The organism is Salinimicrobium sp. TH3 (assembly GCF_026676115.1).
Taxonomy (GTDB): Bacteria; Bacteroidota; Bacteroidia; order Flavobacteriales; family Flavobacteriaceae; genus Salinimicrobium.
Genome location: NZ_JAPONB010000003.1, coordinates 230,686 through 396,810, shown reverse-complemented (window position 1 = coordinate 396,810; position 166,125 = coordinate 230,686). Strand labels below are relative to the sequence as shown.

Annotated in this window: 134 protein-coding genes and 2 tRNA genes (1 of these 136 only partly in view); 35 read left to right on the top strand and 101 right to left on the bottom strand. The window is 38.8% G+C overall.

The features are described from left to right. Positions 1–164: 164 nt before the first annotated feature. Both OU683_RS07485 and OU683_RS07480 read right to left on the bottom strand, forming a co-directional pair. Positions 165–239: transfer RNA gene (locus OU683_RS07485), tRNA-Pro, on the bottom strand. 116 nt (positions 240–355) lie between these two features. Then, positions 356–440: transfer RNA gene (locus tag OU683_RS07480), tRNA-Ser, on the bottom strand. Between the two features lie 291 nt (positions 441–731). On the opposite strand from OU683_RS07480, the gene OU683_RS07475 reads away from it, so the two are divergent. Continuing rightward, the gene (locus tag OU683_RS07475) at positions 732–2,378 is read left to right on the top strand and encodes an ABC1 kinase family protein (RefSeq protein ID WP_268136817.1); all 1,647 of its coding nucleotides are present in this window, start codon (positions 732–734) and stop codon (positions 2,376–2,378) included. A 116-nt stretch (positions 2,379–2,494) separates the two neighbouring features. Here OU683_RS07475 and OU683_RS07470 read toward each other — a convergent pair whose 3' ends face one another. Beyond that, on the bottom strand, positions 2,495–3,901 hold the full coding sequence (locus OU683_RS07470) for a capsule assembly Wzi family protein (RefSeq protein WP_268136815.1): 1,407 nt from the start codon (positions 3,899–3,901) through the stop codon (positions 2,495–2,497). Between the two features lie 33 nt (positions 3,902–3,934). On the opposite strand from OU683_RS07470, the gene OU683_RS07465 reads away from it, so the two are divergent. Next, positions 3,935–4,681, top strand: coding sequence for a tyrosine-protein phosphatase (locus OU683_RS07465; RefSeq protein ID WP_268136813.1), 747 nt, complete (start codon positions 3,935–3,937; stop codon positions 4,679–4,681). Here OU683_RS07465 and OU683_RS07460 read toward each other — a convergent pair. From OU683_RS07460 to OU683_RS07435, 6 genes are read right to left on the bottom strand one after another with little or no spacing between them, the layout of a single operon-like run. Further along, the gene (locus tag OU683_RS07460; RefSeq protein WP_268136811.1) at positions 4,678–7,068 is read right to left on the bottom strand and encodes a GumC family protein; all 2,391 of its coding nucleotides are present in this window, start codon (positions 7,066–7,068) and stop codon (positions 4,678–4,680) included. The genes OU683_RS07465 and OU683_RS07460 overlap by 4 nt on opposite strands. Then, the gene (locus tag OU683_RS07455) at positions 7,068–7,847 is read right to left on the bottom strand and encodes a polysaccharide biosynthesis/export family protein (RefSeq protein WP_268136809.1); all 780 of its coding nucleotides are present in this window, start codon (positions 7,845–7,847) and stop codon (positions 7,068–7,070) included. Before OU683_RS07455 ends, OU683_RS07460 begins: the two co-directional genes overlap by 1 nt. Continuing rightward, positions 7,847–9,832, bottom strand: a complete 1,986-nt coding sequence (locus tag OU683_RS07450; protein ID WP_268136807.1) for a polysaccharide biosynthesis protein — start codon at positions 9,830–9,832, stop codon at positions 7,847–7,849. The genes OU683_RS07455 and OU683_RS07450 overlap by 1 nt, the downstream gene beginning before the upstream one ends. Before the next feature lie 27 nt (positions 9,833–9,859). Further along, positions 9,860–10,990, bottom strand: coding sequence for a DegT/DnrJ/EryC1/StrS family aminotransferase (locus tag OU683_RS07445; protein WP_268136805.1), 1,131 nt, complete (start codon positions 10,988–10,990; stop codon positions 9,860–9,862). Beyond that, entirely contained in the window at positions 10,983–11,594 is a 612-nt protein-coding gene (locus OU683_RS07440) for an acetyltransferase (RefSeq protein WP_268136803.1), read from the bottom strand. The genes OU683_RS07445 and OU683_RS07440 overlap by 8 nt, the downstream gene beginning before the upstream one ends. Position 11,595: 1 nt before the next feature. Then, a complete protein-coding gene (locus OU683_RS07435; protein ID WP_268136801.1) occupies positions 11,596–12,201 on the bottom strand; it encodes a sugar transferase in 606 nt (201 codons plus the stop codon). Positions 12,202–12,510: 309 nt separating this feature from the next. Between OU683_RS07435 and OU683_RS07430 the strand changes: the two genes are divergently transcribed. Together OU683_RS07430 and OU683_RS07425 are read left to right on the top strand one after the other, a co-directional pair. After that, complete coding sequence (locus OU683_RS07430) at positions 12,511–13,176, top strand: acetyltransferase (protein WP_268136799.1); 666 nt, start codon at positions 12,511–12,513, stop codon at positions 13,174–13,176. Between the two features lie 50 nt (positions 13,177–13,226). Continuing rightward, positions 13,227–14,186 (top strand): glycosyltransferase, encoded by a 960-nt coding sequence (locus tag OU683_RS07425; protein WP_268136797.1) that lies wholly within the window; start codon positions 13,227–13,229, stop codon positions 14,184–14,186. Here the strand turns inward: OU683_RS07425 and OU683_RS07420 are convergent. The 11 genes from OU683_RS07420 to OU683_RS07370 all read right to left on the bottom strand — a co-directional run bounded on the left by OU683_RS07420 (position 14,176) and on the right by OU683_RS07370 (position 27,048). Further along, the gene (locus tag OU683_RS07420; RefSeq protein ID WP_268136795.1) at positions 14,176–15,318 is read right to left on the bottom strand and encodes a glycosyltransferase; all 1,143 of its coding nucleotides are present in this window, start codon (positions 15,316–15,318) and stop codon (positions 14,176–14,178) included. The two genes, OU683_RS07425 and OU683_RS07420, sit on opposite strands and share 11 nt — an antisense overlap. Before the next feature lie 190 nt (positions 15,319–15,508). After that, the gene (gene asnB, locus OU683_RS07415; RefSeq protein ID WP_268136793.1) at positions 15,509–17,413 is read right to left on the bottom strand and encodes an asparagine synthase (glutamine-hydrolyzing); all 1,905 of its coding nucleotides are present in this window, start codon (positions 17,411–17,413) and stop codon (positions 15,509–15,511) included. A gap of 18 nt (positions 17,414–17,431) precedes the next feature. Further along, entirely contained in the window at positions 17,432–18,586 is a 1,155-nt protein-coding gene (locus OU683_RS07410; protein WP_268136791.1) for a glycosyltransferase family 4 protein, read from the bottom strand. A gap of 38 nt (positions 18,587–18,624) precedes the next feature. After that, the gene (locus tag OU683_RS07405; protein ID WP_268136789.1) at positions 18,625–19,539 is read right to left on the bottom strand and encodes a GNAT family N-acetyltransferase; all 915 of its coding nucleotides are present in this window, start codon (positions 19,537–19,539) and stop codon (positions 18,625–18,627) included. A 3-nt stretch (positions 19,540–19,542) separates the two neighbouring features. Then, on the bottom strand, positions 19,543–20,469 hold the full coding sequence (locus tag OU683_RS07400) for a DUF2334 domain-containing protein (protein WP_268136787.1): 927 nt from the start codon (positions 20,467–20,469) through the stop codon (positions 19,543–19,545). 195 nt (positions 20,470–20,664) lie between these two features. Further along, positions 20,665–21,609, bottom strand: a complete 945-nt coding sequence (locus OU683_RS07395; RefSeq protein ID WP_268136785.1) for a GNAT family N-acetyltransferase — start codon at positions 21,607–21,609, stop codon at positions 20,665–20,667. 66 nt (positions 21,610–21,675) lie between these two features. Beyond that, entirely contained in the window at positions 21,676–22,635 is a 960-nt protein-coding gene (locus tag OU683_RS07390; RefSeq protein WP_268136783.1) for a polysaccharide deacetylase family protein, read from the bottom strand. A 23-nt stretch (positions 22,636–22,658) separates the two neighbouring features. Further along, positions 22,659–23,483: a glycosyltransferase family 2 protein gene (locus OU683_RS07385; protein WP_268136781.1), complete on the bottom strand. Its 825-nt coding sequence runs from the start codon at positions 23,481–23,483 to the stop codon at positions 22,659–22,661. Positions 23,484–23,533: 50 nt separating this feature from the next. Then, complete coding sequence (locus tag OU683_RS07380; RefSeq protein ID WP_268136779.1) at positions 23,534–24,745, bottom strand: hypothetical protein; 1,212 nt, start codon at positions 24,743–24,745, stop codon at positions 23,534–23,536. A gap of 82 nt (positions 24,746–24,827) precedes the next feature. Beyond that, positions 24,828–25,946, bottom strand: a complete 1,119-nt coding sequence (locus tag OU683_RS07375; protein ID WP_268136777.1) for a glycosyltransferase — start codon at positions 25,944–25,946, stop codon at positions 24,828–24,830. 34 nt (positions 25,947–25,980) lie between these two features. After that, complete coding sequence (locus tag OU683_RS07370; RefSeq protein WP_268136823.1) at positions 25,981–27,048, bottom strand: glycosyltransferase; 1,068 nt, start codon at positions 27,046–27,048, stop codon at positions 25,981–25,983. A 451-nt stretch (positions 27,049–27,499) separates the two neighbouring features. Here OU683_RS07370 and OU683_RS07365 point away from each other — a divergent pair, with 451 nt between their 5' ends. After that, a complete protein-coding gene (locus OU683_RS07365) occupies positions 27,500–27,931 on the top strand; it encodes an acyltransferase (protein WP_268136775.1) in 432 nt (143 codons plus the stop codon). Positions 27,932–27,938: 7 nt separating this feature from the next. Here OU683_RS07365 and OU683_RS07360 read toward each other — a convergent pair whose 3' ends face one another. From OU683_RS07360 to OU683_RS07240, 25 genes are all read right to left on the bottom strand, one after another. Next, positions 27,939–28,850, bottom strand: a complete 912-nt coding sequence (locus OU683_RS07360; RefSeq protein WP_268136773.1) for a GNAT family N-acetyltransferase — start codon at positions 28,848–28,850, stop codon at positions 27,939–27,941. A 13-nt stretch (positions 28,851–28,863) separates the two neighbouring features. After that, a complete protein-coding gene (locus OU683_RS07355; protein WP_268136771.1) occupies positions 28,864–29,745 on the bottom strand; it encodes a GNAT family N-acetyltransferase in 882 nt (293 codons plus the stop codon). A gap of 92 nt (positions 29,746–29,837) precedes the next feature. Continuing rightward, positions 29,838–30,629 carry a polysaccharide deacetylase family protein gene (locus tag OU683_RS07350; protein ID WP_268136769.1) on the bottom strand — a complete coding sequence of 264 codons (792 nt, stop codon included), beginning with the start codon at positions 30,627–30,629 and terminating at the stop codon, positions 29,838–29,840. A gap of 74 nt (positions 30,630–30,703) precedes the next feature. Then, positions 30,704–31,873: a glycosyltransferase gene (locus OU683_RS07345; RefSeq protein ID WP_268136767.1), complete on the bottom strand. Its 1,170-nt coding sequence runs from the start codon at positions 31,871–31,873 to the stop codon at positions 30,704–30,706. Between the two features lie 80 nt (positions 31,874–31,953). Continuing rightward, positions 31,954–32,997 carry a pseudaminic acid synthase gene (gene pseI / locus OU683_RS07340; RefSeq protein ID WP_268136765.1) on the bottom strand — a complete coding sequence of 348 codons (1,044 nt, stop codon included), beginning with the start codon at positions 32,995–32,997 and terminating at the stop codon, positions 31,954–31,956. Positions 32,998–33,079: 82 nt separating this feature from the next. Further along, on the bottom strand, positions 33,080–33,793 hold the full coding sequence (locus OU683_RS07335) for a PIG-L deacetylase family protein (protein ID WP_268136763.1): 714 nt from the start codon (positions 33,791–33,793) through the stop codon (positions 33,080–33,082). Then, a complete protein-coding gene (locus tag OU683_RS07330; RefSeq protein WP_268136761.1) occupies positions 33,771–34,451 on the bottom strand; it encodes a formyl transferase in 681 nt (226 codons plus the stop codon). The genes OU683_RS07335 and OU683_RS07330 overlap by 23 nt, the downstream gene beginning before the upstream one ends. Then, complete coding sequence (locus OU683_RS07325; RefSeq protein WP_268136759.1) at positions 34,452–34,901, bottom strand: GNAT family N-acetyltransferase; 450 nt, start codon at positions 34,899–34,901, stop codon at positions 34,452–34,454. A 19-nt stretch (positions 34,902–34,920) separates the two neighbouring features. Further along, positions 34,921–35,322 carry a MaoC family dehydratase gene (locus OU683_RS07320; protein WP_268136757.1) on the bottom strand — a complete coding sequence of 134 codons (402 nt, stop codon included), beginning with the start codon at positions 35,320–35,322 and terminating at the stop codon, positions 34,921–34,923. Positions 35,323–35,358: 36 nt separating this feature from the next. Next, complete coding sequence (gene pseH / locus OU683_RS07315; protein ID WP_268136755.1) at positions 35,359–35,907, bottom strand: UDP-4-amino-4,6-dideoxy-N-acetyl-beta-L-altrosamine N-acetyltransferase; 549 nt, start codon at positions 35,905–35,907, stop codon at positions 35,359–35,361. Continuing rightward, positions 35,900–36,904, bottom strand: coding sequence for a UDP-2,4-diacetamido-2,4,6-trideoxy-beta-L-altropyranose hydrolase (gene pseG, locus OU683_RS07310; RefSeq protein ID WP_268136753.1), 1,005 nt, complete (start codon positions 36,902–36,904; stop codon positions 35,900–35,902). The genes pseH and pseG overlap by 8 nt, the downstream gene beginning before the upstream one ends. A gap of 41 nt (positions 36,905–36,945) precedes the next feature. Beyond that, the gene (gene pseF, locus OU683_RS07305) at positions 36,946–37,641 is read right to left on the bottom strand and encodes a pseudaminic acid cytidylyltransferase (RefSeq protein ID WP_268136751.1); all 696 of its coding nucleotides are present in this window, start codon (positions 37,639–37,641) and stop codon (positions 36,946–36,948) included. Then, on the bottom strand, positions 37,631–38,821 hold the full coding sequence (gene pseC / locus OU683_RS07300; RefSeq protein ID WP_268136749.1) for a UDP-4-amino-4,6-dideoxy-N-acetyl-beta-L-altrosamine transaminase: 1,191 nt from the start codon (positions 38,819–38,821) through the stop codon (positions 37,631–37,633). The genes pseF and pseC overlap by 11 nt, the downstream gene beginning before the upstream one ends. A gap of 3 nt (positions 38,822–38,824) precedes the next feature. After that, positions 38,825–39,844, bottom strand: a complete 1,020-nt coding sequence (pseB, locus tag OU683_RS07295) for a UDP-N-acetylglucosamine 4,6-dehydratase (inverting) (protein ID WP_268136747.1) — start codon at positions 39,842–39,844, stop codon at positions 38,825–38,827. After that, positions 39,831–41,228: a capsular polysaccharide export protein, LipB/KpsS family gene (locus OU683_RS07290; protein WP_268136745.1), complete on the bottom strand. Its 1,398-nt coding sequence runs from the start codon at positions 41,226–41,228 to the stop codon at positions 39,831–39,833. The genes pseB and OU683_RS07290 overlap by 14 nt, the downstream gene beginning before the upstream one ends. Before the next feature lie 32 nt (positions 41,229–41,260). Next, the gene (locus OU683_RS07285) at positions 41,261–42,142 is read right to left on the bottom strand and encodes a polysaccharide pyruvyl transferase family protein (RefSeq protein ID WP_268136743.1); all 882 of its coding nucleotides are present in this window, start codon (positions 42,140–42,142) and stop codon (positions 41,261–41,263) included. Positions 42,143–42,214: 72 nt separating this feature from the next. Next, the gene (locus OU683_RS07280) at positions 42,215–44,005 is read right to left on the bottom strand and encodes an ABC transporter ATP-binding protein (RefSeq protein WP_268136741.1); all 1,791 of its coding nucleotides are present in this window, start codon (positions 44,003–44,005) and stop codon (positions 42,215–42,217) included. A 233-nt stretch (positions 44,006–44,238) separates the two neighbouring features. Further along, positions 44,239–45,273 (bottom strand): NAD-dependent epimerase, encoded by a 1,035-nt coding sequence (locus OU683_RS07275; protein ID WP_268136739.1) that lies wholly within the window; start codon positions 45,271–45,273, stop codon positions 44,239–44,241. Between the two features lie 698 nt (positions 45,274–45,971). Next, positions 45,972–46,778 carry a sulfotransferase family protein gene (locus OU683_RS07270; protein ID WP_268136737.1) on the bottom strand — a complete coding sequence of 269 codons (807 nt, stop codon included), beginning with the start codon at positions 46,776–46,778 and terminating at the stop codon, positions 45,972–45,974. Between the two features lie 407 nt (positions 46,779–47,185). Further along, entirely contained in the window at positions 47,186–48,442 is a 1,257-nt protein-coding gene (locus tag OU683_RS07265) for a sulfate adenylyltransferase subunit 1 (RefSeq protein WP_268136735.1), read from the bottom strand. Between the two features lie 84 nt (positions 48,443–48,526). Beyond that, positions 48,527–49,432, bottom strand: coding sequence for a sulfate adenylyltransferase subunit CysD (gene cysD / locus OU683_RS07260; RefSeq protein ID WP_268136733.1), 906 nt, complete (start codon positions 49,430–49,432; stop codon positions 48,527–48,529). Continuing rightward, positions 49,425–50,024: an adenylyl-sulfate kinase gene (gene cysC, locus OU683_RS07255; RefSeq protein WP_268136731.1), complete on the bottom strand. Its 600-nt coding sequence runs from the start codon at positions 50,022–50,024 to the stop codon at positions 49,425–49,427. Before cysC (OU683_RS07255) ends, cysD (OU683_RS07260) begins: the two co-directional genes overlap by 8 nt. Before the next feature lie 83 nt (positions 50,025–50,107). After that, positions 50,108–50,602: a DUF2061 domain-containing protein gene (locus OU683_RS07250; protein WP_268136729.1), complete on the bottom strand. Its 495-nt coding sequence runs from the start codon at positions 50,600–50,602 to the stop codon at positions 50,108–50,110. Continuing rightward, entirely contained in the window at positions 50,592–51,395 is an 804-nt protein-coding gene (cysQ, locus tag OU683_RS07245) for a 3'(2'),5'-bisphosphate nucleotidase CysQ (protein ID WP_268136727.1), read from the bottom strand. Before cysQ (OU683_RS07245) ends, OU683_RS07250 begins: the two co-directional genes overlap by 11 nt. 332 nt (positions 51,396–51,727) lie before the next feature. After that, positions 51,728–52,726 carry a hypothetical protein gene (locus tag OU683_RS07240; protein ID WP_268136725.1) on the bottom strand — a complete coding sequence of 333 codons (999 nt, stop codon included), beginning with the start codon at positions 52,724–52,726 and terminating at the stop codon, positions 51,728–51,730. Positions 52,727–53,018: 292 nt separating this feature from the next. On the opposite strand from OU683_RS07240, the gene OU683_RS07235 reads away from it, so the two are divergent. The 3 genes from OU683_RS07235 to OU683_RS07225 all read left to right on the top strand — a co-directional run bounded on the left by OU683_RS07235 (position 53,019) and on the right by OU683_RS07225 (position 55,106). Further along, positions 53,019–53,183, top strand: coding sequence for a hypothetical protein (locus OU683_RS07235; protein ID WP_268136723.1), 165 nt, complete (start codon positions 53,019–53,021; stop codon positions 53,181–53,183). Between the two features lie 325 nt (positions 53,184–53,508). After that, positions 53,509–54,216 (top strand): glycosyltransferase family 2 protein, encoded by a 708-nt coding sequence (locus tag OU683_RS07230; protein ID WP_268136721.1) that lies wholly within the window; start codon positions 53,509–53,511, stop codon positions 54,214–54,216. Further along, positions 54,213–55,106 (top strand): NAD-dependent epimerase/dehydratase family protein, encoded by an 894-nt coding sequence (locus OU683_RS07225; RefSeq protein ID WP_268136719.1) that lies wholly within the window; start codon positions 54,213–54,215, stop codon positions 55,104–55,106. Before OU683_RS07230 ends, OU683_RS07225 begins: the two co-directional genes overlap by 4 nt. A gap of 21 nt (positions 55,107–55,127) precedes the next feature. Here the strand turns inward: OU683_RS07225 and OU683_RS07220 are convergent, their stop codons facing one another. From OU683_RS07220 to OU683_RS07165, 12 genes are all read right to left on the bottom strand, one after another. Beyond that, positions 55,128–56,207, bottom strand: a complete 1,080-nt coding sequence (locus tag OU683_RS07220; RefSeq protein WP_268136717.1) for a DegT/DnrJ/EryC1/StrS family aminotransferase — start codon at positions 56,205–56,207, stop codon at positions 55,128–55,130. Next, a complete protein-coding gene (locus OU683_RS07215) occupies positions 56,204–57,640 on the bottom strand; it encodes a lipopolysaccharide biosynthesis protein (protein ID WP_268136715.1) in 1,437 nt (478 codons plus the stop codon). Before OU683_RS07215 ends, OU683_RS07220 begins: the two co-directional genes overlap by 4 nt. An 83-nt stretch (positions 57,641–57,723) precedes the next feature. Further along, on the bottom strand, positions 57,724–58,980 hold the full coding sequence (locus OU683_RS07210; protein WP_268136713.1) for a sulfate adenylyltransferase subunit 1: 1,257 nt from the start codon (positions 58,978–58,980) through the stop codon (positions 57,724–57,726). Between the two features lie 2 nt (positions 58,981–58,982). Further along, positions 58,983–59,888, bottom strand: a complete 906-nt coding sequence (gene cysD, locus OU683_RS07205) for a sulfate adenylyltransferase subunit CysD (protein WP_268136711.1) — start codon at positions 59,886–59,888, stop codon at positions 58,983–58,985. Next, positions 59,885–60,478, bottom strand: coding sequence for an adenylyl-sulfate kinase (cysC, locus tag OU683_RS07200; protein WP_268136709.1), 594 nt, complete (start codon positions 60,476–60,478; stop codon positions 59,885–59,887). The genes cysD (OU683_RS07205) and cysC (OU683_RS07200) overlap by 4 nt, the downstream gene beginning before the upstream one ends. A gap of 301 nt (positions 60,479–60,779) precedes the next feature. Then, complete coding sequence (locus OU683_RS07195; RefSeq protein WP_268136707.1) at positions 60,780–61,229, bottom strand: DUF2061 domain-containing protein; 450 nt, start codon at positions 61,227–61,229, stop codon at positions 60,780–60,782. After that, positions 61,219–62,022 carry a 3'(2'),5'-bisphosphate nucleotidase CysQ gene (gene cysQ, locus OU683_RS07190; RefSeq protein WP_268136705.1) on the bottom strand — a complete coding sequence of 268 codons (804 nt, stop codon included), beginning with the start codon at positions 62,020–62,022 and terminating at the stop codon, positions 61,219–61,221. The genes OU683_RS07195 and cysQ (OU683_RS07190) overlap by 11 nt, the downstream gene beginning before the upstream one ends. Before the next feature lie 121 nt (positions 62,023–62,143). After that, positions 62,144–63,538, bottom strand: coding sequence for a nucleotide sugar dehydrogenase (locus OU683_RS07185; protein ID WP_268136703.1), 1,395 nt, complete (start codon positions 63,536–63,538; stop codon positions 62,144–62,146). Between the two features lie 67 nt (positions 63,539–63,605). Beyond that, positions 63,606–63,875: a four helix bundle protein gene (locus OU683_RS07180; protein ID WP_268136701.1), complete on the bottom strand. Its 270-nt coding sequence runs from the start codon at positions 63,873–63,875 to the stop codon at positions 63,606–63,608. Between the two features lie 276 nt (positions 63,876–64,151). Then, a complete protein-coding gene (locus tag OU683_RS07175; RefSeq protein WP_268136699.1) occupies positions 64,152–65,432 on the bottom strand; it encodes a nucleotide sugar dehydrogenase in 1,281 nt (426 codons plus the stop codon). 8 nt (positions 65,433–65,440) lie between these two features. Beyond that, complete coding sequence (locus OU683_RS07170) at positions 65,441–66,436, bottom strand: SDR family oxidoreductase (RefSeq protein WP_268136697.1); 996 nt, start codon at positions 66,434–66,436, stop codon at positions 65,441–65,443. Positions 66,437–66,501: 65 nt separating this feature from the next. Beyond that, positions 66,502–67,536 (bottom strand): LacI family DNA-binding transcriptional regulator, encoded by a 1,035-nt coding sequence (locus tag OU683_RS07165; protein ID WP_268136695.1) that lies wholly within the window; start codon positions 67,534–67,536, stop codon positions 66,502–66,504. Between the two features lie 113 nt (positions 67,537–67,649). Between OU683_RS07165 and OU683_RS07160 the strand changes: the two genes are divergently transcribed. From OU683_RS07160 to OU683_RS07145, 4 genes are all read left to right on the top strand, one after another. Beyond that, on the top strand, positions 67,650–67,793 hold the full coding sequence (locus OU683_RS07160; RefSeq protein ID WP_268136693.1) for a hypothetical protein: 144 nt from the start codon (positions 67,650–67,652) through the stop codon (positions 67,791–67,793). 87 nt (positions 67,794–67,880) lie between these two features. Further along, positions 67,881–68,204 (top strand): phosphoribosylpyrophosphate synthetase, encoded by a 324-nt coding sequence (locus OU683_RS07155; RefSeq protein ID WP_228913061.1) that lies wholly within the window; start codon positions 67,881–67,883, stop codon positions 68,202–68,204. A gap of 65 nt (positions 68,205–68,269) precedes the next feature. Further along, positions 68,270–68,761: a Dps family protein gene (locus OU683_RS07150; RefSeq protein ID WP_228913062.1), complete on the top strand. Its 492-nt coding sequence runs from the start codon at positions 68,270–68,272 to the stop codon at positions 68,759–68,761. Between the two features lie 5 nt (positions 68,762–68,766). After that, entirely contained in the window at positions 68,767–69,663 is an 897-nt protein-coding gene (locus OU683_RS07145; protein ID WP_268136691.1) for a mechanosensitive ion channel family protein, read from the top strand. A 250-nt stretch (positions 69,664–69,913) separates the two neighbouring features. Here the strand turns inward: OU683_RS07145 and OU683_RS07140 are convergent, their stop codons facing one another. Next, positions 69,914–73,636: a metallophosphoesterase gene (locus OU683_RS07140; protein WP_268136689.1), complete on the bottom strand. Its 3,723-nt coding sequence runs from the start codon at positions 73,634–73,636 to the stop codon at positions 69,914–69,916. A gap of 55 nt (positions 73,637–73,691) precedes the next feature. Here OU683_RS07140 and OU683_RS07135 point away from each other — a divergent pair, with 55 nt between their 5' ends. Beyond that, positions 73,692–74,882 (top strand): Pycsar system effector family protein, encoded by a 1,191-nt coding sequence (locus OU683_RS07135; protein WP_268136687.1) that lies wholly within the window; start codon positions 73,692–73,694, stop codon positions 74,880–74,882. Here the strand turns inward: OU683_RS07135 and OU683_RS07130 are convergent. Next, positions 74,802–77,249 (bottom strand): GAF domain-containing protein, encoded by a 2,448-nt coding sequence (locus tag OU683_RS07130; protein ID WP_268136685.1) that lies wholly within the window; start codon positions 77,247–77,249, stop codon positions 74,802–74,804. The two genes, OU683_RS07135 and OU683_RS07130, sit on opposite strands and share 81 nt — an antisense overlap. Before the next feature lie 122 nt (positions 77,250–77,371). Between OU683_RS07130 and OU683_RS07125 the strand changes: the two genes are divergently transcribed. After that, positions 77,372–78,493, top strand: coding sequence for a TlpA disulfide reductase family protein (locus OU683_RS07125; RefSeq protein ID WP_268136683.1), 1,122 nt, complete (start codon positions 77,372–77,374; stop codon positions 78,491–78,493). A 78-nt stretch (positions 78,494–78,571) separates the two neighbouring features. Here OU683_RS07125 and OU683_RS07120 read toward each other — a convergent pair whose 3' ends face one another. Both OU683_RS07120 and OU683_RS07115 read right to left on the bottom strand, forming a co-directional pair. After that, the gene (locus OU683_RS07120; RefSeq protein ID WP_268136681.1) at positions 78,572–79,252 is read right to left on the bottom strand and encodes an SIMPL domain-containing protein; all 681 of its coding nucleotides are present in this window, start codon (positions 79,250–79,252) and stop codon (positions 78,572–78,574) included. Positions 79,253–79,298: 46 nt separating this feature from the next. Continuing rightward, entirely contained in the window at positions 79,299–79,949 is a 651-nt protein-coding gene (locus tag OU683_RS07115) for a rhomboid family intramembrane serine protease (RefSeq protein ID WP_268136679.1), read from the bottom strand. 54 nt (positions 79,950–80,003) lie between these two features. Between OU683_RS07115 and OU683_RS07110 the strand changes: the two genes are divergently transcribed. Beyond that, positions 80,004–80,912: a lysophospholipid acyltransferase family protein gene (locus OU683_RS07110; RefSeq protein WP_268136678.1), complete on the top strand. Its 909-nt coding sequence runs from the start codon at positions 80,004–80,006 to the stop codon at positions 80,910–80,912. Here OU683_RS07110 and glmM read toward each other — a convergent pair. Next, positions 80,902–82,290, bottom strand: coding sequence for a phosphoglucosamine mutase (gene glmM / locus OU683_RS07105; RefSeq protein WP_268136676.1), 1,389 nt, complete (start codon positions 82,288–82,290; stop codon positions 80,902–80,904). The two genes, OU683_RS07110 and glmM, sit on opposite strands and share 11 nt — an antisense overlap. 158 nt (positions 82,291–82,448) lie before the next feature. Between glmM and OU683_RS07100 the strand changes: the two genes are divergently transcribed. Continuing rightward, positions 82,449–83,033: an acyl carrier protein phosphodiesterase gene (locus OU683_RS07100; protein ID WP_268136674.1), complete on the top strand. Its 585-nt coding sequence runs from the start codon at positions 82,449–82,451 to the stop codon at positions 83,031–83,033. A 287-nt stretch (positions 83,034–83,320) separates the two neighbouring features. Here OU683_RS07100 and OU683_RS07095 read toward each other — a convergent pair whose 3' ends face one another. The 6 genes from OU683_RS07095 to OU683_RS07070 all read right to left on the bottom strand — a co-directional run bounded on the left by OU683_RS07095 (position 83,321) and on the right by OU683_RS07070 (position 93,447). Further along, the gene (locus OU683_RS07095; protein WP_268136672.1) at positions 83,321–85,138 is read right to left on the bottom strand and encodes a hypothetical protein; all 1,818 of its coding nucleotides are present in this window, start codon (positions 85,136–85,138) and stop codon (positions 83,321–83,323) included. Positions 85,139–85,663: 525 nt separating this feature from the next. After that, a complete protein-coding gene (locus OU683_RS07090) occupies positions 85,664–86,713 on the bottom strand; it encodes a M12 family metallopeptidase (protein ID WP_268136670.1) in 1,050 nt (349 codons plus the stop codon). A 982-nt stretch (positions 86,714–87,695) separates the two neighbouring features. Then, a complete protein-coding gene (locus OU683_RS07085; protein ID WP_268136668.1) occupies positions 87,696–89,018 on the bottom strand; it encodes a hypothetical protein in 1,323 nt (440 codons plus the stop codon). A gap of 171 nt (positions 89,019–89,189) precedes the next feature. Next, complete coding sequence (locus OU683_RS07080; RefSeq protein WP_268136666.1) at positions 89,190–90,509, bottom strand: hypothetical protein; 1,320 nt, start codon at positions 90,507–90,509, stop codon at positions 89,190–89,192. A 94-nt stretch (positions 90,510–90,603) separates the two neighbouring features. Continuing rightward, the gene (locus tag OU683_RS07075; protein WP_268136664.1) at positions 90,604–92,277 is read right to left on the bottom strand and encodes a hypothetical protein; all 1,674 of its coding nucleotides are present in this window, start codon (positions 92,275–92,277) and stop codon (positions 90,604–90,606) included. A gap of 171 nt (positions 92,278–92,448) precedes the next feature. Next, positions 92,449–93,447, bottom strand: a complete 999-nt coding sequence (locus tag OU683_RS07070; RefSeq protein ID WP_268136663.1) for a response regulator transcription factor — start codon at positions 93,445–93,447, stop codon at positions 92,449–92,451. 329 nt (positions 93,448–93,776) lie between these two features. Here OU683_RS07070 and uvrA point away from each other — a divergent pair, with 329 nt between their 5' ends. From uvrA to OU683_RS07050, 4 genes are all read left to right on the top strand, one after another. Then, positions 93,777–96,608, top strand: coding sequence for an excinuclease ABC subunit UvrA (gene uvrA / locus OU683_RS07065; RefSeq protein ID WP_268136661.1), 2,832 nt, complete (start codon positions 93,777–93,779; stop codon positions 96,606–96,608). Between the two features lie 18 nt (positions 96,609–96,626). Next, positions 96,627–97,316: an LOG family protein gene (locus OU683_RS07060; RefSeq protein WP_228913080.1), complete on the top strand. Its 690-nt coding sequence runs from the start codon at positions 96,627–96,629 to the stop codon at positions 97,314–97,316. A 206-nt stretch (positions 97,317–97,522) separates the two neighbouring features. Beyond that, a complete protein-coding gene (locus tag OU683_RS07055; RefSeq protein WP_268136658.1) occupies positions 97,523–100,333 on the top strand; it encodes a gluzincin family metallopeptidase in 2,811 nt (936 codons plus the stop codon). Positions 100,334–100,495: 162 nt separating this feature from the next. After that, a complete protein-coding gene (locus tag OU683_RS07050) occupies positions 100,496–102,910 on the top strand; it encodes an alpha-ketoacid dehydrogenase subunit alpha/beta (protein WP_268136656.1) in 2,415 nt (804 codons plus the stop codon). Positions 102,911–102,966: 56 nt separating this feature from the next. Here the strand turns inward: OU683_RS07050 and OU683_RS07045 are convergent, their stop codons facing one another. The 4 genes from OU683_RS07045 to OU683_RS07030 form a co-directional block, all read right to left on the bottom strand. Continuing rightward, positions 102,967–103,512 carry a hypothetical protein gene (locus OU683_RS07045; protein WP_268136654.1) on the bottom strand — a complete coding sequence of 182 codons (546 nt, stop codon included), beginning with the start codon at positions 103,510–103,512 and terminating at the stop codon, positions 102,967–102,969. 166 nt (positions 103,513–103,678) lie between these two features. Further along, positions 103,679–105,193 carry a PH domain-containing protein gene (locus tag OU683_RS07040; RefSeq protein WP_268136652.1) on the bottom strand — a complete coding sequence of 505 codons (1,515 nt, stop codon included), beginning with the start codon at positions 105,191–105,193 and terminating at the stop codon, positions 103,679–103,681. After that, the gene (locus OU683_RS07035; protein WP_268136650.1) at positions 105,186–105,719 is read right to left on the bottom strand and encodes a PH domain-containing protein; all 534 of its coding nucleotides are present in this window, start codon (positions 105,717–105,719) and stop codon (positions 105,186–105,188) included. The genes OU683_RS07040 and OU683_RS07035 overlap by 8 nt, the downstream gene beginning before the upstream one ends. After that, complete coding sequence (locus tag OU683_RS07030; protein WP_268136648.1) at positions 105,707–106,546, bottom strand: 1,4-dihydroxy-2-naphthoyl-CoA synthase; 840 nt, start codon at positions 106,544–106,546, stop codon at positions 105,707–105,709. Before OU683_RS07030 ends, OU683_RS07035 begins: the two co-directional genes overlap by 13 nt. A gap of 152 nt (positions 106,547–106,698) precedes the next feature. On the opposite strand from OU683_RS07030, the gene OU683_RS07025 reads away from it, so the two are divergent. Beyond that, entirely contained in the window at positions 106,699–107,181 is a 483-nt protein-coding gene (locus OU683_RS07025; protein ID WP_268136646.1) for a hypothetical protein, read from the top strand. Here OU683_RS07025 and OU683_RS07020 read toward each other — a convergent pair. The 4 genes from OU683_RS07020 to OU683_RS07005 are packed head-to-tail and all read right to left on the bottom strand — an operon-like array spanning position 107,169 to position 111,412. Further along, entirely contained in the window at positions 107,169–107,999 is an 831-nt protein-coding gene (locus OU683_RS07020; RefSeq protein WP_268136644.1) for a CvfB family protein, read from the bottom strand. The genes OU683_RS07025 and OU683_RS07020 overlap by 13 nt on opposite strands. Before the next feature lie 36 nt (positions 108,000–108,035). Continuing rightward, complete coding sequence (menD, locus tag OU683_RS07015; RefSeq protein ID WP_268136642.1) at positions 108,036–109,766, bottom strand: 2-succinyl-5-enolpyruvyl-6-hydroxy-3-cyclohexene-1-carboxylic-acid synthase; 1,731 nt, start codon at positions 109,764–109,766, stop codon at positions 108,036–108,038. A gap of 55 nt (positions 109,767–109,821) precedes the next feature. Beyond that, positions 109,822–110,991, bottom strand: a complete 1,170-nt coding sequence (locus OU683_RS07010; protein WP_268136640.1) for a chorismate-binding protein — start codon at positions 110,989–110,991, stop codon at positions 109,822–109,824. Beyond that, on the bottom strand, positions 110,984–111,412 hold the full coding sequence (locus tag OU683_RS07005) for a PaaI family thioesterase (RefSeq protein WP_268136638.1): 429 nt from the start codon (positions 111,410–111,412) through the stop codon (positions 110,984–110,986). Before OU683_RS07005 ends, OU683_RS07010 begins: the two co-directional genes overlap by 8 nt. Positions 111,413–111,459: 47 nt before the next feature. Between OU683_RS07005 and OU683_RS07000 the strand changes: the two genes are divergently transcribed. Next, a complete protein-coding gene (locus OU683_RS07000) occupies positions 111,460–112,098 on the top strand; it encodes an alpha/beta hydrolase (RefSeq protein WP_268136636.1) in 639 nt (212 codons plus the stop codon). A gap of 645 nt (positions 112,099–112,743) precedes the next feature. Here OU683_RS07000 and dnaK read toward each other — a convergent pair. Next, positions 112,744–114,684, bottom strand: coding sequence for a molecular chaperone DnaK (gene dnaK, locus OU683_RS06995; protein ID WP_268136634.1), 1,941 nt, complete (start codon positions 114,682–114,684; stop codon positions 112,744–112,746). Between the two features lie 195 nt (positions 114,685–114,879). Between dnaK and OU683_RS06990 the strand changes: the two genes are divergently transcribed. Then, entirely contained in the window at positions 114,880–116,304 is a 1,425-nt protein-coding gene (locus OU683_RS06990) for an L-serine ammonia-lyase (RefSeq protein ID WP_268136632.1), read from the top strand. A 659-nt stretch (positions 116,305–116,963) separates the two neighbouring features. Next, entirely contained in the window at positions 116,964–117,968 is a 1,005-nt protein-coding gene (locus OU683_RS06985) for an alcohol dehydrogenase (RefSeq protein ID WP_268136630.1), read from the top strand. A 314-nt stretch (positions 117,969–118,282) separates the two neighbouring features. On the opposite strand, the gene OU683_RS06980 is transcribed toward OU683_RS06985, so the two are convergent. Then, the gene (locus tag OU683_RS06980) at positions 118,283–118,759 is read right to left on the bottom strand and encodes a nuclear transport factor 2 family protein (RefSeq protein WP_268136628.1); all 477 of its coding nucleotides are present in this window, start codon (positions 118,757–118,759) and stop codon (positions 118,283–118,285) included. A 53-nt stretch (positions 118,760–118,812) separates the two neighbouring features. On the opposite strand from OU683_RS06980, the gene panB reads away from it, so the two are divergent. The 5 genes from panB to OU683_RS06955 all read left to right on the top strand — a co-directional run bounded on the left by panB (position 118,813) and on the right by OU683_RS06955 (position 123,597). Then, positions 118,813–119,631 carry a 3-methyl-2-oxobutanoate hydroxymethyltransferase gene (panB, locus tag OU683_RS06975; protein WP_268136626.1) on the top strand — a complete coding sequence of 273 codons (819 nt, stop codon included), beginning with the start codon at positions 118,813–118,815 and terminating at the stop codon, positions 119,629–119,631. A gap of 30 nt (positions 119,632–119,661) precedes the next feature. Continuing rightward, complete coding sequence (locus OU683_RS06970) at positions 119,662–120,084, top strand: hypothetical protein (protein WP_268136624.1); 423 nt, start codon at positions 119,662–119,664, stop codon at positions 120,082–120,084. A 601-nt stretch (positions 120,085–120,685) separates the two neighbouring features. After that, positions 120,686–121,384 carry an RluA family pseudouridine synthase gene (locus tag OU683_RS06965; RefSeq protein ID WP_268136622.1) on the top strand — a complete coding sequence of 233 codons (699 nt, stop codon included), beginning with the start codon at positions 120,686–120,688 and terminating at the stop codon, positions 121,382–121,384. Positions 121,385–121,418: 34 nt separating this feature from the next. Beyond that, a complete protein-coding gene (locus OU683_RS06960) occupies positions 121,419–122,144 on the top strand; it encodes an energy transducer TonB (protein WP_268136620.1) in 726 nt (241 codons plus the stop codon). 49 nt (positions 122,145–122,193) lie between these two features. Further along, a complete protein-coding gene (locus OU683_RS06955) occupies positions 122,194–123,597 on the top strand; it encodes an aldehyde dehydrogenase (protein WP_268136618.1) in 1,404 nt (467 codons plus the stop codon). A 39-nt stretch (positions 123,598–123,636) separates the two neighbouring features. Here OU683_RS06955 and OU683_RS06950 read toward each other — a convergent pair whose 3' ends face one another. The 17 genes from OU683_RS06950 to OU683_RS06870 form a co-directional block, all read right to left on the bottom strand. Then, complete coding sequence (locus tag OU683_RS06950; protein ID WP_268136616.1) at positions 123,637–125,160, bottom strand: bifunctional GNAT family N-acetyltransferase/carbon-nitrogen hydrolase family protein; 1,524 nt, start codon at positions 125,158–125,160, stop codon at positions 123,637–123,639. Between the two features lie 275 nt (positions 125,161–125,435). After that, positions 125,436–126,293, bottom strand: coding sequence for a 5-oxoprolinase subunit C family protein (locus OU683_RS06945; protein ID WP_268136614.1), 858 nt, complete (start codon positions 126,291–126,293; stop codon positions 125,436–125,438). Beyond that, a complete protein-coding gene (gene pxpB / locus OU683_RS06940; protein ID WP_268136612.1) occupies positions 126,286–127,014 on the bottom strand; it encodes a 5-oxoprolinase subunit PxpB in 729 nt (242 codons plus the stop codon). The genes OU683_RS06945 and pxpB overlap by 8 nt, the downstream gene beginning before the upstream one ends. Continuing rightward, a complete protein-coding gene (gene pxpA, locus OU683_RS06935) occupies positions 127,014–127,751 on the bottom strand; it encodes a 5-oxoprolinase subunit PxpA (protein WP_268136611.1) in 738 nt (245 codons plus the stop codon). The genes pxpB and pxpA overlap by 1 nt, the downstream gene beginning before the upstream one ends. Further along, a complete protein-coding gene (locus tag OU683_RS06930) occupies positions 127,748–128,977 on the bottom strand; it encodes an Nramp family divalent metal transporter (protein WP_268136609.1) in 1,230 nt (409 codons plus the stop codon). Before OU683_RS06930 ends, pxpA begins: the two co-directional genes overlap by 4 nt. Next, complete coding sequence (locus tag OU683_RS06925; protein WP_268136607.1) at positions 128,974–130,131, bottom strand: DUF2891 domain-containing protein; 1,158 nt, start codon at positions 130,129–130,131, stop codon at positions 128,974–128,976. The genes OU683_RS06930 and OU683_RS06925 overlap by 4 nt, the downstream gene beginning before the upstream one ends. Before the next feature lie 8 nt (positions 130,132–130,139). Continuing rightward, a complete protein-coding gene (locus tag OU683_RS06920) occupies positions 130,140–131,678 on the bottom strand; it encodes a YifB family Mg chelatase-like AAA ATPase (RefSeq protein WP_268136605.1) in 1,539 nt (512 codons plus the stop codon). A gap of 183 nt (positions 131,679–131,861) precedes the next feature. Beyond that, the gene (locus OU683_RS06915; protein WP_268136603.1) at positions 131,862–132,719 is read right to left on the bottom strand and encodes a BadF/BadG/BcrA/BcrD ATPase family protein; all 858 of its coding nucleotides are present in this window, start codon (positions 132,717–132,719) and stop codon (positions 131,862–131,864) included. 49 nt (positions 132,720–132,768) lie between these two features. Beyond that, entirely contained in the window at positions 132,769–133,770 is a 1,002-nt protein-coding gene (gap, locus tag OU683_RS06910) for a type I glyceraldehyde-3-phosphate dehydrogenase (protein ID WP_268136601.1), read from the bottom strand. Between the two features lie 22 nt (positions 133,771–133,792). Next, positions 133,793–134,779 carry a 6-phosphofructokinase gene (pfkA, locus tag OU683_RS06905; protein WP_268136599.1) on the bottom strand — a complete coding sequence of 329 codons (987 nt, stop codon included), beginning with the start codon at positions 134,777–134,779 and terminating at the stop codon, positions 133,793–133,795. A gap of 124 nt (positions 134,780–134,903) precedes the next feature. Then, entirely contained in the window at positions 134,904–136,340 is a 1,437-nt protein-coding gene (locus OU683_RS06900) for an alpha-amylase family glycosyl hydrolase (RefSeq protein WP_268136597.1), read from the bottom strand. 11 nt (positions 136,341–136,351) lie between these two features. Continuing rightward, positions 136,352–138,757 carry a glycoside hydrolase family 31 protein gene (locus OU683_RS06895; protein ID WP_268136595.1) on the bottom strand — a complete coding sequence of 802 codons (2,406 nt, stop codon included), beginning with the start codon at positions 138,755–138,757 and terminating at the stop codon, positions 136,352–136,354. Between the two features lie 5 nt (positions 138,758–138,762). Beyond that, positions 138,763–140,604, bottom strand: coding sequence for a glycoside hydrolase family 13 protein (locus OU683_RS06890; protein ID WP_268136593.1), 1,842 nt, complete (start codon positions 140,602–140,604; stop codon positions 138,763–138,765). Positions 140,605–140,614: 10 nt separating this feature from the next. Beyond that, a complete protein-coding gene (locus OU683_RS06885; protein ID WP_268136591.1) occupies positions 140,615–142,921 on the bottom strand; it encodes a glycoside hydrolase family 65 protein in 2,307 nt (768 codons plus the stop codon). 4 nt (positions 142,922–142,925) lie between these two features. Beyond that, positions 142,926–143,585: a beta-phosphoglucomutase gene (gene pgmB, locus OU683_RS06880; protein WP_268136589.1), complete on the bottom strand. Its 660-nt coding sequence runs from the start codon at positions 143,583–143,585 to the stop codon at positions 142,926–142,928. Beyond that, positions 143,578–145,092: an MFS transporter gene (locus OU683_RS06875; protein WP_268136587.1), complete on the bottom strand. Its 1,515-nt coding sequence runs from the start codon at positions 145,090–145,092 to the stop codon at positions 143,578–143,580. The genes pgmB and OU683_RS06875 overlap by 8 nt, the downstream gene beginning before the upstream one ends. Before the next feature lie 106 nt (positions 145,093–145,198). After that, positions 145,199–146,236, bottom strand: coding sequence for a LacI family DNA-binding transcriptional regulator (locus OU683_RS06870; protein ID WP_268136585.1), 1,038 nt, complete (start codon positions 146,234–146,236; stop codon positions 145,199–145,201). A gap of 215 nt (positions 146,237–146,451) precedes the next feature. Between OU683_RS06870 and OU683_RS06865 the strand changes: the two genes are divergently transcribed. The 4 genes from OU683_RS06865 to OU683_RS06850 all read left to right on the top strand — a co-directional run bounded on the left by OU683_RS06865 (position 146,452) and on the right by OU683_RS06850 (position 153,679). After that, positions 146,452–149,376, top strand: coding sequence for a SusC/RagA family TonB-linked outer membrane protein (locus OU683_RS06865; protein ID WP_268136583.1), 2,925 nt, complete (start codon positions 146,452–146,454; stop codon positions 149,374–149,376). 19 nt (positions 149,377–149,395) lie between these two features. Next, positions 149,396–150,988, top strand: a complete 1,593-nt coding sequence (locus tag OU683_RS06860; protein ID WP_268136581.1) for a RagB/SusD family nutrient uptake outer membrane protein — start codon at positions 149,396–149,398, stop codon at positions 150,986–150,988. Between the two features lie 21 nt (positions 150,989–151,009). Further along, positions 151,010–152,170: a SusE domain-containing protein gene (locus OU683_RS06855; RefSeq protein WP_268136579.1), complete on the top strand. Its 1,161-nt coding sequence runs from the start codon at positions 151,010–151,012 to the stop codon at positions 152,168–152,170. A 66-nt stretch (positions 152,171–152,236) separates the two neighbouring features. Further along, positions 152,237–153,679, top strand: a complete 1,443-nt coding sequence (locus tag OU683_RS06850; protein WP_268136577.1) for an alpha-amylase — start codon at positions 152,237–152,239, stop codon at positions 153,677–153,679. 229 nt (positions 153,680–153,908) lie between these two features. On the opposite strand, the gene OU683_RS06845 is transcribed toward OU683_RS06850, so the two are convergent. Continuing rightward, positions 153,909–156,509, bottom strand: coding sequence for a glycoside hydrolase 5 family protein (locus OU683_RS06845; protein WP_268136575.1), 2,601 nt, complete (start codon positions 156,507–156,509; stop codon positions 153,909–153,911). Positions 156,510–156,885: 376 nt separating this feature from the next. Further along, positions 156,886–157,611, bottom strand: a complete 726-nt coding sequence (locus tag OU683_RS06840; protein ID WP_268136573.1) for an NUDIX hydrolase — start codon at positions 157,609–157,611, stop codon at positions 156,886–156,888. A gap of 101 nt (positions 157,612–157,712) precedes the next feature. On the opposite strand from OU683_RS06840, the gene galK reads away from it, so the two are divergent. Both galK and OU683_RS06830 read left to right on the top strand, forming a co-directional pair. After that, entirely contained in the window at positions 157,713–158,873 is a 1,161-nt protein-coding gene (galK, locus tag OU683_RS06835; RefSeq protein ID WP_268136571.1) for a galactokinase, read from the top strand. Between the two features lie 4 nt (positions 158,874–158,877). Continuing rightward, on the top strand, positions 158,878–159,918 hold the full coding sequence (locus OU683_RS06830) for a UDP-glucose--hexose-1-phosphate uridylyltransferase (protein ID WP_268136569.1): 1,041 nt from the start codon (positions 158,878–158,880) through the stop codon (positions 159,916–159,918). Between the two features lie 168 nt (positions 159,919–160,086). Here the strand turns inward: OU683_RS06830 and OU683_RS06825 are convergent, their stop codons facing one another. The 4 genes from OU683_RS06825 to OU683_RS06810 form a co-directional block, all read right to left on the bottom strand. Beyond that, the gene (locus tag OU683_RS06825; RefSeq protein ID WP_268136567.1) at positions 160,087–161,763 is read right to left on the bottom strand and encodes a sodium/sugar symporter; all 1,677 of its coding nucleotides are present in this window, start codon (positions 161,761–161,763) and stop codon (positions 160,087–160,089) included. A 126-nt stretch (positions 161,764–161,889) separates the two neighbouring features. Next, the gene (locus OU683_RS06820; RefSeq protein ID WP_268136565.1) at positions 161,890–162,870 is read right to left on the bottom strand and encodes an aldose epimerase family protein; all 981 of its coding nucleotides are present in this window, start codon (positions 162,868–162,870) and stop codon (positions 161,890–161,892) included. After that, complete coding sequence (locus OU683_RS06815) at positions 162,867–164,699, bottom strand: DUF885 domain-containing protein (protein WP_268136563.1); 1,833 nt, start codon at positions 164,697–164,699, stop codon at positions 162,867–162,869. Before OU683_RS06815 ends, OU683_RS06820 begins: the two co-directional genes overlap by 4 nt. A gap of 117 nt (positions 164,700–164,816) precedes the next feature. Further along, positions 164,817–166,125: the 3' portion of a CocE/NonD family hydrolase gene (locus OU683_RS06810; RefSeq protein WP_268136561.1), read on the bottom strand. Its footprint extends 560 nt past the window's final position; only the last 1,309 of its 1,869 coding nucleotides appear in the window; the start codon falls outside the window, past its right edge — the gene reads right to left on this strand; its stop codon occupies positions 164,817–164,819.

The following is a 166,125-nucleotide window of genomic DNA, read 5'->3' as shown; positions in this document are numbered from 1 at the left end:
AAAACAGAGTTCTTCTTGTATCGGCTTGAGAAATTATTTGCTTAAAAACTCAAAAACCCAGAAATTGTTCTTGATCCCTTTTTTGTTGGTCCTTTGGCTTGTGAGCAAGCTCACGCCTCAGTCCAACAAAAAAGCCCTGCACTTTCGTGCAAGGCTTTTTTTTGTCGGGGTGGCAGGATTCGAACCTGCGGCCTCCTGCTCCCAAAGCAGGCGCGATAACCGGGCTACGCTACACCCCGAGTAAGAGCTTCGCTCTTAATTCAAAGTTTAAGGTTTAAAGTTCCATATTGTCTTAACTTCAAGATTCGTTTTACTAGAACCTTGAACTTGAAACCAAAAACCTTGAACTATTCAGCGGAGAGTGTGAGATTCGAACTCACGCGACAATTGCTCGTCGACAGTTTAGCAAACTGCTCCATTAACCACTCTGGCAACTCTCCTTTTAATAATGAACTTGCAAATATTTTGCGGTTGCAAATGTATGTGTTCAGATACATTTCTGCAAACCTTTTTATGCTTTTTTACTCCACAAAAATGAGTATTCTTTTAAATGATTTTCATTCAGACCGTTGTAAATTAATAAAAGTTCCATAATTCTGCTGTGAATTCGAAAAACGATAGATTATACTACGCTTTTACTTCAGTTAAAAAAGTTTTAAACCGTCTTCAAGTGGTATTTAATATCCTATTTTTAACATTAACTTCATCTATATATAAACATATAAATCTTTATGTCTATTCTCCCCAATAATCTTGAGCGTTACCAGAAATTTTTGAGTTTCATGTTGAAGTACTGGAACAGTGATCTTTTAAATGAAACTGCATCCAACGCAATGGAGGAAGAAACGGCCAGAAAGTTTGATGATTTTGAGCAATCTCCAAAAGAACTTGTAGAGGATCTAAAGCAAATGGGGCCCACTTATGTCAAATTAGGCCAGTTGCTTTCTACCCGTCCCGATCTCTTACCCGATCGATATCTCGAAGCCCTGGCAACGCTTCAGGATGACAATCCCACCATTCCCTACGAGGAAGTTCAGGAAATTGTGGAAAATGAATTAGGCACAAAAATTTCTAAGGCTTTTAATTGTTTTGAGGAAGAACCTATAGCCAGTGCTTCTATAGGTCAGGTACATCTTGCAGAATTGAGGTCGGGCAAAACAGTTGCTGTGAAAGTCCAGAGACCGGGAATCAGGAAAAAATTCATGGAAGACCTTGATACCCTGGAAAAAATGGCAGCCCTGGCTGTAAAACATACAGATGTTGGTAAAAAATACGGGTTTAGTGATGTCCTGGGGGAGTTAAGACGTATTATGCTTCATGAACTGGACTATCTTAGGGAAGCAAACAATTTGGTCACCTTAGGTATTAATCTTAAAGAATATCGCAGGCTCATTGTGCCACAGCCTATTCCCGACTACACCACCTCTAAGGTATTAACAATGGAGTATGTAAAAGGGAAAAAAATCACAAGTATTTCTCCCCTCAAAAAGACCGAAAACGATTATACAGCCCTTGTAGATGAATTTATCGAGGCTTACCTAAAGCAAATCGTTTCTGACGGATTTGTACATGCCGATCCACATCCCGGGAATATACATCTTTTAGAGAATGAAAAGATCGCTCTTATGGATCTTGGAATGGTAGCCCAGTTCTCCAAAAAGATGAAGGACTACCTGCTAAGGCTGCTTTTAGGTTTAAGTAAGAATGATGGAGAAGAGATCGCAACCATTCTTCTAAGCATGAGCGAAATCACTGAACATGCTTCGGAAAAAGAATTCAGGAGACAAATTAGCATCATGGTACAGGAAAGTAGCCACAGTACCGCACAGGATATGCAAACAGGAAGATTGCTTATTCAAATGAACCGGAGTGCCGCCAGGAATGGTATTCTTCTTCCCGTGGAAGTAAATATTCTGGGAAAGATCTTATTAAACATGGATCAAATAATAGCCTTTTTGGCACCTGAATACGACCTTAGAGATGCGGTAAGAAGGTACATGAATAAATTACTTCAGGATCAGATGATTAATGAATTGAAACCCGAAGATATCTTTTCAGTATTTCTGGATTCCAAGAAGCTGGCTGAAAATCTGCCTGACCGGCTGGATAAGATCACAGAAAACCTGGCCAGGAATGAATTCCGTTTTAAAATAGACGCTATTGATGAAAAAAGATTTACCGATGGTTTTCAAAAAGTTGCCAATAGAATAACTCTGGGACTTATTATCGCGGCCATGATCATCGGAGCAGCGATGCTGATGAGTGTCCCCTCCCCTTTCATGATTTTTGGTTACCCGGGGCTTGCAATTCTGTTTTTTATGTTAGCCGCTGTTGCCGGAATATATTTAAGTTATACGATACTTTTTAAAGACGAGTAGATTAGGGTGACAGTGCGCAGCTGTTAGAAGATAGTAAAAGGTTAGAAGAACAATTTTAGAAGTAAGAAAAGCGGAATTTTAATTGAGGGACTACTTACAATATCAATAACCTGTCTTTAATAAATCATTTTTTCAACTCTTAATCCAAATCCGACATTTGAGGATTTTTCAGAATGAAGATCTGCTCCAACCTGGAGATTAACATTTACAAATTCCTGCCAGATATTTACATCAAGGTATGTAGAAATAATTCTTTCTATAGGCCTGGAAGAACCTGATTTAGCACCGTAATTCCCCCTATAGCTCGCTAAAAACTTGTAAGGATACCTGTAAAAAGCATTTCCACTAATTCCAATGTGATGTGCGACAATATTATTATGTGCTACTTTGAACCTTTCATCATCAAGCATTATAAAAGGTAGCCCAATGATTCGTTGTTCATAAGTCCATCCGGACTGATATAGATGATTGTTAAAATAGTTATCCTTTCCATCTGTTGTCGGATAGGTTTTGCTCTGGTGTCGGGTGAAATAATACTCATACATTAAAGCCTGCACCCATTTTTCCGAGTCTTGATCTTCAACATAGACACCATAGCGGCCATCCGGAGTATTCCGTAGCTTTATTCCAGAGAAATCTTCAAAAATAGTATTATAAACAAGAGAGATGTCATACCGCGAAATACTGGTATTTAATTGTACTTCATAGCCTCCGAGATGATTTCCAAGGCCATTGATTTCGTTTTCACCTATAAGTCCATCACCATCAATTATGCTTCCTCCCGTAATCACCTTTAAATAGTCTTCAAAACCGGAAGGAAGCTCTCCATATTCAGGGGATTTTCCTCCCCATTGAACATAATGATGAACTCCTCCAATTATTTCAATATTATTTATTTTATTGAAAACCAGATGAAAACTCTTATGATGAATTCTAATTTTTTGAATATACCTTTCAGTCTCATCTGAAAAAAATTCTTCCCATGATGCTTTAAACCCAATCCCTGTATCCCAAAACATGAGGGGGCGCTTCATTTTTAGGCTGATACCGGGAATTGGTCTCGAATTGAGGGACCATAGTATACTTTCATTAGTTGCACTAAGGCCATTAAAAACCTCATCCTTTTGTTTTCTTCCAGCATAAGTCTCAAGCCAGCTATTTTCGTAGCTCACGAAGTATTCATCTAATTGCACTTTATTCAAATAACCATCGTGGTAAAGTACACCAAGTCCTCCCTTTAAAATACTTCCATTTCTAAATTCGTAGGCACCACGTCCATTCACCCAGGAACTTATATTTGTCTTTTCATCAATTCTTCCTCTCTGATTGGAGTGCATCCAAAACGGACTCTCTGCTTCGGTATATACCATCCCTTGAGCCGCAGCTGACAGAGAATAATCAATTTCCTGCGATTGAACGGCAGAAATGCTTAATAACAATAGGAAGGGGAGCTTCTTGATAACTTTAATATTTTGTATGGTAAAAATAGTATTCTTCCAGTAAAGCTCAATAAACTCTAACATAAAAACAGTAATTTTATTTTTTAATATAGAAGTATGTTTAGTTTCTTTCAGAAGAAGTATTATTTCCAAGATTATCTTGAAGATTTCATTGATATTCACAATCATATCTTGCCGGGAATAGATGATGGTGCATCCACAGTGGAAGATTCATTAAAGTTAATTCAGCACTATAAAGAGATAGGGATAGCACAATTTATCACAACGCCACATGTGATGAATGATTACTATCCAAATACGCCACAAACAATAAATGCAGCCCTTGAGAACCTTAAAGAGGAACTGGTGAAAGCAGGTCAAGGGAACATAAAAATAAAGGCTGCAGCAGAATATATGATGGATCAGGCTTTCATGGAGCTGATAGGAAAAGAGCGTCTGCTTACATTAAAAGATAATTTAGTGTTGGTAGAAATGTCTTACTTCCAGGCCCCTATAAATCTTCATGAAATTCTTTTCCAACTTCAAACTCAACAGTACAAGCCCGTATTAGCTCATCCTGAACGCTACGCCTTTTTTCATTCAAAATCTTTAAATAATTATACAGATCTTAAAAACAGAGGCTGCTTATTTCAGCTTAATGCATTAAGCCTTGTGGGTCACTACGGGAAAAATATGAAGGATATAGCCTTTCGCCTACTAAAAGAAGGCATGATCGATTTCCTGGGAACAGACACTCATCAACTGCGACATCTTGAGAAGTTGTCCACTGTTCAATTATCTAAAAAACAACTGGAACTTGTGCTTCCTGTGATCAACAGAACAAAAGATACTTTTAAATATTAATTCCTGTTAAAAGGTTTTTTAATAAAATTAAAGAAACCTTTTTTGTCCTCATCGGCCGCATATCCGTAACCGTAACCATAGGAGTAGCCGTATTTCGCGCCATAAGAGAATTTAGAATAATCCACATCATTTAAAACTATTGCCACTCCATTAAGTTTCCCCTGTTGTTTAAGATCCTTGGGGAATTCCAGAAGCTTTTTCTCGGTATAACCTGCCCTTACAACATAAATAGTCGTATCGGCTAATGGACTAATCAAGAGTGTATCAGTAACGATCATAGTTGGTGCAGTATCAACAATTATGAAATCATAATTCGCTTTCTGGCTCGTAATAAATGTCTCCATCCTGTCGTTCATCAGGAGTTCAGCGGGATTTGGTGGTATGGACCCGGAAAACACTACATCTACAGGAATATTATCTTGATTCACAGATTTTATAATATCCTCTGCTCTAATTTCGCGGTCATAAAGAAAATCAGAAAGTCCTTTAGTCTCCAAAGTTCCTTCTACAAATTTGTGAAGTCGAGGATTTCTTACATCACCCCCAATAAGCAATATCTTTTTTCCCGTACTGGCAAGAGTACGTGCCAGGTTAAAGGAAACAAAAGTTTTGCCTTCTCCTTTAATAGTAGAGGTTACAAAAATAACTTCAGCCTTTTCCTTATTTCTGGACTGTACAAGATAAGCGAGATTGGTTCGTAATATTCTAAAGGATTCAGCTAAAGAAGAGCGGTCGTTCAATTTTATCACTTCAAAATCTTCCTTTCCTATCTTGGGTATCTCCCCAAGGAAAGGAATATTTTTAATAAGTGGCTGTAAATCTCCTTTATGATGGACTTTGGTGTCAAGAAAATTAATACCAAAGATTACCAGTAAAGGAATTAGAAATCCGACTACTCCACCTCCCGTAAGAATCAGCCATGGTTTCGGATCTATGGGTTCATCAAGGGTGAAAGCGGGATCAATAACTTTTGCCACCGGCGAAGTTGCAGCAAATGAAATTGCCGATTCTTCCCTTCTTTGGAGTAAAAACAAATAAAGTTCCTCTTTTATTTGTTGTTGACGTTCAATACTTCGTATCCCTTTTTCGAGTCCGGGAAAGGTGCTAAATTGTCCCTCGGCCTTTTCCTCCAATTGATTTAACTCCCTAAGCCTAATATTAATTGAACTTTCTGTTTGTTCGATATTGCTAAGCAAATTTTTTCTTAAAGAACTTAATTGTTGATCTATTGTTTCAACTACTGGATTCTTTTCTGTCCCGCTTTGAAGATAAGCCTGTCGTTGCTGAACCAATTGGTTGTAACTTCCAATGGAACCTCCAAGACCTCCTCCTTCAATTCCCACTCCTTCTGGTAATAATTGGTAAGGATCGGCAGAGGAAAGAGTTTGTTTCACTCCCTCCAAAATCATTAATTGTGTTTCCAGTTCAAATATTCCCTGCTCTGCCGTTGTGGCACGAGACATATATTGACTGGCAGTACTTCCGACATCCATCAGGCGATTTTCTCGTTTGAAGTCAGCTATTCCCCCCTCTACGGAATCTAATTCCTCAGTGATCAACTGCAGGCGATTCTGAATAAATTCCGTTGTACTTTCAGCTACCTGTCGCTTGTCAGCCACTCCATCAGCATTAAAATGAATCATTAAAGTATTAAGAAAATCCTGTGATTTTTCAGGTACTTCTCCAACAATAGACAATGATAAAATATCTTTAGCCCTTCCTTCAGGAGCGACCGTCATTTTTTCAATGTACCTTCTTGCAACCTCATCAATTGGCCAAATTTTCACATTAACCGGAACTGAATTTTTTATTTCTTTTCTAGAAGAAATTATAAATTCCAAGCCGCCATAATTAATTACTTGTCCGAATTTATAATTTTCTGAAAATTCCTTCTCTTCCTGAACCAGCAGAAAGCTCTCGTTAGATTGAGGAACAACAGTGAAATTAAGAGTTGATCGATGTACAAGTTCCTGAAGCGATAAAAAATCAATATTTATGGGGGAATTTTCATAAGCTTCAACTGTAATAACCTTTCCCTCCAGAAAATATGCTATATTTAAATTAAGTTGGTCAATAACCCCCTCCACCAGTCTCTTTGACTGTAGAGTGACAATTTGATTCTCAAGAGAATTTTCTCCAAACGCCAGTATCGATGCGCCTCCCGAAGGCATAGCTCCCACAACACTGTTTTCGTCATCGCCTAACATCATCATCGACGCCTCAGTTGCATATTCAGGAATGGTATATCGGTTATATAAGTAAGCAACAAATAGTCCTAATGCACATCCAAAGACCAGCCATTTCCAATGAGCTAAGTATTTATAAATTTCTGCTTTAAGATCAAAATGAGATTCTTCCTTTTCAGAAAACTCCTGTAACTCTTCCATTAAATATTATTAAATAAATAAAACAAAGTAAAACCTGTTGTTATTATAGAAACAATCCCCTGCCAACTAGTAATAAACCCGGCAGACTTAACTCTTCTATAGGTGGGTTCAACATAAACGATGTCATTCTGCTTTAGATAGTAAAATTGATCTTTGAAAACTTCAGCACTAGTGAGATCGACTCGCCCCTGAATAATTTTCCCATCCTGCATTCTTACAATCAAAACATTTTCTCTTTTGCCGTCATAAGAAACATCCCCAGCCAAAGCAATTGCCTGTATGATGGATAATCTTTCATCGGGCACTTCGATTACTGAACTACCTATTTCCCCTATAACTGTAACTTTGAAATTCAAAATCCTTACACGAACAACAGCATCGCGAACATATTCTTTAAGTCGGGCAGTGAGAAATTCTTCCAGTTCCTCCCTTGTCTTACCCTCAACAGGTACTTCCCCTAGAACCGGAAAATTTATATTGCCATCAACATCCACCAAATATCCCTGCATCTGAGAGTTTTGTCCTCCCCCTCCCTGACGTGATGAGGAAGTCATAATAAAGGGTTGAACAATTTCTTCATTTAAAGAAGAAACATCGATTTGGAGGACATCATTCACTTCAATTTCCGCCTGAAAATTTTCGGGAGCATTATAATTTTGTAAATCTTCTATTCCCTGGAAATAAACGATCTCATCTTTTGTAGCGCAAGATGATAAGAACAAAACTACAAATACAAATCCAAGGAACCGATTAGGATATTCAAATTTTAAATTTATCATTAAATAATTTTCTTTTCTGGGTTAGAAATGGAACTGAGATTGTCTAATTTTTCAAATGTGGAGTTTTTACTTTTAAACTCAGGAACCAACATTTTCAAATTACCCACGACTTTGTGACTTTTTAATTTACTTGCAGAATTTATAATCTTCTCTATTGAAAAATTTATTTCTTCATAATTTCCCGGAGTATCTACTGCAATCATTATTTTTTTGTGATGAGTAGGAAGCGTTTTACTTTTATCACTCAGCAACTCTTCATAAAGTTTTTCTCCCGGTCTTAAACCTGTTATTTTTATGCCGATCTGTTTGTTCGGTATAAATCCGGCTAACTTTATCATCTTAATAGCAAGGTCCATGATTTTAACAGGTTCGCCCATGTCAAAAATAAAGATTTCACCACCTTTCCCCATTGCACCGGCTTCTAAAACCAATTGACAGGCTTCGGGAATGGTCATAAAGTATCTAATTATATCCGGATGTGTTATAGTAACCGGGCCTCCTTTTTCAATTTGTTTCCGGAATAAAGGTACAACCGAACCATTGGAACCAAGAACATTTCCGAAGCGGGTTGTGATGAATTTGGTCTTTCCGGACTCAATTCCTCCGGCCGAATGATATAAGGATTGGACATACATTTCTGCTGCCCTTTTTGAAGCTCCCATTACATTAGTAGGATTTACTGCTTTATCGGTAGAAATCATTACAAAATGTCCCACCATATATTCAACAGCAAGGTCTGCAAGGTTTTTTGTTCCCAAAATATTAACAAAAACAGCTTCATGAGGATTTGATTCCATTAAAGGTACATGCTTATAGGCTGCAGCATGATAGATCACGTCAACTGTCCTTTTTTGAAATAACAATTCAAGGCGTTTTCTATTCCCAACGTCACAGATAACACAATTAAAATTAAGATCAGGAAATTTTGCCTGAACCTCCAATTGCAAGTTGTGCATGGGGGTCTCTGCCTGATCAAGAATGATAAGTAGTTTAGGTTTATATTCCGCCACCTGCCTTACAATTTCACTCCCAATAGAACCTGCACCTCCGGTTACCAGAATTGTTTTCCCTGTTAACTGTTGCCTTTTGTTTTCCTTATTCAGAAGAATAGGTTCCCGATCTAAAAGGTCCTCGATCTGCAGTGATTTAACCTTATTGGAAACAGATTTTTCATCTTCATAATTAGAGACTATAGGAGCATTAAAGACTTTTATATCATTTTCAAGGCACTCCTCAACCAGGGAAAATTTTTCTTCAGCTGTCAGTGTATTTTCAGAAAGTATTAAAGCTGAAGCCCCTAAGGCTTTGGCTTCTGCACTAACCTTAAGTCCATTATATATAACAGGTTTTCCCAGAATACGGATATTTCTACGGGTGTTGTCATTAGTAATAAATCCACGGATGTCAAATCGTTTAGGATGTTCTATTTCTAATGCGCCTGCAATTGAAATTGCATTCTCATCAGCCCCAAAAACAACCGCCTTTTCAAGGTTCTGATTCTTTTGTGTAGCCTTAAAATATTCATAAAGTTGCTTTACCGATAACCTAAAAAGGAAGAGCAACGAAAACGACACAAGGAAATAAAAAATTAAACCCGCTACTAAATAAATCTTTTCTCCAATTAAAAAATAGGTAAGATAATTTACCAAGATAAGTGTAACGAAAGTACTGAAGCATGCCAGCATAATTCTAAGCGCGTCCACATACGAAGAATGTCTTATTAATCCGGAGTAGGTTCTAAACACAAAAAAGAAAAAAATGTTTACCCCTACTATAAGAAACATTCTTTCATAAACAGAAAGAAATTCATAGAAATTGGATGTAAGATCTCTTAAAGCGACACCGGTGAGTAGATCGGCCACAACAATTATAGAAATATCAATGCCGAGAATGGCCCATCTCGGGAGGTACTTTATATTTCTAATATCCAGCCGACTTTCACTAGATAATATTTGTCTAAGGGCGTAATTTAACTTCCTACCCATATATTATTATTTGGAAAACTTTTATAACTAAAGAAAATTATTTATCGCTGCATTTATCCGGTTTCTCTCATTTTCTCCAAGATTTGAACCTGAAGGGAGACATAAGCCGTTTTTAAAAGCTGCTGCCGCCACTCCATTTCCATAAAAGGAAGCATCTTTAAAAACCGGCTGTAAGTGCATTGGCTTCCATAGAGGTCTGCTCTCAATGTTTTCTTGCTCCAGGTATAACCGAAGCGCCTCTGTATTAAAAGCCCCTCCTTCTTCTGCTATAATAACTGTGAGCCAGTGGTTACAAAAGTAAGTATTTTCAGGTTCACTCAATACTTTAACTTCTTTAACTGCACTAAACAGTCTCTTATAAAACTCATTCATCTCCCTTCGTTTATCAACATGTGCATCCAAAATCTCCATTTGCCCCCTACCAATACCTGCAGCTATGTTGCTCAGTCTATAATTGTAACCAATTTCACTGTGTTGGTAATGTGGCGCTTCATCCCGCGCCTGGGTTGCAAGAAATACAATTTTTTCTTTTAACTCTTGCGTGCGGGTGATTAAAGCCCCTCCTCCAGATGTAGTGATAATTTTATTTCCATTAAAGGAAAGAATGGAGAACTCTCCAAAAGTTCCACATTTTTGTCCTTTATAAGAACTACCTAAAGCTTCAGCACTGTCCTCAATAATAGGAATTTCATACCGGGCAGCCACCTCATGGACTTCATCAATCTTGTATGGCATTCCGTATAAATGTACGCCAATTATTGCTTTAGGTTTTCTTCCTTTTTTTATCCGGTCTTTAATGGCTTCTTCAAGGAAGACAGGAGAAATATTAAGAGTATCCTCTTCACTATCTACAAACACAGGTCTTGCACCTAAATAAACAATTGGATTAGCGGAAGCCGCAAAGGTAAGGCTTTGACAAAGGACTTCATCTCCCCTTTCCACACCTACCAACTTCAAAGCGAGATGAAGGGCTGCCGTTCCAGAACTTAAGGCGGCAACGTGAATATCACTCTGTAAATACTTTTTAATATCCTCCTCAAATCCATTCACATTGGGACCCAAAGGAGCAATCCAATTCTGCTGGAAGGCTTCATGAATATAAGTTAACTCATTTCCTCCCATGTGAGGAGAAGACAACCATATTTTATCTTTATTCATTTGTTGTATTTGCTATTTTAATGATCTTTCCAGGATTACCTACAACAGTAGCGAAATCCGGAACATCCTCAATTATTACTGCACCGGCACCTATAGTACACCACTTGCCAATCTCTTTACCGGGAATCACCACCGCACCAACACCTATGTGAGAACCCTCCCCTATTTTCACCCCTCCAGCTAAAACAGCACCCGGAGAAATATGTACGAAATTTTCAATCACACAGTCATGCTCGACGACGCTCCCGGTGTTAATTATACAGTGGGTACCGATTATTGTATCTGCATTTACGGCAGCATTGGCCATAATTACGGTCCCTTCACCCAATTCTACAGTGCCATCTACAACTGCATTTGAGTGGCTAATTCCCTTATGGAAGGGTCCTGGAAAACGTTTTACAATTTTTTTCCTCGTCCTATTATTCCCAATAGCCACAATAGTTTTGCGCCTTAATATTTCCGGAGTATATTTATGTACAACAGGATAATCATAAATTCCAGTAATAACTGGATTATCATCTAAAATTTGATGGATTTGCTCCATCCGGGAATGGACAATACCTATTATAACTTTACCATGACCACTGGCACCGTATATATTCATATTAATTATTTCCTTTAAAAGGCTCTGCAGTTGACATGTGCGCAGAATTAACTCCTTCAGATTTTAAAACCTTTAACATAGTCCACCACAATATTTTAATATCCATCCACATGGAAACATTATCCACATACCATACGTCATATTCAAATTTCTTTTGCCAGCTAATAGAATTCCTTCCCTTTACAGCAGCCAATCCAGTAATTCCCGGACGAACTTTGTGACGTTGCATTTCGAAATTACTAAAATGATCTAAGTATTCAGGTAATAAGGGTCTTGGCCCTATTAGGCTCATATCTCCCTTTATTACATTAATTAACTGAGGAATTTCATCCAGAGATGTTTTTCTCACAATTCTACCAATAAAAGTTAATCTATCAGAATCTGGCAATAAATTTCCCTCATCATCTCTGGCATCACTCATTGTTTTAAATTTGATTATTTTAAACAAACGAGCATTCTTCCCAGGTCTAATTTGCATAAAAAAAGGGTTTCCCCCGTTATAAATAGCCAGAAGAATTGTTATTAAAATAAAAATGGGCAATAAAAAAATAAACCCGAAGAAGGACAATAAAAAGTCTATTAAATGTTTAAAAAAAATCCTGTACACGCACTCTATTTTTCGCTACAAAACTAATAGATTTGGCAGGAAACACCTATGTAAAGTTTTGTTAAAGGATTTTTGGTAATAATCCAGAAATCTAAATTAGCTAAAAATAATAATCGATTATAAAACTATTCTTAATGGAATTTTAAAATTCTAATATTTTTGAAACCTTCTTGAAAGTTATTTCCCCAAAAAGATATTAAGAGTTAAATGAAGAGTACGATAATAATTAAAATAGAATCTAGAACTGAGATATAACCGAGCGCAAAATTGAACAAGCCATAATCAAAGAATTTGAAGAAAAATAGTAAAATGAAAAAGAAGCTGATAATTTACGGATTGGGTAAATTTGCCGAATACATTGCTTACGTTTTTAACCAGGATAGTCCTTACGATGTTGTGGCTTATTGTGTAGAAGGATCTTATTTAAAGGTAAAAAAGGAAATATCTTCGGATTTGCCGCTCATAAATTTTGATGATATTGAGAGTAAGTTTTCACCAGAGGAATATGAGCTGTTTATAACAGTTGGCAATGACATAGTACGCGAGCGAATATTTTTAGCGGCCAAAAGTAAAGGATATAAATTAGCCAGCTATGTTTCCTCTTTTGCCAGCTATATGGAAAATTTAAAATATGGGGAAAATGTTTTTATTGGAGGGGGATCAGGAATACAACCTTTTGTAGAAATTGAAGATAACTGTATTTTAATTGGAGTTAGAATTGGACATCATACTAAAGTTTGTAAAAATTCACTATTGAGTCATCCAGTAATTGGATCTAATGTTGTGATCGGACAAAATTCCTTTTTAGGGATTAATTGCTCCATAAAACCTGATGTGAAAATTGGAAAGAGGAATGTTATAGGAATGGGAGCAGTTATTACTAAGGATACAGGTGACGGTGAAGTATATAGCCCTTCTCCTACTAAAAAGAGAACTATTACCTATGACAAAATGAACAACAAACATCTTCAATAAATGATCTATGCTTTTCTCCTTTATAAGGAATTATGTCCAACTTATTATTTATGACTTTTAAAGAATTCAAATCAAAATTCGAATTTAGCCCCGTAAAAGAATTTTCTCATCAAGTAAAGGAAAATCCCTTGGTTTCAGTATGTGTTCAAGCATATAATCATGAAAAATTTATTTCCCAGTGTCTGAAAAGTATTCTGTCTCAGAAAACGGATTTTCCTTTTGAAATTTTACTTTCAGAAGATGAATCCAGTGATGACACACGGGCAATATGTATTGACTTTGCGCTAAAATATCCTTATAAAATAAGATTATTCCTTCATTCCAGATCTAATAATATTAGAGTTTCGGATGTACCAACGGGGAATTTCCCCATTTTAAATAATTTTTTCCATGCAAATGGAAAATATGTTGCTATTTGTGAAGGAGATGATTTTTGGGGGGATCCCTATAAACTTCAAAAGCAATTCAGTTTTATGGAGCAGAACCTTTCTTATTCAATTTGTTACCACAACTACAAAATCCTAAACGCAAATGGACAGATTATAAGCTTCTCACCCAAAGCGTGTCCCATAAAAAGGGATTTGAAAGCTGATGAATTGATCTTTTCTTTTGTACATCCAGCCCCTCTAACAATTTTCTTTAGAAATATTTTAAATAAGGACCTTCCTCAAGAAATTGCAAATGTTATTGCTATGGACGTTTTTCTCTGCTCCTTGCTTGGGGAAAAGGGGCCTGGAAAATTTTTACAAGAAATTCAGCCTGCTTATTATAGAACCCATGAAGAAGGGATGTGGAGTAATATGGCCCTGGAACCTAAATTATATGCGAAAATTAATACTTACCAACAATTAACATATTACTATTCGAAACAAGGTAAAAGGGATATAGTATCCATCTTTCAAAAAAAAATTAATAAGATTAAGAGATATTTGGTTTTTTTAAATCTTACTCAATTAAATTTTAGGAAAACCCTTCTGTTAATTAAAAATTGGAAGAAACTTACTTCTTAAATTTACTCTTAATCTGAGTGTAAAAAATTTCATATTCCTTACTTATGCATTCAATTCTAAAATTTTCCTGAGCGTATTCAAATGCTTTTTTTACTCGTGGTTCCCAATTTTCAATATATAGAGCTTCTTCCATCTTTTCACTTAACTGGTTTATGTTTCCCGGCTGAAAAAAGAGGGCACCATCTGCAGGTAAGCACTCTTTATTTTCCATAATATCCGAAACTATTGAAGGTGTATTATAAATAGTGGCTTCTATAAGAGCTCCGGGAAGCCCTTCGAAATAACTTGGAAAAACAAAAAAGTCTACCATTGAAAAAAGCTCAGGAACCTCTTCTGTATATCCAATTAGATATACATCTTCTTCCAGTTTCATTTCCTTAATAGTCTGACTTAACTCTTCTCTAAGGGGACCGTCACCAGCCACAACAAGTATATTTCCCGACTTGCGCTGATTCAACATATGAAAAGCCTTAAGTAAATCCAATTGACCTTTGCCTTTTGCCAATCTTCCCACATTCAGAAAGATCTTTTTATTTTCATTTTTTATTTCATTTAGAAATGGATAAATGTATTTGTTCGAATTTTTACTTCCTTCAAAACTTCTTCCCCTGTAAATGACATGAACTTTATCCTCCGGTATTCCCAAAGCTTTAATATTAGATATCTTTATTGTTTTAGAATTACATATGAAATAATCAACCCTTCCAGCGGTGGCCCTGTCAATTTGTTGAATGGAGAAGAGTTTTATACGAGCAAGAAAAGACAATTGGGAGTAACGCAATTTACCATAAGAATTACTTACAAAGCTTCCCACCAAAATGACATTAGGAAATTTTTTTTTCATTAATCGCCCTACTATTTCGGCCCTGAATAAAGTAGAATGTAAAATCTCTGGATTCTCTTTTATCAATATTTGAGAAAGTAGCTCAACAGCTTTTTTAAACCCATATAGGTGATCTAGATTCAGAGAATAAACCTTTATTCCTTTTTCTTCCAGAGTGGCTTTAAGTTTTTCACCCTTATAAATATGAACAAAAACGGGAGTTACAGTGGTCATATTCAAAGCAATATGCACCAAACTTTTTTCTGCTCCATAACCTTCCAAAGAATCAATTAAATATAATACCTTCATTAAAAAAGGTTTATTAAGACAGTGGAGGAATTAACACGATTCCAAAATTTAACCATAAGAAAATTTTCTTATTCTAATTACTTTACCTTTAACCTAAGGTTCTAAAAATATTGATTATTCACAAGAAACAGCAATTATACTTCAATTAATTGTAGAATCAGACTCAGGTAGCATGTCAATAAAATCTAAATTAATGATTGCTTGAATAAATTTGTTTATACCACTTCTGAAAACAGAAAAAGGTCCAGACTCTAAAAGTATTATCAATCTTTCCTGATAGATGATTATTTACCAAGCTATTAACTTCCTTTATATTAAAAATCCCCTGAATTTCAAGAAAATTATTATCTGCATAAGAGATTAAATCTTCTTTTAAAAATCCCCTAAGCCAGTCCCCTACCGGAACGCCAAACCCCTTCTTTGATTTCTCCAGAAAGCCTTCGGGAAAATACTTTTTAAAAGCCTCTTTTAAAAGATATTTTTTGTTCCAGCCTTTCATTAAATAATCCTCGGGTAACTTTGATGTAAAATTCCACAGCTCCTTATTCAGAAAAGGAGAACGACTTTCCAAAGAAGTCAGCATACTTGTCCTGTCGACTTTTACAAGCATATCCCCTTCCAGACTAACCAGTTGGTCTATCTTTCTAAAATCCTGCAAGGTCTTGTTTGAGTCGCCTATTTTTTCTTTATAATAATTGAGGGCTGTAGAATCATGAAATTCTTTCTGTAAAATACTTTTCAATTCTTCCTGCGGGAAACCCAGCGACATTATATTATAATAAAAATCCCCTTCATAATTAACTGCTTTAAGCAAACGTTTAGCCTTAAACCTGTACCCCCTGTTGTCATCTTTGGTAGTAAGAAAAGGAGCGGTTGTTTTCTGAACCGCCCTGTGAATAGGTTTAGGCACAAAAGAGGTATATTTACTGTTGAGCTTTCCTATGTAATATTTATTATATCCACCAAAAACTTCGTCTCCCCCGTCCCCTGTAAGAGCCACTTTTACCTGCTGCCTTGTTTTATGCGCCACCAGGTAAGTAGGTAAAGAAGAAGAATCCGCAAATGGTTCATCAAAATTGAGGAGGATATTTTCCACACTGTCCTTCATATCTCCTTCGGACACTATGAACTCGTGGTGGTTGCTGCCAATAAGATTAGCGACTGTCCTGGATTTATCGCTTTCATCAAAAGATTTTTTCTCAAAACCTATCGAAAAAGTATCAATTTTAGCTGAAGTCTGTTGAGCGAGACAAAGGGAAACTACGGAAGAGTCTACCCCGCCGGAAAGAAAAGTACCTATAGGCACATCGGAAACCGATCTGCTTTTTACGCTATCCTGTACCAGATCATGAGCTTTTGATTTAGCTTCCTTAAAACTAATATCAGAAAAGTCACTTTCGTCCAATTGTTGTTCAATTTCATGGATCGAAATTTTAGACTTCTTGCAATCATATTCCAGGTAGTGGTTTGCTTCCAGTTTAAAAATATTATCATAAATGGTATATGGAGCAGGAATATAAGTAAACTGAAAATAAAGATTTATTCCCTTATTGGAGATTGCAGGTTTCCTTAACTTATTTATAATTATAGATTTGAGCTCAGAGGCCCAGTAAAAAGTTTTTTCATCCTGTGTGTAGTACAAAGGCTTTTCCCCAAAATAATCCCGGGCAATAAAAACTTTATCTAAATCTTTATCATAGATACTGAATGCAAACATGCCATCCAGCATAGCAAAAGAACGGGTGCCATATTTTTCATACAGTCTTAGAATTACTTCTGTATCTGAAGTAGTATTAAACTCAAATCCTTGTTTTTGTAACTCTTGTTTTAAAAAAAGGTAATTATATATTTCTCCGTTAAAGACCAGTGCGACTTTTTTATCATCAGAAAGCATAGGCTGTTTTCCTGTGCTAAGATCAATAATAGAAAGCCGGCGCATAGCCATTCCCAAAGAGTAAATATCATTGTCCTGAACAAAAAATCCATCCTGGTCGGGTCCCCGATGGATGATCTCCCGATTCATTAGCGTCAGCTTTTCTGATATAGCTGAAGCCTTCTCAATTTCAGTTGAGATCAACCCGTTTATTCCACACATATAATTTTATCGTTTTTGTTACAATTGAGCTTCAAGACGTTTATATTCAGCTAAAAGAGCCTTCCATACTTCCCGACGTTCAAAATTTTCTTTAATCAATTTTCTGGATTTGGCTCCTGTGGATTTTCTAAACTCTTCATCAACGATCATCTTTTTCATAGCGTCATAAAGAGCTTTGGTGTTCTTTACAGGAATTATAGTGCCGTTCACTCCTTCTTTGATTATTTCATTACAGCCATTGATGTCAGTTACAATTGATGTCAATCCCATGGCACCTGCCTGCATCACCACATTTGGAAAGCCTTCCCGGTAACTGGGAAATGTAAGTACATCTGCAATAGAAAAGAAAGGTCTTACATCGCTTTGATATCCCACCTCTTTTATTTTAGAATGTATGCTCATCTTTTCTATAATTTCGGGTTTTAAAGGATCCAGTTCAGCTTCAAAAGGTCCCACCAATAAAAGGGAAGTTTCAGGAAATTCTTTATTTACCTTATCAAAAGCTTCTACCAGTTCATTAATCCCTTTATCCCTCACCAGCCTTCCCACGAAGATAAAGACAAGATCATTTTCCGGAATACCAACAGATTTTCTGATTTTCAAATTTTCTTCATTAGGGAAGAGTGAAGGATCGAAGTATCCGGTGTCAATCCCATTAGAGCTTCCTTTACCGATTACCTTCAATTTATCTTTGGAAGCAAACTTTTTGTCTTTTAAGTACTTGTAAATCTGAACAGAATTGGGGTAAACATGAGTAGCACTGGCAAAGGTTACCTTTTCAACATATTCAAGCATCTTCTTTTTCAGCCCTTGGGCTTCCAGTAAAGGAAGACCTGCAACTGTATGTAACCTTAGAGGAACCCCAGCCATTTTTGCCGCTATCATTCCCGCCACACCAGCTTTGGGCGTGTGTGTATGAACTATAAGTGGCTTTTCCTTTTTTAAGAAACGGTACAAATACCAAAGAGAACCCAAATCTTTTATTGGTGTGATCTCCCTGGTCATTGCCACCGGATAGGTGCGAACCCCTATTTCTCTACCGAGTTCATTTAATTTATTTTTCTCTGAAGAAACGGCAATCACCTCATATTCCCTTTGCATAAAATTTAGCTGCCCCTCCAGCAATTTTTCAAGAGATAAAGGAACAGTGGTAATTCTAATAAGTTTTTTCATTTTTCAATCTCAGGATCTAAAATTAGCAGGGAATAAGCTTACATCTTATCTGCCATATTTATATTTAGAGTATTAAAAAGACTATCATCCATAACCTCTCCATTTGAAGAACTCAGTATAGTAAAATATCCAGGAGAAATAATAAAATTAAGTTCCCGGCCTACCTGATGGAATTCTTCTCTGGTTGTAAAGAAAAAGGCTTTTAGGGATCTGTTCTCCAGGCACCAATTAGTTACAGTTTTAATGTTTTTTCTCAATGATTCTTTATTTGAATAGGTTAACAAAAGAACCTTTACTTCGTTCACTCCATTTTCAAGAATTGCAAAATCTTCATCAAGTTGTAAGATCGTTGTCTCTTTTATCCTCTCCAGGTACTGCCCTACAAATTCTTCAAAGGTATAGCTAAAGTTCATAAAATCAGATTGTCGTTTCTGCATGATTTCATAAATATGCCTGTAGGTGTCTTTTCCACTGCTTCTGAGCTTCGCCTGAGAAAGACCTTTATCTTTAAACACCACTTCGGGCGAAAATAGGTGGAAGCTTGGAAACATGTAGGATCCTTCAGTTTCGAGCCGACGCGAACTGGGATTTGTCTCTGTAACAAAAGCTGTGAGAAAAGGTACATCTTTGTTATGGCATAAGTCTTTTGAACAGTGTATCATTTTGGTGAAACAACCTTTTTTACGGGCGGCCGGCAAGGTCCAGGAACCGGTCATGATGCCAATTTCAACAGATACTCCTTTCCCTTCCAATTTTCGGTAAGAAACTCCCGAGCCGGCAATTACCCCGTCTTCATCATTCCTTATTAAAAGTATGTCAGCAGAATGCTCCCCCACTTTCCTCTCAAACACCCAATCATATTCACGATCTCCGCCCCAGCCGTTAAAACATTCATTTAAATTTTTAATATATTCTGAACGATAATTTTCGGGATTGATTACAAATTTTTCCATACCTCAATTGTTATTTTTTATGTGCTCTGAAATTTCACCCATGGAAGTCCACCACAGGTCATCTCCATATTCCTGCTCAAGATTGGTTAGAAGAACATCAAGGTAATTCATATATAATTCATCCACTCCATCAATAGCTGTGTAACCAAAAATATATTTCACTATATGTGCCTTAATAGAAAGAAGACCCTCATTAGTAATAATTTCTTTAGCACGTTCCATCGTGGAATTGGCCTGAAAATTTGTGGGGAAATGAATTATTTTTTTATTCTTCAGTATAGAAGGATAAATAAGCGGTTCCCCTTTTATTCCACTCATGTTAGTTTTGGCATCCTTAGAAATAGCTGTAAAAATATCCCTTGCAGAGGCGACAAAATCGAAGTCATGTTTTGACAGCTGGTCGAGTAAAGCCCCCGGTGCATTCCAGCCTGGAGGACAAATTCCTTTAACGTATTCTATTCCTGCACTTTGAAATACGCGCAGCATTTCGTCCAGAATTACCTTAAATTCTTCTTCGCTTTGATCCTGGAATTCAACAGGGATTTTTAATCCTCTATGAACATGATAAAGACCATGATATGCAATTTCAGCTCTTTCCATCTCATTCAGGAATTGCACAAATTCAGGATGATTTTCCAGATTCATAGTTCCTTTTTTCCAGCGCCTAGCCAGATAAAATTTTTCACGCAGCCCGGGTATGGATGCCAGAACTTTTCGTGTGGGAACCGGCGATATCTCTCTCCAGTCGGCTGTTGTAAAAAGAGTAACCTTTAATTTAGGATGCCGGTCAAGCAACCATTTAACCAATCCTAGGGCTCCCTTTTCCAGGTCTCCTCCGGCCTCGTAAAAATCAGTACTTTTTGCGGGATGGATATCATCTATTGTAAAACAAATAGCTGCTTTCTTTCCTGGAGGTTTCCAGTTTAACATAGATTATTTTTATGATTGGAAAATTAAGATTTTCTTTTGTGTCAGCCCTCTCACGAATTATAAAAATCTATTAATATTTTAGATAGACTGTGCCTATGAATAAAAAAATGTGCTATTGTATCCCAATATTCCCTTGATCAAAAAAATGCTCAATCTAAGAGACAGAAGCAGGAAAGACCGAGATGTAGAAATAATCTAAAATAGCTCCAGGTCTCCAAGGCTATAGGTCCAGTTTTCTGTTGTAAAACAAGCCTCTCTTTCAATTTCCGTCAAGTTTAAGTTACGTACTGTAGCTAATGGCCCAAATTTACCTTTTATTGATGGAATTAATTCCTTTTTCAAAAGTGGGGAGAATGAAATTACCTGAGCCCCAAACTTCATACTCCATTTCCGTATTATTTTATCTGCTTCCTTTTCTCCTGACTTATTTTGAAAAATACACTCAACTATTCGTAGCTCTTTAATTTTTTTTCTTTTTTTAATATAACCAGCTAAATAGAAATTTGAAGTGACCAAGACTTCATATGCCTGCAGAGGATTTTCTTCATATCTCCACTTCAAATATTTTGCGGATTTTTTAGTATGTAGTTTTTCTTTCTCTAAACCTAAGTTCCAACCGGTACATAAGTCTTCTAATCTTTTAAAAGAGGTTTGATAAATTATCTCATATTCTGGAATACTATTTCTGAATTTCCAAAAAGACAAAATTGCCGGACTAAGCCCTACCTTCAACTTTCCTGAAATCTCCCACCCCATCTTCAAGTAACCGGGTCTGCTTTTCTCATTTGGGGTATTGAAGATAAAATCTGCTCCTTCTGTCTGGGCTACATCGACAGCTTTAAGTGTTAATTTTTTAAAAATTCCTTTTCCCTGATGTTTCGGGTGAGTCGCAGTATCTACAGCCCTTAGGCAGAAATATTCCTTTCCATTCCTATGCCATTTCCATCTCATCAAAGCCCTTACTCCTACAATGTTCTTGTCTTCAATAGCAATTAGAACAATGGATTGTCCAAAAGGATTATTTCGGTGTTTATAATTCCAGATCTCTTCAGACAAAGGCAATTCTGTCTCTCCCAAACTTGCTTTCAAAACCTGGACAATTTCCGGCACATCTGCGGCTACTGCTTCTCTAATAATCATTGGTCAATATTGGTTTAAGGTGTCCATAGTCCTTTGGACTATTCAAATTTTCTCCATGGCAGAGATTTACCTGAGTAGATCCCCCAACTCTGCCATGTTTTTAGACTGAAAATTATACGTGGTTCGCAACCGTGAAAAATGATCCAAAATGATTCTCAGATCATTCATGTTTTTTTCCGGTTGATCTCCAAAATTATGGGGATGCCACCAAAGATGATAAACTTCATTATTTTTGGCTGCCTGCTCCATTTCAAATAATATTCTATTAATTTTAAGTTTTCTCAGGATTTTACTTCCTTCCGCAGGACGAAGGAACCTGCTGGCTTTTTGTTCTAGAGATTGATTCCTGTTTCCATCTATAGTGTCCGCGCGATAGGATTTTTTTCCAAGATTCATATAAGCATCCCCTGTCCTTCCCAGTTTATTCAGAACCGAATTTGAAGCAGCATCCTTCCAGTACCAGGAATCTGGATTTGTCCTTACATTCTTAATACCGTGCTTGTTACATATCTCAAGATATTCTGGTGCGAATTGATTTCTCGGAAAAACAAGAGATTTTAATTCCACATCAATTTTGGCGGCCACAGCTACAGCTTTTTCTATATCCTTATCGAAACTTTTAGCAGTTTGACCTTCTTCCAGGCAGTAATAGTGGGAATAGGTATGACTAGCTAATTCCTGTCCCTTTGAATGTGCAATCTGCTTAATAAGATTTGGAGCAAAACAGAATTCCTCTGTTGAACTTGATTTTATTGACTTGGCATAATCGTATGCAGATAATTCCTGCTTCTTATAGTTTGGAAGTACTTCGGGCAGGTTTTCTTCCCATTCCTCCCAGTCTTTATTAAAAAGCATCCCAACCGTAGCCCATGTTGCGTGAACTTTACTCGCCTGAAATTCATAAAGGATTTGGGGAATAATATCTCTGGTTTGGCGAAAATACTCCTTTTTAGATTTATAATCTACTACATCAAAGACGCCCCATAGTAGTTCAAAGTCCAAGGATATGATGAATTTGCCCTGCATATCTTATTAACTCGTGAAATTTCCTAATTAATTATTTTTAATCTTTTACCTGTACCCGGTTCTATTCTCTTTCCCAGTTTCCTACTTACACCATGATAGGTACCAAGAATAAAAAACTTTAACTTTTTTAATTTATCATCATCTTTAAAAAGAATAGCTCCTAATAAGTAAAACCAGCTCCTCAACATTTTTTTATATCTTCGAATTGTTGGTTCCTTCTCATAAAGGCGCATATACAGCATATTACGGACCTCATAATAATATTTCCATGGTTTCCGATGATTGGTGGTCCGTGCAGTGAAATGCACCCCTTTAGCTGAAGGTATCCATTCTGAAGAAAAATTAAATTTGTGCATTCTGGTCTGCAAATATTCTGAATCTTCAGCCCAAAAGAAAAGCTCTCTTTTGGGATATCCAACTTTTTTAACCACGTGCAAGGGAACAAGTACACCCCACCACCCAGGTTTTAATCGAGTGGCCAAATTCTTTTCCCTCACATATGGATACACTACTTTTTCATTATGAGTATTATCCAGTAATATTTGAAGGCAAGATGGAAAAGGAAAGAAATCGTCATCCATTAACCAGACATAATCCACGTCTGTATTTTCTGCAAAGTATTTGATGCCCTCATAAAATCCCCCTGCCGGCCCGGAGTTATCATTTAAAAGCAACTTTGTTACATCATTCAAGTCCGCCAAAAAATTCTTAGTTCCATCATCGGAGTTATTGTCTACAACAAGAATTTCTGCAGGCTTATAAGTCTGCGCCAAAACCTTACATAGGGTAACTTTTAAAAGACTTAATCTATTATGGGTTAAAATAACAACTCCTACCTTACCTTTCATTTTACTTCTAAATTAAAAATTTCAGCTTGATTTCTAGCACCAGAATAAGACTAATTGCCGACCAGATTTTGAATCCGCCTTTTCTCATTTAAAGCCCGAAGCTTTCTAATTTTCATAACTTTTAAGTACTTCTTTTCAGCCAAATAGTAATAGATCACAAAAAACAGAAAGTACATTACCATAGATTTTTGTCTCATAATTATTCCAAGATTGGACATTATAAAAGTCATTGCAAAAGATGTTGTGAAAAAAATGACAAAGCTCATTTTCACAAGGGCTGGAGATTTTCTGATAAACTTCACAAAGTCCTTTTTAATGATTTTTAGGAACAACAACAGATAAACTAGATTTTCAAAAGAGACAATTAGACCTAGAATGTTTGGGGCATCAATAAATAGAGGCCTGAACCAAAAAGTAAAAAGCTTTACGGGTAATGGGTACGAGGATAAATCAACTCCTGAACCCGCTTTCTGAAGATCTTCCGCCCTGTCCTCTGAAAAGGATCCAAAATCTTCTATTAAATTCTCTGAACTCTGCAATCCAACCACAGCGAGGATTTGATCCTGTGCAATTACCAAACCTCCAATTAATCCTATAAATACGGCAAGTTTCTGCCATAGTGGTATGGATTGTTTTCCGCTCATGTATCCCACAACTGCCCCCACTGCAACAAACAGAAAGACATGAGGTCTTATATAGTAAATTATTATTGCCCCAAGAACTAATAATAAAAGTCGAGAACCTGGTCTAGCTATTGCATATGTGAACATCATTAGCCCCAGAAATATCGCGGAACCCTTACCTAAGGATGCTGTCCAAAAATGCATGTTTGGTAAAAACAGAATTAAGGTAAGCAGATCAACAGATCTAAAAACCTTCACTTTGATAGGAATTTTTTCCCGGAAGAAAAGGTAAGCATACATGAATCCAAGGAATCCAAACCAAGCAAATACCAACATAAGCATGTTGTAATTAAAACCTACAAATGCAAATGGGTATGCAAGAAATTCAATAAAATTCGTATCCGTCCCAAACAATTCTAACCATGTACCGGGGTGTTCATTAACATGCCGAAAATATCCTGCGGAATCTGAAGGATTGTTATTCGCATACCACAAATAAACTCCGTAAAATAACAAATGGTAAAGATAAAGAAGGTTCATCTTCTTTTTATTAAAGAAGCTATGCTTCTTTTGGTAAACACCGAAGATCGCCTGATTTAAGACATAAAATAATATTATTAAAAATAATACTCCAAACATGTTTTGGTTTGTAAAGGTCCTATTATTTCTTTTTATACAATCCTGGAATGTGATCTAATTTGAGGAAATAAAGATTCTAATCTCAAAACTGGTGTATTAATTTTGGATAAATCTCTTCCAATTCCAATACCATGTTTTGAAGACTAAACTTTTTTTCAACGCGTATCCGGGAAGATCTTTTAAACTCTTCCATTCTTGAATTGTTGATCAACAGATCCTGAACATTAACTACCAAACCCTTCCAATCACCAGTGGCACTTAAAAGTCCGTCTTTCCCTTCACGTACAACTTCGACCACGCCACCTGCTTTAGTCGATACTACGGCACATTCACAACTCATAGCTTCTAAAAGTGCAATAGGTAAGCCTTCAAAAGCAGAACTCATCATGAAAATGTCCATAGCAGAGAAATAAGGAAGTGTCTCTACCTGCAGACCGGGAAGTTTTACCTTTCCCTCTAATTTAAATTCCCTGATCAATTGTCTAATTTCTTCTTCTTTAGGTCCTGCACCAACCAATAAACCATACACTTCTGGGTAATTCTCACTTATCTCCCTAAAGGCCTTTAACCAAACCGGAATTGCTTTTTGTTCTCTAAAAACTGCTACATTTCCCACTACAACCGCATCCAAAGGGATTCCATATTTCTTCCTGATTTCATTGCCTTTTATGTCATTCTTTTTAAATTTCTGGGTATTGACTCCATTTAAAAGAGTTTTTACCGAAATGTGCGGCTTAATATTACGTTGAATTGATTGAGAAACATCATTTGAAACTCCCAAAGCTAGAGTTTGGTAATTATAGGTATGTTTATTTAATGTCCTCGTTAGGAAATGGTATTTTTCCTGTATATTATGTTCGGTATAAACTAAAGGCAGTTTGGTCCTCTTGTGCACCAATCTGGCTAAGAATCCTGACCACGGAAGATGCGCATGAATAATATCAATATCATTTTCTTTGCAGAATTTGGTTACCTCTGAAGCACGCTGAAGCAGCTTTAAATTATTTTTAGCGGAAAAACAGGTAATATTTCCCCCTGCGTCTGCTATAGGTTTGACCATTTGATCTTTCCAGGGTAGAAAATAAATATAGAAGAATTCAAACCTGTTTTGATCATGCAGTTTAAGTGTTTCTGGAAGAAGCATCTCTGCCCCTCCTCTTCCTAATGATTTAATTAAATGGAGGACTTTGACTTTTTTCATTATTTTTTAACAACACACGAATTGCAAAATTAGTCTATTCTTCACCCTCAACAAGCTTTCGATAAGAATTAACGAATTTTAACGCAATGTTTTTATTTATAAATTTTTTCCGCACCATTTCATTCGCCTTAGCAAGGCGAATAGGATCAGAGCTGGCGAGGAGCTCCCCTACCGTCTTAGCAAAAGCTTCCTCATTATCTTTTTCAATAAGATAACCTGTTTCTGGGTTAACTATTTCTGAAATTCCACCTACGTTATACGCGACAACAGGTGTCCTACAAAACATAGCTTCCAAAAGCACTCCGGGCAGCCCTTCTATGATACTGGGCAATACCAAAACATTTCCAGCATTAATGTAAGAGAGAGGGTTATTAACAAAACCATGAAAAGACACCCTAGTTACCAACCTCATTTTTTTTACCTCTAATTCAATTTCTTTTTTTAAGGGCCCATCGCCAACAAGATGTAGGTGAACCTGATCATCCATATCCAGTACCAGTTTTAAAATACGTAAGAGCCCTTTATGATTTTTCTCAAAACTAAAGCCTCCTACATGAACAATATGATTTACTGAAGCAGGATTTAATTTCACAGGAGGGATCTCCTTTTTTTCCTCCAGGCCAACAGGGAGTACTTCAGTTTTACCTTTCAAGAAAGAAAACTGACGTAATAAATCCTGTTCTGAAGCTTTTGAAACTGAAGCCACCCAGCCTATATGCCGATATAAAAAACTGTTATAATGTTTTTGGAAATTTGAATTTAAATAACGTCCGACTTCACTGGCATTCCTAAATAATATTGGAGTTTTCCATCTAAAAAAAAGCTTTGAAAAAACAGCATATTTTAAGGTATCTCCCGCGTTAGCCTGGACTATATCAGGCTTAAAAGACCTAATTATCCCTGCCAATCTTTTCCATGCTTTAACATCAAAAAATCTGGTACCCGGGGATGCATTTAAATTATGAATTTCCCCTTTATAAGGCAAGGAAGCTTCACCACTGAATAATGCGACTATTTCGACCTGGTGACCCAGGGCAACTAAATGACCCGACAGTTGGCAAGCAAAAGTTTCTGCTCCCCGATTTTGAGGCTTATGGATCAATTGTAAGATTTTCAATCTATTTGGACTTAATTATAAAAAGCAAAAGTACAACCTTTTAAAAACCTAATTACTGCGACACTTTTTAATTTGTATTCATAATGAAGGAAATTCTAACACATAAGAGTTTTTTTTAGTAAATAATCAGTATCAAACTTAAATTACTCTTAAGAATTTAGGTTAAACATCTTAAAAAAAAATTCTAGTAATGTTTTTCATATTTTTGTCTGCTTATTCTAAGAAACCATAGGGATGTTATTGTTGCCTCCCAGTTCTTTAATCAAATATTATGCTCAAAAAAATCGGCAAAGCTTTTTATGAAAAAGTGCGAATCATTACTTTCTTTTATCTTTTTAAAATTTCTAAAAACTGGGTAATTCTGAATAGAATAAGTCCCAGAATACGACCCGAAATCTGGAAAAAAACTGGTTGTACTGTCGGTAAAAATGTTTCAATGGGCTATGATATTTACTATGATGTCCATAATGCCTCCTTAATAACAATTGAGGATGATGTCTGGGTTGCCAGTCGCAGCCTAATCCTTTGCCATAAAAGAGATCTAAAATCTTACTATAAGAACACAAGGTATAACGATCTTGGATACACAAAGGCACCTGTCATTTTAAAAAAAGGTTGTGTTATAGGAATGGGCAGCATAATTATGCCTGGCGTAACTGTAGGAGAAGGTGCCATTGTAGGTGCTGGTTCATTAGTAGTAAAAGATGTGCCCGCGTGGACTATAGTTACAGGTAATCCTGCCAAAGTAGTCAAAGAGATCCAGGAAAAAGTTTCTCAGAATCAAAAATCGTCGCATGTCATAAACTTTCCCCGTCAGGAGAAGATTGAAGATGCACAGGTCTTGTCACAAACTTCAAATTTCATTTAGTCAAAAACTAAAATTTAGCTTCTAAATCAGCCAAAGAAAAACTGATTTGCTCATTATATTTTAAATCACAATTTTTGAGTACAATAACAGGTCTATCTTTTTTAATAGTAGCTAAGAAATTTACTTGCTCAAAAGAGTGGCTATTATAGTAATAAACAAAAGGCCTCTTTGTTTTAATTCCTATAGTGTTTAACATGCTTATATTTAGGAACGTTGCTCCTATAATTTCATAGATTATCGTAAACCACTTTCTCTTGCCGAAAACTACATAGGTGTCTTCTTTTTCAAAAAACACTATTTGGTATCCTTCAGAATCCTGATATCTCCATTTGTAAAAATCGGAAGTTCTACAGGTGGTTACTGAATCATTACTAAACTCTGCAGACTCTTTTAAAACAAGATCATCTATTTTTATTATAACCCCGGGCGATATTTTTCTGAAGGGATTGAGTAGGCCCACCTTAAAGGAATCTACGTCAAGAATCTTTTCCCATCCCATCTTTAAATAGCCGGGAAGACTATTTTTATTAGGAGTGTTAAAAACAATATCATATTTTTTCCGGCAATTATGAAGTCCTTGCAGGGTTAATTTTTTAAAGAGGCCCTTTCCGCGATATTCCAAATCGGTCACAGTATCTACAGGTCTAATAGCTCTTATTATTTCTTTATTTTGAGGAAACCTGAATTCCCAAAACATGAACATTCTGACTCCTATAATCTTTTTTCCATCTAAAGCCAATAACCCGTAGGATCTTCCAAAAGGATTTTGTAGATGCTTCCAATTAAACAGATCGGCCGAATAATCAGATCTTAAATTGGTTTGAATTAATCCAATAACATCATCCAAATCCTGTTCATAATTTATTTCCCGAAATTCTATCTTGTCTATCTTTTTTCTTTTAATTATTACCTGATCCATATATTGAATGTAACTAAATTATTCCTGCCAGGTCCCCTAAAGAAAATCTGGTATGTCTCGACAACGGGCAATTTTCTCCTCTAAACAAAACAGTAGGCTTATATCTCTTAACAGATCCAATAAATTTAATTTTCTTCCAGTGCTCACTATCTAAAAAGAAAATCAAAAAAATTTTCAATCTTTTCGCTAAAGAATTTATCATTTTTGAAAAATATATGGGATCTCCAAAAATTTCCTCTACTACAAGTACCTTGAAGCCTTTTAATCGAATAGTTTTAAAAATAATTATTAAAGATTTTTCTTCATTAAAAGAAGCTACCTGATAGTCGCTCAGGGAATAACGCCAAGAAAAAAAAGAATCTGAAAAATTAGTTGTAAATCCTGAATTACTTTTGTGATTCTTATATCTTATTTCATTTAATGGAATAAAACTTAACTTTAGGCTCCGGGACATAAAATTGGCAATACCAATTTTGCAGTACCCGATATCATCCAATGCCTGCCAACCCATCTTCAAATTTCCGGGGATACTACTTTTATTAGGAGTATTGAAAATACACCGGTAATTTTTTCCGATAGATTCAAGAAATTTTGAATTCAGAGAGTTAAAAATCCCCCTTTTTCTAAATTTATGGTCTACTGCAGTATCGACCATTCTCAGGCTCTTTAAAATTTCTTCATTTTCTAAATTTAAAAATTCCCACTTCATAGCCATTCTTACCCCTATAACCTTTTCTTCATTTAAAGCCACTAATCCATAAGAAGGGCCGAAAGGATTGTCTAGATGTTTTCTCTTAAAGAAGCGGATTGTATAGTTGGAAGCTAAATTGTTCCGGATTAGATTTACTATCTGATCCAGATCCTGATTGTAATTAATTTCCCTGATTTCTATCATCTTACAAATATTTTCATCCAAAGCCTCTTCACCGGAATAACAGTTAATTTCTAGTTTTTTAATTAATCAAACACAGATAACAAAAACTACTGTTAAAACTGTTTTTTTACTTTTAAAATTAAAGGATGTAAACCAGAAACTTTTGTTTTAAACTCAGTCAGGGGAGTATCTGAATCTACAGCTATGCGAGAAATTCTAAAGGGGTTTATCTTTTTCTCATTAACTTTATGATCAAATAAAAATGCCATTTCAATACCTTTTTCCTGGAGCAAAGCTTCTGTATATTCACTCAAATTGCCATTAGGATAAGCAAATACTCTGTAGTCACCTACATCATTTTTTTCGAAAAAATTTTTCGCCTGTTCCAGTTCATTTATCAGATCCTTTTTTTCAAGTTTATCAAACATAGGATGAGTATGAGAATGGTTTCCAATGAACACTCTGTCTTTTTCCAGTTCTTTTACTTCATCAATTGTTAACTGCTGTTGGGAAGTGGCAGGATATTTTTCCAGAAGTTGTATCCTGTCTTTATTTGATAATGCTTTACTTTCATTTATAAGTTTTAAAATATCTTTTTCCGACAGTCCTTTCTTTTTTTCATTTTTTCTGATCGTGTTCCACCAAAAATCCTTGCTTGAGTTTATAAGATCTGTAATGATGAAAAGACATGCACCTATTTTATACTTCTTTAAAACTGGAAATCCCTTTTTAAATACTGTGATATCCCCGTCATCCAAGGTTATTAACAAAGGATGTACAGGTAACTTTTTGTTGTAGAACAAATGATCTTTTAAGGTTGAAATGTCAATAATATTATATTGAGATTTCAACCAAATTATTTGAGTTTCAAAATTAGCTTCATCCACAATATCATGATATGCCAATACCCTAAGCCGATTTTTAAAGAGGCTATTAAAAATTGGGTGAAATAATTTTAAGGTGTTATAGACCAAGTTTCTCATTTACTACTTCCTCTATTGATTACCTCCTCGTACAACTCCTCATATTTCTGAGCAATAGTTTGAATTTGAAACTTTGCCTGCGCCAGCTTTCTCGCATTTTCGCCATAGTGCCTCAAGCTTGAAAAGTTTCCTAAAGCATAAACAATTTTATTTGACAATTCCCCTACCTCGCCTTTCTGAAAAATTAAAGCACTACTTTCATCAACACATTCCAGATTTTCGCCAATATTAGAGGCTATTATTAGTTTTTGAGCCATCATTGCCTCTATTAAAGCACCGGGCAGCCCTTCTGCATAGGAAGGATAAACAAAAACTCTGGATAATTCGAGAAGTTCAGCGACATCTAATCTTCGACCTAAAAGTTTTACATGATTAGCAATGTTCAAAGCCTTCGCTCTATTTTCTAAAATCTTGTGGTATTCCCCGTGACCAGCAATAAGTAAAATAGCATCCGGATATTTTTCCAAAACCGCCGGCAATGCATTAATTATATCCAGCTGCGCTTTTCTCTCGATCAACCTGCTAACATTTAGAAGAATGTTATCAGTTTTGAGACCAAGAGAAGCTTTCTTACTGTTTTTTTGTTCTTCATCAATAAATCCCTCGTACTTTGAAAGATCCCTTCCTCTGTAAATCACTTCTATTTTTGACTCCGGTACGCCTAAAGCTCCACCTTCCGCCTTTTTTATTGTTTCAGAATTAGAAATATAAAAATCAACCTTTCTTGCCGATTGCTTATCCATTTGATAAGCCAGCCAAAGTTTAGCTTTATTAATAAGATTTTGATTTTGATATCTTTGAGGCGTATAGGTATTATTTACAAAACTACCCATTAAAGGTATTTCCGGAAATTTTTTCTTCATTCGCCTTGCAATTATATCCGACTTGAATAAAGTAGAATGAATTAAAGATGGTTTTTCCTCTTTATAAATAGTAGTAAGCGCCTGAGTCGCTTCCTTAAAACCATACTTTTTATTAATATTCAGCGAATATACTTTTATGCCTGATTTTTCTAAATCATTCTTTAGCATGTCTCCCTTGTATACGTGAACAAAAATAGGAATGTACTCCTCAAAATTCCTGGCAATTTCTACCAAACTTCTTTCCGCACCGGAACCTTGCAAGGTGTCAATTATGAAAAGTACTTTTTTAAGTTTATTGCTCATTCTTTAATAGATTCTGAAAGATATATAAAGTTAATGATTGAAATGTTGGCATTATTAGAAGTTGAATTTTAATAGAATCTTTACTCTTCTAAATCTTCAAATGAAAGTCGGGTTCCTTTTATTAGGCTGCTTCGAACCTTTTTCCCTAGAACGACAGAATAATGCTTAGGATGCATACCAAAACCTGGCCTTATCGATCTTACATTTTCTTCTGAAATCAACTCTCCTTTATTAATATCTTTAACCACATAAAGTGAACGTGAAAAATCTCTTCCTTTTCTTTGTTTTTCAGTAAGTGAATAATCTACTATTCCAATTGCTTTTTCTGCCTCCCGAACAGCATTTACCATAGAAGTAAATTCTTTTTCGTCCATGGAAAAGGAAGCATCAGGTCCTCCAATTTCTTTATTCAAAATAAAATGTTTTTCTATAATTTTTGCTCCAAAGCAGGTTGCGACTACCGGAACCGTGTTTCCCATTGTATGATCTGAAAGGCCGGATATCACATTAAATCTTTCTGCCAGATCCTTCACCATTACCATATTTGCTTCATCAATAGGTGCCGGGTAGGAAGATGTACATTTTAACAGCGCCACATTATTATTCCCCATCCTGTGACAGGCGTTTAATGCCAGTTCTATATCTTCTCTTTTTGCAATACCTGTGGAGATAATAACCGGTTTGCCCTTAGAAGCTACCAGTTCTATGAGAGGTATGTCGGTAATTTCGAAAGAAGCAATCTTATATGCAGGAGCATTTAAACTTTCAAGAAGATCTACGGCCGTTGCATCGAAAGGAGATGAGAAACAAATCAATCCTTCTTCTTCTGCCGTTTTAAACAGCTGTTCGTGCCATTCCCATGGTGTATAAGCTTCTTTGTATAGATCGTGAAGATATTGACCATCCCATATTGTCCCCTGACTCAACATAAAATCTGGTTTTTTCACATCGAGGGTCATGGTGTCTGGAGTGTAGGTTTGGATTTTAACGGCATCTGCTCCCGTTCTTTTTGCTGCTTTAATTGTTTCCAAAGCTACTTCTAAACTACCATTATGATTTGCAGATAGTTCCGCTATAATAAAAACAGGATTATTCTTTCCAATTTCTACATTATTAATTTTCATATATCTCATTTTTTTCTTCACCTAAGTAACCATAACTAACATAGTTGTAAGATAGGTGAAAATTAAATTCAAAAAGATTAGGTCATTCTACTACCCTAACTATCGAGAATGCTTCCGCAAAGCTTTTTCCTACTACCACCCCCCACCTCTGTGCCTGAATCCTTAAAGCTTCAGGTGATCTAGGATGCGGATAGGCTCTTTTCTCAAATTCGTAACTTTCCATTCCTTTTATTTTCGCATTTACTGCCTCTTCAGATACTTCAAAAAATAAATTGGGGATAAATTGCTTTGCATGATCTGATGGTGCTATCCACTCCGTGCCGGATGGAGTTTCAAAGGAAATTATAATTTTTACTTTTTCTTCCTCCAGAGGTCGACATGCCGTAATAACAGCCTCAAAAGTCCGTTGATGATCAATGTTCACATCACCCCGATGATGAGTAAATATTACTTCAGGATGAAACTGCTGCTTTTCCTTTTCAACAGTTTTAATTATATCCAGCAAAGCAACCGTATCAAATCGATTATCTGGAAAATCATAGACCCCAACCGAATCATATCCTATTGCTTTACGGGCACTTTCTATATTCATTCTGTGAATTTTTAACTCATTTTGCCATTTTTCAGGATCGCGTTTTTCAGATCGGGATGTAATACCCTCCCCCAAAATAACGGCTCTTATTACACAGGAATATTCATGGATCAGCTTATGCATGGTAGCACCCAACCCCAGTAATTCATCATCGGGATGGGCTACGACAACTAAAATTCTTTTATTTCTTAATGATTCTAACATCTGCTATTATTTCTTTTTCAGATTTTAATGAAGCTCTTGTAAATTCGAAACGGAAATTACTGGTTTCAATGAAAGCTGGGGGATAACCTTCACAGTCCAGCATTCTTATATAATCAAATATTTTATTAGCTTCTTCTAAATTGGATATATTCCCTTGTTCCGGTTTTCGACGCTTAAATTCAACTACTTCTCCCTCTTGTGATATAGGTTTTAAATCCTTTTCAACGATTTCAAAAATCATTTCTTCAACAACATTGGAACTTCTAATAAAAATTTCCTGAGCTGTACCCAGTAATTGTAAATCTTCTTTTAAGTATACCGGACCGGTATCTAATCCCTTCTCCACTCTTATAGCCGAAATCTTTGTTTTTGTATGTCCACTGGCAATTAAGTTTTGAAGAGGACTTCCTCCACGTCCGAATGGCAAATCTGTCATATGAAAAACAATGCATTCAAAATTGGAAAAAATTCTGGGCGGAATAATATGTGACCAATGTGGTATAAAGACTTTTTCCGGTTGTAATTTCGCTAATTCTTCAAAAGAAAACTCTGCCTTTTTATCTATAAGTATCCAATCTACTTCTTTAAATTTCTTTTGAAGGGAAGAATGGAGACTTTTATGCCATGATTTTTCGGATAGAACAACAAATTTTCTCATCTATTTATGTAAATACTCAACAATTCCTTTTTCACTTCTTGTTTTTACAAATCCCAGTTTCTGAAAAACTATATGAGAAGCCAAATTTTCCTTTTTCACCAGAGCTTTTACCGGACCGGAAATGGTACTTCTACTGAGTCCGATTATTTTTTTTCCTAGACCCAATCCTCTAAATTTTTGTTCAATAAAAAAATCGATATACCAAAAGCCTTGCTCTTTCCTGTCATATCTTACCTGACCGATAGGGAGGTTTTTATTTTCTAAAATATAAATCTTGGAATAAGGACTACTATTTTTTTCTCTAAACCAGACTTGATGTTTTTTCCACTCAATCCTTTGAGGATCTATTGCATTTTTTCTGACATCTGAACTATTAGCCCACTTAAACAACAAGAAACTATCCTCCTCGACAACACCCCGTAATTTAAGTTCCAATTCAGCTTTTTTCATCAGATTTTCAAATTATAGCTTATGTATCTAAAAACAAAATTACTGAAGTACCGTCCACAACAACTTCTCCTTCATCATTTTCCACCCAGGATTTCAACGTCACTACAGGTTTATCCTTTCTTACATTAACTACCTCAACCCAAGCTGTAAGTTTTTGATCTAAAAAAACCGGTTTTTTAAAAAAAGTTTCTTGGCTTAAATAAATTGTCCCGGGTCCCGGAAGTTGAGATCCTAAAATTCCTCCAATTAAGGAAACCACCATAGGCCCCTGTACTATTCTGCGTCCAAAACGACTTTTTTTAGCATACTCCTCGTCGAAGTGAATTGGGTTCTGATCTCCAGAAAGGACGGAAAAATCTTTTACATCTTGCTCTGAAAATTCTTTGGTTAAGGAAGCTTTATCACCAATTTTTAAATCCATACCTGTATTTTTAATAGTTAAACTTCTTCTTCATGATTAAGAAAACCTATAAACTTTTTTATAAAGATCATCTTTAATAACCTTCCATTCGCTCTTTAAAAGTCCGATGCTCACCACATCCATAAAGGATCCATTTTTATTAACATGTTGCCTTAAATATCCTTCCTGCTTAAAGCCAAACTTCTCGTGCATCTTTATTACCTTTTCATTAAAGGAAAGAACTTCTCCACACAATTTATTTAGTTTTAATTCTTCAAAAACATATTCTAGTACTTTATATTCCACTTTTGCACCAATTCCTTTGCCTCGTATAGAAGTATCTCCAAGATAAAATCCCCAAAAACATTTACTATGTTTAAAATCGATATGGACCAAGTATACCAGCCCTAACTTTTTTTTCTGAAATTCAATAACCCAGTATCTACTGTTTTCTTCAAGACTAATTTTATCAAACCATTTTTTTTGTTGAACCGCCGATATTTCATTATCAGTATACATGTACTGACCCACTTCAGGAGAATTTCTCCACTGTCTGATCATTTCCAAATCGGCTTCTTTGACTTCTGTAAAGTTTATTTCATCCATGTATAAGCTGTTTAAAGTTCGTAAGGTGATTCGATGATGACTCTGCAATCTCCTTGCGTAAAGGAATCTCACCTATTATTTCTTTCTGGTTTAATATACTGGTAATAATAACCCTTAATTTATCAGGGTAAAACTCTAAAGCGTTGAAAGACGGCACCAATTCTCTTTCTTTAAAATAGTTAAAGAATTTCTTCTGATTTTCGGCATAATAACATATTATGGGGAATGAACCGGCTGCTATCACTTCATATAAAATACCACTAGAAGGTATTATGGATATATCTGCACTTCTTATTTCTGAAAGCATGCTTTCTTCATTTAAGGAAGACAAGACTCTTATTCTTGACTCGCCATGTGCGATGGCATCAATAGATTCTTTATGAGGATATGCTGCCCCCAATATTACCGTAACTTCCTTAATTTCCTTAATATTCTTCACGACTGTCAAAACTGATGCTGTTAAGTTTTGAAAATCAGATCCTCCAAAACAAATCATGACCTTATTAACTTCCAAAAAATCCTTTTTTAATTTGGCAGCTTCCAAGAAACAAGGTCGCAATAGTGCGTATTCGGGACCTAAAGCAAACTTGGTATATTTTTGAGCTTGATAATTCTCTGGAGAAATTCCAGGAGAATGGTTGATTACAAGATCTGCGAAGAATTCTTTGTCATGTATGTCATCAATACAAACAAGTTTACTTCCTTTCTTCTTTATTTCTTTTTGATATTCAGAGTCCAAACCATAATGATCTAAAAGTACAATTTCGTCTCCAGAAAGAAGCTTAAAAAAGTCTTCTTCAGAAGAAATAATTTTTAATTGGAAATTGTTTTTATTTAGTTCAGCTATTAAGCTATCAGGAATTTCTTTTGAAATAAAAGTTATGAGAAAAGCTTCTTGCAGCATATGAGCAAGAGCTATACATCTTACTAAGTGTCCTAAACCGATCTCTGGGCTTCCATCTGCTCTTATATAAACTTTTCTTCTAATGTCCGCCATTGTCGCTTTTATAAAATTACAAAGTCCTTCTTAAGGAATATTTATTTCTCAAAAGACATCTTAAATTTCACTTCTGCCAAGTCCCAATCTATTGGATTATCTATGTCTTGGGTCTCCATTTCGGTTATTATTATGCTACCGGTATTATCTGATAATATAGTTCCACTTTCCAAAAGACTCCTGGTTCTGACAAAATAAAACTGCCCTGCATCATGATATGCTTTTTCAAGATCCTGAGACCGGGATTCTTCAAATTCCGGGAAAAAGAACTGCAGTTTTTCTTGCTGTATTTTCAATGCCCTTTGGATAGGATAACCAAAGGGAACTACAGGAAATACAGCATTAAGATTTTCTGCCAATAATTTTTCATGTGCGTCTATTAGTTTGACCTCAGTAACAAAAGGAGCTGTAGGATAGATGCAGCACACATTTTCAAACTTTTCCCCCAAGGCTCGGTATTCCCTAAGAACTTCCAAAAGAACGTCTGCCGTGGTTGCAAAGTCATCAGCATTTTCACTACTTCTCAAAAATGGCACCACTGCTCCATGTTTCCGTGCTATTTCAGCGATCTCTGTGTCATCTGTAGAAACCATCACCTCTTTAAAAAGATTAGTTTTTAACGCGGCTTCTATGGAATATGCTATAATGGGTTTTCCCATAAAGCTCTTAATGTTCTTCCTAGGAATACGCTTACTTCCACCACGTGCCGGTATGATACAGAGATTTTTACTCACCATAAAAAGATTTTACTTTTGAAATAATAAATTCCTGCTCTTCTGTCGTGAGTGTTGGGAACATTGGCAGACTAATGCAGTGCCTGTAATAATTCTCAGCCTTTGGAAAATTTCCTTCTTTCCATCCAAAACTTCTATAATAAGGCATAAGATGGCAGGGGATGTAATGAACCTGCGCAAAAATTTTGTTTTCTCTTAAATAATTATAAAGTCCCAGCCGGTTTTCAACTTCAATAATATATAGATGGTAAGCGTGGCCTTCAACTACCCCCGACTGCCCTTTTATAAATTTTCCATTCTGAAATTCGTTAAAATATTTTTGAGCAATTTCTCTTCTTCGAATTAGTCCTTTATCAGCTCTTTTTAGCTGACTGCTTCCCAAAGCCGCCTGAAAATCTGTTATTCTATAGTTGTAACCCAAATCCTGCATTTCCATATACCAGCCCGGATAATTATCCTCTCCACCAGCAAACTCTATGGAATTCTCATATAAATCATCATTCTTGACAATCCCGTGGGTACGAAGTTGAAGTAGTTTATTATACAAGACTTCATCATTAGTAGTTATCATTCCTCCTTCTCCACTGGCTATATGCTTGACAGGATGGAAAGAAAATATCGCTAAATCGGCAAACTTTCCGTTACCGCAGAGTTGTTTTTCATTTTGAGAGTCAGTAAAAAATCCACCCGGAGCGTGACAAGCATCTTCTATAATCCAAAGCTCATATTCTTTTGCTAATTCTTTATATTCCTCCAAATTAATTGCACGTCCTGCAAAATCTACCGGAATAATTCCGGAGTAAGTTCCTTTGGGAGCTTCAGAAAGTAATTTTCTAACTGAATTGATATCCAAAAGATATGTCTCCGGATCAATATCAGCAAAAACCACTTCTCCTCCACAATATCTTACGCAGTTTGCCGAGGCAGCAAAAGTTATTGGAGTTGTAATGACCTTATCCCCTTCTTTCACTCCTAAAGCAAGAGCACAAAGATGGAGAGCTGCAGTACCATTTGCTACAGCCACTGCATATTTACTGCCGGTGTACTCAGCAAAAGCTTCTTCAAACTCCTCAATCCTAGGACCTTGAGTTAAATAATCAGATTTAAGAGTTTCAATGACAACCTGAATATCTTCCTCAGTAATATGCTGCCTTCCGTAGGGAATAGGTTTATTTTTCATCATTATTTATTGTTGAGCCACTTCAAAAGTTTCATCTATATGTTCTTTGATTAAAGAACGTAAAGAATCTACAGTTTCCCATTCTGCGTTCTCTTCAGAATTATATCTGAAACCCTGGGGAACCTTTTTAGCATTAAATTTTTCTTTAAACTCTTCCAGATTCCATCGCGGGTTTGATGGTAAAATAGTATAGTATTTTCCAAGATCGTAGGTGTAAAAAGAATCAGAAGGAGTGATCATTTCTTCATGAAGCTTTTCGCCAGGTCTAATCCCTACAATTTTCTTTTCACAATCCGGACCAATAGCTTCCGCAACATCCATAATCTTATATGAAGGGATTTTTGGAACAAAAAGTTCACCTCCCCATGCATTTTCTAAAGCATGCATAACCATATCCACACCTCCTTGTAAGGAAATATTAAACCTTGTCATTTCAGGATCTGTAATTGGCAAAACCCCCTCTTCCCTTTTGTCCATAAAGAAAGGAATCACAGATCCATTTGATCCCATAACGTTTCCATATCGCACCACTGAAAATTTAATGGGATTCCAACCCTTAATATTGTTAGCTGCTATAAAGAGTTTATCGGATGTAAGCTTTGTAGCCCCATATAAATTGATAGGAGCACAGGCTTTATCTGTCGAAAGGGCAACTACACGTTCCACTCCGGTTTCCAGACAGGCATGAACAACATTTTGTGCTCCCCCTACATTAGTTTTAATACATTCATCGGGGTTATATTCTGCTAAATGCACATGTTTCATTGCAGCAGCATGTATTACATAATCTACATCCTTAAAGGCGCGAACCAGACGCTCTTTATCTCTCACATCTCCAATAAAGAAACGAATTTGAGGGTATTGGTCCGAAGGAAATTCCTGGGCCATTTGAAACTGCTTTTGCTCATCCCTGGAAAATATTATAAGCTTCTTGATATTTGGATACTTCTTTAAAATATGATTTGTAAGGGCTTTTCCCAATGATCCGGTTCCGCCTGTAATTAATAAACTCTTATTCTGTAACATTATTTTCAAATTTAGATCGTATAATTTTTTCTAGACTATTGGCAACAATAACATCGTTTTCGTCGACGTCATATTCCTTATAATAGGTAGGATAGACTTCATTCAACGTATACCCTGGTGCTAATTTGGCAGTAAGATCATTAAATGATAATTGAAGCTCAGAAAAATTGACTGGTTTAGAGCTTATTTCTTCTAAATCTAGATCAGGAGAGAAGGTGTAAACGCCAGACAGCGTTTTATACCATGCCCGTCCAAAAATGACGACAGATTTTCCACCTGTAATAGCCTCCCAACCAACGGTTCCAGTTATGGTTGCACAAACTTTAGAATTCTTAATTAAGTCATAGGTATTGTATGAAGGGGAAACAAATTCAAGATTAGGAATTCTTTCTAACCTTCTAAAAAATTCAGGATTTCTCATAAAATAAGTCTGCTTAGGATTTTCCTTTACATAGATCTTCCAATTTTCGGGTAAAATAGAGGACAAATGTTCCAAAGCTAAAGCCTGATCCGAATACTTACCTCCAAGGGAAGAGGTCGTTTTTTCTGGTTGTAGGTGTAATGCAAAATAAACAAAGGGAACATTTAAATTAAGTTCAGCTGCGAGTTTCTTTCTGTTTTTTTCATATTGCTTTCGTAGCTTATAACGGTAATAAGCCTGACTCCTGTAATTTGATTTAAGTAAATCCTTTGTCAATTGATATTCGGGAACATATTTAGTCAACTCATTATGTAATGAAGCTGGACCTTTAATATTAGACAATTTAAAGCCATCTCTACGATTCACCTTCATATAAGGCAAATCCTTCTCAAATTTATTTTCAATAACTATTGGAGGATAGGGGCCAAAAAGCCTTTTAGTAGTACTAAAGGTTCCAAAATCCTCAAATTCCCAATAGTGGAAAAATCTGTTAGGAAAAGTTGTTTGTTCTAAATATAAAGTCTTTATACCCATTTCTTTTGCCAGTAAATGAGGAATGTAATCATAGCCGGCATGAGGGGAATTGTTTTGGACGAGCAAATCGATATTATTTTCAGTGAATAAACCATAATAGTAATTTATCATTAAGTTGAAGTGATCGAGATACTGATGGTAGTTAAGTTCATTGTAGTTAACCGAATTATGCAGGTTAACCCTCGAATACATGTCTATAAACTTAGGTAGATGATCATACACCCTATCATAAATATCTACCGGCACAAATTTATATTCACCATTCAAGCCTTTAGAGCCAAGATTTACAAACTTTTTCTTGCTGGCAGTAACCGTCTTCTGGACCACAGCATTCTCAATTATTCCTTTTTCTTTAAAATCTTTTATAAGATAATTTTCCCATTGATCGTGAGGTGTATTAAGGATATACAAATTAAGGGGCTTATTCATGGAGTCTATAGTTACAATGAAATTTTAATCATTTACTTATACTTGTTTTTCACAAAAGCAAGTCGTTCCAAAAGCTGATCTACTTTTGAATTAAAAATCAATTCCTTACTTAGCTGAGGTGGTGTTTCTTTAGCCTTTTTGAGACCCTTAATTGCCTTGGCTTTGAGGCCCAGGCTCTCATAACCTGCACGTGCGGTTCCTGCCAAATCGTATAGTGGTTCAGGCAAATTTACGGGACTCCTTCTCTTTAAAAAACCTTTTACGGTCTCAGGGGAATATAATGCCGCTAAGGAAATTGGATCATATTTCATATCTAAAGATGAAGTCCAGTCCTGCCATTTAAAATCATTAATAGAAGAATAAGATTTAACAGGTATCCACGGTACTCTCAGTGTGTCGGCTACTATTGCATAATGCATGGCTTCAGCTACGACGAATTTAGATTTTAAAATTTCCTGTATTACAAACTCAGGCTCCGAGGTAGGGCTAACATAATGGATACCTGCTTCCTTACAGAGTTCATCCCAGGGGTATCTATTTTCACTATCCCAGTGAGGCATAAAAGAAAAGTCATATTCCTTTTCGACTTTCCCATATTGAAACTCTCTAAGAAGTAATGCTCCGTCTGCTATTCCAAGCTGTTTATCAATATTTAAAGCCTTTGCAGATAAAGGTCCTCTTACACAAATGACGTCATAGGAAGAGTCAAGTTGAGGCAGCTTTCCATAAGCAAAACCACTGCTAAAGATGATTTTTTTATTAGCTTTTTTTACCATAGGAAGCCCAATAATTGATCCTATTCCAAAAAAATCGTGTTCAGGATCATCATCAAAAAAATCAGGTAAAAGCCTCTTAAATATTTTAGGGTTTAAAGCATCTCCAAAATTTGGTTTCCTGTAGTATTGTAATCTCACTTTATATTTTTTAATTATTATAAAAGGTTTTCTTCATCATATCCATTCGCTCTTTTAATAGTCCAGTAAGAATCAAATTTCCTGCAACTCCACCAGCTTCTGAAAATACTTAGATTCTTCAACCAAATTCGAAAAACTTCCAATGTTACTTATCTTGCCATTCTTCATTACCACTATTCTATCAGCATTTTTAATCGTGGAAATTCTGTGAGCAACAATTAACATAGTATAATCCCCTTTAAGCTGATCTATATTGTGCTGGATCGCTTTTTCTGTTTCAGAATCCAAAGCAGATGTCGCTTCGTCCAAAATAAGGATCTCCACCTGCTTGAATAATTCCCTGGCTATAGAAATCCTTTGTCTTTGCCCCCCACTTAAGTTAATACCATTGTTTCCCAGAACCGCATCTTCCTTTTCCGGAAGCTCCTTTATGTAATCTACTATTGCTGCCTGCTTAACTGCCTTCCAGAATTTCTCCTCATTTTCTTTAGTTCTTTCACTCCAAAAGGTGACATTATTATATAGGGTATCATTGAAAATTACAGGGTCCTGAGTAATATAACCTATTCTCTTCTGCAGGTCACTCTTATCTATATCTTCAATATTATTTCCATTGATTAAGTAAGATCCCTTGTCTACAGGCAAAAGACCACAAACTATATTTACAATGGTAGTTTTCCCGCTACCACTTTCTCCCACAAAAGCTACGGTTTCATTTTTAGCAATAGTTAACGATATTTTCTTTAAAACAGGTGTTTCATCATAATAGAATGAAATATCATGTAATTCTAGTTTTTCGATTTCATCTTTCAGCTCACCCGCTCCACTGGGCTCTTTGTTTCCCGCAAGTTCCTTTCCAAAAGAAACCATATTTTCCAAAGAGCCCGAAACAGCAAGAAATTTATTCCAATTTGTCTGCATCTGCATTAAGTATGTCAAAGCTCGGTAGAAGAACAATAAACTCATCAAAATAGGTCCAAGCTCAGAACCTAAGACACTAGTTTGTATAAAAATCACACAAACAACAACAAGAATTAAAATAGGTTCTCTGCCAGCATACAACAATGATTCTAACCTGCCTATTTTCGTGTTGGTTTCCTGAATTCTATCTATAGATTTGTTTAATTTGTCCCCATATCTTTCTAGCGATCCTGTTGCTTTCAAATATTTATAATTAGCTACATTTTGGATTATCAAACTCTGAAAAATATTATTTTCACCGGTCAGGGTTCGCGAAAAGCCACGAGTATTTCTATATAAATGTTTATATAAAAAATTTGTAAGAATCCCTCCTATTGTAACGAGCACTGCAAATTCAGGATCAATGCTAAAAGCAAAAGCCATATACACCACCACAAGCACAAAGGCTTCTATGGTTTTAAAATATGTTTGGAAAGAAGCCGCGACACGATCTACTTCTCCAGTTAACGTATTCTGAATACGACCGACATCTGAGGTTACAAAATATTTATAGGCTAACTTGCTCAGTCTCCTGACGTTGGTAGTCCTTAATCTTTTCACAAATCCTTCCCGCACAGAAACCCTATAGATTCCGGCTAAATACTGAGTTAAGGCCTTTCCAAAAAAGAAAATAACCATGAACAACAACACGGAACCTAGATTAAGAGGAAGTCCCAAATCTGTAATAAATTCCACAATGAAAGCCATTTTACCCAGCTTTTCAGGATCAATTTCAGAAGAATCACTAACTAATTGTAGTAAAGGCAGAAACATGGTAAGTCCTAATCCATCCAGAACCCCTACTAAAATATTTAAAGCAAATATGACAAATACTTTGTACCCTAAATAAGAGTAAAAAAAAGAAAAACTCTCAAAGTACTTTTTGATAAAATTTTTAATCAATAGTTTATTTTTTAAACCGGCTATTAAGTCAAATTTTAAGCTGCAATATTTTCAAGGAATGTTCCTGAAGTCCTCACTTGAATATACTTAATGCAACAGATTACCTAGTTTAACCGTTGAAGGATTGTCTTGCTCGATTAAAATAGCTAGCAAAGATAATACTTAAAAAAAGAGAGCATGCTTTTGGTTTCTTAAACAATTGCAAAAATTACCAACTAAGGCTCTCTGTCCAATCAATTATAATAATTTTTAAACCAGTCTATGAAATTTTTCACTCCTGTCGAAACCGGGGTATTGGGATTATAATTAAAATCTTCCTTTAAGGATTCAACGTCAGCCCAGGTTCTCCTTACATCTCCCGGTTGCATAGGATACATTTGTTTTTCAGCCTTCACCCCTATTTGCTTCTCTATTTCGTTTATAAATTCCATAAGCTTTACCGGTTTGCTATTTCCAATGTTGTACAGAGAGTACAAAGGTGCAGGAACTTCCTTTTCAGGTTCTACAATTTTTACAATCCCTTCAACGATATCATCAATGTATGTAAAGTCCCGCTCAAGGTTTCCATTATTGAAGACTTTAATAGGCTTATTGTTTATAATTGCGTCGGTGAACAAGAACATTGCCATGTCTGGCCTTCCCCAGGGACCATAAACCGTAAAAAATCGTAAACCTGTGGTTTTAAACTTAAAAAGATGACTGTAGGTATGAGCCATTAACTCATTACTTTTCTTGGTAGCCGCATAGAGACTTATAGGATGATCTACGTTATCTTCAACTGAAAATGGCACCTTTTCATTTTGTCCATATACACTCGAACTACTGGCATATATTAAATGTTCAACTTTATAGTTTCTACAACATTCTAAAAGATTTAAAAACCCGACCACGTTACTGTCAACGTAAGCTTCAGGATTTTCTAAACTGTACCTCACTCCTGCCTGTGCAGCAAGGTTGCAAACCTGCTCAAAATTGTTCTCAGCAAATATCTTGGGAAGTTGTTCGCGGTCTTCAAGATTTACTCTAATGAATGTAAAACGGAACTGATGCTCACTTTGAACCTTTTCATTAAAATTTTCTGCAGCTTTTCTATCGATTCCCAGCTCCTTGAGACGATCATACTTTAGATCAATATCATAGTAATCGTTGATGTTATCAATACCAACAATTTCATAGTCCAAATCCAGTAATTTCCTTACTAGATGAAAGCCTATGAAGCCGGCAGCCCCTGTAACTAAAATTTTTCTCTGGTCTGATTTTTCCGGCATTTCTAAATTTTAATTTTCAAATATAAGATAATGCCTCCAATACAAGCCGCAAACAACCTTAAAGAACTGTGAAAAATGATAGTTTAATTACTTTTTTCTGGAATCAGCAGACTATAATCTCATGTCATTTGAAGAGGAAATAGAATCAAATCACCGCTGTTCTTTAAAAGCGAGATCTTTTTTTTCATTTATACAGCAAAAATTCCAGAAAAGTTTTGTGAATTTCCCTTGGGCACTTTGTCCGAAAAGAAAATGAAAATTTTATAAAATAAGGAAAGCTTTTTTAAAATAGCCGTAAAATGAAATAATTAAGTTAAAATTTCAACAATGTCATTGACAACTGATATTACTGTGTAACAGCTACGATAATCTGTGTAGATCAGTATATGGGAGAAAAATATATGGAGAAATGTCTAAAGCTGAGCCTGGATTGTACTGATTTAGTAATTGCCTGTGCTAATTTGCTAGCTAGCCAGCTGACTTCTGCGCGAATTACAAGTACAAATAAAATTTATGCAGATTTCCTGCCTTTTTCAGATCTTTGCCTCTATAGAATTCTGTAAGTGTTCTTAGTTGGGTTTACCTTTCATCTAAAATCTTCAGCTGATCCAGTTCTATAATTACTTTTTATATTGCCGAAAAAAAAGTGGGTGGTGGAAATGCGGCGTACCAGCAAGCATCGCCAAGAGCACGTCAGATCAGTACCTATAGGTAACGCCCACGAGCTCGTTCAGACGCTCGTTGTGTGGCGCGAAGAACGCCTCCATCTCGTCTCGCAATCCCGGATCAATCTTTGTTTTTTTCGGGGTGGTGGTGAGGCGCAGAGCACTAGAACGTATCACCTGAGCCACACGCCCATGCGCCCCAGTTACTACGAAGGGGTAATTTATCCAGGGGTAGCGCGGATACTTCGTAGCCTTCCGTGCGTGGACCTCGTCCCGCAGCGAATCCCGCGGAGGCACACCTAGGAAATCGAACAACCCGTTCATGGTAGCAAGCGGATTGCTGATCATGTTCTCGAACGTGAGGAAGTACATCTGCTCGACCGGCCATAAGGCGAGGTACCTCTCCACTTGGTCCGCATAGACGCTGCGTTGGATACAGTGTCGCTTATGGTAGAAGCACTGTTCAAAGCTCATGTACTCCCCTCCACTCCATACCATTTGCCAGTAATGCGAATGTGCCCGTGCGATAGGCTCACGCAGGATCCAAACAAGCTTCACATCAGGATCATAGGCGTAGATGCGGTCAGGAGCTCTGTCATCCCAGGAGTAGGTCGGCGATTTCTCACCCACAGCCGTATAGGCAGCAGCCTCCGAAAATTGTGCGCGGTACCAATCCGACCCTCTACTATACCGACCGTCATCACTGAAGAAGTGCAAGTCATTAGGGTGCATGTAGATTTCTGGATGCATCCCGAGGTAACCCTGGAGCGTCGTCGTTCCAGCCTTGGTAGCACCTACCACTAGAAAGTCAGGTCTCATATCCATTCCGATTTTTGTCATTTTAACGGGTTCGAATATAAGGCCAAAGGAAACTAAAGAACAAATTTTTTCTTAGTTTTGAAAGAAATTAAAAGAGCAGATTTTTTTCAGAAGCGCACGGGCGGAGACTGGCTGGGTAAAGATTTTCAGAAAGGTCTTGAAAAAGAATGATCTTCTTTTACCATTCTTCAAATTTTGATACCTTTTCGTAATAGCGGTATAGACCTTTACAAGATGATAAGAAATCATCTTAAGTGGAAAATAAACTCCTTCACTATTCCCGTAGACCTGAGAACTTAATAGGAACGTTCACCAGTGCAAATTGCGGCAGTATTCAGTAAAATTTAAAGATCAAACATTATCATCAACTTAGACTTCCCGAATTTTCTATAAAGGGAACTCCTGCCTGACCAGCTAAGCATTTAATGTCACACTACCATTCCCGCTGCAACGGTTTCATTGGTACTTTCATCGATTAAAATAATACTACCCGTATTACGGTTGTCCCTATAAGAATCCAACATTAAGCTTCGGGTAGTGCGAATTTTCACTCTGGCAATATCGTTCATGGCAAGACCCTTATCTTCACTATCTCTTTCAAAGGTGTTGATATCCATCTTATATACCACCTCCTTGATCATGGCCCGTTCCTCGTTCGATGTATGCATAACCGTGTACTTTGCACGAGGTTTCATAGCACCATTGTTTAACCAGCATAGCATTACATCAAACTCCTGCTCCTGCTCTGGTTGGTTATTTTTTTTCACAATCATATCTCCCCTGCTTACATCAATATCATCCTCAAGAGTTATTGCAACAGACATTGGGGCGTAAGCTTCTTCAACTTCCTGCTCCCCGACATTTATCGATCTTATCTTAGAAGTAAATCCAGATGGCAATACAGCTACTTCATCACCTTTACGGTAAATGCCACTGGCGATTCTTCCAGCACAACCTCTGTAATCACGGAAATCCTCACTCTGAGGCCGCAATACGGTTTGCACCGGAAAACGCGCATCGATCTTATTAATATCACTGCTAATATGAAGGTTCTCCAATGTACTTAAAAGAGTTCCGTTCTGATACCATTCCATATGCTCTGAACGATTCACTACATTATCACCTTTCAAGGCACTAATAGGAATAAACCTCACATCTTTCATCAACAGCTTGGAAGAGAACTCTTCAAACTGACCAATTATATTATTATAAACTTCTTCAGAGAAATCTACCAGATCCATTTTGTTAACACACACGATCAGGTGGGGAATATTGAGTAAAGAAGCAATAAACGAATGCCGTTTTGTTTGCTCAATTACCCCATGGCGTGCATCGATAAGGATCACTGCTGCATTGGCCGTAGAAGCTCCGGTAACCATATTTCGGGTATATTGGATATGTCCCGGGGTATCTGCAATAATGAATTTGCGTTTAAGAGTGGTGAAATATCGGTAAGCGACATCGATAGTGATTCCCTGTTCCCTCTCATCCTTTAGACCATCAGTAAAGAGAGCTAAATCCACCCCATCATGTCCTTTTTTTGCACTGGTGGCACTTACCGACTCCAGCTGATCCTCAAAGATGGATTTGGAATCGTATAAGAGGCGACCGATTAATGTACTTTTACCGTCATCTACACTTCCGGCAGTTGTAAATCGTAGTAACTGGTTGTTATTTATTTCCATAATAAAATTGGGTTCTTTGAATCATATTTTGAGTTCTTTAGTATCTCAATCCAGCCCCTGAAATAAATTCAGAATGACGAGTACCTAGAAATAACCTTGCTTTTTTCTATCTTCCATAGCAGTCTCACTACGTTTGTCATCTGAACGATCACCCCTTTCGGTTTTGCGCATAGCAGAAACCTCCTGGACAATCTTTTCCAGCGTGTCGGCATCAGATTCAATTCCGCCGGTAATGGTAATATCGCCTAAAGTTCTGAAACGAATATTTTTCTTCTCTATTTTCTCTCCTTCTTCCAGTCTTAAATATTCTGAAACGGGGATCCAGGAATTGCTTCTGAATACCACTTCCCTTTCATGAGCGAAGTACAAAGACGGAATTTTAATGTTTTCTCTTTTAATGTAATTCCAGACGTCCATTTCTGTCCAGTTGCTAATTGGGAAAGCCCTGAAATGCTCCCCTTCGAAATGCTTTCCATTCAGGAGATTCCACAACTCAGGACGTTGGTTCTTAGGATCCCACTGACCGAAATCATCCCTATGGGAAAAAAATCTTTCCTTGGCACGGGCTTTCTCTTCATCCCTTCTGCCTCCCCCGATCGCACAATCTATTTTATTTTCTTCAATAGCGTCCAACAGGGTGGTAATTTGTAAAGCATTCCGCGTAGCATTCTTACCTTTCTCCTCTGCTACCCGGCCCTTATTAATAGATTCCTGCACCGAACCTACGATCAACTTCACCTCTAATTCTTCTATAAGGTCGTCCCTGAATTTAATTGTTTCCGGGAAATTATGACCTTTGTCCACGTGCATGAGTGCAAAAGGAATTTTGGACGGAAAAAATGCCTTTTTAGCTAAATGGGTAACGAGAATCGAATCCTTACCCCCGGAAAAAAGGATGACGGGATTTTCAAATTGAGCCCATACTTCCCGAAGGATAAAAATGGCTTCAGATTCCAACTCGTCCAGGTAATTCAAATAATATTTACTCATTGTATTTCAATTTTTCCTTTAAAACCTTAATTATCCTCTCTACTGACTCCTCCACGGTTTCCTCCTCTGTTCTTATTTCAATGGCCGGATAATCGGGAGCTTCATATGGAGAACTGATGCCAGTAAAATTCTTAATTTCCCCGACTCTCGCTTTCTTATAAAGCCCCTTAATATCTCTTTCTTCACAGACTTCTATAGGTGTGTTTACAAAGATCTCTATGAAATTATCCTGCCCAATTACCTTTTTAGCCTCTTCGCGGTCCTCTTTTAATGGAGAAATAAAAGCGGTAATAGTAACCATCCCCGCATTCATGAAAAGTTTAGCTACTTCAGCTATTCTCCTGTTATTTTCCCTCCGGTCCTCAAGGGAGAAGGTTAAGGCTTTATTAAGGCCACTCCGAATATTGTCCCCATCAAGGGAATACGTCCTGATCCCGTTCGTGAATAGTTCTTTCTCTAATAGATTGGCAACAGTAGATTTCCCGGATCCGGATAGACCTGTGAACCAGATCACGAAGGAATTATGATCATTCTGCCTATTACGTTCTTCCCGGGAAATATGGTAATTGTGTTTTGTTATATTGGCGGACATGAGATTTGTTATCGAGTATTTTAGGAATGACTTTCAGGATTAACTATCGTTTTTTATTGTATATTTAACTCCCTGCTATTTATTTATCTTTTTTGATCATTTTCTACCAGTAATTCTTCCTCATCTTCTACAATCTTTTTATCGATATTTTCTTTCCTTCTTCGGTTTGGTAAGCCAAAATCAATCTTATACCACGTTCTTTCATGAAGGTAATAAAGGATCATTTTAGTTACCACCTCTGCAAAACCAATTTGTAAGCCGGTAACCGGATCCCCCGTAATGATCCAGGCCAATAGAATGGTATCGAGTGTTCCTACAGCTCTCCAGGATATTGTTTTTGCAAGATGTCTTTTCTTACTGTCATCTCCATTCTTTTTTACCCCCAGTATAACCTTGAACCAAACTCTTTCATGAAGATAGTAAAGGGCCATTTTAGTAATGACCTCTGCAAAACCAATCTTAAGACCTGTAAAGGGACTGCCTGAAATAAACCAGGAGAGAAGGATGGTATCAATAGTTCCTACTATTCTCCAGGTTACAGCTTTGGCAATATGTCTTTTATGGGAACTATCCTTCATAGGAAACAAAAAAATGGCCGTTCAAAAGGTTTTCCCTGTTATATGTCATTGGCCTACCGGTCTCCCGGGAAATACAATTTAAACCTACTGCCTCACAAATTGCCTGTCCCGCAACGGTATCCCATTCCATGGTAGGTGCGAACCTGGGGTAAATATGGGCTTCTCCCTCGGCTACCAAACAAAATTTTAATGAGCTTCCTTTTGAGACTACTTCGATCTCCTTTCCGTATTTCCTTTTTAATTCCTCAATGTATTGCAGAGTATCGTCATTCATGTGAGATCTGCTACCCACTATTCTTATGCTATTTTCATGACCGGAAGGCGAAATTTCTTCAGCTTTATCCAAAATGTTTTCGATCCTAACATCATTTGGGGCAAGGGATACCTTAAAAGCTCTATCTTCGGAAACATTAGCAAAATATAAACTGTTAAGAGCAGGTGCGAAGATCACTCCCAATTGTGGCTTTCCACCGGAAACAAGGGCAATGTTTACTGTAAACTCCCCATTTCTTTTGATGAATTCTTTAGTCCCATCCAGTGGGTCTACGATCCAACACTCTTGCCATTGTTTTCTAATACTATAGTCTATTTGCTTATTCTCCTCACTTATGAGGGGAATATTGGTGGGAAGCAGAAATTTATTAATAACTTCATTTGCTTTTTTATCCGCAAGAGTCAGAGGGGAATTATCTTCTTTGGTCTGCACATCGAAATTCTTACTTTCGTAGATTTCCATAATCACTTTTCCCGCTGCAACCGCTGCTTCAATTGCAATCTTTAAATTTTTATTCAAACTTGTCCAATAATTATGAGTCAGCTAATATACTCAGCTAATATTGAATAGCATGAAAAAATGATCTTAAAGAACTGTGAGGAAATTTAAATCTTAGCGGAAGAGAGCATAATAAAATATCCTTAAATTGATTTTAACTATTCCTTCAGAACCTAAAAAAACAACTCCAATCTATAATTTTTAGTAATTATAAAATTGTTATTTCGATAAACCGATTTATTTAAAAAATAGTTTTTCTGCAAATGGAATTTTTTGCTACACAACAATTGAGGAATAAATCGATTTGTAAGTGACGTGCATGATTAGAGTAAATGATAGGAATGCTTTTAGATTTAATCATTATCACAGCTTTTTACTTTTAGCAGATATGTCAGCGCTCCTCTCCCCGATTTTGTGAAGCCCCTACTAAGCAATTCCTTTTTAAGAATATTTTCAGATGTTTCTGTGGATTCCGGATAAGAAGTTACTAAGAATATAGCGACTTTTGCTTTATCTGAAATTTCATCTTTAATAATTGGATAAAAAATCAAGTCATCTACCGGTTGATTGAAGGCTTTGATATCCAAAGAGGAATCAGGATACAAATAATGGAAAATATGACTTTTGTTTCCATAGAAATACACCTGAACATCTTGCTCTTGTAACTCGGTAACCTGTTGATCAATTGTTTTAAGAAATTTATATCTTTCCTCACTCGTTTGGATAGGGTACAGGACCTCGAAATCGAGTGTTTTCTTAAGCGTTGTGATTTCTCCATCTTCATAAGTTCTAAAGAATTTTCCAAAAAATGCAAAGGGAATCAAAACGACTATTATTGAAATCCAGAAATTTTTTGCTTTTAACTTTACATTGCTTAGAACAAAAGGAAAAAGAAGAAATAAAAAGGAAGCTTTTAAAAAACCTAAATTAGATCCGGCAGGATTAATAAAAAGAAAGGCTACAAAAACGAATAAAATAATGTACTCCATCTTTTTGGTTTTTCCAGAGGTAGTAAAGAAGTGAAGGACGGCAACAGAAAAGGCCAAAGCAGCTAAAAACAATGGATAAGAGTACCCAGCAAACAAAAAAACAGGAACAAAAAATAAATAAATTGCAATGTTTATCCTGAAAGCAGAATCATTACTATAAAGTTTCGACACCTTAGCGTACAGGAAGAAATTGGCTACTATGAATGAAGAAAAAATGAGTATTTTAAAACCGTCTCTAATATATCGATATATCAATAATTTTAGATCATGGGAAACAGACCCCAGTGAAGCCTGAACAAAAGCTTGCCATTCCTGGTAATAGAGGTAATAGATGACAAAAACATTGAGTAAAGAAAACAGCAAGACCAACAGCGATTTTTTTATTGCTCCTGTAGTAATTTTGCCTGTTTCCCTTTTTTGTTGGTAAAGTATAACGGACAGTATAATAGGTAGCACAACGAGATTGGGTAATCTAATAAGAATAGAAATTGAACACAGGATTGCCAGGATTATAAGTAAGCTCGTTTTTAGACTTTTTAAGTATAAGATGGTAACCGAAAATATTATTGAGTTAATAAGAACGCTCAGGGTATCATAACCTAAAACATTGGCGTTTAAAGGAGCTATTAAAAAAAGAATGCAACCCAGGTAAAACATGATCTTAGTTCTTGAAACCGCAGTTCTTACAATTAGAAAAGGAAGCAAAGCAGAGAAAAAGAAAAGAAAAGCATTTATAAATCGAAGTGTTATTAACTCCGGGCCAGAGATATTAATTAAACCTTTTATTATTAAAGAGCTCAGTAGTATGGGAAACAGGTGAATATCATGAGGTGGATTTAGGGCCTGGTTTAAATGATAAAATGTATCGGTAAAATCCATCCCGAAAAAAATCCCAGAGAAAAAGGAAACAACAGAAATTATAAAGAATACAATAGCATAAAAAGTTCGAGAAAAAACATTTTTTAATTTAAATAGATTAGAGGTGTTCAAATTCTTTAAATTGAAAATTGAAAATAAAGTGCTGGTCCCTGATTTTCTATGGATTGGAATGAAATCCTGACAAATATAAATATTATTCCGGCGTATCCTGCTAAAGGATAGATGCTCGTCTACAAATATATGTTGTGGCTTTACTTATAATATAAATGAAAGTTTCTCCTGAATTATCCATTATTATTTTGTGTTATCGATCTGGGGAAAATATTATTCCATTTGCAGAAAAGATCCATGAACTGACCCGATCTCTAACTGATAGTTACGAAATAATCCTGGTTGGGAATTACATTGAAAATTCAAATGATCACACAGAAGCTATTGTTAGAGAAATAGCAGCTAAAGAAGATAATTTCGTAGCTGTATGCAAACCTAAAAAAGGAATGATGGGCTGGGACATGAAAGAAGGTTTAAAGACAGCCAAAGGTGACTATCTTTGTGTGATAGATGGGGACAGCCAATTTCCTATTGAAAATATTGAAAAATGTTTTAATCTAATAAAATCGTCATCCTTTGGCCTTGTCAAAACTTTCAGAACGACAAGAGGAGATGGAATATACCGGAAAATTTTGTCGGCTACATACAACTGGATTTTTTCCATTCTTTTTCCTAAAGTAAAATCTAAGGATATAAACTCCAAGCCCAAGATCATGACTCGTGAAGTTTATGAAAAAATGAGATTAGATTCGGATGACTGGTTTATTGATGCCGAAATAATGCTGAATGTTGAAAGATTAAATGTGGAATTTTATGAATTTCCAACTCATTTTAGGGAATTAAAAGACCGTTCTTCTTTTGTAAAATTTTCTGCCATTTTTGAATTCCTTAAAAATCTTATTTTATTTAAAATAAGAAGATGAAAAAGAGAATTTTTATAACCGGAATTTCTTCAAAAATCATTCTCGCTCTCATAGAGTTAATTGACTTGGAAGAGCATGAGATTTTTGGCCTTACCAGAAATCCGGAGAATCTTAACTTACATCCAGAAATCAACCTGATAAAGGGGGATATAACTGATTATGAAAGGATAGAAAATCTTATTAAAGAGTGTGATCTTATTATTCATGCCGCTGCAGTTACTCATTCATTTGATAAAGAGAAATATTTCAATGTTAATCTACACGCCACAAAGAAATTAGTCGACCTCGCCAGTACACTGGATATCGGGAAATTCGTCTTTATTAGTTCTAATACGGCCAGTGAAAAAAGCGGAGCATATGGTTTGACCAAATTTTTGGCAGAGAACTATATTGCAGATAATTTGAAGAACTGGTTAATTTTAAGACCTTCTGAAATTTATGGTGGCGACAGTAAGGAGGGTATTGAGAAATTTGTTTCCGAAATAACTTACAAATCTATTATCTTATACCCTACAGGAGTTCCTTCAAAGTTTTATCCTATTCATTTTGAAGATGTTGCTGAAATAATTTACAATTTGGTTTTTGAAGAAAGGATAACAAACGAAAAAATCACTATCTGTGGTCCCACAGGATATTCCTTTTCGGACGTAATTAGCTTAACCAAAAATGTAAATAAGAGAAATACCATCACAATTCCTGTTTTAAAATCATGGATGTTCCTCATACAAGGTATAACTGAAAAACTACCATTTTTCGTAGGAGTTATTCCAGACCAAATTTCCCGTCTCTACGGTCCAAAGAATCTTGGATCTACAAAATTTCGTTTAGGACAAAAGAGTTTTGAAGATTATTTAACAGAAAGGCTTTTTCGAGATATAAAAATCCAATAGATCTTATACTTCTATTTTAAATCAAGTCTTCAACGTCAGATTGATCAAATCTGAGATTTTCCTGACTTCTTCTAAATCCAGACTTTCAAAAAGAGGTAGGCATAGAATTCTTCGCGAAATACTATGTGAAATTTCCATAGCTGGTGATTTCACATAATTAAGGCTCTCCAGAGAAGGATAAAAATATCGTCGTGGAAAAACCTCTTCTGCATTTAGTTTAGTCTTGACCCGGAGCAAATCTTCTTCCGTATCAAAGATTACCGGGTAGTAACTATAGTTCCATTCTGTAGCTTCTCGGATTTGTAGATCCCTCAAGTGATCAAATAAAAGGTATTCTTTATATGCTGTAACTAACTTCTTTCGTTTTTCAATTAACTGGTCGAGGTAAGGCAAAATAGATAAACCCATGGCTGCCTGGAGTTCACTCATTTTAGCATTAATTCCCAAACCAACAAAATCTTCTTCACCACTATGGCCAAAATTATGACTATAAAACATTTTTAATCCCAACGAAAAATCTTTGCAAAACATAGCTCCTCCTTCTCCAGAATGGAAAATCTTTGTAGCATGAAAACTGCAAGTGCTTATATCTCCATAATTAAAGATTGATTGTCCATTGTAGTTGACTCCAAATGAATGAGCAGCATCATAAATAACCTTAAGATTGTGTTTTGCAGCTATTTTCTCAATCTCTAAAACATTACAAGGATTGCCGTAGACATGGGTGGCAAGAATTGCCGTTGTTTTATTTGTAATAGCTGCTTCTATTTTAGTTTCATCAATAGTTAAATATTCAGGATGAATATCTACAAACACAGGCGTACAATTCTCCCAAACTATTGCAGCCGTAGTTGCCACGTAGCTAAACGGAGTGGTAATTACTTCTCCATTCCGCGCCAACAATTTTAAGGCTATTTGGATCGGCAAAGTACCATTAGCCGTGGCAATAACACCCCAAATACCAAGCTTGGTCTTTATTTGATCTTCTAATTTATTGACGAGATCACCTCTGTTGGTGATCCAATTCTTCTCCCATATTACTTTAATGATTTTCTGGTATTCCTCTATTGGAGGTAAAAAGGTTTTTGTAACTGGAATCATCTTTTTTGATATAGATTAATAAGTTCAAAAATGCTTTCAAACTTTAATATAAGAGAAAGTCCTATATAAAGAAATGCCCCTGTTAAGCCACCGATTAAAATTCTGGAGATATCCGCAGTATCAATTAAAAAAAACCTATCGATTGTCCAGATTGAACCACCTGTAATAATAGATAAAAGAAGAATGGGAAAAATATCTTTGATCTGTTGTAAAGCCGGATAATTTATAAATCTTCCCGAATAGTGAGAATTTATAAAGTATGCTGCAAGAGAAACAATTACCTGTCCATAAAGAAGTGCCATTACCCCAAACTGAAGAGCAATGACTATAGCTAATATTATCAGGGTTTTCTTTATTATCTCAAGTTTGAGGAACAAATCACTTCTACCTTTGACCTTGAGAATATTTAAATTGTAAGCATGTAAAGGATACAAAATACCTGTAGCACACAAAATTTGAAAGTAAGGAACAGCAGGCAACCATTTTTCAGTGAATAGGAATCTAAAGGTAGGTTCTGCAAGTACTGCCAAGAATACAAGAACTGGGGCAATGACGAAAAGTACCATTTTCATCAATCTTTTATATATGTTTTTTAAACGTACATCATCATCCTGAATCGTAGCAAATAATGGATAAGTCACTTTGTTCAAGGCAGTTGAAATATTCGTTACCGGCAATTGTTTCATTGTCTCGGCCCTGGTATAGAAACCAACCTGTGAAGGGGAAAAGAACTTTCCTATGACTATTAAAAACAAGTTATTGAAGATTTTATCTATTATGCCTGAAAGAGTCAGTTTATAACCGAAATTAAAATGATCTTTAAATTTGGAGAAATTGAAAACTAAAGCTGGTGACCATTGGGAATACACCCACAGTTGAAAAGTACTCGCCGCTATTGTAATAATACTGCTCCAAACTAAGCTCCAAACGCCATAACCGTTATAAGCCATATAAACTCCTGTAACTCCTCCCACAATTGAAGCAGGAATTGCGATTATTGTCTGCGTACGAAAATCCATTGATCTTGTCAACCGGGCCAATTGAACCGCACCAAAGGCAGAAATCACAAAAGTCAAACAATACAATCTTAATATGTTGATTAAGATTTCCTGATCGTAAAATTTAGCAATTAGAGGAGCTGAAAAATATATTATTACATATAAAATTAAGCTCATTATTAGATTAAAATAAAACACTGTAGAGTAATCTTCCTGATCAAGATCTTTACTTCTAATGAGAGATTGGGTCAATCCTGAATTTAGAAGGGTATTACCAATTGCAATGAAAATAGCTACCATTCCTATCAAACCGAATTCGGCTGGTAAAAGAATCCTGGCCAAAATTAAGGAGACAATAAAACTTACTGCCTGGTTTCCAAATTGTTGAGCAAATGTCCACAGGAAACCAGTTGTAGCTACTTTTTTTAATGACATTGATAATATATCATAGCATCATGAATTTTTAATTAGTACCACCTCAAAAGTACACAAACGAGCCTTATAAGTTGTGAATCAAATTAAACCATCATTCCCGCAGCCACTGTCTCATTTGTATTTTCGTCCACTAATATGATACTTCCTGTGTTTCTATTGTCCCTGTAAGAGTCAAGCATTAATGGCTTGGTGCATCTCAGTTTGACCCGTGCGATATCATTCATGTTTAGAGACTTATCCTGCTCAATTCTCTCGTAGGTATTAATATCAACTTTATAGATAACTTCCTTGATCATTATACGCTGCTCATTAGAAGTATGCATAACTGTATATTTGGCTCTTGGCTTTGCCGAATCATCATTTAGCCAACACAACATTACATCAAATTCCTGTACAGGTTCGGGTTGATTATTCAATTTAACGATCATATCTCCCCGCCCCACATCAATATCATCCTCCAGGGTCATCGCTATAGACATTGGAGCATAAGCTTCTTCCAGTTCTGTTTCTCCTGAATTCATCGAAAATATACGCGAAGTAAAACCGGAAGGAAGTACAGCCACTTCATCTCCTAATCTATAAATTCCGCTGGCTACTCTCCCTGCGTACCCTCTATAATCCCGATGTTCTTCACTTTGAGGTCTCAGAACAGTCTGGACTGGGAATCGAGCGTCAATTTTATTAATATCGCTGCTAATGTGCAGGGTTTCCAAGATATTCAGTAAAGTTCCTCCCTGGTACCAATCCATCTTCTCTGATCGGTTCACCACGTTATCTCCATCCAAAGCGCTTATTGGAATAAATCGCACATCCTTCATAAGCAGTTTCGAAGAAAATTCTTCAAATTGCCCAATGATCTCATTGAACCTTTGTTCAGAATATTCGACAAGATCCATCTTATTTATGCACACAATGAGATGGGGAATATTTAATAAAGACGCAATAAAGGAATGTCTCTTCGTCTGCTCAATCACACCATGGCGGGCATCAATTAAAATTACTGCAGCATTTGCTGTAGAGGCCCCTGTAACCATGTTCCTTGTATATTGAATATGCCCCGGAGTATCTGCAATAATAAACTTCCTTTTTGGAGTAGTAAAATATCTATATGCTACATCTATAGTTATTCCCTGCTCTCTTTCATCCCTTAGTCCATCGGTAAATAGCGCCAGATCCACACCCTTATGACCTTTTTTTGCACTGGTGGCACTTACAGACTCCAGTTGGTCTTCAAAAATAGATTTGGAATCATATAAAAGCCGGCCTATGAGGGTGGATTTACCGTCGTCGACAGACCCGGCGGTAGTGAATCGTAGTAGTTGGTTGTTATTGATCTCCATTTTTAAAAATATCCTTGTTTTTTTCTATCCTCCATCGCCGTCTCACTTCTTTTATCATCACTACGATCTCCTCTTTCAGTCTTTCGCATCGCGGCAACTTCCTCCACTATTTTTTCTAAACTATCGGCTTCCGACTCAATTCCCCCTGTAATAGTAATGTCTCCTAAAGTCCTAAAACGAATCTTTTTGTTATGGATCTCCTCCCCTTCTTCAAGTTTAAGAAATTCAGAAACAGGAATCCACGAATTACTCCTCCAAACTACCTCCCTTTTATGGGCAACATACAATGATGGAATATCAATATTTTCTCTTTTAATATAATTCCAAACATCCATTTCTGTCCAGTTGCTAATAGGAAAAGCCCTGAAATGCTCCCCTTCAAAATGTTTACCATTTAAAAGATTCCATAGTTCAGGACGCTGATTTTTAGGATCCCATTCCCCAAAGTCATTCCTGTGAGAAAAGAATCTTTCCTTTGCACGCGCTTTTTCTTCATCCCTTCTACCTCCGCCAATAGCGCAATCTATTTTATGTTCTTCGATGGTATCCAGTAGGGTGGTAATCTGCAATGCATTTCTGGTGGCGTTTTTCCCTCTTTCTTCAGCCACCCTTCCGTCATTAATAGATTGCTGAACAGATCCAACTATTAATTTCACTCCTAATTTATTAACAAGATCATCCCGGAACTGAAGGGTTTCCGGAAAGTTGTGGCCTGTATCCACATGCAATAATGCAAAAGGGATTTTTGCTGGATAAAATGCCTTTTTAGCCAGGTGAGTAACCAGGATAGAATCTTTTCCTCCCGAAAACAGGATGACCGGATTCTCGAATTGAGCCCATACCTCCCGAAGGATAAAAATAGCCTCAGATTCCAACTCATCCAGGTAATTCAAAAAATATTTACTCATTTTACTTTCATTTTTTGTTGTAAGAAGCTGAAAAGTCTTGCTACTGCATCTTCGACAGATTCTTCTTCGGTCTTTATTTCAAAATCCGGCCTCACGGGAGCTTCATAAGGCGCACTGATGCCGGTAAAATTCTCAATTTTCCCTGCCCTTGCTTTTTTATAGAAACCTTTAACGTCTCTTTCCTCACAAACCTCCAGAGGGGTGTTTATGAAAACTTCAATAAAATTTTCTCTTCCAATTATCTTTTTTGCCTGATCCCTATCTTCTTTTAAAGGAGAGATGAAAGCAGTTATCGCAATCATGCCGGCATCCATGAAAAGTTTTGCTACTTCGGATATTCTTCTATTGTTTTCCCATCGATCCTCACGGGTAAAACTGAGTCCTTTGCTCAAACCACTCCGAATATTATCTCCATCCAAAGCGTAGACTTTTATACCCTCTTCAAAAAGGCGTTTTTCAAGCTTGTTTGCGATGGTTGATTTTCCTGAACCTGAAAGTCCAGTAAACCAAATGACAAAAGAATTGTGGTTATTCTGTATGTTGCGGTCCTCCCGGTTTATATGATAATCATGCTTTACAATGTTGGTCATAGGTTAAGAAATATATTCTGTTTTCGTTAATTCGGGATTTGTTTATTGGGGATTCAAGAATTGTTAATTCATTAGTTCCTCAGATTAAGACTCTTCGTTCTCGTTTTCCACTCTCGCTTTCTATTGTTATTTTTTAAACGATGAGATTTGACTACGTCGAAGCTGCGCTTTCTCGTCGCCTCCTTCTTTTTCTCAAAAGAAAAGGCTCTGTCGAAATGACAACTGCTCCCCCCTGTTTTCAATACTGATACTGATCACGGATCACCGACTTCTGATCATTTTTCTCCTCGTACCCAAGTCTCTAAGTCTCTCCATCTCCAAGTCTTTTGGTTCTCCTAGCCGGAAGGCCATAGTCGATTTTGTACCACGTTCTTTCATGTAAATAATACAGGAGCATTTTGGTTACTACTTCTGCTAACCCGATCTTAAGTCCGGTAACGGGGCTCCCGGTGATGATCCAGGCGAGAAGCATAGTGTCCATAGTTCCAACTATTCTCCAGGAAACGGTTTTGGCAATATGTCGTGTTCTACTATTCCATTTTCCCGAAGAAGTTCTGAATTCCCCATGAAACCAAACTCTTTCGTGTAAATAATATAAAACCATCTTGGTGATTACCTCTGCAAATCCTATTTTCAACCCTGTCGACGGGTTTCCTGAAATAAGCCATGCTAATAAAATAGTGTCAAGAGTTCCTACTATTCTCCAGGTAATAGTTTTCGCAATGTGTCGCTTATAGGTTTTATCCTTCATAAGAAACTAAAAAATTATCGTTTCTTAAATTTTCCCTATTATAAGAAATAGTTTTACCCGAGTCAGTGAACTTGCAGGAATAACCTACCGCTTCACAAATAGCCTGCCCGGCTGCTGTATCCCACTCCATAGTAGGTCCAAATCGGGGGTAAAGATGGGCTTCACCTTCCGCCAGCAGACAAAACTTCAGAGAACTTCCTTTTGAAACTACCTGAACTTCTTTTTTGGTGCTCTTAAGATCATCTATGAACTTTTTTGTTTCATCATTCATATGGGAACGACTACCCACAACTTTAGTATAGTTGGATGTAACTTCTGGCCAAATTTCATTAGAAAACTTTAAAATTACTTTGTTAGGGTCGACTACATCATCAGGAACAGTAAATTTAAAAGCTTTTTCTTCTGAAACTATTGCGAAATACAGAGTTTTAAGAGCGGGAGCGTAAATTACTCCCAATTGAGGACGCCCTTCAGAAACCAGAGCAATATTAACTGTAAACTCCCCATTTTTCTTAATAAATTCTTTGGTCCCATCGAGAGGATCTACGATCCAACATTCCTTCCACTGCTTTCTTTCATCATAGGATACCTCTTCGTTCTCTTCACTAATAATAGGTATTCCAAGTAGCTTCAAATGAGAATTGATAACTTCATTAGCTCTTTTATCAGCTATAGTCAAAGGTGATTTATCTAATTTCACTTCCACCTGAAAGTCCTCTTCATTATAAACCTTCATGATCTCTGTGCCGGCAGCTAGAGAGGCTTTAATCGCGATTTTTAGATATTCATTCATTGGGCACCAAATATACCGAAAGTTAGAAAAAGAGAATAGGTTAAAGCAAAAAAGATGTTCCTGTCTTTTTTTGCTTTAACCTATAACAGTTATAATAAATCTCTAACCGTATAATCAATATTTAATTACCTATTGCATAAAATTCGAAGCCAATTTTCTTCTTAGCTTTGGGCTCCAACAGCCTTCTACCATCAAATAGAAAAGCGGGTTTTAGCATTTGGTCATAGATTTTCTGCCAATCCAGCTCTTTAAATTCATCCCATTCGGTTAACAAGGCAACAGCATGGGCCTCTTCACAAGCTTCAATAGAATCGTTCACTACAGTTACAGCCTGTCGGTTAGCATCACCACTTCTGCTTCCTAAATAATCAAGGTCGGAATAAATTTGCTCCTCGGTTACTTTGGGGTCATAAACTACAATTTCTGCCTGTTCGTTTAATAGATAATCTGCTACATATATAGCTGCCGATTCCCTGGTGTCATTGGTATCTTTCTTAAATGCCCAACCTAAAATAGCTATCTTTTTACCTGCCACAGTATTGTACATGGTCTGGACCATGTTTGCCGCGAACCGCCTTTTTTGATGGTCATTCATAATGATCACCTGCTCCCAGTAATCTGCTACCTCCTGAAGATTAAAGCTACGGGCGATATAGACCAGGTTTAAAATATCTTTTTGGAAGCAGGAGCCTCCAAAACCAACTGAAGATTGCAAGAATTTAGGTCCAATCCTGGAATCTTTTCCCACAGCACGGGCTACTTCATCAACATCGGCCCCGGTTACTTCACAAAGTTGTGACATTGCATTAATACTGGAAACCCTCTGAGCCAAAAAAGCATTTGCCGTAAGTTTTGATAATTCAGAAGACCAAACATTGGTAGTAAGAATATTTTCCTTTGGGATCCATGAAGCATATATATCCACTAAAGCATTTACAGCTTCCCTTCCTTTTTCAGTTTCTATATCCCCTCCAATTAAAACTCTGTCTGGGTTTAAAAGATCCTGAACAGCAGTTCCTTCTGCAAGGAATTCGGGGTTGGAAAGAATCTGGTATTTCACTCCATTTCCTGTATTATCGAGAATATTTTTTAAAGCTGCTGCAGTCCTCACCGGCAATGTTGACTTTTCAATCACGATCTTATCATTTTTGGCGACTCTCGCTATTTGCCTGGCACACAGCTCAATATACTTAAGATCGGCCGCCATTCCTTTTCCAATCCCGTAGGTTTTAGTTGGAGTGTTAACTGAAATAAAGATCATATCCGCCTCATCAATGGCCTTATCTACGTCTGTTGAAAAGAAAAGATTTCGTCCCCTGGCCTCCTTAACAATGGCAGAAAGACCGGGCTCATATATTGGAATCTTCTCAACATCGGGATCATTCCACTGCTTGATTCTTTTTTCATTTATATCAACAACCGTAATATTAATATTGGGACATTTTTGTGCTATAACTGCCATGGTAGGTCCGCCTACGTATCCTGCACCAATACAGCAGATGTTCTTTATTTTCATTTTTTTGTAAGTTAATTGGTGAAATGGTTAATTAGTTAATTGGATTTTTCACAATTAAATTTTGGGTTTAACCATTGCTTTCATTCTGTTTTCTCAAGTATTTAATATAACCATTCAACAACCTTATACAGGAGTCAGTAGTAGTACTTATTTCATTCAAAACATCATTATTGATATAATTCCAGGAATTAGCTTCAATAGCATGATCCAGTACTTCCGCGACTGAACCTCGTGCATTCAGCAGATATTTTATATAATCCTTAAAGTGATATCTTCCCCATCCCTCTGCAATATTTGCAGTTGCTGAGCGGGAGGCTCTTAATAATTGGGACCGCAAATCAATTTTTCAGAATCCGGCAAAGCTATAATAACTTTTTCCTTTATTAAAAGTTTAAGCTCAAAACACTTTTTCCAGCACTCCAATTTCTCGAAATTGTCAGCCATTGGTTTGATTAATCGGTTTTTTGGTTAATTGGTCAATTTGAATATATTATTTAGACTTTTTATACTTTTAAAAATTTATAAACATAATCCTTAGTAAAGAAGGATCCCATCCTTACAATTCATCAATCCCTAATTAACTAATCCCTAATCACCAATAACCAATAACCAATTACAGTTTTTTATCACACCTATCCCCCAGCACTCCTTTCACATCATATATAACAGTTTGCCCATTCTTGAACTTATCAAGATCAAGATCTAAAAACTCCTTATGAGCAACGGTTAAAACTACTGCTTCAAATTTTCCTTGCGGAAGATCTTTTGTGGTAGTAAGGCCATATTCATGACGTACTTCATCAGGATCGGCTAATGGATCATATATAGTAACATTAGTGCCATATTCCTTCAGGTTCTTAATAACGTCAACCACCTTGGTGTTTCTAACGTCGGGGCAGTTTTCCTTAAAAGTAATACCCAGAACGAGGATATTCGATCCCTTTACTTTTTGGTCATTCTTTAGCATCAGTTTCACAACCTCAGAGGCCACATAACTTCCCATGGAATCATTCATTCGACGTCCAGCCAAAATAATTTCAGGATGATATCCAATTTCCTGAGCTTTTTGAGCGAGATAATAAGGATCGACCCCTATACAATGTCCTCCTACCAGTCCGGGCCTAAAAGGAAGAAAATTCCACTTGGTTCCCGCTGCCTCTAATACATCCTGAGTGTCGATATCCATCATATTAAAGATCTTTGCCAGCTCATTGACAAAGGCGATATTTATATCACGTTGGGAATTCTCTATTACTTTAGCGGCCTCTGCGACTTTAATTGTAGGTGCCAGGTGAGTTCCCGCGGTAATAACCGAAGCGTAAAGATCGTTTACTTTTTTCCCAACTTCAGGAGTTGACCCTGCAGTAACTTTCAGAATTTTTTCTACAGTGTGTTCTTTATCCCCGGGATTGATTCGCTCAGGAGAATAACCTACAAAGAAGTCTTCATTAAATTTCAACCCACTCGTTTTCTCTAAAACAGGAACACATTCATCTTCTGTAGCTCCCGGGAAAACAGTGGATTCATAAATCACAATATCTCCTTTCTTAAGAACTTTCCCTACCGACTCACTACTTTTATAAAGTGGAGTGAGATCCGGGCGGTTGTTTTTATCGACCGGCGTAGGTACAGTAATCACATAATAGTTGCAGTCATTTATATCCTGAAGCTCGGCTGTACAATACAAGCCGTATTCGTTAGAAGGAGATTCTATGAGCACCTGCTGCAGTTTGTCATTTTCAACCTCAAGAGTAGTATCTATACCTTTCTTAAGCTCTTCTACTCTCTTCTTGTTGATATCAAATCCTATTACAGGAAATTTTGTTGCAAACAATCTTGCTAATGGCAGGCCAACATATCCGAGTCCAACAACTGCTATTTTTTTATTCTCCATTGTGTTTGTTATAAATTTTCCCAGTACCAATTAACAGCCTCTTTAAGACCATCTTCAATTTTATACTGAGGGTCATAACCCATTAAGTTTTTTGCTTTTTCTACAGAAGCCAAAGAGTGCGGAATATCTCCTGCCCGATTGGGTCCATGCTTTACTTCCACATTTGCTATTTCAGGATCGTATTCAGAAAGATATTTTTTCAATAGCTGAGTAAGCTCCTGTAAATTTGTTCTATCCCCTACTGCTGTATTATAAACCTGATTTAAGGCGTGTTTATTATCTGTAGTCAAAGCAAGCAGGTTCATTTGGATCACGTTGTCAATGTAAGTGAAATCTCTTGAATAAGTACCGTCTCCATTAATTACCGGACTCTCATGCTTCATGAACTGAATAACGAATTTTGGAATAACAGCAGCATAAGCCCCATGCGGATCCTGCTTTCTACCAAAAACATTAAAATACCGCAGACCTATAGTGTCCAGTCCATAGGTAGAATGAAAAATATCTGCATACAATTCATTTACATACTTGGTGATAGCATACGGTGATAAAGGTTTGCCAATCTTGTCTTCGACTTTAGGCAAGGCTTCAGAATCTCCATAAGTAGAGGAACTTGCAGCATAAACAAACCTTTTCACCCCTTCATCCTTTGCGGCAACCAGCATATTTACAAATCCGGAAACATTGACATTATTGCTGGTGATAGGATCATTTATGGAGCGGGGTACTGAACCCAGCGCAGCCTCATGTAGCACATAATCTACTCCTGAGACTGCTTTATTGCAGTCTTCAATATTTCTAATATCACCTTCAATTAAAGTGAAATTCTCATGATCAATAATTGCAGAAAGATTTTCTTTTTTTCCTGTCGCGAAATTATCAAGGCAAACTACTTCAGCATTAAGATTCAGAAGAGTCTCACAAAGATTGGATCCAATAAATCCGGCACCGCCGGTTACTAATACTTTTGAAGAACTAAGCAATTCAAATTGTTTGCTGTTCATTTAATATAATTTGGGTTGATTATTTAATTTGGCGTCAAAGGTAAAATTTTGAAGAATGGTTTTTATTAATTTCCTCTTAAAGAAGCTTCATTTTCCGGAAACTGAGTAGATTCATAGTGCACTACTTCTGTATCGATTAAAATTCTTTCCTTAGGACCCGTTGTTTTTCTATTGATCCTGCCAATAAGAACCTCCATCGCCTTCGCTCCGATCTTATCGGGAGACTGATCAACAAAACTAACGGACGGAGTTAGATATTTAGCTAATCCTCCACGAATAAATCCAATGATCTTAAGATCTTCGGGAATTCTTAACCCATTTTCATATGCGAGCCTGTAGGTAAGCATTGTACTGTCAAAATCACTGCACAAGACAGCTTCCACCTTATCCTCCAATAACATAATTAAGATCTTTTCCTTAAGACTTTCCATTTTGGCAGAATTAGCGATAAAGAAAGTATGGTCTTCCCCCAAAGCATTCCGGTAACCCTCAATTCGTGCCTTACCCACTCCCATATGGTGAATGGAAGTAGCCAAACCGATCTTTTTCACCCCTTTACTTTGAAGATCCCGGGTTGCATCGTAAAAGATCTTTCTGTCATCAATTCCTACTTTATCCACCGGCATATCAAAATCAATACGATCATAAAGCACTACCGGGATATCATATTGAATAATATTCATAATATGATCAAATTCTTTCTTTCTCTGGGTTTCTTCAGCAATTGCAATAAGAACTCCATCCACAAAGCCTGCAGTAAGCATTTCGGCTATTTGTTTTTCTCGTTCATGGGATTCATTGGAGATATAGGTTATAACCTGTAAACCTTCACGTTGTGCACTGGCCTCCATCCCTGAAAGGACTTTCGCAAAAAATGAATTGGCAATATTAGGTATAATAACTCCTATAGTTCCACTTTTACTGCTTTTCAAATTAACAGCAGTAGGATTAGGCCGGTACTTGTGCAGAGCTGCCAGCTCTTTTACCCTTTCAATTGTTTTAGGACTAATTTCGGGGCTATCGTTTAAGGCCTTTGAAACTGTAGAAACAGATACATTCAGCAATTTAGCCAGTTCCTTAAGGGTAATTCTGGTTTTCATTTTTGAAAAGAATATAGGGATTAATCACAAATGTAATAAAGCCGCGTTAATTGAGGTATTTTTAGCCTCAAACTTCCGCTAAAATTTATATTTTAATCTAAAATGAGTTAGAAATGAAATTTTTCAACAGCTACTGGTTTTACATAATTGCTGCCCTTATTACCATCTTTGGCCTCCTTACGGGGTGGTACTTTTTCTTCCTTTTAGTCCTGCCTTTGGGCTTTTTTAATTTTGGCAAAAAAGACAACGAGAAATAGCTGCGTTAAATAATTACTAAACCAGCCCTTCCATTTGCAAAGATGAAACCTTGAACGTAATTTAATCCTGAACCAAAAAAGGTAATAATGAAACAAAAAGGAACTCTGTCTCAAACCCTGAATATGTTGCGGACTGAAGAAGGATACGAAGAAGATTTTAACCTTCTTGATGAGAAAATAAAATCCAGTGAAGAAAGGGAGAAATTTTTCAACCAAAAATTTGTGGTGGATGAAGTGTATAGATTCGAAGGGGCTTCTAATCCGGGAGATGAAGCTACTATTTATGCAATTACCACATCCTCGGGAAGAAAAGGTGTTCTCGTAGATGGCTTTAACTACACTTCAGGTCAAATTTCAGAAGAACTATTGAAAAAACTGGATCTTAAGAGCAACCGCCCTACTTCAGAATAAACTTGGATTTACCTTATACTTATTGTATATTTGAATACTAATCACAAAAACCATAAATAAAAACTATGAGCTATTTAGGTCTAGACGCTAAAAAGACGTCAAATACAGTTCAGGAACTTAATGTTCTGTTAGCCGATTATCATTTATATTACCAAAAACTCCGTAATTATCACTGGAACGTCATAGGGAAAAATTTCTTTGATCTTCATGAAAAATTCGAAGAGCTTTATGATGATGCCAAAATTAAGGTCGATGAAATCGCTGAGCGTATACTTACGCTAAGATATCAACCTACCAGCAATTTAAGTGAATACCTGGAAAAATCTAACCTGAAAGAATCAAAATCTGATCTCTCTGACTCTCAAATGATCAAAAATCTTTTGGATGATCATGGGACTCTTCTAAAGCAAATGCGTAAAGTTGTGGAAGTGGCCGATAAAGGAGGAGATGAAGGTACGATTGATCTCATTGGAGCTTATATTAGAGAATTGGAAAAAACCAGCTGGATGTTGGATGCCTGGAAAATGAAAACTTCCGAACAACATAAGCCGGTATAGAATAAATGGCGAAAAAATTTGATATTCAGGATTCCGTTGAAGGAATCTGGGAGAAATTAGGCGAATGGCTGGATTCAATAATCCTGGGTTTGCCTAATTTCATTTTAGCTGTTTTAGTATTTATCATTTTTGTCTTTGCAGCAAAGTACCTTGGAAAATTGCTGGACAGGCTCCTGCGGTTCAAGGTAAGGCAGGCTTCAATTCGCGAAATAACCATCAAGATCATGAAGGTGGTGGTTATTGCAATTGGATTTTTTGTTGCACTGGGGCTGTTAAATTTGAATACAATCCTTACTTCTGTTCTGGCAGGTGCCGGGGTGGTAGGTTTGGCCGTAGGTCTTGCTCTGCAGGGAACCTTAAACAATACCTTTTCGGGAATTCTCTTAAGTTTTCTTCCTGAACTTCAAATTGGAGACTGGATTGAGAATAACGGATACGCCGGAAGAGTTGTGGAAATAAACCTTAGGAGCATTGTGATAAGGGAGGCAGATAATAATTATGTAGTTATTCCTAACTCACAGGTTATCGATGCCCCTTTTAAAAACTTTTCCCGCACTTCAAGATCCCGTATAATGGTGAATTGCGGTGTGGCTTACAATTCCGATCTTGAGCTCGTAAAAACTATAACTATTAATACACTTTCTGAACTTTACCCTCAAAAAAAGGGCGAGGAAGTAGAATTTATGTACAATGAATTTGGCGACAGTTCGATTAATTTTGTTGTAAGATTCTGGAGCAATGTCACTTCTAACAGAGATATACTTTTGGCCAGAAGCGCCGCTATTATCGCTATTAAGAAAGTGTATGATCAACACGACATCAATATCCCATTCCCAATAAGAACTTTGGAATTCAACAACAGGTTAAACATTCAAAAACCTTCTTCTGAAGGAGAATCTTAGCCCCAAATTCCAAAAAAAAGCAAAAGCGGATTATTATAGTCCGCTTTTGCTTTTTTAAATGGCTTTAAAAATTCCGAAAGAACAGTTGCTTTATATTATTTTAAACTAAAATTTCTAACATCCTTTGAAAACAAAAAATTAGAAGCTTTAGGTTTCAAAAAGGGTAAATGGAGGATGAATTTAATATTCTATATCCACCGCATAAAGAATTTAATGTCATCCTTTTATTCTCCCGGTGGAATCAATTAATCTAGAAATTCATACCCACGCTAAAACTGAAACGTAGTTTTTCACCTCCCGAAAATAAATTGACTTTAGCAGAAAGAGCATCTGCTCCGGTTATCCAAAATCCGCCGCCATAGCTGTCATGCCAAAGATCACTATTCTCTCCGTCCAACCAAACCCGGCCTAGATCATATCCGGCAAATACCCCTATTTGAAGAGGGATAAATGAAGTTTTAAACTCGTCAAAGCTATATCTTAGATCATTTCCCCAAACAAAAGCGCTTTCTCCAGTAAACCGTTCTTCTCTAAATCCTCTTAAACTCTCAGCCCCACCTATAGTAGCGGCCTGGTAGAATTCAAAATCATCACCAAAAAGAACTTCTGCATTTACGCGAGTATTTATAACCCACTTATTATTTTGACTTATGGCTTTATAAAACCCAAGGTATGGTGTTATAAAAGCGTAAATATTCTCTGTCTCTCCGGTATTCATTTTTCCACCACCAATGAATTCGAATTTCATTCCATTTGAAGGATTAAGCACATCATCGTAACTTTCATAGCGAAAAACACCTTCAATACCTGCAAAATATTGCCGTTCAAAAAAATTGGTGTCCTTCATATATTCCGAAGAGAGAAAACGATCCACTGTCTCTTCTATTTGCACACCTTCAAAGGTTGCTGCTAATTTATAATAACGTCCAAAGGGTGAGTCCTTTATCACTCCCGCTTCTCCACCAATTCTACTAATACGTACCCGATTGTAGTCCTTTCCTAGTTCTTCTTCAAAGTTTTCAGTTTCATTTCCCATCCCGAAGAAATTACGGGTATAACTGGGATTCGTAAAATGTGCTCCCACAAGAAAATTGTAGTTTCCAAAAACATTGGCAAATTCCCCCTGGTAACGCATATCAAAACTTTGAGTGGCAAAATAATAGCCCGCTTTAAATCTATGTTGGGCTGTAAATGGATTTCTACGGAAACCATACTTCGTAAAGGAGGTGCTTAAGCCAACCTGAAATCCATCATCGGGATTATATCCAACTACCGGAAGTATGGCACTTGTAGAAAATATTTTCCGATCCTTATCAAAGACATTTACCTCATAATTATCTGTAAAAGTAATATCTGCGCCATTGTTGATCTCCACAGTGTTAGGCAAAGATTCGTAATCATAAACCTTTACGTTTTTGCCATTTTTGATCCTGTAAATATCATTATTTTGTCCTCCAATAATCCTCACAAGAATTGAAGAGGAAGCTTCTCCATAGACCTCGAAAATATCGTCATCATCAAGACCATAGATCCACAATTCTTCGGTCACTTGAGAATCATATACCCTGTTGCTCACAACATCTGCCTTCTCTCCATCCTTAATCCTATAAATAGATACGCGGGTTTTTCCTTCCGGAAGGCGTTCAATCTCAATATGATCATCTTTATCTGTAGCAGAAATGATGGCAAACTCAGCAAAATAATTGTAGTATCTACTGGTTATGTCCACCAAATTGTCCCTTCTGGCTTTAAGATTTTTAATAATTCGTTGTGTGGATTCTCCCCGGGTTTCCTTCGGAAGCTTTTCAAAAGCTTCTTCAATCACTTCATCTGTCACGTGCTCCTGAAGAAACTCAGCCTGCCTTAGCCATTCGTCTTTACTGGAATTTTGAATTAAGCTTCTATCCAGCCCAACAGCGGCCGAGTTAAACCACTCAATGTCAGCAATGTTTTCATCATAAACAGCAAATTGATTGGCAAATCCCGTTAATCCCCTTAAGGTGTTTAAAAAGGCCCCATCAAAATTAGAAAAGACCTGGTCCCTGTCTCTAGGTATAGGCTTAAAAAGGTGATCTCCTTCCTCATTTTCAATTTCAGCCCATCTCCATTGATCTTCATGCCGATCCCAATCGCCCACAAGCATATCAAATATTCTTGCTCTTATATAGGCAGATTCGTCAAGACTGTATTTCTCATCCTTCCGAAGACGTTCAAAAACTCCAGCCGTGCTTTCAATATCATGATTTGGGCTGCCAAAAGATTCATAACCTGTCCAGGCTCCTTCGGGTCGTTCAACGATCATATATAATTCATCCCCATACTCACTGTTGAAATCTCCAAGAGCATTTTGTTTGGGAACATAATACAACTGTGGATTGGTATGGTTAATTCCCGCTGCCTGCGATAATGTAGGTATTGCCAGGAACGCATAAGGATGCGCAGAGGTGTAAAAATCTTTTATTACATCCTCGGCAAGGGTATTTTCAAATTTAGTCTCTACAGGAGTATCTTTATAGGCAACCGTTTGGAGGAATTGCACAGCACTTTTTTCAAGCGCCCGCATATTGTAATCTCTTCCCTGCTTATCCTTTAATCTTAGAGACCGTGTTTGGTGACCCCCACCTGCTCTTTCTACAGTAAGTCCCCCGTATAAGGTATCCAGTACAGCAACGGGAACCTCCACTCCGGTCCCGTACAAATCCCTGTACCTGTCTCCCCAAATACTTTCATAGGCCTTCGATACATTAGTATCCCGGGGTTCATAAACTGACTCCACGACACTGCGGGGAAAAGAAGTAGGCAAGGTGTCAATATTAAAGGGTTCCGGTGCTGCGATAACTTCCTTTTGATATAAAAGTTTAGGCTGTTTATCTGCGCTCCCATAGAAACTAATCCAGGAGGAACCGTCTTCAAATATATCCAGGGTAGCGAATCCCTGGCCTGAATAAGCAAACAATCCATCGTTCCCTAATCCCACATAAGATGCCTTGGAAGCCGATCCTGACACTACTTGTTTTATTTTGTCGTGTTCAATATACTGTATAGAATGATCGTGCCCCGAAACAAAAACTACATTCCCCCACCGGGAAGCAATAGTTTCAATTCGTTTTCTCATTCCTTTATATCTTTCATTTTGGAGGTCTGTACTGGTGACTCCTCCTGTAGTTCTTATAAAATTTGCCAGAGTTCCGAGTATGGGTAATGGAAGCTTACGTTGGGTAGGAAAAAGGTGATCTGTTAAACTGAAGTTTCCTCCATGCAGCCCGTTAGTATACAAGGGATGATGAATAACAAATACCACTGTTTTTGTCTGATTCTTCTTTAATTCGCTATCTATTTCCTGAAAAAAAGCTTCCCGGGTTTTAATTTCGGCACAGTCATCATTAATTTTTGGATGCTCATCCCAATCCTCAAGGAACCATTGCGAATCTGCAACAACAACCTGAATATTTTCGCTTACTTCAAAAGAAGCTAATCCGCAGCCCGGTTCAGGATAAAAAACATCCTCTCTGTTAAGTTTTTCTCGTAAGTAGTCTGCCTGTCTTTTAAGACCGGTCAATCCCTGATTATACCAATCATGGTTTCCCGGCACAAAAAAGAGGTTGCCATCATAATTTTCCACGGCATCTATTTGAGCATCCAGGCGGTACTCCATAAGTTCCCTGTCTGGGTGATCTTTTGAAACAAGCCCCGCCGGGTATACATTATCACCAATAAAAATTGTGTAATTTCCAACCTGCTTAACCGAGTCAATGTAGGTTTTAAATGCCAATAAAGCTTCTGAAGAACCTCCGGGGGGGGAATAACCTCCGTCTCCCAAAAGATAAAAAGATTTCTCAACTACTTTATCCTCAGGATATCCAAAATCTTCTGAAGGTTCATCCTTTGCGTAATAAAGCTGATTTAAATGTGGAGAACAGGCGGTAACAGCAATAAATAATACCAGTGTTAGAAATTTGTTATTTTTTCTCATACAAAACTATTGGGGGGATTTTTTTGTAATTTGGTGCAAATCTAACCACAACTGAATGACAACTCTTACCGATAAAGCTGAAATTTTTGTACAGGATCTATTCAGAAAAAAATTACCCAATACATTCATTTATCACAATTTTAAGCACACTCAGAGGGTCGTTAAAAGTACTAAAGAATTAATCGAAAAATCTGAAATTCATGTTAAACACGAGGAGCCGCTACTGCTGGCCGCCTGGTTACATGACACAGGGTATATCGAAGAATATGCAGGTCACGAAGAAAAAAGTGCCGAAATAGCCAGGGAGTGGCTGGAAAAGCAAAATGCCGATAAGGCCCTTATTGAAGATGTTACCAGGATAATAATGGCTTCCAGAATGCAGGCGGAGCCAAAAGAACTTGATGAGAAAATCATCAAAGATGCTGACACGTCTCACCTCGCAAAAGATTACTTTGAAGAAACAAGCGAATTTCTTCGGCAGGAGTTAAAACTTCAGAAGATCAAAAATTATTCACACCAGGAATGGATTGAAAAAAATATAGAACTATTTACCGAGCGGCATCAATTCTACACGCAGTACGCGAGGGAGAACTGGAAGGAACAAAAAGATGAAAATCTATACAACTTACTCAATAAAGAAAGAAAAGCAAATAAGAAGTTAGCTAAAGAAGAAGCAAAAGCCCGTCTTAAAGTTAAATATAAAGATAAGAGCCCAGACCGAGGGATACAGACCCTGTTTAGAGTCACTATGCGTAATCATCTTAAATTAAGTGACATTGCAGATGCCAAAGCCAACATTCTCCTATCGGTTAATGCCATCATCATTTCCCTGGCCATCGCTAATTTCATTCCCGATCTCACTTCTCCTGCCAACTCAAGTACGGTTATGATGCTCCCGATTTTTATCTTAATGATCTTTAGCGTCGCCTCAATAATAGGAGCAATAATGTCCACCCGTCCAAATGTAACTTCGGGAGAATTTACCCGGGAGCAAATTAAAAACGGAGATGTTAATGTACTGTTTTTTGGAAATTTTCATCGTATGCCTTACGAACAGTTTGAGTGGGCCATGCACGAAATACTTGAAAACCAAACCGACGTGTATGAATCTCTTATGAAGGACCTTTACATGCTGGGAGTGGTACTAAACCGAAAGTATTATCTTTTAAGGATTACCTATACTATCTTTATGGTAGGAATCATTCTCTCGGTTCTCAGTTTTATTGCCGCTTATTACCTGGCCTAACACCTTTTCCAGGTCTTCATAAGTGAAGACCTGCTCTTCTTGTTGTTCATTTTTTAGGTGGTATAACACTTCCACTCTTATGGCTTTTAGTCCAATAACTCCCTGGACATCTTCAAGCTCTAATTTTTCTACCTTATCTCCTAAATACTGTTTGGACTGCAAATATTTGATATAGCGCAAATACTCCCTTTCATCTTTCCTGTTAGAATATACAATGGCAATTTTCCCTTTTTGAGTTACCCTTTCTTCAGTTCCCTTTACATGTGCCTTGTCAATTCTTTTCTTGATGATCTCATACCTTGCATTGTAGGTTCCATCTACATCGAATTGTTTTTCATCCATCCTATATCGAATAGAAAGTGTTGTATTATACACAAGGATCAGGGAAGCAGCTTCCAGTTTCAAAGGCATGTTTTCCTGTATTTGATAGAAGCGGTTTTCCATTTCGCACATGGTGCTCAATTGCCACAAACGCAGGTTGTATAAATAAACCTCGTCAAAAGGTTTGGCTTTTTTATTTGTAAGCGAGGTCCCTATATAAATGTTATGCTCAACCCCATCGGTCTTATATCTTTCAAAATAATGAGGGTATATCTCCTGGGCATCAATTTGTCTGCGGTCAATGTATCGGGCCATTGTACGATTGATTTGCTGTACAGCTTCATCATAATTTTTTCGGTGATTGTAAATTATTCCTGTTTCAGAATTCACGTTTTTTCGGTAACCGCTCACCTTTTCCTCTAAGACAGGTGTTTGTTTTTCAATATGTGCCATAACAGGATCTATCTCCCGTTGGAGCAAATTGAAAACTTTTTGTTCACTTGAGGTGCTCAAACTGTTGGCGAGATCATCCTGAAATTCTTTAATACGAAATTTCACCTGCTCATAAATATCCAGTTTTTCGATTTCTTCAGCCTGGCACACAATGTTTGTAATTAGTTCCAGTTGATCAAGCAGATCTTTTTGAATAGCTTCATTACGCGCTTCCGAAGAAGCTACAATATCAATCTCTCCATACAAAGGATAAACATCTTCGAAAGTAATATCCTTAAATGAGGCAAGTCCATCTTCATCAAGATCTCTAATGAATTTTCTTGCCTCCTTTTCAAAAATCCATAAAACACTGGGATGAATAGAAGTACATTCACTTTGTATTACAGCCTTAACACGATTTTCAAACTCTGCTTTACTGCGTTCTACAGCCGTAACTATATAAGGTAAGATATCTTCTAGTTTTGTGGCATTTATGCTGTTGAGCACATTTTTTTCAAAAGAGACCAACTCAAGCATTCCAAGCAAAATACCATTTTTAGCAATAGGAGCCAGAATGGCACTTTTCACACCAGCATCAACAAGGGATTTTGCTAAAAGATTTTCTGAAGATTTTGTGGAAAATTTTGTGACGTTAGGAATGCTAAAGTAATTGTGTTCCTTTACAAGTTTTTGATAAGCTTCCTCCTCGAGAGCCTCCCTACAGTCTACCGTTTTCTTCTCCCGAAGCAAGAAACTTGGTGAACGATTTCCCATCATTCTCTCAAAAGTCGATTCCTGTTCATTATACATGGTAAATCCCACCCTAAGATTTGGAATCTTATATATGGATTTAAAAATCTCCTCAAACTTCTCCATCTCTTCATTTCCTGAAGTATTTCTTTGCAACAAAGTTGTTTTTAGATCGGAGATCGCATCATCAACAGTCACATCTGTAAGAGTAATTATGGTGAAACCCTTAAAGATCCAGCTTTTGGGTGGAAATTTTTGTTTCCAAAATTCCACATTCTCAATATTTTGGATCAATTCATCAACATCTTCTTTCGTTATTTCACAAGCATTTTTGCCAGGTTCCAGCTCCATAAATTGGGAATCAAGTTCAATTCTATAGTGCCTTAAAATGCCATTTTCATCGGGTATATCATAATATAACGGTCTTGAAAAATCCATATCATAACCATAATACTTATTGAGGATTAGAATACAGGCATAGATATAATCAAGGTCTTTACTAAGATCTCTCATATTTAAGTTGAAATCTTTTCCCGCACCAGCAAGTATTTCTCTAAACTTAAGAGTAGAATTAAAAATGACATTGTGAAAAGGAACAGAAATCGCTTTGATTTGGGTACCCGACAGAATTTCAGGAAAAAGATCTTTCATGAGGATCCTAATTGGATCTTTTAGTTTATTAAGATCTTCGGAATTTTCAATTCCATCCTCTAAAACAGGAAAACCAGAAATATAATCGAGTATCTTTCCCAGGTAATCTTTGGATATCATGCTTGATTCATTCTCCAGTTGCTTTCGATACTGTTCAATGATCTTGTGAAAACTGATCTTTATTTCGAGGGGAAATTCCTTTTGATTCTTCATATGTTAAAATTACAGGATTTTGGACCCGCTGCCCCAGGGCTCGTTCATATTAACATTAATTTATCTATTCCGACATTCTCTCTCCACTAACTTCCTTATTTTTGTGCAAAATGTAACAAATTATGCGTAAAATTTTATTAGTTGGACTTGTTGTCCTCCTTGCTGCTTGTGAAAGTGAAAATGAGGGCTACCATTTAAGCGGAACAGTACAAAATGCTCCCGACGGGCAAAAGATTATTGTTTCAGAATTAAATGACAGTAATACCCAGGTTGTGCATCTGGATACAATAGAAGTTCAGGATGGCAAATTCGAATTAGATCTTCCCGAAATGGAAAAGCCTACGATTAGCTTCCTAACCATTGAAGGAACCCGTGGAAACGTGGTCTACATTGCTGATAATACACCTATAGAATTTAAAGTGTATCCTGACAGTATTTATTCTTCAGAAGTTTCTGGAGGAGAAGATAATGAAGTACTAACCGCCTACCTAAAAAATGTGAGAGAGGTAAGCAGGAAAATGGGAGATAATAGAACTGCCCTTAGAGATGCAATGATGAACAGGGATTCTGTTACCTTGCAAAATTTACAGACTTTTCAGCAACAGTTATTTGAGGAAGATAAACAGGCGAAAGTTGAATTGATCGAATCAAATCCTAATTCTATTGTTTCTGTAATGATCCTGCAGGATATGCTGAATACTTCGGCCTTCTCTTCTTCAGAATTGATGGGGTTTTATAATCAATTAAGTCCCGAAGTTAAAGAGGTTCCTTTGGCAAAGACAGTAAAAACACGCCTCGATAAAATGAGTAAAACCGCTGTGGGCAGCAAAGCTCCTGGTTTTAGTGCTCCTACCCCACAGGGAGATGAGCTTGCTTTAAGCGATGCTCTTGGAAAGGTAACCCTTGTGGATTTCTGGGCTTCCTGGTGTAAACCCTGTCGTGTAGAGAATCCAAATATTGTGGAAGTATATAAGAAATATCACGATCAAGGCTTCAATATCATCCAGGTTTCCCTGGACCGTCCAGGGCAAAAAGAAAAATGGATCCAGGCTATTGAAGATGATAATCTTGGAGAATGGAACCATGTCTCCAATCTTATGTTCTGGCAGGATCCTGTAGCAGTGGAATACGGAATTCGCGCTATCCCTGCAGCCTTCCTTTTAGATGAAAATGGAAAGATCATTGCAAAAGATCTTAGAGGAAAAGCCCTGGGAGAAAAAGTTGGAGAGGTTTTAAATAACTAGTTTTTCTGAAGCTAAAATTCAATTAAAACTGAAAAGGGTGCCACAAGGGCACCCTTTTTTTTAATTTTATATAATATTTTAATTTTCATTAAGCAGAAATTCTACATTGACCTTTACGGTAATTTCCATTTCTCCCGGGGCGATACTTTGCTGCTCTGCACTATCAGCTTTCATTTCCATCACCCTGTAAACAGGCTGATAATTATTTGTTTGCACCTCCGAAATATGGATTGCCTTGCCCGCACTTTGCCCTAAGGCAGTTGCATATTCTTCTGCCTTCATTTTTGCATTTAAAACTGCGTTTTTTCGAGCTTCAGACTGAAGATCATCTTTCCTAGAGGTCCGGAATTCGATACCGTCAATCCTGTTCAATCCTGAATCAAGTAAACCAGACATGATCTTTTCATAATCCTTTAGATTCAACAGTTCAATAGAAATCGCCTGATTGGCAGAATACATGGTATCCTGGGTATTATAATTAACTTCTTTATTGAGCCTTATATATTCGGTTTGAATGTTTTTTGAGGCCACTCCCTGGGATTCTAAAAATTTAATGACCTGATCTACCACGTTATCATTTTTCCGCTTAACCTCTGCAGCTGTTTTTCCAGTGTGTTCAATTCTCGAATTGATAAGAACTTTGTCGGGAACTATGTTTACAGTTCCGGTTCCAAGTACAGAAATTGAAGGAATAGATTTTTCTTGTGCAAAGCCAAATGAGTATCCTAAAATGGCAATTAAGAGAAGATATTTTTTCATAATTATTGAATTAATTAATAATGAATTTTCAATTTCAGTGCCAATGTCAGATTTTTCCGGTTTTTTGTAGGAAAAAAAGTAAAACAATGGGAATTGCAAGTAAGATAACCATCAATAAGCTCGTTGCAAACAACTGCGGCACAAGAATCAAAGTGAGAATATAACCACCTACAGCACCACCAAAATGGGCATCGTGTCCAATATTTCCTATCCTGTTTTTCATTCCGTAGATGGAATATAGCATATAGCCAATCCCAAAAACATATCCCGGAATAGGAATGGGGATAAAAAACATGTACAGGCTCATTTCCGGATACAGCAAAATACCAGCATAAATAATTCCCGAGACGGCGCCGCTGGCTCCTACAGCATTATATTGTAATTCATCTTTATGAAAATAATAGGAAAGTAAATTACCAATAAGCAAACTGGCAAAATAGATTAGCAAAAAACTAATACTGCCAAGGGAAGCAATTACTATATCGGCAAAAAAGAACAAGGTGAGCATGTTCAGAAATAGGTGCGCAGTATCTACATGTAAAAATCCTGAAGTGAGGATTCTTATCTTCTCACCCCTTTTTACTGCTGCAGAGTTGAATTTGTATTTTTCGAAAAACGAATGATCTTTAAAACCCTTAAACGAAAAAATAACATTGGCTGCTATGACTAGAATGGTAACCAGGTCGAAATCTCCCATTAATGCTAAAATTTAGTGCCAAATATACCATATATTTGCCTAAATGACTTTTTCATGCAGCGTTTAGTTTTCTGGCTGGTTTACCCATTTTTGTGGCTTATTTCCATTCTTCCCTTCAGGCTCTTCTACCTCTTTTCGGATCTTGTCTTTCTAGTCGTATTTTACCTGGTTGGATATAGAAGGAAAACAGTATTTGAAAACCTGCAACTCGCATTTCCCCAAAAGTCTGGCACTGAACTTAAGAAGATTAGGAAAGACTTTTACCGGCATATGGTGGATATGTTCCTGGAAATGATAAAGAGTCTCTCTATTTCCAATGAAGAGCTAAAAAAACGATTCAAATTCACCAACATTGAAGAAATTCAAAAGATTAGAAACATGAATAAAAGTATCCTTCTTGCTTGCGGACACTACGCAAGCTATGAATGGATGAATGCCCTGCAGCTTTACGGGCTGGACTATAAAGGTTTTGGGGTTTATAAAAAGGTGAAAAATCGCTATTTTGACCAGCTTGCGAAAGATATAAGAGGTCGCTATGATGGGGTTCTTATTTCCACAACCCGGGCCACGAAGGTAATTACTGAAAATGAAAGAAAGGGAATTCGCGGAGTATACGCAATGATCGCAGATCAATCCCCAAAAATCTCCCGTGCTAAAGCATGGACAAATTTTATGGGAGTTAATGTACCGGTTTTTTTGGGATTGGAACATCTATCCCGTTCCCAAGACATGGTAGTAGTTTATCTACATGTCCAAAAAATTAAAAGAGGCTATTACGAAGCCTCTTTTAAAACCATTTCTTACGAACCTGCAAAAGAACCGCAGTTTTTCATTACCCGCAATTATTTTGACAAACTAGAAGAACAAATCAAACAGGAGCCCCGCTACTACTTGTGGACTCACAAGAGATGGAAACATAGAAATGCTTCAATGTCGCGGGATGCTGTGATCATTAAAGATTAGCAATCTCCTTTATTTCACCAATCATCTTTTGAGCTACTTCATCTGCCCTCTCCTGGCTATTTGCCTCGGTATATATTCTTATGATGGGTTCGGTATTAGATTTTCTAAGATGTACCCAATGTTCCGGAAAATCTATTTTCACGCCATCTACTGTACTCACCTGTTCCCCTGAATATTTCTGTTCCACCTGCTGTAAAATTTTATCTACATCAAGCTGCGGGGTAAGTTCTATTTTATTCTTGCTCATAAAATATGAAGGATAAGTTTTTCGCAGTTCAGATACCTTCATCTTCTTTTCTGCCAAAAAGGTCAAAAACAGAGCTACTCCTACGAGGCTGTCCCGACCATAGTGAAGCTCTGGGTAGATGATCCCTCCATTCCCTTCACCCCCAATGATGGCATCGTTCTTCTTCATTAACTCCACAACATTTACCTCACCTACAGCACTGGCTTCATAACTTCCTCCATGTTTTAATGCTATATCTCTAAGAGCACGTGAAGAAGAAAGATTACTAACTGTATTACCGGGGGTTTTACTTAAAACGTAATCTGCGCAAGCCACCAAAGTATATTCTTCCCCAAACATTTCCCCTTCTTCAGTTATAAAGGCAAGCCTGTCAACATCTGGATCTACTACAACTCCAAGATCGGCCTGTTGCTTTTTTACAACATTACATATGTCAGAAAGATGCTCTTTTAAAGGTTCGGGATTGTGAGGGAATTCCCCGGTTGGTTCACAATAAAGTTCAATCACCTTCACTCCCAGTCTCTTTAATAACTTCGGAATAGCGATTCCACCTGTAGAATTAACACCATCTACTGCAACTGTAAATCCTGCTTCAGCAATTTTTTTAGCATCAACCAACGGAAGCATGACCACTTCTTCAATATGAGTATCAATATAATGGTCCACTAGCTTAATTTTTCCGAGGTCATCCACTTCTGCGAAAGAAAAATCGGCATTTTCTGCTATTCCAAGAATTTCAGCTCCTTCATCTCCACTTAAAAACTCTCCTTTTTGATTGAGCAGCTTTAAAGCATTCCATTGCTTAGGATTGTGACTTGCAGTAAGAATAATTCCCCCATCTGCTTTTTCCATTGGAACTGCAACCTCAACGGTAGGCGTTGTCGAAAGGTCAAGATCAATAACATCAATCCCAAGGCCTGTAAGCGTATTCATTACCAGTTGTTGGATCATGTGTCCCGAAATCCTTGCATCCCGTCCTACTACTACCGTTGTTTTTTTCCCTTGGCGGCTGTTTTTAAGCCAGCTTCCATAAGCCGCAGCAAACTTTACTGCATCGATGGGTGTGAGATTTTCTGAAGGTTTTCCTCCAATGGTTCCGCGAATTCCGGAAATAGATTTAATAAGAGTCATAGACTTATTTTAAAGGTTTGTCAAAAATGCCATTTTTTAAACTTTTTTCTGCGGAAGAATTTCAGCAAAAAAATAAGGCAGCACAAAGATACAGTCCTTCTGAAGCCGTCACAAACCTTAACAAAAATTAAACAGAGAGATTAATTACCTTAGCCTGAATGAATTTTTTAGCTCATATATATCTCTCCGGAAACAATGATGATGTAATTCTGGGGAATTTTATCGCGGATTCCATAAAAGGAAAAAAGTACCTCGCCTATCCTCCTGAAGTTCAAAAAGGCATTCTCCTGCACCGGGCTATCGACTCATACACCGATTCTCATCCTCTGGTAAAGAAAAGTTCTGCAAAATTACATAAAAACTACAGTCACTATAGTGGCGTAATTGTAGATATTTATTACGACCACTTTCTTGCTTCGCGCTGGCAGGATTACTCCGAAATTCCGCTGGAAAATTTTGTGGCTACTTTTTATAAATTACTAAAAAGGAAATTTGATCTTTTACCTGCTCCTATCCAAAGATTCCTTCCCTACATGATTTCTGAAAACTGGTTATTGAGCTATGCAAGTATTGAAGGGATTGCGAGGATCTTATATCAAATGAACATCCGGACGAAAAATATTGTTCAAATGGACCGTGCAGTCAATGATCTAAAAGAGCATTACGATGACTTCTATAATGAGTTCCAGGAATTTTTCCCTCAATTGCAGGAGTATTCTCAAAAAAAAATTTCTTCCCTGTAGATTTTCAAAAATGACATTTATATTGGTGAGTTAGTTTTTATATTCAAATCACCGGTGAACTTTAATTTCAACCAGAATAGTTTACAGGAAAAAGGCTTTAATCTTACCGAGATAAAATAATGTGTAGAAATGCCTCATTTTGTGGAAAAAGATGTGGAAAATATACCCAATATTAAAATGGAAACAACTAATTACCAAAAGATTAGAAAGCCATAAATTAACATCCTGCAAATTAGAAATTAGAAAACCCGGCTAAAGGCCGGGTTTTTTTAAAATATGTTATGGATCTAATATCCCGAGGAAGATTTTGAATTAAGGTCCTTTCTTCCATCATTAAGAATCTTTTTAGAGACCCCGGTCGGACTCGCCATTCCTCCAAGTGGGGTAACATCTATTTTTGCTACTCCTGCCAATACCTGCGTATTGGATGAATCATAGAATAAAGCAAAATCGTTAGGACCCGGTTCAATAACCGAAGCACAACCAATTAATACACTTCCAACCCCCTCCATAATAGGATGGGAACGGTTAGATGATTCAGGAAGTTCCACGGCGCCGCAATCTACAGCTCCACCTGTATTGTGTAGAACAGCTCCCATGTTTAGGAGAAATTGGTTTTGTACTGTAATATAAGAATAGTAACCATCCCACTCACCAACGAAAACAATCCTACCTCCCTCAGCAGCAAAGGATTTAAGAGTGTTAATTTCTTCAATTGTATAGTCAACAGTTGGCATAACAAGAAATATAATTTTTACATCATTGGGGATAGAGGTGATGGAGCCTGCAGTAGAATAGATATCTGTGATCGAAAAACCTTCGTTCTGGATCGTATTTCTCATGGTGTTCCAATTGCCTTCAACACATTCGCCATTTCCATTTTCGGTAGCACATTCTGCACCCCGACCAAAATCCATGATTACTACATTGCCATCATTCCTTGATCCCTCTGTAGTATAAGTCACGAGGTTTTGAACCAGTCTCACATTGTCTGCATCTGTCATATAGTTATTTTTGAAAAGATTAATATCGTTAAAAACCACTATATCTCTACCAGGTACCTGTATATCCTCGCAACCTCGATCGTTTACCTGAACACCAGGAGGAGTTCCAGGACATTCGTCTACATCATTGGGCACCTCATCATTATCACAATCTGCATCAGGATCATTAGGATCACATTCTGTAGTGTCACCACACTCAAATCGTATATGATGGTAAGCTGGTACTTGTGTTTCCTGTGCATCTATACTGGCCTGAGTAATTTCAAAGTCGTAAATATCTCCTTCATCTGCAGTGTAGTCTAGATCATCGTGATTTAACACAGTTACTCTGGCGTAGTAGGTTTCATCACCAAGATCTGGCAATGCAAAACATAAAACAGATGCTGAAGGCCATTCTCCTGCCATTGTAATCATATTTGTATCATTAGAAATATCAACTTCATCTGTCATAGCGGCATCAGTGTATACGTCAATATTGAAATACGCTGGATAATCACGACCTGTTTCATCGTCACAATAGTTAACAAAGACACAATAGCTGTTTTCAACTTCTATAACGTCAAAATCAAAGAAAGGATAACCATAAGCAGTTTCTTCTCTGGCTATGTAGCATAGAACATCTACATCAATATAAGGTTTTGTGCCCGCTACCAGTTCAATAGTCAAAGGAAGAGCATCATCTACCTCAGAAGCAAAAGATCCTCCCTCACGTGGAGCCACCCAAAGCACCTGATCGCTTGCATCATAAACTGCAAAATGTTGTAAATAATAGGTTCCTGCAGGAGCGGCTAGGTCTTCGGAATAAACTGTTTCCCAGGATCCATTGTTGTTAACAAGATCTACCTGAATAAGATCATAATCGTCCATTCCAGCATCTTCTTCGGTAGACCATCCTAACATTACATAAGCAGGTACTGCCTCCGCATCGCATTCATAAACTGCCTGTTTATTTTGTTGATTAAAGGAGTTTAACAGTGCGCCAAAAGTAATTTGGACAGTTTCGGGGTCATTAGAAATCACTCCTGTTTCCTCTTTACTACACGAGGTAAAAATCAATGCAAACATGGCCAGCCAGGCAATGGAAGTTTTTAAATTTTTCATAATTTAATGGTTTTGGTTAATAAATACATGTTTCTGGTTTTCATAGAAGGGTAACTGACGAAGCATGGCATCATGCACATTTTTCGTCTGAAAAAGAATAATTTTGATTTAACTCTATAGGATACTAGACAATCCATAACCATAGTATGGAATAAATCAACATTTAATTCTTTGCCGGGGGGAGTAACAAGCGAGTAGTAGTTACAAAATATTTGTTGCAACTAACAAAGTAAATATATATGAAATTGACAGTCAACACAATAAGGGAATTCCCTACTTATCGAAAAGTACAGCTGAAAATTAATTTAGAATAACCTCCGCTCTTTTCAATTTCAAAAAAGTCTTTGAGTAAAGTAGAAAATTTCCACAACCGCACCCTCAAAAATGTAGAATTAATTCACACTAATTACTAAAATGAAACCTTCTAAAGAGGAAAAAACGAGCAGAAAATTAATGATATAGATAACCAGATACAAAAAAACCCGGCTAATTAGCCGGGTTTTTTTTTGTATCTAAATGTTTTCTCTATTTGTAATACCAAATTCCGTTTCTAAGCTCAACTGCTCTCATACCATACGGCCCAAGATAATACCATCCATTGTAAAACCTTAGCACTGTTAATCCTTCAATAGTATAGTACTCTCCATTCACATAGGTTTCAGGGGTCGTCGTTGTTTCCCCACCCTGGTAAGGATACATATTATTGATCCCTGTTTTGTCTCCAGTTGATAACCTGGATCTTTGAACAGAATAAGTACCCCCATTTTTTGTAGTAATAGTAGGCTTACCGTTATTTGAGAAAGAATAGGCTCCATACATCATGATGGACCCAAAGTCAAGTGTACTGGTAAACTCGTCTCCATCCATACCTTGTGCAGAATAAGTGTGAAAGTTGAATTCTCTTCCACTCTGAATGTTATCGTAGTGAATAGTAATGTAGTTATCTCTATCCACACGACTTTGTTCATGCCAAAGACCAACAGCATGGCCTATTTCATGAATGGTATTTCCTGTAGAACAAGAGGACGATAAGGTAATATTCTGCCTTCCCCCTACTCTGCCTACATATGAAGAACAACCTGAACCGGTTACAAAATAGATGTAGCTGGATTGAGAGGTTCTTTCAACAAATTTTAGGTTGGTATTTGCCTCCCAGTGGTCAATAGCCTCATAGACTCTCGATTTATTATCAAGTCCACTCTCAATAGAATAATAGACGGTATTGTCAGGCCATCTTCCTGATGTTCTTCCAACGCTCTTATTACCAGATGGCACTTCATCTTTCTCGTAGACCATTTTTACTTCTTCCTGGGTAACCATGTCAGGAGAGAGTATGATATCTCCCTGATAAACATAATTTCCGTTAAATTCTTCAACAGGTATTTTGTGTCCAGCGTAATACACTTCTGTTACCGGACCTGGCTCTGGACTGGCAACTTCTACCATTTCCTCACTAGAGGTTTCAATGGAAGAATCGGTTCCATTCAGCTCATCCAGGTCGTTCGGATTATCCTTTGCACAGGATGCAAATAAAGCAATTGCAGGAAGTATATAAGCGAATTTTAATTTTTTCATAAGTAGGTTTTCTGTTTTGTGTAACAATTGAACTTTGGGAATTCTAGTGTTACTCATTTTTTTTAGTGTTTTGATAGCGTAAGGTTTTAGTTAAATACAATGTTTTTAAAAACAAAATAAAATCTTAATATCATATGATGCTTTTACACCTTGTAATAACTATGCCAAAAAAAGGTTAAATAGTAATTTAACTATTTAAGGAAATTCGAAATAAGAGCGTAGAGATTTTTTTTATTGTTTTTTCAAATTGTTTAGCGTTAATATTTGTTTTAAAACTTGAGAACCTGATCAGATCTTACATGGGTAAAAATAAAAATTTTAATTCTTTTAAGATATGTTTAATAAACTTTAACACTCTGAATTTTAATTATATAGGAAATTTCCTACGAAAGAAGTATGGTTGGAAATTATTGGTCTTAAAGCCTTAACAATAAAAATTAAAAAACTATAGTCATTAGTAGAGCCAACTATTTTAAATTAATGGCTTATTGCGCCAGCAATATTAAGTTTCGACGTAATGAAAATTGAATCTAAGGTTCATATGATACCCGAAAAAGTTCATTTTATTTTGTGCAAGAGTAAAGAACCATGATTGTAATTATTGTATTTGCTATTTGTGGTAAATGGTAAATACTGACATTCTTCAAAGGAAAAAAAGTTGAATTTACCGGGCCCCTTTTCCCTGGAAATGAATTTTTAAGAGATACTTTCTTCCTAAACCACTCTTATTTAGCACTGTAATTATAAATAAGACAATAATTATTCTGTACACTAACAAATAATATAAATTTATAAAGCTGTCCTTTTATACTGCAATTCGAACAATACCATTTTTTCTCCCCGGCCTTAGTAAGTTTTTCTAATACATTTTTCAAATTCTAAAGTATTTGTTAAAGAAGCACGCTTCGGAGTATTTGTCTTCCAGGAATAAAAAAAGGGCAACTTTCAAGTTGCCCTTTCCCTGTTTTTTTATAGAATAAATCTACAGATCGTAACAGTTAATCGTTTCTACTTTTATAAAAAACGGATATGAATAATTGAAGCCATCAAAAGTCATGGAAATTTCGCCATAGTCATTCACAACGTTTGCACACTGAGTTTCCCAACAGGTCGTATTGATTGCGCCTCCTGAATTTGGCCTTACCTCTACTGCGTAAGCCGATATTCTATCGCTATCTCCATAAGGAGTATCTAAAATCAGCCTAATCTCGTCAGTATTGATCAAAGATGCATCTACAGCACCTAACTCAACTTCATCTGTTCCTATTAAAGCTAAAAGATCGATATCTGTCGCGCTATCAATTCTTACCCAACCTTCTTCAGAATCTTCAAGGTAAGTAAACTTACAATTTTCACTTAAAGGATTTTCTAGATTAAGTTCGCATCTCACATTTGTATCACAAATATCACCTGGACCTCCTCCACAATTGATTCTAATATGGTTATAGGCAGGGATAAATAGCTCCTGACCATCAATATCGGCTTGAGTAAATGTGAACTGATGAACGTCTGAAGGATCAGCAGTATAGTCAAGGTCAGGATGGTTGAGTACAGTTACTCTGGCATAGTAAGTATCGTCACCTAAATCTGGCAGTGCAATGCAAAGTACAGAAGCTGCCGGCCAACCTGTGGTTGCTTGAGTAATAGTGTTTGTATTATTGGATAACACTACAGGTGTACCATCATACTCATCTGACCAAACTTCAACCTGAAAGTATGCCGGATATTCACGCCCGGTACCATCATCACAGTAATTAACGAATATACAGTAGCTGTTTTCCACTTCAATAACATCAAAGTCAAAGAAAGGATATCCATAAGCTGCTTCTTCCCTGGCATAATAACATAAAACATCAACATTAATGTACGGCTTGGTTCCGGCCACAAGATCAACTCTAAGTGGAAGTGCATCGTCTACTTCTGTTTCAAAGGCTCCTCCTTCGCGTGGAGCTACCCATAGCACCTGGTCGCTTGCATCATATACTGCAAAATGCAGCAGATAATAAGTACCGGCAGGAAGGGCCAGATCTTCAGAATAAGTAGTCTCCCATGATCCGTTGTTATTGACAAGGTCTACCTTATAAAGGTCATAAGAACCCATTGGAGCATTCATGTTAGTAGATCCACCCAGCATAACATAAGCTGGTTCTACACCATCTCTACATTCAGCATCTGCCTGTTTATTCTGTTCATTAAACGAATTAAGCAAAGCTCCAAATGTTACTTGTACTGTTTCAGAATCATCAGTATTAACTTTTGTTTCTTCTGTACTACAAGAAGTAAATATCAATGTAAGAGCAAACATTGAAAATATTAAGTATCTAATCTTTTTCATAATAGATTGTTTTAAAAATAAGTTAGTTGATAAGAATTTGGCTTAAAAAATAGCATTTCAACTACACGTTGATATTGAAAGCCGTCTACTAACGCAAACGGCTTTCATAATTCTAAACTGTTTAATAAGAACTTTTAAATATTAGTCCAAATCATTAAAACAGATGTTTGCATCAAACTCTACAGCCACGGGGAAGTTAATTCCATCAACAACCACATTCTCATCGACCATATAAGTCACAAGGAAATCGTTCTCATCTATATTCTGAACACAGATATCTGTATTAACAAAATCGGGTAAAGAGATTTCAACATCAGTCGCAGTCCAACCTTCATAGAGATCAATAGAAGCATCCATGCTATAAGCTCCGGCAGCCTCAAGATCAAAGGTTATTACTCCTACTTCTTCACCATTATACATTAGTGGATAGAATGGATCAGTATTAACTGGGAAACCTTCAATACTAACGGTTTCAGCAAAGGATAAAGTCACACATCCATCTACTGGTGCAGGGATGCATCCTGTTGGAGGAGGAGTATCTCCATCACAACCAATTCTGAAATGTTGGTAAGCTGGAGTTCCAGCTTCAATATCATCCAGATCAGCCTGAGAAATTCTGAATTCATGAACATCTCCAGCTTCAGGAGTATATGCCTGTCCATCATCTAAAACGGTTACTCTTGCATAAAGATCTTCTCCTACAATTTCAGGTAAAGCAACACAAAGTACTGAAGCAGCTGGCCAGTCGCCGGTCATATCAACTTCATTCATTCCAGTAGTTATAAGATCAGAACCTCCAAATCCATCAGACCAGATATCAAGTCTAAAATGAGCTGGATACTCTCTTCCTGTAGCACCTTCACCAACAAGGTCACAGTAATTAACGAATACACAATAGCTATTTTCAACTTCTATAACATCAAAATCAAAGAAAGGATAACCATAGGCTACTTCTTCTCTGGCAAAATAACATAGGACATCAACATCAATATAAGGTTTTGTTCCAGCTGCCAATTCTATTGTCAAAGGAAGAGGATCATCTACCTCAGCGGCAAAAGCCCCTCCTTCACGTGGAGCTACCCAAAGAACAGCATCACTTGCGTCATAGACTGCAAAATGTTGTAGATAATAAGTGCCTGCGGGAACGGCTAAATCTTCAGAATAAACTGTTTCCCAGGATCCATTGTTGTTGACAAGATCAACCTGAATAAGATCATAATCGTCCATTCCAGCATCTTCTTCTGTAGACCATCCTAACATAACATATGCAGGTACCGCCTCTGAATCACATTCGTAACTTGCCTGTTTGTTTTGTTGATTAAAAGAGTTTAACAGTGCACCAAAAGTTAATTGTACTGTTTCAGGATCATCAGAGATTACTCCAGCTTCCTCTTTACTACACGAGGTAAAGATCATCGCAAAAACTGCCAACCAGGCAATTGAAAATTTAAATTTTTTCATAATAAATTGAATTTTAATTAATAATTAGAATGGTTAATAAATACTTGATTATTTTTTTATTACCGCCCCGGTAAATCACCGGGGCGGTTTTTTATTAGTCATCATTTCGAGAATCACATACCTTAGCATGAACTATTACAGAGTAAGGTAGAGTACCATCGACATTTTCCATGGTGTAGCTTAATCCACCGTCGCCTAAGTCAAAAGATCCAGGTGAGCGCTTTTCTGGCCAGGCCCCATCATCATTGAACCAAAAGTGAGTTTCTTCTACTGTCACGTAATCGTAAGGTTCAATTGTGATTTCAATGTCATCTCCAATTACTTCAATTCTCACATCTCCAGCTCTCCAGCCTTTGGTGATATCATTTTGAGCAGCACCTGCGTAGAATGGTATTACCCAAACACCGGCATCTACTAGATATTCTGGATCTACATCTACACCTTCACCGTCAACTAAAAGACCCCAGCCCCAGTTATTTCCTGGATAATCAAGAGTGTTTAGCATTACATCACCAAACATATATGCTGTATCACAGTCATTACCAGGAATTAGAGGGCAATCCACATTTTCTTCACTTGCCACATCGGGGCATAGGTCACATGCATCTCCAAAGGCATCACCATCTCTGTTTGCCTGGTCTGGATTATATACATCTGGGCAATTGTCGGTATCGTCTGGAATACAATCACCATCAGGATCTGTAGCAGGGTCTATACCTGGACATGGATCATCAGGACAGGTATTAGTATCATCACATGTTACTCTACAATCTTGATTAGTATCTCCTACTGGGTAATTTGGTGGACAATCAGCTACAGGCTCACAATTATACCTAATGTGGGTATAAGCTGGAGTCATTCCTTCCTGAGCGTCAATGTCAGCCTGAGTTATAGGGAATTGGATGATATAATCTTCTTCTGGATCCAATTCGTAAGCTCCCTCATAATCAAGTAGAGTTACTCTTACGTAATAGGTGTCATCTCCAAGATCTGGGAATGGTAAACATAGAACAGATGCTGCAGGCCAGTCACCCGAAGTATCTACAGTATTCATGTAAGTAGTAAAGACAACTTCATCACTACCTCCATAAGCATCTCTCCAAACTTCTACCTGGAAATGAGCAGGATAGTCACGACCAGTTTCATCCCAGCAATAATTCACGAATATACAGTAGCTGTTTTCAACTTCTATAACATCAAAATCAAAGAAAGGATAACCATAAGCTTCTTCACTTCTGGGAATAAAGCACAATACATCTACAGAAATGTAAGGCTTAGTTCCGGCTGCAAGTGAAATAAGCTGTGGCAAAGGATTATCTACATATTCCTCGAATGCTCCTCCCACTCTGGGCGCAACCCACAGAACCTGATTATCTTCTGAATAAACTATAAAATGCTGAAGGTGATAATCACCGGCAGGTAAAGCTAATAGATCAGAATATTCGGTTTCCCAATTCCCTCCATTATTTTTAAGATCTACCTGGATTAAATCGTCACCATCACCTGGATCTCCATCGTCTATATAATCTACGCTGTCAGGATCATCTCCTTCTGTAATTCCTACCAGCACATAACCGGGCGTTCCTTCAATACATGCTCCTGGTTCTGCCTGTTTATTTTGATTATTAAAATCGTTCAGGAGGGAACCAAAAGTTATTTCTATCCTTTCCTGATCTCCTGGAACAGGATCAGACTCTTCTTTACTACACGAAGTAAAGATTAATGCCAGCACAGCCAGCCATGCCATTGATAATTTAATGTGTTTCATAATTAAAAGGTTTTTGATTAATGAAAATTAGAATGGTTAATAAATATAGTCTCAAGTATGAACTTGCTTAATTATAAAGGGGGGAGTAACGGGGGGGGAGTGTTAACAGAATTCCTGTTAAATGTAGGATTTATCTGAACCTAAAGCAATGGGGGAAAACCCTACTTTTATTTAAATTTCTATCATTTTATGGTTAAGAGCATAAATTATACTTTCTAATATAGTACCTGAATGTGTGCGGCGTATTATGTTGGCCCGGTGTTTCTCAATCGTCTTTGCAGAAATGCACAAAGCCTCAGAAATTTCTTTGGTTTTATAACCTTTACATAGTAAAGCAATAATTTCCTTTTCCCTCTTTGTAAAATACTGCTCTTCCTGATTACAGTAGGTGGAAAAATACTTTTCTGTCTCGGGAGAATTAGACCCTACTTCTTCTTTAAGAGGAAAATCATTCCCGGTGAAATTGATCATCATGATCATTTGTCCACAAAGATTTTTATCAAGTTTTGAAAAAGTTATTTTAGCTTCCCTTATTTTTTCATTCATAATAAGAGAAGTTTTAGTTGTAGCTTTCATGTGTTTGCCCCTATGAAATTTTCTGAGGGTCTCTTTAACCTTACTCTTATTTCTTTCAACCACCAGATCTGTAAGGTTAATTTCTTGTTTCCCGGTAATAAAAAAATCCTTTCTAAAGGTATCATTCATGGCCACGACTTTTTCATCCTGTAAGAGTATTACCGGATATTCCAGCAGGTTAAAAAGTCCCATAAAAGAATCTTTCCAGTAATTTGTAAGGCAACCCCTTATTTTAACTGCTTCTTCTATCTCTTTTACAATAGAACGATAACAACCTTTGTCATAGATAATTTCATCCACCGTATCTTTAAAATTTTGATCTAGAAATCTCTTATTTTCCTGGTCACCTAAAAGAAAAAGAAAACTCTTATTAAGAAAATGTGATGATTTAAAATTGCTGAGGTTTTTAAGACTTTCAAGCCCCAGAGAAGAATAATCTACCAGGATAATATCGGGAAGCATATTAAGAGCTATAGAATAGCCGGCATGAATACTATTAACTTGAGAAGTACTAAAGGAGCAGTTGACTTCTTTTTCAAGATTATCGGCTAGATCTCCATTTTTGGTAATTAGTAATAGTAATTTATTTCCCATATTGTCATCCCCCCTACTTTTGACAGTATTTTTAGTTTATTTAAAGCAAATAATGTTTTACATTTTCACTAGTAAAGATATGGAAGCTACTTCAAAATAAATCCTAAAACTGCGTAGTAATAATCTGACTTATAGTAAGTTAAAACCATATAATTCTTACATTTATGGCTATCATTAACATGAATTTCTACTTTTAAAAGCTAATTTTAAGAAATAATTAATCGGAAAAAATTTATGTTTTACAGATGTTGTGGGAAAGATTATCCTGATTCTATCTTCTTTCCTAATAACTGCAGTTTCAGTACCTTTGCACCTTGCAAAAAAATTTCATGGGAGTAACAGAAGAATTTATTGATATACTCGGTGCCCGGGTACATAATTTAAAAAATATTGATGTAAAGATCCCAAGGGAGAAACTGGTAGTAATCACCGGTTTGTCAGGTTCAGGTAAATCTTCCCTTGCTTTTGATACCATTTATGCAGAAGGACAACGCAGGTATATTGAAACTTTTTCTGCCTATGCCCGCCAGTTTCTTGGAGGACTCGAAAGACCCGATGTGGATAAAATCGACGGTCTTTCTCCTGTTATCGCTATTGAACAAAAGACTACCAGCAAAAGCCCCAGAAGTACTGTAGGAACAATTACCGAGATATATGATTTCCTACGGCTGCTTTTTGCAAGGGCCAGTGATGCTTACAGCTATAACACCGGTGAAAAGATGGTGAGTTATAATGATGAGCAAATACAGGATTTGATCTTCAGAAATTTTGGAGAGAAAAGGATAAACGTTCTTGCTCCAATTATAAGGTCCCGAAAAGGGCATTACAGAGAACTTTTTGAGCAAATTGCGAAGCAGGGGTTTGTTAAAGTGAGGGTCGATGGGGAAATTCGGGATATTGTAAAAGGAATGAAGCTTGATCGCTACAAGATCCACGATATTGAAATTGTTGTTGATCGAATAAAAGTTACTTCTAATGAAGACTCTGGAAAACGTCTCTCCGAAAGCATAAAAACAGCCATGTATCACGGGGACAATGTTCTTATGGTGATGGAACAGGATAGTGGTGAGATCAAATACTTCAGCCGGAATCTTATGTGTCCTTCTTCGGGTATTTCCTACCCAAACCCCGAACCCAATAATTTTTCATTTAACTCTCCAAAAGGAGCCTGTCCTGTTTGTAACGGGATTGGTACCCTTCACAAGGTCAATGAAAAGAAGTTAATTCCAGATCCCTCAAAAAGTATAAAAAATGGGGCTCTTGCCCCTCATGGTCCACAAAAAAAGAATTGGATCTTTAATCAGCTGCAGTTGATTGCCGATCGCTATGACTTCAGTCTTTCAGATCCTGTAGAGAAAATTCCTAAAGAAGCCCTGAATATGATTCTGTTTGGCGGTAAGGAAAAGTTTACTAAAGATTCAAAATCTCTTGGGATAACCAGAGAATTTAAAATTGATTTTGAAGGGGTCGCTACTTTTATTGAGGAGACCTATGAAAAGAATGAATCTACATCCCTGCGCCGTTGGGCAAAGGAATATATGGATAAGATTAAGTGCCCCGAATGTGAGGGCACACGCCTGCGAAAGGAGTCTCTTTACTTTAAAGTGAATGGAAAGAACATTGCAGAACTCGCACAAAAAGACATTGTAGATCTTGCTGACTGGTTTAAAAATCTGGAAAAAGAACTTTCAGAAAAACAACAGAAGATCGCCTCCGAAGTTATTAAGGAAATAAGTACCCGTTTGCAATTCCTGGTCGACGTAGGTTTAAATTACCTTTCTCTAAACCGTGGTTCCAAAACCCTTTCTGGAGGAGAAGCGCAAAGAATTAGATTAGCAACGCAAATTGGTTCCCAGTTGGTGGGGGTTCTTTATATTCTGGATGAACCCAGTATAGGGCTGCATCAGCGGGATAACGAAAAATTAATAAATTCTCTCGTGTCTTTAAGAGATCTCGGTAATTCGGTAATTGTGGTAGAGCATGATAAAGACATGATTGAGAGAGCCGATCATGTGATCGATATTGGTCCAGAAGCGGGAAGACATGGTGGTGAGATTATTAGCCAGGGTACACCACAGGAAATTAAGAAGCACAATACAATTACTGCTAATTATCTCAACGGGAGCATGAAAATTGAAGTTCCGGAAAAGAGACGAAAAGGCAACGGTAAAAAGATTGATCTTACAGGCGCAACGGGAAATAATCTTCAAAATGTTTCTGTAAGTTTTCCTTTAGGGAAAATGATCGCTGTAACAGGGGTATCCGGAAGCGGGAAATCAACCTTGATCAATGAGACCCTTTACCCTATCATGAACGCCCATTATTTTAATGGAGTAAAAAAACCCAAGCCTTATAAAAGCATTAAAGGGCTTGAACATATTGATAAGGTAATAGACATTAATCAAACTCCCATTGGTCGCACCCCTCGCTCTAATCCTGCGACCTATACAGGAGTTTTTTCTGAAGTCAGGAATCTTTTTGCAAAAACTCCCGAAGCTATGATTCGTGGGTATAAACCAGGCCGTTTTAGTTTTAATGTCAAAGGTGGGAGGTGCGAAACATGTAAAGGTGGTGGATTACGTGTTATTGAAATGAATTTCCTGCCCGATGTTTATGTCGAATGTGAAACCTGCCAGGGTAAAAGATTTAATCGTGAGACCCTGGAAATAAGGTATAAGGGCAAGTCTATATCAGACGTTCTCGAAATGACAATCAATGAATCTGTGATCTTCTTTGAGAACATCCCAAAGATCTTTAGAAAATTAAAGACTATCCAGGACGTCGGACTGGGATATATCACTTTGGGACAACAAAGCACTACCCTCTCCGGCGGGGAAGCCCAGCGAATTAAACTTGCCACAGAACTTTCAAAAAGGGATACGGGAAACACATTTTATATTCTGGATGAACCCACAACAGGTCTCCATTTTGAAGATATAAGGGTTTTGATGGAAGTTTTAAACAGGCTTGCGGATAAAGGAAATACTGTCCTTATTATTGAACACAACCTAGACGTAATTAAAATGGCTGACTATATCATTGATATTGGATATGAAGGAGGAAAAAAAGGAGGAAAAGTAGTGGCAAAAGGAACTCCCGAAGAAGTTGCAAAAGACAAGAAAAGCTACACCGCAAGTTTTCTTCAAAAAGAGTTAAATTAGCCGCAATTTGAAAATTTTATGAGAACAGAAACAAGAAATAAAAGCTGGAATGAAATTAAAACAAATGACTCCTGGGCGATCTTCAAGATCATGGGGGAATTTGTTAATGGATATGAAAAATTAAGCCAGATAGGCCCTTGTGTATCTATTTTTGGATCTGCCCGCACCAAACCCGATCACAAATTCTATAAATTGACCGAAGAGGTCGCAAAAAAGATCGTGGAGCACGGTTATGGAATAATTACAGGAGGTGGTCCGGGAGTAATGGAAGCAGGAAACAAAGGTGCTCATCTTGCCGGTGGAACCTCTGTAGGGCTTAATATCCACCTTCCGTTTGAACAACACGACAATCCTTATATAGATAATGACAAAAATATCAATTTCGACTACTTCTTTGTAAGAAAGGTGATGTTCGTAAAGTACTCTCAGGGCTTTGTAGTCATGCCGGGTGGATTTGGTACTCTGGATGAATTATTTGAGGCCATTACCCTTATCCAAACAAATAAGATTGATAAATTCCCAATAATCCTTGTAGGAAGGGATTTTTGGGGTGGTTTGATTGATTGGGTGCGAAGCACTTTACTTGATAATTTTCAAAATATTAGCAGTGGGGATATTGATATCATCCAGGTAGTTGACTCTGCCGATGAGGTTATTGAAATTCTGGACCAGTTCTATGACGAGTATAATCTTAGCCCTAATTTCTAAAATTCCCTTCGGAAAAATTCTTTCTAAAATCGGCCTTTTTGACAAGGTCGATTTTTTTGATTTAGGTGTTCCGCTCTCTTGGTCACTATGCTAATATTTTTTTAAACTTAAGAATTATTCGTTTAAGATGTTCCATATTGTGCTTTGAAATAATATCTTGCATCACATTATCGTTTTAGTCTGAACTCCTATCTCCATTAGAAAATTTGAACACAAAACTCATTGTTTTTTCTCTGTTTGCCTTCCTCACATTACCTCTTTTTGGGCAACATAATGTTTTTATTAAAGCAGAGCTCAACGATACTATAAAATCTCTGTACATCAAACAAAAACTGGAGTACAGGAATACGAGTAGCGACACCTTAAGGGAGATCTACCTTAGCGACTGGATGAATGCTTTTTCAGATACCCGAACGCCACTTGCCCGTAGGTTTTTTGAAGATTATGATCGTGATTTCCATTTCGCCCGGGAATATAAAAGGGGAGGAACTACCATAAATACAATTATGGGAGACTCCTTAAACCTCCTCAAATGGGAGCGTCCAATAGGCCACCCCGATCTGATCAAAATTATTCCCGAACAACCTATAGCTCCGCGGGAAAAATATACTATTAATTTAAATTACAGTATAAAAATCCCCAGCGATGAATTCACCCGTTATGGTTACCAAAACAAGGGGAACTACCAGTTGAGATATTGGTTCATTGCTCCCGGAGTATATAATGATGGCTGGCAGGTCTACAGCCATAAGAACATGAATGATCTCTTTCTTCCTAAACTGGATCTGGATATAGCATTAACAATCCCTTCCAATCTTTCAGCAATATCTGCTTTAAAGATGAAAGGGATAGAGACCAAAGGAGACCAAAAAACAGTTTTCTTGACTGGGGAAGAAAGATTTGACACAGAATTGCACCTTACCACAGAGGCTATTTTTGATGATATTCAAGTGGATGGTCTTCAGGTACTAACGAATATTAGCGATAGCGGAGTAAACCTTGGAATGAAAGCTTTCTTCGTCAACCGAATTGTAAATTTCCTTCAGAATAATTTAGGCCAATATCCTCATCCCGTTATACTGGCAACCCAACAGGATTACTCTTCAAACCCTGTATTCGGGCTTAATCAATTGCCAAAATTTTTGAGACCCTTCCCAGATGGTTTTGGTTATGAATTAAAACAACTTAAAAACATCACAGAAAATTATCTGGAAAATTCCCTCATGTTAAATCCGCGCGAAGAAAAATGGATCTTTGATGGAATCCATATCTATATGATGATGGAGTATATTGATGAATTCTATCCAGATTTGAAATTGATGGGAAGTTTGAGTGATGTTTTTGGCATTCGCTGGTTTCATGCTTCCACTCTGGAGTTTAATGACCAGTACCCTTTAATGTATTTGTTCATTGCTCGTAAACATTTGGATCAACCTTTAAACTCTCCTCAGGACTCCCTAATAAAGTTTAATAAAAATTTAGCCAATCCCTTTAAGGCAGGTGTGGGATTCAAATATCTTGATCAATACCTGGAAGATAATACTATTTCCTATTCCATTAAAGAATTTTTTGAACGTTACAAATTGGAACCAGTCGAAGCCGAAGATTTTCGCAGTATTCTTACCTCTAATGCCGGGAAAGATGTGAGTTGGTTTTTTAATGATTATGTTTCGACCAGAGATAAAATCGATTTTAAAATTCGTAGCCTTTCAAGAGAAGGGGATTCCCTTCGTATCACACTTAGAAACAAAACCGGAACGACTGCTCCTATTCAGGTTTACGGCCTTAATGATGATGAAATCGTTTATAAAACCTGGGTTGAACATTCTCCCGGCGTACGTACTGTATACATTCCTGCCACTCGTGTAGAACAGGTAGCCGTTAATCATGAAGGAATTGTTCCCGAAATTAACAGGAGAAATAATTACAGAACTGTAGGGGGGATCATGAACCGGCCGCTGCAGTTTCGCCTATTTAAAGATTTTGAAGATCCTCGTTATCAACAGGTATTCTTCATGCCCGAATTCCAGTATAACCTTTATGACGGCCTGGCGTTGGGCCTTAAGTTATATAACAAAACCGTCCTCGATCGAAATTTTGAATATAACCTGTCTCCTTTTTATGCATCAAAAAGTAAAACGATTGTTGGGAGCGCCGGGATGTCACATCAAATTTTCTTTGATGAAGACTTATATCTTATAAAATACGGTATAGGAGGAAGTAGGTTTTCTTTTGGTTATGACCTCATGTACCAACGTCTTACCCCCTACCTTTCATTATATTTTAGGGATTCCTATTTGAGGCAAAGTCCCAAAGAAAGAATAATGGTGCGTAACGTTAATGTTTACAGGGACGAAAATGAACTGACAAATATTGAGGTGCCAGATTACAGTGTATTCAATATAAATTACCTGTACAGCAACCCTGGTTTGGTCACCCACTTTTCGGGATCTGTCGACTTCCAGGTAGCTCAGCAGTTCAGCAAATCTTCTTTGACCCTGGAATACAGAAAGCTGCTAAAAAGTGACCGGCAAATTAGCCTTAGGTTCTTTGGAGGAGCATTCCTTTACAATGACATGCCTAACAGTGATTATTTCAGTTTTGCACTCGATCGTCCCACAGATTACCTTTTTGACTACAATTACTACGGAAGGAGTGAAACTTCCGGGTTATTCAGCCAGCAAATTATTATGGCAGAAGGTGGTTTTAAATCTATGCTTGAGCCAAAATTTGCCAATCAATGGATCACCACCGTAAATGGAAATATCACCCTTTGGAAATGGATCTATGCCTATAGCGATGTGGGGCTTATCAAGAATAAGAACCAGTACGCCAAACTGCTTTACGATTCCGGTATAAGACTGAGTCTGGTTCAGAATTATTTTGAGATCTTCCTGCCGGTCCACTCCAGTGAAGGATGGGAGTTTGCAGAAGACAACTATGATCAAAAGATAAGGTTTATTGCTACGTTGGATATTCAGACCCTGTCAGGATTGTTTACCCGCAGCTGGTTCTAAAAAATTCTGGTTTAATTAAAGATTATCCCCTGCTTCTCTTTTTATTAAAAGAATCTCAATAATAACATCTTTTCATTATTAAAAAATAAATAATCACGCACATCGTTGAATTGTAAATAATCATTGTTTTCTGTACATTTGTGCTAATTATAAAAACGTGTTATGCAGAGTGAAACATCCTCAAAAAGTGAGATTTCTTTTGAAGATTTTAAGGCGCAGGTATTAAGTGATTACAAACTGGCGGTAACCAGCCGGGAATGTAGTCTCTTGGGAAGGCGGGAGGTACTTACCGGCAAAGCCAAGTTTGGAATTTTTGGTGATGGCAAGGAAGTGCCGCAATTGGCATGGGCAAAAGTTTTTGAAAATGGAGATTTCCGTTCAGGCTATTATAGGGATCAAACATTTATGATGGCAATTGGCGCTCTTAATATCCAGCAGTTTTTTGCCGGCTTATACGCCACTACAGATATTGACCAGGAACCCAGTTCGGCCGGAAGACAGATGGGAGGGCATTTCGCCACCCACAGTTTAAAAGATGATGGGACCTGGAAAAACCTTACCGAACAAAAAAATTCCAGTGCAGATATTTCTCCTACTGCAGGACAAATGCCTAGATTACTGGGGCTTGCACAAGCATCTAAGATCTACCGGAATGTGGAAGGCATAGATTCAGAAAATTTTTCTAAAAATGGAAATGAAATAGCCTGGGGAACTATTGGTAATGCCAGTACCAGTGAAGGATTGTTTTGGGAAACAATTAATGCTGCCGGAGTACTTCAGGTTCCAATGGTAATGAATGTATGGGATGATGAATATGGGATTTCTGTACATGCAAGACACCAAACTACAAAACAGAATATTTCCGAAGTATTAAAAGGTTTTCAGCGGGATAAAGGAGAAAATAATGGCTATGAAATTTTTGTAGTCAACGGTTGGGATTATCCTGCTCTTATAGACACTTATGAGAAGGCGAATAAAATCGCCCGTGAAGAGCATATTCCTGTTTTGATCCACGTCCAGCAACTTACCCAGCCGCAAGGGCACTCCACATCGGGTTCTCATGAGCGGTATAAAAGTGAAGAAAGACTGCAATGGGAACGGGAACACGACTGTAACAAAAAGATGCGGGAGTGGATGATAGAAACCAATATAGCTACAGATGAGGAGCTTCAGAATATTGAAAAAGATATTAAGAAGCAGGTAAGGGATGGTAAAAAAGCAGCCTGGGAAGCTCATACAGCTCCTGTCAAGAATAAGTTGAAGGATGTTATACCTGTACTTCAAAGAGTTGCTGAGAGCAGCCAGAACAAAAATTTTATTCTTCAGTTAAAAAATGAACTTCAAGGGAACAAGGAACCTCTAAAAAGAGATATTCTTGTTGCAAGTCGAAAAGCACTTAGATTTTTAAGAGGGGAAGAATCTCCGGCAAGACAGGAGTTACTGAACTTTATTGAAAAATATACTGAAGAGGTGCGGCCACAATACAGCAGTCACCTTTACAGTTCTTCAGAGTTTAATGCTCTTAACATCGAAGCAATTGCTCCTTCTTATGACGAAAATGCTGAAGAAGTAGACGGAAGGCTTATTTTGAGAGATAACTTTGATAAGATCTTTGGAAAATATCCTGAAACTCTCATTTTTGGAGAGGATACAGGAGAAATTGGAGATGTCAATCAGGGCCTTGAAGGCCTTCAGGAAAAATACGGGGAATTGCGAATTGCCGATACAGGAATTCGTGAAGCAACTATCCTGGGACAGGGAATTGGAATGGCAATGAGAGGTCTGCGCCCAATCGCCGAAATTCAATATCTGGACTATCTTCTTTATGCCTTGCAGATCATGAGTGATGACCTGGCTACTCTTCAATACAGAACAAGAGGAAAGCAAAAAGCACCGCTCATTATAAGAACACGTGGTCATCGCCTGGAAGGAATCTGGCACAGTGGCTCCCCCATGGGTGGTATCCTTCATTTAATTCGTGGAATACACGTCCTGGTCCCAAGAAACATGACCAAAGCGGCAGGTTTCTACAATACATTGCTGGAAAGTGATGAACCTGCTCTCATTGTAGAATCTCTAAATGGATATCGTCTAAAAGAGAAAATGCCAAATAATCTTGGAGAATTTAAAACTCCACTTGGTGTAGTGGAAACTATGAATGAAGGTGATGATATTACTTTAGTTTCCTATGGATCTACCTTGCGACTCGTTGAACAAGCTGCACGTGAACTTCAGGAAGTTGGGATAAGCGCCGAAGTTATTGATGTGCAGTCTTTGCTCCCTTTTGATCTTAATAAGGATATTGTAAAAAGCGTAGAGAAAACTAGCCGACTTCTCGTCATAGACGAGGATGTTCCGGGAGGCGCTTCGGCTTATATTATACAAAAGATAATGGAAGAACAGGACGCCTGGAAATATCTCGACAGTAAACCTCAAACTCTTACTGCAAAAGATCACAGACCTGCCTACGGGACAGATGGAGATTATTTCTCCAAACCTTCTGTAGAAGATATTTTTGAGAAAGTGTATGGCATTATGCACGAGTCCAATCCTGCGCAATTTCCCCAATTGAAATAAAGCAATATTATTACATTCTAAAGGCCACCTCTTTAAATCAAGACGTGGCCTTTTTTTTATTTCCAGGTAAATTTTGAAATTCTTATCCCTACGTAACAATCATCATTGCAACCATAGGGACTAAATCCACAAAGTATCATCACTCCGGTTTCATTTGTTTCAAAATAGACCTCATTTGTGTCTGGATCCACAGTCAAATATTGAGAAATACAGGTTTTATAAAGATCATCCATTGAAAGAGGTGGTGCACCGGCAGTATGGCTTCCAATTTCTTTACGGGAAGTTTCTTCATATGTATCAGTAATAGTTTTAATTCCGTTTTCATCGGAAATAATAAAGGCCTCGTAATACCTGCCAATTACTTTACCCTTTTCCACGATAATGGTTGTCTCACTTCCCACTCCCGTCCACGATTCCTCTAAAAAAGTGTACTCGTAGGAATTACCGTTCTTCTTCTTTAAATCATCCCAGGCGGCTTTGCTCTCCCTGAAATTATAGCCGTTTTCCCCTTCTTTAAAGATATTTTCCCTTACAGAATCCAGGCTGCAGGAACTAATAAACAGCAAAAAAGGCAGAAAGAATAAGGTGTAGATCTTCTCCATAAGTTTTAGATTTATACTTAAATTTAAACAATCTTCAGAAAAGAATTACAGGATTAACTAATTTAATTTCAGGTACTTACAAACTTGCAATTATATTTCATAATAACTAAAACAGGAATAAAATTGGAAGATTAATTGAAGAATTCAGAACAAAATTCACAAATAATTACATCCAGTGCTTTTCCGTACTTTCAATTTTGTAAAGCAGGTAGTTATTTAATGCCTCAATTTTGTCCTTCTTTACCATTGGAAACTGAATATCCCCTCCGGCCGAATGAAAAGTTAGATAGACAAGTCCCCTTCTTTTGTACCAAACTGGTTGAGATACAGAAATTGCCTGTAATCTGAATATTTCCAGATATTGCTCCTTCTTCATCCAAACACCCGAATACCTAATTAAAAACTCTTCAGAAACGCCCAGTTTAAGGTTTCGATAATAGAGAAAATTATAAAAAACCAATAAAAGTAAGTAAGCAGCAGAAATTAATAGGAACCAATAAACAGTCACCATTTCTACGTAATAAAGAAGAAATCCACCTACTATGATTAATGGAAATAATCCCCGCGAGATTTTCTTTAAAAGCAAATATTTACTCGGAAGAACAGTAAACTCTTCCTGGATCCTGTTTTTGTAAAAATATTCCTTAACCTGGGAGACTACTTCGGGTGGTAAGCCTACAATTTTAATCTGGTTCTTCTCAAGATCATTTTCGCTACTGGCTAAAGAAATTTTTACCTGGTAAAGCCGCATTGCCTTTTGAATAGGGTTGGTCAAGACTTGCAAAAGCTGAATTCGGCTTGCACGTAGATTTACTTTGGTGTTATTTCTAAGGCCCATTTCCACCTGTAATGTATCCCTGAATTTTTGCAGGTGGAGCCCAAAATATTTGATAACCGTCTCTCCTACTGTAAATAACATCCCAACGACCAACAGGAAAATAATTAGCATGAATTTCCCCTGCGCCCAATAAATTTGTGGCTCCTGAAGTTGAGCAGACAATTCATCATTGAACATAAATTGCTCCCGCAGGGTAAAATAAAATGCTATAATTATGCCTACTCCCCGTAAATAGTTAGAAGTAAGACCAAGCTTAATAAGCGTTAATAAGCTTACTTCATGTTCCCACTCAGGTAGCACTTTAGAAGTAGAAGTCTTTTCCTCACCCATTTCCGGGGTCAAATCTTCTTCCTGTACTGCTGCCCTCTCTTCTTCAGCATGAGCCATGAGCAGGTCTGCCAATGCATTGGCTCTTTCTTCTGAAAGTGCTTTGATTTCAACCTCCTTATCCTGACTGCCCGCTGTCTCCACTACCACACTGTAAACACCAATAACGCGCTGCAGAATATTTCTGCGGAAATTCACCTGTTGTATCTTCTGAAACGGAATATTAATAACATCGGTCGAAAAAACCCCTTTTTGAAGCACAAATTCTTCATTCTTTTCATCGATATGGAACTTGAAATTCAGAAAATATTTGATACTATATCCTAAACTGAGTATTAGCACTAAAATAAGTCCTGCTCCTGCAAGTAACATAGTACGCTGGTCCACTTCCTTAAACGCAAAATAGAAAACTACGACCCACAGGTTACGTGCGATGTGGTAAAGAGACGTCGCAAAGATGAGCACAAGCCCTACAATCGATTGCCGTTGTGGCTCAGTAAAATTATAATTAGGCATGATGGTATATTCGTCCAGAAATTTCCTCTTTTACAGAAATTGCAGTTTGAGGTTTAATTCCCGGAACACTTACATCACTTCCCGAACCTCCGGCAGTGAAAACCTTTACCGTAGAAATCTTCAGCATTTTATCCAGAAAAGAACGCTCTACAGAAACGTGCTGAATTCTGTTGAAAGGCACAACCGTAGTTCGTTCGAAAAGAAATCCGCGTTTAAAAATAATATCCTGTTCCCGTAAGGCGTAACCACTTTTTTTCACATACATAAGGTTATTAAAAACTGTCCATCCAAAAATGAGTAAAATGAACACTCCTGCCCAAATGATATAATTGTGGAATTCTGGGGAAGAAAATTTATATGCTACAATTAATCCCACGGCAAAAATCAGGAAGGAAATTGTAGTTCCTATCTGTAGTTTCACCAGGTATTTTTTCGAAATGGGATGCAGCTCGACTTCTTCATACCTGGGAAGCGCCGCTACATCTACTTCAAAATTTGAAAATTGTGGGGTGCTTATGGGATCCATTTCTTTTCAAAATTAGGTTTCCTTTTCTCTAGAAAAGCATTGCGACCTTCTTTGGCCTCATCGGTCATATATGCCAGTCTTGTTGCTTCTCCCGCAAAAACCTGCTGGCCCACCATACCGTCATCGGTAAGATTCATGGCAAATTTCAACATTTTTATAGAGGTTGGTGATTTTGCCAGGATCTCCTGCGCCCATTCATAGGCAGTGTCTTCCAATTCATCATGAGGAATTACCGCGTTGACCATTCCCATTTCATAAGCTTCCTGGGCCGAATAATTTCTGCCCAAAAAGAAAATTTCGCGGGCTTTTTTCTGTCCTACCATTTTTGCCAGGTAAGCAGATCCATATCCACCATCAAAACTTGTGACATCGGCATCAGTCTGTTTAAAGATTGCATGCTCCTTACTCGCAAGAGTAAGATCGCAGACTACATGAAGGCTATGGCCTCCACCTACTGCCCAACCCGGAACCACTGCAATAACAGCCTTAGGCATAAATCTTATCAATCTTTGCACTTCCAGAATATTGAGCCGGTGCATCCCGTCTTCGCCCACATATCCTTGATGACCACGCGCCTTTTGATCTCCGCCGCTGCAAAAACTGTACACCCCATCTTTAGAAGAAGGGCCTTCGGCGGTTAGTAATACGACACCTATGGAAGTATCTTCCTGGGCATCGTAAAATGCATCATATAATTCGCTGGTAGTTTTAGGCCTAAAAGCATTTCTCACGTCGGGTCTGTTAAATGCAATTCGTGCAACACCATTCGATTTTTTATAGGTGATATCTTCATATTCTTTAGCTGTTTTATAATCTGGCTTGGTCATAAGTATCTAATTTTACTCAAAAATAGGATTTTTAAAATTCTTTATTCCCCTAAAAGATCAATAGCTGTAAAGCTTATAAAAATCTTATCTTTCAGCTTAAGTATAATAAAAATTGTACAGTTTTTGATTCTAAGTTTCAAACAGCAAATCAAATGAAAAAACTCCTCCTATTGACAGGACTTTTTTTGACAATCTGCGGGTATTCACAGGAATTTGATACCTCAAAGAGTTTATATATTGGCGCCCGGGAAGTACGTCCCAGTCTTTCCAAGCCTGTAAAAGAATTATCTGAATCAAAATTCACTCTAATGGAGGTCAACTTTGATAAAAAAGATGAAAAGAGACAGGTGAATCTAATAGCCATGATGGAGCAGCAGCGCTTTGAAAAAGAAAAAGGCATAGTTGAAATGGAATCACCCATGCCCGGACTTAGCACCGGGGAAAAGTCACTTATTGAAGTCACCAATGATATAAGAATTCACGACCGCAGTTCTAACTTTGATATCTATACAGGTAAGAAAAAAATTCCGGCATATGAAGAAATGCAGTCCCCTATTTTCCGTCAGAATTACACCCCTTTCTCAAGAAGAAGATATGGTTCTCCGGGAGTTTACTACAACCCTTATTTAAGGTAAATTCCTTCCTCTTTAATATCAACCTTTCTTTGTTTATAAAGATTTCCAAGGGCACGTTTAAAGCTTTTCTTGCTCATTTGGACCTCTCTTTCGATCTCTTTAGGTGAGGATTTATCGGTAAGTGCGAGAAAGCCGCCTTTTACCTCCAACAGGCTAAGAAGCTCCTGCGCATTAGGTTCTATACTACGAAATCCCGGGCGCTGCAGAGTAATATCGATCTTTCCGTCTGGTCGTGTTTTCTTGACGAAACCTTTTAACCTGTCACCAACATGAAGTTTTTGAAATACATCATCCTTGTATAGTAACCCCTTATGAATCTCATTTACAATAACATTCCATCCCAATTCCGTAGGATTAGCTACTATGAGATCTACTTCTTCAAAAGCTTCAACTGTTAGCTGAGAATTATCCAAAAATGCGTCTACTTTATTAGAACCCACTAGCCTGCCGGTAAGTTCATCAAGATAACAGAAGATAAGATAACGTTCTCCTTCCCGCATTTTCATTGCCTGTTCCTTGAATGGCACGAAAAGGTGTTTTTCCAGCCCCCAGTCCATAAAAGCTCCTATCTCGCTCACCTCTGCACATTTCAGGTAACCAAATTCATCCAGCTTCACGAAAGGTTTAAGAGAAGTGGCAACAGGCCGCTCTTCGTGGTCAAGATAAACAAAGACTTTAAGCTCATCCCCTATCTCAAATGTTTCCGGTTTGTATTTATTTGGCAACAAAACTTCATTCCCATCATCGTCTTTTAAAAACAATCCTGGTTCTGTGTCGCGATCGATCTTTAATGTGTGGTATTCTCCAATGGCAAGCATAATCTAATTTTTGGCAAAGTTACTTATAATAAACGGCTATTTTACGAAGCTGAAATATTCCAGCAACACCTCGTCATTCACTTTTCTCGGAGTGAAGATCTCCAGAACTCTCGGGTTTTCTGAGGTATCAAAAAAGCCATTTAGAGCCTGTTCTATTTCTTCGGAAGTATTAGCCTCTGCATAGTCAAAGCCAAACATCTCGCAAAGAGGCCTGGCATTGAGATCATGAACGGTCTCGAAATATTTATCAAAAGTTTCGGTGTTCTTGTCTCCGGGAAGTATCCTGAAGATCCCTCCTCCCCGGTTATTCAGAATAATTATTCTGAAGTTCTTCGGAATATAATTGTTCCAGAGCCCATTGCTGTCATAAAAAAAGCTAAGATCGCCGGTGATCATCAACACCGGCTCTTCTGAAACCATTGCAGCTCCTACAGCTGTCGATATACTGCCATCAATGCCGCTGGTACCACGGTTACAATAGATCTTCAGGCTTTCTTTCCACCTGAACAGCTGGGCATACCGAATAGTAGAACTATTCGCCAAGTGCACAATATTATTTTCGGGCACTGCGGGACAAACGAGCTGCATCGCCTTAAGGTCGGAATAAGGGATCCTTCCCATATAATCCTCATGCTTCACTTTCCTCCTGCTTCTCACCTCCTGCCAGTATTCTGTGTAATTGCTTTCTGAAATTGCAGTTAGTGGAAAGAACTGGCTAAAGAAACTGTTCACCGAGGTCTCAAAATGCTTGTTCAGGCAAAAGAAGGTGTTATATGCCTTTTTTGGATCCACATGCCAGTGCTGCTTTGGCTGGTAATTCCGAAGGAAAGCCTTGATCTTTTTGGACACGATCATTCCGCCGAAAGTAAGAAGGATCTCCGGCTGCAGGTTGTCGAAAAGCTGGTCACGATTCTCATCTTTTTCGATAGGACCTACAATGGTGTCAATTCGGGTGAAAAACTTCTCCTGCTGCACATTTGAAGTGGTTTCGGTAAAAACAATCACCGAAGGATCATTGGCCAACCGGTCGAGGAACTCCTGCTCCACAGCATTTGGTGCCGAAACCCCTACAATCACCATCTTCCTCTTTGCCTTATTCCAAAGATCTGCATAAGCCTGCAGCTGATTTCTCGAATAGGTCCTTTCAATGATCTCCGGCAGGATCTGAATAGGATTCACTTCTACATCTTCTACCGTCCCGTACAAAGGTTCGTAAAACGGAACATTGATGTGCACCGGACCTTTCTCCTCAATGGCTTTATTCAGCGCCAGATTGATCTCCCGCTCATTATGCTTCTGAGACTCGAATTGTTTCTGCTGAAGCTTTTTATCTGTCGCCTCATTTTCCAGCACTAATTCTGAATGCAGGTTAGCCGAATATAAAATATGGTTCTCAAAAACGTTCTTTTGACGTATTGTTTGTCCGTCGCCTATATCAATGCGCTCTACGGGCCTGTCGGCAGAGATCACCACCAGCGGAATGTCGCTGTAAAAGGCCTCGGCCACCGCCGGATAATAATTGAGCAATGCCGATCCTGATGTACAAACCACTGCAACGGGTTTTTGAAGTTGCTGTGCCATTCCTATGGCGACAAAGGCGGCGCAGCGTTCGTCAACCACGCTGAATGTTTTTATGTTTGGGTGATATGCAAAACCATTGGTAAGGGGTGCATTCCGGGAACCGGGAGAGATCACCACGTGGTGAATTTCCTTGGCTTCGCAGAGTGCGACAATAGATCTTGCAACAGGTATTTTTGGGTATTTCATTTTATATTTTTTGTCAGACCTGCAAGGTTTCCAAAACCTTGTAGGTCTAAAAATTCTATTTCAACAACACTTTCTTCATCGTCTCCGCCTTGTTCACTGTTTCCTGCCATTCATCTTCGGGCACAGAATCTTTGGTAATCCCGCCGCCTATATAAAGAATAGCGGTGCCATCTTTAATTTGCATACAGCGCAAATTTACATATAGATCAGTTTCTTTTTTTACAGCACGATACACAAGATTCTCAACATTTCTCCTGGTCCTGCTTCGTTGTAAATTTTTCTGCAGATTGAGCTCTCCCAGAAATCCGGTGTAGAATTCTCTGTCGTAATTTTCTTCTGAAAGTATAAATTCTTTCGCTTTTTCCTTTGGTAATCCGCACACGGCTGGAGTTGGATGAAGGGCTGATATTATTTTTTCTGCTGATCCAGGATTATCTTTTGGAATTTGGAATCTGGAATTTGGAATTTTCCCATTTATATCGGTTCGCAAATGCAGTAAATTCCCCGCCCTGGCAGTATAAGGTTCTGAAATTTCCAGATTTTCCACTCCGGAAGCTTTCAGGTTTTCCACAATAGAGTCCGTAACAAATTGCTGTTCCTGTTTTTCCTTTTCGCCCCATTTTACATCTGTGGTGCCATGATATTTCTGAGTTCCCGCGAGGGCCATGGTTTTAAAGCGGTTGCCTTCAATTTTAAGCAGGGTTTCGGGTGTTGCACCAAGCCAGCATCCGACTTTTGGATGATACCAACAGTAAACAAAGGCTGCAGGATAAGTAATAAGCAGATCCTTAAAGAGCTTCAGGGGATCTTTTTCTTTAAGTTCTACTTCTTCCCTTCGGGAAAGCACCACCTTCTCCATTTCTCCGGCTTTTAAAGCCTCAACTGCTTTCGTCACCAGTTCAATATGGACTGACTTTTTTTCTTCAGAAATTTGCCCTTTTTGAGAGGTAATGGGAGCTGGAACTTCTTCAGAAAGTACCTGCTCAAAAATGAGCTTTTCCGAAGCATTTTCAGGAATAAGGATGGAATTTTCAGAGATGTCAAAAGGGGCAAAAACAAACCCGCTTTCGGAAAAATCCTTTGAATGATAAAGTTGTTCATCCTGCTGAAGAAATGCGGTGACTTCAATTCTTTTTCCGTTACGAATTGGCTTCCGGTATGCTACAAAAGGTAAACCTGAGGCATATTGCCTCTCCAGCCGATCAAAAAATTCAGCTTCAGGCATTGTCTTTCTTTTTCGGAAGAGTAATGGTAGTCAGTTTTACCACTGAGATAAGATTTTCAGCTTCATCTGTGATCCTGATGTTCCAGAGTTGAGTGGTACGACCTTTATGTAAATAGGTGGCTTTGGCGTAAACAAAACCTTCAGAAATACTTTTTATGTGATTGGCAGAAATTTCGATTCCGCGCACGTAGTAATCATCGGTGTTTAAAAACACAAAGCTGGCCATGCTACCTACAGTTTCGGCCAGAGCGACGGTCGCGCCTCCGTGCAGCACTCCATCTGGCTGATGGACCTTTGGAGTCACGGGCATTTTCGCGATGAGATAATCTTCCCCGACTTCAGAAACCTCGATATCAAGAGTTTCCATGAGGGTGTTTTTGCATATCTTTTTCAACAGCGCGTGAGTTTCCTCTTTGGTCATAGCAAATAGATTGGTTTCTTTGTAAAAGTACAAAACCATCAGATAATATGGATGAAAAGCAGGTTTCTTATCGCGCTACCAATACCTATAGCACGTTAAACGAACTCACAGACAAAACTGAAAATGTCTGGGTGGTCTTCCATGGGATTGATTACCTGAGCCGCTATTTTCTAAAATACTTCCGCCACCTCAACCAGGAAAAGAATTACATCATTGCGCCACAGGCGCCATCAAAATATTACCTCAACGGCAAATATGAGCACGTCGGAGCTTCCTGGGCTACTCGTGAGAATACTGAGCTGGAAATTGAGAATGTGCTGGCATACCTCGATGAGGTCTATGAAAATGAAGGTCTCAAAAAGGCCAAAAATCTTGTGCTTTTTGGATATTCTCAAGGTGTCTCTGTCGTAACCCGGTGGATAGCGAGAAGAAAGATCAGCCCATCACAACTCATCCTGAACTCCGGAAGAATTCCGATGGAATTAAAGCCCGAAGATTTCGTTTTTTTGAATAGTACAGAGATCTCTTTTGTCTATGGCACTGAAGATCCTTTTGTCAACAAAGAATTTCTTAAATCGGAAGAAAAGAGGATACGCGAGCTATTCCCAAAAAACCTGAAGTTTATTCCTTTTGATGGTGGGCATGAAGTGAATCAACAAGTCATTATCAAACTGGCGGGAGAATAATTTTTAGAACAGATTCAAGAGTCAAGAGACAAGAATCAAGACTTTTTAAAAGAGAGGTCATCCTGACCTTGTTTCAGGATCTAAGGGGGATTCTCAAATACTGTTGGCGTGGATTTGCAATCCGTGCAGAATTCTGATCTTCCCCACCCCGACCTTCGGCCACCCCTCCGAAGGAGGGGACTGTTCATGAGAATGTCATTTATAAAAAGATGCAGCGTCATCCTGAACTGTTTCAGGATCTCAGGCGGATTCTCAAATGCTGTTGGCGCGGATTTGCAATCCGTGCCGGGGTCTACCTTCCCCACCCCGACCTGCGGCCACCCCTCCGCCGGAGGGGACGATTCAAAAGAATGTCCTTTAAAAAAAAATGCAACGTCTTCCTGAATTTATTTCAGGATCTCAAGCGGATTCTCAAATGCTGTTGGCGCGGATTTGCAATCCGTGCCGGATTCTGATCTCCCCACCCCGACCTGCGGCCACCCCTCCGACGGAGGGGACGATTCAAAGAAAAAGAAGCTGAAACTCCCGAAGTGTCGGGACAGCTTAACGTGCTGAAAAAAAGAAATAAAAAAAGCGCTGCCATTTGGCAACGCTTTTATATTTCTTCCAGCTCCTCCCCTTATTAAGGGGAGGTTGGGAGAGGTCTTATTTTACTTCTTCGAAGTCAACGTCTTCTACATCGTCACCTTGCTTGGAGTCACCTCCGGCTTGTTGCCCTCCGGCCTGCTGACCGTTCTGAGCTCCTGGTCCACCTTGTGGCCCACCTGGTTGTCCGCCTTGCTCGGCTTGTGCTTTGTACATTTCTTCTGAAGCTACCTTCCATGCCTCATTGATCTTGTCCAATGCAGGCTGAATTGTATCAACTTCTTTTGTTTCATAAGCTTTCTTCAATTCTTCCAAAGCGTCTTCGATTGGCTTTTTCTTATCATCAGAAAGTTTATCACCAAATTCTTTCAGCTGTTTTTCAGTCTGGAAGATCATAGCATCAGCTTCGTTAAGCTTATCTACTTTTTCTTTGGCTTTTTTATCGGTTTCAGCATTTGCTTCAGCTTCCTGCTTCATCTTTTGGATCTCTTCTTCAGTAAGACCGGAAGAGGCCTCGATTCGAATATCCTGAGATTTACCTGTAGCTTTATCTGTCGCGCTTACTTTGATGATACCGTTGGCATCAATATCAAAGGTAACTTCAATTTGAGGTGTTCCTCTTGGCGCCGGTGGAATTCCGTCAAGGTGGAATCTACCAATTGTTTTGTTGTCATTCGCCATTGGACGCTCTCCCTGTAGCACGTGGATCTCAACAGAAGGCTGATTATCGGCCGCAGTAGAGAACACCTGTGATTTCTTGGTAGGAATGGTTGTGTTAGACTCAATAAGCTTGGTCATTACACCACCCATAGTTTCAATACCAAGAGAAAGCGGAGTAACATCAAGAAGCAATACATCTTTAACATCTCCTGTAAGTACACCACCCTGGATGGCAGCACCAATTGCCACTACCTCATCGGGGTTTACTCCTTTTGATGGTTTCTTTCCGAAGAACTTCTCAACTTCTTCCTGGATCTTAGGGATACGGGTTGATCCACCAACAAGAATTACCTCGTCAATATCACTTTTTGAAAGTCCGGCATCACTAAGCGCTTTTTGCACAGGATCCATGGAACGTTTCACCAAAGTATCGGCTAATTGTTCGAACTTAGATCTTGTCAAAGTCTCTACAAGGTGTTTTGGTCCACTTGCAGTAGCAGTTACATATGGTAAGTTAATTTCAGTTTGAGAAGAAGAGGAAAGCTCAATTTTAGCTTTTTCAGCAGCTTCCTTCAAACGCTGAAGTGCCATTGGATCTTTTCTAAGGTCAATATCTTCAGCTTTTTGGAAAGTATCTGCAAGCCAGTCGATGATAACTTCATCAAAATCGTCACCTCCAAGGTGCGTATCACCATTTGTAGAAAGTACCTCAAATACTCCATCTCCTAATTCAAGGATAGAAATATCGAATGTACCACCACCAAGGTCATATACAGCGATCTTTTGATCCTGTGATTTTTTATCAAGTCCGTAAGCCAGTGCAGCTGCAGTTGGTTCGTTAATGATCCTTCTAACTTTAAGACCTGCGATCTCACCGGCTTCTTTTGTAGCCTGGCGCTGAGAGTCATTAAAGTAAGCTGGTACGGTAATTACCGCTTCGGTCACATCCTGTCCAAGATAATCTTCGGCTGTTTTCTTCATTTTCTGAAGCACCATCGCAGAAAGTTCCTGGGGAGTATATTTACGTCCGTCGATCTCCACACGCGGAGTGTCGTTGTCCCCTTTTACTACTTTATAAGGAACTCTACCTGCTTCCTTAGAAACTTCGGAAAATTTGTTCCCCATAAACCTCTTGATAGAGGAAATAGTTTTTTGCGGGTTTGTTACAGCCTGCCGCTTTGCAGGATCCCCTACCTTTATTTCGCCTCCTTCAACAAAAGCGATAACAGAAGGAGTAGTTCTTTTTCCTTCGGCATTAGGAATTACCGTTGGCTCGTTACCTTCCATTACGGCAACACAAGAGTTGGTAGTACCTAAGTCGATTCCAATTATTTTACTCATAATTCTATAGGTTGTTATTTATTATTTCTGAATTTTTTCAACAACCTCTTAAAGTCAATCTTTATGCCAGCAGAAATTATATGACAGGATGTCATTTTTGGCACCTAAACAATGGATTTACCTACCTTTTTTGTCAATTAGATTTATTCTATATTTCCTGAAGGGATTATTACCTTTGCCGCCTAAAGTTTGAGAATGGAAAGTATCAGCGTTTTTGACATGCTTAAAATAGGAGTTGGTCCTTCCAGCTCCCACACCCTTGGCCCTTGGAGGGCCGGCGAAAGATGGATCGTGGAATTAAAGGAAGCTGGAAGATTTGATCTGGTTGAAAAAATTACGATCAATCTTTATGGTTCTCTTTCCCTTACCGGAAAAGGACACGCTACAGACCTGGCTTCGGTCCTGGGGCTTTTAGGCTATGATCCTGTCACAGTTCCTGTAGAAAACATTGATCCCGAGATCAATAATATTAAAACATTTGGCCGGCTTAACCTTAACGGGGAGCGCACTATCGACTTTGATCTCGAACACGATATCGTCTTCAATAAAAAATTCCTGCCTTTCCATCCCAACGGAATGAAATTCACTGCGCTGCTTTCATCCGGCAAGACCACCTCCTCCACCTTTTACTCTATTGGCGGCGGATTTGTTGTTAAAGAAGAACGCAAGAACGCAAAAAAGCAACTTCAGAAGTTTAAGCACTTTCCTTTTCCTATTGTAAAAGGAACAGACCTCGCCGCTTTCTGTAAACAGGAGAATAAAAAGATTTCTGAAATAGTTTATGAAAATGAAAAATCTCTTCGGACTGAAGAAGATATCGATGCCGGACTCAAAGCTATATGGAATGTGATGCTTGAATCAATGTATTTAGGTTGTCATACCGAAGGAACTCTACCGGGCGGTTTGAATGTACGCAGAAGAGCTCCAGATTCTCACAAGAAGCTTATAGGAGATCTTAATTACGATTCCCCCGAAAAATGGATCGAAGCCATTCGAAAAACTGAAGTGAAGTTCCGCTCAATTTTAAAATGGGTGAGCTGTTTTGCGTTGGGAGTGAATGAAGTCAATGCTTCTTTGGGCCGTGTGGTAACTGCACCAACAAATGGAAGTGCCGGAGTAATTCCTGCTGTTTTGATGTACTATTTAACCATAGAAAATCACGATGCCGGTTTTGAAAAGATCAAGCAATTCCTTTTGGTAGCAGGAGAAATTGGAAGCCTGTTCAAGAAAGGTGCAACCATTTCTGCTGCAATGGGTGGTTGCCAGGCAGAGATCGGGGTCTCCTCCTCCATGGCCGCCGGAGCACTTACTGAAGTTATGGGCGGTACTCCCGAACAGGTTATGATGGCAGCAGAGATCGCTATGGAACACCACCTCGGCCTCACCTGTGATCCCATCGCCGGACTAGTACAAATTCCATGTATTGAAAGAAATTCCATGGGCGCCATCAAAGCTATCAACGCCGCCGAAATGGCCATGGACGCCGATTCTATTCATGCTAAAGTTCCACTTGATAAGGTAATCGAAACCATGTGGGAGACAGCGAAAGACATGAATTCGAAATACAAAGAAACTTCAGAAGGTGGATTGGCAGTGAGAGTGAGTTTGAGTGACTGCTAGAACCACCCCGCCCTTCGGGCACCCCTCCTTGAAAAGGAGGGGAACAATAAGAAGTCGTTAGCGACTTCACCTAACGGCTCCACATTTTAGATAAAAATTTAATTCCTGCCACAGGCAGTGTGGACGCGAAGCGGAACAAAGTGAAAACAAACTCCTCCACCTGTGGAGGGTTTCGCGCAGCGAAAATGTCTCAAACAGCTCCTCTCCTTTTTCAAATAGGGGTGGCTCCGCCGGGAGGCGGAAACGGGGTGGTCAGGTGCTACTCCTGCCGCAGGCAGTGTGAACGCGAAGCGGAACAAAATGAAAACACACTCCTCCACCTGTGGAGGTTTTCGCACAGCGAAAATGTCTCAAACAGCTCCCCTCCTTTTTTCAAGGAGGGGTGGCAGGCGATAGCCTGACGGGGTGGTCAGGCGCCACACCAGCGCAGCGGAAATTGTCCAAACTTTTCTATTTGAAAATTTTCACCTTTGGGACCCGCTATCTACAAGTTGCAGCCAACCACACTTAAGCTTTTTTTTATAGAATGATTGGAATTTGGGATTTGAGATTTGGTATTTACCTTAATAGTACTCCCTTTCCTACCTGCTTTTAACTCTCCTTTATAGGTCTACCGTGTTATTTATAAATAACTTAAACAACCTAAACCATAAGAAGTTATGAAAGCAGCACAGGTCCAGGAGAAAGGTGGAGATTTTGTAATTGTTGATCTTGAAAAACCAATTCCAAAAGAAAAAGAAGTACTCATAAAAGTAGAGGCATGTGGCATTTGTCACAGTGATGCCTTTGTAAAAGACGGTACCTTTCCCGGTATCGAATACCCCAGAGTTCCGGGACATGAAGTAGTAGGTATTGTGGAAAAAGTGGGAGAACAGGTGAATATGTGGAAAGAAGGCCAGCGGGTAGGAGTAGGCTGGCATGGAGGGCACTGCTTTGAATGTGATCCCTGCAGGCGTGGTGATTTCATCAATTGCGAAAATGCCAAAGTAAGCGGAATCTCTTATGATGGAGGATATGCCGAATATATGACTGCACCTCAGGAAGCTGTTGCAGCTGTTCCAAAAGAACTTTCTTCTGAAGAAGCCGCTCCTTTGCTCTGTGCAGGAATCACTGTGTTTAATGCGCTTCGGAATTCCGGAATAAAACCCGGCGACCTGGTGGCAGTCCAGGGAATTGGAGGTCTCGGTCATCTTGCTGTTCAATATGCGGTAAAAATGGGGATGCGAACAGTTGCAATATCCCACAGCGATAGTAAAAAACGATTAGCCAAAGAACTGGGAGCCAAACATTTTATTAATACCGCCAATGAAGATCCTGCCGAAGCCCTTCAAAAATTAGGAGGTGCCAGATTAATTTTAGCCACTGCACCTGTTAGCGAAGCCATTACGGCAGTGATAGGTGGTTTGGCGATAGATGGAAGGGTACTCATGGTTGCAGCAACAGGAGAACCTGTACAGGTCTCGCCTATGCAGTTATTAATGGGACGTAAAGGTCTTTCCGGCTGGCCAAGCGGTACAGCAAAAGATTCCGAAGACACTTTGAATTTCAGTGCCCTTACAGGTACAGTGCCAATGATCGAGGAATATCCATTAGATAAGGTTAACGAAGCTTATGCCCAAATGATCAACAACAAAGCACGTTTTAGAGTAGTCCTCAAAATGTAAAAATAAGAGTCGGCTGTAATTCTCATTCCTGCCGACAGGCAGATTAACGCGAGGCGAAACAATTTGAAAGAAACTCCTCCACTTGTGGAGGTTTCGCGCAGCGAAATGTCACGCACAGCTCCCCTCCTTTTTTCAAGGAGGGGTGGCAGACGATAGTCTGACGGGGTGGTCAGGCGCTACACCCGCGCAGCGGAATTTTGTAAAATTTATTTCATATGGAACCTGCAACTACAAGCAACCGGCAACAGGTAACCACCCACACTTCAGCTTCTTTTCTACAGAATAATTAGGATTTGGAATTTGATGCTTGAAATTTACTTCACCTTCTTCTCCTTACAACCTTCTTTCCTCCTGGTATCAATTAGATAAATAATTTTCCATTCTCCCTCCACCTTCAGCAACTGAAAACTGTTTACTCCACAGTGGCTAAAAGTGTCATCCATATAAAAAGAATAGGACGTCCAGGCGTTAGCCATCTCCCCGTCTATTTTTATTACATAATCATGCAGAACTTCTTTAAAGTCGGTCTCTAATGGAATACTAACTATTCCTTTTAGCACCTGCTGTAGTTCTTCCTTTACCAACACTGTTTGCCCGTTTTTTGACCTTCCAATAGTCTGAATAACAGGATCCTCATGAAAAACCGATTTCATCAAAGTAGAATCCCGCGCATGGAATCCCTCAAAAAAGGTTTCCACAACTTTTTGGACTTTATCTTCTTCTAAAGAATCCTGAGCGATAATAACTGTTGCTATTAGCAGAAAAATGGTTGTGGATACAAGTTTCTTCATGTGCTGAGTTTTAGGGTAATTTAGTACTTTTACCTGAATTTAAAACCAACCCTATGTCAGTCGCTAAAAAACAGTTCAAACGAATAACCACCAAATCACTGGTCGAAATGAAGTCTCAGGGAGAAAAGATCTCTATGCTTACTTCCTATGATTTTTCTATGGCTAAGATCGTTGACGGTGCAGGCATAGACGTAATTTTGGTTGGAGATTCGGCCAGTAATGTAATGGCGGGACATGAAACGACTTTGCCAATTACCCTGGATCAAATGATCTATCATGCGGCGAGTGTTGTTAGAGCTGTTGAGCGCGCTTTGGTGGTTGTAGACCTTCCCTTCGGAAGTTACCAAAGCGATCCAAAAGAAGCTTTGCGATCGGCGATCAGGATCATGAAAGAAAGCGGTGGACATGCAGTAAAACTGGAAGGTGGAAAAGAAATTAAAGATTCAGTTAAACGTATCCTCAACGCCGGTATCCCGGTAATGGGTCACCTGGGGCTGACTCCGCAGTCCATTTACAAGTTTGGAACATATACCGTTCGCGCAAAGGAGGATGCCGAAGCTGAAAAATTAAAGAATGATGCTCTTATGCTTGAAAAAGCGGGATGTTTTGCTCTTGTTCTTGAAAAAGTGCCTGCCAAACTGGCTAAAGAGGTAGCAGAAAGTCTTACGATTCCTGTCATTGGAATTGGTGCAGGAAACGGAGTCGACGGCCAGGTGCTGGTTGTTCACGATATGATTGGAATGACCCATGAATTTAATCCGCGGTTTTTAAGAAGATATCTGGACCTGTATTCTGAAATGACCAAAGCCTTTGAGCAGTACAGGGACGACGTGAAGAATAAGGACTTTCCTTCAGATGAGGAACAGTATTAGAAGGCAGATTTTAGAAGTTAGTTTTTTTCCATGAAAATCAAATGTTCAAAAAAACGATCCAGTTTTAATCTTTTTTTAGGTGTTCCTTTTGTCATTTTTGGGACCTTAAAAGCTTATGAAGGAACAGCTGACTTTGTTCATTATATTCAAATAATACTGGGAGTATTAATGGTAATTAGCTTCTTTATCGAGCGCAAATTTGGATATCTCAGCATAGAAGATGGAATGTTGACAAAATATTCTTTTAGTTGTACAACTATTGACCTAGACAAGATTACAAATATACAATCCCGTCCGGGGAGAATAAAACTAATTACTTCCAAAAAAAATCTCAGCATCAATCCTTCAGTTATCGATAAAGATTCGATCAAGAACTTATACCGGGTCTTAGGTTCCCTTCAACTTGAATCTCAAAAAAACCCGTTTACCGGTTGGTCCGCGGCCAATTCCTGATAGGTATGGGAATAGGAAAAGCTTTATTACTTCCCCTCCTGTATCTCCAATTGAACTGGCTAAACTTCGGAATTCTATACCGGACCTTATTTGCCTTCGGAATTTTAATAACTTTATTAGCGTTGTGGTTGATCCCCAGAGCAGTCTCTATTACTCCTGAAGTATGATAATTAATTACAGAAAAAAATATCTTAGAGCAGATCTCATTTTGGGAGTCTCATATTTAGTGCTTGGGTTGTCCGGTTATTTTTATGGATCCAACGGTTTTATAAGGTACGGTCTCACGGGGATTGGACTTTTATATCTTTTTCAATATTTCTATAAATTGAAGTATTCATACTTAAAGATCGAGAGAAATATTCTTATTCTAAATTTGTTTTTTCAGCAAAAGAAAATTGATCTTTCTCAAGTTACACGCATCAAAAAGTTTACTGATAAAATCATATTTTTAACACCTCATAAAAAGCTAAAGATCAGCACTAAATTGGTAGCCAGGAAAGACTTGCCTGCTTTCCATGATCTATTTTAGCTTCCCTGAATCTGGAACCGGAAAGAAATCCTTTTAAAAAGGAAATTGTAAAGACTATTTAAATTCACATTTTTGGAACACAAAATAATTTCCACTCCCCAGAACCTGCAGGTATTGTATGAAGACAATCACCTTATCATTGTCAATAAACGACCTGGAGACATTGTCCAGGGTGACAAAACAGGAGATACTCCTTTAAGTGACGTGGTTAAGGAATACATCAAGATCAAATACGACAAACCCGGCAACGTTTATCTGGGGGTTGTACACCGGCTCGATCGCCCCACCAGCGGAATCGTTCTTTTTGCTAAAACTTCAAAAGCACTTCCCCGCCTCAACAAGCTCTTTAAAGAAAAAGATGCAAAAAAGACTTATTGGGCGATCGTCAAAAATGCCCCGCCTAAACAGGAGGATACGCTTGTTCATTTCATGAAAAGAAATCCGAAACAAAACAAATCCTACGCCCACATCAACAAAGTACCCGATTCCAAAAAGGCCATTTTAGAGTATCGTGTGCTAAAGAACCTTAACAATTACTTTCTGCTGGAGATCGATCTGCAAACCGGTAGGCATCACCAGATAAGGAGCCAGCTGTCTGCAATTGGATGTCCCATAAAAGGCGATCTAAAATATGGTTTTGACCGAAGCAACAAGGATGGGAGTATACATCTGCATGCCCGAAAACTTGTTTTTGATCACCCGGTGAAAAAAGAAAAAGTTGTTATTATTGCACCCCCGCCAAACGACTCGCTTTGGAATGCGTGTTCCTAAAAAAAATTCAGCATATAAAAACATAAGCATTCAGATGAAAAAAGTTTTAATCTTCGCTCTTTTACTTAGCTTCACTCTTCTCTCTGCCCAGGAAAAAATTTTCATGAATGAGAAATACGAGGTCGTGAAAGCTCCTTCTCTTGCTTCCTATTACAAAATTGAAGAGAAAACCGACTTCGAAGATGCAGATATTATAAGAAGAACCTATAGGATGAATGATCAGATTTCCGCAGAACAATATTTAGCTGTAAAAGATGGAAAAGCAGTTAACGAAGGCCGCCATAAATTCTGGTATAAAACAGGTGAACTTTTTTATGAAATAGAATATAAAAACGGAAAAAGACATGGAGAACTAATAGCCTGGTGGAAAGATGGAACAAAAAGACGCCATGACTTCTTTAAAAAAGACAGGTTTAAAAAAGGAACTGTTTGGAATGAAAAAGGTGAGGAAATAGAACATTTCCCTTACTGGATCCCCGCTTCCTTTCCCGGGGGAAATGCAGAATTACAAACCTATTTAAAAAATAATCTTCCAATTCCCGAGAAACAGAAACGAGGAACAACAGTAAAAGTGGCAGTGATTTTTACTATTAATGAAGAAGGGATCATAAAAGAAGTTCAGGTAATAGACGGTGCCCCGCGCTGGTACAATGCCGTAGCTGTCCAGGTACTTTCCAATATGCCCAGATGGGAACCTGCACGGTTTTTTGGAGACCCCCAATCTACTAGCTTTGGTTTGCCTATTAGCTTCGTGAAATAATTTTGAATTTCAGCTTCCGTCAAAATGTTGTAATTTAAAAGGAAAACTAATGGCCGAAGAAATAGAAAACACAGCAATAGCTGACATACCCAAGATACTCTCCTCCCAAAAAACCTTTTTTGAGGCCGGTAATACACTTGAGCTTCCAAAAAGATTAGAAAAACTTAAGAAGTTAAAAGATGTAATTGAAGAACGGGAAGCTGAAATTTGTGAAGCACTTTGCAAAGATTTTCAGAAGCCTGAATTCGAGACTGTTGTCACCGAAACCTCTTTTATTATAAGCGAACTCAAGTTCATCATAAAAAATTTGAAGCAATGGATGAAGCCAAAAAAGGTAAAAAGCAGCTGGCTTAATTTTCCATCTTCAGATTTCATTTATTCCAATCCTTATGGAAATGTGCTTATCCTGGCCCCCTGGAATTATCCTTTTCAATTAAAAGTTTCTCCTGCTATTGGAGCTATAGCTGCGGGAAATACTGTGGTTTTAAAGCCCAGCGAATACTCCCCATATACGGCGAAAATTGTGGAGGAAATATTTTCGGAAGTCTTTGAACCGGAGTGGGTGAGCGTAGTACAGGGAGAAGTTGCAGCCTCAAAAAAGCTACTGGAGCAAAAATGGGATTACGTCTTTTTTACAGGAAGTGTGCCTGTGGGCCGGGAAGTGGCAAAAGCTATTGCCCCAAATTTAACTCCTGCCACTTTAGAGCTGGGAGGTAAAAGCCCGTGTATCATTCATAAGTCGGCCAAGATCGGTCTTGCTGCCAAACGAATTGTGTGGGGAAAGTTTATTAACGCCGGACAAACCTGTATTGCCCCAGACTATGTCATGATTGATTCCTCTGTAAAAGAAGAATTTTATACTGCTGTAAAAAAAGAAATAAAATCGGCTTTTGGAGAAAGCCCCCAACTTTCACCCGATTTTGCCCGTATCGTCAACGAAAAGAACTTTGATCGCCTTGAATACCTACTAAAGGACCAGAATTGTGTGGCAGGAGGAGAAACAGACGCAGATTCCCTTTACATCTCTCCCACGGTCATTGATGAACCTTCACTGGAATCGGAAGTAATGCAGGATGAGATTTTTGGCCCCATCCTTCCGGTTATCTCCTATTCTTCGCGAGCAGAAATGAATAAGGTCATTGTAAATTTTCCGAAGCCACTGGCCCTTTACGTTTTTTCTGAAGACAAGGATTTTTCAGAAAATATCATTAAGAACTACAACTTTGGCGGAGGAGCCGTAAATGATGTACTGGTGCACATCGCCAACAAGAAACTTCCTTTTGGAGGCGTAGGTGATAGCGGTTACGGTGCATACCATGGGAAATTCTCTTTTGACACTTTTACACACAAAAAGAGCATTAGCAAACGCGGGACGTGGATTGACATCCCGCTGCGATATGCTCCCTACGAAGGAAAATTAACTCTTGTTAAAAAAGTGATCAAGAGACTGTAAGTAAACCAAAAGAATACGCCTTCCGGAAGTACACAATCGTTATTTCTTGAGCTTTAAAGAATATAAGTCCTTTCTGCGATCTTTAAGGTTTCGTACACTACCAAAGTTGTGCAATTCTTTAAGAAGGTCAAGATCCACGTCTACCAGCAAAGTACTTTCAGTATTAGGAGTCGCTTCAGCTTTGATCCCGTTCACAGGAAATGAAAAATCTGATGGCGTAAACACTGCACTCTGTGCATACTGGATATCCATGTTGTTCACCTTTGGCAAATTGCCCACAGAGCCTGCAATAGCAACATAACATTCATTCTCAATGGCCCGGCTCATCGCGCATAGTCGAACTCGGGAATAGCCGTTCTGGGTATCGGTCATGAAAGGAACGAATAAAATGTTCATCCCCTGCTCTGCCAATAAACGCCCCAATTCCGGGAACTCAACGTCGTAACAAATAAGGACACCAATCTTTCCGCAGTCAGTATCCATCGTCTTCACCATACTTCCGCCTTTCATTCCCCAGGCAGAACCTTCGGCCGGGGTGATATGCAGTTTTTCATAACGCTCATAACTCCCGTCGCGACGGCATAAATAACCAACATTATACATATGCTCGCCAATGATCTGCGGCATACTGCCGGTAATAATATTAATGTTATAAGTAATGGCAAAGTCGACAAAGGTTTCCAGAAGTTTATCTGTATAGGAGGCCAGGGAGCGAATGGCTTCAGCTTCATTTAGATGGTTATATTCGGCCATTAGAGGAGCATTGAACAGCTCGGGAAATAGGATAAAGTCACTTTGATAATCACTTACTGCATCCACAAAGAATTCTATTTGTGACACCAGGGCGTCAAAATCCTTGAACAATCTCATTTGCCATTGCACCAGGCCGAGGCGCACTACCGTTTTGGCAGTATTGATTAGCTTATCGGGTTTTGTGTAGTAAATATTATTCCACTCCATAAGGGTAGCAAACTCCTTGCTCTCGTAATCTCCCGGCAAGTAGCCCTTTATTACCTTTTTTACGTGAAAATCATTGGAAAGCTGAAAGGAAAGCACCGGGTCGTGAATCTCCTTTACCTTTACTTTTTCAATATATTGCTTGGGAGTAAGCTCTTCGGCAAACTCGGCGTAGTTAGGAATACGACCTCCAAAGATGATAGCTTTAAGATTCAATTGTTCACAAAGTTCCTTTCTCGCTTCATATAAGCGCCTTCCCAGCCGCATGCCACGATACTCGGGGTGAATGAACACATCAATACCATATAACACATCTCCGGTCTTTGTATGGGTGGAAAAGTTCTCACCTCCTGTTATCTGCTCGTAGGTGTGGTTGTCGTCGAATTTGTTATAATCAACAATAATTGAAAGAGCACAACCCGCGATCTTCTCGTCAATCACTATACAAAACTGCCCGTCGGGAAATTTCTTAATAAGGTTCTTGATCTCCTTCTCGCTCCAATATTCGTTCGGCATCGCATCATAGCTCTCGATCATGGAAATTTTAAGCTCCTTGTAATCTTTAACGCTCAGGTTTCTTAATTCAATTTTTGCAGAATCTATCACTTCTTTTTTTTACAAAGATATTCCTTTCCCTGCTGCTTTGAAAATAATCTATAGCAGGCTGAAATCATTTGGTTTTTAATTGATTAAGTTATTAACGGTATTGATATTAATCTTGATCCAAAACGGGAAATATTTAATGTTCAGGCTTTTTACAACGCGGTTTTAATTATGTTTACACAACAATTTCCACTTACAGAAGGGTGTCATTCCCGACAACTTAAAGAATGTAGGGTAATTAAGTGACAGGTAAAATGACACCTTTTTATTGATTTGATCTACTTGTACTTAATCAACTTTAGCTGAAGTTTTTCTCCCGGTAATTTTTGTGCCAGTGTATTTATCCCTGCCTCGCTTAACTGAAGGATCCTTGGATATCCACCCGTAGTTTGCCCATCTCTCATCAATACAATCAATGTTCCTGAAGGGGTTAATTGCACCGTTCCCGGAAGCACAGGACTTGTTAAAATAGGCTGCAGGGAGTTTTCCAATTTCTCCTGAAATTGAATTCCCATGCGATTGCTTTCCTTTGCTGCTGAAAAATTCCCTTTTTCAAGAGTTTCCTTTTCTGAAGCTGACAGTAACTCAAATTCCGGTCCCCGAAAAGCTTCAATAACCGCTGAAGTTATATAGGCATCGGGATTTACTGCAGCATTCTTTTCACTACCCCTGGCCTCACTCCCCAAAAAGGGTAATTTCATCCCTTTTTCCAGTCGGTTATGAGGAGTGATGCCGGGACTCCAGCTTCTGCTTTTTAGCAGCTTCTCTGTTTTAAATCCATTTTTCACAGCCAGGTAAGCCCTGTAACCAGTATTTCTCCTTCCAAAGGAAAGTACCTGTCCTGGTAATACACTGTAAATTTTATAATTTTCCAGCTTTACTCCGTCAAGTTCCGGAGAAAGATCTGCTCCTGAAATAGCTATTTGAGTTGGTCCTGTAAATTTCATTTTTGGCCCCTGTAAAGTAATTTCCAACACTGCAGTATCAGGTTCATTCCCATTCATGAGATTGGCCATACCTGCCGCCTGTTGATCCATGGCACCACTTACAGGTACACCAAACTCCCTAAGACCAAATCTACCCAGGTCCTGAATGCTGCTAAAGAGCCCCGGGTGTAAAATTTCTGCTTCAGCCATTTTGTTCTATTTTAAAATGGAACTTACCTCTTTGTACTTCTTCCTTTATCTTCTCATGCTCCTCTAAACTTACAGGATAAAACCTGATCATGTCACCCGATCGAATTTCGCAAGGTGGATTTGCGGTTGGATCAAATAGAGGTACAGGAGAATTCCCGATAATATTCCATCCACCGGGACTGGCTTGAGGATAAATTCCTGTTTGTTTTTCCCCTATGCCAACAGCCCCTTTTGGAACACTTTGCCGGGGGTGAATTTTTCGGGAAAAATGAAGAGTTTCGGGCAGGCCTCCCAGGTATAAAAATCCGGGTAAAAAACCGGTAAAATAGACAAGATAATCTACCGAGGAATGCAGGCCAATTATTTCCTCTTTTGAAAGCTTTTTTGCCCGGGAAATTTCTTCAAGATCTAAAGCAAAATTTTCATCATAACATACAGGTATGTGAAATAATCTAATTTGATATTTAAAGCTTATCTTCGCTGCCTTAAACTCCTCAAAAAGCCTAAAAACCTCACCATAAGCATCCTCTATAGGTGATACGTAACTAATTAATAATGAATTATATGTGTTTGTTACTTCAACATCTTGTTTAAGTAATTTTTCCTGGAGATATCTTTTTAAACTGAGGAGCTTTTTTAATATTTCTAAAGAAATTTCCGGTTCAAATTCCAGGAGAATTGCCCGCTCCCCCAGCCTAATTATTTTTGGATATTCCCGCATTAGGCTTTGTATATTTCAAGATTTCGTAAAGATAATTCCCGGTGCAAATATTCGAGAATTTCAATTGAATTTGGGGTGTCACTGTGAAGGCAAAAAGTAGAGGCCGAAGTATCAATTTTTTGGCCTTTTTGAGAGATGATTTTTCCATTGGAAACCATAGAAATCAGGTGCTCCAAAACCTGCTCTTTTCGGGTGATGAGAGCACCCGGTTCCTGTCGGTTTACCAGGCTACCATCTGGATTATAATTCCTGTCGGCGAAGGCTTCAAATCTCACCTTTAACCTGCCATTCACCAGTTGGCTTATCACAGAACCTTCGGCTGCATAAAGTACGAGTTCATTCCCAAATTCAAGAATTGATTCTAAAATAACCTCGGCTACTTCAGCATTGTCGAAAGCATCATTGTAAAGTGCTCCATGCGGTTTCACATGAGTAAGCAATGCTCCTTCGGCCTCTGTGATTTGCTTGAGGCTCATAATCTGGGCCACCAGGGATCGTTTTAGCTCATCCTTTTCCATGGGAATTGATTTCCTTCCGAAGTTCTCTTTATCGGGATAAGAAGGGTGCGCTCCTATTTCTACGCGATGCTCCATAGCAAGATCCACAGTGTGATGCATGGTTTCCAAAGTGCCCGCATGACCGCCACAGGCAATATTACAGGCAGAAATGAGCGGCATGAGCTTTTTATCATACTCCCCTCCTTCTCCCAGATCGCAATTGATATGTATTTTTTTCATGAGTATAAACTTTCAAGAACAGTAATAATGGACCGTGCCCCGAGGAAAATGGTAACGGCAATTATTGCGAAGCCCAAAATATTTAGCTTAAGTGAATTTCTAGCGCTGCCCATTAATTCACGCCTGTTCACCACCCAAAGTAAAAAGATTGCAATCACCGGAAGTAATATCCCGTTGGCTACCTGTGCAAATTTGATGATCTCAACCGGCTGAAAACCCAATGAAGAAAAGACCATTCCCAATAAAAGGATCCCTGCCCAAACCATTTTGAACCTTCTAGAAGTTAAACTTTTTTTCCATCCCATGCAACCGCTTACCACGTAAGCCGCAGCTAAAGGAGCAGTAATGGAAGAGGTTATTCCTGCAGCAAAAAGGCCTAAGGCTATGAACCATGTGGCGTAGCTTCCAAAGACAGGTTCGAGGCCTGCAGCAAGATCGACAGCAGTGTTCACGTTGACAACTCCCGAAGCTGCTGCTGTAATGACGATTGCGAGAGATACGAGTCCGCCGAGACTAATGCTCCAAAAAAGCTCTTTTTGAGCTGTTTTTAGGGAACTTTTATCTTTCCACTTTTCACTCACCAGCGACGCGTGCAAAAAAAGATTATAAGGGACCACAGTTGTTCCTATGAGTGCCATTACCGTGAGAATTCCTGCACCTCCGTTTCGGGGAATGAATAAACCCTGCAAAACTTCAGAAAGATTGGGTTTTGTAATGACAGCGGTGACCAAAAAGGAAATGCTCATAATTGCCACCAGTCCAATAAATAATTTCTCCAGAACTTTATAATTGCCAATGGCCAGCAATGAGAAAGCTATAAGTCCAATAGTAAGGCTCCATATATTGATTGAAAATATTCCCAAATCCAGAACCTGCACAGGAATAACTGCAGAGACCCCTAGTACAGCTCCAGAAATGTTTCCGGCCTCGTAAGCGGCGTTTCCAATCACAATAGCGGCAAAGATGAGCAGGATCGACAGGCTTCGGAAAAATGGATTCCCTATTTCCTCTCTTATGACTTCACTTAAACCCTTTTGGGTGACGAGACCAACCCGGGCCGCCATTTCCTGTAATATTAAACAGGCAACAATTGAAAGCAGTAATGCCCACAGCAGGGAGAAACCAAATTCCACCCCGGCAAGGGTGCAAACAGTTACAGTACCGGGACCAATAAAAGCTGCCGAGACCAGCACTCCCGGCCCCAGGTTTTTAAACCATTGTATCAAATTTCCTTATTACTTTCCTGTATAGCATATAATGCAAAGGTTCCCAACCAGTGTCCTCCTTCATAGCTGTCGCCTACCAGGTTGGGGAACGAATACATCACGTGATCATTCGCCAAAGCTCGCAAGTGCCCGTAATTTTCGGGATATTGTTGGGACAGACCATAAAGAACCCAGGCACGGCTAAAGTTAAGGCCATCCAGGTGAACCAGTTTCCCATCGGTCCTGTCGGTAACCTCAGCAGGTTCCATATCAAAATCTTTGTTGCGCAACTGCGGAAGAAAATCTTTCATCCACAGGTCAAAGGTCTTTTTGGGAAGCACACGCCGCATGATATCAACCTCGGCCAGGCAGGGCGAGAGAAAATCGAATCCGCTTGGCTCCCATTCAATAGGGCAATCATCATCATTTAAATAGTAATCTTTAGCTCTTTTCTCGATCAACATCCGCAACTCTTCCTTCTCAGCCGAGACTGCATAATCATGGGCCAGAGCCAGTGCAAAAGCAGTATTTGTATGTTCCCCTACTCTAATTGGGTAATTGAGCTTTGGAAGGAATTCTTTAAATTTCTGAACCATAAGATCGGTAAGCGGTTGCAGGTTTTGGTGAAGTTCTTTGGCCATGGGATCTTCCCATCTTCCAAGTTCTTCAGACAGTTTTAATACCCACGCCCAGCCATAAGTGCGTTCAAAAGTACTCTCCTCCTTGCGGCTGAAGTATTTTACTTCTTCTCTAATGTTTTCGGCCGTCAAAGAAGATTTCAGTTTCTCCCGTATCTCCTCTGCCCTCTTCATCTCCGGGAATTTCTTTAGAAGACTTACAAGCGTCCAGTGGGCGTGTACCGATGAGTGCCAGTCAAAACAACCGTAAAAAGCAGGATGCAGTTCTTTAGGTTCTCCTATATCCCCCGCCCCGGAAAGGGTCTGGTTGAGTTTATTTGGATATTCCACATTGATGCAGTCCAATGGTAGCTGCGCCAACTTATTGGCTTCGTCTACAGTAAGTGCTATGGCTTTTGAGGGTTCAAGCATGGCTACAGCTTCATCCACAAGAGTAGAGTCCTGTTCAGGTTCCTCTGCCATTTGTGATTCATCATTTCCTTTACAACTTACGGCCGCAAATGCGACAATCCACAGTAATAATATCGTTCTTTTCATAGATAATTTTATCCCAGCCAACCTTCCCTGTCTAGACTACGGTATTGAATGGCTTCACTTATATGAGCTCCTTTAATTTGTTCTGAATCTTCTAAATCTGCGATTGTACGGGCAACTTTAAGAATACGATCGTAAGCCCTCGCCGATAAATTAAGCCGTTCCATCGCCACCTTTAGCAGGTTCGTTGAATCTGGGTCAAGGCTGCAATGTGCTCTTATCTGCTTCACGCTCATCTGCGCGTTATAATGTACTTTTTCATTATCCGCAAACCTGTCGGTTTGCTTTTGCCTTGCGGCTGTCACTCTTTTTCTTATGTCAAGGCTACTTTCCCCCCGCCTGTCCTCACTTAACTTTTCAAATGGAACCGGAGTCACTTCGATATGAATATCTATTCTATCCAGCAAAGGCCCGCTTATTTTGCTCATGTACCTGTGCATTTCTGAAGGAGAGGACGTTACCGGTGAACCCGGATCATTAAAATATCCACTGGGGCTGGGATTCATACTGGCGACCAGCATAAAACTTGATGGATAAGTCACCGTGAATTTTGCTCTTGAAATTGTTACCTCCCTGTCTTCCAAAGGTTGTCGCATTACTTCAAGCACACTCCTTTTAAACTCAGGAAGTTCATCTAAAAACAAGACTCCGTTGTGCGATAGCGAAATCTCCCCCGGCTGTGGATAAGCTCCGCCGCCCACAAGCGCGACGTCGCTAATTGTATGATGGGGACTTCTAAAAGGCCTGTGTGCCATTAAGCCCACACTTTCTTTTACCCGCCCCACTACGCTATGAATTTTGGTGGTTTCCAAAGCTTCATGTAAGGTCATGGGCGGCAAAATACTGGGCAATCGTTTTGCCAGCATAGTTTTTCCTGCCCCGGGAGGACCAATTAATATGATATTATGCCCGCCTGCGGCAGCGATTTCCATACAGCGTTTAATAGATTCCTGACCTTTAACATCGGCAAAGTCGTGTTCAGGATTTTCCAGCTCCTGATAAAATTCCTTCCGGGTGTCTATCATAGTTCTTTCCAGCTGCTCCCCGCGGTCAAAAAAGCGGATTATTTCATCAATATTTTCAATTCCATAGACCTCCAGCCCACCAACAATTGCAGCTTCTTTTACATTCTGCTTCGGAAGTATAAAACCTTTAAAACCTTCCTCTTTAGCTTTTATTGCTATGGGTAAAGCTCCTTTTATAGGCTGCAGACTTCCGTCAAGGGAAAGTTCGCCCATGATGATATAGTCGCCAATGTTTGTGGCTTTAATTTGGCCTGAAGCCATGAGAATTCCCATGGCGAAAGTGAGGTCATATGCTGAACCTTCCTTCCGAAGATCGGCCGGCGCCATATTTACTGTAATTTTCTTTCCGGGGAGATGGTAACCAACATTTTTGAGTGCCGCAGCAATCCTGAAGCTGCTTTCCTTCACAGCAATGTCTGGAAGCCCAACGAGATGATACCCTATGCCGGTGTCTACGTTTACTTCCACCGTAATGGTGGTGGCTTCTACGCCAAAAACTGCACTTCCGTAAACTTTAACCAGCATTAAAAAAATCTTTGACTAAATGTAGTAAAAATTTCGGGTTAAGGCGGGAGCCCTGTTTTTTAAACAAATATTTATGATTTATTCAAAATGAAAACCTATCCAAAATGCCATTTTTGAAACGTATATAAATGAAAACGGCTGCCCATCTAGGCAGCCGTTCTCTAAAAGTTGTGAAAGAAAAAACTATTTTCCTATGAAGTGTTTCCTGTAGTAATCAATGATCCCGTCAATAGGACGTTGCACGAAGTTACCAGGTTCAAGCCGGTATGGCTGCAAAGAATCTTTTATTATGTCCTGAGAAAAATAAGCTATGGAACCTACAAAGTGAATAGGCACATTCTGGGCTTCTTTAAAACAAAGTACTCTGTGCTCAATAAAGTTCTGCATTCCTTCAGCAATAAGCTGGTAGAAATATCCATTTCTTTCATTTTTAAAGATGAATTCAGCAAAATGGGCAAGATAAGTATTTGGGTTGTCCTTCTTGTAGATATTTTCCTTAATAGAATCGGAAGAAAGATCGTACTCCTTTTCAAAGATATCGGCCAGCTTTTTTGGCATTTTCTTGTAATAGTAATCCCTTATAAGCCTTTTCCCGAAATAATTCCCACTGGCTTCATCCATCAAGATATATCCCAGAGAATCTACTGCTGTTCTTACGGTTTTCCCATCGTAATAACAACTGTTGGAACCTGTTCCAAGAATACATACAATTCCAGGCTTATCTGTAACTGCATAAACAGCTGCGACCATATCTTCCTGTACTCTCACGTCACTGGCACCCGAAAAATAAGTGCTTAGAATGGCCTTTAATAAGGCCGTGGGTTTTGCCGTTCCGCATCCTGCACCATAAAAATGGACTCTTTCTACCTTTTCTTTTACCTGTTTAAGGTCAAGGTTTTCCTCCAGTCTTTCCTGAAGTACTTCTGTTTTGAACACTGCAGGATTAAGTCCTTTGGTGCGTGTTTTCATTATTTGCTCACCTTCCGAATCAAGTAAGATCCAGTCACATTTAGTGGAGCCTCCGTCTGCTATTAAAATCATAATAGGAAGTATCAAAAAGCCCTGACCAAAGGCAGGGCTTTTTTATTAATTATTTAAGTGAAGCTACGTGAGCAGACAAGTCTACTAATTTAGCTGAATATCCATACTCATTATCGTACCATGCCACTAACTTAAAGAAGTTATCATTAAGAGCGATACCTGCTCCTGCATCGAAGTTACAAACGTAGGCATTGGAAACAAAATCCTGAGATACTACCTGCTCTTCGGTATAGGACAGGATTCCTTTATATGCTCCTTCTGAAGCTTTTTTGAAGGCTGCTTTGATCTCTTCGTAAGAAGCAGCTTTTTCTGTTCTTACCGTAAGGTCAACTACAGAAACATCGGCAGTAGGAACTCTAAATGCCATACCAGTAAGTTTACCATCCAGTTTTGGAATTACTTTTCCAACCGCTTTGGCTGCTCCTGTAGAAGAAGGGATAATATTTAGAAGTGCACTTCTACCACCTCTCCAGTCTTTTTTAGAAGGACCATCTACTGTCATTTGAGTAGCAGTAGTTGCATGGATAGTAGTCATAAGACCTTCTACAAGGCCAAATTCATCATCAACGATCTTGGCAAGTGGCGCAAGACAGTTTGTGGTACATGAAGCATTTGAAACAACTTTATCCTCTGCAGTGATGTCCTGATGGTTAACTCCCATTACAAACATTGGCGCATCTTTAGACGGCGCAGAAATAACCACTTTTTTGGCACCTGCAGTTAAGTGTTTTGCAGCTGTATCTTTGGTTGTGAAAATACCCGTACAATCCATAACGATCTCGGCTCCTACTTCATCCCACTTAAGATCTTCAGGATTCTTTTCGGCAGTAATACGAACAGTTTTTCCATTCACAACAAGGTTTCCTCCTTCAATTTCAACAGTTCCATTGAACCTTCCGTGAACCGAATCATATTTTAAAAGATATGCTAAATGGTCAACGTCAAGCAAGTCGTTAATTGCTACAACCTCAACATCTTTTCTTTCACTGGCAATTCTGAAGGCGATCCTTCCAATTCGACCAAATCCGTTTATTCCTATTTTAGTACTCATAATATTTGAAATTTAATTTAAATTATATGGTGGTGATGTTCAACACCCGTCTCAATTCTTTATCTAATGGCTTAGAGCCTTTTATAGCAACTTCAAAATCCACCGATGTTACTAATTTGTGTGTGATCCCTACCATTACCCCGGTTTCTCCCCGCAGTAATGTCTCAACAGCACCTACTCCAAGTTTGCTGGCAAGCACCCTGTCATAGCAGCTTGGCGCACCACCCCGCTGGATGTGCCCCAGTACCGACACTCTAATATCATAATCTGTAAGGTTCTCTCCAATGAAATCGGCAAGTTCGAAGATGTTCTTACCGCTTTTTTCACCTTCGGCTACTACAATAATACTGGAGGTTTTTCCCGATTTCCGGCTTTTGGTAAGAGAATCCAGCATCCTTTCTATCCCTTTATCCTCTTCGGGAATAAGGATCTCTTCGGCTCCGGCTCCAATTCCTGCATTTAAAGCAATATCACCGGCATCCCGACCCATTACTTCCACAAGGAAAAGACGGTCATGGGAACTGGCAGTATCCCTGATTTTGTCAATGGCATCAACCACAGTATTCAAAGCAGTATCATACCCTATAGTATAATCTGTCCCGTTGATATCATTATCAATGGTACCGGGAATTCCAACTACCGGCATACCGTGTTCCTTCTCCAGGTAAATAGCTCCGGTAAAAGTACCGTCACCACCTATTACCACAAGAGCATCAATCTCTGCGTCCTTTAAATTTTTAAAGGCCTTTGCACGACCTTCTACTGTTCGGAATTCCTGTGAGCGGGCAGATTTAAGGAAAGTCCCACCTTTGTTGATAATATTTCTTACAGAGCGGGCAGTGAGTAATTCAAAATCCCCTTCAATAAGGCCTTGGTATCCTCTGTAAATTCCTATACATTCTATATTGTAAAAAGCACAACTTCGGGTCACAGCTCGAATTGCTGCATTCATTCCGGGAGCGTCTCCTCCAGAAGTTAATACCCCGATTTTTTTTATTTTCTCTAACATCAGCGTAAAGCTATTTCAATTACATAAGATAACCTAATCAATTAAATTTCTCAAACGTTTTCGGTTAATAAAAAAGAAAAAAGCCCCATTTTTGAGGCTTTTTTATATTTTTTTGGGCAATTTATTAATTATCTGCTAATATTACATATTCCCAAGGGCCGAAATGATATTGGTCATTTTTTTGCTTTTTAAAATCTTTTTTTCCAAGATAAGGTTGCAGTTCATTTTCCAACTTAAGGGTGAAATCGGCTGGTTTTTCTGAAAGATTGGCAATGTAGATTAGCTTTTCTCCTCCTTTTGATCTTTCAAAAGCAAGAATTTGCTTATCCAGTGAAGTTTGCAGCCTGTTATAAGCTGCTGCTTCCTTGCCTCCATGCAATGCTTTGTTCTGGTTTTTAAGTTGACCCAGTTTTTCCAATAGGGGCCACATTACTCCTTTAGTTTTAGAGATGGTATCTTTTTCAAAGAACCTGAGTCTTTTATCCATGTCATACTCCTGCCCGCTATAAATTAAGGGCATACCGGGAATGCTGTATGTAAGAGCTACCATAGCTTCGGCGGCATCTCCCATTCTCTCGCGAACTGTGCCATTCCAAGAATTCTCATCGTGATTTGTCACAAAGTTCATAAGATAATCATCCTCCTGGTAAGTAGTATCTATCTTTTTCATGTATTCATCCCAGGCCTCCACAGTGGCTTTTCCCTGCGCGATCTGGTTCTTTAAGTGATGACCTTCCCAATTGTAACCCATGTCAAAGGCATTGTGGAAGAGATCCTTATCTTCAGACTCGGCCAGCATGAACACGGGTTTGGTTTCCTGAAGTTGTGGCACTGCCTGGTCCCAGAATTCTGTAGGCACTTCTCCGGCAACATCGGCTCTAAATCCGTCGATATCGTGCTCTTCGATCCAGTACTTCATTTCGGAGGTCATTGCTTCCCACAGTTCTTTATTATCATAATTAAGGTCGGCAACATCTGTCCATCCCCATGATTCTCCAGTATCGGGGTTTAGTGGATCTACAGGCTCCCCTTGTTCATTCTGAGTATAAAAATCGGGGTTTTCTTCCAGCCATGGGTGGTCCCAGCCGGTGTGGTTGGCAACCCAGTCAAGGATCACATACATGCCGTTTTCATGAGCAGTTTCAACCAATTCATCAAGATCTTCCTTGGTGCCAAATTCAGGATTTACCGCAGTATAATCAGCAATAGCATAGTAACTGCCAAGATACTTCTTCCTTTCTTCAGGATCTTCAATATCCTCAATACTTAGATCGTTAGTAGCTTTTCTACGCGCTTCAGAAATTGGATAAATTGGCATCAACCAGATCACTTTTACCCCCAGGTCTTTCAACTGCGGAATATCTTTCGTGAAGGCATCAAAGGTTCCTTCGGGAGAATACTGCCTTATATTGGCTTCATAAATAACCGCCGACTCCATGGCTTCGTTGGTAACCGGCTCAATAGTTTGCTCTTCCTCAACTACCGCTACAGTTTCTTTGGGCTCATTTTTACATGAGGCCAGGGTTAGTAAACCAAGTAATAAAATTGATATTTTCTTCATATGAAATAAATTTAGTTAATAATGGTAAGACTTGTTTTGTCGTCGTTTAAACTAACAGGAATTAAAAGTTTATGCTCTTTTTGATCAAATTCAAAATTGACTTTTTTATTCTCTAATTGAATTTCCCCGGGTCTCCTGTCCAGGTTATGGATAACCAGGTTTACCTCTTTAAATTCTGAAGCTCCCCGCGTGCTTCCTGTTTTTTTCAGGATATCGATAGACAGTTTTTTCTCTGTGGTGCTGCTCTTGAAAGAAAGTACTTCATAGTCTCCGTTAACATAAGAATTGGAGGTCTTCCCGTCATCGTGATACAGAATATCTTCTGTCTTGCCCGCTTCCCTGTCAAAAAAGTAATGTAGCACAACATCTTCTGCTGAAAAATTCTGAGTGGTTTGCATTGGTTTTGCCATAGGTATGAAAGCTCCGCCCCGTACAAAGGTTGGTATATATTCTTCTTTCAATGGAATTGTCGCTGTTGAGCCTCCTGGATATTTCTCTCCTGTATAAAAGTCAAACCAGTTTGATCCCTTCGGAAAATATACCTCCTGTTGATCAACATTTTCCTGAAGCACCGGCGAAATAAGGAAGTTTTCGCCCCATAAATAAGTCCCTGCGACCGAATAAAGTCTAAAATTCTCTGGCTCTTCAAAGAAAAGTGGTCGCATGAGAGGCAAACCTTCTGTTGTGTTTCTAAAGGCTAAAGTGTAGTTATAAGGCAGGAGTTGATACCGCAGTTCAATTGCTTTTTTTGAAAGGGCTTTGGTCTTTGGCTCCCTAAAAACAGGTTCAGACGGTACTGCTTCCTGGGCATGCGGGCGAAAAATTGGTTGGAATACTCCGTACTGCAGCCATCTTACGTATAGCTCATCATTAAGATTATCACCGGCAAAGCCACCCAGATCTGAATGCATATAGGCCAATCCCTGAAGTCCCATTTGCAGAGAAATTTCCGGTTGTGGTTTTAATCCGCCCCAGCTCCTGTTCACATCCCCGGACCATGGCATCAATCCGAACCTTTGAGAACCAGCAGCCCCGGCACGCATAAGGATAAAGGGTCTTTGATCAGAAAATGATTGTTGGTAACCTTCATGGATCAACTTCGCCCAGTAATGGCCATAAATGTTATGAACCTCATTGGCTGTTCCGGTCCTGTGGATAAGGCTTTCAGGATGCACCTCGGGTTCTCCCAGATCACCCCACCAGCCGCCAACGCCCATTTCTGTTAGCTCCTCATAAATGTTCCAGAACCAACCCTGCGCCTGCGGGTCAAAAATGTCAATTAAACCGGTGTTCCCAAAGTAAAAATCGTAGGTAAATGGATTACCAAGAGAATCCTTAGCCAATACATTTTCTTGCACCGCTTCCTCCCACCTGTTGGAGGTGGTAAGAACAAAAGGTTCCGTCACCAGGATGGTCTTCACCCCGTCGTCTGCAAGATCCTGCATCATTTCCTTAGGTTGCGGAAATGAGTCTGTGACAAATGATAGATTTCCCATTGTACCTTTTATTTCATGACCAAACCAAAAAAGGTCAATAATTACAGCATCTACGGGAATTTCTTCTTCTCTAAATTTTTCTATAGTTTCCTCTACCTCATTTTGGGAGTGATATCCAAAACGGCTGGAGAAATTTCCAAAAGTCCAGCGTGGTGGTAAGGGTTGCCGTCCTGTCAAGAGTGTGTAATTCCCAACAATATTTTCCCAGGTGTCTCCTACCACAAGTTGATAGGTTTTACGCCCACCTATGGTTTCATAGGTAAGCGTATTGCTAAAATTGCTGTCCAGGTCAAGATATCCAATAGGCGCATTATCAAAATGAAGTAAATATTTTTCTGAAGAAAGGACTATAGGTAACGTGAAATTGAGAAGTTCGCTTTTGGTTTCATAGCCGTAATGGGCTTTGTTATAAAGCTGAAGCCGGTTTCCCCTCCTGTTCATCCCGAGAGCGCGAGCGCCGCCGCCCATAAGAACTTCAGATTCGGTGAGATTAAAATTTAGTTTCTCATGTTCCTCTCCCTTCAAATAACCTGTCTTTTCTGAAATTACTTTTTCTCCATCGAAAAAATAAGTGACCTGAAATGGCATTTTTGACACCTCAATATCCAATCCTTCAGAATCAATAAGAACTTTTTCTTCTCCTTCAGAAACAGTAAAATTTACTATTTGCGGTTCCAGCACCACGGCGTGAGATTCCTCTTTATAATCCTGCCCCGAGGGAACAAAAGTGGTCTCGACAATTTCCGGAGTAATATACCTGAAGAGGTACTTCCCATCACTGGTTGTGATCTCTACACCCGCGGCTGTATTTTCATGCCCCAAATAATTTCTATTTGGATTTTGAGCATAAAAAGAGAAAGACAACAAAAGACAGGCCGTCAAAAATGGCATTTTTGGGAGGTCTTTCCGAAGCAGGTTCATAGCCATTAGTTTAGTTCAAGTACCATAGATGATTTTCCTGAAACTTCCAGACTATCACTTAAAGAAACCTGCTCACCTGAGATAACGTCTTTCCCCGAGGTCGATTCTGCTAAACCTTCAGCAAAACGTTCAAGATCGAGGTTTTGATCTTCAGGATTGTTGTTGATAACCACCATTACCCTGTCGTTTGCATTATATCTAAAATAGACATAGACATTGTTCTCGGGAATGTACTGCAACAATTTCCCGGTATGTAATACTTCGTTGTTTTTGCGGTAATTCAGCAGTTTTTTAGTGAAAGAATGGTATTCATTCTGCTGCTGAGTCCTCCCGGCTTCATTAAAGGCATTTTGAGAATCCCCTTCCCAACCTCCCGGGAAATCTCTGCGAATGTCGCCATCACCTTTTGCAGGTTTGTCTCCACGCATTCCAATTTCATCTCCATAGTACAACTGCGGAATTCCACGGGTGGTCAAAACCAGTGTCATAGCGAGTTTATATTTGTCAACGTCTCCGTCATATTGTTCATTGATACGATTTGTGTCATGATTTCCCGAAAAAACCAGCAGATTGTAGATGTCCTCATAAAGGAAATCATTGGCGAAATTGTCATATGCCCTAACCATCCCGCGGTCCCAGCCCATATCATCTTCATTGAACATGCTCATTATGGCATCGTGCAGCGTAAAATCCATTACCGAAGGTAAATGAGAATTAAAACTCTGGATAGCTCCTACGGGAGAATCTTTTTGCCAGTAAGATATCTGCGCTTGATCATGCATCCATACCTCTCCTACAATATTGAAATTAGGATATTCATCCATCACAGCTTTTGTCCACTTTGAGATCCCGTCCTTATCATTATATGAGTAGGTATCTACTCTAAACCCATCCAGGCCTGCGTATTCAATCCACCAAATGGCATTCTGCGTCAAATAGTTCAACACCAATGGATTACTTTGATTAAGATCGGGCATTGTCGAAGTAAACCAACCGTCTTCATTCAATTCTGTATCAATTCCAGATCTGTGAGGATCAAATTGGGTAGTCATACGATAGTTGGAATTCTTATAACCGGGAAACTGGTGAATCCAGTCATAAGTTGGTAGATCCTTGATCATCCAGTGCTCTGCGCCCCAGTGATTAGTAACATAATCCATGATAAGGTCCATATCCCGCTTCTCCATTTCTATAGCAAGGCGCCGATAATCTTCGTTGGTCCCAAAACGGGGATCAACTTTGTACACATCACTTTGCGCGTAAGTATGATAGGAATATGCAGGATCGTCATCCTCAAGTAATGGCGTGGTCCAGATGGCAGTTATTCCAAGATCTTCAAGATAATCGAGGTTTTCAATTATTCCTTCAATATCCCCACCGTGGCGGCCTCCCGGATTACTGCGATCTGCTTTTTCCTGAAGATCGGGATGGGAATCATTTGAAGGATTTGCATTTGCAAACCTATCGGGCATTATAAGGTAGATGGCATCTGAAGCATCAAATCCTTCGCGAAGCGCAGAATTCGGATCGCGCTCTTTGAGTTCATAACTGTAAGAGAAGCCTTTTTTCCCTTTTTTGGAGAACCTGATGTCATAGCTTCCTGGCGGCAAACCTTCAGTTTGCACCGTAACAAACACGTAATTCGGATTTTCGGTCTTATTCACATTGCTAATCACCATTTCCTTAGGTGCCGAAACAGTATATTCAGCAATATTTTTTCCGTAGAACATTAACTGCACTTCAGAAAGGTTCATGTCGCTCCACCAAAAAGGAGGTTCCACCTTTTCTATTTGTGCGGTTAAGGAAAGACTTATGAGGAACAAAAAGGAAAAAATAAGCTTCTTCATATTTGATATTTTAGACAGTTACCGGCACACTTGGCTCTACCTTTACAGGATTTCCTTTTACAAGGATTTCCAGGGTTTCATTGCCTTCCAGGGTGAAACTGGTTTTTTGCGGCGCCACATTTATTTTTAGAATCTGGTTCCTAAAGTTGAGTTTGAAGGAGTAGCTATCCCAACCATCGGGTATTCTTGGATTGAAGGAAAGCTTTCCATCTACCACGCGCATCCCGCCAAATCCTTCTACAATGCTCATCCAGGTTCCCGCCATACTTGTAATATGACAACCTTCCTTCACCTCGTTGTTGTAATCATCAAGATCCAATCTTGAAGTTCTTAAATAAAATTTGTAAGCTTGTTCCATTCGGCCCAAAGCCGCTGCCTGGATACTGTGAACACATGGAGACAGTGAGGATTCATGCACGGTCAATGGTTCATAGAAATCGAAATGTTTTTCCAGGTCTTCTTTGGAGAAATGATCTTCAAAGAAATAGAATCCCTGCAATACATCTGCCTGTTTGATGTAACACGAACGCAAAATACGGTCCCAGCTCCACTTCTGGTTGATGGGGCGCTGGGAAGCAGATAATTCGGAAACCGGAATGATCTCCTTATCCAGAAAACTATCCTGCTGCATGAACACCTTATATTCTTCGGAATAAGGGAAATACATCTTTTCAGAAATTTCTTTCCACCCTCCAATTTCAGTATCACTCAGTCCTGTCTTATCCAGTATCCGCTTATGATCTGAAGTATATTCTTTTTCCACTTTTTCCAAAGAGGCCATACAATAATCTATACACCATTTAGCAATATAATTGGTATACCAGTTATTGTTCACATTGTTCTCATACTCATTTGGGCCGGTTACTCCCAGGATAACGAACTTATCTTTCTTTGTGCTGTAATTAGCTCGCTGTTGCCAAAAACGTGCAATAGCGATCATTACTTCCAGCCCTTTTTCAGGGATATAACTAAAATCTCCGGTGTAGTCAACGTATCTTTTAATAGCAACAACCATTGCCCCGTTGCGGTGGATTTCTTCAAATGTGATCTCCCATTCATTATGACTTTCCTCGCCATTCATAGTCACCATTGGATACAGGGCTGCTCCATTGGAAAAGCCTAATTTTTTGGCATTTTCAATGGCCTTGTCCAGATGGTTATATCTATAGGTAAGCAGGTTCCTTGCCACATGTTGATCTTTGGTAGCCATATAAAAAGGAATACAGTAGGCTTCAGTATCCCAATAGGTACTACCGCCATATTTTTCTCCTGTAAAGCCTTTGGGACCAATATTTAAACGTGCATCTTCCCCAAGGTAAGTCTGGTTTAGCTGAAAAATATTAAACCTGATCCCCTGCTGAGCTTTTACATCACCTTCAATGGAAATATCGGCCATTTCCCAAACAGATGCCCAGGCTTCTTTTTGCTCCTGAAGAAGTTTTTCAAATCCGGCTGAAACTGAGGCATCAAGAACAGAACTGGCCGCATTTAAAAGATTCGGGCGCTTGTGATTCATGTCTGTAACATACCCGCCGAACTTATGAAGGGCCACTTTTTCACCTTTTTTGACATCTGTGGAGTACCTGAAGATAATCTTTTCATCAAAACTGACTTCTGTAGGCTCCAGGCTCAGACCTTTTCCATTTTTAAACAGCCTTGACTGCATATAAGCGGTAGCATGAAATTCTGTTTTTAAGGTTTTAGCTGTAATGAAACCTCGCTCCCCATCTGTCTTGACTTCCAGCGTTTCCCAGAACTTCTCTTCCCAGTTGGCATCTTCATTAGTAATTCCACTATCCAGATAGGGCTCAAAAATGACAGTTGCATCTCCATTTTTCACTTCAACTTCATAGTTGATCACACCGAGCTCATTTCTTTTTAAGGAAAGAAACCTTGTTACTTTCACTGCAACCAACAGGTCATTTGGCATAACCGCAGTGAAACTACGTTCATACCAGCCCTCTTTCATATTGAGTTCTCTTCGAAAATCCATGATTTCCTTACAGGTAGCGAGATCTAGCGCTTCCCCATTAATGAATACATTGATCCCAATCCAGTTTGGTGCATTGAGCACTTTTGCAAAATATTCGGGATAACCATTCTTCCACCAGCCCACTTTTGTTTTATCGGGGTAGTAAACTCCCGCTATGTAGCTTCCCTGAAAAGTATCACCGGAGTAATACTCTTCAAAATTTGCTCGTTGTCCCATCGCTCCGTTTCCGAGGCTAAAAAGACTTTCGGAAGCTTCTACTCTCTCTGCATCAAATCCTTCTTCCAGAATTGACCAGTTATTCGGTTTTATATAATCCTGATTCATTTGTTTATTTTCTAACGATTTTCTCTATAAATTCTATGTCTACTCCTGTGAAATCGGAGAAGATATGATCCGCTTCTTTCAGGATCTCCCTATCTCCTATTCCTATGCTTGTCATTCCCGCCAGGTTTGCCGCTTCAACCCCAGCTACAGAATCTTCCATAACTATACATTCTTCCGGAGCCATTCCCAGTTTTTCAGCAGCAATTAAAAAAACTTCAGGATTAGGTTTAGCCTTGGTCACATCATTACCATCGACTATACCCTTGAACCGGTGCTCAATTTTGAGACCTTTTAAAATAGGTCTCGCATTTTTGCTGGCAGAACCCAGGGCAAAAGGAATGTTGTTTTCTGTCAAATAATCCAGCACTTTTTTAACTCCTGGGAGAAGGTCTCCCTCATCCATATGGGCTATTTTTGCCAGGTAATCTTCATTCTTGGAGCTCATGAGCTGCTGAAATTCTTCTTCGGTCACTGTTTTATTCCCCCAGCCCAATATTTGCTGCAGGGAATGCACCCTGCTCACACCTTTTAATTGTTCATTTTGTTCAAGTGTAATATCAAATCCAAGGTCGTTGGCCATTTTTCTCCACGCCAGATAATGAAATTTGGCTGTGTCGACTATTACCCCATCCAGGTCGAATATTATTCCTTTTGTATTATTCATGTATATCTAATCTCTTATTTGTGCGCACTCTCAACGTCAATAGCCCTGCCAGTATCATGGAAAAGCCTCCTACTATAAGTGCATATACCGGTTGATTTGAAAAAAATTCCTTTACTATATAACCTAATATTGTTGCAGCTACTATTTGCGGGATCACGATGAAGAAATTGAATACCCCCATGTAATAACCCATTTTTGCCGAAGGCAAAGACCCTGACAACATTGCATAAGGCAGTGAAAGAATACTTGCCCATGCGACTCCCACTCCCACCATCGATAACAGAAGTCCTGCTTTACTCGACAGAAAGAAGATTGAAATAAGACTAATTCCCCCAATAGTGAGTGCAAGAAGGTGGGTGAATTTGTTGCTGGTTCGCTTGGCCAGTACCGGCAAAAGAAAAGCTACTGCAGCAGCAACACCATTATAAACTGTAAACATAACCGGCACCCAGTCGGCTGCATCGTTATAAAGCTCCGAAGTAGGATCTGAAGTTCCAAAAACGTGTCCTGTTACGGCTGCTGTAGTATATATCCAAAGGGAAAAAAGTGCGAACCAGGAAAAGAACTGCACCCACGCCAGTTGCTTCATCGTGTCGGGCATGTTGAGCATATCGGTAACGATCACAGTAAATCCATTCCTTATTTTTTGCTTTCTAAGCATTGAAGTGATCATAAAGAGAACACCCACCACAATTAATCCCACAAAAAGAATGTACAATTCCTTGGTCAGGTCATTGCTAAATATGTACCAGCTTACTGCAGTCCCAAAAACAAGCATTCCCAGTCCATAATACAACTGCTTCTTAATATTCAATTGTCGTTGTTCAGCAGTTTCCTGTACAGGTGCAATTTTTTTATCGGCCTTTTCAAAGGCCGCCAATTCTTCGGGAGAATATTCCTTCGATTTTACTACTGTCCAGATAACGGCAAAAAGGAAAACAATACCTCCTACATAGAACGACCACTTAACCGAATCTGGGATTACACCTTCGGGAGCAGTATTACTTATTCCCAACCAGCTGGAAAAAACGTAAGGCAAAAGAGATCCCACTACAGCTCCAATTCCAATAAAAAAACTTTGCATGGCAAAGCCAAGGGTTCTTTGTTTGGCAGGTAAGTTATCCCCAACAAATGCGCGGAAGGGTTCCATTGAAATATTTATGGAAGCATCCATGATCCATAAGGTACCGGCTGCGATCCACAAAGTAGGCGAATTGGGCATTATGAATAAGGCAATTGAAGAAAGAATGGCTCCAGCCAGGAAATAAGGTCTGCGGCGCCCCAGTCTCGTCCAGGTGCGGTCACTAAAATATCCTATTATTGGCTGTACCACAAGCCCGGTAACAGGCGCAGCGATCCACAGAATAGGAATTTGATCCACATCTGCTCCAAGGGTTTCAAAAATTCGGGAAGTATTGGCGTTTTGCAGAGCAAAACCAAACTGTATTCCTAGAAATCCGAAACTCATATTCCAGATCTCCCAAAAACTCAAAGTGCGTTTTTGCATTATCGTATTATTTGATTACGATAAGCTTTTAGACTTATCAAAACTTTTAAAGGGGAAGTAGAAATATAAGTTTTGATAAAAATCCTGTCAAAGATAGGAAATAAATTTACACTGTAGCTTTTTTTCTCTTCTGTGTAGATTCCCGCTCCACCAAACTTGTTTTCACGATAGCTGTCTGGTACTCCTCATCTGTAACTGTCTTTTCGATTCGGTCTATGAGTAATTCGGCAGCCTTAGCTCCCATATCGGCCCCGTGCTGGTTCACGGTACTTAAGCTGGGAATGAACCTTCGGGAAAGTTCCCCGTCAGAAAAACTAAAAACAAGCACATCTTCGGGTACAGATAAACCTTTGTTCAATAAAGCTTTTACTGCACTTGTAGCAAACTGTTCATTCACAGCAAAAACCCCGTCGATCTCCCTTGCTCCAAGGAATTGAGAGATAGCTTCATGGCTGTTGTCTACGTCTTCTATTTTTAGGATAAGATCTTCATCTAATTCAACATCATTACCTCTTAAGGCTCTTAAATATCCTTCTGTTCTCAATTTTCCTACACTAATATAGTCTACAGTGGTAATAATTGCTATCCTGCGGCAGCCATTATCAATAAGATGTTGTACTGCATCCCGGGCGCCGTCGCTATCATCAATAATAACCTTGTCACATATGATTTCATTAACCACCCTGTCCACCATTACTACAGGCATCCCCTGACTTATCACCTCCTGCAGGTGGTGGTAATCCCCTTTTTGCTGAGTTTCCTTGGCTACAGAAAGGATAAATCCATCGGTGCTTCCATTAGCCAGCATTTCCAAGTTCATTACCTCCCTGTCAAAAGAATTGTTCGATAAACAAATGAGAACGTTATATCCCCGTTTATTTGCCACTTCCTCCACCCCTGTAATAACAGTAGCAAAAAAGTCGTGAACGATCTCGGGAAGTACCAACCCTATTGTTCTTGTTCTCCTGTTCTTAAGGCTTAAAGCAATATTGTTGGGTTTGTAATTATACAGCTTGGCAAAGGCCTGAATTTTTTGCCTGGTTTCATCACTTATTTCAGGACTGTCGCGTAAGGCTTTTGAAACTGTTGAGACAGACACATCTAGTTCCCTTGCAATTTGTTTTAAAGTTAGTTTTGGTTTCATTATTAAAGGATCAAAATTCAAGACCGGTTAAAAATGGTAAATCTATTATAATTTACTGTTAAATAAAGATTATGATAAAGTTTTCAACACGAAAACGTTTTCGGGCCCCTCCCTGCTTTATTTAATACTCCTTTATCTTTTTAGAATGCCTACTTTTATTCCGGGAAAGTAGAAATATAAGGTTAAAATAAGTAAAACCTAACAAAGCAAATTTTATGAGAACATTTATTAAAAGCACATTGCTCATGTTATTGATGCCAATGAGCTTTTTTGCTCAATCTACTGTTAGCGGTATTATTACCGAAAGGGATACCGGAATGCCTATTCCAGGTGCTAACATAGTAATTAGAGGTACCACAACAGGTACCACAACAAATTTCGATGGGGAATACACCCTTGAAGGAGTTAATCTTGATGATGTGATTGTCATATCATATGTTGGATTTGCTCCCCAGGAGATTCCCTATACAGGCCAGGAAACTATTAATGTACAACTAGCCCCCGATACTGCCATACTTGAAGAGGTAGTGCTAATTGGGTATGGTTCGACCAGAAGGCAGGATGCTACCGGTGCCGTTCAACAAATCTCCACCGAAGATTTTAATCAGGGCTCTATAGTTTCACCTGAACAGTTGATCCAGGGAAAATCTGCCGGGGTGCGCATTACATCCAGTAGTGGAGCACCAGGTGGTGAAACTGAAATAAGGATTCGTGGTGGTTCCTCTCTCTCTGCCAATAACTCTCCACTTATTGTTGTTGACGGAATTCCCTTAGATCAAAGAGGAGTACAAGGGGTGAGAAACCAATTGAATGCCATTAATCCAAACGAAATCGCCGATTTTGTGGTATTAAAAGATGCATCAGCTACTGCTATCTACGGTTCGAGGGCTTCGAACGGGGTAATTCTTATCACTACTAAAAAAGGGAAAAAGAATTCTGACCTAAAATTTGAATATGATCTTAAAGCTTCTGTTGGAGAGATCGTAGAGACAGTTGATGTCCTTGACGCCGACCAGTTTAGAAATCTTATTGAAACCACTCCGGGTACCGATGTAAGCCTCTTAGGAGATGCGAATACAGATTGGCAGGATGAGATCTACCAAACTTCAGTAGGTGCTATTCACAACTTCACAGTATCCCAGGGTCTTGATAAATTCTATTATAGAGTAAATTATAACCACACCTCTCAAACAGGGGTTTTAAAGACAGATCTTTATCAAAGGAATGCTTTGAACACAGCCTTGAACTATGATCTTTTGGACAATGACCTAAAACTTACGTTAACTGCTAAAGGAAGTATTGCTCGTAATGACTTTGCAGACGAAGGAGCAATTGGTGCCGCTGTAAATTTCGATCCTACTAAGCCGGTATATGATGAGAACAGCCGCTATGGTGGTTTTTATGAATGGACCAATGCTGATGGTGTTGCACTGCAACAAGCAACCCGTAATCCACTTGCTCTTTTAAAACAATATAACGACGAAGGAGAAACTAAACGTGTAATCACCAATTTTAACGTAGATTACAGAATTCCATTTGTAGAGGATCTTCGTTTTAACTTAAACGCGGGGCTGGATTATGCAGAAAATGATGGATTTAACTTTCGCCCTACCTCATCTGCAGTTGTTCTTCAAAGCATAGCAGATGAAGAGATTTACTGGGGAATGAACCGTAACCAGCTTTTGGATTTCTATTTCAACTATAAACCCTATATCGAATCGATAAACACTGCTGTTGATCTTACTGCGGGGCATTCTTATCAGGAGTTTTTCATCTCAAGTCAACAGAGGTATACCGATGCTGCAGTAGAAGGAGGCTGGGTTTTAAATCCAATCACTATAGACAGAAATGCCCTTGAATCTTATTTTGCAAGAGCAAGTTTTGATATAGACGATAAGTTCCTTGTTTCTGGTAGTTACAGGATGGATGGTTCTTCCAGGTTTAGTGAAGACAACCGCTGGAGCTCCTTCCCTGCTGTTTCTGTAGGTTGGAAGATCAATAATGAAGATTTCCTAAAGGACTCGGGGGTTTTAACCGAACTTAAATTAAGAGCTGGATATGGAGTAACAGGTAACCAGGAGATTGGAAGCAACTATGGATACATTGGAGTATATACTCCTAGTGAAAGAGGTGCCAGCTACCAGTTTGGAAACCGCTTTTATCAAACCCTTCGTCCCGAAGAATATGACAAGGATCTTCAATGGGAAGAACTGCAGACTTACAACGTAGGTATTGATTTTGGCTTTTTCAGTGACCGCTTAACAGGTAGCGTAGATGCCTATCACAGAACCACCGAGAACCTTCTTGCTGAAGTGCCGGTTCCTGCCGGAGCTAACCTTTCGGACAGATTGATAACCAATGTGGGAGAAACAGTAAGTAAAGGTCTTGAAATTGGATTGAATGGAGATGTGATCCGCACAGATAAGATAAGCTGGAGCCTTAATTACAATATCACTTTTCAGGATCTTGAAATCACCAAATTATCATTGGGAGAAGATCCAAACTTCTTTATTCCGCAGGGAGAAATTAGTGGAGGAGTTGGTAACATGATCCAGATTTGGAAAAAAGATATTGACCCAACCACTTTCTTTGTGTACCGCCAGGTGTATGATCCAAACGGTGATCCAATTGAAGGGGCGTATGTAGATGTAAATGGAGATAATACCATTACAGAAATTGACCGTCAACCTTACAAAAAAGGTTCTCCAGACTTCTTTATGGGCTTAAGCAGTAACTTCAACTATAAGGATTTTGACTTCAGCTTTACCTGGAGAGGAAGCTTTGGAGGATATATGTACAACAATATGCAGTCTGCAACAGGATTTAGAGGAGCAGGAACTGTTACTCCGCAGCCTTATTATTCAAACTTTAACGCAAACGTTCTTGAAACAGATTTTGATGAAAGTCAATTCTTCTCAGATTATTACGTGCAGAGTGCAGATTTCGTAAAATTGGATAACGTTTCTATTGGATATTTAATTGCCGGGGACAAAGTCGATTTCAGGGCTTCGTTAACTGCCAGCAATGTTTTGACCATTACAGACTACGACGGTCTTGACCCAGAGATTTCGGGAGGAATTGATAACAATTTCTACCCAAGACCCCGAACTTATACTGTAGGTCTTAATCTAACTTTTTAGAGAATAAAAAACTATGAACATGAATAACAAAATAAAATCATTCTTTCTCATTTTCCTCGGCCTTACAATTTTGGGGTCGTGTGAGAGCGAATTAGATCTACAACCAGAAGATAACCGGCAGGTGCCCGGCCAATTGCTTCAGGATCCAGCTGCTTACAAGCAGTTCTTAGCCAAATTATATGCAGGGCTTGCAGTGAGCGGGCAGGAAGGACCTGCCGGGGAACCAGACCTTTTGGGGTTAGATGAAGGTTTCTCGCAATACCTGCGTCTTTACTGGATGTTGCAGGAGCTTCCTACAGATGAAGCCCTTATAGGCTGGAACGATGGAACCATCGCCGACCTTCACGGACAAAACTGGACATCAGGAAACGAATTTATTCGTACCATGTATTCAAGGATCATGTATCAAATCGCACAGGCCAACGAATACATTCGCCAGTCAAGTGATGAGAGCTTAAGTGCAAATGGAATTCCCGAAGATCAAATCTCAGAAATTCAGAAATTTCGTGCAGAGGCAAGATTTTTAAGAGCTTTAAGCTACTATCATGCCATGGACCTTTATGGAAATCCTCCTTTCATCACCGAAGAAAGTCCTGTTGGAGCTTTCCTTCCTGAACAAATTCAAAGAGCAGAACTCTTTAATTATATCGAGAGTGAACTTTTGGATATTGAAGATAAGATTGTAGCTGCAGGACAAAACGAATATGGACGTGCAGATCAAGCTGCTGTTTGGACCCTTTTAGCAAAGCTTTATCTAAATGCTGAAGTGTATACCGGTACTGCAAGATATTCAGATGTTCTCACTTATACTCAAAAGGTAATCGATGCAGGTTATGTGCTGGTTGATGACTACCAGAAACTTTTCCTTGCAGACAACGATGTAAACGGGGCTCAAAACGAGATCATTTTCCCAATTAGATTTGATGGTCTCAACACCAACTCTTATGGAGGTTTGACCTTTGTTATCCATGCCTCAATTGGTGGTGATATGGATCCAGCTGAATTCGGAGTGAATTCCGGATGGGCAGGATTAAGAACAACTCCCGAATTTGTAGGTCTATTCCCTGATGGAGCCGATTCTGCAGATGAAAGGGAAATGTTCTACACTGAGGGTCAAAGTCTTGAAGTTACCACTATTAGTGACTTTACAGATGGTTATGCCGTAGGCAAATTTAAGAATGTAGACGTTGATGGGAACCAGGGAAGTGATGCTACAGGGGAACATGTAGATACAGATTTCCCACTCTTTAGATTAGGAGATGTTTACCTCATGTATGCCGAAGCTGCTTTTAGAACCAATACAAACATGACACAAGCATTAGCCTACGTTAATGAACTTAGGGAAAGAGCCTATGGAGAAGGTAATGGACTTATTTCTGCAAGTGATCTTAGCCTTAATTTCCTTATTAATGAAAGAGGAAGGGAATTATATTGGGAAGCACACAGAAGGACAGACCTAATCCGTTTTGACAGGTTCACAGAAAATGGAGTTTGGGCATGGAAAGGTGATGTTCCCCAGGGAACAACCACTGCTGCTTTTAGAAACATCTACCCTATTCCAGCTTCAGACTTAGGAGTAAACACCAATCTAACACAAAATCCAGGATACTAATATTATTATAAAATGAAAACAATGAAAAAATTATCAATATTACTATTAGCTTTTGTTGCTCTCATAGGTTTTAATGCCTGTACAAGCGATGATGATGTGGTATTCATCGCGCAACCCGACCCAGAAGGGATTGCTTTTGTCAACTCATTCTCACCAGAGTATATTTTGACAAGTTCTACTGCAGAAAACACTGTGGAAAGATTTGTATGGAATGAGATAGATCTTGATGTACCTACAAATATTAATTATGATGTACTGGTATCAACATCTGAGGATATGACTGACCCCGCATTACTTGGAAGTACAGCAGGAACAAATCTTGCTGTAAAAGTGAAGCAACTTATGAATTTCGCTACTGAAGAAGTTGGACTGGACAACGACCCGGAAACTGAGGCTCCAAACACAGGAACTATGTACGTTCAGGTAGTAGCTACTGCCGGTACAGGTGGTGAAATGGTACATGCTTCTGAAGTGAAAGCCTTAAATGTTGTTATTCCTGAAACAGCAGGAGAAGAAGAGGAAGTCTTCTTGAACTTCTTCCTTGTTGGTGATGCTACTGCTGCAGGTTGGAATCCTGATAATAACAATACACCGTTGTTCAGGGATGCTGAGAATGAAAATATTTTCTATTTCACCGGAAGATTTGATGGAAGTGGAGATAAGGAAGGATTTAAACTTATTGAGATTCTTGGTCAGTGGCAACCACAATGGGGGCTTGACAATGGAAATCTAAGCAATAGTATAATTTTAGGCGGAGATCCATCAGCTTTTCCTGTTGATGCAGATGCCTACTATAGCCTAACAATGAACGTTGATGAGATGACCTATTCATTTGAACCCTATGATGAAAGTGGTGCTGCAACTTATGATATGATTGGTTTAGTTGGTGAAGGAACAACAGTGGGTTGGCCAAGTGATGATAATCCGACGCCAGATATTCTTTTAACTAAATCAACTTTTGATCCTCACATCTGGTATGCTCAGGATGTTGAACTTTCAGAAGCAGGAATTAAATTCAGAGCTAACCAGGATTGGGCAGTAAACTGGGGTGGAGGTGAAAACTTCCCAAGTGGTCAAGCCACTGGCGATGACATTATAGTTTCAAAAGCAGGAATTTATAATGTTTGGTTCAATGATATCACCGGAAGATATATTTTTATCGAACAGATTCCAGCTGAATAAGCTGCTATCCTAATGTAAAAAAGGGCTGCTTCACGGCGGCCTTTTTTGAATAAAATCTTTACAAAAATGAAAAATAAAATTATAGTTTTCCCATTGTTTTTAGCTTTACTCGTTCTTACAGGGTGTTCTTCAGATGATGACGTGATTGAAACAGATCCGGGGAATGGTACAGTAGACCCACCTCCCATTACAGGGGAGCCATTAAATCTAGCCGATTTTGACAACGGTACCGGAGTCATGATGCAGGGCTTTTATTGGGATGTGGAGCCAAGACATGAATGGTGGGAAGTACTCACTGCAAAGGTGGGAGATTGGGCAGATGCCGGAGTAAACCGTGTGTGGCTTCCCCCTGCTTCGAAAGGACAGTCTGGAGGATTTTCCATGGGATATGACCCTTCAGATTATTTTGATCTTGGAGAATATGATCAACACAGTACTGTGGAAACAAGATTTGGTTCAAGAGAAGAACTTGATGCGCTTATTGAGACAGCCCATGCAAATGGCCTTGAAGTGATTGCCGATATTGTACTCAACCACAACTCAGGTGGAGGTTTAGAGTACAACCCATACCGCGGGTACGATACCTACACTCTTTTTGACGAAGAGCATGGGAATGCTTCAGGCAAATTCAACCGTGACTATGAGAACTTCTATCCAAATAGTACCAGTCCATATGATCCTGGAAGTCTTTTTTATGAAGAGACTAATTTAGACCACAACCAGCAGTATGTCCAGGACTGGTTATGGGCTTCAGATAATTCCGTTGCAAATTATTATAAGAATGAAGTAGGTTTTGACGGTTGGAGATTTGATTATGTACTGGGGTTTGAACCCTGGGTAGTAAAGGCATGGCTTGATGAAGTGGGTGGATTTTCTGTCGCAGAACTTTGGGATTCAAATGTACAGGTACTTGAGAACTACATTGAGGAAACCGGGAGTGGGGTTTTTGATTTTTCCACCTTCTATAAACTTGATGAAGCCTTTGACAGGTATGATGACCTTACCTACCTTACCGATGATATGTTGTGGATGACCTATCCCGATAAGGCAGTAACTTTCACTGCCAATCATGATACCGAAAAAGATGACGATGAAAATAATTTTATCTCCATGGAAAATAAACTGCAAGCATATGCTTTCATTTTAACTCACCCGGGGTATCCAACCATCTTTTATTCAGATTATGAAAATGAAGACTTCAAAAGTCAGTTGCAACAGTTAATTCTTATCAATAACACAATTGCAACCGGAGATGTTGAGGTGCTTTATGTAGATGATGATGAATACATCATGAAAAGGGCGCGGACTCCATCCAGCCCCGGTTTGATCCTTTACCTGAACACCAGTGGGAATATTAAGATCAAGGAAAATATAGACACAGATTGGAATCAGGCAATGATCATGGACTATACCGGCAATATAGATTACAGTCCCATCACAGATAAAGATGGTAACGTTTCTTTACGTGCACCTGCCAATGGTTATGCTGTTTATTCTATCATGCAGTAAAAAATTGAAATAAATAAAAAAGGCCGGTCATTTGACCGGCCTTTTTTATTTGAGAAAATTTACACAGAAATAAATAATCCCGGAGGAGCGACATATTATCATCTGCCCCACCCCGACCTTTAGCCACCCCTCTGAAGGAGGAGACACCATCGAGAAAATTCCGAAAAATCATTCGTGAATTCGTGGCACAAATTTCTGATGACTGCTCATTGAGCACTGATCACTGAAATTACTCCAGTCTCACCGAAATAATCCCCACCCCGTGCTGCTCTTCCCTTTCCTGTTCTAAAAGATCTGGGCCTATGGAAAACTGTAGGCTTTCGGCATCTTCAACATCAAATGATTCCTGTACATTATGCTCGAAATATAAGGGCAGGAATGTAGGGTAAGGTCTGGGTAAAGTCACGGTATTTACAGGTTTAAGAGCAGAAATATCGATCTCATATTCCATTACTTCCGGTAGAAGTTCAATTACTTTCCCAAAAGATCTTCCATTATTCATAACCAATGCCACCTGTAGTTTTACCGGCTTCTCATTGAGCGAATGTCCTTTTAAAACCAGTTTTTCTTTATTTTTAAGATCTCCGCTCCTACCCCTGGCCTTTCTGTTGAAGTTATACTTAAAAGAGTACTCATAAACAGGTTCCGCTTCAGTGTTTTCAGGGTCTACTTCAAAAAGTTTTTCCACATTCACTCTAAATTCAGCCTCTCCGGGATACTTCCCCGGCACTGTATTGATGGTTGGCAGCCATCGCGCCACAACATGCTCGCTGTCTTCAGAAGCATTGAATAAATAAACCGGTGTTTCAGGTGCTACTACACGTATTTTATAAGGCTCATCCGGATCAAAACCCCATTCTCCCGGATTCCCTTTCTGTCCCCCCGGAAAAGTATTTGTTCCTTCGGAAGTAGTGACGATTATACGGTACTCTAAAAAGCCTTTTTTGAGCATCTTTTCCGGAACTGCTGCACCATAATCATATGCCTCTTTATGCTGAAGCTGCACACTTTCATAGGTATTCCCGTTCCTAAACCAGGCTTCGACCTTTTCTACAGGTTTATTGGAGACAATTTCCGCTGAAATTTCGTGTTTTCTACCCTCAGTAAGCGATGGAACCGGTTCGTGTACCACATAGGTCTTTTCTACCGTACTTTTAGGTGCTACAAAAGCCGTGAAATTATTTTCGCTCCAGCCTTTGTAGGAAGACCTGCTATTTTTGCCCTTTTTGGAAAGTATGTACGTGCCAGGTTCTATTGGAAAGCTGCTACCAACAGAGGTTTGAGCAAGGTTATTTCCTTCATTGATCCCCTTAACTTCAAATTCTTTTCCAAGGCCGGGAAGGTTCACTTCCATTTCCCACTTCCCATATTTAATCACGGCCAAAGTCTTTTCAAGACTGTTGTTTCCAAAAGGATTATCCACTACAATAGCATCTGGCATTACTTCGAGTCTCCAGACCCCATGCTCCAGCTTGTCGAGAAAGTAAGCTCCTTTACCATTATATTTTACCAAAGGCGAATTTCCCACGCCTGCGATCTGCTTCAGTTTTTGGGTGTTTTTCGGAAAGGTTTCAGTAGAATTCGTGTAAATAAATTTTTCTGCTGAATTCATTTCAGCAAGATCCTGTTCATAGCTTATCCTGAAATTTCCGAAGTTAAGATTAGCAGGATATTTGCCAAGGTCTTTGTTCATAGGCAACTCATGAAAAATCTCCCCACTAATCATCAATGCCAGCGCTTTTGAAGGCGTGTAGGCGAGGTTCATGAAATGTGTGTCGTACTCGGTATTGAAAGGCGCCATGAAAGTTGGATCATAGGCAAAATGAGTCCCAATCTGCATTCCTGCCTGCCTAAAACTACGTGCCATGGCCGGGTACATGTATGACTTCATCACATCTGCCGCATCGAACTCGTACACCAGTTTTGCCAAACCTTTTTTCTTCCAAACTTCGTCAAAAGGAATTTTGTAGTTATTGACATTAGGAAGAAGGTTTCCCTCCAGCTCTTTCCCAAATCCAAGACCCGTCGGATACCATTGGAAAGTCCCGCCGTCGATACCAGAAGCGGCATAAACTTCTGCCAATTGGGTACTGTGGGTAACATTGTAAAAGATTGGCTTTTTGGTCCCTGTAGATCTCATGGATGCCAACATACGTTCAATAAACTCCTGTACCTTCTCCGGGCGCTCCCTGTGGTGAGGTTCATTGCTAACTTCAAAGGCTATTACATTAGGTTCATCTTTATAGGCTATGCCGGTGTAAGGATTCACATGCTCCAGGAATTGCGCCAGGTAATTTTCCTGCGCCTCGATAGCCAGCGGATTAGTGAGGCTTCCCTCTTTCCCATATTTGCTGGAAAAACCGGGGGTGTCTTCATCGGGTTCAGGCCAGCCGTTGCCCCAGTAAGCTATAGGCGTAAGTACAAAATTGATTCCGCGGCTCTTTAACTCATTGATAAGGTAGTCAAAGTGATCAAGATGTTCATTTTCCAGGAGGTTTCCCTCCTCATCACTTATCTCGGTATCCCAAATATGAATACGGTAAAGGTCGAAACCAAGCCGTGAAAAATGATAAATATCTTTTCGGATTTCGGCTTTAAGGTCAACACCAAGTTTTTGTCCTGTGCGAAAAGCATGTGCAAAGGGCACCGAATAATTTACACCAAAGCCTTTCACCTCTTCCTTGTTATGGCCCCAGCGCATCACCCCGCTTTCATCCACATAAACATCACCCTTTTTCTCATTTTTTACAACCTGTGCAAAAACAGAATTTAAAGACATCGAAAGAATTCCCCAGAGGAACAGGTACTTCAAAGTTTTGGAAAATATCATACGGGAGCTTTTTTTCGGCTTCTATTTTTCTAAGAAAGTTCTTTTAAATTTAAACCTGTTTCTATATAAGTGTCGCTAGAGTTCTTCAAAAATGTCATTCCACCCAGTTGAAAGTGGCTGAAATTGTTAACTATAGGATCGAAAAAGTTTCCGGAAATCTTACTTAGAGAAAAGTAATGAATATGGAAGATTTGTTTGTAAGAAAGCTGCTGATTCCTTACCTCATTGGCGCAAGGTAGGGACTCACAACCCAAAAAGGTAAGGATAAAACAAGTTAAAATTTTCCATTTCAACTGTTGTTTCATACAGCAGTTTAATAACTGTAAATATTACCTTTATTTTTGAATTAAAGAAAAGATTTTAGAAAAATTTAATTTCATAAAACTTCGAAATCATTCCCTTGTTCTATAAGCCTTTTGTACCGTTTGCGATCAAATTTGTATAAAAATGCTCCTCTTTTTGAAGAAGTTTTATCCTTCTCATCCAGCTTCACAAGCACATTATGAGAAAAGACTTTTTTTCGGAAGTTTCTGGTGTCCAGTTCTTTTTGAAAAATTGCTTCATAAACACTTTGAAGTTGGGGAATGGTAAATTTTTCGGGAAGTAATTCAAATCCTAAGGGTTGAAATCTTGCCTTCTGCTTTAATTTTGCAAGCGCATCTTTCACCATTTGTCCATGATCAAGCACAAGTGGCGGCAATTCATTGACATCGTACCATGCTGCCCCATGCTCTTTGACCAGTTCTTTATCGTATTCATTTAGCCTAATTAATGCATATTGCCCAACAGAAATACAGCGGTAACCAGGGTCCCGGTTTACAGCTCCATATACCTTAAGCTCTTCCATAAAGACATTTTTGAGTCCGGTGGTCTCTTCCAGTACCCTTTCGGCAGCAGCCGAAACATCTTCGTCGAGGTTTACAAAACTTCCAATGAGCGACCATTCACCACTCAAGGGAGCTACCTTTCTCTGGAAAAGCAGCAGCTTAAGATTTCCCGAATCAAACCCGAAAATAATACAGTCTATCGCGACATACATTTTGCGGTTGTCCTTATAGTAATCCTTTTGAACAGCATGCAAATCCTCTTTTTCTTTGTACATTGATGATGGTGTTACTTACTACAAAAAAACTATTTTTTTCCGAATTTGAAAATTAATGTATAATTTACATTTATTATCTTTGAGTTACTAAACTTCCCGTCGTGAAAAATAGAACTGAAGATACCTTACCCGAAAGTTTCAGAAATTTTAAAGCACACTTCACCGTATATGCACCTGGCAGGATCAATCTCATTGGAGAACATACAGATTATAATGATGGTTTTGTCCTGCCCACAGCAATAGACAAGACCATCAAACTGAGTTTTGCCGCTAATTCTACTCCCTACTCCTGCAGTATTTACAGTAAAACACACGATAAAAGCTTCAGCTTTGATTTGCGAAAGATAGCCAGGAGCGAAGAACAATGGGAGAACTATATTCTGGGAGTGGTGAACGAAATTCAGAAGCGCGGGAAATATCCTGAAGGTTTCTCTTGTATCATAGAAAGTGATCTTCCTGTTGGTGCCGGAATAAGCTCTTCGGCTGCACTGGAAAGTGGGATGGCCTTTGGTCTCAATGAACTTTTTGGCCTTGGTCTTTCCCGGAAAACTATAGCTGAATTATCCAGGGATGCCGAGCATAACTACGTGGGCACCAAATGCGGGATCATGGACCAGTACGCCTCTGTACTTAGTAAAAAAGACCATCTTATTTTACTGGATTGCCGCAGCCTCGAAGCCACATATATTCCTGCCAGTTTTAAAGATCATAAGCTCCTGCTTTTGAATACGATGGTATCGCACAGCCTTGCATCAAGTGAGTACAACACCCGCAGAAAGGAATGTGAAGAAGCCGTAAATCATATTAATCAATTATATCCCGAGGTAAGGTCCCTAAGGGATGTCAATCTGGCCAGACTGGCAGAATTCAGGGGTTCTCTCCCCGAGGTGCTTTTCAAACGAGCCCATTTTGTGGTTTCAGAAAATGAAAGGGTTCTCAAAGCAGTAGAAGCAATAAGACGGGAAGATCTAGGTCAACTTGGTTTACTCATGTATAATTCCCATAAAGGACTTAGAGATAAATATGAAGTGAGTTGTGAAGAACTCGATTTTCTTGTAGACCTCACCACAGAATACAGGCCGGTCAAAGGTGCCAGGATGATGGGCGGAGGATTTGGCGGCTGTACCATCAATCTTATTGAAGAGGAAGCCGTTGAAGAGTTTATTGAAATTGCTTCGGAAGCATATCAAAAACAATTCAACATAAAACCCGAAGCTATAATCGTTTCCCCTGAACAAGGTACATACTTTAGAAAACACTAGAATTATGACCGAAGCTTTCAACACCCACCCACATAGGAGATATAATATTCTCACAGGAGAATGGATCCTGGTTTCTCCCCACCGCACAAAGCGACCATGGCAGGGCAAACTGGAAAAGGTGGTGGGAGAAGAGAGGCCTTCCTACGATCCTGATTGTTTTCTATGCCCCGGCAACACAAGGGCCAGCGGAGATAAAAATCCCGATTATAAAGACCCATTCACGTTCCGGAATGATTTTTCGGCATTGTTGCCCGATGGTCCCCAAGAGGAAGTGGAAGAAGGCCTGCTAAAAGCAAGTTCTGAAACCGGGATCTGCCGGGTAGTGTGTTTTTCACCAGATCATTCCCTCACATTACCTGTAATGGAAACAAGTGATATTGTAAAGGTGATCCAGAAATGGAAAGAGGAATATACAGATCTGGGCAGTAGAAAAGACATTAATTATGTGATGATCTTTGAGAACAAGGGAGACATGATGGGTTGTAGTAATCCACATCCCCATGGACAAATCTGGTCTCAGCTTTCAATTCCGGTAGAGGTGCAGAAAAAGACAGAGCATCAAAGAACTTACTGGAACCGGAACAAAAAAAGCCTGTTAGGAGATTATCTTGAACAGGAACTTCAGCTTAAGGAAAGGATAGTGCTGCAGAATGAACATTTCGTGGCACTGGTGCCCTACTGGGCCATTTGGCCTTATGAAACAATGATCATCCCGCGGCGGCAAATGCAGCATATTGGGCAGCTTACTTCAGAAGAAGAAAAAGCATATGCGGGTATCCTGAAGCAACTTACCATTCGATATGACAATCTCTTCCAGACCTCCTTTCCATATTCTTCAGGAATTCATCAACAACCAACAAACGGAAAAGAGTACCCGGAATGGCATTTCCATATGTCTTTCTATCCACCCCTGCTAAGGTCGAAGACCGTAAAGAAGTTTATGGTGGGTTATGAATTATTTGCAGGCCCACAGCGGGATATCACAGCCGAACAGGCTGCAGAAACTCTACGGAATTTACCCGAAGTACATTACACCAAACATTAGTCTCTCAAAATGGTGTTTTAAACGGCTTATTTGAAAGGTATTTAACGCCCGGAACTACTGAAGTCCGGGCATTTTTATTTTAAAAATTCATAAAAAAGACCCGGGAAAATCCAGGGTCTTTTAAAAAAATTATTATTGATTTTTGCACCTTTTGAAGCAGAACAGCCTCTACCAGAAGATCGCATAAAGCACCGTTACGATCAACATGATCACAAATGCACCAATATTAAACGCAGGGCCGGTTTTGAAGAAATTCTTTGATATAATAATCGACTTTGGATGATTTGCTCCCTTATTTTCAATAAGACTTATCACCATCATTATTGCCATGGTAAGTATCCAGGTAATAAACATTTGGTGCATAAATGGTAGTTCTACAAAGAAAGGACTGTCTATCCAGCCATTAGGTCCCACTTTAAAGTAAAGCGCGATGGGAATAGATGCCAAAACTCCCAGGATCGCTGCATTGTTTGTAGTCTTTCTCCAGAATAAGCCCAACATGAATACCGCGAGTATCCCCGGACTTACCACCCCTGTATATTCCTGGATGTATTGAAAAACCTGTCCCAGGCTTCGTAATTGTGGAGCGAGGAACACTGCAATTACAAGTGCAAGGGTAGCAGAAACTCTCCCAACGGTTACAAGGCGATTTTCAGAAGCTCCTTTTTGTATATAGGGTTTGTAGATATCCATGGTGAAGATCGTAGCAGTAGAATTGAGCATTGAAGCAATAGAAGATACTATCGCTGCTGCAAGTGCAGCCAGAACCAGCCCTTTTAAGCCTGTTGGAACAAATTCCTTGATCAACCATGGAAAAGCGTTATCGTTGATAATACGACCTCCTTCGGCAATAAATGAAGGGTCTGTGAACTCTTCAGAAAAAGTTCCCCCGGGACCTGTGTTCATTACATAAGCAATAATACCGGGAACAACCACGATCAAAGGGATTAGCAGCTTTAAAAATCCTGCAAGAATTATCCCTTTTTGAGACTCCCGCAAACTTTTCGCCGCAAGGGTCCTTTGAATTATATACTGGTTAAAGCCCCAGTAATAAAGGTTTGCCACCCACATTCCACCGAGCAAAACGGCAAGCCCCGGAAGATCCCACCAGGCGTCTTTTCCACCGGGAGTGATGATCTCCCCTTTCTCCAGGATCATCGAAAATTTCTCTGGCACCTGTTCGTATATCGATACCATTCCCGAAATTATACCTCCATCTTCGGCTACATGAGAAAGCCCTATATAAGTAGTGATCAAACCACCCACGATCAAAAGCACCACCTGTACAACATCTGTCCAGGCTACGGCAGCAAGCCCACCATACAGGGAATATGCAGCAGCAAAAAGTGCAAGTCCGACTATAGAATACATGAAGATAGAACCATCGCCCGAGCCCACAATAGTGTCAAGAGCTGTCGCCCCAAGGTAAAGAACAGAGGTAAGGTTAACGAATATAAATAGTGCGATCCAAAAAACGGCAAGAATGGTCTTCAAATTGGTACCATATCTTACCTCAATGAATTCAGGAATGGTGTATAATCCTTTTTCAATAAAGATGGGAAGGAAATATTTCCCCACAATAATGAGAGTGATGGCAGCCATCCACTCGTATGAGGCAATTGCAAGGCCAATAGCAAAACCCGAACCCGACATCCCTATAAACTGTTCTGCGGAAATGTTAGCGGCAATAAGAGAAGTTCCTATCGCCCACCAGGGAAGTGATTTACTGGCCAGGAAATAATCCTCTGAAGTTTTTCCCTTGCCCCGGGACACCCACAAACCAATACTAATGATCATTAATGCATAGGAAGCAAAAATTATCTTATCGAGTAGTGCAAATTCCATAAAATGTAAAATAAATGAAGTTGAAAATCATTTTCGTTTTCCTTCCGGACCAGAAGCTGGTCTTCTAAAAATTGTGTTAAATATAACAGTTTGATCAAAAATAAAACTACTGTTCCCGTTTAAAAGTTATGAACCGGTTTTGAACTTCCATGTGGTTCTGTTTTTATAGGTTTCTCCAGGTGTTAGAACAACAGACGGGAAATGGGGCTGATGGGGAGCATCGGGAAATTTCTGGGTTTCCAGACAAATAGCCGCCCGCTCTGATCCTATTTTTGTACTATACTCCCAGTCCGCAGGAAGATCCTCTGGCACATAAACCACAACAGCGGGTTGATTCGTCTCTACCTCTAAAGAAATTCGGGTTTTATCTCCTTTTAAAACTATCGCAGGAGTGTCCTTATCCAATTTAAAAGTCGTATCCAACGGCACCTCCCCTATTGCAGCAGGTTGCCGAAAATCAAACTCTGTCCTGGCAGTTTTTAGAAACTTTCCTGTGGGAACTCTTTGAGCATTGGTTTCAAGATATTCCTCAGCAACGATCTGCAACTTGTGATTGTCAATATCCCCCTCACCATTAAGATTGAAGTAAGCATGATTGGTGAGATTGACGATAGTATCCTTATCTGTTACCGCCGAGTATTCGATCAAGATCTCATTTTCTTCGGATAGGGTATATTTCACCTGAACTTTAAGATTACCGGGATATTCTTCCTCCCCATCCGGTGAGGAATATTGCAGAACTACAAAAGGATCTTCTTTTTCTTCTTTCTCTATAATTTTCCAGAATTTATAAGTGAACCCAAATTGCCCCCCATGAAGATGTACTCCCTCCTTTCCAAAAAGGAGATATTTTTTGTCTTTTAATTCAAATTCATTTTCTGAAATCCGACCTGCATATCGACCCACGGTAGCACCAAAGAATTTACCCCGCCGGTGGTACATATTTGTAAGATAATCTTCCGGCTGCGAAGGGCCAACAATAACATTAATCCCATTTATTTTAAGGCTGAAGATCGTAGCACCAAAATTGAGTATTTCCAGTTCGGATCCTTTTCGGTTTTTTAGTTTTATTAGCTGTAACTCTTCAACCTCCTCTTTACTTTTCAAGCTTTTTGCATTTCCACCCATTCTACAACCAGTTCTTCCAGTATATTAAGTGGTACAGATCCATTTGTCAGCACCACATCATGGAACTCTCTAAGATCAAACTCCTCCCCCAATTCTTTTTTAGCAAATTCGCGCAATTCCAGGATCTTGTTCATACCAATTTTATAAGCTGTAGCCTGGCCCGGCATTACAATGTGACGTTCCACCATTTTTACGGCATCGCTTTCGGCATTGGGAGAATTTTCGACATAATAATCTATTGCCTCATCCCGGGTCCATTTTTTAGAGTGAATTCCGGTATCTACTACCAGTCTTATTGACCTCCACAACTCCATGGCCAACCTTCCAAAATCTGAATAAGGATCTTCATACAACCCAATTTCCTTTGGTACAAGCTCGCTGTACAAGCCCCAACCTTCTACATAAGCACCATAACCTCCAATTTTCCTGAACATTGGCAAACTATCCAGTTCCTGGGCAATAGCCAGCTGCATATGGTGACCTGGAATTCCTTCGTGATACGCCAATGCCTCCATTTGATAAGTCGGCATGGCCTCCATGTCGTAAAGATTTGCATAATAAGTACCAGGACGGGAACCGTCCATTGCAGGTTGTTGATAAAATGCCTTTCCTGCACTTTTCTCTCTAAAAGGCTCCACTGCCTTCACAACAATATCTGCCTTGGGTGTTGTAAGGAATAATTCATCCAGGCGTCCTTTCATCGTGTTGATGAGAGAAGTCGCTTCAGCAAGGTATTGCGCCCGTCCCTCCTCAGTGTTTTCATAGTAGAACTGCTCATCTTCCCGCATAAACTGAAAAAAGTCTTTAAGGCTACCCTCAAATTCCACTTCCTTCATGATTTCCTCCATTTCCTTATGAATACGGGCCACCTCACTAAGACCTATTTCGTGAATCTCTTCGGCAGTCAGGGCTGTAGTAGTAGTTCTTTTCAAAGCGGTATTGTAGAAAGCTTTTCCTTTAGGGAATTTCCATGCACCATGATCGGCTGTGGCTCGTTGCTGCTGGTCTTTTAGTTTTACAATAAGATTTTCATATGCGGGCTTCACAGAGTTTAGCAGCGCTTCCTGAGCCTCAAGAATTAATTTATCTTTCTGGGCTTTCGGAATTTCCAGTTCTTCGACTTTTGTACTGAAGTCTTCTAAAAGGGCACTTGCCTCTGCCGATTTTTCAAAAGGACGGCCCTGCAAGAGATTTTGAGAAGCTTCGATAGTATGCGCAAAAACAAAAGCAGGAGGCATGATTTGATTCATCTCCCTAAGCTCGAGTCCTTTGATCACATCTTCCATCACCTGCGGAACCTTATTTAACCGCGCAATATATGCTTTGGCATCACTAACCGAATCGATCTTGTGCATGTTTATCAAAAAGGCAGGCAACTCTGCGTGTACTCCAAACATTTGGTTTACAGGATAGTTGTACAGCCTGAAGTCGTAGTCTTCTATTTCATTTTCAAGGTCCTGCCGGTACAACTTATAACTAAGTTCATCCTGGCCCTGTAATGCATCAGCATTTATTTCATTTTTGAGAAACTCAAGTCTTCTCTTTGCCTTTTTTAGATCCTCTGCATAACGCAAATGTGAAAAGTCATCCCAGGAATCATAATTGGTTTTGATTCCCAGCCGCGCCTGCAACATTGGAGATTCCTCAAGGTCCTTCTCGAATTCCTCTTCAAAAAAGGTATTTAACCGGGCTCTTTCCTGCTGAATTTCTTCTGCAGTTATCTGCCCTTCTTCCGTAGAATCCTTACAACCGGCAAGGCTAAAGATGAAGAACAGGAAAGTGGAAGTATATAAAACTTTTGATTTCATAGTTGAAAAATTGTTTCTGAATTAACGGGATTTAAAGTAAGAAAATTGCCGAAACCCTCCAGCAGCTCCTGCTTAAAAAAAGAGATGCCAAAAATAGCAATTTTGGCACCTAAGATTTTATTCGAGTACAGTAAAAATAATTTTAGAATCATGGAAAACCTTATGCTTTTCAGCTTTAAAATCCTCTTCTTCGGCTTCGAAGATGTTGTCGACATAAGTTTGTGGATTCCGGTCGATCAACGGGAACCATGTACTTTGTACCTGGATCTGTAGCTTGTGGCCCTTCTTAAAGGTGTGATGAATATCCTGCAATTGCAGGTTTACTTCTGTTTTCTTGTTGGGTTCGAAAGGTTCGGGATCTATAAAACTATTTCTAAACCTTCCTCTTATTACCTCACTGCGCACCATCATGTGGTAGTTGCTCATTGAAAGATAATCCTGCGTTTCTTCGTAATCCTCTGCATCGGGAGGATATACATCTATAACTTTCACCACCCAATCTGCAGCTGTTCCTGTTGTAGCTACCTGTAGCTTTGCCAAAACCTCTCCTGCAAGGGTAAGATCCTCCTTCAGCACTTCGGTTTCATAAACCAGCACATCAGGTCTTCGGGCAGCAAAGCGTTGATCGTCGGTCATATACTTCCGCGGCGTGAAAACCATCTTGATATCTTCAGAATAAGGCACCGGCTTATTGGGATCGCTTATAAATTCTTCGGCTCCCTTGGATGCCATGGCAATGTCAAGAACCTGCTCACTAAGTTCCTGCCTGTCTCCCAGGTAGTATGTTTTCTTCTCTGCCTCTCTTGGTGGCCAGGCTGCATAGCTCTTCCATTCCCGCAAGCCGGTGTCGAACATGTAAGCTTCGGGAAGAGGTACAGTAGCATCGGCTTCTCCCTTCAAAAAGTGGTTAAAGAATAATGTTTCTACCTCCTTTTGATAGTTTTCAGAAATATTATCTCCAAAATAAACATTCCCAATGGCCTGCCGCTCTCTTTTACGAGCCCAGTCGCCGTGGCTCCAGGGTCCCATGACCAACATGTTGAAGTTATCGCCGGTTTCTTCAATGGTCTCGTAAATGTTGAAAGGGCCGTAAAGATCTTCAGCATCAAAGAGTCCGCCCACGATCATCACCGCAGGTTTTATGTCTTTTAAATGCTGTACAATCCCTCTTTTTTGCCAGAATTCATCATAATTTGGATGATCTTTTAGCTGTTGCCAAAAGACATTGTCCTCTCCATAGTACTTATCGAGATTTTTTAGAGGACCGGCATCGAGGAAGAATTGATATTGATCTTTTGTCTTTAGTTCTGGAAAAGAATACCAGGCAGTATCAGACGGTGTGGTTTTTTCGTAACCAAACAATGCAGTAGCTCTCCAATAGCTTAAAAAATAAGCTCCGTTGTGATGAAAATCATCGAAAAAGAAG

Coding starts and splice junctions, on each gene's coding strand:
- OU683_RS07455 (WP_268136809.1), bottom strand. CDS start 7,847: ATGATAAATTTAAAATTTGAATATCCTAATCGGTTCCTTGGATTTGTA.
- OU683_RS07410 (WP_268136791.1), bottom strand. CDS start 18,586: ATGAAAAAACTTATTAGAATTACCACTGTTCCTTTATCTCTTGAAAAA.
- OU683_RS07115 (WP_268136679.1), bottom strand. CDS start 79,949: ATGGGAGATTTCGACCTGGTTACCATTCTAGTCATAGCAGCCAATGTT.
- OU683_RS07345 (WP_268136767.1), bottom strand. CDS start 31,873: ATGAGCAATAAACTTAAAAAAGTACTTTTCATAATTGACACCTTGCAA.
- OU683_RS07005 (WP_268136638.1), bottom strand. CDS start 111,412: ATGACCAAAGAGGAAACTCACGCGCTGTTGAAAAAGATATGCAAAAAC.
- OU683_RS07220 (WP_268136717.1), bottom strand. CDS start 56,207: ATGATTCCAGTTACAAAAACCTTTTTACCTCCAATAGAGGAATACCAG.
- OU683_RS06875 (WP_268136587.1), bottom strand. CDS start 145,092: ATGCAAAAACGCACTTTGAGTTTTTGGGAGATCTGGAATATGAGTTTC.
- OU683_RS07475 (WP_268136817.1), top strand. CDS start 732: ATGTCTATTCTCCCCAATAATCTTGAGCGTTACCAGAAATTTTTGAGT.
- OU683_RS07100 (WP_268136674.1), top strand. CDS start 82,449: ATGAATTTTTTAGCTCATATATATCTCTCCGGAAACAATGATGATGTA.
- OU683_RS07000 (WP_268136636.1), top strand. CDS start 111,460: ATGGATGAAAAGCAGGTTTCTTATCGCGCTACCAATACCTATAGCACG.
- OU683_RS07390 (WP_268136783.1), bottom strand. CDS start 22,635: ATGCAGGGCAAATTCATCATATCCTTGGACTTTGAACTACTATGGGGC.
- OU683_RS07060 (WP_228913080.1), top strand. CDS start 96,627: ATGAGAACAGAAACAAGAAATAAAAGCTGGAATGAAATTAAAACAAAT.
- OU683_RS07040 (WP_268136652.1), bottom strand. CDS start 105,193: ATGCCTAATTATAATTTTACTGAGCCACAACGGCAATCGATTGTAGGG.
- OU683_RS07050 (WP_268136656.1), top strand. CDS start 100,496: ATGCAGAGTGAAACATCCTCAAAAAGTGAGATTTCTTTTGAAGATTTT.
- OU683_RS06990 (WP_268136632.1), top strand. CDS start 114,880: ATGGAAAGTATCAGCGTTTTTGACATGCTTAAAATAGGAGTTGGTCCT.
- OU683_RS06970 (WP_268136624.1), top strand. CDS start 119,662: ATGAAAATCAAATGTTCAAAAAAACGATCCAGTTTTAATCTTTTTTTA.
- OU683_RS06955 (WP_268136618.1), top strand. CDS start 122,194: ATGGCCGAAGAAATAGAAAACACAGCAATAGCTGACATACCCAAGATA.
- OU683_RS07165 (WP_268136695.1), bottom strand. CDS start 67,536: ATGAAAACCAGAATTACCCTTAAGGAACTGGCTAAATTGCTGAATGTA.
- gap (WP_268136601.1), bottom strand. CDS start 133,770: ATGAGTACTAAAATAGGAATAAACGGATTTGGTCGAATTGGAAGGATC.
- OU683_RS07320 (WP_268136757.1), bottom strand. CDS start 35,322: ATGGATTTAAAAATTGGTGATAAAGCTTCCTTAACCAAAGAATTTTCA.
- OU683_RS06985 (WP_268136630.1), top strand. CDS start 116,964: ATGAAAGCAGCACAGGTCCAGGAGAAAGGTGGAGATTTTGTAATTGTT.
- pxpB (WP_268136612.1), bottom strand. CDS start 127,014: ATGCGGGAATATCCAAAAATAATTAGGCTGGGGGAGCGGGCAATTCTC.
- pseG (WP_268136753.1), bottom strand. CDS start 36,904: ATGGCGGACATTAGAAGAAAAGTTTATATAAGAGCAGATGGAAGCCCA.
- OU683_RS07265 (WP_268136735.1), bottom strand. CDS start 48,442: ATGGAAATAAATAACAACCAGTTACTACGATTTACAACTGCCGGAAGT.
- OU683_RS07250 (WP_268136729.1), bottom strand. CDS start 50,602: ATGAAGGATAGTTCCCATAAAAGACATATTGCCAAAGCTGTAACCTGG.
- OU683_RS06855 (WP_268136579.1), top strand. CDS start 151,010: ATGAAAAAATTATCAATATTACTATTAGCTTTTGTTGCTCTCATAGGT.
- OU683_RS06915 (WP_268136603.1), bottom strand. CDS start 132,719: ATGATTTTAATAGCAGACGGAGGCTCCACTAAATGTGACTGGATCTTA.
- OU683_RS07425 (WP_268136797.1), top strand. CDS start 13,227: ATGACTTTTAAAGAATTCAAATCAAAATTCGAATTTAGCCCCGTAAAA.
- OU683_RS07120 (WP_268136681.1), bottom strand. CDS start 79,252: ATGAAAAAATATCTTCTCTTAATTGCCATTTTAGGATACTCATTTGGC.
- OU683_RS07135 (WP_268136687.1), top strand. CDS start 73,692: ATGACAACTCTTACCGATAAAGCTGAAATTTTTGTACAGGATCTATTC.
- OU683_RS06960 (WP_268136620.1), top strand. CDS start 121,419: ATGAAAAAAGTTTTAATCTTCGCTCTTTTACTTAGCTTCACTCTTCTC.
- OU683_RS07075 (WP_268136664.1), bottom strand. CDS start 92,277: ATGAAACACATTAAATTATCAATGGCATGGCTGGCTGTGCTGGCATTA.
- OU683_RS07210 (WP_268136713.1), bottom strand. CDS start 58,980: ATGGAGATCAATAACAACCAACTACTACGATTCACTACCGCCGGGTCT.
- OU683_RS07380 (WP_268136779.1), bottom strand. CDS start 24,745: ATGTTTGGAGTATTATTTTTAATAATATTATTTTATGTCTTAAATCAG.
- OU683_RS06870 (WP_268136585.1), bottom strand. CDS start 146,236: ATGAAACCAAAACTAACTTTAAAACAAATTGCAAGGGAACTAGATGTG.
- OU683_RS06920 (WP_268136605.1), bottom strand. CDS start 131,678: ATGCTGGTTAAAGTTTACGGAAGTGCAGTTTTTGGCGTAGAAGCCACC.
- OU683_RS07365 (WP_268136775.1), top strand. CDS start 27,500: ATGGGCTATGATATTTACTATGATGTCCATAATGCCTCCTTAATAACA.
- OU683_RS07330 (WP_268136761.1), bottom strand. CDS start 34,451: ATGAGAAAATTTGTTGTTCTATCCGAAAAATCATGGCATAAAAGTCTC.
- pgmB (WP_268136589.1), bottom strand. CDS start 143,585: ATGAATAATACAAAAGGAATAATATTCGACCTGGATGGGGTAATAGTC.
- OU683_RS06840 (WP_268136573.1), bottom strand. CDS start 157,611: ATGTACAAAGAAAAAGAGGATTTGCATGCTGTTCAAAAGGATTACTAT.
- OU683_RS07145 (WP_268136691.1), top strand. CDS start 68,767: ATGGCGAAAAAATTTGATATTCAGGATTCCGTTGAAGGAATCTGGGAG.
- OU683_RS07020 (WP_268136644.1), bottom strand. CDS start 107,999: ATGCTTGCCATTGGAGAATACCACACATTAAAGATCGATCGCGACACA.
- OU683_RS07010 (WP_268136640.1), bottom strand. CDS start 110,991: ATGCCTGAAGCTGAATTTTTTGATCGGCTGGAGAGGCAATATGCCTCA.
- OU683_RS06830 (WP_268136569.1), top strand. CDS start 158,878: ATGACCGAAGCTTTCAACACCCACCCACATAGGAGATATAATATTCTC.
- pfkA (WP_268136599.1), bottom strand. CDS start 134,779: ATGTTAGAGAAAATAAAAAAAATCGGGGTATTAACTTCTGGAGGAGAC.
- OU683_RS06885 (WP_268136591.1), bottom strand. CDS start 142,921: ATGAATCAGGATTATATAAAACCGAATAACTGGTCAATTCTGGAAGAA.
- OU683_RS06900 (WP_268136597.1), bottom strand. CDS start 136,340: ATGAAGAAAATATCAATTTTATTACTTGGTTTACTAACCCTGGCCTCA.
- OU683_RS07195 (WP_268136707.1), bottom strand. CDS start 61,229: ATGAAGGATAAAACCTATAAGCGACACATTGCGAAAACTATTACCTGG.
- OU683_RS07215 (WP_268136715.1), bottom strand. CDS start 57,640: ATGTCATTAAAAAAAGTAGCTACAACTGGTTTCCTGTGGACATTTGCT.
- OU683_RS07440 (WP_268136803.1), bottom strand. CDS start 11,594: ATGAATATATACGGTGCCAGTGGTCATGGTAAAGTTATAATAGGTATT.
- OU683_RS07430 (WP_268136799.1), top strand. CDS start 12,511: ATGAAAAAGAAGCTGATAATTTACGGATTGGGTAAATTTGCCGAATAC.
- panB (WP_268136626.1), top strand. CDS start 118,813: ATGTCAGTCGCTAAAAAACAGTTCAAACGAATAACCACCAAATCACTG.
- OU683_RS07470 (WP_268136815.1), bottom strand. CDS start 3,901: ATGTTAGAGTTTATTGAGCTTTACTGGAAGAATACTATTTTTACCATA.
- pxpA (WP_268136611.1), bottom strand. CDS start 127,751: ATGAAAAAAATACATATCAATTGCGATCTGGGAGAAGGAGGGGAGTAT.
- cysD (WP_268136711.1), bottom strand. CDS start 59,888: ATGAGTAAATATTTTTTGAATTACCTGGATGAGTTGGAATCTGAGGCT.
- OU683_RS07420 (WP_268136795.1), bottom strand. CDS start 15,318: ATGAAGGTATTATATTTAATTGATTCTTTGGAAGGTTATGGAGCAGAA.
- pseF (WP_268136751.1), bottom strand. CDS start 37,641: ATGGTGAGTAAAAATCTCTGTATCATACCGGCACGTGGTGGAAGTAAG.
- OU683_RS07445 (WP_268136805.1), bottom strand. CDS start 10,990: ATGAATAAAGATAAAATATGGTTGTCTTCTCCTCACATGGGAGGAAAT.
- uvrA (WP_268136661.1), top strand. CDS start 93,777: ATGGGAGTAACAGAAGAATTTATTGATATACTCGGTGCCCGGGTACAT.
- OU683_RS07035 (WP_268136650.1), bottom strand. CDS start 105,719: ATGGATCCCATAAGCACCCCACAATTTTCAAATTTTGAAGTAGATGTA.
- OU683_RS07355 (WP_268136771.1), bottom strand. CDS start 29,745: ATGATAGAAATCAGGGAAATTAATTACAATCAGGATCTGGATCAGATA.
- OU683_RS07175 (WP_268136699.1), bottom strand. CDS start 65,432: ATGGAGAATAAAAAAATAGCAGTTGTTGGACTCGGATATGTTGGCCTG.
- OU683_RS07160 (WP_268136693.1), top strand. CDS start 67,650: ATGAAATTTTTCAACAGCTACTGGTTTTACATAATTGCTGCCCTTATT.
- OU683_RS07395 (WP_268136785.1), bottom strand. CDS start 21,609: ATGATTATTAGAGAAGCAGTAGCCGCAGATGTGCCGGAAATTGTCCAG.
- pseC (WP_268136749.1), bottom strand. CDS start 38,821: ATGATGAAAAATAAACCTATTCCCTACGGAAGGCAGCATATTACTGAG.
- dnaK (WP_268136634.1), bottom strand. CDS start 114,684: ATGAGTAAAATAATTGGAATCGACTTAGGTACTACCAACTCTTGTGTT.
- OU683_RS06815 (WP_268136563.1), bottom strand. CDS start 164,699: ATGAAATCAAAAGTTTTATATACTTCCACTTTCCTGTTCTTCATCTTT.
- cysQ (WP_268136705.1), bottom strand. CDS start 62,022: ATGAATGAATATCTAAAAATCGCGATTAAAGCCTCTCTAGCTGCCGGC.
- OU683_RS07025 (WP_268136646.1), top strand. CDS start 106,699: ATGAAAAAACTCCTCCTATTGACAGGACTTTTTTTGACAATCTGCGGG.
- OU683_RS07155 (WP_228913061.1), top strand. CDS start 67,881: ATGAAACAAAAAGGAACTCTGTCTCAAACCCTGAATATGTTGCGGACT.
- pseI (WP_268136765.1), bottom strand. CDS start 32,997: ATGAAAATTAATAATGTAGAAATTGGAAAGAATAATCCTGTTTTTATT.
- OU683_RS07385 (WP_268136781.1), bottom strand. CDS start 23,483: ATGAAAGGTAAGGTAGGAGTTGTTATTTTAACCCATAATAGATTAAGT.
- OU683_RS06945 (WP_268136614.1), bottom strand. CDS start 126,293: ATGGCTGAAGCAGAAATTTTACACCCGGGGCTCTTTAGCAGCATTCAG.
- OU683_RS07275 (WP_268136739.1), bottom strand. CDS start 45,273: ATGCCGGAAAAATCAGACCAGAGAAAAATTTTAGTTACAGGGGCTGCC.
- glmM (WP_268136676.1), bottom strand. CDS start 82,290: ATGACTCTTATTAAATCTATTTCCGGAATTCGCGGAACCATTGGAGGA.
- menD (WP_268136642.1), bottom strand. CDS start 109,766: ATGAAATACCCAAAAATACCTGTTGCAAGATCTATTGTCGCACTCTGC.
- OU683_RS07125 (WP_268136683.1), top strand. CDS start 77,372: ATGCGTAAAATTTTATTAGTTGGACTTGTTGTCCTCCTTGCTGCTTGT.
- OU683_RS07140 (WP_268136689.1), bottom strand. CDS start 73,636: ATGAGAAAAAATAACAAATTTCTAACACTGGTATTATTTATTGCTGTT.
- OU683_RS06980 (WP_268136628.1), bottom strand. CDS start 118,759: ATGAAGAAACTTGTATCCACAACCATTTTTCTGCTAATAGCAACAGTT.
- OU683_RS06850 (WP_268136577.1), top strand. CDS start 152,237: ATGAAAAATAAAATTATAGTTTTCCCATTGTTTTTAGCTTTACTCGTT.
- OU683_RS07130 (WP_268136685.1), bottom strand. CDS start 77,249: ATGAAGAATCAAAAGGAATTTCCCCTCGAAATAAAGATCAGTTTTCAC.
- OU683_RS07095 (WP_268136672.1), bottom strand. CDS start 85,138: ATGAAAAATTTAAAAACTTCCATTGCCTGGCTGGCCATGTTTGCATTG.
- cysD (WP_268136733.1), bottom strand. CDS start 49,432: ATGAGTAAATATTATTTGAATTACCTGGACGAGTTGGAATCTGAAGCC.
- OU683_RS06925 (WP_268136607.1), bottom strand. CDS start 130,131: ATGAAAAGAACGATATTATTACTGTGGATTGTCGCATTTGCGGCCGTA.
- OU683_RS07400 (WP_268136787.1), bottom strand. CDS start 20,469: ATGTTAAACTGGAAACCTCCAGGAAAGAAAGCAGCTATTTGTTTTACA.
- cysC (WP_268136709.1), bottom strand. CDS start 60,478: ATGACCAACATTGTAAAGCATGATTATCATATAAACCGGGAGGACCGC.
- OU683_RS06845 (WP_268136575.1), bottom strand. CDS start 156,509: ATGATATTTTCCAAAACTTTGAAGTACCTGTTCCTCTGGGGAATTCTT.
- OU683_RS07170 (WP_268136697.1), bottom strand. CDS start 66,436: ATGAACAGCAAACAATTTGAATTGCTTAGTTCTTCAAAAGTATTAGTA.
- asnB (WP_268136793.1), bottom strand. CDS start 17,413: ATGTGTGGAATAAACGGGTTGATCTCAACTGAAATTGAGAAGGCTTCA.
- OU683_RS07070 (WP_268136663.1), bottom strand. CDS start 93,447: ATGGGAAATAAATTACTATTACTAATTACCAAAAATGGAGATCTAGCC.
- OU683_RS07080 (WP_268136666.1), bottom strand. CDS start 90,509: ATGAAAAAATTTAAATTTTCAATTGCCTGGTTGGCAGTTTTTGCGATG.
- OU683_RS06895 (WP_268136595.1), bottom strand. CDS start 138,757: ATGAACCTGCTTCGGAAAGACCTCCCAAAAATGCCATTTTTGACGGCC.
- OU683_RS07450 (WP_268136807.1), bottom strand. CDS start 9,832: ATGGGTAGGAAGTTAAATTACGCCCTTAGACAAATATTATCTAGTGAA.
- cysC (WP_268136731.1), bottom strand. CDS start 50,024: ATGTCCGCCAATATAACAAAACACAATTACCATATTTCCCGGGAAGAA.
- OU683_RS07185 (WP_268136703.1), bottom strand. CDS start 63,538: ATGAAAATAAAGAACATCTGCTGTATTGGTGCAGGATACGTAGGCGGA.
- OU683_RS07375 (WP_268136777.1), bottom strand. CDS start 25,946: ATGAAAAAAGTCAAAGTCCTCCATTTAATTAAATCATTAGGAAGAGGA.
- OU683_RS07085 (WP_268136668.1), bottom strand. CDS start 89,018: ATGTTTGCTCTTACATTGATATTTACTTCTTGTAGTACAGAAGAAACA.
- OU683_RS07325 (WP_268136759.1), bottom strand. CDS start 34,901: ATGAAAAAAGCTGAATTGGAACTTAAATTACGGGGTGTTGTCGAGGAG.
- OU683_RS07090 (WP_268136670.1), bottom strand. CDS start 86,713: ATGAAAAAATTAAAATTCGCTTATATACTTCCTGCAATTGCTTTATTT.
- OU683_RS07045 (WP_268136654.1), bottom strand. CDS start 103,512: ATGGAGAAGATCTACACCTTATTCTTTCTGCCTTTTTTGCTGTTTATT.
- pseH (WP_268136755.1), bottom strand. CDS start 35,907: ATGGATGAAATAAACTTTACAGAAGTCAAAGAAGCCGATTTGGAAATG.
- OU683_RS07290 (WP_268136745.1), bottom strand. CDS start 41,228: ATGAATAAGCCCCTTAATTTGTATATCCTTAATACACCTCACGATCAA.
- OU683_RS07460 (WP_268136811.1), bottom strand. CDS start 7,068: ATGGAAGAGTTACAGGAGTTTTCTGAAAAGGAAGAATCTCATTTTGAT.
- OU683_RS07110 (WP_268136678.1), top strand. CDS start 80,004: ATGCAGCGTTTAGTTTTCTGGCTGGTTTACCCATTTTTGTGGCTTATT.
- OU683_RS07270 (WP_268136737.1), bottom strand. CDS start 46,778: ATGACAAAAATCGGAATGGATATGAGACCTGACTTTCTAGTGGTAGGT.
- OU683_RS07030 (WP_268136648.1), bottom strand. CDS start 106,546: ATGACCAAGCCAGATTATAAAACAGCTAAAGAATATGAAGATATCACC.
- OU683_RS06890 (WP_268136593.1), bottom strand. CDS start 140,604: ATGAAGAAGCTTATTTTTTCCTTTTTGTTCCTCATAAGTCTTTCCTTA.
- OU683_RS06865 (WP_268136583.1), top strand. CDS start 146,452: ATGAGAACATTTATTAAAAGCACATTGCTCATGTTATTGATGCCAATG.
- pseB (WP_268136747.1), bottom strand. CDS start 39,844: ATGTTACAGAATAAGAGTTTATTAATTACAGGCGGAACCGGATCATTG.
- OU683_RS07150 (WP_228913062.1), top strand. CDS start 68,270: ATGAGCTATTTAGGTCTAGACGCTAAAAAGACGTCAAATACAGTTCAG.
- OU683_RS07360 (WP_268136773.1), bottom strand. CDS start 28,850: ATGGATCAGGTAATAATTAAAAGAAAAAAGATAGACAAGATAGAATTT.
- OU683_RS06860 (WP_268136581.1), top strand. CDS start 149,396: ATGAATAACAAAATAAAATCATTCTTTCTCATTTTCCTCGGCCTTACA.
- OU683_RS07235 (WP_268136723.1), top strand. CDS start 53,019: ATGATCTTAGTTCTTGAAACCGCAGTTCTTACAATTAGAAAAGGAAGC.
- OU683_RS07225 (WP_268136719.1), top strand. CDS start 54,213: ATGAAAAAGAGAATTTTTATAACCGGAATTTCTTCAAAAATCATTCTC.
- OU683_RS07405 (WP_268136789.1), bottom strand. CDS start 19,539: ATGGAAAAATTTGTAATCAATCCCGAAAATTATCGTTCAGAATATATT.
- OU683_RS06825 (WP_268136567.1), bottom strand. CDS start 161,763: ATGGAATTTGCACTACTCGATAAGATAATTTTTGCTTCCTATGCATTA.
- OU683_RS07230 (WP_268136721.1), top strand. CDS start 53,509: ATGAAAGTTTCTCCTGAATTATCCATTATTATTTTGTGTTATCGATCT.
- OU683_RS07465 (WP_268136813.1), top strand. CDS start 3,935: ATGTTTAGTTTCTTTCAGAAGAAGTATTATTTCCAAGATTATCTTGAA.
- OU683_RS07335 (WP_268136763.1), bottom strand. CDS start 33,793: ATGTTAGAATCATTAAGAAATAAAAGAATTTTAGTTGTCGTAGCCCAT.